A 230,686-nucleotide genomic window follows, 5' to 3' on the forward strand; every position below is an offset into this window, starting at 1 on the left:
ATGAACGCGTTCAGCCCGCTACCGTCGTTTGAGTTTGACGACAAGATCCTGATGCAAGGTGCGGAAATCTCGCGCAAGCTCGATCAACTGCGTTTGGAGAATTTTCCTCCGAACGCGAAAAAAAACCTGCGCCAGTTCTCGCTCGCGGAGGTCGCACATTATCTTGGCGTCACCCCGAGCAATTTGAAGCGCCTCTATCTCGACGGCAAGGGCCCGACGCCGATCACAATGTCGGGAAATCGCAGATATTATACTGCCGAGCAGATGTTGGAGCTGCGATTTTTTCTCGACAGGACGGGGAAGACGGAAGCTAAGAGATATGTTCCTCACCGCAAGCCGGGCGATAAATTGCAGGTTGTTGCCGTCGTTAACTTCAAGGGAGGCTCTGGCAAGACGACCACCACGGCTCACCTTGCGCAGCACTTGGCGCTTACCGGACACCGCGTGCTTGCAATTGACCTTGACCCACAGGCGTCGCTCTCGGCTCTGCACGGTTTCCAGCCGGAGCTTGATCGGAATCCCTCGCTCTACGATGCGATACGCTATGACGACGAGCGCAAGTCGATTGCCGACGTCATTCTGCCGACCAATTTCCCGGGTCTCGATATTGTCCCGGCGAATTTGGAATTGCAGGAATATGAATACGACACGCCCCTTGCGATGCAGGCTGGCGCGGATGGGAAGCGCTTCTTCACGCGTCTCGGTAAGTCGCTGGAGGAGGTTGACAGCCGCTACGACGTCGTGGTGGTCGATTGCCCTCCGCAACTGGGGTACCTCACCTTAACCGCGCTTACTGCCGCGACCTCCGTCTTAATTACCGTCCATCCGCAAATGTTGGACCTGATGTCGATGTCGCAGTTCCTGCTCATGCTCGGCAATATCACCAAGACAATCAAAAAGGCTGGCGCCAATGTGCGCATGGACTGGCTCCGTTACCTGATTACCCGATTCGAGCCAACCGATGTTCCACAGGTGCAGATGCTGGGCTTCATGCAATCGATGTTCGCTGAGGAAATCCTCAAGAGCCCGATGGTGAAGACAACGGCGATCTCCGATGCCGGCTTGACGAAACGCACCCTCTACGAGCTCGATCGCTCAAATTTCACGCGAGAAACCTATGACCGCGCGATCGAATGCATGGATGCCGTCAATTTCGAGATCCAAGGATTGATCCACAGGGCCTGGGGGAGGCTCTAACGATGTTGACCGCCGTCAAAACAGCAAGATTTTGCAACCGAAACAAAGCGATAACGTGGCTTCGAGGATAGCGGTATGGCTCGGAAAAACCCATTTGCGAATGTGATGAGCGACACGCCGACCGACAGCAACCGGGCGGTTCTTGATTACACCATCCGGGGTGCGTCTAAGTCGATCCTGAATTCCATCGATGAGATGGCGGCCCGTGCAGACAAGCTACTGGAGGGTGAGACTGTCATCGAATTGGACCCGGATCTAGTCGATGCATCATTCGTGCGCGATCGCATTGAGGAAGACGAACAGGAGTTCAACGAGTTGCTTTCGGCAATTCGGGAGCGGGGGCAGGACAGCCCGATCCTGGTGCGGCCTCACCCCAAGGATTCCGAGCGCTATATGGTGGTGTTCGGGCATCGACGTCTTCGAGCGGCAAGGGCGCTCGGAAGAAATGTCCGTGCAGTCGTTAAAGACCTAAAAGATAGTGATCATCTCGTCGCGCAGGGGCAAGAGAATTCAGCGCGCGCCAATCTGTCATTTTTTGAGAAGGCAATGTTCGCGAGTGAAATCGCGCGGCTTCACTTCGATGGTGACAACGCAATCATTCTCTCAGCGCTCTCCGTGGACAGGGCGACCCTATCGAAGATGCTGGCGGTGGCGAGCATGCCTCGCGAATTGCTGGACGCGGTCGGAGCAGCCAAGGGCATTGGACGTGATCGCTGGTATGAGCTGAAGACCCTGTTAGAGCGACCCTCGAATTTGGAGAGGGCACGTGCCTTCCTCGGAACGGAGGAGTTCAACACTAAAACAGGCGACGATCGGTTTAACGTCCTGCTGACGCATATCAAGGCGTCAGGTCGATCAGTTCCATCGAAACAAGTTCGTGCGAGCAAATGGATGTCCGACGACAAGTCCGTCGCCGCCGATCTGCGGAGCGACGGACGAACTTTTACACTTGCTTTGAAGGCCAAGGATGCGGTCGGGTTTGGAGATTTCCTCTCCGAGAGCCTGACGGATCTCTACAAGGCTTATCGAGGCCGAAACGTTCAACAAGGAGAGTAGACCGCAAAAGAAAAAGGCCCCCAACGACGCCGTCGTGGAAGCCTTCCTCGTATTCCTAGCAGATCGAGAATCGCATTTCCACGAATCACAGTCAAGAGTCTTGGCGCCGCTTTTTGGTGAGCAGAATTCTTTTGCCTAAACTGAGGTAAAGGCAAATGGAGAGTGGATATGTGACGACGCCCTTTGGGCGGCGGCCGATGTCGCTTGGCATGCTGGCAAGTCAGCAACTGGCCGAGACCATCGAGCCGGGGATGAAACGCAGCAAATGGAAGCTGTTCAGGGCGATCTGCGAAGCGCGGCCTGCGCTTGGCGTCACCGATCGGGCGTTGACGGTGCTCGACGCGCTTTTGACCTTCTACCCTGACGACGAGATCTCCGAGGAAAAGGGACTGATCGTCTTCCCGTCGAATGCGCAGCTTTCGTTGCGCGCTCGTGGCATGACGTCAGCCACCCTCAGGCGGCATCTTGCCGTCCTGGTCGAGGCCGGCCTGATCCTGCGCAAGGACAGCCCGAATGGAAAGCGGTATGCGCGCCGCGACAGGGCAGGGGCCATCGGCGAGGCCTTCGGCTTCAGCGTCGCACCGCTCCTGGCCCGTGCTGTCGAAATCGAAACCTTGGCCGCCCAGGCGGTTGCTGACCGGGAGTTGCTGCGGGTGACCAGGGAACGCCTGACGCTGTGCCGGCGCGATATCTCCAAGCTGATAGCGGCGGCCCTCGAAGAAGGGGTTTCCGGTGATTGGGAAGACATTTCGGTGATGTTTCGAGCGCTTCTTGCCCGAATTCCACGCGTGGCGACCGCCGAAGACCTGGCACCACTGCTCGACGAGATGGTGCTACTGCGCGCAGAGATCCTCAACATGCTGGAAAGACGGATAAAAGCAAAAAAAATAGACGCCAATGAGTCTCAAATTGAGCATCACAAACAGAATTCAAATCCCGACTCCATTTATGAACTTGAACCAAGCTTCGAAACGAAGCAGGGCGAAAAGGCAGCGGCCGATAACGACCCGAACGCCGGGCCGTCGGCCGAGCGAAGGTTGAAACAGCAAAAGCCTATGGGCGGGACGAGCAACGGAGCGGGAGGCGCGGCCGATCCGGGCGCCGGACCAGGCCTGAAATCCTTCCCGCTCGGCCTCGTCCTCCAGGCCTGCCCCAGTATTCTCGATTACGGGCCTGGAGGAAGCATCGGCAATTGGCGAGACCTGATGTCGGCCGCCGTCGTCGTGCGCTCGATGCTCGGCGTCAGTCCCTCGGCCTATGAGGAAGCCTGCTCCGGCATGGGGCCGGAAAACGCCGCAACCGTGATCGCCTGCATCCTGGAAAGGGGAGGGCACATCAACTCACCCGGCGGTTATCTCAGAGATCTGACCCGAAGGACCGAAAGGGGCGAATTTGCGATCGGACCGATGCTGATGGCGCTCGTGCGGGCGAACGGGCTGACGGCGAGGCATGCCAGTTGAGGGGAGGGGAGGCGGGATGCCTGCTTCGGCCGAATGCCTGCCCGGATGAGGATCACTTTTTGGCGGAACGATTTCCTCCACTGTCGCGGCCGGCGTCGGGATCGAATAGGCTTTAGGGATGAGAGCGGTCGTTTTCTTTGTGAACTCGTTGTTGTCGTTCAGCGGCCCATTGATCTTATCAGGCTGGTGGCAGTCACCCTCTCGGCTTTCAGGCGCAAGTTCGAGGGGTCCAAAAAGCCTGGAATTCAATCGATCCTTCATGGTCAGGCCTGGTTTTCTGGCAAATAATCGCCCAGCCAACCGTCATGATCGTCGCTCCCATTGACCGGGAGAGGAAGGCAATGCGACGGCGGAAGTAATATGAGATATAGCTTCTAGTTAACGGTATGTTTACCATAATTTCAATGCGTTATGTTCCATCACATTGTCTCTCGGATCGTGCGGCGCGGGGTAAGTGGGGCAGATTCGATGGCGCTGCCGGTTTGGCAGGCAGAAGCGTCGAGCGCTGATGACCGTTGGTGGCTCCAGCGTTTAAGCCCGGGCAAGGATGGTGGCCGGGAGAGACGGGATGGGGTGATCTTCACTGCCGATCCCAAGCCGGTCACCGAGATAATGGTAGAAGGAAAGGCCGAGCTTTTGGCAGGTCTTCATCAGGCCGAGCATGACATCGCGCGCAACACGGCCATCCTGGCTCATTGTGCCACCGGAGATCTTCCGCTTCGTGACAAACGTCCGTAAGGCATTTTCGGAGGCATTGGTGTGGAGCGGGATGCCGGGATACTCGAGCACCTTTAGCAGCTCGTTCTTCCTGCGATGCAGTCGCTCGAGAAGCGTGTCGAGTGCTTCATAACCCGTACGTAGTGTGAAGATCCTATCGAACCGTCGTCGGAATGCGGGAGCGGACTGGGGGGAAGGGCACTGCTGGTAGGCTTTCAGCGCTTTATAGAAACGCCAGACGAGATCTCGGACCATCGTGACCAGCCGCTCCTCCTTTGCAGTGGTCGGCATCAGCTTTTGCAGAAGGCGCTCAGTATGGACCCAACACAGTGCATGATTGCCGACACGGAACTGTCCGGCATCGTCGGACACGATCACCGTATTTGCCATCAGGCCGTGATGGCGGATGGAGCCCCAAAGCCCTGCTTCGGCAAGGGTGCCGATCTCCTGGCGGTTGAGAATATCGACACCTTTGTCAGCCAGATGCGCCATGAACGGTACCTGGTTGCAGAAGTGTTGCGGCTCAAACGTCCGAAGCCCATGGACTACGGGCGGATTGCCGCGACGTTCTTTCAGATAATCGAATGCGGCGTCACCCAGCACATAATCCTGATAGCCGCCGCGCAGCAGGGACAGAAAGTTCAGGCGTGACTTCGATTTCGTGGTGCGAAAGACGGTAAAATCCGCACCGCCGATCTGTGTGGTGTAATAGTTATTATGGGAATGCCGCGCGCCGGTGTCGTCAACCGTCACATAAGGCGACGCCACGAGACCGGCATGCAGCAGTGCGGCATCCTCGGCGACGAAGCCCTCCAGCTGCCTGGTGAGAAGCCGCACTATCTGACGCTTGGAGATGGCGATCCCGACATCGTTCAGCAATGTCGTCAACCGCTGCGTCGTCACCTGTCCTTGTGCGTGCAGCATCAGGCAAAGCCGCCGGAGGTTGGCGCCATAGCCACCTATGATCCCGGCCGGCAAGGGAGCGAGAACCGTCTTTCCATCCGGTGTCACCCAGCATTCACGGCGGTAGTGCACGAGTTCCGCCTTGAGCACCAGGTCTCGGACGTAGACGCTTCTATATCCCTTGAAGCGCGAGCCGGACGGAGCATCGATGCGCAGGATCTCCTGCCGGCTGACCCGATCCACATCCAGCTTCGGACCCCGCGGCTTTTTCCTGCCGGCCACATGGTTTGCTGGAGAGGCCTCCGTTGCCCTCTCCATGCCGGAGGCGCGAAACGGCGGGCGCGGCGGCAGATTTTTCAGCCGGGCGATCTCGTCGCGCAACAGCTGGTTCTCGAGTTTCAGGCGGGTATTCTCCAGCCGAAGGGCGGCGTTTTCCTCCCGCAGCTGGATGTTGTCGGCCTCAAGCTTCGCAAGCCGGGCTTCTGCCTGCTGCGACCGTTCCAGAAGACCCGTCACCAATCCGCGCAACGCATTCAGTGAAAGCGTGTCGGCATGCTCGGGGGAGGGGAGCCGTTTCTTCATGGCAGAATCGAATCATGATTTGCCCCGGCTTGAGAATCCCCAGACTAGCAATCACTTCTCAAAGCGCGCGGTTATGCACACTTCTATGACCGCTCACCAAAACGCCGCCATGGATTTTGCCCCACGTACGCGGCGCGGTCGACATAACCGGTGGCGGATCGTCACTATGGTTGATGGTGACAGCGTCGAAGGAATTGGATGCTTGTCAAAATGTGCTGAACGTCAGCACGGCGGAGAACACCAGCAGGGTTGCGGATCCTGCATCGCCGAGCCACCAACGGCATTTGTTTTTCACTTCCCAGAACAATTCTGCCTGTCGACAGCCAGATCGAGGATGCGAAAAGGACAACGAAGGCGAGGGCCGCGGTCGCGGCCATCCCCGACACATCCTGCGCGTCGGGCATCATCGTGAGCCCGATGATCAGCGCCTTGGGATTCAATAGTGTCGTGATCGCCAACTGCCGTACAGTCACAATCTCGGTGGGACTGGATCCAACGCCCCAGAGGCGCAGCGCGAGCTAGAATACCCAGGCTGCGGAGGCAAGCTTGACGCTTTGCGCGACCAGAGGGTGCGCATGGAGAAAGGGACCGGCCAGGCCGGAAGCCGGAACGACAATGGCCAGATAGGCGGACACGACCGTACCAAGCAGCACGATCGCACGCCCGGCGGTCAGCCCCTGGGAGGCCATCGCCAATATTGCGTTGGTCGGCCCAGGCAAGATGAGAAGCGCAAAAACGCCGGCTGCGAAAGATAGGAGATGCACTGCTTCGGCCCCTCGGTTCCGCCAGCTTTTTGCATGGTCAGCCTCCTCCGTCGTTGACAAAGGTCATTTTGCAGCCGGAACATTCTCGTTGCTAGGCCGTTATTGCGAGTTAGCTCATAGGTGCCGCCATGCCTCGCATGATCAGCTTCATACTCACTCGATTGGCCACGGGGTTTGCAATTGGATGCGCTGTGGGGTTCGTGGTTTGGCAGAACGGTCTTTTGTCCTCAACCTCCACGGCAGGTGCTCTTGAGAATTACCTCGCCCAGGGGCTGTTCATTTATTTCTTCGCGAGCACGATGAGCATGGGCTACCTGGCTACAGCGCTACTGCTGGAGGAAGAGTAGCCGCTTTGATCCCCATCACACATAAGATGCGATGAAATCTGTGATGGCCGACGGTCTTGCTCAAGCAACCATCCGCGCCAATGCGCAGCGCGACCAGAGCGAATGCAGCGCCTCGACCAGATGGGCGATATCGGCGTCGGAATGCAGCGGCGTCGGGGTGATACGCAGGCGCTCGGTCTTCTTCGGCACTGTCGGATAGTTGATCGGCTGGACGTAGACGCCGCAATTGTCGAGCAGCAGATCGGAGATCCACTTGCACTTGGCCGCATCGCCGACCAGCACCGGCACGATATGGCTCGGATTGGGCATATGCGGAATGCCGCGCTGGTCGAGCAGCGCTCTCAGCTTGCGGACACGATCCTGATGGCGGGCGCGTTCGAACTGGCTGACCTTCAGGTGCTGGATCGAGGCAACGGCGCCGGCGGCAAGTGCCGGCGGCAGCGCGGTGGTGAAGATGAAGCCGGAGGAAAACGAACGGATGAAATCGCAAAGTGCCGTCGAAGCGGCGATATAACCGCCCATGACACCGAAAGCCTTGCCGAGCGTGCCCTCGATGACGGTCAGACGGTCCATCAGCCCCTCGCGCTCGGCAATGCCGCCGCCGCGCGGGCCGTACATGCCGACGGCATGCACTTCGTCGAGATAGGTCATCGCCCCATATTTGTCGGCGAGGTCGCAGATCTCCTTGATCGGGGCGATATCGCCGTCCATCGAATAGACGCTCTCGAAGGCGATCAGCTTCGGCGCCTTCGGATCGGCGGCAGCGAGCTTGGCCTCGAGATCGGCCACGTCATTGTGCTTCCAGATCACCTTGTCGCACTTGGCGTGGCGAATACCCTCGATCATCGAGGCATGGTTCATAGCGTCGGAGAAGATTATGAGCCCGGGAATCTTCGCACCGAGCGTGCCGAGTGCCGCCCAGTTGGAAACATAGCCTGATGTGAAGATCAGTGCCGCTTCCTTGCCGTGCAGATCGGCAAGCTCACGTTCGAGCACGACGTGGTGATGGTTGGTGCCAGAAATATTCCGGGTGCCTCCCGCACCCGCGCCACAGTGGTCGATGGCGTTCTTCATCGCCTCGATCACCTTGGGATGCTGGCCCATGCCGAGATAGTCGTTGGAGCACCAGACGGTAACTTCTTTTGCACCATCGGCCGTATGGCGCGTCGCGCGCGGAAAATTGCCGCGGTGACGTTCGAGATCGGCAAAAACGCGGTAACGGCCCTCGGTGTGAAGCCCGTCCAGCGCGCTTTTAAAATACGCTTCGAAATCCATGTGCACGCTCCCCTGTGTGATCGGAGCAATACATTGTGGGGGTTGCAGCGTAATTGATCCTGATCAAGTTGGGTGAAAGCTGAGCACCAGCTGGCGAGCGCATCGGACCAGTCACGAGATGGCTGAAAAGGCTACGACGAGCCATCCTTAGCCGCCGGCTGAGGATAGCCATACACGAGGGAGCGCTTGGTCGTGTTCTCCCGTTCCAATCGCTGTGGGGAAACGGCAATCCGTTCGCGGCAATCGGAATCGACACCAAGGGAAGAAGCTCGATCGACTGGGAAGTCTACGGCGTCCCGGAAACTTTTATTGTCGATCGCACGGGGCGAATCGTCTTGAGACATGTCGGACCGATCGACGAGAAAAGCCTCACGATGGATATTCTGCCCGTTTTGGAAGAGATCGTCGCCGCCGAATGAGCGCTGCTCTTCCAGCCGTGTTTGACCTCCATCAAAGAAACGGCCTCGCCAATTGAGTATGTCGGTTTGGCGGGTCGGGATTTTCCCGTGTCAAGGGGGGAAACTTGACAGAGGCTCGCTCGGTTTTGGGGCGCAACACCGAGCGAGCCTCCTCGCGTCAAATTCACCCTCGCCAACGGGCGCCAGCCGAAGCCGCGCCTTAGGCGCGAGCGGCAGTGCCGCTAGCTTGAGAAGTTCGGGTGTCCAAGATCTGTGAGATTGTTTGGTCGAGGCAAGCAGCGATTTCACAAAATCTTTGCGAGAAACGGGCTGAACACCAGCGGGTGCCCATAAGATGCATTATCGCCGCATATGCTCCGATATCCGGAAATTGGTGTCCGCGGATGTGCGGATATTGCTGGGCGCTTTAAACAGCATGAGGCGCTGTTCAGCCGACCTCAGTCCCGGTCAGCCGAGCGATCTGGAGCCGGTCGCGATAGGCGCCGACGCCCAGGCTTTCGACCAGGGTGCGAACAGCCTTTTGCTTCAGCTCCGACTCGACGTTGCCATCGAGTGTCACCTGGCCGTTCTTGACGGTTACCTGGACCTTCTGGGGCGTTATCCCCAAATCCGACCTCAGGCGCGTTCGGACCGCCAGCCTGATCGATTCATCTTCTTTTGGCAGCGGCGGCGTCTGAGCATCGATGATCAGCCCGAGAATGTCTCTGCGGCTGACAATCCCGACAAGGCGCCCGTCCTCGACGATAGGCAGCCGCTTGATCCGGTGCGCCTGGAGGCTTTCGGCGATATCCGACACCTCGCTGTCGGGGCTCGCCACGATCACATCTTGAGACATGACATCGGCGACACACCAGCCATTGCTGGAAATATATCGCTCAAGATCGATCTCGGATATGATTTCGGGTGCGCGGGCAGCGCGGGGAGCGAACCGGATCTCTCTCCGCAACAGCAGATCGCCCTCCGTAAGCAATCCGCAGACGCGGCCTTCGTCGTCAATGACAGGAAGGCCGCTGACGTTGTTTTGCATCATGACAGCGACGGCGTGGCGTATACCGACCGCTGGACCGATCGACACCACGTTAGTGGTCATTATGTCCTTCGCCTGCATTGTCCTGCCTCGTTCATAGGAATTGTTACTGCGACGACGATAGGACGACCGCGTCGAGCCGCCATTGATCTCCGTCAAATAGTGCGATCTCTGTGAAGCAACTCGCTCAGCTTCGCCTGCTCATCCGCTGTCAGCTTGCTGCCAGTCGGCTTGCTCGCCACATCCATCATCGCCTGGTCGCGCCTGCGCGCGCCGGTCACCGGTACGATGGAGTGGATGATCGATGTCACGAGCGCCGGCACCAGCGCATAATGGCCGATCTCGATGATCATGGCGTCGCCTTTGCCTCCTGGCCCTCCTTCCATAGCCCCTGGGCTTTGAGCCTGTCGGCCACATCCTTCGGCAAGTAGGTCTCGTCATGCTTGGCAAGCACGGTATCGGCGATGAAGACGTTGGTGCCTGTGGCAAACATGCCCTCGGTGACGACGCCTTGCCCTTCGCGGAAGAGATCGGGCAGGATGCCGGTATATTTGACCACTACGGCATTGGCGCTGCCGTCGGTGACGGCAAATTCCACCGTCGAACCGGTGTCGCGCACGACGCTGCCCTCGCCAACCAGGCCGCCGAGGCGAATGCGGGTTTCCGGCGCTACCGGCGTCTTAGCCAGATCGGCCGGCATGTAGAAATAGGCGACCGACTGGCTGAAGGCGAACATCACCAACAGCACGGCGGCTGCAATGAAGCCCATGCCGCCTGCGATCACCACCAGGCGCTTCTGCTTGCGTGTCATTGCGTCGGTCCCTCCGTCGCGATACCGAGTTCTCTGGCAAGTGCCCGCAATTGCCAGCCGTGTTCGCTACCGGCTGGGGGATCGGCACATTCACGCTGGTCAATTACGACACTTTGCCGATCCCGTTTTGTTGGTTCAGCATGCCTCCCGCAGCAGGTCGACGCTATCGACGAGGACGACCTTGCCTCTGACTTCGACCCCCGACGGGGCGAGCGCCGCAAACGCGCGGGAAAGGGCTTCCGGCGCCAGTCCCAGTTTGCCGGCCAGGATTCTCTTCCGGTAAGGAAGGCGGAACGTGACCCGCGAGGTGATCGTCGAGGCGGGGCAGCGGCTCACAAGGTAGTTTGCCACCCGTTGCGCGGCTGTGAGCAATCGGTCTCCCGCAATACAATCCAACGCACCGAGCAGGTGCCTGACCATGATGCGCATGACATTCCGGTGTACGACCGGATGTTGGTCGGCGAATGCCTGCAAGTCCGCAAGCGCGAACAGCGCGACCTCGGCCCCGTCGGCGGACCGCGCGCTATAAGCGTAGGAGCCGCCCCCCGAGAGGAGATATTCCCCAAAGGTGTCGCCCGGCTCGCACACGCAGATATCCGCCTCGCGCCCGGTGGATTCCGATTTTGAAAGTCGGACAAACCCGTTCATGACGCAGTAGACGAACGACGCCTTCTGGCCCTCGGCTACGATCTTCTCGTCAGCAGCGAAGCTTCGAAGCTCAGCCGTTGCGGTGAATTGCTCCACAGTCGCCTGATCCAAACCAGCGAACAGCTCAGACTGCAGAAGCACAGAATTTTTCGCAAGCATCCATCTTCCTTTCGTGTTTGGACCCAGTCTGTGGTTAGGGTTTTCGTTGATCGGTTTCGTCCTCGGCGAGGATTCGCCAGGCGGCGCCTTGAAGGTCGTCATACTGGCCGCTTTTCAGCGACCAAAGGAATGCCAGGAGTCCTATTCCTCCCATCAGCAGCGCGATCGGTATGAGATAGATCAACATGTTCATGCGGCTTTGACCTCCGCACTCCTGCCGATCCCCCGTCGAATGTGCATATCCGGACGCTTGCCGAAGCCGTTCAAGCGCAGTGCGTTCGTCACGACGATGATCGATGATGTCGACATTGCCACCGCCGCTATCAGCGGCGTCGCCAATCCGGCGATGGCGATCGGCACCGCCAGAACGTTGTAACCAATGGCAAGAGCGAAGTTCTGCCGGATGAGGCTGGCGGATCGTCGCGCAACGGCGATCGCTTCCGGAACAGCGTCAAGGCGATCGTTGAAGAAAACGAGGTCGGCCGCCTGTCTGCCGATATCGGAGGCCGTGGCCGGCGCCATCGAGACATGCGCCGCAGCAAGTGCCGGGGCGTCGTTGATCCCGTCGCCAACCATGAGCACGCGACGACCTTCGCCATTCAGCCTCTGGCATTCCTCGACCTTCTGCTTCGGCGTCAGAGAGCCCAAAGCCCTGTCGATACCCAGGGCATGCGCCGTATTGTCGACGACGGTCTGCCTGTCGCCCGACACGATCAGCGTTTCAAGGCCGGCTGCATCGAGCCGGTCGATGGCCTCGCACGCACCCGGACGAAGCGTGTCATCGAAGAAGAAGCGGGCAAGATCGACGCCATTCTTCGACAGGACCACTTCCGAGAACGGACTGTCGGCGGTGCGGGGCACGAAGCTGGTTCCGCAGGCAAACGCCGCGTTGCCCAAGCGATAGATATCCGCTCCGTTCCTGGCTTCCAGTCCCCCGCCGGGGATTTCCGTGACCCTGTCGAAGGAGATGGGGGCAGTTTCGGTGTCCCGCACCAGAGCCCGAGAAAGAGGATGCCGTGAATGCGCTGCCAATCCACGGGCGATTGCGGCGGCGCTCTCGTCCATGGCGTCCACTCTGACAAGGCGCGAACTGCCCATCGTCAAGGTGCCCGTCTTGTCAAAGGCCACGGTGTCGGTCTCGGCCAGTCTTTCGAGTGCTGAGCCGTCCTTCACCATGATGCCCTTCCGGAAAAGCTCCCCCGCGGCGACGACCTGGACCACGGGCACGGCAAGACCCAATGCGCATGGGCAGGTGATGATCAGGACCGCTACGGCGACCAGCATGGCCTGTTTCCAGTCTCCGCCCAGGAAGCCCCAGGCAAGGAAGGAGACCAGCGCCAGCAGATGCACGACCGGCGAATAGAGTGTCGCAGCGCGATCGGCGATCCTGCGATAGCGAGCTCTTCCGCCCTCGGCGGCTTCCATGAGGCCGATGATCTCCGAGAGAAGTGAATTCTTGGCAATTCTCGTCGCCCGCAACACGAGCGAGCCGGTCAGATTCATCGCCCCGGAACTCACTTCGCTGTCGCTGGCGACGGCGACGGGGCTGCTCTCGCCGGTGACGATGGAGAGGTCCAGGTCGCTTTCTCCGCTGACGACTATGCCATCGACGGGAACCCGTTCGCCTGCGGCTATCGAGATTTCATCCCCCGCCGCGATCTCTTCTACCGCAATGTAGCGTCGCGACCCGTCCGGATTGATCAGCAATGCTCCGCGCGGGGCCAGCCGTGCCAGTCCGTTGATCGCTGCCCGAGCCTTTTCCCGCATGATATGATCGAGGGTTCTGCCGATCAGCAGGAAGAAGAGCAGCGAGACCGAAGCGTCGAACCACGCATGCTCGCCGTGATGGACGGTCTCCCACAATGAAACGGCATAGGAGAGCGACACGGCGAGCGAGATCGGAACGTCCATGTTGGTGCGCCCGTGCCGCAGCGCATTCCAGGCCGATTTGAAGAAGAAGCGCCCCGCATAAACCAGCGCGGGCGCTGCTATCATCGCCGAGATCCAATGAAACATGTCGCGCGTCGCGGCATCTGCGCCCGACCAGACCGATACCGAGAGCAACATAATGTTGGCAGCCGCAAAACCGGAAACGCCGATCGCGAGGAGAAGCTGATTTCTGGTCTTGTCGTTCTCGGGAGCTGAGGGGGTGAAGAGATGCGCGCGATATCCGGCCGAGTTGATCGCTGCGAGGATCTTGGACGGATCGGTTGCGCGCGCCTCGATTTCCTCCTGGTAGACGCAGGTGACCCTTCGAGCCGTGAGATTGACTCGCGCTGTCTTGACGAAGGGAAGCGTCAACAACGCCCTTTCGATGGTCGAAATGCAGCCGCCGCAGTGGACGTCGGAAACGCTCAGGTCCAACTGGCGCAATCCTTCGCCGAGCGGCTGGCTGGCAAGGCGGACCTCTTCGGCACTGAATGATGTCGTGCTGAGGGCAAGCACGCTTTCCGCGTCCATGGTACAGCAGGTCATTGGCCTAACTCCGCGGTATCGATGCGTCTTGCCTCATGCATGACGACCACGCCGTTGTTTCGCGAGATGGCCTCGACGATCCAGTCACCTTCGGCTAGATCATGTTCCGCTTCGAACCGCCCCGCGGCTGCCTTCTTGAGCGTAAGGAGGAAGTCCTCGTGGTCTCCGACGGGCCGTTTGAAATTCAGAACGACGTCGTCGACGATCGCAGGCGATCCGCTCTTGTCGTGAATGTCGTAGCGGATCTCGTGCCCCTTTATGGAGAGGTTGCCCTCGATGCCGGAAGCGGCCATTGCCTTCATCGCCGCCGCTTTGCGGTTGAACTCCTGACTGGCGACATAGGTGTTTTTCACGACCAGACCGCTCCAGCTGGAGGAGGCATAGAAGGCCATGGTGACGTTCACCGCGATCACCACGCCAAAGAATGCCGAGGTCGCAAGCAGCATGTGCAGGCCTGTAAAACCTTGAGCGGAGGTCTTCATTTGATGTCTCCCGGTGCATTGAACGCCGCGCGGTAGGTTGCCCGATCGGCATGATCGGTATCTTCGATAACGAACAGAAATTCATTGATCGCGGCTCCGGTAGGCTTGCGTGTAACGAAGACCTTGAGCGTCGTGGCCGCGTCGGGTTCGGCATGGACTGTAAAGCTGCGAGCGTCATCCTTGCCGAACTCGGGGATGCGCATCGTCGCCCCCTCCAGCCCGACCAGGCTTATGTTCACATCCCTCGGCGTCGGCACCATGTTCAGGACACGAAGCGTGTAGCCATTCCGCAGAGAGCCGTCGCTTTCCAGAACATATTGGGGGTTTCGGTCGTGAACGACGTTGAGTTCAAGGCGCTCCCGAAAGGCGAGATGGACGAGCATGGCCACGCCGACCGACGCCCAGGCGACTGCGTAAAACACGGTTCTCGGACGAAAGATGATACGCCAGTTGAAGTGCCGGATCGCCGGAACGAGGGTCCCATCCTCGTTTCGAACCCTGGACGGCTGGACGGCCGTTCGTCCTTCATCCGTGGCAAGCGACATGTTGCTCGAGTATTCGCTCAGCGTGGCGTAGGCAATCAGGCCGCGGGGCTTTCCGAGCTTGTCCATGACACCGTCGCAGGCGTCGATGCAGAGCGCGCATGTGATGCACTCCATCTGCTGTCCGTCGCGAATGTCGATTCCCATCGGACACACCGCCACGCAGGCATTGCAATCCACGCAATCCCCGACCGGCAGGCCCTTGACTTGAGCCTTCTTGGCGTGACGCGACCGTTGCTCGCCCCGCCAGTCATTGTAGGTGACGACGAGAGAATTTTCGTCGAGCATTGCGCCCTGGATGCGTGGCCACGGACACATGTAAGTACACACCTGCTCGCGCATGAGACCGCCGAGCACATACGTCGTTGCGGTAAGGATGGCGACCGTGGTGTAGGCGGCTGCAGGCGCGCGGCCGGTGAACAGCGAAACAAGCAGGCTCGGCGCGTCGGCAAAATAAAAGATCCACGCTCCGCCCGTGACGACGCCGATCAGGAGCCAGATCGAATGTTTGACGACACGCTTCCTGACCTTGGCAAAGCTCAAGGGACCAGCATCTAGCTTCATTCGCGCGTTTCGATCGCCTTCGATCGCACGTTCGACGACGAGAAAAAGATCGACCCAGACGGTCTGCGGACAAGCGTAGCCGCACCATGCGCGGCCAACCGCGGAAGTGACGAGAAACAGGCCGAACCCCGCCATGACGAGCAGACCCGCTACATAATAAAATTCCTGAGGCCAGATTTCGATGAAGAAAAAGAAGAAGCGCCGTGAGGAAAGGTCGATGAGGATTGCCTGGTCAGGCGCGTAAGGACCGCGATCCCAGCGAATCCATGGCGCGAGATAGTAGATGCCGAGCGTAATCAGCATGACGATCCACTTGAACCGACGGAATCGTCCCTCCGCACGCTTCGGAAAAACCTTCTTCCGCGGTGCGTAGAGAGGCTGCCGGTTGCGACGGGCATTGACCGGCTCGACATTGAGCCGCTCGATGTTATCGGGATCTGGTGCAGTGTAGAGGTTCATGGGACCTATCCGATTTCACCCGCCCTTGTCCCATCTGCCGCGCATCCGTTCCTTGATGCAGATCAAGAAATGCCCAGATGCAATCTCGTCGGAAAGCGATCTTCCCTAAAAGGAACAGGCCACGCCCTGGACAGAAGGGCGCGGCCTGCAGGAGCCGCCGAGGAGAGGCACGGCTGGCACATCCTCGACGAGCTAAGGACTAACGGCCCGTCTGCTTGTGGTCCTTGACACCGGTCAAACTAAGATCGAATTGGCGATCTTTGGCGGAACGTCCTGCTCGGGTGATGGGGGCATCGTCTTAGCGCGTTCCGATATGCGCGATCGGATGGCGGTGCGTGATGTGCCGTAGAGGCCGAGGATCGGATTGTGGTCATGATCTGCCATGGCTTTTCCCCTCACGTCCCGCCGCCAAGCGAATGCACGAAAATGGTAAGTTCCTTGACCGTCGTATCGCCGAGACGCCCTGCCCAGGCAGGCATGACGCCATGCTTGGGAGCGGCCACCTGACGGATGATCGCATCCTCGCCGCGTGCCTTCAGCCAGATCGCATCGGCGAGATCCGGCGCGCCCATTTCGGCTTTTCCTTTGGCGTCGTCGCCGTGACATGCGGCACAGTTATCGACGAAGACCTGTTTTCCGGCCTCTGCGAGACCGGGGTCCGACGGTGTATTGGTCAGTCCCCAGACGTAAGCCGCGACCTGCCTTGTCTGGAGGGGATCCAGAACATCGGCAAAGGGCGGCATCTCGGAAGCATGAGTGTCCGTATCCCCGTCGAAGCGAATCCCATGCGCGATCGTCGCCTCGATGGCATCCAGGTCTCCGCCCCACAGCCAATCGTCGTCGTTGAGGTTCGGAAATCCCGGGCCGCCGCTTGCTCCCGAGCCATGGCATGTCGCGCAGTTCACCTTGAATGCAGATGCGCCGCCGGCGACCGCAAATTCGCGAAGGGCAGAATCGGAATCGATCTCGTGCACCGTCTTGGCGGCGATCAGATCATGAAGCGTCGTCTGCGATGCCTTGGCCTGATCCAGGTTCTGCTGCAGCTCGGCGCGGCTGGAAAAGCCCAGCATGCCCTTCGTGGCGTCGGTCATCATCGGGATCGCCGGATACGCGATTGCATAGCCCAAAGCCCAGACGATGGTGGCATAGAAGGTCCACACCCACCAGCGGGGCATCGGATTGTTGAGCTCGCGGATTCCGTCCCATTCATGTCCGGTCGTTTCGACGCCGCTAAATTCATCGATATGTTTTTCCGACATCTCAATCATCCTTCAAGGGAATATCGGCGGCCTCTTTCGCCGTTTGCTTGCTGCCTGGGCGAAGGGTGAACACAACGACGCCGACAAAGAATGCCGCCATTGCCAGAAGGCCCCAGATGTCGGCGAAGTGTCTCATTGCAGTGTAGGTTTCCATAGATCACCTCATCGGTAGCCGGTCGCGTCGTTGTAGGTCGAGAAATCGACCAACGTTCCGAGCATCTGCAGGTAGGACACCAGGGCATCCATTTCGGTCAGCGCAGCAGGATCGCCGTCGAAATCGCCGGACTTCGCCTTCGGATAGCGGGCAAGCAGCGCCGTCGTATCTGCGTTCGGATCGGCTTGGGCCTTCATATCGGCCTCCGCGTTCGCCAGCATGTCGTCGTTATAAGGCACGCCCACATCCTCGTTGGCCTTCAGGTCCATTCCCACGTCCTTGACCGTCACCCTCTGCTCTTTGAGGAAGGCGTAACTCGGCATGATCGACTCCGGCACGACCGCCCGTGGATCGGCGAGATGCTGGACATGCCATTCGTTGGAGTAGCGGGCGCCGACACGGGCCAGATCCGGCCCGGTTCGCTTGGATCCCCACTGGAAAGGATGATCGTACATGGACTCGGCGGCGAGCGAGTAGTGGCCGTAACGCTCGACCTCGTCGCGGAACGGCCTGATCATCTGGCTGTGGCAGAGGTAGCAGCCTTCGCGGATGTAGATGTTTCGTCCGGCCAGCTCGAGCGGCGTATACGGCCGCATGCCTTCCACCTTTTCAATCGTATTCTGCAGATAGAACAGCGGTGCGATTTCGACGATGCCGCCAATGCTCACGACGAGCAGCGAGCCGACGAGAAGAAGCGTCGCGTTCTTCTCGAGGATCTGATGTTTATCTAGTATCGATGCCATGTCTCACCTCATTCGGCAGGCTGTGGTTGGGGCACGAAAGTGGTTGGGATCGCAGCTTCGTCGCGCAGATGGCCGCGGATCGTCATGAACACGTTCCAGGCCATGACGAGACCGCCCGAAAGGTAAAGCGTTCCGCCGACCGCACGCAGCACGTAGTAGGGGAACATCGCCGCGACCGTCTCCGCGAAGGAATAGACGAGGAAGCCCTGGGAATTGTACTCGCGCCACATCAGCCCCTGCTGGATGCCGGCAACCCAAAGCACGGCGGCGTAGACGACGATCCCGAGGGTTGCGAGCCAGAAGTGCCAATTGACCATCCGCAGGCTGTAGAGACGCTCGCGTCCCCATAGCTTCGGCGTGAGATAATAGATCGCACCGAAGGTGATCATTCCCACCCAGCCGAGAGCGCCGGAATGCACGTGGCCGATCGTCCATTCGGTATAGTGACTGAGCGAATTGACGGTTTTCACCGACATCATCGGGCCTTCGAAGGTCGACATCCCGTAAAAGGCGATGGCGACGATCATCATACGGATGATCGGATCGGTGCGAATCTTGTCCCAGGCGCCTGAAAGGGTCATGAGACCATTGATCATGCCGCCCCAGGAGGGCATCCAGAGCATTATCGAGAAAACCATGCCGAGCGTCTGGGCCCAGTCGGGCAATGCCGTGTAGTGCAGATGATGCGGGCCGGCCCAGATGTACATGAAGATCAACGCCCAGAAATGGATGATCGAGAGCCGGTATGAATAGACGGGTCGGTTGGCCTGCTTCGGCACGAAGTAGTACATCATGCCCAGGAAGCCGGCGGTGAGGAAAAAGCCGACGGCGTTGTGGCCGTACCACCATTGGGTCAGTGCGTCCTGGACGCCCGAGAAGGCGGAATAGCTTTTGGAGCCAAGAAACGAGGCCGGAACCGCCAGGTTGTTGACCACGTGCAGCATCGCAATGGTGACGATGAAGCTGAGATAGAACCAGTTTGCCACGTAGATATGCGGCTCTTTGCGCTTCAGGATCGTTCCAAGATATACTGCGAGGTAGGCGACCCAGACGATGGTCAGCCAGAGGTCGACGTACCACTCGGGTTCGGCATATTCACGGGCCTGGGTGATTCCGAGAACATATCCGGTCGCAGCCATCACGATGAAAAGCTGGTAACCCCAGAATACGAACCAGGCCAGGCTGCCGCCGAAAAGACGGGCGCGACAGGTGCGTTGCACCACGTAGAACGACGTCATGATCAGCGCGTTGCCGCCAAAGGCGAAGATGACCGCCGACGTGTGAACGGGCCGCAGCCTTCCGAAATTTAGATACGGCGCGATGTTGAGGTCGGGATAGGCCAGTTGCAGCGCGATGACGACGCCAACCAGGAAGCCGACGACGCCCCAGAATACCGTGGCGATCAGGCCATACCGGATCACCTCGTCGAAATAGCCTGATATATCGACTTTCCGCCGTTGGCCTGCCGGCGAAAAATCAACGTTCCTGACGAGCAGGGCAGCCCCCACCGCGAGGCAGAAGCAAAGTATTCCCATATGGACCGCAAAGAGATGATCATGTGCGAATGCGGCTCCTAGCAACGCTAGAAACGCCGCGACCGCGATCACCATCGTTTCCGTTGTATAATTCATGATGTCGTCCCCAGTGCGCCGACGACCGCGTCGCGGCCAGCTTTCTCGCCAGGACTGTCACGAAGCCGCGAATTGCTCCTTGATCTACATCAACAAGAGGCCAGCAAGACGGGGCGAACCGCCGCGGTTACAAACTGTTACAAACTTTCACCGGTTAGCACTGTCCGATCATTCCGCTGTGACGCAGAGGCGTTCCAATGTGCCGACCGACAATGAGGAACACGACGATGCTGATGCAGAAAAACCAGGTGTTCGAACATGCCGAAATGACGAACGAGACGATCGACGCCGGTCAATCTCTGTCAGCGCTCTTCCTCATCTCGGCGACGGAACTCGTCCCCGCCGGGAGAGCCATCTGTTGGGAGGGCGACGAGGCGAAACATCTTTTCCAGCTCGTAGAGGGAGTTATTCGCCTCTATCGCATCGTCGGCGACGGTCGCCGTGTGATCACCGCGTTTCAATTCGCCGGCGACCTCATCGGCGCGTCACTGCAAAGCGATTTTCTTTTCACGGCGGAGGCGGTTACCGATTGCAAGATTCGCCGCGTGTCGCGGAAGAGCTTCCACGATGAAGTCACCCGGTCGAATGCTCTTCACCCATCATACATCTCCCTGCTCTGCCACGAGATGACTGCCGCGCACGAACAGATGGTGCTGCTCTCGAAGAAGAACGCCGAGGAGCGCCTGTGCAGTTTCATTGCGAAGCTTGTATCTCGCCGCAATCCTCAGGCGCGGCAGGGCGTATTGCGCGTCCCCATGAGCAGGCAGGACATTGCGGACCATCTCGGTTTGACCATTGAAACCGTGTCGCGCACTCTCACGAAGCTTGCATCGCGAAACGTCGTCATTCCCGAGGGCAGGCATGACTTGCGAATCGTCAATCTCGCCTGCCTCACGCAGTTGTCCGGCGACGCTGATGATTTTTTGGAGGAATCCTGTCATAGGGTCAGCTTGCACTGATGCAACGAAGCCGCAGGATCGACGTTCATGCCCCACCGCCTCGTATCGCCGAGAACCGTATCGTCCCACGAGCTGGATGCAATGGTGCACGTGCTGGACGGAGCTGACATCCTGATCCATCGGTTTGACGGAACCATCACGCATTGGTCTATCGGCTGCGAGAACATGTATGGCTGGGCAAGAGAAGAAGCTATCGGGGAGAAGGTGCACGAACTGCTGGCGACGCAGTTCCCCGAACCGGTGGAAAACATCCGCGACCAGCTGAAGTCGCGTGGCTCCTGGCAGGGTGAAACCACTCATCGTCACAAGAGCGGGCATGACATTCATGTCGCGTCTCGCTACGTGCTGGTCAATCTGCCGGATGGGGACCTTGCCGTCATAGAGACAAACAGCGACGTCAGCGCCTTGAAACGCTCTCAAGAGGTGGTCAAATCCCGCGAAGCGCATCTGAGCTCGATCCTCGACACCGTGCCGGACGCCATGGTGGTGATCGATGACAAGGGAGTGGTGCTTTCGTTCAGCAAGGCTGCCGAAAAGCTGTTTGGAATGTCTTCAGAGCAGATTTGCGGCCGCAACGTCAGCAACCTGATGCCGAATCCCTACCGCGATGCTCACGACGGCTACATCGACCACTATCTCGATACGGGCGAGAAACGTATCATCGGTTATGGGCGTGTCGTCACCGGACAGCGGGCCGACGGGTCGCAGTTTCCGATGGAACTCCACGTCGGCGAGGCGACGGCGAACGGAGAGCGGATATTCACCGGGTTTGTCCGCGATCTCACCAGCCGCTACAAAATCGAGGAAGACCTTCGTCAGTCGCAGAAGATGGAAGCTGTCGGGCAGTTGACCGGAGGCATCGCGCATGACTTCAACAACCTCCTGACCGTCATCAGCGGCAACCTCGAAATGATCGAGGATAAGCTGCCGCCCGGCAACCTTCGTGAAATTCTGGGAGAGGCTCAGGCCGCGGCGGCGGACGGAGCGGTGCTCACGGCTCAACTGCTGGCTTTCGGCCGACGGCAGCCGCTGAATCCAAAGCGCGCGGATCTTGGTCAGCTTGTAAGTGGCTTTTCGGATCTGCTCCGGCGAACGCTCGGCGAAGATATCAGGTTGTCGACCGTCATCGATGGATCAGGCCTGAATGTCCTTGTGGATAGCTCGCAGCTTCAGAACGCCATTCTGAACATCGCTTTGAATGCAAGGGACGCCATGCCCAAGGGCGGCAGTCTCACGACGACGATCTCGCGGGTCCATCTCGATGCCGACTATGCGAAAATGTATCCGGAGCTGCGCAGCGGCAACTTCGTGCTCGTCACGATGACGGATACCGGTTCCGGTATGACCGAGGAGGTCAAGAAGCACGCGATAGAACCATTCTTTACGACGAAGGAAGTTGGCTCGGGCACAGGTCTCGGGCTCAGCATGGTCTATGGTTTCGTGAAGCAATCGGGCGGGCATCTCCAGCTTTACAGCGAGGTGGGGCGCGGCACGGCAGTCCGGATATATCTCCCCGCCATCAATGGCGTGAAGCCTCAAGAGCCGGCACCGGACCATGGCTCCGATGACAACCAACTGCCGCAAGGGGATGAAGTGGTGCTGGTCGTCGAAGATGACGCCCGTGTCCGCCGCGTGGCCGTCGCCAGGCTTGCGTCGATGGGCTATAAGGTGCGTGAAGCCGAAAACGGTCACCGCGCGCTCGATCTCCTGAAGGAAAATCCTGACGTCGCGCTCCTCTTTACCGACATTGTGATGCCGGGCGGGATGACGGGGGACGAACTCGCAAAAGAGGTGCGCATATTGCGGCCGGACATTGCCGTGCTCTTCACGTCGGGATATTCCGAACCGGGTCTCGCAGGCAATGATACGGTTCCGGGCGCGCAATGGCTGCGCAAACCCTATACCGCAAAGGAGCTGGCTTTGCGGGTCCGCGAACTTCTCGACGCGAAGTGACATCCAGGGAGGCAGTTCGTCTCGGCATAACGGCCATATCCGCCGCGCAAGCTGACCCGCCCTTGTGCCTTGGGCCGCGCGAAGTGCGCGCCTTCTCCCGTATTTGACCAGCGTCAAAGAACCGGGGTCCAGCATGTCTTAAAGGATGTTCGCGAGGCTCAATCAGACCTCGCGGAACAGGAGATATGCAAATGCGTTTGAAATTCGGTTTCATCGTTGCAACGGCAGCCCTGATCGCTTCGGCTGCATCTTTGATGGCTGCCGACCACCAGGTTCAGATGCTGAACAAGGGTACCGACGGTGCGATGGTGTTCGAGCCCGGCTTCCTGAAGATCGCTCCCGGCGATACTGTAACGTTCATTCCCACCGACAAGAGCCACAATGTCGAGACGTTCAAGGGCCTCATTCCCGATGGCGTTCCCGATTTCAAATCCAAGCCGAACGAGCAGTATCAGGTGAAGTTCGACATTCCGGGCGCATATGTCTTGAAGTGCACGCCACACGTGGGCATGGGCATGGTTGCATTGATCCAGGTCGGCGACAACCCGGCTAATCTTGAGCCGATCAAGATCGCCAAGGTGCCGAATATGGTGCGCAAGAGGCTGGATGCCGACCTCGCGCAGATCACCCAGGCTCAGATCACTCAGTGATTGAACGACAGGTGCGGACGGCGCCGCTTGCGCGCCGTGCCGCACGACGAGAACCATCATCGTCAAGCCCGCGGCAATTGCTTCGTGATTGTCTTTGGCAGCGCGCTGCTCAGGCCGTTTCCGTCTGAGCAGTCACCTTGGGCGAACGCGACGCCGGTTCATCCTCCATTGCCCGTTGAAGCAGCCTGATGATCTCCTGTTCCGACTTGATATGCCTGCGCATCGAACAGAAGAACGAACGCAGCTGATATCCTACGGCTTCCCAGGAGAGCCGGCAGCGCCCCTCGCTCAGAGTTTCCAGCGTGAAGACTATGTGCTGCGCCGCATCATGATCGAATAGACGACCAACGTACCGGTGTTCCCTTGCATCAGCCAGCTCTTCGACCTCCATGATCAGTCCGAGTACGGACGAGATCGAGCGCTCTTCGAGCTGGTGCGTCGTCAGCAACAGCGGGATCAGACCGCGTGAAATACGGCCGCAGAGGCTTTCATCGATATGGCAAGGCAGAAAGTCGGCGATAGCCTGGAGCACGTCGCACCACGACATAAGCTGATCATAGCAGCTTTCGAGTTCTTCGAAACTGTTCAGGATTGGGTTCTTCATCCTATTACCTCTGTAGCAACAAGCTGGCGAGCGATCGCCATGGCGGCAGGAACCCGCGCAGTCAACGCCCGTTCGTTGCAGGACACCGGTCTGGCAGGGGTGATTGCAAATAGGACGATCAGGGATGTTGCTCTCGATAGCCCGGTCTGCGCACCAGTCATCACGGTCTCCTTTCAACCGAACCTAGGCTGTCTGATCGATGGGCTTTTTGCTCTCGATCAAAGAGATAGCGGGATACATCTCGCGACGGCATTCCTGTCCTGAAGGCGGACCGCCGAACAAGGGCTGGTTTCTCGCTCAAGCGGCCTTGCTGTGCGTGCGCCCGTGCGAACCGAAATACGCGTCGAATGCCGCAGCAACGGCGCGGACCATGAACCGTGCGTCCTGAGACACGACAATCCGATCTCCGAAAATCGTCGCGACGCCATCGGCGACGAGGTCGTTGAGCCGCTCGTTTCGCTCGATGAGGAATTCGATGTCAAAACCCGACTCCTTGCTCAATCGTCCGAGATCGACTTCGAAATCACACATAAGCCGCTCGATTATTTTGGCCCGAAGCTTGTCCTCTTCGGTCAGAAGATATCCCTTGGCTGTCGGCAGGATGCCGGAAGCAACCCGCTCTTGATACAGACCCAATGGCACATGGTTCTGGATGTAACCGGTCGGCAACCGCCCGATCGCCGAAGTACCGAGGCCGATCAGCGTATTGCAATCATCTGTGGTGTAGCCTTGGAAATTCCTTCCCATCGTGCCGTTGCGCGCAGCGACCGCGAGTTGATCATCCGGCAGCGCGAAATGATCGAGCCCGATGCGCGCATATCCGGCCTTCACAAGCTCTTCCGCGATGGCTTCGGCCTGCTCGTTTCGCTGTTTTGCATCCGGAAGCGACGCTTCATCTATGAGGCGCTGGTGCTTCTTGAAGGCCGGTATGTGAGCATAACCGAAAACGGCGAAACGCTCCGGACGCAGCTGCGCGGCCAGTCTGACGGTTTCGAGGCAGGATTGCACTGTCTGTTTCGGAAGGCCGTATATCAAATCGAAGTTGATACTGGAGATGCCCATGGAGCGTAGCCCGCTGACCGCGATCTCAGTCTGCTCGAAAGATTGCATTCGGTTGATCGTGGCTTGCACGATCGGGTCAAAGCTCTGAACGCCGAGGCTTGCGCGATCGACACCGCTTTCGCCCAGCGCTTCGATCATCGGAACGGCCAATGTCCGTGGATCGATTTCAACCGCGATGCTCGCATCCGCCTCAAACCTGAACGCGCTTCGCAGCTTTGATATTATTGCGGCAAACTCCTGCGGCCTCATGATCGTCGGAGTGCCGCCGCCAAAATGAACGTTCCTTACGGCGACCTCGTTACCGGCTGCAAAGGATACAAGCTCGATCTCCTGGCTCATGACATCCAGGTATTCGCGAACCGGGCCGTCCTGCCGGGTGATGCTCGTGTGACAACCGCAGTACCAGCACATTGAACGGCAGTATGGGACGTGGAGATAGACGGAGACGGGTCCGGCTTCTTCAATATTTGCGAGTCCCCTCGCATATTCATCCGGTCCCACAGTGGCTGAAAAGGCTGGCGCCGTTGGGTAGCTCGTGTAGCGCGGGAACCGCGCGTCGCCATACTTGGCGACCAGACAGTCGGACATTGTCGCATCCTTTGACAAAAACAGGATGGTTTATGAGGTCGAACTGTTCGACCTTCCTTGTTCTAAATCAATGTTGGCATCCACGCGTAACCGAGGTCCCACATAGCTATTCGGACGTTGCCCACCTTCGAATGGCGGCCGCTGATCCATCGGCTGACAGGCGATGCATACCGGCATACGCCGTCATGGCCATAAGCTCCAAGACTTGTCGCACGGCAATGATGCCGAGTTGACCGAGGTCAAAGTGTCATTGCACCGATGTCGTACCTTGGAAGGAACCTGGGAGCATCAATGGCTGGCAGCGGTTCATGCAACGCAGGATTCTGCTCGAAGGAGATGAAAGTGCAGCACGATGTCGTCACCGCAAGCCTGAATGCGCGAGATAAGTCGGGGCGCATAGATGTGCGTTTCGGCGCAGGCATGAAAACGGTCGTTGTCTCCAGGCGCGCACTGCTATCCATAGCCTCGCCACCTCGCGCAACTGAAGTTCGCTTTCTTCAGTACGTCGACGCGTTCTGTGAAATCGTGGCGAGCGGCCTTGGTTCAAAGAGGTCCGGCGGCGACGTGGTCCTGGTCACGGCAAACGACGTCCGCAGATGGCGCCGCGCGTGGCAATCGTCCGAAGTGGCGACGGGGATATAAGCTGTACCTCGCGATGCCGCTTCATTGAAGCGCGTCGCGTGAACCTCATTCATGCGGCACGCCACCAAAGCGCATCGCGATCTTTCAGATTCGCTCTTCGCGCTTTAAGTCTTTGTTTTTCCGCATGTCGTTGTTTTGCGCGACATGCTTTAGGCGTTCTGGCTTTCGTCACTTCGGGATCATTGGCGCTGCCTTCCGGCGTAACCGATCAAGCCGCGTTCGTCGCCATCATATTCATCATCGTCGCCGGAGAGCTGCACGAGTGTCGCGTATTTCATGATGCGCACGCAATGACGGCCGGCCGATACCAGGATCCCCTTGTTCGCCAGCTTCGTCATCATTCGCGACACAGTTTCGATCGTCAGGCCGAGATAGTCGGCAATGTCGAGCCGAGTCATCGGCAGCTCGACGATGGCATTGGATCGGCAATGACCCGGGTCACGGCGAAGCTGCTTCAACAGGAAGCTGCAGAGCCGCTCCTCGGCATCCTTGCAGGACAGGAGCACCATCTGGTCCTGAGCGGCGGCCATCTCGTCGCGAAGCCGGGCGAAGACCTCCGGCCGCAACTCCGGCGAGTTGCTGACCTCAGCCTCGAAAGCCTTGCGTGAGAAGCGGCGAACCTTGGTATCGGTGACGGCCTCGGCGCTGTAGAGATAGTGGTTCTTCAACGATACGCCGACAATGTCGCCGGCATGGAGGAAACCGGTGATGACGCGCCGGCCATCGGAGATGACCCTGAAGATGCGCAGGTTCCCCTCAACCACTTCAAAGAGGTGTTTGGCGACGTCGCCCTCGAAGAACAGCGACTGGCCGGCGGCCAGATGTTCGACTGGCTGCTTTCTGAAAAGCGCCTGCAAGCAGTTCGGCTCGGAGCCGAGAAACGCCGTGTTGGCGATTTCTAGAGCGGGGTGAAAATGGGTTGCCTGCAGCATGACCGTTCCCTCTGTGCTGTCGATGAGTACAATTGACCGGCTTCTGGTGACACACCGATGCCATGCGTGTTAAAGACGGTGCCATTGGGTAACAGTTTGTAACAAGCGCGGCTTGACGGATGGGCGATGGCAACACTTCAGCATGACGCGCATCTTCTCGTCGTCGACGACGATCCGCGTATTCGTCAGATGCTGACGCGCTATTTCGAGGACGAAGGTTACGCCGTTTCGTCCGCCTCCGACGGGATCGAGATGCGGGTACACATGCGCCAGCAGAGTTTCGATGCCATCCTGCTCGACCTTGTCCTTCCCGGCGGCGCTGACGGCCTTGATCTTGCCCGCGAAATTCGCGCCCAATCCGATGTTCCGATCATGATGCTGACGGGTCGCGACGACGTCGTGGACCGGATCGTCGGTCTGGAAATCGGCGCCGACGATTACGTCGCCAAACCCTTCCACCTCAGAGAAGTCCATGCGCGGTTGAAGTCGATCCTGCGCCGTCGGCAATCTTCGGGACCCAATGCCGAGCCGGTCAGCGAGGAAATCGTCGGTTTCGAGTATTGGAAGCTCAATCTCAGTCGCCGCCAGCTTGTCGATCCCCAAGGTGCGGAGATCGAATTGACGACCGGCGAATTCGACATGCTGGCAACCTTCGTGCGGCATGCCGGCCGGGTGCTAACCCGTGACGTGCTGATGGATCTGACCCGGGGCCGAAACCTCGAAGCCTTCGACCGGACGATCGATGCCCAGATCGTTCGGTTGCGCCGCAAAATCGAAACAGATCCGAAGAGACCGCAATTCATCAAGGCCGTACGCGGCGTCGGCTACGTCTTCACCGCCAGGCTGGATTGACGAGTTTAGGACATGTTGACGCTTGCGGCGGCCACTTCCGTCGTCCGTCCGCGGATGGTTTCGTGAAGCAGTTGCCTCGTCAGATGTTTGCGCTCGGGATAGGGATTATGATTCCTCGGCCCTGCACCCCTCGACATGTTGCAAGAGGCGAGATCAAACCGGCGCGCAGTGTGCCTTGAACGCCGTCAAGAACCGCTTTGCGATGAATCAATGCGCCGCCGGGTGCCGCCTTCATCATCCCCGCCGAACAAACATCGCGAAGGGATGAAGATCATGACGAACAAACTGATGAAGGCGGCTGTGGTGCGCGAATTCGGCAAACCGCTCGCAATCGAATGCGTGCCGGTGCCTGTTCCTGGGCCAGGCGAAATTCTGGTGAAGGTCGTCGCATGCGGCGTCTGCCATACCGATCTGCACGCAGCCGACGGCGACTGGCCAGTCAAGCCGACGCCGCCCTTCATTCCAGGCCATGAGGCGGCCGGCATCGTCGCCGCCCTCGGTTCCGGCGTCACCGAATTCAAGGAAGGTGATGCCGTCGGCGTCGCCTGGCTTCACGACGCCTGCCTTCGCTGCGAATATTGCGAAACCGGCTGGGAAACGCTTTGCGAACACCAGCACAATACCGGCTACAGTTGCAACGGCGGCTTTGCTGAATACGTCATCGCCTCCGCCGCCTTCGCCGCCCGCCTTCCCCAAAACGTCAACTTCTCCGAGATCGCGCCGATCCTCTGCGCCGGCGTCACCACTTACAAGGGCTTGAAGGAAACCGAGGCACGGCCCGGTGAATGGGTGGCGATATCGGGTGTGGGCGGCCTCGGTCACGTCGCGATCCAATATGCCAAGGCGATGGGCCTCAAGGTGGTCGCCCTCGATGTCGCCGCCGCCAAGCTCGACCTCGCTCGCCAGGTCGGCGCCGATCTCGCACTCAATGTGCTGTCCGAAGACACAATCGAGAAAGTGCTGAAAGTAACGAGCGGCGGCGCCCATGGCGTGCTTGTCACCGCCGTCTCTCCGCCTGCTTTCTCGCAGGCACTCAGTATGGTGCGCCGCAAAGGCACCGTCAGCCTTGTCGGCCTGCCGCCGGGTAACTTCCCGATGCCGATCTTCGACGTGGTGCTGAAACGCATCACAGTGCGTGGTTCGATCGTCGGAACACGCCGTGACCTCGATGAAGCTCTCGCATTCGCCACCGAAGGTCGTGTCCGGGCCGAGATCGCCAAAGCACCGCTCGATGATATCAACGATATCTTTGCCGGTCTGAAGGCGGGAACGATCGAGGGGCGCATGGTGCTCGACATCGCCGGGCAGGCGAGCGCATTGGCAACGCAGGGACAGTCCGCTGCCTAGCCAACCACTGCGCAGCAGTCCCGCCGCCGCGAAGCGGCGGGACGCTGGCATTTCCAACAGCAGCAGAACAGCTTTGCCGTAACATGCGTTGATTATTGATCTCATAGGGACGGCTGCAAGCGTTACCATGCTTGCCTCTTCAATTTTGACGTCGATCAAAGCATCCCGCTTTCATCGACGCTACCTTCCTCCCACTGGTTCAAGCGCGGCCGCCCTCCGACGCGATCGATATCCAGCCAATGGTTTCGTCGCCAAATGCTGACCCATTCGAAACCTTCGGAGCGCCATCGGCGCGATCCCAAACCTGCCTTCATCAGGAGTTGAAAATGCTCGTTCAAGGCATCATGACCTCCGATCACCGTAACGGCATCCTGCTCCGTTGCCGAAGCCGCGAAGCGAATGCTCGACAACAAGATCAGTGGCCTGCCGGTCGTTGATGCAAACGGAGCGCTCGTCGGTATCGTCAGCGACGGCGATTTCCTGCGCCGTAGTGAGCTGAACACCGAGCGCAAGCGTTCCTGGCTACTCGAATGGCTGACCAGCCCGGGCAAGATCGCCGACGAATATGTCCGCGCTCATGGGCGACGGGTCGAGGAAGTGATGACCGCACCGGTCAGCGCGATCGCGCCGACCGCTTCGATCTCAGACGCCGTCAGGCTGATGGAGCGTCGGGATATCAAGCGCCTGCCCGTCGTCACCGATGGCAGGCTCGTCGGCATTGTTGCCCGCTCCGACCTGCTGCGCGCGCTGTCGCAAGCTCTGCCGGCCGCCGCCGTTTCCGCAAGCGATGCGCAGATCCAGGCAGCGATCGACACCGAGCTTGCCCGGCAGAGCTGGAGCCGTAACGGCTTCATCCATTGCCGGGTCACGAACGGCGTTGCCGAGCTGAGTGGCACCATCTTTGACGAACGCGAACGTCTCGCCGCGAAAGTCGCGGTGGAGAATGTCCCGGGCGTGACGTCGATCAAGGACCAGCTCGTCTGGGTCGATCCCTATTATGGCGTCGCAATCCCGCCCCCGGAGACCGAGGCCAGACAGGGCTGAACTCGAGGGAAAACCATGGAACACCCGGCTCTCAACGATCGCATGGCGCAACTGCTGGCCACCTCGATGCTCGCAATGTCGGCAACATTCGTACTTCTCTTTCCCGACAGGAAAAAACTCGCCGTCTCATCGGAAGGGTGAGGGTCAGGACGTCAAATGCCGAAAAAGCTGTTCGGTTTTGTGCTCCTCATGGGTCGCCATCATCAGATCGCGATTGCCGCCCTTTCGATCCTCCTCTTCCTCGCCGGTATCGCGCCGCTTGAGGTGCAAAGGCGCATCATCAACGCGGCCACAGGGGGCGCTTCCTACCTGGCCATCCTGATTCTTGTTTTCGCTTACCTCGGCCTCGCCCTTCTGGAAGGTCTGACCAAGCTGGCGCTGAACCTCTATCGCGGATGGATCGGCGAGGTCGCGATCCGCTGGCTTCGCATGGGCGTGCTCGCCGCATCCGAGTGCTTTCACGAATCTCCCGTCGATGCACTCGCCGAAGGTGTCCAGCTTTCGATCGTCCTGGCCAAGGCGGAACCCGTCGGTGGCTTCGTTGGCACCAGCGTTTCGGAGCCCCTCCTGCAGTCGGGCATCCTGATTGCAGTCGGCGGTTACATGATCTACCTGCAGCCGCTGATGGCGCTTGCCGTCGCCGTCGTCATCCGTCCCGTTCGGCGAAGGTTATCGTGCCATCCGAGGGCTTCTTCGATCAGATGCGGCGTATGCCCGCCGCGCAACAGCGCCCGCCGGTAATATTCCGCGAGCATCTCCCGGTAGCTTGGGTGCACGCAATTGGCAATAATGACTTTGGCGCGTTCTCGTGGCGCCAGTCCGCGAAGATCGGCAAGACCGATTTCGGTAACGAGAATATCGACATCATGCTCGGTATGATCGACATGGCTGACCATCGGCACGACGCGTGAGATCGCCCCGTCCTTGGCAAGCGATTTCGTCACGAAGATCGACATATAGGCGTTGCGGGCGAAATCGCCGGAGCCGCCGATGCCGTTCATCATGTGCGTGCCGCCGACATGGGTCGAGTTAACGTTGCCGTAGATGTCCAATTCCAATGCCGTGTTGATCGCAATGATACCGAGCCGGCGGATGACTTCGGGATGGTTGCTGATTTCCTGCGGTCGCAGCACCAGCCGCTGTTTGTAGTGCTCGATCCCGGAAAGCACGCTGCGATGCCTTTGCGTCGAGAGTGTCATGGAGGATCCGGAAGCAAAGGCGAGCTTACCGGCATCGATCAGGTCGAAGGTCGAATCTTGCAGCACCTCGGAATAGAGGGTGAGATCGTGGAAGGGCGTCGCGGTGAAGCCATAAAGCACGGCATTGGCGATCGTCCCGATGCCGGCCTGCAGCGGCTGCAGCCTTTCCGTCAGCCGGCCACGCCGCACCTCGTTCAACAGGAATTCGGTCAGATGACCGGCGATCGCGTTGGTCTCGGCATCCGGCGGCTCCACCGTAGAGGCACTGTCGCTGCTCTGCGTGATGACGATTGCCGCGATCTTTTCCGCAGGGATAGGAATGAACGGCACGCCGATGCGGCAGTCGGGTGCCACGATCGGGATTGCCTCGCGGCTCGGCCGATTGGTCGGAATGTAGATGTCGTGGAGCCCCTCGAGTGCTTCCGGCTGAGAGAGGTTGATCTCGACGATCACTTTCGGGGCGAGAATCGCGAAACTCGCCGAATTTCCGACGGAGGTGGTCGGTACGATGCCGCCATCTTCTGTAATCGCCGTTGCTTCGACGACGGCGACGTCGACTGGCGGGACTTGTCCGCTGCGCAGGGACTCGACGGTCTCGGAAAGATGCTGGTCGATGAACATCACCTCGCCGGCATTGATCGCCTCGCGCATGACAGGATCCGACTGGAAAGGCATGCGCCGCGCGATGACATGCGCCTCGACGAGAGTTCTATCGAGATTGTGGCCAAGCGAGGCGCCAGTCATCAGCGTGATCTTCAGCGGATCGCGCCTTGCCCTTTCCGCCAGAGCCAGCGGCACGGCTCTAGCCTCGCCGGCCCGCGTAAAGCCGCTCATGCCGACGGTCATCCCATCCGTGATCAGACGCGCCGCTTCATCGGCACTGACAATGCGATCCCAGAGCTTCGCGCTTCGGAGACGGTCCCTGAACATAGCGAGCAATCCTCAATGCGATATCAGGATAGGCAGGCTGATATTGGTCAGCACGGCTTGGGTAGCGCCGCCAAGCACGAATTCGCGCAGGCGCGAGTGGCCGAAACCGCCCATGACGAGAAGGTCTGCTCGCAACTCGAAGGCCTTGGTCTGTAGCACTTCTCCGACCGGTTCGCCGTGCGCACGTACGCGTGTCGCCTCCGCCTTTACGCCGCTCCTCAGCAGATTCTCGACGAGATAATCGCCCGTCTCGTATTTCACGGGCTTCTCATCGATAACGGAGAGCAGACGGACCTTGGAAGCCCGCTCCAGGAAAAACGAGGCATCATGTGCCGCCCGTGCGGCAGCGCAGCTGCCATCCCAGGCGATGGCGACGTGGTCCATTCGGCCACCGAAAGGTGCAGACGGATACAGGATGAGCGGCCGACCGGACGCAAATAGCACCGCCTCGACGATCGGACGGGAGATCCCTGCCGCTTCCAGCAGCACCAGATCGTAGGCGCGCGATGCTTCCGAAAGGACTTCGACGACGAAAGGCTCCGCAGTCTTGATCTCGCGCGTGCGTACGTCCACGCAAGCCGCTTTTGCCGCATCGACCGCCATCCGGGTCAGCGCCGAGGCACGCTTGCGACTGAGTGCCCCGGCGTCCCGCGCCATCTTCCCCGCATCGATGATCAGCGACGACAGTGCATTGGAAACGTCGGGAATGGTAATCTCCATCGCACAGACGGTAAGTGTCGCCTGCATGTGGTGTGCAAGTGCGACGGCGTTGGCAATCATGAATTCCGAAGTCGCATCCGGATAGGTGAGGAGCGGAAGAAAGAGGTGTTGCTTCATGCTAGTCTCCAGACGAAAGAGGCGAGACCTGATATTTGCTACAGTCTGGCATCGCTCTGGAATTACGAATTGACGTACGTCAAAGATGGCGCCCTGCTGAGTAACGATGGCGTTGATCAGTGGGCCCGCCTTCCGGCCGGCGCAAGGCATGAACCATTTCAGCAGATACTTGCCGGCTTGCTTTTGACATGCGCACCTTGCCGCCATGAAAGGAGATCGTCCGCGCTAATTCGGATGCGACCATCCGGTTCGACGTCGCCGCGATCATACTTCGCGGACGCAATGCGGCTAAACAGCTCGATATTTTCCTGAAGTCGGTTCTCGTCGCAACGTCGTGGTTCTGCGACCTCCAGAATGGCTGCCCTGTCAATGACGACCATCTGATTTGCGCCGCCTGCATCCATCGCAAGCAACGCTTCGTCGCCGGACGACTTCATCATCCCACTGATCAGCTTTAATGACATCATCTTATCTCCGGACCGGTTGATCTCCCTGGAAAACTTGCCGCAGGAAAGCTCTTGGACGACCTCGGCAAGTTGCGGGAAACCATACCCCGGCTTGAAAAACATGCCTTGATAAATATCAAAGGAAATAGCTTGCCGAATGAATGGGGAAGGTACGGTAGGGGAGCTACAAGAGCCGCAGCAGCCTCGGATCAGGGCACGGATTATCGAACGTGACGGCCCAGGAACAGATAGGCGGTGGGATACAGCGGCATGCAAATCACTTGCTTGGTGAATAGCGGATCGACGGTTCGCATCCGTTCAAGAGCACTAAACGGGCGGGGCCCCGGCTGAGTCGTGCCGATTTGCAACGATTGCTTCGAGTCTTTCTCGCAACACCTGAGCGGGAACTGTAATCTTGGACGGATTTGGCTGGATTAGAACGTTTCAGTTACGGTATCCGTAGGACTGCGAAGCGATTTGCGCGAGCGGGACAGCTAGAGAAAGCAAGTCCGCATCTCCTAAAGCAGGACCTTGATGAACGCGGATATGATAGCCGCCTGGGCGGTGGAAAATGGATTCCATGCGATGGATTCCGGGAATTATCGTCGCCATGACAATGCAGGCGTGATCACGATTGAGATAAAGAGGATGTCATTCCTCCTCATCGATGAGAGGCAAGGATTGCGACCGCGCCTCATATCGCGGTTGTTCAAAGACATATCCCTCACAAGCGGGAGCGGCCGCTTGCAGGGTCTTCTTCTTGACCGCAATCCCGATCATTGAGCGCTAACGCTTCCCCCAGCCCAGCCAATTCAGGTGGCGGATCATGGCTGACGCCTATGAGCACCGTCGCAAACGTTCAACACGTTCAATATTTCTTCTTGCGAACGATCTTGTTGCCGCGGGGTCCGCTCACGACCGGTGTTCGGTCGCGGTTTTCGGCAAGCAGGTTCCGCCAGCGTTCCAGGCGATCGGCGACCAGGGCACCGCTTGCGACAGCTGCCTGGACCGCACACCCGGGTTCATGGGCATGGGTGCAATCGCGAAAGCGGCAAAGCGGCGCCAGTTCAGTTATTTCAGCAAAGAGGGTGTCTATACCGTCGGCACCATCACTCACGTAAAGCGTTCTTATTCCCGGCGTATCGATGACCCAGCCGCCGCCTGAAATTGCATGCAGGGATCGCGCCGTGGTTGTGTGCCGGCCCTGCGCGTCATATTCTCGGATGGTGCCTGTCTTTTGCTTTGTGTCGGATTCAGGCCCGGTCATGGTGTTCACCAGCGTTGATTTTCCGACACCAGAAGCTCCCACCAACGCAACCGTCTGGCCAACGCCGCACCAGGGCCTCAACAGGGAAACGGCGTCCGCGGAGCGCCCATTCAAGGCAATGACAGGCAGATCGCGCTGCAAAGCCTCGGCTTGCGCCTGGAACATGCCGGCATCTTCCGCGGTGTCGGCCTTCGTCAGCACAATCACCGGATTGCTCCCGGCCTGATTGGCCATGATCAGATAACGTTCCAGCCTCGCAAGATTAAAATCGGCATTGCACGAGGTCACGATCAACAGGGTGTCGATGTTGGCGGCAACAAGTTGCTGGCCACGCCCGCCTTCCGGGCGTCGTTGAAAGACGCTTTTTCGGTCGAGGCGTCTGATAAGCATGTCAGTCAGGGCATCGGCAAGAACCCAGTCGCCGACCGCGTAATCACCAGTACTGGTATTGGATGGAAATTCGAGGCCGACCGGCCCGGTGACATCGATTGCCTCGATGCGTGCCCGGTGAACTGAAGCGATGCGTCGGGGGATCAAATCAGCTTCGCTGGGCTGGACCTGGTCCGCGAAGAATTCAGACCACCCAAGCAGTTCCAGCGGTGAAGAAAGTCGGGAGCTGGTCAAATCTTGTTCCACGTTCGGTAAGGCCACCATAAAGGGTTTTGCCAATGATCTTCCGCGGCTTCTCGCCTAGCTGCGTGGATGATCCCGTTTTGGCAACGAGGTTGCGTAAGCAGCGGCTTCGCCGGGGTAGGGGAAATCGTCCCCGAGCTGACGGTCGCCATCGTAGACTTTGAAGGCAGGCCCTTCAACTTCAACGATCTTATAGCCATTCACGTATTCGATCTTCGGTGTTTTCCAGCCCATCAAAAGCGCTCCAGTCCGGTCCGAGGGTTCTCTCTGAAGATGGTGCCAAGACCTCATACTCGGCGGTCTATGACCTATCAGGTGCTTCACGATTAGCCAACGCCGGTTCGATCCCGTTCAAGACCACTGTTCGTATGCAAATTCGGCAAAGAGTCACCGACAGGCCACGAGCAATCGTTGATGAGCGCATTCGCCAGTTCGGCACCTGTGACGTAGGATTGCAAGCTGAGTTTATTCTCCATAAAAGGGAATAGGCCAGGTCCATAAGCAACAATCCGCGAGCCGATGAAATTGTGAACCAGTTCGAATCCCATGCAGGCGGCTGTAAAAGAGATCGAAGCATCAGGCGAGCACTATTGCGGCCTCAATCTCGCTGGTGGATTGTCCGGCGAGGTCTTTGGCGATCTCCGCAAGCAGTCGCTCGGTCAAGGCAGCATGGAAGTGACGGCGCAATTCCCCCAGCGAACGCGGGTCAGCAATCACAATCAATTTCCGAATTTGACTCTCGAGCACCTGCTTGTTGAGATAGCCTGCAACGGCAGCGGCAAAATCATCTTCCCTCAGCCGCTGGTCGTCCGGATTGGCTGCGCTGCTTCGATGTCGGATACCAGAGCCGGCATGAGCCGGTTCAAGAGCAGGCTCCGGCAGGGCGGCAAGATCGACATGCGGCTCGTGTCCCACGTTGCGAAAAAGCCGCAAACTCCGTCCGTCGATCACGGCAATGGTAACATCATTCGGCACGATCATCTCGTTCTCCGCTTCGTATATCAGTTAACGCCTTTCGGCTCATACCGCCCCGGGACTCGTGATTCCAGGCAGCGCTGTCTGGCTGCGATCCAGCCGCATTTCAAAATGAACCAACGTGGCAATCAAGCTTTGATTCACATCAATCATGGGTACGACGCGCAGACTTTCGACCCAAAGCTCTCCTGTGACGCCATCGTTTTCCCGTGTGGAGGGATCCACATGCGTGATCGTCCGGCTATACCCTATGGGCTGATCTCGGGGGAGCTAAGCTTGGTTTCGGTCGCAAATCTGACGCGCAAGGATGCGGAGGCATTCTTCGCGATCGCCCGCCAGGCAGGTTCAGGACTCATACAACCGTCTATCCGCTTACCTTAGCCAATACGGCGCTTGACGCTTGCGTGCCGGCCGATTGAGTGCAGCGGCTGTCTTGAAACGTTGAGCCACGAGCCTATTGCTGGGTTGCAACTGCGGATGTGATTTCGAGTTCCCGTATGGTTGCAATCAGCCGTGCAGCAAGCTGCGGCGTTCGCGCGGCGATGAAGCCATCCTGCTTGAGTTTCCCCGTGCAGTTGCAACTGAGGGACGTTCCATCCGTCTGCAGAACGACGCCGCCGACTGCTTCGATAATCGCCTGGCCGGCAGCGCAGTCCCAGATCATCGTCGGGGCGAGCCGAAGATAGAAATCGGCCTCGGCCGCAGCCACCAGGGCGAATTTCAGCGATGACCCGATTTCTTCAACGTTGCAGGGCTGCAGCGCGGCCAGGAGCGCTTTTGTGCGAGGATCGAGATGAGAGCGGCTGACGAGCGCGATCGGATGACGCCGTCGAGCGAAAGGGCGTGGAAGGCTGCGGCGCTGCCCTCCGCCTGTTTGCTCGAATGCAAATCCACCGCCGTAGGAAAAGAAGAGCCGGTCACGGGCGGGGCATAGATCAGTCCCGCGCTCGCATGGCCATTCTCGACTAGGGCGATATTGACGGCAAATTCGTCGCGGCCTTTTATGAATTCCTTGGTGCCGTCGAGCGGATCGATTACGAGAACGGAATCCGAGTCCCTGCGGGCCTCAAAGGCGAGGCTATCTTCTTCGCTGACGACAGGGATTGCCGGAAAGAGCGCCACGCATGCTGCGCGCAGGATTTCATTGCTTGCAAGATCGGCGGAGGTGACGGGTGAACCGTCCGGTTTGGCTCTTACGGCAACGTGGTCGTCCTGCAAAACGAGCGCGGCACTGCCGGCTTTCCGGATCACCGGGACCAGCGCTTCGACAAGCTCCCTTCTCGAAGACAGGTTCATTTTCATCTCCCAGCAAGACCACGCCCTCGCTTTCATTTCTAAGATGCGGCGGCGCTCCGATCATTGATGCGCGTCAATGCATTGCCGCGGAATTGGGGCGATGCTTCCGACAGTGCGGTAATGTCAGCTGAAAGTTTGCAGATGATCACGGAAGACCAGTCGGCAACCATTTCCTTTCTCAATGGCGCGTTGTCTCGGGATGGGGAGCCTGTCGAAATGATCGAGACGCACATCTCGCGCATTTTTCTTGCCGGCGACCGCGCCTACAAGATGAAGCGCGCTGTGAAGCTGCCCTATGCCGATTTTTCCTCGGCGGAGAAAAGGATTGCGACATGCCGGAAAGAGGTGGAATTGAACACGCCCACAGCGCCGGGCATCTACCTCGGCGTCAGAGCGATTACACTGGAAAAGGATGGTCGCCTTGCGCTTGATGGTCAAGGGATCCTGCATGATGCTCTGGTGGAGATGCGGCGTTTCGATCAGTCGCTGCTACTCGACCATATCGCCGCCGCCGGCGGATTGACGCCGTCGATGATGACATCCCTTGCAAGGGCGATCGTCGCCTATCACCGTCTCGCCCCGGTCATCGGTACCAGCGGCGGGGCGGCCAGCATGGCTGCGGTGCTGAAGGTCAATGAGGCCGGCTTTGCTACAAGTCATGTCTTTTCCACTGCGGAGGTGGAGGAACTGACCGCGGCGTTCGAGCGGCACCTCGCACAGCTCGCCGAGGTTCTGGACCGGCGGGAGCAGTCGGGCAAGGTTCGGCGTTGCCATGGCGACCTGCATCTCCGCAACATATTCCTGCTTGATGGCGAACCATGCCTGTTCGATTGCATCGAGTTCAACGATCAGATCGCCACGACCGATATTCTCTACGATCTCGCCTTCCTGCTGATGGACCTCTGGCATCGCGGGCATCCCGAGTTAGCGAACCTCGTGATGAACCGCTATCTCGACGAGACGGACGAGGACGACGGCTTTGCAGCGCTGCCGTTCTTCATCGCCGTCCGCGCTGCCGTGCGGGCGCATGTGATCGCCACTCAGGCGGAGGATGCCGGTGATCGTGCGGCGGTGTTGATCGATGAGGCGCGTTCCTATTTCCAGCTTGCTCGGTCTCAACTGCAGCAGGTGCCGGGACGGCTTGTCGCTGTCGGTGGCCTCAGCGGATCGGGAAAGACGACGCTTGCAGAAGTGCTGGCGCCGCGCATCGGCCTCGCGCCGGGTGCTCGCATCATCGAAAGCGACCGCATTCGCAAGGCAATGCACGGCGTTCCGGCGGAGACCAGGCTGCCGCAGGCCGCATACCGGCCCGAAGTTTCCGCAAAGGTCTATCAGGAGATGGTCTGGCGAGCCCGACTCATCCTGGCGGAAGGCGGTTCGGCGGTGGCCGATGCGGTCTTCGACAAGCCGGTCAACCGGCGGATGATCGAGGAAGCGGCGGAAGAAGGCCACCATCCCTTTTCGGCCTTCTGGCTCGAAGCGGATCCGGCATTGCTGTGGCAGCGCGTTGCGGCACGGGTTGGCAGTCCCTCCGACGCGACTGTCGATATCCTGGCGCACCAGCTCGCGCATGAGACGGGCGCCGTCGCATGGCCGCGCCTCGACGCCACGCAGCGCGCCGCAAGGCTCGCCGACGAGATCATGCGGCGCATTGAGGAGAAAGTCCTTGAGCCCGTCCCCTATCAGCCGGCAGACTGCTCTTCTTGATGAAGGCCGTGAGCGCTTGCTTCCTGAGGGACGCCATCGATGTCAGATATTGATCAACCGACAGAGAGCTGATCATCGAGTGTGGTGATACCAGGGGCTGACCACGCGGCGCGCTCGGCGGCGCGTCGTTCTGCCCAGGTCTTGACCTTGCCTTTCAGCGTCACCTTTCCGCCGGAAACATCGACGCGAATTGCCTCGGCTTGCAGTTCTGCATCGCGCTCGAAGGCATTCTCGATGCGCTTCTTCACGTTGGCCGCGCTGACCTTGGGTTTGACCTCGACCAGATTCGATAGGCCAACAATGCCGGACAGATCTTTGACAGCATCTGACGCAGCTTCCTTCTGATACTGCCACTCGACCGTGCCGGTTAAGGTTACCCAGCCTTGATGACCCGCACCTGCACCGCCTCTTTCGGGATGCAGACATTCCAGTCGATCATCTTAACGGCCCGCTGCGCGATATCGTCGTCGTCGGTGTTACCAGCACCAAAAATACGAACCTCGATTTCCTGGGCAATGCCGCGAACTCCCTTCACGCGTTTGACGACGTGCTCGACCGCCTTAGCGCGACAGCGAGCCGTCTTTACCTAGTATCTGCTCTGCCGCAATGGCCGCTGCCAGCTTTTCTTTTTCAAGGCCTAGCAGCTCTAGGAGAACATGCTTCTGGATGTCGTCTTTCTCCGTCAGGAGCAAAGAGTTGAATTTTCTGATATTTTCGGCTGCGATTAAAATATCCATCGGATTGCCTCGCATTTATTCGTTGGAGGCGGGAACCAGCATCTGAGGAATACCGATTGGCAAAAGTTACGCCCGTCGAAGACTGCGCTTATGCAAATTACGCATTGCATCCTCTTCTTCGATCACGAGCAACGGTAGGCTTTTTACTGACAACTGGCAAGTCAACTTTGATGGCGGCCCTGCCATCGTAAAGGCCGCTCGTGGGCGGGCGTCAGCGACTTCGGCGCGTTTATTGACGTGTATCAAGGCATTCGACAGCCAAAGAGATATTTTTGCCGAGGTTCAACCAGAAGCTAGCTTGGAGGCCATCATCGTGCGGTACAAAACGATTCTCATTTGGGTCTGCGTGGCGCCACTCTCGCCCTTTCGTGACGGCCGGGCCGGTGGCTAACCGGATATCGACGCGACCCGCGCCGCCGATGGCCTTACATCTCCATCGTCGGCGACACCTGTTGTTGGATCGGTTCCGGGAGTTCCGTCATCGTTGCCTCCGTCAACAGCAATATGCTGGCGACGGAGACAGCATTCTCCAACGCGACGCGTACGACCTTGGTTGGATCGATGATACCTTCCTCCAGGAGATCGACATATCGGTTGCGGGCAGCGTCGAAGCCGATGGATCCTTCCCCTTCAAGCATCCTGGCGACAACGACCCCGCCATCCACAGCCGAGTTTTCGGCGATCTGCCGCGCCGGAACTTCGAGTGACCGTTTCAGGATTTGCACGCCCGTCCGCTCGTCCCCATCGCAGAGTTCCTCTTCCTCGGCCACAGCCTTCATACAGCGCAGGAGTGCGAGCCCTCCACCCGGAACGATACCCTCCTCGACGGCGGCCTTCGTGGCGTTGATCGCATCGTCAAGGGCATCCTTTTTGGCCTTCATCTCCGCTTCGGCGGGGGCGCCGACGCGAATGACGGCGACGCCGCCGGAGAGCTTTGCAAGTCGTTCCTGCAGTTTCTCCTTGTCGTAGTCGCTGGTTGTCTTTTCGATCTGTTTGCGGATCTGGTCAGCGCGTCCTTTCATCGCCTGCTGTGTGCCACCGCCGCCGATGATCGTCGTCGTTTCCTTGTCCACGACAACGCGCGTCGCCGTGCCAAGTTGTTCCAGGGTCACCTTGTCGAGTTTGAAGCCGAGATCTTCGGAAATGAGCTGAGCGCCGGTCAGGATTGCCAGATCTTGCAGCATTTCCTTGCGCCGATCACCGAAGCCCGGAGCCTTGACGGCACAGTTGCGAAAGGTTCCGCGGATCTGGTTGACGATCAGAGTGGCAAGGGCTTCGCCCTCGACGTCTTCGGCGATGACGAGAAGCGGCCTGCCCGATTTGGCAATTTCCTCGAGCGGGGCGACCAACTCGCCAAGCGCTGATATCTTCCGGTCGAAGATCAGGATCCGGGCATCCTCCAGGATGCTCTCCATCTTCTCCGCATCCGTGGCAAAATAGGGCGAGATATAGCCGCGGTCGAACTGCATGCCCTCGACCACGTCGAGACGGGTCTCCATCGTCTTGGATTCCTCGACGGTGATCACGCCCTCCTTACCGACTTTTGCCATCGCTTCGGCAACGAGCTTGCCGATGGTTTCGTCGTTGTGGGCGGAGATGGCGGCAACCTGCTGCTTCTCCCTGTCTGTCGTTACAGGTCTCGATATATCTCGCAGTGCCCTGACTGCCCTGCTGACCGCGCGCTCAAGGCCTCGTTTGAGATCGATGGCGCTGGCACCGGCCACCACGTTGCGATGGCCGTCAGCGAGGATTGCGTGAGCGAGCACGGTCGACGTGCTCGTTCCATCTCCGACCACTTCGCCGGTTTTTTCCGCGGCGGCACGCAACATTCGGGCCCCGAGGTTTTCCTCGGGATCCTTCAGATCGAACTCCTTCGCGATCGTCACGCCGTCGTTGCAGACGATGGGCGCGCCCCATTTTTTCTCTATCAAGACCGATTTGGAACGTGGCCCCAGCGTGATGCGGACAGCGTCGGCAAGCTTGGTCGCGCCTTGGAGAACCTTGCCTCTCGCCTCAGCATGGAAAAGAACCTGTTTGTGTGCCATTCCCGTCTCCCGAGAAGTTCGTTGGATAGCCTGAAGGGCTGTCATGCCCAACCAATGACAGAAAACGGGCATGAAGATCTTGACCGATATCAATTTGCGGTTTGACTAAACGAGGAAGGACGACAGAGGAGTTTGATCTTTCGCAATGCAGCTTTCCGGGCGCCGTCTTAGATGTGTTTCGTGTCGAAGATCGAGGGAAACGTCATGAAGATATCGCTCACGATTCTGCTTCCTTCTCTGGCGGCGACGAATTGCTCGACGTCGGATCGATTCCGGACCGATCCCTGTTGCCGGCGAACGAAGCCCATCGGAAAGTTCGATGCACGATGCGATGCGCCAAAGCTCGGTTATAAGAACTTCTGCCCGCCGCCGCCGGTGGTAGGAGGCAGCTCATGACACCTTCCCGGCATGATGGTCGTTGGCTACGCTGGCTGGTCGTGGATCATCTTCTTTTAATTGTATTGATCTTGATGATCGTGACCCTTTTCAGCATTCCGCTATACAAATCGATAAACGATATGGACCAAGGAAACGCGCCGCTGGAGCGTTCAACGCACGAAGGGCTTTAGTTTCGCTATCTCAAGATCGAGGAGTAGCTGCCCTTAAAATGGTGACGCCATTCGTCAATATTTACCCGCTATCACCTGGCGTTGCCGGCACCCGCTTCCGCCCATCGCAACTGCGCAAAGAAATCCATCCCGCCTTCTTGAGCCGTCGCTGTTGACAACGGCATCGTCACTCTTACGGGCCGCGTCAGTTCCTATTCCGAAAAGGAAACCGCCGAGGGCGTTGTAAAGCCTGTGAGGGGCGTGCGCGGCATTGCCGAGGAGATCGAAGTGAAGATCTTCAGCGCTTATGACACATCGGACCAAGACATTGCGCGCCGCGCTGCCAACATGATCGACTGGAACGTTTCTGTTCCCAAGGATACCGTCCAGGTCAAGGTCCAGAAGGGCTGGGTCACGCTCACCGGCAAAGTCGAGTGGCAATATCAGAAGAACGCCGCCGCTGATACCGTTCGCGACGTTGGCGGCGTTGTTGGTCTGTCCAACCTTATCGAGATCGCTCCGCGTGTCAGTGCAGCGGCCGTGAAGAAGCGGATCGAGGACGCATTCAAGCGGGACGCGGAACTCGGGTCCCAAGGGATCCGGGGCCGAGGTCTCGGCGGCAGCGTCACGCTCAGGGGCAAGGTTCATATCTGGTCGGAACGGCGCGCGGCGGAACGTTCGGCGTGGTCTGCGCCTGGGATCACGACACTGAATGATCAAAAAGCGATTGGATAATTTATCTGACGCGAAGGGCTCGGTGCATCACTGGACATGTCGCACCGGACGTCGTTCAATATCTGCGTGTCCGCGTCGCTGGGGCCATTTCTGGGCTCGCATCATATCACTGCCGCCGTAAGTCCATTGAGGAGGAGAGCGATCTCTCAACGGGCTGCCCCACTCGAATCCATGCACATCAAGGACGCGATGCCGCAGGGCGATAGATGAAGAAGTCGACATCATCATGGCGGTTTGGGACGACGTGATCGTAGCCCAGGAGATTGCCATGTGGAGAGGACGCCCTATACCGGATGCAGCCCGGCGATACGAAACTTCTCGATTAAGTCTTGGCCATGCAGCATGGCGCCACCCAGACATGACGTAAGTCAAGGATGGACGCCTGTGTAACGGCTAGAAGGATCGGACAAGCCCGCAATATCGATCGGAGGCTACGTCTTGAAAAGACAGCAGTTTGTCATATTGATTTCGACCGCCTCGCTGTTAAGCCTCAGCCAGCCTCTCTTTGCCCACGATGGTTTAGCCGTCGCGGGCCATTTTGAAGCCCTGTGGCGCAAAATCACCGGACAGCATCTGCCGGCGAATGTCTCCATGTCGAACGGCCGTATCGAGGCCCAGCAGGTGTTGATCTCAGCCAAGTTTGCCGGTCGCCTTGCCGCGGTTCTGGTCAATGAGGGTGATGTGGTGGACGCGGGCGCCCCGATTGCCCGGATCGATGCATCCGATCTCGCTGCCCAACTCGCCGGAGCCAAGGCGGGGGTTCGCCGAAGCGAGACCAGCCAGATCGAGGCCGATGCTGCGATCGCCCAGCGCGAGAGCGAGTTGACGCTTGCCCGCCAGGAGCTTCAGCGCGCGCAGTCGATGAGCAACACGGGCAGCGGCTCCATGCAGCAGCTTGAATTGCGGCGCAGCCAGCTGGGCGTGGCCGAGGCGGCTGGGCGGTCGGCGCTGGCGAGCCGCGACGAGGCGGAAGCCGCAACCGAGGCGGCGCGGGCGGAGGTGGCCCGACTTCAATCGCTGATCGATGATGCGGTGCTGAAAGCGCCGCTCCGAGGTCGCGTCGAATATAAGCTGGCGCAGACCGGCGAGGTCGTTGCGGCCGGCGCACCGGTAGTCACACTGCTCGATCTCTCCGACGTTTCGATGACCATCTTCCTTCCGGCACGCGCGGCCGGCAGCTTGGCGATTGGAGATGAGGCCCGAATCATTCTCGATCCGGCGCCCCAATATGTCGTGCCGGCGAAGGTTTCCTTTGTCGCTTCGGAGGCGCAGTTTACGCCGAAGACAGTCGAGACGCAGGACGAGCGCGAGAAGCTGGTTTTCCGCGTGAAGCTGAGAATCGCGCCGGATTTGCTCAAGGGATACGAATCGCGCATCAAGACCGGTGTGAGGGGTGTCGGTTATGTCCGCACCGATCCCGCGGCAAGCTGGCCGGCTGACCTGCAAGTGAAGCTGCCGCAATGAGCGGAGCTGCCGTCCGCTTCACCGCGGTGACACATCGCTACGGCCACAGTCTCGCCCTCGATGCCGTCGATTTTGCCGTTCCTGCCGGCTGCATGGCTGGGTTGATCGGGCCGGACGGCGTCGGCAAGTCGACGCTGCTCGGCCTTGCCGCGGGCATCACCCGCATTCAGCACGGGCAAATCGAGGTGCTTGGCGGCAACATGGCCGGGAGGCGCCATCGCCGCGCGGTCTGCGCCCGCATCGCCTTCATGCCGCAGGGGCTCGGACGCAATCTCTATCCCACGCTGAGCGTTGCCGAAAACCTCGATTTCTTCGGACGCCTCTTCGGGCAGGGCGGCCGGCAGCGACGTGCACGCATCGATGAATTGCTGCGCATGACCGGTCTACTGCCTTTTCGCGATAGACCGGCGGAAAAGCTTTCGGGGGGAATGAGGCAAAAGCTCGGTATTTGCGCCTCGCTGCTACACGATCCGGACCTGTTGATCCTCGACGAGCCGACGACCGGCATCGACCCGCTGTCACGGCGGCAATTCTGGCAACTCATCGACCTTATCCGTGCGCGACGCCCACAAATGAGCGTCATCGTCGCCACTGCCTATATGGAGGAGGCTGAACGCTTCGACTGGCTGGCCGCCCTGCATGGCGGGCGGCTGATCGCCACCGGAAGCCCGACCGAGATCATGCAGCAGGTCGGGCGGCAGACGCTGGAGGCCGCGTTTATCGCGCTCATGCCCAATGCCGCCGAAGCAGACCAAGGCTCGCTGATCGTCGCGCCTCGCGTGACCGGCGACGGGCCGCCGGCGATCGCAGCGGAGGGGCTGACATGCCGTTTCGGCGACTTCGTCGCGGTCGACCATGTCAGCTTCCGCATTCCGAAGGGAGAGATCTTCGGTTTCCTCGGTTCGAACGGCAGCGGAAAAAGCACGACGATGAAGATGTTGACGGGCCTGCTTCCGGCGAGCGAGGGTGTGGCAAAGCTTTTCGGCCAGCCCCTGAAAGCCGGCGATATTGAGACCCGCAAGCGCGTCGGCTACATGTCACAGGCCTTTTCGCTCTATGGCGAATTGACGGTGCGCCAGAACCTGACACTGCACGCGCGGCTCTTCGCTCTGCCGGCGAACGAGATCGCGCCACGCGTGGCCAAGATGCTCGCCGAATACGATCTTGCCGATGTCGCCGACCAGCGGTCGCAGCACCTGCCGCTCGGCATCCGCCAGCGACTCCAGCTTGCAGCGGCCGTCCTTCACCGGCCGGAGATCTTGATCCTCGACGAACCGACCTCCGGCGTCGATCCGGTTGCGCGCAGCGCCTTCTGGCGGTCGTTGATCCGGCTTGCGCGGCGCGACGGCGTCACCATCTTTCTGTCGACGCATTTTATGAACGAGGCCGAACGCTGCGACCGCATCTCGCTGATGCATGCGGGCAAGGTGCTGGCGATCGGCAGCCCGGCGGAACTCAGCGCCGAACGCGGCAAGGCGACGCTTGCGGAAACCTTCATCGAAATCCTGAGCGAAGCCGGCATGGGCGAAGGAGCCGAAGCCGGTGTCGGGGAGGCTGCCGTTGCCGGCGAACATGCATCCCATTCGCGGCTCTTTGATCCAGGGCGGCTCTGGGCCTATACGCGGCGCGAGACGCTGGAAATCCTACGCGACCGGGCGCGGCTCGTCTTCGCATTGCTCGGACCGGTCATGTTGATGCTGACCTTCGGCTACGGCATTTCCTTCGATGTCGAGCATCTGCCCTTCGCCGTCTATGACCAGGACCAGTCGGCGGAAAGTCGGCAATTGGTGGAGAGCCTGCAAGGTTCGCGTTACTTCGAGGAGCGGCCGCCGATTGCGTCGACCGACGCCTTGCAAAGGCGGCTGCAGGACGGCGAACTCATGGTGGCAATCGAGATCCCGCCCGATTTCGGCCGCGACCTGATGCGGCGGCAGACGCCGGAGGTCTCGGTCTGGCTCGACGGCGCCATGCCGTTTCGCGCCGAAACGGCACGGGGTTATGTCTCAGGTCTCGTTTCCGCCTATCTCGCCGATGCGTCGGCGAGGCGAACGGGACACACCGCCTCCCCCTATCCGGTCAATATCGAAAGCCGCTTCCGCTACAATCAGGACTTCAAGAGCGCCAATGCCATCGTGCCGAGTGTCATCATGCTGATGCTTGTACTGATCCCGGCAATCATGACGGCGCTTGGAATCGTCAAGGAGAAGGAAACCGGCACGATCGCCAATTTCCAGGCGACGCCCGTTACCCGCATCGAATTCCTGCTCGGCAAGCAGCTTCCCTATGTGGCGATCGCCTTTGCCAGTTTTCTGATGCTGCTCCTGATGATGCGCTTCGTCTTTTTCGTGCCGATCAAGGGGTCGATCGGTCTGCTGGTCGCGGGTTCCATCCTTTACATTCTTTCGACCACGGCCTTCGGTCTCGTCGTGTCGAGTTTCATGCGCAGCCAGATGGCGGCGATCTTTGCCACAGCGATCGTGTCGATCATCCCGGCGGTGAACTTTTCCGGGCTTCTTGTGCCCGTCTCTTCGCTTTCGGGCGGCGGACGGTTCATGGGACTGCTCTTTCCGGCAGCCTGGTACCAACCGTTGAGTGTCGGCGTGATCACCAAGGGTCTCGGATTTTCCGAGCTCTGGCCAAATCTGATCGCCCTTGCTGCCTTCGGCATCGTCTTCGTCGGCACTGCGCTTGTCGCACTCAGAAAGCAGGGGGCTTGAGATGTGGGAAAAGCTCAAACGGATCTTCAGGCTTGGCATCAAGGAACTCTACAGCCTCAGGGCCGATCCCGTCATGATGGTCCTCATCATCTATACTTTTACGATCGCCGTTTACACTGTCTCTACCGGCGCAAAATTCGAGGTCGAGAACGCCTCCGTCGCCGTGGTCGACGAAGACCGGTCGATGCTCTCGACACGGCTGAGGGACGCGCTGCTGAAGCCTTTCTTCAAGGAGCCGGTGCTGATCGCCGCAGGCGAGGTGGACGCGGCGATGGATGCCGGCCGATTCGTCTTCGTGCTGGAGATACCGCCGAAGTTCGAGGAGGAAGCGATTGTCGGGCGCAAACCCACGCTGCAGCTCGACATTGACGCGACAGCGATGTCCCAGGCCGGCAACGGCGCCTCTTATATCCAGAGCATCATCATGCAGGAAGTCGTTTCGGCCCTGCCGACCAGCGCGGCCGCCCCGCCGATCTCCCTCCTCGTCAGCGCTCGTTTCAATCCCAATCTGCAATCGACCTGGTTTACGGCGGTGATGCAGGTCATCAACAATGTGACCATGCTCTCGGTCATTCTTACTGGGGCGGCGCTGATCCGTGAACGAGAGCATGGCACGATCGAGCATCTGCTGGTCATGCCGGTGACGCCGGCCGAGATCATGGTGTCGAAGATCTGGGCGAACGGCCTCGTCATTGTCGTGGCGGCCGTGCTTTCCCTGCTCGTCGTGGTCGAGTGGCTGCTTGCCGTGCCGATAGCCGGCTCGATCGGCCTGTTCGTATTCTGTACCGTTCTCTACCTATTCTCCGTCACGTCGCTCGGTATCCTGATCGCGACAGCGTCCAGTTCCATGGCGCAGTTCGGGCTGATTTCGATGCCGATCCTGATCATGATGAACCTGCTCTCCGGCAGCACGACGCCGATGGACAGCATGCCGCTCTGGCTGCAATACGCGATGGTGATTTCGCCCGCGCCGCATTTCGTCTCGATATCGCAGGCGATCCTCTATCGTGGCGCCGGCTGGGATGCCGTCTGGCCGGACGCCATCGCACTGAGCCTAATTGGTATCCTCTTTTTCGTAGGCGCGCTGATGCGCTTCCGCAAGGCGCTGGCCGAGGCGCGATAGGGGGAGGCGCGCAGTTATTCCGCGCGGGTAATCGTGACAGGTCCGGGATGATCTGTCGCCAGACGAGGCTCTTGATGCATATTCTCTTATCTGAGGGCATTCCGGCCTAACGATGGTCAGGACTATGCATCGCCCTCAACCGGCGAATTGTCTCGCAGCCGCCAGGCTTTGATGAAACTGTCGTCTTCCTGCCGACCGCTTCGGCAGCCGCCTCCACCAATTGAAAAGCATATTCCACCGCTGCTTCCGTATCATCGTGGGAGAGTTTTTCCGCGCGGCAACGGATTTGAAGCAGCCGTCTGATCCGGCGTTTGATCCCACGCATAGCGGCGCCGTCCGAGTGAGCGAAAAGCTGTCGCAGACAGCTGGTTGCGACCACTTCGGAAACCAGTAGTTTTCCCTCGATTTCGCCGAGCGTCGGCACGGCAAACCGCGCTCCTCCAGTCTGACAGTCACGATCTGTAACCAGCATCGTTGTTCTCCCTTTTACTTCGGCTTTCGATCATTCGTCATTGAGCGCTCTTTTCACCCGGCGCAGGATCACCGATCGTCCCTTTCGATCGGCACTGCGACGCAACCGCTCTTCCAGATCGAGAACGATTGACTGGTGCCAATCGGGATGACCAACTTCTTGCAGTCACAGATCCGGCCGCGCCGTGAAAATCCAAACTGGATCTGACATGGTCTGCCCTCGATTGCTCGAGCATCCTAGCCGACAGGAACACCGCCGCTTTGCGTCAGATCAATGAATTGTGAGAGCGAGGAAGATTAGGATTGATTTTCTCCAACAAGAAAGGCGATCCGATCATGACCATTAAAACTGTTTTGAGTGTCCTTGGCGTCAATCACTTCGACGCAGATTTGAAGGGTGCGATTGATTTTTGTGAAACCCGCGGCGCTCACCTGACCGCAATGGTGATTTCGATGGGCGCGGCGCCCCCGATCGGTTCCGCCGAAGTTGTCTCGACCGTCTGGATCGAGGAACGCCAGCGGGAAGTCGACAGTCTGGCCGACAAGGCGTCCGAGATCAAAGCGATCCTCGCACGAAGCGAGGCCTCCTCCGAGGTACAGGAGATCTACACCGAATTCGCCTGGGCGGATGAAGATATCGCCGAGCGGGCACTCTATGCCGATCTCGTCCTGATCGGCCCGCAGGCTGCCGGTGACCGAGAGCTTCGGCGCAGAGTTATAGACGGCGCCTTGTTCCGGTCGCCGACACCGATGCTGATCAATCCGAAAAAGACCAATATCGGATTTGCTCCTAAGTCAATCCTACTGGCGTGGGACTCCAGCGACGAGGCCTCGCGAGCAGCGCGCCAGTCGATCGAGTTTCTGCAGGCTGCAGAATCGGTACATGTTACCCTCGTCGATCCGCGGGCATCATCATCCGCGAATGGTGAAGAGCCCGGCGCTGATGTTGCCACCTTTCTGGCACGGCACGGGATAGAGGTTGATGTGGATTGCGTCGCAAGCGGCGGCCGCCGCGTCGACGAGGTACTACGCCAGCATTCGGTGGACGTCGCCGCCGACATGATCGTCATGGGCGCATATAATCATTCTCGACTGCAGCAGCGTCTTTTTGGCGGTGTGACGCGGTCGATGGTGGAGGAAACCAAGGTTCCTCTCTTCCTCGCCCACTGAGCAAGACGCCCGGGACCCTCCTGGGCGTCTTTCCCTGACCATTTTTTCACTCGACTGAAAGCGCCGTACGACCGGTAACCTCACGGACAAATATGCCGTAAAAAATGTGCTCGGACGCCGAGGCGGTTGACTGCGCCTGCGGCTTCAACGCGCCGATTTCCCACCAGTCGAAGTGTTTTTGCAGCAACGACCAGGCGTGCAACCTTTCATTACGCCAAAGGTCGGTATCCCTAAACTCCTCGAACCGGCCATCGACGACGATGCTCATCCAACCTTTTCCCGTGCCATGCTGATCGATTTGCAGAAAGACGTTTTCATGCGCGCGCATCCATTCGACTTTTCGGCCGGGCATTAACAAGGCGTCGTCTCAGTTCCCGTGGCCCTGGTGTCGCCACGGTATGGACCGTCGGCGCAATAGTCGTTATTTGCACGCCACGTTGCGATGCTGAAAACGTCGCCGAAACATCACCGCAGACACCCAAGGCTTCTCAAAGTGAAAAAAGTGCAGCGCAGCTTTGCCGTTGAGTACAAATCAGGACGGCGAAAACTCAACTCCAAACCGAGTTCCATCTGGGGAGACACGGATCTCAAGTCCGTTGCGCGAGATATGCAGGACGAGGCAATGCCATTTATGTCATTACCTCCTCAGGCAAGAAACAGCGAGATGCTTGTACCCGAAGAAGAACCGGCCGGGCCGTTATTGACACTGCCGATCGACCAAGAGACAAATGCATCGGCTTTACAGGAGACCATAATGGCCGACGAAAACGATACGATGACCAATGCTGACACACCGGCCGCCGCGGCGCCCGATGTACTGAAGAAGGTGCGCAAACCTCGAGCCAAGAAGGCGGTGCCTGAAACCGCCTCAGCCGCCGTTTCTGTGCAACCAGCAGCGGCTTCGGGTGCCAAAGCTGGAAAGCAGACGAGAGGACGCAAAGCAAAGCCTGACGAAGGGACGACGAGTGCCAGGCGTGCGCCTGTCAAACGTGCTCCCAAGGCTGTGTCGATAACGACTGCACCGTCGGTGGCGGCAGTTGATGAGATCGCGGATCTTCTGCAGCTCGAAGAGGAAAACCAGAGACTGCGCAAGCTGCTGGCGGAGAAGCTCCGCGCTGAAAATGCCGATCTGCGGAAGCGACTTAACCTCGGTTGATTGGCAGCAGACGGCCAAGCGCTGGCCGCATTCTCATGCTTATTGAAGTGAAGATTTTGGCGGCGGTTCGATCTGCCGCCAACGTTTTTGCTCGCAGTTTGCATACTGAGTAGAATTCGAGGTCGAATAAAATGGCGTCTCCATGGAAACTTCTTGCTGGGCTGGTGTCACGGCGACGCCAGCAGAAGCGAGAACACGGCTCGACCGATGACGTGAAGCCGACTGAAACGGCGGCCGACAACCGGTTGAACGCCGCAGACAGTGCGGCCAACGAAAAACCGGTCATTCACGAAGAACGCGAGGCGGTGTCAGCGGACCTGGATCATGCCGAGGAAGCGGCAAGTAGTGTTAATGACACGAGAGATGTCGCAAGCGCCACGCTCACGAAAGCGGTTGATCCGGCCTTATCCAATGAGGCCGACGTAGCCGCATACGCCGCACCAAAGGCATTGCCAGTAAGCGAAGGTCCAACGCGAAAGCGCAGCAGGCGGAGCAAGAAAGTGAAAACGATTGCTGTCGTTCTTCCACCTTCTCCAGGCGTTACCGCCGTTTCTGCCGACGCGGTGAGCCTCGATGGCGAAATCAGACTGCTCCGGGATCAGCTGGCGACGAAGCTTAGGCTGCAAAACGCACAACTGAAGAGGATGCTGGATCGATTCGAGCGCTGAAATTGTCATTTCCTATCGTACCCAATCGCGGCCAGTGTGCCTTGGCTCGGAACGGGTATGAGCTGCGTTGCGCGCGAATTGGATAAGGTCTAGCTGGCCTGCCGCCCAAATGAGAGAGAGCTAGCCGCGGGGTTTCATACGGCTGTGCTCAATTCCGATTCCGCCTGCCTTTACCGAAATTACTCGGCGGTCTCTCCGCCTCCACCATCAGCCCGGCTGGCCGGTTGGCAGGGACGTGAAGTCATCCTGGCCAGTTTGCCCGACCACCGTCCCACGACATTGCGTGGCGTGGCAATAATTGCAAAGGCCACCTCGCGTCGTCGAGAGATTTGAGGCGACATTCCTCCGTCTTTGCTTGCCTCGCCGAACAAGAGCGCGATCGACCGTGCCGACCGGCACTTGATCCCATTCTCGCGCCTTGCCTGGATGTTCATCGCTCAGGGGGACGATCTCGATTGGCGCGCAATGTCGTATCGCCCGCGGTTCATCTGCGAAGCTGGCGATGGAATGCCGGCTCGCGGATCTGTCATGCCGTCTAAACCTCCCCTTGGATTGTGGCCATCGCGTCCTGCCCGGCTTTTGGTCCTGCCAGGCGCGCGATGGGCGCGACCTCGAAACGGAGGTTCGATCAAGATTTGCCGATCCTCGTCCGTCCGCGTCCGCAGAATGATGGCAGTTGACGCGAAACGCTTTTTGACGATACGGCAACGCGATGGCGCGAATGGCGGATGGTCGGTCGGTAAGTCGGAAGAACTGCGGAGCATGGGTTTGAAACGGGCGGTGGATTTTTTCTTGGCTTTGATTGCGGCGGCGATCCTGCTCGTTCCAATCCTTGTCGTCGCTCTTTGTGTTCGCCTTACCTCGCCGGGACCGATCCTCTATTGGTCAAAACGTGTCGGGCGTTTCAATCAGATCTTCCTGATGCCGAAATTTCGCAGCATGCGCGTCGACACACCGACGGTTGCCACGCATCTGCTCGAAGATCCGGATCGCTTTCTGACACCGATCGGTTCGTTTCTGCGCAAATCCAGCCTCGACGAACTGCCGCAGCTCTGGTGCATTCTCGAGGGGAAGATGAGTTTCGTCGGCCCGCGGCCGGCACTCTACAATCAATATGATCTGATAGAGTTGCGGACGACCCATGGTGTCGACAAGCTCCTGCCCGGACTGACCGGATGGGCGCAGATCAATGGCCGGGACGAATTGCCGATTCCGGAGAAGGTAAAATTCGATGTCGAATATCTTGAACGCCGCTCGTTCGGCTTCGACATAAGCATCCTGTTTATGACGGCCGAAAAGGTCATTCGCCGTAAGGGAATAAGGCATTAAGCTACCTACTTCTGATAGATAAGCGGGGCGGGGGACCTTACTTTCCGATTATTTCAGTTGCGCTCGTTGCAGAAAATGACAAGAAGGTGGTTGTCTGATTGATCCGCGAGACGCTGGTAAGCAATGCCCGAAAATACCCCCACTGAGACGCCGCGCTCAGGATGGTTCTTAATGCCGATGCAAGCGCTCGTCGCCCCTCTGCTGGCGATGCCGCGGGTTGCCAAACGCGCTCTGGCCTTGCTGCTGGATTCCAGCTTTTGTGTTCTGACGATCTGGCTGGCCTATTGTTTCCGCCTAAACGAATGGACGGTGCTGACAGGTGTGCAGTGGCTGCCGGTCTTCGTTTCGCTCTGTATGGCACTTCCCATCTTCATCGTCATGGGCATGTATCGGGCGATCTTCCGCTATGCCAATATGGCTGCTTTCATTACTGTTCTGAAGGCGATTGCGATCTACGGCGTCGCCTTCATGACGATATTTACAGCACTCAGCGTCCCCGGTGTTCCGAGAACCGTCGGCATCCTCCAGCCCTTCCTTCTGTTGATTGCGATCGGCCTGTCGAGGTTGAGTATCCGCTACTGGCTCGGGGATGCCTACCAGCGCATCCTTCACAAGAATATGCTCGCCAAGGTGTTGATCTATGGGGCAGGGACGGCCGGGCGGCAACTGGCCGGTGCCTTGATCAACAGTGCCGAACTCAATGTCGTCGGCTATCTGGATGATGATCCGCGTCTCAAGGGCGGCGTCATGGGTGGTTTGCCGATCTACGACCCCTCGGATCTTCCGGTGCTTGCCGAATCTCTCGGCGTGCACAACGTGCTTCTTGCACTTCCCTCCGCATCGCGGCAGCGTCGCAACGAAATCCTGGAGCACATCCGTAAAGCCAGGGTCAATGTTCGCACGTTGCCGGATCTCACTGCCCTGGCTCAGGGACGCATCGCCGTCTCCGACATCCGAGAGCTGGAGATCGAAGATCTTCTGGGAAGAGAAGCGGTCGCGCCGCGCCAGGAGCTACTCGACAAGTCGATGCGCAACAAGGTGGTGATGGTCACCGGTGCTGGCGGCTCGATCGGCGGCGAGCTATGTCGTCAGATTTTGCGCACCGGGCCTTCCAGCCTGATCCTCATCGATCAGAACGAGTTTGCGCTTTACAATATCCATGCCGAATTGCAGAAGCTCGCCGAACTGTACAAGCATGAAAATATGCAGATCGTTCCGATTCTGTGTTCTGTCCGCGATCAGGATCGCATGGAACATGTCATGCAGAGCTGGCGACCTCAGACGCTCTATCATGCAGCCGCTTACAAGCATGTTCCCCTTGTCGAACACAATGCCGTGGAAGGCATCAAGAACAACGTGATGGGTACGTTGGTCGCGGCACGCGCGGCGAATAAATGCGGCGTCTCGAATTTCGTGCTGATCAGCACAGACAAAGCCGTGCGTCCGACAAATGTGATGGGCGCCAGCAAGAGGCTGGCGGAGATGGTTCTGCAGGCGCTTGCGGCGGAATCGGCGACCGACAGAATGCGAACGAATTTCTCCATGGTCCGTTTCGGAAACGTCCTCGGCTCCTCCGGATCTGTCGTGCCGCTTTTCCGGCAGCAGATCAAGGAGGGCGGCCCGGTGACACTGACACATCCTGATATAACCCGCTACTTCATGACCATTTCGGAGGCTTCTCAACTCGTCATACAGGCCGGCGCGATGGCGGAGGGCGGAGATGTCTTCCTGCTCGACATGGGAGAGCCGGTTCGCATCGCAGATCTCGCCCGCAAGATGGTGGAGCTTTCCGGGCTGGCCGTCCGGGACGAAGACAATCCCGAAGGCGATATCGAGCTGTCCGTTACCGGTCTTCGACCCGGCGAGAAGCTCTTTGAAGAGCTGTTGATCGGGGATAATCCTGAAACAACCGAACATCCTCGGATTATGAAGGCGCGCGAGGATTTCCTGTCCTGGGCGGAGCTGTCGCGAAGGCTCAACGCGCTCAACGCGGCGTTGGACCGGAACGATATGATCGCTGCACGTGCGACATTGGCGGAGCTCGTTTCCGGCTATTCGTCAACGGGTGAGGTCTCGGATCTGGCTTTCACCGGCGCCGAGCCAATACGGCTACCTCAGACAATTCAAAGCAAGCTGTAGGGTCTGCAGGCTTAAGGGGTGCCGGACGTCAGCTCCGAACGACGGGCGCAAAGCCCGTGCTGCCGCGATCCGCACAAATAAGGGCGACCATGTAGGCGAAGATCGGATCCAAAGCTTTCTGATTGAACATAATGCCAAAGCTGCCCGTGATGACGTAGCTGCTGAACAGCAGAAGAGCGAGCGCAATCGCTAAATCCCGGCCCGGTCCCGCTTCTTTTCTCCACGCGCCGATCACGGGCGTCAGCAGCATCAGCGAAAGCGCTGCAATGCCGAAAACGCCGGCGTCGATTCCCGCGGTCAGAAAGCCGTTATGGACATGCGAGTAAGGCAGCTTCGGCCTTATATTATCGGGAAGCTCTGCCAAAACCGAAGCCATCCGGTTCTGCGGGCCATAACCCGTCAACGGGTCCTTACTGATTGCTGATAGTGCGCCTTTGTACAAGGCGAACCGGGCACTCAGCGACGTGATCTCGCCGTCGGTGCGTTCGAGCGATGTCAGATTTTCCTGAAGCGCCTGGATGCGATGAAGGATCTGGCCGCTGCCCAGGGTGATAAGTCCCGCCAACAGCAAGGAGCTGGTAATAGCCAGGCTGCGCAAACTCAGATGGAAGCTGTGTTTGCGAAAGTACCAGAGGAAGATGACGATATGGATGGGAATGACCAGCCAGGCCGAGCGCGTTCCGGAAAGCAGGACGCAGCCTAGACCCGCGGCATATCCCAATATCGCAATTCTTTGCTCCACGCTTCTGGGAGATTGAACGTTGAGAAGCGCAATGCCGCCGAAAAGAACGCCTATGACGCCCAGGAGTGCTGCGTTCGAAGTCCCGGCCTCTGCCCTCTCCATCAGAAACATGATCTGCAGGAGACTGAAAAGAAAGGTGACGATCATGCCGATGCCTGCGCCGAGGATAAAGAGCGGCACGAGACTGCCATCGGGAGATTGGCGCATCCGCGGCAATATCAGCCAGACCGAAAAGAAAGGCAGAAGCCGGAATATCCAGTCCAGTTCTTCGGAGTAAGGCGGGTTGATGAAGATGCTCGCGATCATCACCAGCGGGTAGATCGACATGCCAATGGCCACCAGCCGGTCGGATTTCGACAAGTTCAAGGCGAGGCTGCCCGTGGCCAGACAGTAGGCGCCCCATACCATCGACGCGAGGAGGATGAAGGAGTTAAAGTTCGGCGAAAGCCCTGGAAGGATCGCAAAGAGAAAGACCGCAATGCGGTTGTTTCGGTCGAGTGCACTTCCGGCCTCATTCCCGGGATAAAGCACCGCCATCTTGAGTTGTCTGAAATAATTCACTTTGCCGGTCCTGACCGTGGCCATACTGCCTCGCTAAGGATCGCGATCACGGCTGTCAAGCTGTGATGACGGTGCAATCTGTGGCTTTATTTGACGTGGTATTCCGGCAACAGTCGTCTGGACAGACGTGGTTCTGTTCGATGATGGGTGACAAAGGGGTACGAAGGTAAGACCGGCTTCAACAGAAAACACGTCTGGGGTGCGGGCGTGATGTGAAGGTTTGATAGCCAGCAGCCGACGAGCGTATCGAGAGAAAGAAGGCGGCATCATCGCGATCGGCGAAGACCCGATGCATGCGCCTCGTTGAAGTGACGCGGCTGCCGCTACCGCCAATATGGGCGTGTCGAACCTTCCGCCGACGATCGACCAAGGAGATATCCAAGCCCGAATGCGACAATGCCGGTAGTGAGCAGCAATGCGCTTGCGGTATGCGGGTGCTCTCTGGCACCGAAGGCGACGGCATAAGCCTCACGTTTCATCTCTCTGGCTGCCGACTTCGCGACCTTGGTCAATCCCTCCGGCTGCTCAGCCGGCGTTCCGGTGAATCCGGCGTTCAAGTTCTGTTTGTCGGTCATGTCGACGACCTTTCTTAATGACAAGAGGTCTGAGATTGGCGCGAGGCGGAAAGTCAATCCTGCTCGCGTGTGCCGGGAGAGGCTTCGCGTTGATCGGCGTCCTCGAGATCGGTCTTGACGAGGAATGCATCGGTATGTTCGCGCGAGGCCTCTCGCAATGCTGCGAGGTTTGGAGGATCATCGGCTTCGCCCTGCTGTGCATCGAGTTCATGTTCGGCCAGGGTCCAGTGATGCCCGTGCTTGCCTTCCGGCCTCCCTTCATTCTCCCACAGGGAATATGCCCTTCCTCGGATCTCCTCCTCGCGGCTGGCTGCTGGCGACCCGCCGCTCAGCCTGTCGATTTGGTTTGCGGCTCGCGGAGCCATCTTCCGTCCGCCTGCGTCCGCGGCGGGTGGAGTTTTCGACCGGCCGCCGTCAGTCGTATTTTCGCTTGTCTTGCGTGGTGCTGGCTTTTTCATGAGAGTCTCCTTGCGGATCTCAACCAACTTGGCCGATCTAAGTTCCAAACAAAGAGTGCCTCGGCGTAGAGATCGGCTTTCCATAGGTCTATGCCGTTCACCCGCGCTGTCGCACCGTAATTACCGTTCAATGTTTTTGTCTCGAGCCCGCGGCCCGCCGGTCGACTTGCTCAATTCGTGAAGCGCCGAACCTTGAACGGCATGTCTTGGCACGGCGATAAAACTGATATACTAGTATGCCACGGAGTTTCAGCGTCCCGGTATATTCATGCAGCAAGCATCAGAAACCGAAGTTTTGGTCGTCCCGGCATCGCGGGAGGACGGGGGTAGGCTGCGCCGTATCACCACGGCCGGCGCCATCTACGATCGCCTCTATGCCGACATCGTGTCGTTACGGATGCCGCCTGGCATGCTGTTGCAGGAAAAGCGGATCGCCGATGATTTCGGCGTCAGCCGCACGCCGGTACGCGAGGCGCTGCTCCGGCTTTCCGAAGGCGGACTGGTCGATATCTACCCGCAGTCGGGCACCGTCGTGTCGCGGGTGCCTGTCTCGGCGATCCCTGAGGCGGTCGTCGTGCGCAAGGCGCTCGAAGGCGCGACAGTCGATGCTGCGGCTCTGACCGCGACGACCGCCGATATCGCCCGTCTCGACGCCATCATTGCCCGGCAGCGGGCGCATGCCGCGACCGGCAATGCCTCGGGCTTCCATGAGGAGGACGAGGCCTTCCATGAGGCGATCACGCAGATATCGGGTTATCCCGGCATCTGGGCAATCCTGAAAACGGTCAAGGTGCAGATCGACCGGGCACGGCGCCTGACGTTACCGGTGCTTGGGCGCATGGATAATGTCGTGCAGGAACACATGATCATCCGCGATGCGCTGGCCGCCCATGATGCGGCGGCGGCACGCAGTGCGATGATCCATCATCTGAGTGCCGTCATTCCCGATGTCGACGAGTTGCGCGCGCGTTACCCCCATTATTTCTGCTGACGGCAGGCCAACACGAAACGAAAAGCGAGAGGGAAGGAAGAAGGATGCGACAGGGTTGGAGATGGTTCGGACCGGAAGCGCCGGTGACGCTGGATGATGTCCGCCAGACGGGCGCGACGAATATCGTCTCTTCGCTGCATCAGGTGCCGATCGGCAGGGCCTGGACGGAGAAGGAAGTGCGCGATCGCCAGTCTCTGATCGAGACGACGCCTGGCGACCGCTCGCCGCTCGTCTGGTCGGTGGTCGAGAGCATCCCGATCCCCGATGCCGTCAAGCGCAAGGGCGGGGAGGCAAAGGCCGAAATCGAGGCGTGGATCGCCAGTCTCGAAGCGGTCGCCGCCTGTGGCATTCCGATCGTCTGCTATAATTTCATGCCGGTGGTGGACTGGACCCGCACCGAACTCGATTTCGTGACGCCGACCGGCGCCACCGCCATGCGCTTCGACCACGAGCGTTTTGCAGCCTTCGATCTCTTCATTCTGGAACGGCCGGATGCGGCGCAGCACTATTCCAGCGAAGACCGCGAACGGGCGCGTACCGTCTTCGAGGCGATGACGGACGACGAGGTCGCCGACATCACCCGCATCATCACCTCGGCCCTGCCGGGGTCAACCACCGAACCTCTGACCATTCCGGCTTTCCGCGAAAAGCTCGTCGCCTATAGTGGCATCGATGCCGCAAGACTGCGCCGGCACCTGATCGAATTCCTGGAGGCGGTGACGCCGGCTGCCGAAGCCCGCGGCGTCAAGCTGACGCTGCATCCCGATGATCCGCCGCGTTCGCTGTTCGGCCTGCCGCGCATTGCCTCGACGGCGGACGACTATGCCGCTCTCTTCGATGCGGTGCCGTCGGCGGCGAACGGCATGTGTTATTGCACCGGCAGCCTCGGCGTCCGCGCCGAAAACGATCTGCCGGCGATCGCCCGACGCTTTGCCTCGCGCATCCACTTCGCCCATCTGCGCGCCACGACGCGCGAGGGTGACGGCCGGACATTCCATGAAAGCGCCCATCTGGAAGGCGACGTCGATATGGTCGCCGTTCTCAGCGAACTGGTCGCGGAAGACCGCCGCCGCAGTCCCGAAGACACCATGGTGTTCCGATCGGACCATGGCCATCGCATGCTCGACGACCTCGACAAGGTCGTCACACCAGGCTACCCGGCAATCGGCCGCATGCGCGGCCTCGCCGAACTGCGCGGCATCCTGCATGCGCTGGGCGCTCCGCCAAACTGAGGCGTTGTCTCTGGCCGAGGAGGGGCAAGACGTTGCCACTTGTCTCTTCTCCCCAGCGGGGAGAAGTGCCGGAGCGATAGCGAGGCGATGAGGGGGCTTCACGGCATACCGCTCAATATTGCCCTTCGCTTGCGCTCAGTGCACTCGCTCCTATCGTCGCTCGCCCCCTCATCTGCCCTTCGGGCATCTTCTCCCCGCTGGGGAGAAGGGAGAGCAAGTGCTCACCCGTAAACAAAAATCATTACGCTCTGAAGCCCGAGCGATGCTTCAGAGCGCGCAACCTTTCAGGAAAAGATCGGCGCACATCTTCGCCCGCGCCTGGATCGCCTCGATCTTCGGCGGCGTTTCCTGGCGCAGGATCGCCGCGCGCTGCGGCTCCATGGTCATCATGCCGCGCAGCATGCCGCAGGCCAAGTGCGGATCGTCGAGTGCAATAAGGCCGCGGTCGACCTGCAAGCGCAGCCAGTTTTCCATCAGCGCGTTGGTGCGCAGGATCGCCTGTTCGTAGAAGGATGTGGCGATCTCCGGAAAACGGTCCGACTCGGCGATGACAAGGCGCATGATGGTGACCGTATCTTCAGAAAGCGTCAGCATGCCGTAGGCCGTCAGCATGCGCTCCAGTCCATCTCTCAGATCGGCGGCGGCAAGCATCGGGGGATCGAGCGCCAGCAGGAAGCGGCTGATACGCTCGGAGACCACGCTGGCGAAGAGATCGGCCTTGGTCGGAAACAGCCGGTAGAGCGTCTTTGTGGAAACACCAGCCTCCTGGGCGATCGTGGCAATGCTTGCCGCCGCGTAGCCGTTATCGTGAAACTGGGTGTCTGCCGCTTCGACGATCAGGTTCCTGGTGTCGTCGTCACAGCGTAACTGCGGCCTGCCTCTCGGCCTCTTCTCAATTTGTTGATTTTGGACCACGATGATTTTCCAAATTCCTATTGACATCCATTTTATAGTGCATATTTTGGAAAACATCAAGTTTCCTAAATAGGATTTTACTCGAATTCAGAGGCCGCAGCCCAAGAGACGGCGACCCGTCCAGGAGAGAGACAATGACCATCAAGAAGCTGCATGCCTTGAACAACAATACCGCCGTCGAAACCACTGCCGAAGCCGCTCCCGCGAGCCTAGATGCCGGCAAGACGCCGCGCGTTGCCGAGGCCGCCGCACCCATTGCCGAAGAAAAACCCGCCCGCAAGCGCGGCGGCCGTTCCCTGCTTCTCGGCGCCACCGCGCTCGTGCTGATCGCCGCCGGCGCCTATTACGGCCATGATTACTGGACGGTCGGTCGCTTCCATATCTCGACCGACGATGCCTATGTGAAGGCCGACAACAGCACCATCGCCCCCAAGGTATCAGGCTATCTTGCCGAAGTCCTCGTCATGGATAACGAGACGGTGAAGGCCGGTCAGCCGCTCGCCCGTATCGACGATCGCGACTTCAAGGCAGCCCTCGATCAGGCCAGCGCCGATGTCGCTGCCGCCGAAGCCACCGTCAACGCCAAGCAGGCTTCTCTCGATATCCAGCAGTCGACGATTGCCGCCGCCCGCGCGACCGTCGATGTCGACCGCGCCAATGAGACCTTTGCCGAGCAGAACAACAAGCGTTATTCGAACCTCGCCACCAGCGGCTATGCCCCGGTCCAGACGGCACAGCAGGCCGCCTCGCAGATCGCTGCCGCCCAGGCCTCGATCGTCCGCGACAGCGCCTCGCTCGATGCCGCCGTCAAGCAGGTCGATCTGCTGAACGCCGAGCTGGCCCAGGCAAAGGCCGCCCTTGCCCGCAGCCAAGCTGTCCAGCACCAGGCCGAGCTCAACCTTTCCTATGCAACGATCACGGCCCCCGTCGACGGCACCGTCGGCAACCGGACGCTGCGCGTCGGCCAATATGTCCAGGCCGGCACCCAGCTGATGTCGGTCGTGCCGACGACAGCTGCCTATGTCATCGCTAACTATAAGGAAACCCAGCTCACCGACGTCAAGGCCGGCCAGCCTGTCGATATCGAGGTCGATATGTTCCCTGGCCGCACCTATCACGGCCATGTCGACAGCCTCGCTCCGGCAAGCGGCCAGGAATTCGCGCTGCTGCCGCCTGACAACGCCACCGGCAACTTCACCAAGGTCGTCCAACGCATTCCTGTGAAGATCGTGCTCGACGGTGACGCCGCCGCGAACGGCGACCTGCGCCCCGGCATGTCCGTGCAACCAAGCATCGATACCAAGAACGACCGCAGCTAGGGCCGGGGGACGAGGAGTTCGTGTCATGTCCACCATTGCAGCAACAGCCATCGCCGTTCCGCAGCCGAAAACCGGCGCCAGCACCAGGGAATGGATCGCCGTTCTCGCCGGCATGATCGGCGCCTTCATGGCGATCCTCAACATCCAGATCACCAATGCCTCGCTTCTCGACATCGAGGGCGGCATCGGAACAGGCGTCGACAATGGCGCCTGGATCTCCACCTCCTACCTGATCGGCGAGATCGTCGTCATCCCGCTGACGGCCTATTTCAGCAACGTCTTCTCTTTCCGCCGTTATATCCTCGTCAATTCCGTCCTCTTTCCGCTGTTTTCGATCGGCTGTGCCTTCGCCCATGATCTCGGCACGATGATCGTGCTGCGCGGCCTGCAGGGTTTTGCCGGCGGCGTGCTGATCCCCATGGCCTTCACCATGGTGCTGACCAAGCTGCCGAAGCATCAGCAGCCGCTCGGCCTTGCGGCCTTCGCGCTCTCGGTCACCTTCGCACCGGCGATCGGCCCGACCATCGGCGGTTATCTCACCGAAAACTACGGCTGGCAGACGATCTTCTTCATCAACGCCGTCCCGAGCGCCATCATGGCGGTAGCCCTTGCCCTGACGCTCGACAAGCAGCCGATGCAGCTCGGCCTGCTCCGGGAAGGCGACTGGGCGGGGATCATCAGCATGGCGATCGGCCTCTCGGCATTGCAGACGGTGCTTGAGGAAGGCAACAAGGAGGACTGGTTCTCCTCGCCCTTCATCGTCAAGCTCAGCATCCTCGCCTTCGTCTTCCTCGTCGCCTTCATCTGGATCGAGCTCACGGTGGAGAAGCCGCTGGTCAAGCTGCGGCTGCTGAAGCAGCGTAACTTCGGCATCGGCGTTGCCGTCAACGTGCTGGTCGGCGTCGCCCTCTTCGGCACCGTCTATATCCTGCCGCAATATCTCGGCCAGGTGCAGCGCTATAATGCCGAGCAGATCGGCAATGTGCTGGCCTGGACCGGCCTGCCGCAGCTGCTTTTGATCCCGCTCGTGCCGATGATGATGAAGCGCTTCGATGCGCGGTATATCGGCTTCCTCGGCATCTCGATCTTTGCGATAAGCTGCTTCATGAACATCACGTTGTCAGCCGATACGGCTGGCGACCAATTCTGGATTCCGAACATCATCCGCGCCATCGGCCAGGCCCTGGTGCTGACGCCGATCACTGCCATCACCACCGCCGGCATCGCGCCTTCGGATGCGGCCGCCGCCTCGGGCCTGACCAACATGCTGCGCAATCTCGGCGGCGCCGTCGGCACGGCAACGCTCGGCACGGTGCTGACCAAACGCGAGCAGTTCCACTCGAACATCATCGGCCAGTCGGTGACGCTCGGCCGCGATGAAGTCCGCACCCGTCTCGACCAATTGACAGGCTACTTCGTGCAGCATGGTGTCTCCGACCATGCCGTCGCAGCCCAGAAAGCCGTCGTGGCGCTTGGCCAGGTCGTCAAACGCCAGGCCCTCATCCTCGGTTTTGCCGATACCTTCGCCGTCATCGGCGTGGTTCTTGCCATTGCAGCCGTCGCCCTACTGCTCACCCAGAAACCGCGGGCCGGCGGTGGCGCCGGCGCTCACTGAAATATCGGCGCTCGCCCGGCTTGCCGGCGAGCGCTTTCCGCTGCCTTCCTATTGCGGAATTTCGACCGTGAAGGCAAAGCTCGCCACGGCGCCCGGCGCCAGGATCGTGGTCGACGGTCTCTTCGACAGCTCGCTCGAAGCTCCCGCTTCCGCGGCCGTTCCATGCCAAGGCTCGATGCAGAGGAAGGGCGCGCCCGGCTTGGTCCACAGCGCAAGATTGGGCAGGTTCTTGAAATGGAACCGCATGGCCGGGCCACCTTCGGAGCCATACGCCAGGCCTTCGCCCGCACCATCAGGGAAAATCATTGCATCCTGTTCGAACATCGAATGATCGAGCACAAGCCGGCCAGCATTAAACGGCGAGGGCAGGGGCGCGGGATTGATGAGGCCGCCTTCCAGCCGCACAAGTGCGGGTTCGCCCTTGTTGTCGAGCGTCACGATATGGTCGCGCCCGGAAGCCCCCGGCAATGGCCAGGCGAAGGCCGAATGGAAGCCGAGCCCGAACGGCATCGGCTTTGGGTCGCGATTGGTGACCTCCGCCGTGACGGTCAACGCCCGGCCCTCGACCGCATGCACCACGGCCAGCTGAAAATCAAACGGATAGACCGCCCGCGTCGCTTCGGAGGCGGCCAGTTCGAACCGGCACATCGTCTCAGTGGAGGCCGCAAGCGCGAATTCGCTGCGGCGGGCAAAGCCATGCTGGGCCATCGGGTAGACCGTACCGTCGATCGCGATCTTGTCGTCCGGCGCCTTGCCGACGATCGGAAACAGGATCGGCGACCGCCCGGTCCAGAAGGCTGCATCGCCCGTCCAAAGCCACGAGCGTCCGTCGCCTGAGGTGAGCGCCTGCATCTCGGCGCCGAGGGAGGAGACATCGACGGTGAGATCCTGATTCCCGATCCGGATGGAGATTGGCATCGCGTTTCCTTTCGCATTGGTGCGGCACCCAGCCATACCGTTCCGCGCCGGGGATTTCCACCCAATAGCGAGGCTGCCACACCAGCCGTTGCCCTCGTTATTTCCGGATTGCGCCCAATCTGGCGATCACTTCATTCGGGATGCCGTAGCGCTGGATGGCGTCGCGGTTGTTCCGCAAGCCGCAGATCTCACGCTGGATGAAGAACGCCCAGACGGCGTCGGATGCGTCGTCGAGAAGCCTTTCGCGGTCTTCGGCGCTCTGGCGATCGGCAGCCCAGGCCTTCAGGGCGGCAAGGGCCGCCTCCACCTTCAGTCCGTGACGTCCAAGCGAATCCGCGCGTTCTGACATCAGCTCGTATTCGAGGACGTTGAAGCCGTTTCTATCCTGCTCGGATTGTAGGAAGGACTGCGGCGGACGAACGCTCATTGGCACAGGTCTCCGGTGGCGTGAGCCGCGATATTAGCCAATCCTGTTCCAAATTAAAGAAGGTGGGCATGATGTCGTTCGAAAACCGCTCATGCCTTTCGGCATCATACTCTTGATCGAGAGGGTGGGAAACAGGGCTATCCCCCGGTTTCCCCGCATGGCATAAGCGCGCCAAAATCTCCTTCTCCGGGCTCCCGCGCAAACCATGATCCGTATCGAAAACATCAGCAAGCAGCTCAGCCACCGCATCCTCTTCATCGAGGCGTCCGCAGCCCTCAACAGAGGCGAGAAGATCGGTCTCGTCGGCCCGAACGGCGCCGGCAAGACGACCGTCTTCCGGATGATCAACGGCGAGGAACAGCCCGACGAGGGGCAGGTCTCCTGCGAGAAGGGCGTCACCATCGGTTATTTCAACCAGGATGTCGGCGAAATGGCGGGCCATAGCGCCGTCGCCGAGGTGATGAACGGCGCAGGTCCGGTCAGCATCGTTGCCGGCGAATTGCGCGAGCTCGAGGCGGCCATGGCCGACCCCGAGCAAGCCGACTACATGGAAGAGATCATCGAGCGCTACGGCGAGGTGCAGGCGCGCTATGAGGAGTTGGACGGTTATGCTCTCGAGGGCCGCGCCCGCGAAGTGCTCGCCGGCCTGAGCTTCAGCCAGGAAATGATGGACGGCGATGTCGGCGCGCTGTCGGGCGGCTGGAAGATGCGCGTGGCGCTCGCCCGTATCCTCCTCATGCGCCCCGACGTCATGCTGCTCGACGAGCCGAGCAACCATCTGGATTTGGAAAGCCTGATCTGGCTGGAGGAATTTCTGAAAGGCTACGAGGGCGCGCTGCTGATGACCTCGCACGACCGCGAGTTCATGAACCGCATCGTCACCAAGATCATCGAGATCGACGGCGGCACGCTGACGGCCTATTCTGGCGACTATGAATTCTACGAGCAGCAGCGGGCGCAGAACGAGAAGCAGCAGCAGGCCCAGTTCGAACGCCAGCAGGCAATGCTCGCCAAGGAGATCAAGTTCATTGAGCGCTTCAAGGCGCGCGCCTCCCATGCCTCGCAGGTGCAGAGCCGCGTGAAGAAGCTGGAGAAGATCGACCGGGTGGAGCCGCCCAAGCGCCGCCAGTCGGTCGCCTTCGATTTCCAGCCCGCACCGCGTTCCGGCGAGGACGTGGTCAGCCTGAAGAACGTCCACAAGAAATACGGCAGCCGCAGCATCTACGAGGGGCTGGATTTCATGGTGCGGCGCCGGGAACGCTGGTGCATCATGGGCATCAACGGCGCCGGCAAGTCGACGCTGTTGAAACTGGTGACGGGCACCGCCGAGCCCGACGAAGGCAGCGTCGCGCTGGGCGCCAGCGTCAAGATGGGCTATTTCGCCCAGCACGCCATGGATATTCTCGACGGCGAGCACACCGTCTTCCAATCGTTGGAACACCGGTTTCCCCAAGCAGGGCAGGGGCCTTTGCGTGCGCTGGCCGGATGTTTCGGCTTCTCCGGCGACGATATCGAGAAGCGGTGCCGGGTGCTGTCAGGCGGTGAGAAGGCGCGGCTGGTCATGGCAATGATGCTGTTCGACCCGCCGAACCTGCTCGTGCTCGACGAGCCGACGAACCATCTCGACCTCGACACCAAGGAAATGCTGATCAAGGCGCTGTCGCAATATGAGGGCACCATGCTGTTCGTTTCGCACGATCGGCATTTCCTGGCCGCACTCTCCAACCGGGTGCTGGAGCTGACGCCCGACGGCATTCACCAATATGGCGGCGGCTACACGGAATATGTGGCGCGCACCGGCCATGAAGCGCCTGGCCTCAGGAGCTGACGGCTTTTTTCGCTGCGGCATGTCGAAACCGTGAGGCTCGAAGCGACCAGCAGAGAGCCGGCCGGCGATATCGACTGAATGGCCGGAGCAACGGAGGAAGAGATGTCCAGGCTGTTAGACAGGATCGAGGTTATCACCCTGTTCGTCGATGATATCGACGAGGCCAAAGCCTTCTACCAGAAGGTCTTTGCACCTGAGTCCGTCTACGAGGACGCGGTGTCCTCGGTGCTGAAATTCTCAGGGACGATGGTCAACCTGCTGAAAGTGACGGAAGCGCCGCAACTGGTCGAGCCATCGACAGTGGCCGCGCCGCGTTCCGGCGCGCGTATCCTGCTGACGATCAAGGTCGACGACGTCGATGCTGCCTGCGCCGAGCTGCGCAGACTTGGGGTAACGCTGCTCAATGGCCCCATCGATCGTCCATGGGGTCGCCGTACCGCAGCCTTTGCGGACCCGTCGGGCCATGCCTGGGAAGTTGCGCAGGAATTGGATTAGTCAGCACAGCTGGTGAAAGTCGGCTCAATGGCAAACATTGCGGCCGCCTTGCCACGATGATGACCAAATTCCGTGGTGTTCGGAGGCCTCTTCATGCAATCGGGGACGGGCGCATCGGCATGGACTGGATCAATCGTTATATCGATCAGCCGCTACTGCACGGCGCGGCGGGTTTGCTGCGGAGTTGGCATCTCCGCACGCGGCAACCGCCGGAGCTGCTGGAGCCGACGTGGAATCTCGTTGTGCTCTCCTTTCTTCTGATCGCGAGCGGGCAGTTCATGGCCGGTCGGACTTTCACGCTCAGTGTTGCCGCGCTGGTCATGCTGGCGCTGCCGTCCGCGCGAAAGCTGCTTTCGGCTGTGAAGGCAGGGCAAGGCGGTTACGGCGCCCGGGAGTACAAGTCGCTGAGAGCGCGCGCCATCGCCAAACGTGAGGCGGAGTGGTCGGTGCGGATCATCGTCCTGTTCGCATCGGCCTGCCTTCCGTTCATCGCCCGCATCGACGATCCGGTGGGAGCCTGTTTCATGCTGGGAGCCAGCATCTGGTTTGTGCTTACCGGGCCGCTCAAGGCCTATCTCGACGCAGCCGAACCTCCCGAGCCGAATGAAGGCGACCGGACGTACAGCGGCGTCTTTCACGTCGGCTGAAATCAGCCGGAGCCACGTTGCATGTGCCGGCCATGAGACGGACGGGAACCAAATGGGGCGGCCTCCGTTATCTCCGCAGCAACGTAAAAGGAGATTGCGATGCTTTATTACGCTCTGGTGTTTCTCGTCGTGGCCTTGATTGCCGGCGTCCTCGGATTTGGCGGCATCGCAGGGGCTTCAGCTTCCATTGCCCAGGTTCTGTTCTTCATTTTCCTGGTGCTGTTCGTCGTATCGCTCGTCATGCGACTGATGCGAAAAGTATAACGCGGACAGATTAAAGTATAAAAACCCGGCGAAACACGTTGCCGGGTTTTTCTTTATTGCCACACTCGGTTTGACGTCTACATCACTGAAGGTTTCCGTCCCGGTCGTGGTCGGCGGTCGCGAAATCCGACATCACCCGCTGCATGAATTCGGTTCGGCTGATGCGGCCGTTGTGGTTCGCGTCGGTCAAAGTGAATTGCTCGACCGTCAGGATCTGCACCGTCTCGTCGGACTGCAGGCTGCCGTCCTTGTTCTTGTCGAGACTTCCGAAAGCTGTGCCCATGAAGGTCTCGTATTCCGAACGGTCGACGGCCTTGCTGGCATTGCCGTCGAGCCGGTCCATCTGGCCCTGATGCATCGATCCGGGCTGTTGCTGCTGTTGCGCCACTGCCCCAACACATTGGCACAGGATGAGTGTCGTCGCGAAAGCCAAGGTTTTCATCGTTTGCTATCCCTCCCCAATTATCGGCAAGCTAGGCGGTTGCCTACGAAACCGCCGCCGCCTATGCCGGCGCCGATAGCAAGCACCTGCCCGGTTCCGGCGCCGATCGTACTGCCGATCAAGCCACCGACAATCGCGCCGCCGACCGTTCCCGCGATGCAGCCGAATTCGGAATTACGATCCGAGACGGCCTGCGAAGTCGGCCCGGACTGGCAGGCGGAGACGGCAAGGCATCCCGCCAGTATGATGTTTGTCTTGCGTATGCGCATCTTTCCCTCCCGATAAATTACCCGCTATCTCCAATAGAGATGAGCGGGCGTACGATTGTCCGGCCCCCGCGAAAATATCGCCTGATTATATTTCTCAAATTCAGACTTGGTTTCTGTTCGAACAGAAGCAGTTTTCCGGACAGCAAGCGGAAATTCTGTGGCAATGCCAAGCAATCATGCCGTTTCCTCTCCAGTTGCAGTGCTGCATGGAGAGTATTTTCAAATAGTACAGCTATCTATACGGCATGGCAACCTTCGCGATCATCGATCGCCTATCCAAATGGGGCGCCTGCAATTTGACGGCGATCAGGATCGTGCCTTTCCGGCAACCATCCCTGACAACATCGTGAAATAACCGGATGACGCGAAAAGATGCCTTCGAAATGTCCCAATGGGAGCTGAACCGTAAGCGTGTTTGTCGCCTGCGCCCTCCCATGCGCTTTGACATGCGATGCGTAAATGATGCCGGGTCGGGAGCGTTTTGCGGTTCCGTCCGTTATCTGTTGCCGAATCTGGTGGCGAGTAGCCGGGTATGCTCCCGTCACGATTTGAGAAGGAGAAACTTATGAAAAAAATTCTTGCGACGGCGTTTGCCGCGGTATCGTTGACGTTTGTCGGCGCTGCGGCGGTCAATGCCGCCGATCTCGGCACTAGGACATATGAAGAGCCGGACCTGCGCAATGGCGTGAAGATCGGTTACCTCACCTGCGATATCGGCGGCGGCACGGGTTACGTGCTCGGTTCCTCCAAAGAGGCAGACTGCATCTTCCAGTCGACCGTCGGCAACGAACTTTCGGATCGTTATACGGGTGAAATGAGAAAGCTCGGCATCGACCTTGGCTTCACCACGCGCAGCCGCCTGATCTGGGCCGTGTTCGCGCCGACGGCCGGCTACCACCGCGGATCGCTCGCCGGCCTCTATGTCGGCGCCACCGCCGAAGCGACGCTCGGCGCCGGTGTCGGCGCCAATCTCCTGGTTGGCGGCACTTCCGGTTCGATCCATCTGCAGACGGTCAGCCTGACCGGTCAGCTCGGCCTAAACGTTGCGGCCGGCAGCGCCTCGATGACGCTGACGGCAGCGAATTGATATGCCTTTTCGGTGCCTCCTGCCGTATGACGGCAAGGGGGCGCCATCTCTTCTGAGGCGCGATTTCGCGCCCTCGCATGCCCAAGCCGGATCACGACATGATGGATATTCGAATGGCAACGCCCGACGAGGACGAGATCCTGGTGGGGCACTATCTGAAGATCTGGGACAGCTACGGCACACCACCAGAACACTACAGGCCGGATGCGGCGGCGCAGATCTTGTCTTTCATCAGAAGCGGTCGCGAAGAGCGCCGCCTGGCCTCGTTCCTTGCCATCATCGACGGTGACATTGCCGGTTCCGCCTCCTGCCAGCTGCACCGATCGCCCTTTCCGGAGGTCATCCGGCCGGAACAGCGGCTGCACGGTTACATCTGGTCCGTCTATGTTGCCGACGCCTTCCGCCGGCGCGGCATCGCACTGGCGTTGACCAACAAGGCTGTCGACTATCTGAAATCGATCGGCTGCACCACCGCCGTCATTCATGCCTCGGATCCAGGCGAACCCGTCTATCGCACCGCTGGGTTCGAACTGGCGAAGGAAATGCGCCTGAAGTTTTCGGCGGAGTAGCGACCGGCGATCGCCGGAGCCCAGCTTTCCGCCTACGCTTTCGCTCGGCCGGGTGCGATAAAAGTAGCGATCGTCGCCTTGTCATGGCCGGCCTCGCGCAGGAAGCGGCTTGCGAATTCGATGGCAGGGCTTCTCAGGGCCTCGTCCGGTCTAATCAGGTGAAAGGCCACATGGTAATCGAGCGTCCGCTCCGACACCGCCACGACGCGCCCGGTGGCCAGCGCGGCATCCGACAGCGGCGGCCGCGCGAGCGCTATCCCGAGGCCCTGGGCGCAGGCATCGATCACTAGATTGTAGTCCTCGAAGCGCCGATCGTGGCCGCGCGGTATATAGTCGACGCCCTCACGAGAGAGCCAACGCCGCCAGCCTTCAATATTCGAATCGTGCAGGATCGGCAGATCGAGCAGCGCCAAGGCATCGGAGCGTTGCCCGAGCCGCTCCGCCAGCGCCGGGGCGGCGATCGGAAACGATTTCTCCTGCCAGAGCGGCAGGGCGCGCACGCCGGCCCATGGTCCCTTGCCGCAGCGAATGGCAAGATCCGTGCCTTCGCCGAAATCGGCCAGCCGGTGCTCAAGCGTCAGCTCGACATGCAGCTCGTTTCCTTCAAGCTTCGGCAGGCGTTGAAACAGCCATAGAGAGGCGACAGAGGGCGTCACCGAAAGGCGCACCACCGCCTTGTTGCGGCGAGGCAGCCAGCGTTCGCCGCTATTGCCGAGTAGCGTAAGCGCTTCTTCCGCCCGCGCGAAAAACCGCATGCCTTCCGGCGTCAGGCGCACGCCGCGGGCTTCGCGCGCAAACAGGCGAACGCCCATCCAGCGCTCCAGCCGTGAAACCTGGCGCGACACTGCGCCGTGGGTGATGCCGCTTTCCGCAGCGGCAGCCGAAAACGATCCCAGCCGCGCGGCGCGGGCAAAGGTCTCGAGCGTATCGAGCGGCGGAAGCACTGGTGAGCTGTGAACCATACGCACATTTGATCATCGATTGCGATGCTTTTCAAGCACGCATCGAAGGCCTAATCACTGTCGCAGCAACATATGGAGGCGAAAATGAGCATGGCGGCAAGCGCACCGATTTCGACGAAACAGCAAGGCGGGTTCGATCTGGTGGCCTTTGCGGCGATCGTCGTCACCATCCTTTCCTGGGCTTCCTCCTTCGTGGTGATCCGCATCTGTCTCGGGCCGCTGACGCCGATCGAACTGGCGACGGCGCGCTATGTGGCAGCCGGCGCCATCGCCCTCGTCTATCTCGTCATCTATCGGCCGATGCCGGAAAAACGCGATTTTTTCCGCCTCTCCGTTGCCGCCGTGCTCTTCATCGCCGCCTATGCGGTTCTGTTGAACACCGGCGAGCAGACCGTTGCGGCAGGACCGGCGAGCTTCATCATCAACACCATGCCCGTCTTCACCGCCCTCATTGCCACATTCGCGCTCGGCGAGCGCTTCGGCCGCTGGGGCTGGGTGGGCACCGCGGTTTCCTTCGGCGGCGTGGCGTTGATTGCGGTCGCTTCCGACGGCGGCTTCAAGCTCGATCCGAATGCCGTCCTCATCCTCGGCGCAGCGCTCTGCTCGGCGATCGCCAGCGTGCTGCAGAAGCCGCTGCTCGGACGGCTGCCGGCGCTTGCCGTCACTGCATGGATCCTGCTCATCGGTTCCGTGCCGCTGTTTCCGGCCGTCCCGGCGACCATCCAGGCGCTGGCCGCCGCACCGGCGGAGGTGAACTGGGGCGTTGCCTATCTCGTTATCTTTCCGACCGCGATCGGCTACCTCACCTGGGCGATCGCCCTGAAGCGGCTGACGGCCGCCCGTGCCTCGAATTTCCTCTACGGCGTTCCCCCGGTCGCCACGCTGATCGGGTTCGTCTGGCTGGGCGAAACGCCGACGGCGCTCGGCGCGGTCGGTGGCGTCATGGCAATCCTCGGCGTGCTCGTCGTCAACCTGATGCGGAAGCGGTAGCGCCGAATTCAGGCCGTGAAGGCGGCCTGGTAACAGTTAGGCATTGCGCCGCCGTTCGCTTTCTTTAAAACGAAAGCAGATCGAAAGGCGCACGCTCATGTTCTTGACCGACCGGCAAACTGAAATCGTGGCGATTGCGAAATCGAGCGGCAGGGTGCTGGTCGAGGAGCTCGCCTCCCGCTTTTCGGTGACGCCGCAGACGATCCGCAAGGACCTGAACGATCTCTGCGATGCGCAGGTGCTGACGCGCATCCATGGCGGCGCCACATTCCCGAGCGGGACGGAGAACGTCAAATACGAAGCGCGCCGCCAGATCGCCGCTTCCGAGAAACAGGCGATCGGCATTGCCGCGGTCGAGCTGATCCCGAGCGGTGCCTCGCTTTTCATCAATATCGGAACGACGACCGAGGCGGTGGGCGAGGCGCTTGCCGACCATCACGAGCTGATGGTGATCACCAACAATATCAACGTTGCCAATAGGTTGCGACTTTTCCCGGCAATCGAGGTGGTCATTGCCGGCGGGGTCGTGCGTGGTTCGGACGGCGGGATCGTCGGCGAGGCGGCCGTCGATTTCATCCGCCAGTTCAAGGTCGATTACGCCGTGATCGGCGCGTCGGCGATCGATACCGACGGCGCGCTTCTCGACTATGATTTTCGCGAAGTGAAGGTCGCCCAGGCCATCATCGCCAATGCCAGACATGTCATTCTCGTTGCCGATTCGACGAAATTCGAACGCACCGCACCGGTCAGGATCGGCCAGCTTACCCAAGTTCATACCTTCATCACCGATCATTGTCCGGTGCCGTCGATCCGCAATCTCTGCCTCGAAAACAATGTGAAATTAATCGAAACCAACGGCAGATCTCGCTAGACATCGATCCTCACAAACATTCGTTTGACATTCGTATTCCTTTCGTTTTAACTGGTGTTACTTTCGCAATTGCGCAAGTTTTGTGCGATGCGAAATCGACGGCGGGCTCGGAGGGGGAATTGGGCCGAAATATTCACGACATATTCGTCATCGGTGGCGGGATCAACGGCTGCGGCATTGCGCGCGATGCTGTCGGGCGCGGTTATTCGGTGGCGCTGGCGGAAATGAAAGATTTCGCCTCGGGTACCTCGTCGGGCGCCACCAAGCTGATCCATGGCGGCCTGCGTTATCTCGAGCATTACGAGTTCCGCCTGGTGCGTGAATCGCTGATGGAGCGCGAGATCCTCTGGGCGATGGCGCCGCACATCATCTGGCCGCTGCGTTTCGTACTGCCCTACCACAAAGGCGGCATCCGCCCGGCCTGGCTGATCCGGCTTGGCCTCTTCCTTTACGATCATCTCGGCGGTCGCAAGCTGCTGCCGCCGACAGCCGTGCTCGACATGCGCCGCGATCCGGCCGGCAAGCCGCTGAAGGCGCTGTTTTCCAAGGCCTTCGAATATTCCGACGGCTGGGTCGACGATGCCCGTATGGTGGTGCTGAACGCCCGCGATGCCGCCGACAAGGGCGCGCTGATCATGCCGCGCACCAAGGTGGTGTCGGCAAGGCGCGAGAATGGCCTGTGGCATATTGAGACCACCGATACCGTCACCGGTCGCAATGACAGCCATCAGGCCCGCATGCTGGTCAATGCCGCCGGTCCTTGGGTCGACCATGTCATCCGTTCCGCCTTCGGCCAGAACGAAGCCCATCATGTCCGCCTCGTCCAAGGCAGCCATATCGTCGTGAAGAAGAAATTCGACGATGCGAGAGCCTATTTCTTCCAGAATCCCGACAACCGCATCATCTTCGCCATCCCCTACGAGGGCGACTTCACCCTGATCGGCACCACCGACCGCGACTACACCGCCGATCCCCGGGATGTCCGGATCTCCGAGGAGGAGACCGTCTATCTTTGCAATGCGGCGTCTGAATATTTCAAGGAGCCGGTCAGGCCGGAGGATATCGTCTGGACCTATTCGGCGGTCAGGCCGCTTTATGACGACGGCGCCTCAAAGGCGCAGGAGGCGACGCGCGACTATGTGCTGAAGCTGGAAGGTGAAGGTGACGCCGCGCCGCTGCTCAACGTTTTCGGGGGCAAGCTCACCACCTATCGCCGGCTTTCCGAACATGCGCTGGAGAAGATCGGTGCTGCGATCGGCGCCAAGGGTGCCCCGTGGACGGCCAAAAGCCATCTGCCGGGCGGCGATTTCCCGGTCCGCGGTTACGAGGCACAGGTTGACAAGCTGAGGCGGCGTTATTCGTTCCTCGCCGATCCGCTTGCCCGCCGCCTGGTGCGCCGCTACGGCACCAAGGCGGAGCTGTTGCTTGGCAATGCCAGCGGCATCGACGATCTCGGACGGCTGTTCGGCGGCGATCTCTACGAGGCAGAGGTCACCTATCTCGTCGAACATGAATGGGCCCGGCACGCCGAAGACGTGCTGTGGAGGAGAACAAAGGATGGTCTGCGCCTTTCGAAGGAGCAGGCCCAGTCACTGGAGGAGTACATGGCTGCCATGCCGGCGATGGCCGGGTAGGAGCCATGTGGTCCCCGCTGCGTGGAGGCACGGGAATCGGAATGCTGGAACTGCGAAACGCCGCCAAGATGGTGGGCGCGGACTATCATATCTATCCGACCGATCTGGTTCTCGAGCGGGGCACGCTGAATGTTCTGCTCGGGCCGACGCTCGCGGGTAAAACGTCGCTGATGCGGCTGATGGCGGGGCTTGACCGTCCCACAGGCGGCTCCATCCATTTCGACGGCACTGACGTCACCGGCATGCCGGTACAGAAGCGCAACGTCGCCATGGTCTACCAGCAGTTCATCAACTATCCGGCGCTGACCGTCTACAACAACATCGCCTCGCCGATGCGCATATCGGGCAAGGATGCTGCCACGATCGACCGTGAGGTGCGCAAGGCGGCCGAGCTTCTGAAGCTCACGCCCTATCTCGACCGCACCCCGCTCAATCTGTCCGGCGGCCAGCAGCAGCGCACGGCGCTCGCGCGCGCACTCGTCAAGAATGCCAGCCTCGTGCTGATGGACGAGCCGCTCGCCAATCTCGATTACAAGCTGCGCGAGGAACTGCGCGAGGAACTGCCGAAGATCTTTGCCCAATCCGGCGCGATCTTCGTCTATGCGACGACCGAGCCTTCCGAGGCGCTCCTGCTTGGCGGCAACACGGCAACGCTGAACCAGGGCCGGGTGACCCAGTTCGGGCCGACGATCGAGGTTTATCGCCGACCCGTAAATCTCGCCACCGCCGGCATTTTCGCCGATCCGCCGCTGAACACCCTCGACGTCACGAAGTCAGGCAACGTGTTCACGCGTCCGAGCGGGGTCACGATTCCGGTTCCCTCGCATCTGGCCGTCGTGCCGGATGGTCCCGTCACTATCGCCTTTCACCCGCATCATCTCGGCCTTGCGCCGCAGACCGGCGATGCGGCCCGCCTGCAGGCGCGCACGCTGGTTTCCGAGATCACCGGCTCCGAGAGCTTCGTTCACCTGGAATATGACGGTGTACGTTGGGTGATGCTGGCGCATGGCATTCACGACATCGATCCCGACATGGAGGTCGAAGCTTTTCTCGACACCCGCCACCTGATGGCCTTCGGCAGCGACGGCCGCGCCATCGCTGCGGCCGGAAAGGTATAGGAGAGCACAATGGCACGCATCACGCTCGACCATATCCGCCACGCCTACGGCGCCAATCCGAAGTCCGACAAGGATTATTCGCTGAAGGAAGTCGACCACGAATGGAACGATGGCGGCGCCTATGCGCTGCTCGGCCCCTCCGGCTGCGGCAAGACCACGCTGCTCAACATCATCTCGGGCCTGCTGCAGCCCTCGCATGGCCGCATCCTGTTCGACGGCAAGGATGTCACGAACCTTTCGACGCAGAGCCGCAACATCGCACAGGTGTTCCAGTTTCCCGTGATCTACGACACGATGACCGTCTACGACAATCTCGCCTTTCCCTTGCGCAACCGCGGTGTGGCCGAGGCGGACGTCGACCGGCGTGTCCGCGACATCCTCGAAATGATCGACCTTGCCAGTTGGGCCAGGCGCAAGGCGCAGGGCCTGACCGCCGACCAGAAGCAGAAGATCTCGCTCGGCCGCGGCCTGGTGCGCAACGACGTCAACGCCATCCTGTTCGACGAGCCGCTGACCGTCATCGATCCGCATATGAAATGGGTGCTGCGCTCGCAGCTGAAGCGGCTGCACAAGCAGTTCGGCTTCACCATGGTCTATGTCACCCACGACCAGACCGAGGCGCTGACCTTCGCCGAAAAGGTCGTCGTCATGTATGACGGCCAGATCGTCCAGATCGGCACGCCGGCCGAGCTCTTCGAGCGGCCGAGCCATACTTTCGTCGGTTATTTCATCGGTTCGCCGGGTATGAATTTCATGCCGGCCAGGATCGAGGGCAGCACTGTTAAGGTCGGAGATGAGACCCTGACGCTGGAATACGCGCCGAAGACGTCAGGCACGGCCAAAACCGAACTCGGCATCCGTCCCGAATTCATTCGCCTCGGACGGGAGGGCATGCCGATCACGATCAGCAAGGTCGAGGATATCGGCCGGCAAAAGATCGTGCGCGCCCGCTTTGCCGATCAGCCGATCGCCATCGTCGTGCCTGAAGACGCCGACATTCCCGCGGACGCCCGTGTCACCTTCGATCCGTCCGCCATCAGCATCTACGCCGACAGTTGGCGTGTCGGCAGGGAGGCCTGAGCCATGCAGAAGACGTGGAATAACAAAGCCTGGTTTCTGGTCCTGCCGGTGCTGCTGCTCGTGGCGTTTTCGGCCGTCATCCCGCTGATGACCGTCGTCAACTATTCGGTGCAGGATACGTTCGGCAACAACGAGTTCTTCTGGGCCGGTACCGATTGGTTCGTCCAGACCCTGCATTCCGACCGCTTTTGGGAATCGCTGCAGCGCAATCTGCTGTTCTCCTTCATCATCCTGGCGCTGGAGATTCCGCTTGGCATCTTCATCGCGCTCAACATGCCGAAATCAGGACCGGGTGTTCCCGTCTGCCTGGTGCTGATGGCGCTGCCGCTGCTCATTCCGTGGAATGTCGTCGGCACCATCTGGCAGGTTTTCGGACGCGTCGATATCGGACTGCTCGGCCACACCCTCGAAGCGATCGGCCTCGACTACAATTATGTCCGCGATCCCATCGATGCCTGGGTGACCGTCATCGTCATGGACGTCTGGCATTGGACGAGCCTCGTCGTGCTGCTCTGCTATGCCGGCCTCGTCTCGATCCCCGACGCCTATTATCAGGCCGCCAAGATCGACGGTGCCTCGCGCTGGTCCGTCTTCCGCTACATCCAGCTGCCGAAGATGAAGCGGGTGCTGCTGATTGCCGTGCTGCTGCGCTTCATGGACAGTTTCATGATCTATACCGAGCCTTTCGTCGTCACCGGCGGCGGGCCTGGCAACTCGACGACCTTCCTCTCCATCGACCTCGTGAAGATGGCCGTCGGCCAGTTTGATCTTGGCCCGGCGGCGGCGATGTCGATCATCTACTTCCTCATCATCCTGCTGCTCTCATGGGTGTTCTACACCGTGATGACCAGCAGCGATGAGAACGGCTAAAAGGGAGGGCGAGATATGAGCAACAAATACAAACCTGCAGGCAGCCTTTCCTGGCTCGTTCCGACCATCTACATCATCTTCCTGATCCTGCCGATCTACTGGCTCATCAATATGAGCTTCAAGGAGAATTCCGAGATCACCGGCGCCTTCTCGCTCTGGCCGACGAACCCGACGCTGCGCAACTACACGGTCATCTTTACCGATCCGTCCTGGTACAACGGCTATATCAACTCGATCATCTACGTGGTGATGAACACGGTGATCTCGGTCGCGGCGGCGCTGCCGGCAGCCTACGCCTTCTCGCGCTACCGCTTCCTCGGCGACAAGCACCTGTTCTTCTGGTTGCTGACCAACCGCATGGCGCCGCCGGCGGTCTTCGCGCTGCCGTTCTTCCAGCTCTATTCGGCCTTCGGCCTGATCGACACGCATATCGCCGTGGCGCTTGCCCACTGCCTGTTCAACGTGCCGCTCGCCGTCTGGATCCTCGAAGGTTTCATGTCCGGTGTGCCGAAGGAGATCGACGAAACCGCCTATATCGACGGTTATTCCTTCCCGCGTTTCTTCATCAAGATCTTCATTCCGTTGATCGCCAGCGGCGTCGGTGTCGCGGGCTTCTTCTGCTTCATGTTTTCGTGGGTCGAGCTGCTGCTGGCCCGCACGCTGACGACGACGGCGGCAAAGCCGATCTCGGCGATCATGACGCGAACGGTCTCCGCCTCGGGCATGGACTGGGGCGTGCTGGCGGCTGCCGGCGTGCTCACCATCATTCCGGGCGCGCTCGTCATCTATTTCGTCCGCAACTACATCGCCAAGGGCTTCGCGCTCGGGCGCGTTTGAGGAGGAGACGGTCATGAATTTTTCCTGGATGGCCTGGACGCTGCCGACGACGCTGTTCTTCCTGACGATCCTGGCGCTTCTGATCGCCATGAGTGTCTGGGAATATTTTTCGCCGGGCGGCTCGCCGCGTACGGGCGTGCTGCGTTTCGAGACGACGCGCGGCGACCGGCTCTTCATTTCGCTGCTGGGCAGCGCTTTCATTCATCTTGCATGGCTTGGGCTCGGTGGGCCCAACCTGTGGTGGGCTCTTGCCATCTCCGTGGTCTACGCCATCGGCGTCTTCCGCTACGTGTGACGGCAAGGAGAAGACAGATGGCCGGGGGTACTGGCCGCCTGAGACGTAACTGCAATCGCAAACCCTGGGAGGATATTATGCGAAGGCACTTATTGACGACGACAGCAGGCTTGCTGCTGGCAATGACAGCATCGGCCTATGCCGGCATGGACGAGGCCAAGACGTTCCTCGACAAGGAAGTCGGCGATCTCTCGACGCTTCCACGCGCCGACCAGGAAAAGGAAATGCAGTGGTTCGTTGATGCTGCGAAGCCTTTCGCCGGCATGGACATCAAGGTCGTGTCCGAAACGATCACGACCCATGAATACGAATCGAAGGTGCTGGCGCCCGCCTTCACGGCGATCACCGGCATTAAAATCACTCACGACCTCATCGGCGAAGGCGACGTGGTCGAGAAGCTGCAGACGCAGATGCAGTCGGGCGAAAACATCTATGACGCCTATATCAACGATAGCGACCTGATCGGCACCCATTGGCGCTATCAGCAGGCCCGCTCGCTGACGGACTGGATGGCCAACGAAGGCAAGGATGTCACCAATCCCGGCCTCGACATCGACGACTTCATCGGCAAGTCCTTCACCACGGCGCCTGACGGCAAGCTGTACCAGCTGCCTGACCAGCAGTTCGCGAACCTCTACTGGTTCCGTTACGACTGGTTCAATGACGAGAAGAACAAGGCGGACTTCAAGGCGAAGTACGGCTACGATCTCGGCGTGCCGGTCAACTGGTCGGCCTATGAGGATATTGCCGAGTTCTTCACCGGCCGCGAGATCGACGGCAAGAAGGTCTTCGGCCATATGGACTACGGCAAGAAGGACCCATCGCTCGGATGGCGCTTCACCGATGCCTGGCTGTCGATGGCCGGCAACGGCGACAAGGGCATTCCGAATGGCAAGCCCGTCGATGAATGGGGCATCAAGGTCGACGAGAACTCCCGTCCGGTCGGCTCGTGCGTCGCGCGCGGCGGCGATACCAACGGCCCTGCTGCGGTCTATTCCATCCAGAAATATCTGGACTGGATGAAGGCCTATGCACCGGCTGCCGCCCAAGGCATGACTTTCTCCGAATCCGGCCCGGTCCCGTCGCAGGGCGAAGTCGCCCAGCAGATGTTCACCTACACGGCCTTCACCGCCGACTTCGTCAAGGAAGGCCTGCCGGTCGTCAATGCGGACGGCACGCCGAAATGGCGTTTCGCACCGAGCCCGCATGGCGTCTACTGGAAGGACGGCATGAAGCTCGGCTATCAGGACGCCGGTTCGTGGACACTGATGAAGTCCACGCCTGACGACCGCGCCAAGGCGGCCTGGCTCTATGCCCAGTTCGTCACCTCGAAGACTGTCGACGTGAAGAAGAGCCACATGGGCCTGACCTTCATTCGCCAGTCGACGCTGGATCACAAGTCCTTCACCGATCGTGCGCCGAAACTCGGTGGTCTGATCGAATTCTATCGTTCGCCGGCCCGCCTGCAGTGGTCGCCGACCGGTACGAACGTTCCTGACTATCCGAAGCTCGCACAGCTTTGGTGGCAGGCGATTGGTGATGCCTCTTCCGGCGCCAAGACGGCGCAGGAAGCGATGGACTCGCTTTGCTCCGAACAGGAAAAGGTGCTGCAGCGCCTGGAACGCGCAAAGGTCCAGGGCGACATCGGCCCGAAACTCGCCGAGGAGCATGATCTCGCCTATTGGAACGCGGATGCGGTGAAGAACGGCAACCTTGCCCCGCAGCTGAAGATCGAGAACGAGAAGGACAAGCCGGTCACTGTCAACTACGACGAACTCGTCAAGAGCTGGCAGAAGAAGTAAGGCGGACCCGGCCGGAGGCGACGAGGCTTCCGGCCATCACTTCCTGCCACCGGCAGCAAGCCGGTGGCACCCACAATCTTTCTCTCATGAACCGTCCGCGTCCTGCTGTCCTCTGCAGGCGGAGCGGTTTCGTGCGAGCCGGAGACGGATATGAGCGGCTATATTCTTTCAATCGACCAGGGCACGACATCGTCGCGCGCCATCATCTTCGATGGCGACATGAAAATGGCCGGCTCGGCGCAGGCGGAGATCACCCAATATTATCCGCAGCCCGGATGGGTGGAGCACGACGCCGCCGAAATCTGGCGATCCGTCGTCGACACAGTGCGCAAGGCGATCGCTGACGCCGGTATTGACGCCGCCGATATCGCCGCGATCGGCATCACCAACCAGCGCGAGACGGCGGTCGTCTGGGATCGCGGGTCAGGAAAGCCGCTCCACCGCGCGATTGTCTGGCAGGACAGGCGCACGGCCGAAATGTGCGAGAGCCTGAAGGCCGATGGCTACGAGAAGCTGTTCAGCGCCAAGACCGGGCTGCTGCTCGACCCCTATTTCTCCGGAACGAAGCTGCGCTGGCTGCTCGATAATGTCGATGGCCTGCGTGAGAAGGCAGAGGCTGGCGATGTCTGCTTCGGCACGATCGACAGCTGGCTGATCTACAATCTGACTGATGGACGCGTGCATGCCACCGATGCGACCAATGCATCGAGAACGCTGCTCTACAATATCGACGAGGGTGCCTGGGACGAGGAGCTTCTCGGCATTCTTCGCATTCCGGCCGCCATGCTTCCTGAGGTCAGGGAATGTGCCGATGATTTCGGCCGCGTCGACAAGGCTCTGTTCGGTGCGGAGCTTCCGATCCTCGGGGTCGCCGGCGACCAGCAAGCGGCGGCGATGGGCAATGCCTGCTTCGAGCCCGGCATGATGAAATCCACCTATGGCACCGGCTGCTTTGCCCTGTTGAACACCGGTCGGGATCGTGTTTCCTCCTCCAACCGGATGCTGACGACGATCGCCTGCCGGCTCGACGGCGAGACGACCTATGCGCTCGAGGGCTCGATCTTCATCGCCGGTGCTGCCGTACAATGGCTGCGCGACGGCCTGGGCATCATCGGCCAGGCATCCGAGGCAGGAGTGCTTGCCGCCAAGGCCGATCCCGGACAGCAGGTCTATATCGTCCCAGCCTTCACCGGCCTCGGCGCGCCCTACTGGGATCCGGCGGCGCGCGGCGCGATCTTCGGTCTGACGCGAAACAGCGGCCCGGCGGAATTTGCCCGCGCCGTGCTTGAATCCGTCGCCTACCAGACGCTCGATCTGCTGGTGGCGATGAAGAAGGACTGGGGCGTCAACCAGCTGGAAACCGTGCTGCGCGTCGATGGCGGCATGGCGGCTTCGGATTGGACGATGCAGTGCCTGGCCGACATGACCGGAAACCCTGTCGACCGCTCGGCGATCCGCGAGACGACGGCGCTGGGCGCGGCCTGGCTTGCCGGCTCGAAAGCCGGCATTTGGCCCGGCAAGCGGGATTTTGCGAAAGCCTGGGCCTGTGACCGCCGCTTCAGCCCTTCGATGGATGAGACCGAGCGGCAGGGCAAGATCATCGGCTGGAAGAATGCTGTATCCAGAATGATTTCGGACGCCTCGGCGGGATAGAACCGCTTCCGAGGATACGCAACTTCTCTTAAGCCGCGCCGGCGGCCTTTCGGTTGATAAAGCTCAGGGCGAGCACGGCGAAGATCAGCGTTCCCGTGCCGACCTGCTGCCAATAGAAGTTCAGATCGGTCAGCAGCAGCCCATTGGCGACGATGCTGAGCAGCAGCGCGCCGAGAACGGTCCCGCCGACATTCGGCCGCCCAAGTGGGCTGAGTGTCGTGCCGATGAAGGTCGCGCCAATCGCATTCAGCAGGAAGGCATTGCCCGAGGAGGGTATGTAGGTGGTGACGGTTGCGGTCAGGATCAGGCCGGCGATTGCCGCGATCAACCCGACCAGGATGAATGTCACCGCGACATGGGCCGGCGCGGCGATGCCGGAATAGCGCACGACGCCCGGCTGGATGCCGATCGACAGGATGACGCGGCCGAAACGCGTGCGAGCAAAAGCAACGGCAGCGGCCGCTATGACGACGATGGCTGCGGCAAGCGGCACCGGGAAGCCGGCGATCGTGCCGTGGCCGAGGAAACGGAAGGCTTCCGGCACGCCGTTCGGCGGCAGATAGACCGGATTGCCGCCATTGGTCAGCAGCTGCTGAACGCTGCGGCCGATGAACAGCGTGCCGAGCGTGGCGAGGAACGGCGACACGCCGATCCCGGAAATCAAGAGCGCGTTGAAGGCGCCGACGATCGCTCCGGCGGCCAGTCCCGCGAGTGCGGCGACTGCCACTGGCTGTCCGGCGAGGACGAGCGAAACGAAGGCGAAGCTCGCAAAATCCATCGCCGTTCCCACCGAAAGATCGATGCCGCCCGATGCGACCGCGAAGGTCATGGCGACGGAGACGATGGCAAGCAGCGTGAAATTGTTGACCAGGATGCTCTGCAGGTTGGCAGGCGTCAGGAATGTCGGCTTTGCCACGGAAAAGGCGGCAAACACCGCAACCAGGGCGAGGATCAGCCCATAGCGCACCAGACCGCCGGCGATCAGACGCGGCAAGCCGATGGTGGCGGGAGTAGGGGTCTGGAGCGACATGATCAGGCCTCCTGCCGGCGCAGCAACGTGGTCGCGGAAACGACGATGAGAATGAGCACGCCCTGGACGCCGCTGACCAGCGTGCTCGAAATGTTCAGCAGCTGGAAGCCGTTGACCAGGAAGCCGACCAAAAGGGCCGAAAGCAGCGTCCCGGTGATCGTCGGAACCAGCCGGCGCGAAAAGACGGAGCCGAGCAGGGCCGTCACGACGACGGGCAACAGCATCTCGCCGGCGCCGGTCGTGCTGCCGCTCAGATAGGAAACCGACAGGATGCCAGCGATGCCGCCGGCGACGCCGCTGGCAACGAAGGCGCCGGCCAGCAGCCGGCGAAGCGGCAGACCGGCGGCACGCGCCGCATCCGGAAACTCACCGACGGCGTAGAGACGCAGGCCGAGCGGGGTATATTGCACGATCGCCGTGGTGATGGCCGTGAAGCCAAGGAGCACATAGGCGAGAACCGGTATGCCGAAAGCATCCGAGGCCGAAAGCGCCGACAGGAAAGGCGTCGAAGCCGGCAGGACGGTATTGCCGGTCAGCACCAATTCCAGGCCGGCGACGACGTTCATGACGGCCAGCGTGGCCAGCAGCGGCACGATGCCGGCATAGACGACGGCAATGGCATTGACCGTGCCGATCAGGGCGCCGGTGAGGATCGCCGCCGCGATCGCCGTCGCATCGCCGTAGCCGAGCTGTGTCAGGCTCGCATAGACGGCGGCGCTGAGGCCCATATTGGCCGCGAGCGACAGGTCGATGCCGCCGGTGACGACATTGGAGCCGCCGGCAATCAGCACGATCGTCAGCCCGATGGCAAGCACGCCGGAGATGGCCGATTGGCCAAGCACGTTGCCGATATTGCCGATGCTGAGGAAATAGGGTGCAGTCAGCGAGAAGATGATCAGGATGGCGGCGAAAGCGATCAGCGATCCGAAGCGCAACGCGGTCGCCGCAATATTGCCGGCCGGCCGGGGAGGCGGTTCAGCAGCGGAAAAACCGGAAGGCGCGAATTCCACTTCAGCCGACATGGCGATGTCCCTCGGATGATCCTGTCGATTGAGCGAGCACCGCATCCGCCGTGGTCTCCGACGAGATGAATTCCCGTGCCACGCGGCCGCGGAAGAGCACCAGGATGCGATCGGTGATGCCGATCAGTTCCGGCAGGTCCGAAGACAGCACGATGACGCCGGCGCCGCGCGACGCGAGTTCGCCGATCAGCGTATAGATCTCGACCTTGGAGCCGATATCGACTCCAACAGTCGGTTCGTCGAGGAGATAGACCTCGGAGCGGCGGCTCAGCCACTTGGCGATGGCGATCTTCTGCTGGTTGCCGCCCGAAAGCGTACGCAGCAGGGCATCGCGCCCATTGGTCTTCACCTGCAGCCGCGCTATCAGAGCGTCCACTTCTCTCTGTTCGCGTCTGCGATCGAGAAAGCCGAAACGGGTGAAGCGGCCAAGGCTCGACAGGCTGATATTTTCGGCGACGCTGAGGTCGAGCGCGACGCCGTGGCGACGCCGATCTTCCGGCACCAGGGCGATCTCGCGACCGGCTGCCTGAGCGGGATTGCTGAAACGGGCGGTCTTACCGCTGATCTCCATATGGCCAGAAGCCGGTGTCTCCAGACCGAAGAGAGTGCGGACCAACTCCTTTGCGCCGGAGCCGAGCAGGCCGGTGAGGCCGAGCACCTCGCCGCGGCGAAGCGTGAAACTGATGTCGCTATACTTCCCCGGCGCCGACAGCTGTTCGACCTTGAGGATTTCCTCGCCAGGCGTCACCTGCGGCTTCGGGAACATCTCCTTGATGTCGCGCTCGACCATCAGCCGCGCAATCGCCCCGGCCGAAGTCTCCCCGATCGGCAGGGAGGCGACGTCCAGCCCATTGCGCAGCACGGTAACGTGGTCGCAGAGCTCTTCGATTTCGTTCAGGTAGTGCGAGATATAGGTGATGGTGACGCCTTCGTCGCGCAGACGGCGGATCAACCGGAAGAGGATATCGGCCTCGCGGCGCACCAGTGCGGCCGTCGGCTCATCGAAGACGAGCACCTTCGGCTGATTGAGGAGCGCGCGGGTGATTTGCACGATCTGCTTTTCGGCCGTCGACAATTCGCTGATCAAGGCTGCGTTCGGCAACCGGATACCGAAATAGTCATTGAGAATGTCAGACGCACGGCGCTGCATAAGTCGCCGGTCGAGGAACGGTGTGCCCGCGATGCGTGGTTCCCGGCCAAGGAACAAGGCTTCGCCAACGGTGAAGGTCGGCACCAGTAGCCGATCCTGGTGAATGAAGTGGATACCGAGCTCTTCGGCAAGATGGGGTGTCAGCCTGTCGAATGTTTGCCCTTCGATCTCGATCCAGCCGCCATCCGGCTGGTGAAGACCGGCCAGCAGCTTGATCAGCGTCGACTTGCCGGCGCCGTTCTGGCCGACGAGACCGTGGATGGTGCCGCGCCTGACGATCAGCGACGCACCGGCAAGCGCCTGCGCACCGCCGAAATGCTTGACGATGCCTTCAAAGCGGATGATGTCGTCGCGTGCCGTCACCGGCTGCTTCAACGAAATGGCCGTCATGTCGATCTCTCCGGGCGGGCAGATTCCGAGCGATCCGACACGGCCGGATCGCTCTGGTTCAATGTCAGCCGATGCCGAGCTTCTTGGTGACTTCGCCGACATTGGTCTTGTTGGCGAGCAGTGCCGGAACATAGGTCTCGCGCGGCAGCGTCTGGCCGGCGAGCAGCTTGGCGACGTTGCGGATGGCGGTGCGGCCGATTTCTGCCGGCTGCTGGGCGACATCGGCGCCGGCCGGCGAATTCGGATCGGCGATGAGCTGCAGCACTTCCGGGCTGCCATCGACGCCGTAGGTGCGGATCTCGGTTCGCCCGGCGGCCGCCAAAGCCTGGGTCGCGCCAAGCTGCGGGATGTCCCAGGCTGACCAGATCGCCTTGATCGAACCCTTTTCCGGATATTTGTTGAGGATCGCCGTGATCTGCGTGAAGGCGTCCTGCACGGTATTCGGGATGACGTCGCGCAGTTCCGGCTGGAGGATTTTGACCTTCGGGAAATATTTGACGACATTGACCAGCTGGTCGTAGCGGATCGCGCAGGGGGTTACGCCGTAGAAGCCGTTGAAAACGACGATATTGCCTTCGCCGCCGATATCGGAGACGAGCTGCAGCGCCAGATCCTTGCCGATGCCCCAGTTATCGGAGGTGGTGTTGTTGATCGAATTGGTCGAACCGACGTCGACAGTCAGAACCGGGATTCCGGCATCGCGCGCCTTCTTCAGCCAGGGATCGATGACGCTGAGCGTGCCGAGGATTTGAACGATCGCATCCGGCTTCTGGGCAATCAGCGTCTGCAGCTGCGAGACCAGCCTGCCGTCATTGCGTCCAGCATCGACGGCGATCGGCTCGCCACCGAGGCGCTTTACCTCCTCGATCTGGGCATTATAGGCCTGCAGATCGAAGAAGTGATCGGTGCCGGTTGCGCTGATGGCGATGCGCTTGCCTTTCAGCGACAGTTCTTCGCCGGCGGCAAAAGCCAAATTCTGCCCGATGAGAGATGCACCGGCGACGGCGACCCCGGCCGCGGCAGACAGTTTCAGCAGATCTCGTCTTCCGAGACCGTTCTCGGACTTATCGATACTCATCGCAATTTCTCTCCAATTAATTATGTCTATAGATTAAATGGATTAATGCGGATGGATAGGAACGAATTTCCAAAAGAACGATCTCCGGGGGAAAGAGTGGACGGAACGAAAGCTCATCCCTGGCCGCGGTTTCCCGCGACCGGGAATGATTTCGGATCCTCGGCGGTTTTCAGAGCGGTCAGATGGGTCTGCAGCCACCGACCAAGAAGAACATACACTGCATAATTCTTGCCCATGCGACCAAATTTGCCGAGGGCGAACTCCTGCCAGGCCGCGGTGCCGTGTGGCGCTATAGTAGGCGTAAAATCATGATTTCATGGGCAGCATCGGGTTTTATGCTGCGACGTTGATATCTAGCGCGAAGCTTTGCTCCACTTGGCGCGCAACTTGCCTCTCTGCCGCCAGGGAGAATGAAACAATGCCCGATATCGACCCGCAGATTTTCTCAATAAGCCGGCCATCCCTCGGAGGCTACAAGGCCTTCGTTCAACGCGACATGATCGTCGAGACCTATCGCAGCGCCGCGGGGCAAATGGTTTCGAGGGGCTCCCTTCATAGAATTTCGATCAACCGCACCGCGCACGGCAAATATGCCTATCGGCTTGGAAGTGGGGCGTTCCGCAAAGTTGAGAGGCCGCCGTTCACCCTGGGATTTCAACCTGCCGCCACGGTCCTCGAAGTCGATGGCGATGCGGCGGATTATATCTCGATCTTCCAGTCCCCTGCGCTCTACAGCGGCATTGGCGGCTCTCGCTTCGATCCCGAGCATTGGGATAGTGACGCGCTCAGCGCGACGACTGATCCGACAACGCTGCAGGTCGCGCTCTCCCTCGCATTTGCCGCCGAGAAGACCGGGCGTGACGACCCTCTTTTGATGCAGCATCTGGGAATGGCGCTCGCCTGTTGCGTCGTAAAACTGCTGGGCGCCAAACCTGAAGCCGGCGATCGTCCGCTGACATCGGACAATCTCCGGCGTGTGATCGATTACATCGAGAACCTGCTTGGCAAATCCGATCTGAGTGTCGAGGAGTTGGCCGGGGTGGCCCATATGAGCCCCTTTCACTTCAGCCGGGAATTCAAACGGGCAGCCGGCATGGCGCCGCATCGCTTCGTTCTCGAACGCAGGATCGAGCGGGCGCGACTTTACCTCGCCGATGGCAAGGAGACGCTCGCAAACATCGCTTATGCCACAGGCTTTTCCAGCCAGGCGCATTTCTCCAGCGTCTTTCGCCGTCTAATGGGGGCGACCCCGAAGGAATACCAGCGTTCGGTCCGTCTTTGAACCGGCTTTTGCCGATGACAGATCAGCAGCTTTGCGAAAGACAACCGCACGAATTTGAAATCTCTTGAGGCTGCGGTCTGCGAGGCTTTTCCCATCAGGAGGCCCATATGACCGCTTTTGCCCAAACCAATCCGATTACCGACATTTGCTTCCTGGTCGAGGATATCGACAAAGCATCGGCTTTCTATGTCGAGCGTCTTGGCTTCAAACCTCGCCGCCGCGCTCCCGGCTTTGCCGATTTCAAAGGGGCGGGCGTGACGTTGGCGCTCTGGGAGATCGAGCATATCGCCGAGAATACCGGTGTCTCAAGCCGCCGTGCCCCTCCAGGTGCGCACAAGGCCTGCGCGGCCATCGAGCTCGCCTCGCCAGAGCAGGTCGATGCTGCCTATGCGGAGCTGAAAGCTGCGGGCGTGCTCTTCCACGCGCCGCCGCAGGACTATGTCTGGAACGCGCGATGCGTCTATTTCGCCGATCCTGACGACAATCTCTGGGAGATTTATGCGTGGTCCGCAGGCGGCCCGACCGGCGACATCGACCCGCAATAGCGAGCGCAATCGGCCGGTCGTACAACAATCCAACAAGGGGAAAGGCAAGCAAAATGAGCGGGGATGACAAACAAATCGTGGTCGGCAGGCGTACCGTCCTGAAGGGCGGAGCCTTTGCCCTTGCTGCAGCGACGGCAGGGCTCAGCGTGTTCGTGCCGCGTCACTCGAATGCCGCCGCATCCAAGGTCGTCATCAAATATGACTGGCTGATGAGCAACGGACAGATCGGCGATATCGTCGCAGTCAAGCGAGGCCTGTTCCAGGCCGAGGGTCTCGACGTCGAGTTTTCCCCTGGCGGTCCCAATTCGGCAACGGTGCCGCCCGTGATCACGGGTGATGCGCAGCTCGGCCAATTTTCGGATTCGGCACAGCTTCTTCTAGCCCGTTCATCCGGCGTGCCGATCAAGATCTTCGCCTGCGGTTTCCGCATGGCGCCTTTCGCCTTCTATTCGCTGCCCAAGGCGCCGATCCGCACCGTCAAGGATATGATCGGCAAGCGCATCGGCATCCAGCCGACGGCCCGTTATGTCCTTGATGCCATCCTGCTGAAGAACAATATCGATCCCTCGAGCCTGACCATCACCAATATCGGCTTCGACATGACGCCGCTGATGACCGGCCAGGTCGACGCCGTGACCGGATGGATCACCAACACGCAGGCCCTTTCCATCATCGGTCCCGACCGCATCGATCTGATGATGAAGGATACGGGCCTGCCCTCCTATGCCAACGTCTATTTCGCCACCGACGATGCCGTGAGCGGCCATGCCGAGACATTGGCAAAGGTGCTGCGCGCCGTCGCCAAAGGCTGGGCCTGGACGCATGAACATCCTGAAGAGGCGGTCAAACTGGCGGTGGAGGCCTATCCGCAGCTCGATCTTGCCGTGGAGCTGAAGACGGTGCCGCGTATATTGTCACTGAGCTTCGACGCGACGACAGGCAAGGACGGCTGGGGCAGCTTCGATCCGGCCGCGCTTGCCGAACAGATTTCCGTCTACGACAAGATCGGCCAGTTCAAGAGCGGCGCGCCGAAGCTGGAGGACTGCTATACGACCAAGATCCTGGAAATGACGGCGGGTGACCGTCCGAAGATTGCGTGAGAGCGGATTTGCCTGAAGCAGCGGCCATCGAAACCAAGGATCTGGCTGTCGGTTATGCCGGCGCTGTCGAGACGACCCGCATTCTGTCCGGCGTCGATCTCAGCGTCGGCAGGGGCGAGTTTCTGACCATTCTCGGTCCTTCCGGCTGCGGCAAGTCGACCTTGCTGCGCGCTGTTGCGGATCTTCTCCCGCCGCTTGAAGGACGGTTAGCGGTGCTCGGCAGGACAGCGTCGGAGGCGCGCCGGCGGCGCGAGGTCGCCTTCGTCTTCCAGGACGCGACGCTGCTGCCGTGGCGGACTGTGAGGGAGAATGTCGCGCTGCCGCTGCAGGTGGGGAAGAACAGCGTGTCGCGATCGGTCGATCCGCGGCCCGACCACTGGATCGAACTGGTCGGCCTGTCGCATCTGGCCGATCGCTATCCGCATCAATTGTCCGGGGGCCAGCGCCAACGCGTCGCCATAGCGCGCGCGCTTCAATGCGAGCCGGATATCCTGCTCATGGACGAGCCCTTCGGTGCGCTAGACGAGATCACCCGCGAACGACTGAACGACGAGCTTCTGGACGTCTGGCGCCGAACCGGCACGACCATCCTGTTCGTCACCCACAGCGTCGTCGAGGCGATCTATCTCGGCGGACGCGTGCTGGTCCTGGCGGCCAATCCGGGCCGCGTTCAGGCGCTGATCGACCTTGCACCGCTGAAAGACGAGCGTGGGCTCTGTCGGCGCGAGAGCCTCGATGTCCAGGAGACAGCTGCCCATCTGCGCCAATTGCTGCAGCAGGGGAGTTCGGCTGCATGATGCATCGTCCGTTATCCCTCGCCGAGACAATCGGCCTTCCTGTTATCGGCGCCCTTTCGCTGCTTCTCGCCTGGCAATGGCTGGTGCCGGCTCTCGGTATTCCGGCCTATATCGTTCCAACGCCGCTGGCGATCCTGCGCACGCTTGGCATCGAATGGCGCTTCCTTCTGTCGAATGCGATCCCGACATGGGGTGAGGCGGGCCTCGGCTTCCTCCTGGGCAACAGTCTCGCCGTGATCATGGCAATTGCCTTTGTCTATAATCCGCGCCTCCAGGCCGCCTATTTTCCCGTTGTCCTGCTCTTCAACACCATCCCGGTGCTGGCGCTTGCGCCGATCATCATCCTCATCTTCGGCCTCGGCATGCTGCCAAAGGTCATCATCGCCGCTCTCATCTGCTTCTTCCCAACCCTGGTGAATACCGCCCGGGGCCTCAATCTGGCGACTGCGAGCGAGCTTGACCTGATGCATGTGCTTTCGGCGAGCGGGTGGGAGACGTTCTGGCGCCTGCGCGCCCCAAGGTCCGCCCCCTTGCTCTTTGCGTCGCTACGCATTTCGGCAACCACCTGTGTGATCGGCGCGATCGTCGGGGAGTGGATCGGCTCTAACCAGGGGCTGGGCGCTGTCATCATCCAGTCGACATTCAACTATCAGGCGGAAAGGCTCTTTGCCGCCGTCGTGCTCGCCTCTTTCTCCGGCATCGTCTTTTTTGCCGTTGTTGCCCAGATCGAGCGGATTTTCCGTCGGCTGCAGCCGGGGCAAAGCTGAAAGCGTTCAATGCGGGCGACACATCTCCATGACGACCTCGTCGCCGGGACAAACAGGAGTTGGCCGAAACTCTGACGCTCTCCAGGATATGGCAAGGCCTCCCGCTGTTATCTGCGGAAGGCCGTGTCCGTTATCACTCCTCCATATTCTCACGGATGTCGGAGAGATCGATGCCATGGGTATCGAACCACCAGTTGGGACTCATCTCGGAATGGCGGTCACGCAGCCGCAGATATTTGGCGCGCAGCCGCTTCTGGCGTTCGACCTCTTCCGCGAAGAAGGGATGATCGAGCGTGCCGCCCATCTTGTGGATGCGACGGAGCAGTTTTCGCAAGACATATCCTTGCTCCTTGTTGCCCGGCCGGTAGCCGCTTTCCACGATTGTCATGACCGTCTCGCACAGCGTTCCGAGCGCATCGACTTGCGGCGTCCCGTTGACGATCATGTCGAGACGCTCGAGACCGAAGCCGACGTCGATGCAGGTTCCGAGCGGATTGACGATGTTTCCGATCTCGACCCCATCCTTATAGAACTCGGTGCAGTATCCGCTGATGCTGCCGTCGCTCCACATGCATTCCGGATCCGGCACAATGGGCACGCGCCCGCGATAGAGCGGCGTCCATTCCACCAGACGGTCGGGATGGATCGTCACATGATCCGGCACAAGTCCGAGCGTTCCCAGAAACTCGAGCCAGAAATCGATGGCGCTGCCGGCGGTCATTTCCCTAAACGAGAAAAGGCCGAGCATGGTGAAGTGGAGAAGGTGGGTTCCGTCGCCGATCTCGTCGAGGTCGCCCATGCGCAGGCAGGCCTGGCTGTTTGCGACTGTTCCACTATGGGGGGGATCGGAGAAGAGGGGCTTGTACTGCTGCATTCCGGCGCTGCAGAAGAGCGTGGTATCATCATGCGGCCGTACGGTTTCAATGCGTGTGAAATCGATGCCTTTGGAAAGGCAGAAGTCTTGGTATTGCTGGATCAGGCGTCCCGCGGTGACATAGGCAACCTCCTTTGCTGTTCGTGTGCCTTCGGGGAAGATAGCGATCTAGTGCGCCTGCGGCAATCCGCTGCTCGGCTGGCGAGGATCAAAAACCGGAACGGTGCACTTGATAACAGGCTCACTTGAGACTAAATATAGCCTCAAGTGAAAAGGAGCCGTTGCCATGATGGGATTTGCCGGTATCGCCGATGTTCTCGGGCTGCCCGCCAGGGAGCCAGTATCGCGTTCGGCCTTCGGCCTGCTCTCCAGCATCGAGGAAGGATTGCCGGTCAAGGCGCTTGACCGCATGGCGCTGCTTCTGGCGCCTGATGACGCCCAGTTCAAATACCGGCTGGTTCCGAAGGCCACCTATGAACGGCGCAAATCCAAGCATCGGCTCTCCTCGGATGAAGGCATAAAGCTTGCCCGTCTCGCGCGTGTCTGGGGGCAGGCGCTCGATGTCTGGCAGACCGAGATCGAGGCCCGCGATTTCCTGTTTCGGCCGCATGCAATGCTTGAGGACAGGAGGCCGATCGACGTGGTCATCCAGAGCGAGATCGGCGGCGAGCTCGTGCTCGATATTCTCGGAAGCCTGAAATACGGCAGCGCTGCGTGAGCGCACAGGTTCTTGATCGTACGCTGACATCCGTCCGCATCGGAGATCCCAGTGGAACCTATCCGATCTTCGACGCCACCGGCTCGACCATCGCGCCGGGGCGGTGGAACACATCGGGCAGCCCGATCATCTATACGAGCGAGCATTATTCGACGGCGCTGCTCGAAAAGCTCGTCCATGGCAGCGGAAGGCTGCCGCCCAACCAGCACTATGTCACGATCACCCTACCGCGTGGGCTAAGCTACGAGGTCTTCTCCGAGCCTGCGCTGCCCGGCTGGGACAGCATGCCGGCAAACGTCAGCAAGGCTTTCGGCGAGCGGTGGTGCCAGGAAAAGCGCAGCGCCATCCTACTGGTCCCAAGTGTCGTCGCCCGCGTCGACCGCAACATGCTGATAAACCCGGCCCACCCGGAATTCCGATTGATCACAGTAAGCCTCCACCAACCGGTCTTCTGGGATCGCCGTTTGTTCGGCATGTGACGGGTTGGCGGTGCAATCAACGTTTCCGCAGAGCAGATCAAAACGCCGGACAGATGAGGCTTGGTCAGCAGACCATGATGCTGCCACCAAACGCACCGACAAGGGCTCTCGGCCCGACGTAGCCAAGGCGTCTATCCAACTGCACAGGAGGCCACTTTAAACGAGGGGGTGGCTGCCTCGGCTGCTCACGCGCCCGTCTCCCATGGATTTATCACCGCTGCGCCGGTGTCGTTGAAATCGCCGACATTGCGAGTGACGACAATCAGATCATGGACGATTGCGGTTGCGGCGATCAGCCCGTCGATATCGCCACGCGGCCGGATGGCGGCGATGCGGCCCCATTCGACGGCGATCTCGTCGGTCACCGGCAGGATCCTGTCGCCATGATCATAACGCAGCTTGCGCAGCCACTCGGTGAGATGCGCCGCGGTCTTCGGATCCGTCTTCTGTTTGAGGGCAATGCCGCGCATGATCTCGCCAAGCGTCAGCGCGCTCAGGTGGATGGTGAGCGGATCGACGGAGCGCAGCCAGGAAACCGCCTGCGGCGTACCGCGTCGCGCCTCCGAGACGATGTTGGTGTCGACCAGATACATCAGAAGGCAACGTCGCGGCTTGGCGTCTTGTTGCGTGCTTCGACCGCATCGGCGAACTCATCGTCCCAGGCGGGGCCGCCGAGCAGGTCGTCGACAAGCGTCGGCCTGCCGGCGCGCAGGGCGTCGTAGTCGCGAGCGGACAGAACGACGGCCGTGCGCTCACCGCGCACAGTCACCACCTGCGGGCCTTCTTGTCGGGCCTTCTGCACGACCTTCGAAAATTGGTTCTTGGCGTCCTGCAGTTGCCATTCCATCGATTCTGCTCCTGGCTAGACTGTCTAGCTATATGCGCGGAATGCTGGTGCGTCAATGGCGGGACGTTCCTGAACGACAGAGTCCGGCTCTGCTATTAGGTGTCATAACGAAGTTCGACATCGTTGTGTCGGCGATCGGCGCCAGTCGGCCCTTCTGGAAGCCGCGATCACACCTCTCGCCGCGGCGAGCGAGCCATCAGCCGGGCATAGGCGATGGCCGAGAGCATGTTGACGTGGTTGGCCCTGCCGGTGCCGGCAATGTCGAAGGCGGTGCCGTGATCGACCGAAACGCGGTCGATCGGCAGGCCGAGCGAGACGTTGACCGCCGTGTCGAAGGCGACGAGCTTGATCGGGATATGGCCCTGGTCGTGATACTGGGCGATGACGAGATCGAAAGCGCCATTATAGGCGCGGGCAAACACCGTATCGGCCGAGATCGGGCCGACGACGTCGATGCCCTTTGCCCGCGCCTGCTCGACGGCGGGCGCCAGGAATTCCGTGTCCTCGGTGCCGAACAAGCCGTTTTCGCCGCAATGGGGATTGAGGCCGGCGACGGCGATGCGCGCTGTTTTGCCGAGCCGCAGGAAGTGCCTGTGGCCGGCTTCGATTGTCGCCAGCACCCGCTCGGTCTTGGCGCGCTCGATCGCACCCTTCAGCGAGATATGGGTGGAGACGTGGATGGTGTTCAGCCGCTCGGAGGCAAGCAGCATGAAGGAGCTCTTCGAGCCGGTGAGATGCGCGAGCAGCCCGGTGTGACCGTCATGGTGATGGCCGGCGAGGTTCATCGCTTCCTTGTTGATCGGCGCTGTGACGATGACATCGGCTTGACCTGACATGGCGAGATCGACGGCGCGGGTGATATAGCGCACCGAGGCATCGCCGGCGATGGGGCTGACCCTGCCGATTTCGGGTAGAGCCGCGCCGAGCGCGACTTCGTCGACGGCGATCCTGTCGTCACCGGGTGCATCGGCAGGCCCGAACCGCAGTCCGGTGCCGGTGACGCGGTCGGCGCGCTCCAGCGCTTCGACATTGCCGACAATGACGAAATCGCGGCGCTCCTCCCTCGGAAGGGCTGCGAGCGCCTTGACGATCACCTCGGGGCCGACGCCGGCCGGATCGCCGAGCGTTACCGCGACTTTCGCATTCCTGTCCATCGATCGAATTCCTTCTGAAAACTTTGTGGCTTAAAAAGCGACCGCATAAATCGAGCGAATGTCGGCGCGTGAGAGATCGCGCGGATTGTTATCGAGCAGACGGCGAATGGCAAAGGCGTCGTCGGCCATGGCGTCGAGATCACTTTCCGGCACGCCGAGGCCGGAAAGTTTCATCTCGATGCCGAGTTCGGCGCAGAAAGCATAAGCCGCATCGAAGACGGATGTGACGTTTCCGGAGGTTTCACGCCCAAGCGCTTCCATCACCGCCTTGGTTTTCTCAGGAGCGGAAGGTGTATTGAAGGCGAGAACATGCGGAAAAATCAGCGCATTTGCCGCGCCATGGGCCACATGCCAGCGCGTGCCGAGGGGATAGGCAAGCGCATGGCCGCCGGCGGTGTTGACCGGGCCGAGGCAGAAGCCGCCGTAAAGCGAGGCGAGCGAGAGGCCGGCGCGCGCTTCGGCGTCATTGCCGTCCCTGACAGCGCGGGCGAGATATTTGCCGACGAGGCGGGTTCCCTCGATCGCATAGATGTCGACCATCGGATGGGCCTTGCGGTTGGTGAAGGCCTCGACGCAATGGGCCATGGCATCGACGCCGGTGGCAGCCGTCGTGCGGGCCGGCACGCTAAAGGTCAGGGCCGGATCGATGACGGCGATGTCGGCGAGCATATGCAGGCTTTCCACGGCAAGCTTTGCCATCGTCGCCGGATCGGTGACGAGCGCACGGATGCCGGCCTCGCTGCCGGTGCCCGATGTTGTCGGCACCTGGGCGAGCGCCACCTTGCGCGGCCCGTGCACCTTGTTCGGACCGACGACCGCGTGCAGCGTCTGGGCGGAGCCGGCAAGCACGGCGGCAAGTTTTGCCAGATCCATGGCGCTGCCGCCGCCGAAGCCGACAATCAGCTCGGCATCGGCGCGATTTGCCGCCGCCAGGACCTTTTCGAGATTGGCCGTATCCGGCTCAGGCGTCACTTCCGCAAAGACGGATACCTCGCCCTTCAGCTCTAGCACGTCGATGCGCGAGGCGTTGAAAGCATCGGAGATGACGAGCGTGCGCCGATAGCCCTTTTCGGCGGCCCATTTGCCGAGCTTTCCCGCCGTACCGACCCCGAATTCGATCAGATGCGGCCGAACTATCGTGATCGGCGAATCCAAGCTGGCCATGAACCGGTCCTCCCTGCAAGATCTTGCGGCACCATCGTTGCCCTCTTTAATGTAAAGTTGTAAGATCAATGTCAAGCCGGCATTCCAGCGAGCGGAATTTTTTATCATCTGATGTGCGCTCGGTCGCGCTGGAAGGCGGCGTTGCCGTGCTAATATCGATATTAATATCAGTGTGTTAGGAAATTTTGATAACGAAACGGCATGTCGGACACAGCTGGCCATCATCTTTGCGGCCGCGCGGTGAATAAGCCAACCCTGTTGTCAAATTTTTCGTCAGTCAACACATAGCCGTTGTCATCCTGCGCCTTTTCGCATGCGAGCGGATGCAGGATGACAATTTTCCGACTGCCGCTTTGTTTACGGCAGCAATTGCGGGGCGAGGCGCACATACTTGATGGCGCGACGGTAGTAGGTGTAGGCGATATGGAGCGTGCCATCGCCGCCCTGAACGATCGAGGGATAGGAGAATTCGCGGTTCAGCGAATCCTTCGAATTGTTGCTGAGGCAGAAGCCGTCGCCGGTATCGAGATCGATGCGATGCGGAAAGCTCTTGCCGCCATCCCTCGATATCGCCAGGCTCAGCGGCGCACGCGGAACACCCCAGACGGCCTTGCGTGCGCTGCTATCGGCAATGACGGCGGTCTCTTCAGCCTCGCCACCCTCGATTTCGTCATAGAGAGATTGGCGCCGTGCATCCGACATGGCGGCATTCGAATGGTTGTAAACCATTGCGATTGCTCCATCATTCAGGATCGTGGCCTGGATCGAGGAGTTGTTGTTGGGCAATTCGGCGGGCTCGGGCGCGCTCCATGTCTCGCCGCCGTCGGATGATCGGCTGGACAGGATGTTTTCGGCGAAACGGTTGCGGTAGAAGGCGATCATCTCGTCGCCGCCAAGCGGCAGGATGTTCATGTGCACCGCGCCGATACTGTCTGGAATATCACGCATCTGCCAGCTCGCGCCGCCATCACGCGACACCAGCACGGCAGCCGTATCGGCATCGCCGCTCCAGCGTTGGCCGTTCAGGCCGACGCAGCGGAAGACCGGAAGCAGCCAGTCGCCCCTGCCGTTGACGACGATCTGCTGGCGAACGAAGGTGCCGGGACTGTCGCAGAGGATTTGGACCGGGCCGAAGGTCTGGCCGCCATCACCTGAAATTCTGCATTTGACAACAGAACCGTCCTGATTTCCGGAAGTCTGCGAGGTATAGAGCAGCCATACTTTTCCGTCTGGAGCCTTGAAAATCAACGGGTTCTGTTCGGATTTCTCCGGGTCGTCGCTCATCTTTTCCGGCACGGACCAGCGATCGGAGCCAGGTGTCAGCCGCGACATGTAAATCGAAATATCACCCATGCCCTCCATCGTGCCGCCGAACCAGACGCAGGTCAGCGTGCCGTCGGGCAGAAAGGCGAGGTTTGCGGCATGGTTCTGGATGCAGGGGGAGGGCAGATAGGCATCCGCACGACCCTCGAGGGCGGGGTGAGGGGTGATGGCCCCGGTCATCAGGGCCGGAACGGCTTCCGGAGGCAGGCCGGTAAAACTCATGACGGATCTCCTCAAGGCAGCTTGGCGTAGCTTTCGGCGAGTGCGGCATAGTCGGCATCGCCGAGCGGCATCAGCGGCGCACGTGTGCGCTTCCAGGCGGGATTGCCGGTCTTCAGTCCCACCATCGCCTTGATTGTGGGTATCTGGACATAGGAATTGGAAAGCGTGCGATAGGCGTTGATGCGGGCCTGCGCCGCCTCGACATCGGCGGCGCGCGCCTCGTCATGGACATGGTCGTAGACTGCGCGCAGCGAATTCGCCACGAGATTGGAGGTGGCGGTGATGCAGCCGGCGCCGCCCGCCTTCAGCAGCGGCAACAACAGCGGATCGGCGCCTGCGAGCACCGAGAAGCCGGGATAGGCGGCGATGATCGCCTGCATGTTGTTGAAATCGCCGGCGGATTCCTTGATGCCGACGACCGTTTCCGGGAAGGCCGCAATCAGCCGCCCGATCAGCGGAATGGATAGCGGAACGCCTGAGACCTGCGGAATATGATAGAGGATGACCTGCAAGCGGGTGTCGGCGACCTTCTCCAGCACCTGCGAATAGGCGGCGAAGAGACCATCGTCGGAGACGCCTTTGTAGTAGAAAGGCGGCAGCATCACCACCTTGGTGACGCCAAGCGACAGTGCGTGCCGGGTGAGTTCCACAGTCTCGGGAATGGCGACGACGCCGGTGCCCGGCAAAAGCCTGTCGGCGGGAATGCCGGCCTTCAGGGCTGCTTCCAGAATGGCACGGCGCTCGGCGCCGGAAAAGGAATTGGCCTCGCCCGTGGTGCCGAGCAGCGCCACGCCATGGCATCCCTCGGCCAGCAGCTGCCGGCAATGATCGGTGAAAAGGGCGAAATCCGGCCTGTTGTCTGCCGTCAGCGGCGTTGCGGAGGCGCTGAAAACGCCTGTAATCCTGTGATGGCTCATTCCGCCCTCCTCGGCGCGTCCTGTCTTGCCGATCCGTATTCGAACCGGGGCGCTGCGCATTGCAATTTGTCATCCGTCTGTCGCGATGGAGTGCAAAGAACTTTTATATTGCCGCGCTTTTGTCAAGAAGACAAAATGCCGTGACGTCGCCTCGAAAAGTTATCTATTTGTTATAACTTATATATTTTCAGCAGAAAATTTTGTTCGAATGGAAATTGCGATTTTTTGTTGACATATTTACAATAACGAGAGAACGATACGGAACGGATTGTGCTGCGCCTGGCAGGTGCAGGGAGAGCGCTGCCGAATTCACTCTGGGAGGAATGCCATGTCTGATCAATCGGATAAAACCAATATATCACGTCGTAACGCGCTGAAGCTCGGCCTTGCAGCCGGCGTCGGCCTCACCGTGTTCGGGATGAATGCCCGCATTGTGATGGCCGATGAAGGCCAAGTCCTGAAGGTCGCAAATCCGGCCTTCGACCAGGACTGGTCGCCGCTGCGCGGCGGCGGCAGGACGTTCCGCTGGAATTCGATCTGGTGGGCATCGCCGATGTATTTCGACAGCCAAGGCAATATCAAGCCCTACGTCTTCACCAGCTGGGAATCGGCAGACAACACAGTCTGGACCTTCAAGATCGACCCGAAGGCGGTCTTTTCCGACGGCAGCAAGATCACCTCGGCGGATGTCAAGGGATCATGGGAAGTCTCCTCGATGCCGAACACCAAGAACCAGCGCGCCGACCAGGTGCTGAGCAGGGTCAAGGGTTATGCCGAAATCGCCGCCGGCTCCGGCAACGAGTTGACCGGTGTCGCGACACCCGACGAGGGAACGGTCGTCGTGACGCTGGCTGCCGCAGACCCGATCTTCTTCATGCGCCTGGCAAACCACATCGCGCCGATCACCAAGGCATCGCAGTCGCGCGGCAGCGACGGTGAGGAGATCATCGATTGGTATAAGCCCGAGAGCAAGCCGGTCTTCTCCGGTCCGTTCAAACTGACGAGCATTGACATCGACGCCGGCAAACTCTCTTTCGAGCCGAATGAGAAGTTCTTCGGGCCGAAGCCGAAGCTTGCCCGTATCGACATCACCTCGATCGAGGACAATGTCACCGCGACGTCGCTGATCAAGTCGGGCGAGTTCAACGCCCATACCGAGCTGATCACCTCGACTATCATCCAGGATCTCGGCCCGGAATTTTCCGCCGGCCCGCTGATCCCGACCAGCCAGCACTTCTGGTTCAACATCTCTCGTGCGCCGATGGACGATCCCAAGGTTCGTCAGGCACTGATCATGGCCGTCGATCGCGATGGCCTGTTCAAGGCGTCCTATCCCGACGGGCCGCATAAGAAGGCGGACCAGATCCTCAATGCAGTCCCGGGTGCGGAGAATTCCGGCTTCGAGCCCTATCCCTATGATCCGGAGGCTGCCAAGAAGCTGCTTGCGGAATCGACCTACGGCGGTCCGGAGCGCCTGCCGAAGATCCTGTTCGTCGGTATCTCGGGGCCGGCCATTCAGGCTGCTGCCCAGTTCATTGCCGAGCAGTGGCGCCAGAATCTCGGCATCACTGCCGTCGACATGAAGCCGCAGCAGGATTCCTATGCGGGTCCGGATCAGAACTCGGTCCAGATCTTCCGCGACGACGTCGGCACCCGCGTGCCGGATGCCGTCTCCTATCTGGCAGGCAGCATCGCCTCGACCTCGTCGAACGCGCAGAACAAGCTCGGCGGCTACAAGAACGACAAGGTCGACAGTGCCCTTGCCGAGGCCACGACCAAGGCTGCGGATGATCCGCAGCGCATCGCTCTCGCACAGGAAGCCCAGAAGGCGTTCCGCGAGGATTGGGCTTTCATTCCATGGTATTCTCAGGCGATGTCGCGCTGGGCCACCAAGGAGGTCAAGGGCCTTGAAAAGAACCTTGACTGGCAGGTCGTCGAACCCTGGAACATTTCCATCGGGTGATCCGGAACAATAGTTCCTGGCAATAAACGCGCGAAGGCCGCAAGGTCTTCGCGCAAGTTTCAAGAAGAAGAGATGCGATCGCAGCCAAAAGCGGGAACGCATCGAACAACAGGTGGGAGGTGGCCTTGCTGCGCTACGTGCTAACCCGATTTGCCATCTGGATTCCGTCCGTTCTGGTGGTGATGCTGGCGGTCTACGCGCTGGCCTTCTATGGTGCCGGCGATCCGATCAAGCTGATCTTCCTGCGCGCGCCAGGCGACGTCGCCTATAATCCGCAGCGTATCGAAGCCATTCGCGAAAGTGCCGGCCTCAACAAACCCTTCCTCGTCCAGTTCGGCCTTTACATCTGGAACCTGCTGCATGGCCAGTTCGGCAATTCGCTAACATCGGGCCGCTCCGTCTGGGCGATGGTCTCGGCCGCCGCACCCGTCTCCTTCCAGCTTGCCCTCTGTTCCATCATCCTGACTGCCGTCGTCGCGATCCCGCTCGGCATGATCGCCGCGCTCAACCAGAATTCTCGCATCGACTATGCCATTCTGGGCTCCGCACTCTTCCTCTGGGCGATCCCGGCCTATGTCGCCGGTCCGCTGCTGATGGTCGGCCTCATCGTGCTGCTGCCGGGTGCGAGCGTGCCCTATGGCTGGGGCGGCATCCTCGATGTCCGCATCCTGCTGCCGCTGCTCGTCCTTTCCTTCCAGCCGATCGCGTTGATCGTGCGCCAGACGCGCGCCGCCGTCATCGAGGTCCTTTCGGAGGATTTCGTCCGCACCGCCCGCGCCAAGGGCGTGCCCGAGATCATCGTGGCGCTGCGCCATATCCTGCGGCCGGTGCTGACGCCCGTCGTCACGCAGCTCGGCCTGATCATGATCACCATCGTCAACGGCGCGATCTTCGTCGAACTGGTCTTCGGCCTGCCGGGCCTCGGCCGGCTGACAGTGCAGGCGCTGATCAATTCCGATTATCCCGTCATTCTGGCGATCACGCTGATCGGGTCGTTTCTGGTGATGGTGTCGAACCTCCTGGTCGATGTGCTCTATCCGCTGCTCGACCCGCGCGCCAATGATTCAAGAAGGAGCCGCTGACCATGTCCGCCATCCCTCTTTCCACCACCGAAACCGTCGAAGAGCCGGTCAGCCTGTGGCGCGATGCCTGGTATCGGCTGAAGCGCAACAGGCTCGCCATCTTCGGCCTCGTTATCGTCCTGATCCTCGCCTTCACGGCCATCTTCGGGCCTTATCTCACGCCTTATGACTATTTGAGCCAGGACCTCAACGCCCGCAACGTCCTGCCGTCGATGAGCCACCTCTTCGGAACCGACGATCTCGGCCGCGACGTCTTCAGCCGCGTGGTCTTCGGCACCCGCACCGCTTTCCTCGTCGCCATCATCGTCACCGTCTTCGCGGTGCTGATCGGCCTCGTGCTCGGGGCCGTCGCCGGGTTCTTCGGCAATCCGTTCGATCGCGCCATCATGTGGCTGACCGACGTGACGATGTCGGTTCCCAACCTGCTGCTCGTTGTCGTCATCAACGCCTCGCTGAAATCGCCGATCAGCAAATGGATGGAGGCGCGTTACCTCGCGACCCTCAATCCCTTCTACCGCGAAACCATGTGGGTGGATTTCATCCTCGTCTTCGGCTCGATGGCGCTGATCTCCTGGCCGCCTTACGCCCGTCTCGTCCGCGCCCAGGTGCTGTCGATCCGCAGCCGGCCCTATATCACAGCGGCCCAAGCGCTCGGCCTGTCGAACTGGATCATCATCAAGCGCTATGTCATTCCGAATGCGCTAGGCCCCCTGATCGTCTCGGTCAGCGCCGGTCTCGGCACGGCGATGGTGCTGGAAAGCGCCTTCAGCTTCCTGGGCGTCGGGGTCAATCCGCCAACGCCGAGCTGGGGCAACATGATCTCCGACGGCCTGCGCGTCTGGCAGCATTATCCCCACCTTCTCGCCGCTCCGGCGGCCGTGCTCGGCCTTGCCTCGGTTGCCTTCAGCTTCCTTGGCGACGGCCTCAACGACGCGCTCAATCCGCGGGGCAGCAAATGATGGATACGAAAAACACCGACCGCCTCCTCGATGTCAGGGGCCTCACCGTCGAGATCGACGGCCGCAACGGCCCGGCCGTGGTCGTCGACGGCATCGATCTGCATGTCAACAAGGGTGAGACGCTTGGCGTCGTCGGCGAATCCGGCTGCGGCAAGAGCCTGACCATGCTAAGCCTGATGCGGCTCCTGCCGAACAAGATCAAGGTCACCAGGGGATCGGCGACATTCGACGGCCGCGACCTGCAGACGATGTCGAATCGCGAGCTGCGCAAGGTGCGCGGCGGCGATATCGGCTTCGTCTTCCAGGATCCGATGACTTCGCTCAATCCGGTCATGCGCGTCGGCGACCAGATCTGCGAGCCGCTGATCTATCACCGCAAGATGCGCAAGGCCGAAGCTCGCACCCGCGCCGTCGAACTCTTGCGTCTCGTCGGCATTCCCGGTCCGGAAGAACGACTGCAGGCCTATCCGCATGAGCTTTCCGGCGGCATGCGCCAGCGCGTGATGATCGCGATCGGTCTTGCCTGCAATCCGAAGCTCCTGATCGCCGATGAGCCGACGACGGCGCTCGACGTCACCATCCAGGCCCAGATCGTCGATCTGGTGAAGGATCTCAGGACCAAGCTCGGCATGTCGGTCGTCTGGATCACCCATGACCTGGCGCTGATCGCTGGCCTCGTCGATCGCGTCGCCGTGCTTTATGCCGGCACGGTGGTCGAGGATGCGCCGGTCGACGAGCTCTATGCCCGCCCGAGCCATCCCTATACGCGCGGCCTGCTGTCATCGATCCCGAAGCTCTCGGACCCGCCGGCAAGCCGGCTGAGCTCGATCGGCGGCACGCCGCCGGAGCCTGGCCGCCGACCGAAGGGCTGCCCGTTTGCGCCGCGCTGCCCGCTTGCCGAAACCATCTGCCACGAGAAGGTGCCGCAGCTCGAACCGTTGAGCGGCAGCGCCAATCACCGCGCCGCCTGTTTCGTCGTCCAGAGAATGCAGGAAGCCGCATGATGGGTGCTCAACCGCTGCTCAAGATCGAAAACCTGGTCAAGCATTTCCACGTCAGGCTCGGCGCCTTCGGCGAACGCTCGGCAACCGTCTATGCACTCGACAATGTCAATCTCGACATCATGGAAGGCGAGACGCTGAGCTTGGTCGGCGAATCCGGCTGCGGCAAGTCGACGACCGGTTTCACCATCCTCAACCTCTACAAGGCGACCAGCGGCAAGGTCGTCTACAAGGGCCAGGATCTCGCGACGCTCGACGAGAAGCAGATGCGGCCGTTTCGCCGCGACCTGCAGATCGTCTTCCAGGATCCCTATTCAACGCTCAATCCGCGCATGACGGTGGGCGAGGCGATCGGCGAGCCGATCCTCTTCCACAAGCTCTGCACCAAGGCCGAGCTGAAGGACAGGGTGGCGACGCTGCTCACCGATGTCGGCCTGCCGACGCGGTTTGCCCAGCGCTACCCGCACGAACTTTCCGGCGGCCAGCGCCAGCGTGTCGTCATTGCCCGCGCGCTCGCCTGCCAGCCGAAATTCATCGTCTGCGACGAGGCGATTTCGGCGCTCGACGTGTCGATCCAGGCACAGATCATCAACTTGCTGCTCGATCTGCAGGAGAAATACGGGCTGACCTATCTGTTCATCGCCCATGATCTCGCGGTCGTGCGCCATATCAGCACCCGCGTCGGCGTCATGTATCTCGGGCGGCTGGCCGAACTTGCCACCCGCGAGGAACTCTTCGACAATCCGCTGCATCCCTATACCCGGGCGCTGCTGTCGGCCGTACCGGAGACCGATCCCGCGCATGAACGCACCCGTCAGCGCCAGATCCTGCAGGGTGACGTGCCGAGCCCGCTGAACCCGCCGTCGGGCTGCCGTTTCCACACGCGCTGCCCAATCGCCATGGATGTCTGCAGCAAGGTCATTCCCGCGTGGAAGGAGGCGAAGCCCGGCCATCTCGTCGCCTGTCACGCCGTCAACACCGGACAGACCGCATGACGCTGAAGGCCGTTATCGTCGCCGATGATCTGACGGGCGCGCTCGATACCGGAACGCCCTTCGTCGAAGCCGGCCTTTCGGTTGCGGTCGCTGTCGATGTCGAGGCCGCAGAGGATGCGATCGCCACCGGCTGTGACGTCGTCGTCATCAACACTGCTTCGCGTGCGCTTGGCGAGCGCGAAGCTGCCGAAAGGGTGCGTTTGGCGACCGAGGCGCTTCGTGGCGTGAAGCCCGCAGTCGTGATGAAGAAGATCGACTCCCGGCTGAAGGGCAATGTTGCGGCGGAAAGCCTGGCGCTGGCCGATGCGCTCGGCCTGGAGACTATCCTGGTGGCGCCCGCTATTCCCGATCAGGAGCGTGTGACCTATAGAGGCTGTGTTGTCGGCCGCGGCGTCGACAAGCCACTGCCGATCGCCGATCTGTTCGAGGGCCGTGCGGGCAATGTTGCTGTTGCCGATGCAAAGGACGATAGTGATCTCGACCAGATCGTTACCGATCATGACTGGGGCCAGACGCTTGCGGTCGGCGCACGGGGTCTGGGTGCTGCTCTTGCCCGCCAGCTCGGCGAAACGGGGCGGCAGCCGGTGCCGGAATTTGCAGCGACCCGGCGCACCCTGTTCGCCTTTGGCTCGCGCGATCCGATTACCGCTACCCAGATGAACCAGCTCGAAGCCTCGGGCGTTCTGCGCACGGTGATGGACGCGCCGATCGGAGAAATCGAAGGCGGGGAGGGCATGGCGTTGCCGGCGCTGCTGCGTTGCACCGGCGATATGGCGGCCGATGCGGCATTGGTCGCCCGCCGTTTTGCGGCAGGCGTCAGATCGGTCATCGACGATACGAAGCCTGACATGCTGATGGTCGGCGGGGGCGATACGGCGCTTGCCGTTTTCCAGGCGCTGGAGGTCAGAGTGCTGGCGCCGAAGGGCGAAATCGAAGCTGGCGTGCCGTGGTTCGATGTCACGGCAGCCGACGGGCGGCATTTTCGGTGCGCGGTGAAGTCGGGGGGCTTCGGCAATCCCGATAGTTTGCTAAGACTGGTCCTTTGGAATCGGGCGGCATAGTAAGATACCGCCGGGGAGAATGACGTGGCTGAAGTGAATGGCGAATCTTTGAACGCGGAAGCCGGCCCGCCGGGCAAGCCAGAACGCGGCAAGGGCGTCAAGCTGGTCGATCGCGTCTTCGACCAGTTGCTCGAGCGTATCCGCGGCGGAAACTATCCGCCGGATTCACGCCTTCCCGGCGAACATGAGCTTGCCTCGATGCTGGGTGTGTCGCGGCCGATCGTCCGCGATGCGCTTGCGCGCCTGCGCGATCAGGGCATGGTCTATGCCCGGCAGGGCGCCGGCACCTTCGTCAGTGCGCATGGATCGCCGACGACGCAGCTTGCCTATTCGCCGGTCAAGACGATCGCCGACATTCAACGTTGCTATGAGTTCCGCCTGACGATCGAGCCGGCGGCGGCCTATTTCGCCGCCAAACGTCGCAATGAATCGGCCATTCAGAAGATCGCCAGCGCGCTTGCAGATCTGCGTGAGGCGACCAGCCACCAGCTTCATCGCACCGACGCCGATTTCCTCTTCCACCGCGCGGTGACGGAGGCTGCCAACAATCATTATTACACGGCCTCGATCGATGCGCTGAAGGCTCATATCGCCGTCGGCATGCATCTCCACGGCCTCTCTTTGCTCGGCCCTCGCCAAGGGTTGGAACAGGTCTATGAAGAGCATAACGCCATCTACAAGGCGATCGCCGATGGCCGGCCGGACGATGCGCAGAGACTGATGAAGGCGCATCTTGAAGGCTCGCGGGACCGTCTGTTCGAAGGCAGGGTGCTCGACCTATCCTTCTGACGCGCGTTCCCAAGCGGTGATCAGCTCAAAAATGGTAGAGAGTTCATACCTTAACTCGCGATGTCTCCTTCGTCGTCGATTGTCAGCCGGATTTCTGCTTCTTGATGATGCTGATGCGGCAACGCAGGCAATTTGTGATTTTCCATCCCCTCTCCCTGTCCGTCATGCGGAGAACTTGGTTCGGAGGCAACCGTTCCCGGCAATGAGGGGGCCGTTGCCGTGTACATCGGATGTGAAGCTGTCCAGGCGTCTTCGCCGATCAAGGGAACGAAGCGCACCCCGCCGAGATCTTCTTCCTCGAATGCGGCGGCGCTGGTGCGCGTGAACCGTTTCAGGCGCTGCCCTTCACCGCCGCCGACCGGGATGATGAGCCGCCCTCCGAGGTGCAGCTGTTCTTTCAAGGCGGTTGGCACCTTGGGTGCGCCCGCGGAAACGATAATGGCATCGAACGGAGCGGCTTTTGCCAAGCCCTTGCTGCCATCGCCGACGTGAACGTCAATGTTGCGGTATCCCAGCTTCTCGAACCGTTCCCTAGCCTGAAGCGCCAGCTTTTCATGGCGCTCGATAGAGTAGACATGCCTTGCTATCCGGCTGATGAGGGCCGAAGCATAGCCGGAGCCCGTTCCGACCTCGAGCACTTTGTCACCGGCATTCAGATTGGCCTTTTCGAGCATCAGAGCCACGATGAACGGCTGCGAAATTGTCTGGCCCTCGCCGATCGACAGCGGTGCATCCTCATAGGCGAATTCCTCGGAGCCTGGAGGAACGAAATTTTCGCGTGGCACCATGCGCATCGCCCCGATGACGCTTTGATCGCGAATGCCGCGACGCGTCACGTGGTGCTCCACCATGCGATCTCGGATGCGCGTCATATCCATGGATCAGCTCCACTATCGCCGATTGCATCTGGGGACAAACTTCTGGGCGGTGCAGGATGTAAAACAAATGGGCGACCGCAGAGTTCCTGAGATGCGCCAGGCGCACGTGGAAATCGGATCTACCGAAGGAGCCTGCAGTCGGGATCAGCCGTCGATGCGCGATTTATGACCCGCCGTGTGTCCTCAACTCGGTAGCAATGAGTTGTGCTTGCCGTGCAGTCGCTTCGTCGCAAACCAGCACGTTTCCGAGGCCGGACAATAAAACGGCGGCAATTGCGTGAACCTTGTTCAGGCCACCAGATGCGAAGACGACGTTGGGAATGGCTCGCAACACCGCAAATTCCGGAGCAATCGCGCACCTGTTGATCGCATGCTCGATCGGGCGCCCGGTCTTGTCGACAAACTGGCCAAGCACGTCACCACAGGCGCCGGCTGCGACAAGCTCTTCTATGTTGATGTTGCTCGGCAGGCCGTAGCGCATCAGCAGCGAGCGCTCGGTCATGTCGCCGATGCTGAGCACGATGACGTCATTGGCCTCGATCTGCCGAAAGGCCGCTTCAAAGACGTCTTGTCCGACGATCGCTGCGCGCGACTCGGGGCTGCCCGCGTAGATGGGCGCGGCAAGATAGGAACACTCGGCATTGAGCTGGCGGGCAAGGTCGCTCGCGATATCAAACGTGTTGATTTCGATGCCATGCGTCAGTCCGCCCATGACCGAGTTGACACAGATTTCGGGTCGCCGCTGTGAAGGCATATGACGCACCATTTCGCGCAGAGTGGCTCCCCATCCGACGCCGATGCCGCGAATGTTGCCACCGTTCAGCAACTGAACGAGATAATCCGCTGCCGCTTGACCGAGCAGGACGGGGATGAGGTCCTCATCCTCTGGAGTTGGCACGATGATAGCCCTGGTCAGAGAGAATTCCGCCGCCAACTGCTGTTCCAGAGCGACACAGGATGTCAGCCGCGAATTGAGTGTGATCGTGACCAGGCCCGAACGGCGCGCTTCTGCGATGATCTTGTTGACGCGAAGCCTGTTGGTTGAGAGCGCTTCGGCAATTTCACCTTGCGTGCGCCCCTCCATGTAATAGAGCCAAACCACGCGCACCTGCATTTGCTCATCTGGGAGCGCAACGGAGGCGAATGGAGAATTTCTATTCTGCGTCATGCAATATCTGCGCCTCCGCTTTGACGGCTATGGATCGCGAATCCCTGCGGTTGTCAATTGTGACGGTTGGATGCCGTTTGCTTCCCCTGTCAATCGGTTCGACGCCCGGTCGCCCGGTTGAAGGGATGCAGGCCATCCATTCCCACATGACACGAAATCCGATCACCTTCCTGCAGAGGCTGATTGGTGGAAATACTGGCCACGACGCGCTTGTCGGCGCCATCGATGCGCAAATGGACGTTGTTCTCATCGCCGACGGTCTCGATCAATTCAACGAAAGCGTCGAACCGGAGATCATGCGCTGAACCGCTGCCGAGATTGATTGCACTCGGCCGGATGCCGATGACATCGGTATCCCTGGGAAGCGCGAGTTGGCAGGGGCCAAGCTGATCGAGATCGATCAGGTTCATCGGCGGCGAGCCGATGAACCCTGCCACGAACACTGTTTCAGGCCGGCGGTACACCTCGATTGGTGTCCCGATCTGCTCGATCCGGCCACCGTTCATGACCACCAGCCGGTCGGCAAGCGTCATGGCCTCGAGCTGGTCGTGCGTCACATAAAGGCTTGTCGTTTTAAGCTGCCGCTGCAGTCTTCGGATTTCGACGCGCATTTGCACACGCAGCTTCGCATCCAGGTTGGACAGCGGTTCATCGAAGAGAAAGGCGGCGGGATCGCGGACGATGGCGCGGCCCATGGCAACCCGTTGCCGCTGTCCGCCTGACAGCTGGCGGGGACGCCGTTCGAGGAATTCGCCAATCTCAAGAATGCTGGCGGCATTGGCGATTCGCCGCTCAATCTCGCCGCGAGCGACACGGCGATTTTTAAGGCCGTATTCGAGATTCTGCCGAACAGTCATGTGAGGATAGAGCGCATAGTTTTGGAACACCATGGCGATGTTGCGGTCGGCCGGATCGACATGGCCAACGTCGCTTCCAGCGATCCTGAGGTGGCCGGAGCTTATGGCTTCAAGGCCGGCAATCATACGAAGCAAGGTCGACTTTCCGCATCCCGACGGTCCGACCAACACGATCATTTCGCCATCTGCAACGGTGAGATTGATCCCCTTCACCGCGGAGACGGGGCCGTAATTTTTCTTCAGGTCAATCAGTTCGATCGCTGCCAAAGTATCCTCCCTTCGATATCGTCATACATTTGTAACACGCTATTGACATTTGTAACAAGTAGCCCCAACCTTGTTTTTATCGCCACCTTGGGAGGGGTTGATCGGCGCTGGACGCACCGATCGGCGAACACAAACGGCAATGGAGAGGAAAGCGAAATGACGACAGAGTTTTCGATGGGCGCTCGCATAGGACGGACATTTCGGTCCTTCGCGGCAGGCGCTGCTCTTATGACGCTCGGATTGGCCAATGCAGGCGACGCCAGTGCAGATGATCGCGTCAAGATCGAGTGGTGGAACGCAGCAAACGGCCGCCTGGCCGAGATCACCAAACAGCTGATTTCGGACTTCAATGCCTCGCAGGACAAATATGAGCTCGTTGGCATCAGCAAAGGCAATTACGAGGAAACCATGGCGGCGATGGTGGCCGCCTATCGCGTCGGTCAGCAGCCCGTGCTTATCCAAGCCGCCGAGCGAGGCTTTCTGACCATGTATAATTCCGGCGCCATCATCCCGGTGCCGGAGCTTATGGAGAAGGAAGGCTACAAGATCGACTGGGGCAATTTCATCGCTCCGGTCGCAGGCTTTTATCTCGTCGACGGCAAGCCGGCGGCAATGCCCTTCAACAGTTCCACACCGATCTTCTGGTACAATGCCGATCACTTCAAGGCAGCCGGCTTCGACAAGCCGGCCGAGACCTGGCGGGAACTCGACAAGCAGTTGCACGCTATCAAGGAGAAGGGAATTTCAAAGTGCCAGATGGCGCTTGCGAACGACTTCTATTGGAGCCTGATCGAGAACTATGCCGCGATCCAGGACCAGCCTTACGGTACCAAGGCAAACGGCTTCGGCGGTCTCGATACCGAATTCATCTTCAACAAGAGCCCGCTGATCGTCGGCCAGGTGACACGCCTCAAGACGTGGCTCGACGATGGGGTCCTGCAGATCGCCGGGCAAGGTCTCTCTCCCGACCAGTTGTTCACCTCCGGCACCTGCTCGACCTACGTGGCCTCGACCGCGGCGCATGCCGCTGTTGAAAGCGGTGCGAAATTTCAATGGAGCGCGACGTTCCTGCCGCATGAGGAGGGCATCGAGCCCAAGAACAGCACCATCGGCGGCGGCGCGCTTTGGGTGTTGAAAGGCAAGTCGGACGAAGAATACGCAGGCGCTGCGGCCTTCTTGAATTTTGTCGCTTTGCCGAAGACACAAGTCTGGTGGAGCAAGCAAACCGGCTATGTCCCGGTGACGAATGCCGCCTACGAAGAGGCCAAATCCGAGGGCTATTTCAAGGAGCATCCGACCCGCGAGGTCGCCATTCTCCAACTCACGCGCGGCACGCCAACCGACAATTCGCGCGGCTTCCGCTTTGGCAATCACAATCAGTCGATGGCGCTTCTGGTCGAGGAGATCCAAGGCGTGTGGACCGGACAGAAGACGCCGCAGCAGGCACTGGATGCTGCTGCGGCCCGTGGAAACCAGATCCTTCGGCAGTATGAGCAGCTTCATGCAGCAAAGTAAGACCCTCGGAGAGATGGGAGGCGCCACCCGGCGCCTTCGCATCCCGCACGCTCTTTCGGCGGGCCGCCTGATCGTGCCCTCATCGGATGCTGGATTGAAGTCCGCTCACTTCAACAGGCCGTGGCTCGCCTTCGGACTTGTCGCGCCGCAGCTGCTGATCCTGTTGTTCTTCTTTTTCATACCGTCTTACAAGGCACTGTCGTTAGCCTTCGTTCAGGTCGATCCGTTCGGCGGCACGCAGATCTTCGTCGGGCTGAAAAACTTCTACAATCTGTTCGCAAGTCCGGAATATCGAAGCAGCGCGGTATTCACTCTCTGGTTCACGCTCGCACAGAACGCTGCAACGCTTGTGCTTGCAGGTTTGCTTGCATTCGCGACCGACTTCGTGGTCAGGGGCAGGGGAATTTATAAAAGCATCATCCTGCTGCCATACGCGATCGCCCCGGTGATTTCAGGCGTGATCTGGGCCTTCCTGTTCAATCCTGCGGTCGGGCCGGTTGCTCAATTTCTGCATGGGCTCGGTTTCGAATGGGATCCAAACCGGCGTCCTTTCGATGCGCAGCTCCTGGTGACCATCGCGTCGGTCTGGAAGAATGTCTGCTACGACTATATCTTTCTCGTCGCCGCATTGTTGGCCGTGCCCGTTTCGCTTCTGGAGGCGGCAAAGCTCGATGGCGCAAGGCCGGTCCGGCGCTTCTTCACAATTTCGCTTCCCCTGATCTCACCGACGATCTTCTTCCTCGTGGTGATGAACTTCGTCTACGGGCTGTTTGAAACCTTCGGCATTATCGACGCGGTCACGCGCGGTGGCCCGGCAGGCGCAACGAACAGCATGGTCTACAAGGTTTACCAGGATGGTTTTGTGCAACTGGACCTCGGGTCGTCGGCCGCACAATCCGTGCTGCTGATGTTCATCGCCATCCTGTTCACCATCGTTCAATTCCGCGCCCTCGAGCGCAAGGTCAATTACCAGGTGTAATCATGCCCGAACGTCATCTCGGTCTTTCGATCTTCTGCCACGCCATACTGCTGATTGGCGCGATCTTTGTCTGCCTTCCCCTCTACTTCGCTTTCGTCGCCGGATCATTGACGTTGCAGCAGGTTCAGCAGGCGCCGTTCCCGGTCATCCCAGGCTCCCATTTTCTCGAAAACCTTGCCGCCGCCTGGCAGCAGGGCGAGTTCTCCCGGTTGTTTTTGAATTCGATCATCGTCACCGCCGGCATCGTTATCGGAAAGCTGGCGATCTCATTGATTGCAGCATTTGGCGTGACCTATTTTCGCTTCCCGTTTCGCATGACGGCATTCTGGCTCATTTTCGTGTCGCTGATGCTTCCGGTCGAGGTCCGCATCATCCCGACCTATGAAGCGGTCGCCGATGCTGCCGGGCCGCTGCGCTGGTTGGCCGGGTCGATCGGTCTTTCCGGTGTCGTTGAAGGGCTCACCGGATACAGTATCGAAGCATCCTTGAAGTGGAACATGGTCAACAGCTACGCCGGCCTGATCCTGCCTCTCATCGCCTCTGCCTCCGCGACCTTCCTTTTCCGGCAGTTCTTCCTGACCGTTCCCGATGAACTCTGCGAGGCCGCCAAGCTCGATGGAGCCGGCCCGCTGAAATTCTTCAAGGACATTCTCCTTCCACTCTCGAGCGCCAATATCGCGGCCCTGTCGATCATCCTGTTTCTCTATGGCTGGAACCAGTATTTGTGGCCGCTGCTCTTCACGACGGACAAGGAGATGGGAACTGCGGTCCTTGGGCTGAAGCAGCTCGTTCCCGTCTCGGACTCAGCACCTGCCTGGAACATCGCGATGAGTGCGGCACTTCTCGTCATGCTTCCGCCTGCGGCCGTCATTCTCTTCATGCAGCGCTGGTTCACCAAGGGACTGGTGGACTCCGGAAAGTAACATCCCGAATTTCAAGGATATTCAGACAATGGTACATATCATCGGCCACCGCGGTGGTCGCAATCTCTGGCCCGAGAACAGTCTTTCGGGCTTTCGTAAACTCGCGCAAATGCCGGTAGACGGCGTCGAATTCGACATTCATCTGACGCGCGCGGGGGAAGTGCTTGTCATTCATGACCCGACGCTGGACCGAACGACAGATGCCGACGGGCTGGTCGCCGACCTTCGCCCTGGCGAAAATCGCACGGTGCGGCTCAAGGAGAGCGACGGGGAGACGATTCCCACATTGGAAGAGGTTCTCGCCGTCTTCAAGGACACGTCGCTCGAGCTTCATATCGAACTGAAAACCAATGCCGACGGAACGCCGTATGAGGGGCTTGCCGCCAAGGCAGCCGCCACGGTCGACCGTCTTGACTTGGCGAAGCGGTCAATTCTCACCAGCTTTCATCCGGACGCGCTCGTCGACATACGCAAGGTTGCTCCGCATATCCGCACCTTGTCGTCGTTCGATTCCAGGTCGGTCGAGCGTCTCGGTCTGATGAACGGCCTCAGCTTGCTGAAGGAGTGCTCCGATATCATCGCCGTCGAGAAGTCGCTGCTTGCGGCACAATGGGAGCAGATTACCGAACTCGTGCCGGTCGGCCGGCTTGGGGCCTGGGTCCCAAACGACATAAGCGATCTCGAATACTGGCTTGCCAAACCGATCCGGCAGATCACCACGGATCGGCCGGATCTCGCATTGCAGGCGCGGAGGTGAGGCATGCTCGATAACCGCGTCGATTGCCCCGGTATGCCGGGCCGCCAAGCCTTGGAAAACATTGATCTCGTGATCTTCGATTGCGACGGTGTGCTGATCGATAGCGAGCCGATCGCCAGCCGCACATTGGCGGAGACTCTGCAAGGTGTCGGCATTGCAATCACCGCCGCAGAGGCTCATCTCAAATTTACCGGCAATTCAGAAAGCACCATCGGCGAGATGTGCCGGCGCGATTATGGGATTGTCGAAATCCCCGAGTTGTTTGAAACATGGCACCAGCGTCTATTCGAAGAGTTTTCGCGCTCGCTACTGCCTATCCCCGGCATTGCCGATGTCGTCTACGGACTTCAGCGACCAAAATGCGTTGCGTCAAACAGCACGATGCAGCGGCTTCGCAACAGCTTGGGCATATTGGAACTGTGGAGCGCGTTTGGGGAGGAGGTCTTCAGTGCCGAAGCCGTCGCCCGGCCGAAGCCCGCGCCCGATCTATTGCTGCACTGCGCGGAGCGTTTTCGAGCCCGTCCCTCCAGATGCGTGATGATCGACGATAGCAGTCATGGCGTGGCGGCAGCCGTTTCCGCAGGAATGACGGCCGTCGGATTTGTCGACCCGGCTGATCCGAGACCTGGCCGGCATGCGACATTGATGACAGCTGGAGCATTTGCCGTTGCCATGGGGGCGGAACAGCTTGTCGCCATCCTGGAGGATATCGGAGGCACGTTGTGAGGGTCTCCGTCGCAAAAGACCTTTCATTCCCGGTCTCACCCGATGGCGTCTGGTTCGGGTGCTCTCGCGTCAGCTGTGAACGCGCGCCATCCGCTTCTGCAAGGAATATTCCTCATGACTGATCTCATGAAAGGCAAGGTGGCTGCCATTACGGGTGCCGCGTCGGGCATCGGACTGGAATGTGCGCGCAGCCTCCACACCGCAGGTGCAACGGTCGTGCTCATCGACCGCGCCAAGGACAAGCTCGAAGCTCTTTGCAAGGAGATCGGCAGAGGCGCTCTGCCGCTCGTCATCGATCTTCTCGATGGAAAGAAGGTCTCGGGCATGTTGCCTCGAATTCTTGAAGTGGCCGGCGGGCTCGACATCCTCCACGCCAATGCCGGCGCCTATATTGGCGGTCCCGTTGTCTATGGCGACCCGGATGCCTGGGACCGCATGCTCAATCTCAACATCAACGCGGCCTTCCGCTCGGTCCATGCGGTGCTGCCACATATGATTGCCCAGAAGTCCGGCGACATCCTGTTTACGAGCTCGATCGCAGGCGTCGTGCCGGTCGCGTGGGAGCCGATCTACACGGCCTCGAAATTCGCTGTTCAGGCCTTCGTCCATTCCACGCGCCGGCAAGTGGCGCAGCATGGCGTGCGCGTCGGTGCGGTGCTGCCAGGACCTGTCGTCACGGCCTTGCTCGACGACTGGCCGAAGGCGAAAATGGAGGAGGCGCTGGCCAATGGCAGCCTGATGCAGCCGAATGAAGTGGCCGACGCCGTCCTTTTCATGCTGTCGCGGCCGCGTAATGTGACCGTCCGCGATCTGGTGATTCTGCCAAATAGCGTGGATCTGTAAACATTGGCCCAGACTGCAGTTAGCCTGATCCTTGCCGACTTCAAAGGAGAGACCATGAGCGACACATCTCGCACGCCAGAAGCAGATGCCAAACATGTCATCGGCGTCGACGTCGGCACCGGCAGCGCCCGTGCCGGCCTGTTCGACCTCACCGGGCGGATGCTTGCGTCCGCCAAGCGGAATATCACCCTGTTTCACGAACCGGGTTCGATGGTTGAGCAATCGAGCACCGAGATCTGGGCGGCCGTTTGCGCGGCAGTGCGCGAAGCGGTTTCCTCGGCCGGGGTCGATCCGGCGTCCGTCATGGGGCTCGGGTTCGATGCCACCTGCTCGCTCGTCGTCCTCGGTGAAGGCGGCAAGCCGCTTCCCGTCGGACCCTCGGAAGATCCGAACCGGGACATCATCGTCTGGATGGACCACCGCGCCGTGCCGCAGGCGGAGCGCATCAATGCGCTTGGCCATGACGTCCTGCGTTACGTCGGCGGCCGTATCTCGCCTGAGATGGAAACGCCCAAGCTTCTCTGGCTGAAGGAAAATCGCCCTGAGGTTTTTGATGTCGCGTGGCAATTCTTCGACCTTGCAGATTTCCTGACCTGGCGAGCGACCGGCGATCTGTCGCGTTCGACCTGCACGGTCACCTGCAAGTGGACCTATCTCGCCCATGAAAAGCGCTGGGATGGCGATTATTTTCATCAGATCGGCCTCGGCATGCTCGCCGACGAAGAGTTTGCCCGCATCGGTCAGGCTATCGTCGAGCCCGGCTCGGCCCTCGGTCGAGGACTGACGGAGACTGCAGCCGGCGAGCTCGGCCTGAAGCCGGAAACGCCCGTCGCTGCCGGACTGATCGACGCCCATGCGGGCGGAATCGGAACCGTTGGCATCGGTACCGATCCACAAGCCAATCTGGCCTATGTTTTCGGCACCTCCTCCTGCACGATGACATCGACAGCTGAACCGTCGTTCGTGCCCGGCGTCTGGGGACCTTATTATTCGGCCATGGTGCCGGGACTATGGCTGAACGAGGGTGGCCAGAGTGCCGCCGGCGCGGCGATCGACCAGTTGCTCTCCTTCCATCCCGCTGCCGCGGAAGCGCGGGAGCTTTCGAAGAGGGCGGGTGTTCCGCTGCCGGTTCTGCTCGCAGATATGGCCGCCCGAAAGGCGGGCCGTTTTTCCGACGCCGTCACGCTTGCGAGCGGAGTGCACGTCGTTCCCGAGTTCCTCGGCAACCGCGCGCCCTTTGCCGATCCGCATGCCCGCGCAATCATTGCCGGTCTCGGGATGGAGGACGATATCGGCAGCCTGGTCTCCCTTTACGTCGCAGGGCTTTGCGGTATCGGCTACGGCCTCAGGCAGATCATCGAGACGCAGGCCGATGCGGGCGTTGCCATCGAAAATATCGTCATCAGCGGTGGCGCCGGCCAGCACGATTTCGTTCGCCAGCTGCTCGCCGATGCGAGCGGCAAGCCGGTCATCGCGACAAAGGCAGAAGAACCGGTTCTCCTGGGGGCCGCCATCCTGGGCGCTGTCGCCGGCGGGCTGTTTTCGGATGTACGCGAAGCGATGACGACACTCTCGGCGGTCGAAACGACATTCCTGCCATCAGAAGGGGCGATCCCCGATATTCATGACAAGCGGTATAAAGGGTTCAAGGAGCTCCAGGCTCTGGCGCGCAAGCTGCGCATCGATGGTTAGATATCTCGGCGCCAATCCGCCGATCGGCTAACAGCTAGCGCCGAACGATGACCTTCGTTCCCGGCTGCACGATCTCGTAAAGCTCTTCGACATCTTGACGGTACATTCGAAAGCACCCGCTCGACGCGTTGGTGCCGATGGACGAGGGGTCGTTGGTGCCGTGGATGCGCAGCAGGCCATCGGCGAGATAGATCGCGCGGGTTCCAAGCGGATTGGCGGGGCCGGGCTTTACGACCGCTGGAAGCCGAGGGTTCTTCTGCCGCATGCCGGCCGTGGGTCGCCATTCAGGATGCGCTCGCTTCGACACGACCCGCGTAGATCCATACCATTGCTTGCCCTCACGGCCGACCGCGATGGGGTAAGCGAATTGCTCGCCCCAAGGCGTGGTGTAAATGAGCGTATGCTCGCTTGTCACGATTTCGATGGTTCCTTTTGCACGGCCTGTCGGCGGTTGCCTGCGATCATGCAGGGGCTCTTGATAGGGAGGCGCCGGATCGTAATCGAGTGGTGGCGGATAGGCGCTGTACGGATCGTCGTAACCGTATCCACCAAAGTCGTCATATCCATCATACGGCCCATAGATCTGGGCTTGAGTCTGAAAGACCGTCAGCAAAAAGGCCACAGCCACGAGAGCCAGCAATCTCATCTTGTCGCCATCCGCTTGTTGAACAAGCCTGATTGGGCTGAATTCTGTGGCGGCACTATGACTGCTCACCGAAGGATCTTGAAAAGCTATTGCCGCTGATGATGCTGCGGTCGCTCAATCGGTCGGCTCCGGCATCGAACAGAAACTGGCTGAGACTGATCCTCTTCCTCAGCCCGCCTCGAAAGACGTTTCATGTCCATTCCTGTCGGAGCGATAACGCACGTGATCGACGAGGGCGCGCAGCTTTGGAGGCAGATTTCGGCGATCCGCGAAATAAAGAAAGAATCCTGGGAATGGCGGTAGGTAGTCCTCCATAAGCGACACCAGTTCTCCGCGGTCGAGATATGGCCTGAACGTCTCTTCCATGCCGAATGTCACGCCTCCGCCGGCGCACGCTGTCCGCACCATGACCCCCATGTCGTTTGTCGTGATCCTCGGATTGACGGCCACGTCGAATTCCCGACCATTCTCCTCGAACTCCCAGCGATACGGCGCCACATCCGGCGCCGGACGCCAGCCGATGCAGCAGTGCCGCGAAAGCTCTGATGGATTTGCGGGCCTTCCGAAGCGTTCCAGGTAAGACGGCGCGGCGACGACGAGCTGCCGCTGGTTGCCAGAGACCGGTACCGCGATCATGTCCTGCTCAATCACTTCGCCGAGCCGCACACCCGCATCGTAACCCTCGGCGACGATATCGAACTCCTCATCCGTGACGTTTACATCGACTTGCACGCCCGGATAGGCGTGCGTGAAGCTCGCAAGCAGCGGCCCTGAGATAAACCGCTCGGCAATCGAGGATACAGCGAGCCGCAAGAGCCCTGTCGGCTGGGACCCCCGATCCTGGGCATCATCCAGTGCCAGTTCGACTTCGGCGACTGCGGGCCCAACGCGCTCGTAAAGCCGCATGCCCGCTTCAGTCAGGCTGACGCTCCGCGTCGTACGCTGGATGAGAGCAACTCCCATTCGGTCTTCCATCCGTCGGATCGCCTGGCTTACCGCCGAGTGGCTGAGGCCGAGTCGCTCAGCCGCGCCACGGAAACTCTTCGCTTCCGCGACGGCGAGGAATACGGACACAAGTTTTAGATCGATGGCCATTGGTCATCAAAGCTTACCAAGCTTGTCACCATTCGTAAATTGTTTCGCCGTCGTGGCCGCAGTACTCTTGGTTCAAAGGACTTTCGGAAGTCTCGCGTCCGACAAAATGGATCGAACAAGGAGAATTTTCCATGTATCAGAATCTCCGCTCACACTTTGCAGCCGCGGGTACTGCGGCGCTCTTGGCCGTGTCGCCGGATGTGGTCTTCGCTCAGACTGTGGAGGAGCGTCGCGAACGCGGTGCTGCTGTCATCCTGAGCCTCAACAACGGCACGACACAGCCAAATTTGGAAGCGATGCGGCAAGAGTTTCCGTTCCTTGCCGAAGCGACCGAAGCCTACGCTCTCGGAGACGTGTGGTCGCGCCCGGGTCTCGATAACCGCACGCGCCAACTCGCCGCCGTCGCTGCATTTGCGGCAATGGGCCTGACAGACTTGATGAAGGTTCACGCCGGATATGCGCTCAACATCGGCGTTCCCAAGGAGGAGCTCAAGGAAGTGATCTATATGATAACGGTTCCGGCAGGCTTTCCCCGTGCCATTGCTGCGTCGCAAGCACTGTCTCAGCTTTTTGCGGAGCGGTCGGAAGCCGGCGACAATAAGCCAGCGGGAGCCAGGCCGTAGTCACGGTCTTGAAGCTCGCAATCGCCGCCGTTGTCGCCGAAGTTCACCGGCCTTGCGCCAAAGCGGCGGCGAATATTGCTCGACGTCAATTCGCGGATGGGGCCTAGAATACGTGGCCTCCGACCCGGCGCCGTAACGCGAACCGGCTCGATTGCAGCTAATCGTCACCCTCGTCTTCAACGACCCCCGTCAGCCTCATACCCTGAATCCAGGTGGCGCCATCCTTTCGGATCACCCGCTTCGGCCGCACCCCACAGCGCTCTTCCACCGCCGAGGCGAGACGTTGGGAATGCGTGACGATCCAGATCTGGCTAAATCTTGCCGCTGCGGCGATCATGTCGGCGAGTGGCGACAGCATGTCCTGATGCAGGCTTGCTTCCGGCTCGTTCAATGCGATCAGCGGCGGCTGGCGATAGGACATCAGCGCGGCTGCAAGCCCGAGGAAACGGATCTGTCCGTCAGAAAGCTCGCGCGGCTGAAAAATCCGGCGCGGGAAATCTGGAAAGATCAGTCCGAATTCCGCATGTTCCCCCGGTTCCGGCACGTGCAACTTCGCCCCGCCCAAGGCGGAGGAAATGGCCCGGTCGAGCTCGACCGTGTCCCCGCGGGTATGCACAAGGGTCGCGAACACTGCCGCCATGTTTGCGCCGTCCTGGTCCAGCAGCGTCGAGGTGACCGCCAGGCAGGGACGCCGCAACGCCGACTCCCGATCGGTCCTGAATCCATGAAAGAATCGCCAGCCGTCGATGAGGCGGCGAAAGGCCGCAATTTCCGGATAATGTCCAGCATCTCCGAGCATGGCGATTGCTGTTTCCGACGTCATCGCCTGCTCCGGGTAATCCTCCATGCGGCCGCGGTCACCGCGAACCATGATCCCCGGCCCGCTGCGCTTCATCATCGTAACGGGGCGCGATCCGGCCTCAAAACAAAGCTCTTCGGCCTTGATCTGGGGCTCGAAGGCAAATCCGGCGGCGGCCGGCGGTCTGAGCCCGGCTTCGACCCAATATCTCCACGTCACAGCCCGCTCCTCGTCGAGAACCTCCACCTCCAGCTTGATGCGAAAATTCTTCTCGTCGCGCCTTGGGCCGGTCCACAACGCCGAAGCCATTCCGCCCTCGGCGGCGATCTCATGCGCGAACGTGCCGCGCACCGCCGCCTGCACTAGCTGGAGGCTGCGGTAGAGGTTCGATTTGCCGACGCCGTTCTCGCCGATGAACACATTAACGCCGGCCAGATCCATGCGGATGGAGCGTAAGGAGCGGTAATTTTGGGCAAACATGGAGCGAAGAAGCATGGTCGACTTCCATAGTAGGGGTCCGTCCAACGAAAGCGATCTGCCGCAGCCTTGATTGATGGGCCACAGCCGTGCGCATGGCTGTCACTCCGTCAGTTGAAGCTCATGTCTTCTCCTCAACAGAGTTTCGCCCTTGAGCCGGTCATCCGAGGAAGCGCTTGTGAACAACCGGGGAATCCACCCTGGCATCCGGCCTATACGGCGTCTATTGGCGCGACCGACTGGCGCACGATCATTTCGCACTCCAGCTTGACCTTGTGATTGTCATGCCGCATCCGCGGCGCGGCGATCATCTCAGCAAGCTTCTCGACGGCATAGCGCGCCATGTCGGCATGGGGCAGTTGCATCGTCGTGAGCGGCGGCAGCATATCGCCGGAATAGGATTCATTGTCGAAACCGATGACCGAAAGGTCGCGCGGGATGGACAGGCCGGCTTCCTTCGCGGCTTCATAGACACCCATGGCAATGCGGTCGCAGAAACAGCATATTGCCGTGGGCCGGTCATCGAGCGCTTGCAGGCGCTTGAAGGCTGCATAGCCTCCCTGAATCGTCCAACGCCCCTTGATGATAAGATGGTTGTCGACAGGAATGTCGCGCATCGTCAATGCTCGGCGATAACCCTTGATGCGCTCGCGAGAAGCTTCGATCGCGTCCTCGCCACCGATATAAGCAATGCGCGTATGCCCGGCATCGATCAGCGACAGCGTTGCCTTCATGACAGCCGACAGGTCTCCGGGCACCACGCTCGGCAGGGGCTTGTCGACCGTATAGCAGTTCAAAAGTACGGTCGGCCATTCCGCGAGCTGCGGAGCAAGCGTCACTTGCTGCGTAATCAGCCGCGCATAGATGATGCCCGCAGCGGGCAGCGTCGCGAGATGGCTGAGAGCTGCCTGCTCTGCCTCCTCGTCGGCGTCGGTCGGCATCACCGAGAGCAGATAGCCCAGCTCGTTTGCCGCCTCTCCGGCTCCGTCGATCAAGCCGGCGACATGGGGCGAACTTGTCACCTCGTTGATGAGCATGGCAATCAGCGGACGCCGGTCGATGCGCCGAGCCTGCGTCCTGTAACCCATCCTGGCCGCCGCACTTAGAACAGCCTCGCGCGTTGCCGACGATATGCGCGTTCCCGGAGCATTGTTGAGCACAAGCGACACGGTCGCCTGCGAGACGCCGCAGGCGGCAGCGATGTCGGACATCGTCGGCTTTTTGATCACGCGAACCCCTTGCAAGACTGACTATCCGCTTAGCACGAAGTTTTACGAACGCAAAAGCGGCGAGGGCTTGCTTGATAATAATTTTAGTTATAACCAGTGATTTATAACTAATCACTCTGGGAGGGGTGCATGGCAGGCGTAACGCTCGCTGGGGTGTCCAAAAGCTATGGCACGGTGAATGTCATCCGTGACATTTCGCTTTCGATCAACGACGGCGAGTTCCTGGTTTTTGTCGGACCATCCGGCTGCGGGAAATCGACGCTTCTGCGCATGATCGCCGGTTTCGAAACCATCACCGGCGGCGACGTCCTGCTCGGCGGCAACCGGGTCAATGACATGGCCGCCCGCGATCGCGGGGTGGCGATGGTCTTCCAGAACTACGCGCTGTACCCCCATATGACGGCCCGCGAGAACATGGCCTTCGGCCTGCGCAATATTGGTACGCCGAAGGCCGAAATCGCCTTACGCATCGATAAAGCCGCCGCCATTCTCCAGCTTGAGCCTTATCTCGACCGCAAGCCCAAGGCGCTTTCCGGCGGCCAGCGTCAACGTGTTGCGATCGGCCGCGCCATCATGCGCGAACCGGATGTCTTTCTGTTTGACGAGCCGCTCTCCAATCTCGATGCCGCTCTTCGCGTCTCGATGCGCACCGAGATCGCTAAGCTCCACCACCGCCTCGCCGCAACCATGATCTACGTCACGCACGATCAGACGGAAGCCATGACCATGGCAGACCGTATCGTGGTCCTCAGGGACGGGCAGATCGAACAGGTCGGCGCGCCGATCGAGCTTTACGAGCGCCCCGCCAATGCCTTCGTGGCTGGTTTCCTCGGTGCGCCGCGCATCAATCTGCTCCCGGCAACAGTTACAGCCGTCGACGGCGAAACGGTCGAACTCGCCTGTGCGGGAGATGCCCGCCTTACTGCCAAGGTTCGTGCCAGTCCCGCCAAGGGCGACACGGTGACGATCGGCCTGAGGCCGGAAATCCTGTTGCCGGCCGATGAAGGAGCGCTCAGCGGAACCGTTGATGTCGTTGAGCAGCTCGGCTCGTTGCAACTTGTCTATGCGACGCTTGCTGATGGCACCGCCATCGTCTCCGAACAGCGCGGCGGCGCGGCGCCCTCGATCGGCTCCGTCGCCCGTTTTGCGATCGGCCCCGGCACGCGCCACGTCTTCGATGCAAACAAGGTCTCGATCACCCTGCATTCTGAAGCGGGTGGAGCATGAGCACCAGCAGCCTGACCGCCGCCCGCAGGCGCGATGCACTCGCCGCTTATATCTTCCTCGCGCCTTTCGCGGTGATCTACGCCACGTTCCTGGTCTACCCCTTCTTCAAGGGCTTGTGGATCAGTCTCCACGACTGGGAGCTTGCCGGCAGCTACCGGAAATATATCGGCCTCCTCAACTATGAGGACATGTGGTTCGACACGATCTTCTGGAAGACCGTGGGCAATACGCTGGCCTTCGTCGCCATGACCGTGCCGACCATGACAGCACTGGCCCTGGTGCTGGCTCTTGCCGTGTTCGGGCAGGGGCGGCTCAAGGGTGTGCTGCGGTCCGTGTTCTTCATGTCGAGCGTGTTTTCGGTCTCGGTCGTGACGCTGATCTGGTCGATGGTGCTGTCTGCGGACAACGGCCTGCTGGTGCCGCTCTTCAATCTCATCGGCGTCAACCCCGTCAATTTCCTCGGGCACCCGACGCTCGCCATGCCGTCGATTGCGTTGACGACGCTTTGGTGGGGTGTCGGCCTCCCCATGGCGCTGTTTCTGGCTGCACTAAGCCAGATACCACCGGAACTTTACGAAGCAGCTGAACTCGATCATGCCGGTCGGTTCAGCGTCCTGAAAAACATCACCCTGCCGTCGATCCGTCACACCGTGCTCCTGGTTCTGGTCCTGCAGATCGTCGGTCAGTTCCAGATTTTCGGTCAGGCCCACCTGATGACACAGGGCGGGCCTGCCAATCGGACGCGTACGCTGGTTCAGTACATCTACGAGACGAGCTTCCGCGACTGGCAGGTCGGTTACGCCACGGCCATGTCCTTCGGGCTCTTCATCCTGATGCTTGGCTTCACAATGCTGCAGCTCTGGCTCGGCCGCAGGGGGGACGAATGATGGCAAGCGCACGCACAAGCGGCCTCCGCCGCGCCACGGACGTTCTCATCCTCGGTGCAACCATCGCCTTTGCGATCCTCTGGCTTCTGCCCGTCGTCTGGGTCGTCGCCATGTCGCTGAAGCCGAATACCGAGCTGATGCGTTCCACGGCAGGCTTCCTGCCGGTCCCATTCACGCTCGATAATTATATCGGCCTCCTGAAGCTCGATACCGTGCCTCGCTGGCTGATGCACAGTCTGATCGTCTCGGTAACGATGACAATTTTGGTTCTGGTCGTCTCTTCTATGGCCGGCTACGCGTTCGCGCGCCTGGAGTTCCCCTTCAAGAAGACGCTGTTCATGCTCGTGATTGCCGGCCTGATGGTGCCCGAGCAGGCAGTGTTCATTCCGCTGCACACGATGGTCTCGGGCTGGGGACTGCATAATACCCACTTCGCGCTGGTCATGCCTCGCGTCGCCGTGCCAATCGGTGTGTTTTTGATGATGCAGTTCTTCCGCAGCGTTCCGAAAGAACTGGAGGAAGCCGCCGCCATTGATCACGCCTCACGGCTGACGATCTTTCTGAAGATTATGTTGCCGCTCTCCGTGCCTGCACTGACCACGCTCGGTCTGTTCACCTTCATCTTCGCCTGGAACGACTTTCTCTGGCCGCTCGTCTCGGCGACCAAGGCCGACATGTACACGGTCACGGTCGGCCTTGCCTCGATCCAGACCAACTTCGCTTTCTCGGAGGGCATCGGCGCTGTCATGGCATCGGCGGTCTTTGCCAGCCTGCCCATCATTCTTCTGTTCCTGATCTTCCAGCGCTTCATCGTGGCAGGTGTTGCCATGAGCGCCGGCAAATAGGCACCGGCCCGACCGGCCATGCCGGGACGGGTTTTTCGCAACGGCATCGCAAGGAGGATATGATGCACAACACGAAAATGCTGCAACGTCTGGCGCTCGCCACGACCCTGATGACCGCGCTCTGGGGAGGAGCAGCCCAAGCAGTCGACATCTCGTTCTTCCGCTTCTTCGGCGATTGCCAAGGCGAATACGGCGAGGTGACAGACGTGACCAAGGCCAATGGCGAATGCGGCATCATCACCGCGCTCACCAACAAGTTCAACGCAGAAAACACCATCGGCGCCAAGGTCGTCACCCAGACGGCCGAATGGGGCGCCTATTACGACCTGCTGACCGCGACTTATTCCACCGGCAACATCCCTGACGTCGCCGTCATGCACGCCTCGATAATGCCGAATTTTTCCGACCGGGATCTCCTGACGCCGCTGACCAAACCGATTGCCGATCTCGGCATCCAGACAAGCGACTTCGTACCGGCGGCGCTGAAGAACGCTACCGCCAAGAACGAAATTTATGCCCTCCCATACGACCTTCATGCGCTGCTCTTCCATGTCAACATGGATCTGATGAAGAAAGCGGGCCTTGTGAACGCAGACGGCTCGCCGATCCTGCCGAAATCGCCCGAGGAACTGCTCGAGCAGGGCAAGAAGTTCAAGGAAGCGACCGGCAAGTACTACATCGGTTCGGAAGCCCAGAGTTCGGAGGGCATGATGGTGCGCCTGTTCGACACGCTTCTCTGGCAGCAGGGCGTCGATGTCCTCTCCGCCGACGGCAAGACGGCCAGCATCAATACAGCGGAAGGGCTGAACGCAGCCAAGCTGATCTCATCGATATTCTCGGAAGGTCTTGCCAATCCGGCGCTGGATTATCCCGGCTCCGAACAGGCGTTCCTCAATGGCGAAACCGGGATTCTGATCAACGGCACCTGGGGCGTCGACAACTACGACACCCAGGCCAAGATCGGCAAAGTGGCCCTCAAGGACTATCGCGTCGCCAATGTGCCGCAACTCTACGCGAAGCCCTCCGTCTGGGCCGACAGCCATATGTGGGTCATCCCGAAGGACGACGATCGCAGCGAAGACAAGACGAAAGCCGCTCTCGCCTTCCTCAAGTTTCTGAACGACAACAACTTCCAATGGTCGCGCACCGGCCATTTGTCGACCCGTCAGTCGGTTCTGAATTCCGAAGAGTTCAAGGCCCTGCCGCATCGCGCCGAGTTTGCCGACACTGCCAAAAATGCCACGTCACTGCCGCAGATCCAGAACCAACGTGCAGTCTACAACGCGATGATCACCGACTTGAACGCGATGTGGCTGACAGGCACCGATCCGCAGGCAACGCTTGAAGCGATGCAGGCCGGGGTCGAGCGCGTCCTGCGTCGCAATCGCTAGTTCCTCCAACCCCTCTTGAGGGGTGGTCTCCCCCGCCGGGATACGCGCCACGCCGTGCGTATCCCGGAACCCCAATCGAAAAAGCCGATCTTCCAAGGATAACTGATGAACGCCTATTCCCAGTCGCTCGCCCCAGCGAACACACCGCTCCGCGAAACGTTTTCCCTTGATGGGACCTGGGAGTTCCGCCACGAGACCGATCGTGCATGGCGACATGCAAAGGTGCCGGCGCACTGGCAGGCGTGTTTCGAGGATCTCGCCGTCAGCTTCGGATCGGCAACCTATCGCAGAACCTTCACGCTCCCCGCAGAATGGTCGGCTCGGGAAATCGCCATCCGCTTCGGTGCTGTCAGCGATCTGGCCACTGTCTCCATCAACGGCACTGAGATCGGCCGTCATGAAGGCGGTTATCTTCCTTTCGAATTCGTGATTCCACCCGCTCTGTTAAAGGCGGAGAACACCGTCGAAGTCCTGGCCTGCCTGCCGGATGCTTACCGCGACGAGAGTGGCGCCGATTTTGCGGAGATCCCGCATGGCAAGCAGAGCTGGTATGGCCCGCAAGGCGGCATCTGGCAGTCCGTCCTCATCGAAGCCCGCGATCCCGCTCACATCTCATCGCTTCGCCTCGACCCGATTTGGCCGGAAGCCAGGCTCGATCTTAAAGCCCGCTTTGCGAGCATGGTTGCAGGCTCGCTGAAAATCGAGATCATCGGCCCGCAGGGCATGCCAGTCTTTACCGGAAACATTCCGGCCGCGGGAAATACCCTCGATCATTCGATCCAGCTCGACTCCGTCGCGCCATGGTCGCCGGACAGCCCGAACCTCTATACGATCACAACGATCCTCAGCGCTGACGGCGTCGAGATCGACAGCCGGCAGGAAAGTTTCGGCTTTCGCCGCTTCGAAGCCAAGGACGGCTTCCTGCATCTGAACGGCAAGCCGCTTTATCTGCGCGCCGCGCTCGATCAGGATTACTATCCCGATGGTTTCGGCGCGCCGCCTTCGCTCGACCTGCTCGAAGACCAGTTGCGCAAGGCTAAGGCAATGGGCCTGAATTGCCTGCGCTGCCACATCAAAGTGCCGGACCCGCGCTATTACGAGGTCGCCGACCGGCTGGGCATGCTGATCTGGAGCGAAATTCCAAATATCGAGACCTTCACCCCGGCCTCCGCCGAGCGCCTGCGCACGACAATGGAAGGTATTCTCGCCCGTGACGGCAATCACCCCTCCATCGTAATCTGGACCCTGATCAATGAAGATTGGGGCACTCGGCTGCGCGAAGCGGCCGAACAGCGGCAATGGATTTCCGACATGGTCGACTGGCTGCGTGTCGAAGACCCGCTACGGCTCGTTGTCGACAATTCCGCCTGCTTCCCGAACGTCCACGTCAAGACCGACATCAACGACTACCACTTCTACCGAACGGCGGTGGATCGGCGCGAGGAATGGGACACGCTCTGCCGCGAATTCGCCGGCAATGCCGACTGGACCTTCTCAACCGAAAAGGAAGCCGTGCGCACGAGGAAGGAACCGCTTGTCCTCTCCGAGTTCGGCGTCTGGGGTCTACCGGATCCTGCCCGTCTGCGCGAAAAGAACGGCCGCGACCCCTGGTGGATGGCGTATGGTGCCACCTGGGCGGATGGCACAGCACTGCCGCAGGGCATCGAAGCTCGTTTCCGCGAACTCGCCCTTGAGAAAGTTTTTGGTGATCTCGGTCGTTTCATCGAGAAGGTGCAGTGGTATCAATACATGAACCTGAAATACGAGATCGAGGTTATCCGAACGCACGCGCCGATCGGAGGTTATGTCATCACCGAACTTACCGATGTCCATTGGGAAGGCAACGGGCTGATGGACATGGCACGCAATCCGCGCGTCTTCGCCAAAGCGCTGCCGGCCGTCAATTCCGACATCGTCATCGCGCCGGGTGCTGCCCGCCACGCCGTCTATGAGGGGCAGACGGCCAGCTTCGACATCAAGGTGTCGAGCGGCGGAACAGCACTGCCCGAAGGCAGTCGCCTCGTCTGGGAATTTGGCGCTGAAAAAGGCGAGATACCGCTGCCGGCCATGGCGCCGATGCAGGTTCACAATGCCCCGATCACCACAACAGCAGATGCGGTGCCGGTGCCCGCGATCCAAAAGGCCCGGTTCCAGGTCGTGTCGCCCGATGGAAGCGTGCTGTCCCAGAATTTCGAGACACTCGCGGTCTACGGCAAACGGGATGCGCTACCCCCCATCCGCTTTGCTTCGAACGACGACGGGATTTCCGAGAGGTTGTCGGCCCTTGGCCATGTCAGCGTCTCGCCGCACGAGGCGGATGTCTTCATCACCAAGGACATCGATGCCGATCGCGTCGAGGCAATCCATTCCGGCCAGCGGGTGCTGCAGATCGTCGACAAGGATCCCGGCCGTCTGCGCGATGACGCGCCGCCGCGCGATGGCCCTATGTCGATTGAAATCGATCCGGGCGCCGGCGGCATGGTTTCCGGGCCATACTTCAGTTTTCCCGGCTACAATCTCGTCAATCGTCACAAATCGATCTGGCGCGGGGATTGGGTCGGCAACTTCTCCTGGTTGCGCCGGGATGGCGTCTTCGCCCATGTGCCGGGCGGTCCGCTGTTCGACCTGTCCTTCACGGGCGTCGCGCCGCACCAGGTGATGACTGGCCTCCGTCCCTGGGAATTCCAAGGTCGCGTGTACGCCGGCGTCGTTATCGGTTGGGTTCACAAACCCGCTGCCTTCATCATCGAAAAGCGGCTCGGCCGCGGTAAGCTTGTCGCGACGACCTTCCGCCTCCACCAGGAGGCACCGGATGTCGACCCGCTTGCCACCGCGCTTTACGATGGCCTCTTTGCTCTTGCCACGAGACCGTGAGCTCAGCGACAGTCAACGGAGGTCGCGGCAACTTCGCTTCGTGCTCAAGCGCTAGCGGGAGGGCTCAAGTCGCCGGTCGGGTATATGGCCCGAAGCGGGCGAAATTGATCGAAAGGCTTCGTAGCGAGCATCCTAGGCTGAACTGTCTTCCGGGAGAATCATCCCGTAGGAGATAGGTCTGTTATGCGATCTTCGGCTGCGATATTCTCGACCGATGAAACTCAGTCAGACCATACGGTTCTGTACAGCCGAGGACGGCACCCGTATTGCCATGGCGTCTTGCGGGCAGGGTCAGGTGATCCTGCGGGCGGCGCACTGGCTGAGCCATGTCGATTACGATCTCGAAAGCCCGGTGTGGCGGCCGTGGCTCCAGGCGCTGTCCGCCCACAACCGGTTTGTGCGCTACGATCCGCGCGGCTGCGGTCTGTCGGACCGGCATGTCTTTGACCTTTCGGTCGAAGCGTGGCACGCAGACCTTGCCGCCGTGGCAGCGTCGATCGAGGAGCCGCGCTTCGTCCTCCTCGGTCTTTCGCAGGGCGGCGCGCTCGCTATCGCATATGCCCTCAAGTATCCCGAGCGAGTATCGCATCTGGTGCTTTTGAACGCCTATGGTCAGGGTGCCCGCGCCAGAGCTCAGACGGAGGCCGAGCGGCTGGAAGCCGAGACCCTTGTCAATTTCGTTCGCGTCGGCTGGGGACGCGATAATCCGGCGTTTTGCCGGTTCTTCACCAATCTCTTTATCCCCGACGGCACGCCTGAACAGCATCGCTGGTGGGGCGATCTCGAGCGACAAACGGCAACGGCCGACGTCGCTGCACAACTGCTTTGGCAGATGCAGGGGATCGACGTGCTGGACCTTGCGGCGATGCTGCGCGTCCCGACGCTGATCGCACACAGCCGCGGTGACATGCGCGTGCCGTTTGACCAGGGTTGCAAGCTCGCCGCCGCGATTCCGGGCGCGAGCTTCGTGCCGCTTGAGAGCAAGAACCATGTGCTCTTGCCGGACGAGCCGGCGTGGAATGTGTTTCAAACGGAACTTGCTGCCTTTCTCGGGCAGGATCGGTCGGTGCGGCCGCGTGCGGTCAGTGAGGCCGGTCTGACACCCGCCGAGGCCGCCCTTCTCGACCTCGTCGCGGAGGGGCTAGACAACCGCGCGATCGCTGAACGGCTTGGCAAGAGTGCAAAGACCGTCCGAAACCAGCTGTCGGTGATCTTCAGCAAACTCGGCGTGCATAGCCGCTCGCAAGCGATCGTCGTCGCGCTCTCCCGATAGTCCCGCTTCTGCAGGTAGATAGACTTCCTCCGATGCCGATGGGACATGTGTCCCTCCAAGGAGCAGGATTTCTTCGCAGGCGCGGGACAACCACCTCATGCCCGCCGAGACGACAAGCTTCATCCTGGCGTCACGGATGGCAAGACGCCGTCCGAGCACCGGGAGGAAATCACATGACGGAAATCAACGAAACAACGCTCAATGAACTCGTGGGCCGCGTCCTTGGAGATCTTGGTGGAGCGGTCAGCGTGCCGCTGGTCCGGATCGGAGATGCTCTCGGGCTTTACAGGACGCTGAAGGAGATCGGGCCGGTGAAGGCCGACGAATTTGCCGATGCCTCGGGATGCGCACCTCGCTATGTGCGCGAGTGGCTGGCGGCACAGGCTGCCTCAGGTTATGTGCACCATGAGCGAGGATTGTTCTCGCTGACGCCCGAGCAGGCCTTCGTGTTTGCCGAGCCGGACAGCCCGGTCAATCTGATCGGCGCTTTCGATACCGCTGCTGCGATGGTCGAGAACCAGCCGAAGGTGCAGTCTGCCTTCAAAACCGGCCGAGGCGTTGCCTGGGGCGATCAGGCCGGCTGCATGTTCTGCGCCGTCGCGCGCCTATTCCGCCCAGGTTATGTCAATGCCCTTGTGCAGGACTGGCTGCCGGCGCTCGACGGTGTCACCGACAGGTTGAAAACGGGGGCGAAGGTGGCTGACGTCGGATGTGGGCACGGGCTATCAACGATCCTGATGGCGCAGGCGTTTCCCAATTCCCGGTTCGTGGGCTACGACTTCCATCCAGGCTCGATTGCCGCTGCGTCCGCGCACGCCCAGGCACACGGGTTGACGAACCTGCACTTCGAGGTCGGCAGGGCGCAGGATTTCGACGGCCGAGATTTCGATTTGATCACCTGCTTCGACTGCTTGCACGACATGGGCGACCCGAAAGCCGCTGCGGCTCATATCCGAAAGGCGTTAAAAGAGGGCGGCGTCTGGATGGTGGTCGAACCAATGGCCGGAGATACGCTGGAGGAGAACATCAATCCGGTTGGACGGCTCTACTACTCAGCCTCGACGATGATCTGCGTTCCGACCTCGCTCGCGCAGGAGACAGGCCTGGCACTCGGTGCGCAAGCGGGAGAGCGGCGATTGGCCGAGGTGATCCGCTCAGGCGGTTTCACTCATATCCGGCGTGCAGCCCAGACGCCCCTCAACATGATTCTCGAGGCCACCTGAGAGTGTCGTAGCCTCGCGTGAGAAATACATTCCCGGCCCCGTCAGGAAGGTCGACGAGTGCGGCGATTGGCTTGCAGGACAACGCCAGCAGGAGCCTGATGAAGGTGGATGCGCTCGCTCCAGGTTAAGCGCATAGCCGAAGGCTTTGCTCTTGGCGGGCTGTGTGGTAGGAGCGGGCCATGACATCATTGATCGATTTCGATTGCCAAAGCTGTGGAGCCTGCTGCTCCTTTTCGCCGACCTGGCCCAGATTTTCCACCGAAACAGACGCTGCTCTCGATTTGCTGCCGGCGCATTTCGTGGCCGCGAACCAGCAAGGAATGCGTTGCGACGGTGCGCGCTGCTCCGCATTGGTCGGTCGCGTCGGTTCGCAGACATCCTGTCAAGTATACGATCTTCGGCCTGACGTCTGCCGCGCCTGCGTCCCAGGGGATGACGCTTGCTTGACCGCGCGCGCGTTCTTCGGGCTCGGTCAGCCAGGTTTGCCGCCCGGTCACATCGATGCGGAACCGCCAATCAACTGAGGCGGGTTCCGTCCGGCTCCTCTCTTCGCCTGTCGACTTTACTGCAGCGCTTGTCATCCGAAAGTCCAGCCGAAGGTAAGGCCCGGTGGAGCCAGCCGATGTGGACTATCCGCCTAATAGCGCGACAAGCGATATCGGCATTTCGACCGCGAAGAAATCCATTGCCGCACCGATAATCATCACCCACACGACGATCAGGAAAATAAGCGCTGCAATCCTGATTTCTACAGGCTGCATTATTTGCGCCGTCCCAGCATATGTGTCCCCCCGAGACAAAACCCTGTTATCCTTCGTGCAAATTCCCTATGGCGAAGGATGATGCGCAACGGTCGAGAGCGTCGGCGCGTGCGGCGCCGAACCCTTCGCATTCTCGAAACTGATGTCGCTTTGACCGATCAAGTCGCCGGACGTAGCTCTGTCGCTGCGTTCGAGATGATGGCCTTCAAGGAAGGAGCGGTAGGCATCTGCGATGCCCTCCTTGAGACCTATCTTAGGAGACCAGCCGAGAGTGCGAAGCTTGTCGACGCTCAGGAGTTTACGTGGCGTGCCATCTGGCTTGGTGAGGTCGCGCGTGATCTTGCCTTCGAAACCAACGATCTTGGAGACGAGGTATGCCAATTCGAGAATGGTAACGTCTTCGCCACAACCTACGTTCACATGTCTTTCGGCGGAATAGGTCTTCATGAGATGGAGGCAAGCGTCGGCGCAATCGTCAACATGCAGGAATTCGCGCCGCGGCGTGCCGGTACCCCAGACGCATATCTCTTGTTGCCGGTTGATCTTGGCCTCATGTGTCTTGCGTATGAGCGCCGGCATGACATGGCTTGACCCGAGGTCAAAATTATCTCCTGGACCGTAAAGATTGGTGGGCATCGCCGAGATGAAATCTCTACCGTGCTGTTTGCGATAGGCTTGGCAGAGCTTTAATCCGGCAATTTTGGCGATCGCATACCATTCATTCGTGGGCTCAAGCGATCCGGTCAGAAGTGAGTCCTCAACGATCGGCTGATCGGCGAATTTCGGATAGATGCAGGACGAGCCCAGAAACATCAGTTTTTCGACGTGAGTTCCATGGGCTGCGTGGATGACATTCGCCTGGAGAATCAAGTTGTCGTAAAGGAAGTCGGCCGGATAGGTAGAGTTCGCGAGAATACCGCCGACCCTCGCAGCAGCCAGGAAGACAGCATCGGGACGATGCTTATTCATCCAGGCCTCCACCTGGTCCTGCCGTCTGAGATCGACCTCGGCGCGGGTGGCCGTCAAAATCTCGCAGCCTTCGGAAGCGAGACGCCGCACGATCGCAGAGCCCACCATGCCGCGGTGGCCGGCGACATAGACCCTCTTTCCGGCAAGGCTGTAGATTACCTCAGGCATAGGCAAAACCTTTGGTTGCGCCGACCGACGGCACGTTTCGTGCCATGACTTTCAGATCCTCGCGAACCATCTCCGCAACCAGCTGATCAAGACTGGTCTCATGTTTCCAGCCAAGCTTCGTGTGCGCCTTCGTCGGATCGCCGATCAGAAGATCAACTTCAGTCGGACGGAAGTAAGCTGGATCGATCTCCACCACACACCGGCCGGATGTCTTATCGTATCCCTTTTCCTCAACCCCGTTCCCACGCCAATCAATCGGCATGCCCACCTTGGCAAAGGCTTTGTCGACAAAGGAACGAACCGAGTGCGTTTCGCCGGTCGCAAGGACATAGTCCTCCGGTTCGTCCTGTTGCAGCATCAGCCACATGCCACGGACATATTCTCGTGCATGTCCCCAGTCGCGCTTGGCGTCCAAGTTGCCGAGATAGAGCCTTTCCTGCAGCCCAAGATGGATCGCAGCCGCCGCCCGGGTGATTTTACGTGTCACGAATGTTTCGCCGCGGATCGGGCTTTCATGATTGAACAAAATGCCGTTCGAGGCGTGCATGCCATATGCCTCGCGATAATTGACCACAATCCAATAGGCGTAGAGCTTGGCCGCCGCGTAGGGGGATCGGGGGTAGAAAGGTGTCGTTTCGCTCTGCGGGACTTCCTGAACTTTGCCATAGAGCTCTGAGGTGGACGCTTGATAGAAGCGCGTCTTCTTGGTCAGCCCCAGGAGGCGAATTGCTTCAAGGAGCCGAAGGGTGCCGGTTCCATCGGCGTTAGCCGTATATTCCGGCGTCTCGAAAGAGACTTGAACGTGGCTCTGTGCGGCGAGATTGTAGATCTCGTCCGGCTGCGTTTCCTGAACGACGCGGATGAGATTCGTTGAATCGGTCATGTCCCCGTAATGCAGAATAAAGCGAGGATTTTCGACATGGGGATCCTCGTATAGATGCTCGATGCGACTGGTGTTGAAAGACGATGAGCGTCGCTTGAGGCCGTGAACAATATAGCCCTTCTCCAGGAGCAATTCGGCCAAATACGCACCGTCCTGACCCGTTATACCGGTAATCAGCGCGACTTTATTTTCGTTTTTCACTGCGGTCTCCGTAATTTATTTCGACGGAATCAGGCGGACACGCTGTTCGAACTCATGAGAACTCGTGGTACTTCCTCAGTGAGCTCGCAAACAGTTCGGAATCGCTGAAGTTGTACATGGCGTGTTTGTTCGGATCGACGTTATTTATGGCAACGGCAATCTCTGCGTTGCGCGCGGTCTTCAGCTGATGTAGGCAAAACTCTACGGCGCGACGGCTCGTCTTTCCCCATTTTACGACCACCAGCGTTCGTTCTGCTAACGCTGTCAGATGCATCGTATCAGTCGAGGCGAGCACAGGCGCGCTGTCGAAGATGACGATTTGGCCCTGTGAGGCGGCCATCGCGACGATGTCAGCCACATCGGTCAAACGAACGCGCCGATGGAGACTGGCATTGCCAGCCGGGATGAAGTCGATGCCGCTTGGATGGTGATGGATGATGTCCCGCATTCCGGCCTGTCCACACAGGAAATCGTTCAACCCCTGCTTTAGCTCTGATTTGAAAAACGAGTCGAGATTTCCGAGTCTGAGGTCGCCATCGACAAGCAGCACCGGAATCCCGTTGGCGGCGAGATCGATTGCCAGGGATCTGGCGACAAGCGACTTGCCCTCTCCGCTGTGAGCCGACGTCACGACAATACTGTTTGGCAGTTTTCCGCCGTTAGATTGTTTGAGCGAAGTCATGACGGAGCGAATTGCTTCGTCAAACATCCCGCCTTGCATGCGCCCGAAGAGCATCGACGGATCTCCCTGGTCTTTCCGTTTCAGGTGCGGGATGAATCCGGCGGGTACGATGCGCGACATTCCGCCCATCTGGTCGAAGCTGCGGACTGAGTTGTCCAACATCTCGACCACGAAAGCGGCGGTCACCGCGATCGAAATCGAAGCCAAAAGGGCGCCGATCAAATAGAAAAGCCGCCCGCGTCCCTGCGGCGCCAGCGGCACCGCGGCCGGTGACAAAACTTCCAGTTCCGCGCCCGGCAACATGGCTTGCGCAGCCAGGCCACGGCGCTGCTCCTCGAGCTTGTCCAGCGCCGTCTGCTCTTTGTCAGCCAGGCGCTGGAGTCGGGCCAACTCGGTTTGCGCCAGGGCAGAGCGAGCGCGTTTCTCATGAGCAGCCACCAATGCCGACCCGACCGCGTCGTCCTCGTGATCGAGCGCCGCAAGCTTGGCGCGTATCGATTGGAGATATCGATCGGTCGCAAGGCTGAGGTCGGTGCGGGATTTAAGGATCTTGGCGCGCATGTCGACCACGGCTGCGGCTGTGTTGCCATATGTCTCAAGAAGGCGCTCGAGATCTTGCTCCTGCGCCCGAAGCTCGCGTTGCATTGCGCCAATGCTATCGGGAATGACCATATTCTGCAGGACGAGCGAGGGGTCGTCGGTCGCTTCGAGTGCAGATATCGTTGCTCTCGCTTCAGCGCGGCTTTGTTCGATTTTTGTCCGCCGCTCGCCCAGCTCCATTATCGATTTGATCTGTTCAACCTGAGCGTCGTCATTTGAGACGACGTCCATGGTTTCCTGATACTCGTCGGCGGCATCGCGTGCTGCCTTGGCGCGCCCCATCTGTTCGTCGATGCGCAGCAGAATCCATTTTTCTGCTGCGTCCACTCGACCACGCAGGCTGTCCTTGCGCTCTTCGAGGTAGATGCTGATGAGCCGGTTCGGGACCGAAGCGGCCAGTTCGGGTTCGCTCGCATCGAAACCGATCTGAATGACGTCACCCTGGCCATCGCGCCAAACGCGGAGGGCCTTGTAGTACTTCGGGATTATCGGCTCGATGCTGTCCCGTATCGGCAAGGACGGTTTTTCACTATCGACCCAACCGCGCAGCATTGATCGGATCTTGTCGATAGGCGAGATTTCTTGCAGCGCCGGATTGAATTCCGGCCATTCATTGAGCCGCAGGTCGCGGATTACCCGCTCTGCGATGCTTCTGGAAAGAAGCCGTTCGGTTTCAGACGTGGCGTCCAGCGGATCGTTGCGGCCGGACTCGTCGGTGCCGAGCTTTGTCGCCAGAGGCGTGTGGATGATCAGCCGGGACTCGGCATGATAAGTCGGCTTCAATCCAGAAATCACGGTTGCGGCAACCGCCATAAGTACCATGATGGTGGCCATTATCATGACCATCCGTCGCCGGATAAGGCGCAGGCCTGAAGTCAGATCAATTTCGTCCGAACGAGTCTCTACCTGAAGCCGGGGATCGTAGCGCATCGATGAGAGCGAGGTGTTGCGGTCTGGCGGCAGAGTCGAAATAGTCATCGTTCACCAGCCATTGTTTGAGGTTGCGCGGAGATAGCGTCGTAGAGTTTGTCCAGCGATCGCATGTAAGCCTTCATACTGAAATTGTTGAGATAATGAGCACGGGCCTTGGCCGACAGATGGTTGCGGAGTTCCGGGTCGGTGACGAGCTTAGCCAGCGCAGCAGCCAGCGCATCCTTGTCTCCGACAGGTACGAAGACGCCGGTTTCACCGTCGGAGATGACTTCGGCATGCGCGCCGACGCGCGTGGTAACGACGGCGAGCCCATGGGCAAGCCCTTCGACCACAGCCATTGCCAAGCCCTCGGCATGCGAAGGTAAGACCAGGATATCTGCCCGTGTACACAAGGCTCGCGCTTCGTCGGCGCCAAGCCAGCCCGGCATTTTCACCAGATCTGAAAGTCCCATGGCGGCAGCCTGGCGCCGGTAGTCTTCCACAGGTCCGTCGCCTGCCAGCACGGCTCGCCACCGGAGCTCTTTCATGATCGGATGACTTAAGGCGAGCAGAAGCTCCTGAACGCCTTTGCGTTCGCTCAGCCGGCCGAGAAATATGATCAACGGCATCTCGCCGACATGAACATTGCGCGGCCCGGGGTCGGGAACACAATTGCCGATGACGACTACGCGGCGCTCTTCCACGCCGAGAAGCGTCGTGAGCGTCAAGCGGTCGCGCTGGCCCAGGGCCACGACCTGGTCAGCATGTTGGAACATCCGGCGTACAAGCATTTGTTGACGTGGCGAGCGCGCGGCAAAGTCGCTCGCGTAGTCGTAGTCGTGCAGGTGCAATATGTAAGAGCATCCGAGGAGACGGGCAGCCTCGGTCAGGATCAGTTTTCTTGCGGTGCTGCCGCGACCCGCGACATGAATATGGTGAATGCGTGCCGGAGCAATTATCCGGTCCTTCGCTATCATCAAGACGGCGCCGAGCAGTCGCACAGGCGACGCAACAGAGGACCAACGAGGCCCTCTGGTGTCGGTGACGAGGTGTGTTTCGCCGGCCTCCTTCGCCGTGTTCGATATATAGCCGACGAGCCTGCCAATTCCGCCACCGTTTTCGCAACCACCAGGGACGTAGTGGCGGACGGTTGCTGCTGCGTTCCGCGTCGCTACCCGATTCCCATCCGTGAGCGTGTTCATCAGCATGCCTCGACCACCTTGCGATAAACGGCCGCAGCCTGTGCTCCGACCTGTTGAGGCGAATTCGGACCCGTAGCCCATGCGAGCGCGTTGACCCCGAAGCTGCTTCTGAGCTCGTTGTTTTCCGCCAGTGTCCGTATGGCTATCGCCAGTTGTTCCACATCCCCGGGCGGAACCACCATTCCCAGTCCGTTTGGCAGAACGGTGGCTCGCAATTCGCCGACATCAGTCACGATAACCGGTTTGCCAAATGCCGCGGCAAGATTGAGGACGCCGCTTTGAGAGGCTTCCGTATAGGGAAGGACAACGATGTCGGCATCCAGAAAGAGCTGGGCGACCTCCATATCCTCGATAAAGCGGTTGCGAATATCATAGCGGGCGGCGTCCCCCATAAGGGGCTGGAAGATCCGCGGATCATCGCCGCGGCCTGCCACCGTGATGCGTAGATTGGGGAGCAGGTCCTTGAGCATCGCCTCGGCACGGATCAGATGCTCCAATCCCTTGTAAGCAAAAATCCGTCCGAAAAGCAGAACGCGCAAAGTTCCATCTGCGCCGCGCCGCGCCATCTGGTGCCGCCGAGCGAGTTCCGCGTAGCGATGAATGGCGGGATGCGACAGGACATGGACACAATCAGGCGATTTTGAATATCGCTTGAGGACCATTTGTTTCAGCCCTTCGCCATGGACGACGACATGACCCGATTGCCGCACCATCAATTGAGGAGCCCAGGCTGGCAGCGTGCGGGTGTCGGAATCGCCGGGATGCACTTCCACGTCATGGACGGTGGTCACGATCGGGATCGGGCGCCAGAACGGCGCGGCAAAGTTCAACCAGAGCGTCGAGTTGCTCAGAAGGTGAATGACGTTCGGTCGCTCCTGCCGGATAAGACGCGTGAGTTGGTGCAGGAACCAGGGATTGGAGAGCGAGCGGTGCCTTGGCCAGTCCATGAGGTGCAGATCGACAGCCGGATCGATCCATGAAGCAAGGTGTGCGTAGCGCCGGCGCGGAACCGCTAGGACGACGTGCGCATGTCGCGCAACGCCGCTAGCGAAGGAGATGGTGTAGTCTTCCAGTTCGGAAACCAGCAGCAGCGCCTTCATCCCGCTGCCTCCGACACGCCGACATCCTGGCCAAGTCGGGGCAAGTCGTAGGCTGTGCGCAATGCATCACGCGTCCGCCTCAGAAAGTTTGGTTCTCCGGCGAAAAAGAGCCCTTCCACAGCAAGGCTGAACCGGGTGCGTGTATCGGCGCCCTGCAGCCTGGCTGAGGCCACCCGGTACGGATAGTGATCAGTCAGACGCAGCCTTCCCGCCAGATCGTGCGCGGAAAGAAACCGGTTCGTCGCTTCAACGGTAGCCTGCCAATGGGCCATCCGCTTCCGCAGCATGGCGGCGTCATCGACTGGCCGATACCAATTATTGTTGTGAATCCGATAGAACCCGAGTGGATCCGACAAGGCGACAACGCTCCCCAGAAATGGATAGATGCCTGTGAGCCAGGCATCGGCAGACATGCGGAACTGCTCGGGAATATCCCCCGCAACATCCCACGCGCTGCGTCTTACAGCGACGGCTGATGTCATCGGAAAGGGCCACCAACCAGCCGATCTGGCGAGCCGTGGCGGCAAATTTCCTGAACACAGGGTTCGAGGGATTGGCTTGAAGGCTGGTGAGCCATCGGTCCGCGTTGGCTGAAGTCGGTGATAAACAAGCGATGCCTGAGGATTGGAGTGGAAAGCAGCGGCTGTTGCCGACAGCTTGCCTGGCGCCCACCAGTCATCGGCATCAAGAAAACAGAGGATGTCGCCACTGCTTAACTTCACAGCAGCATTTATGGCGGCGGCCTGTCCCTGGTTCTCCTGGAAGAGCACCTTCACCCGCTTGTCATAGCCGTCGAGAACAGAGCGCGACTGGTCGCTCGAGCCGTCGTCGACGACGATTATCTCGACATTGGACGGCTGTTGGCTCAAGGCGCTGTCAATTGCCCGGGCAACGAAGCGACCGTAGTTGTAGTTATTGATTAGGACGCTGATTGCAGGCCGCTCCATGACACCCCTCAAGCGCGTCGCTGGGCGACACGTCGGTGCGCCGGAGTTGCGAACGCTCGCGCGTTTGGCAGCGCGAATTGATGGAAGGAGTTCTGCTCGACCAGGATCTCGCCTTGAGCCGGTAGGGTCACCGCCGACAACGCCGCAACGCGTGACGCTCCCTTTATATAACGTACAAAACCAGGACCATGACGCAGAACCATTGCAATCCCAACCCTTCTAAGCGTCACCTGCCAACAGCCGGCTGCGCCAGAATTATTGCCTCGCTTCACCGGAAACTGTGGCTCAGCGCGACGTGCTTCGCGGTATGCTTTCATCGTCAAGCTACCGGTGATTGGTCACCGGTGACATCTCCTCTTATGGGCAATGTCGTAGGCCCCAGCACCAACTTTTGGGGGAGGGGTAGACGGTAGGCTTAATCCAAACAACGTCCTTGGATGGTGGGTATGGACGTTAGGCTTAGCCCCGCCTTCGTTTGCGTTGGTTGACCGGGGATGTGGCGGGATGATTGTTCGTTGGTAAGCAGCGCAGCTATGAAAGGGGACCCATGTCTTTCCAAATTGCCGCGATCAACAGCCTCTCATCTGTCCAAGCAAGTCGGGACGACTAATGAGAGCGTATACGCTTAGAATAGCGAATGGGCCGACTGTCAGTTGGCGAGCGATAGAGTGCTGGGGCGCCGGCCTATGCCTTTTTCTTCAGACAGGCGCGCTTTTCCCGCTCATGCTGGCGGATGCCGACGGAGGCCTTAGCGATCATGCCAGGTCTATATTGCGTCTGCTTTGTTTACCCGTATACGGGTTTACATTGCTGATGCTGGCGCGAAATTTTCCGCAATTCATCACAGCGCTCAAGCGAAATTGGCTTGTCCCCCTGATGGTCGCCATGCCCTTCGTGTCTGTCTTCTGGTCGGTTGGCCCGTCGACGACTTTCAGGCGTGCCATCGGCCTGCTCTTCACCGTACTTCTGGCTTATGTATTGGCGTTACGCTTTACACCGAGGCAGTTGCTTCTCGTTGCATTTGCGACCTTCGGAACATGTATCGTCCTCAGCCTGTTGCTTCTTGTGGTGTCGCCGGGGCTCGCTCGCATGCCCGCGGACAGCGCGGTGCGCGGCATATTCATCCACAAGAACAGCCTTGGTTGGTACGCCGGCATGATGATACTGGTGTCGACCGCCGTCGTAATGGACGGCAACCGAGGTTTGCGGCGAACCGCTTTGATCTTGCTGATGGCGGGCGGGGCTTGTCTCTTCCTTTCCGGATCGATGACCGCGACAATTGCGACGGTATCGGCATTTTGCCTGATCGGGTTCTACTCCATGTTGCAGCGAATCCGTGGCATCGGTCGCATCGTCTTCATCCTGTTTTTCGTTCAAATGTTCGTCGGGATCCTCCTTTTGCTTCACGAATTCCTGGTCCCATTTCTTGAGGCGCTGGGCAAGGATGCCACTTTGACGGGCCGAGTGCCTTTGTGGGAGCTGGTCGATGGTCAGATCGCCGATCATCTGCTGCTCGGCTTCGGCTACCAGGCGTTTTGGACAGAGGCGAATCCCGAAGCCTGGATTATCTGGTCAAAGATCCAATGGATGGCTCCCCACGCCCATAATGGATTCCGCGATACGCTGCTGAGCTTCGGAATAAGCGGAATGACTTTGTTCGCTCTGATGCTTCTGCAGGCACTCCGCCAAGGGGGGGCCCTCCAATGCGGGGACCCGCGTTATGGCTGGCTCTGGCTGAACGTCTTCACGGTTGTGGTTTTGGTGATGAACCTGACCGAGACGATCTTCCTGATTCAGAATGACGCGATTTTCATTCTGTTCACAACAGCCATCATCATGTTCTCTCTATACAAGCCTGTTGTTGTTTCGACGGCTCCCGGCCGGCAATTTCGAGCACCGGCCCGCAGCAGAACGGCGGAGCTGCAAATCTCATGAGGCTGCGCTTCGCACCGATCTTGAGCATTTTGCTTGCGATGCTCTTTCCGCAGCCGGGCAAGTTGGCCTCGGTGAGCCCGAACGCAGATGCGCCCGACAGACTGCAGACGGCGGTCAGGGAGGCAACTTGCGCGGAAGCCTCGCCGGCGACCTTTTCGGACAAGCTGAAGGGGACTTCACTGAGCAATATATTGACCGGAGCATCTGCGGCCCGGGCAGTATTCTATGTCTCTCCCGATGGCAAAGACACCTGGAGCGGGGACCTTCCTAAAGCAAATTCTCGGCGTACAGACGGTCCTTTTGCCAGTATTGAAAGAGCGCGGGATGCTGCGCGCCAGAAGGGCGGCCAGAATACGATCGCAATGGGCAATGGGAATTACTATCTCGCTGAACCGATAGTCTTCGATGCTCGCGATGCGGGACTGATCATCGCGGCGAGATGCAACGAGGCGCCGGTTCTGCACGGCGGCCCGATTGTGCACAATTGGACGGCGCAGGCCGATGGTCGCTGGAAGGCGTCACTGAAGCTGCCTGCGGGCCGGGATGTGGGCGATCTTTTCGTCAGCGGCGCGCGCCAGACGCGGGCTCGCTTTCCCAACGCTCCACTCGATGGAGACCCGCGCAAAGGGTGGCTTTTCGCGGCTAAGTGCACGCAGGACGACGATATATGGCATGGTAACACGCGCTTTTGCTTCCATGCCGGCGATCTTCCGATATCAAAAAATGCAGCAGGGCTTGTCGCCCACATCGTAGGTGGTTTTCACCCCGGCAGCCAGTGGGGCAGTGACACTCTCCCAGTGGCTTCAATCGACACCGCGAACCGAGCGATAAATACCCAAGGCACCAGCTATTTCTTCACCGCAGAAGGCAGCCGCTATTTCCTGACCGGGGCGGCGGCGCTGCTCGATGCGCCCGGGGAGTGGTGGTATGACCGCGCCAAGAGTCAACTCGATTATATCCCGACCGATCGACTACCAACCAGTTCTACGGCTGTCGCCGGCATCCTGCCGACCTTCTTCAGGCTGGATGGGGCCGACGGGATGGTTGTATCGGGGCTCCAGTTTCGGGATGGGGATCCGCAGGGTAGCGGCAAGTTCGGCACCGACACCAGAAGCTTTGGGGCCATACGGCTCGATCACTCGGACGGCGTCCGGCTGCTCGGCAACTCGATCGACAATGTCGGCGTCGGCATCCATGTTTCCGAGAGCAAAGATGTCCTGATTGCCGGCAACGTGATTGGAGATGTGGCTGGCAATGGGATTTACGTTGGCACGACCTATGGCAGCTTCGGCAAATCCGACGGAGCCAGAATCCTGTCGAACCATATTCATGACATCGGAAGGGTCTACTTTGAAACCGCGGGGATATGGTTCCAGGCGGCCGACAATATCAGGATCGCCCATAACCTGGTCGAAAATACTGCGCAGTTCGGTATCGCCGGCGGCTCATTGTGGGGAGCACAAGACGCAGTCCACGACGCAGTCATCGAACATAACGAGATCCGCAATGCCAATCAGCAGACGGCAGATGGCGGTGCCATCAAGCTGATGGGTGAGCAGGCGGACCTCCTGAACAGCAGTATCCGTTACAATGTAATCACCGGGACAGGTCAACTTATGAACAGGGCCGATGGGACGTTTTGGCCTTTCGGATATGAAAATATCAATGAATGGCCGACTCCCATCAGTTGGGCGATCTACACCGATGGCAAGGCCAGTGGTGTGCGCATCGAAGGAAATACGCTCTCGGACAATATATCGGCGATCGGCATCAACGGCGGCTGGAGCAACTTGGTGACGGGAAACGTCATCACGCGCGGATCAGGGGCGGCTTTTCGCGTTGATGACGGTACCGGCAGGGGCTGGCGTCCGCCATGGGCACGTCCCAATCGTATCGAGAGCAATATCGTGTCGATCGACAGTAGTAACGGGCTTGCAGCCTATGTCTACGCTCCTGACCATGGGCCTGGATACGTGCAGTTCGCGCATAACCGCTACACCGGCAATTTGAACGACAAGAGCTTCCGAATACATCCGAGCATCATGCCTTCGGGAGAATTTGGCAGTTTACAGGATCTTCAGAAGGCTGGGGCGGACACCGAAAGCGTAGTCGCGCCGTCCGAGTAACAAAGGGCGCGGCAATGGTTAGGGATTCCCGGGCTGGAGCAACTCAGATTCAACACTGACTTTTGGAGGTCGGTGATGGATGCGACGCACTTCGCCGGGTGGGACCAGGGCAAACGTGGTCCCCGGCGATATAGGCGATCCAGGGCAAAGGCTTCTCCGTTGCGGCACGAGTGGCGTCAACGGAGAAGGTGGGCGGGACTTTCGTGCCGGCAAGAGGAGGAGACACGATTGCCCGTGACGCTGTAGTTAGGCCCGCCGCCTGAAAGGCGACGGGCCGAGCCGGTTAGACAAGCAGGAAATCTTTGAAGTGAAGTGCTGCGGAATTATCGAGATCCGCGACATGGACGGCCGCGCCCGCTGCGCTTCCATCCGCGTCATAGGATAGATAGCCGCTCTTCTGATCGTAGATCAGCTTATCATCGGCCTCGAGCGCCTTCGTTCCCAGAACGAAATTCTCATCCGAAAATCCGGATAGGCTGAGCGCGGCGAAAATCGAATGATCGAGCATCAGCTTGTCGCCCGCCGCAGAGGAAAAATCCCGGATATGGTCGACGCTGATATTGTCGGGCTTCATATTGAAGACGAAGGTATCGCCGCCGCCGCCGCCGGTCAGAATGTCCGCGCCGGCTTTCCCGATCAGCTTGTCGTTGCCGAGTCCGCCGTTCAGCTTGTCCGCGCCGGCCCCGCCATCGAGAACGTTGCTGCCGCTATTTCCGGTCAGCACGTCGTTGTAGCTGGAGCCAGTCACGTTTTCGATGCTGACGAACTTGTCGCCGGTGGCATGGCCGCCCGATGCGGCCCCAGTCGCCAAGTTGACGTTGACCGCGCCGGAGCCCGCATAGCCGGCCGTGTCGTTGTCGGCACCACCATTGATGACGTCCCCGCCGGCGCCGCCGCTGAGCTTGTCCGCGCCAGCCCCGCCATTGAGAACGTTGCTGCCGCCATTGCCGCCGGTCAGCACGTCGTTGTAGCTGGAGCCCGTCAAGTTTTCGACGCTGGCGATCTTGTCACCGGTGGCTTGCCCGCCCGATGCGGCTTTAGTCGCCAAGTTGACGTTGACCGCGGTGGAGCCCGCATAGCTGGCCGTGTCGTTGCCAGTGCCGCCGTCGAGCACGTCCGCGCCGGCGCCGCCCTTCAACACGTCACTACCGCCGAGACCCTTGAAGGTTTCGTTGCCGCCGTTGGACTGACCGGTGTGTGGCAGGATGTCGTTGCCGTTGGTGCCGATGAATTCCTTAGTCGGCGCGGTTGGCGTCCCCGGTTGCGTCGGCGTCGTCGGCGTGGTTGGCGTGGTTGGCGTCGTCGGCGTGGTTGGCGTTCCCGGTGCCGCGCTGGAGCCCGATTCGTAGGCACCCATATCGACAGTTCCAACGACGCGAGCGTGGCCGTCCAGATCGACCGAGGCGACGCCGTACTTGCTGGTTCCGCCGTCGATCGCCGACGAGCCGGAGCCGAGGTGGAAGTTGTCGCTCGATGCCCCCGCGAATTTCGGGTCGACGCCGAGCTTGTTGCCGTTCGCCGCGCTCGGCATCGCGTTGCCGCCGTCGGTCTTGACCGATGCCTGGCCGGCCGTGCCGTTGTAGGTGATGTTGTTGGCCCAGACGACGTTAGTGTTCTTGTAGCTGTCGGTCGACGTGTTATCGATCGCGGTGTTGTTCTTGTTCAGCGATGGGTCCGCCACGGCGATGTTGTTGACCCAGGTGTTGTTGCTCGACGCCGAGTTGCTGAGCTCGCCGCGCCAGGTGCCGCTGTTCGCCGGGTCCTGATTGTTGTGGTATGCGGTGTTGTTTTTCACCGTGACGGAGTCGCTCCAGGTAACCTGGATGCCTTTGCCGCCGTTCTCGTAGACGAGGTTGTTCTCGACCAGGGTCTTGAACGTGTAGTTCGGATGACCGCTCGTCTGCGTGCTCTGGAAATCGTCGATGATGATGCCGTTGCCATCGGTGTGCGCACCCGACTTGGTGACGTTGTCATGCGAGATGTTGTTGCGCACGATCGTCCGGTAGCCGTCCGTCGAAGTATCGCCGGTGATGTTCCGGTTCTGGTAGATCGAGATACCCGAGAACCAGCCCGTCGATGCGTTATTGTAGGTCTCGTTCCCTTCGATTTTGATGAAGTCCGACTGGTTGAACTGGATGCCGGACTCGCCGCTGCCGTGGACCTTGTTGTTGAGAACTGAGATGTGGTGGGCGTTGTTCGCTTCGATGCCGTCGCCTTTGGCGCCGCCGATGTCAAAGCCGTCGATTGTCACGTAGTTGGCGTTGACACTGATCGCGTTCCACGAGCCCGCGGGCGGCCGGATCAGCGCCCCGCCGGGCACTTCCGAGCGCAGCGTGATGTCGGCTGCCGCCGAGCCGTCCTTGTCGATGTTAATAGCTTCGTTGTAGGTCCCCGCCCGCACCACGACCTCGTCGCCGGGCTTAAGGTTCGCCGACATCGCCTCGCTGATCGTGCGAAAGGGAGAGGAGGTGCTGCCGTTACCGCCGTTGCTGCCAGTCGTCGCTACGTAGTATGTTGTCATGGTCGTGTTCCTCAACCCCCGCCCGTTAATATTTGTGGTTAATCCAGCGCTACGGCGGCAGGTTATAGGGCGACATTTTTGAGGGCGCAACAGCAACGAGACAGTAAGTGCTTGAGAAGCATAGCCTTATTGCTGCCACAATATCCGAATCGATCCAAAGTTACGTTTTGAAATATTTGGTGAATTTCGCGTCGCGCAAAATGTGGCAGTTTTAATATCTCGCTTGCCGCGAGTTATTCTTTCTGCAACCAGGGCGACATGCATGCATTGAAAACTTTAGAAAAACCTGATGGGCGTGGCTGGATTGCTCCCGCCAAATGCGGAATCGACATTTTTTTTCCGAATTCGGCAATTTTGGGCAACATCGCCTTAAGATTGGTGCTGATCGAGATGGTAATGGGAGGTCGACCGTATCGATTCGACCAACCCGTTGACCAGCATTTCAAGCGCAACCGCTTTCCCGCCGAGATCATCGGGCATGCTGTGTGACGACACTTTCCGTTTCCGCTGAGCCTGCCTTATGTCGACAATCTGCTTGCCGAGCATGGTATCGATGTCTCGTTCCAGACCGTGTCTGAGTGGGCGACCAAGTTCGACCGCTGGTGTGAGACCTCGGAAAGGCTCTAGATCGGCAGCCGGGGAAGTCCCTCTCTATGGAATCCAGCTTGCTCCGTCGGCTGACCCTGCTTGGATCGATCCGGTGTGCAAGATGCATGCACCATATTCATCTCATAAGCAGGCCGCTCCGCAGGGTCCCTGGTTTTTCTCGCCGCGTTGTAAAGAAGCATATCGACGGTTGCCGCAGACCTATGAGTTGCCCCAGTCGCAGTAAACGGATGGGGGCAACTGTTTAACTCGGATGGCAACGGTGATGGCCGCCGCTTCGATCTTGCTCTGCATCCGGCAGTCCCGGTAGAAGATCAATGGTAGCGGACGCTTCGCCTCCCTAGAGCGTGGCGACGATTTAACTATTTGAGCCACATTGCGATTGCCGCGAGCTTGGCCCATCCCATGACGTTCACGAGCAGTTTGTCGTATCGGGTTGCGGCGCGTCGAAACTGTTTGAGCTTGCCGAAGAAGCGCTCGATGCGATTGCGCTCCTTGTAGAGGTCTGCGTCGTGGGCGCGCTGCACTTTCGGTTGCGCTTTGGCGCGATGACGAGCTGCTTTCGGCTTTGCCGAGATCAAACCGCTCTTTCGGGACGGCGCTCATCAAAAAGAGCAGCCTGGCAAGCAGTGGGGGTACATCGCCTTACTTCGAATATGTAACCGATCTCGGCGTAAGACGTAGAAACATGAAGTGTCTTCTACGTCCAATAGTTAGAGCCGCAAGTATGGAGGCAATCGTCTTGGCAGCATATTCTGATGACAGTTTAGATCGCGAAAGCGTGGGTCATGAGAAAGCAATCAGCAGACAGAAGCCAAGATTCAGTTCTCAATCAAACGAGTTCTTTGGAGTGTATTAATGTCCTTGGTGTTCGCATCTCGGCAGTTAATCTCAAAAGCGCGACTGGATTTATTCAAAAAGCGATCGAAGACGGCAGGAAGGAATATGTGTGCGTTCGCGACGCGCACGGCGTGGTCCGGTGTCAAGATGATCCCGAACTCCGGTCGATACACAACCGGGCTTTCCTCGTAACACCCGATGGCATGCCGTTGGTATGGGCATTGAAGCGTGCCGGTCATGCGGAAAGCGACAGGGTCTATGGACCTGACTTGATGTTATCCGTTTTCGATGCTGGCAGCTCCAAGGGCTTGCGCCACTTCCTTTATGGCGCAACGGCCGAAACGCTCGAACAGCTGCAGGCGCGCCTTCTCGCAAAATTTCCGCAAGCACGGATCGTCGGCTCCTATGCGCCACCTTTTCGCAAACTGTCGACGCGGGAGGAAACGGAGATTGCTGAACAGCTCAATCGATCGGGCGCCGACATCATCTGGGTCGGGCTGAGCAGTCCCAAGCAGGAGCTCTGGATGGCGCGCATGCGCGATCGTCTGGAAGCATCGATGCTCATCGGTGTCGGAGCCGCATTCGATTTCCACGCCGGCCTCAAGCGGCAGGCTCCAAGGATCATTCAAAGAAGCGGCTTCGAATGGGCGTTTCGTCTTTTATGCGAGCCGCGACGGCTGTGGCGGCGCTATGCGGTCGTCGTACCGACCTTCATCTCACTGACGGCATTCCAGAGACTGGGGCTTCGGAAGTTTCCGATCGAAGACGCGGTTTTTGGATCAAGCGCGCCAAAAGCAGCAACCGCAAAGGTGTAAAGCCATCATGTCCTTATTTGCGTCGCCAGCAATGACACCGAGTCCGTCGAAGGCATCCACATCAAATGACATGACGTCGCGGGCGATTGCGGCAGGTTCTGTGCCGCCCATAGCAGCTAAGACCGCCGATTCGTTTGACCGGGCAGGGCTGGATATGCCCGTCGCACTACGGCGTCGGCTTCCTCGGCTTGCAACCTCGTCCTTCCTGGTCGCCGGCGACATTGCAAGCTATTTGGTTGCCTATTTTGTTGTCCTGTCCTTTTTCCCAAGTGGTTTGGAGGGCACGCTGGCGGCGCGTACGTTCACGATCGCAGCACTCGCCGCGATTATTCTTTACGCATCGGCCGGCCTCTATCCTGGATATCGGTTGCATGACCACGAACATCTGCGGCGGCGCACTGTAGCTGCCGTCAAGGTGGCTGTCCTGGCGGCGTTTGGGGCAGTTATCCTGCCGGAGGGGGAACGACTGCTGCTTGCCATCATTGGGTTCCTCGCTCTCGGGCTGATTGTTCAGCCATTTGTGCATTGGCTTGCACGGGGCCTGTGCTGGAAACTTGGAGTCTGGGGGGAGCGCGCGGCTGTCATAGGGGGGGGCAACCTTACTCCCGCTCTCGTGGCCCATTTCAAGAACCACTGGCAGTATGGCATCAGGCCGGAGGCCATTTCCTCCGATAATTTGGAGGCATTGCCCGATGGCGGGCCATGCATTGCCGTGATTGCGGGCGACAGAGGCGCGCTTGCACCCGATTTGGCCGCTATGCGTCGGAAGTTCGCCGAAGTCATTTTGCTGTCCGATACGCCGAGCCTCAAGGTAAGCGGATTGCGACCTGCGGATGTCGGCGGAGAAATCGGTATTCGCCTCACCAATAGTAGGAGTTCAGTGAACTCGGACCTGGTTCGCCGGATCCTCGATCTCGCAATCGCCATCCCTGCATCGATCGTCGTCGCGCCATTCATCGCGATTGCAGCGGCCGCAATCTATGCCATCGATCCAGGCCCCGTCTTCTTCCGGCATACCAGGGAAGGGCTGTCCGGCAAGCCGGTGCACGTCCTGAAATTGAGGACGATGTATCAGGATGCAGAACAGCGCCTTGAAGCAGTCTTCCGAGATGACCCTAACATGCGCGCCGAGTGGTTGAGCCACTTCAAGCTCAAGGACGATCCGCGCGTCCTTCCGGTTATAGGACATATGCTGCGCGCTTCGAGCATCGACGAGTTGCCGCAACTGGTGAACATCATTGCGGGGCAGATGGCCTTCGTCGGACCGCGTCCGTTTCCAGAATATCACCTCTCAGCGATGGATAGTGAATTTCGTGACAAGCGGCGTTCGGTAACACCGGGGCTGACGGGCCTCTGGCAGATATCCGAACGAAGCAATGCGGATATCGAACTGCAGCAGCAACTCGACGAGTTCTACATCGACAACCGGTCTCTGTGGTTCGACTGCCAAATTATTCTCAGCACAATCCCTGCGGTCTTCAAGCGCAGGGGAGCCTACTGACCATCCTCGCCTCCGCGAGGCAACCATCAACAACGGAGCATACCAATGCACGGACAAAAGCGAATTATGGTAACCGGCGGCACCGGGTTTCTGGGATCATTCCTGTGCGAAAGGCTTTTGCGAGAGGGCAATGACGTCCTCTGCGTGGACAATTACTACACCGGTTCGCGCGACAATGTGCTGCATCTTCTTGATGATCCTCGCTTCGAGGTGCTCCGCCATGACATTACCTTCCCGCTCTATGTGGAGGTCGACGAGATTTACAACCTCGCCTGTCCCGCATCTCCGGTCCACTATCAGCACGACCCCGTGCAGACCGTGAAGACCAATGTGCACGGGGCCATTAATATGCTCGGCTTGGCAAAACGCACCAAGGCGAAGATCTTCCAGGCATCCACAAGCGAAGTTTATGGCGATCCGGCAGTCCACCCTCAACCCGAGGAGTATCGAGGCAGCGTCAATCCCATAGGACCGCGGGCATGCTATGATGAAGGCAAGCGGTGCGCCGAGACGCTGTTCTTCGACTATCATCGTCAATATGGCGTGGAAATCCGGGTGGCGCGGATCTTCAATACCTACGGTCCGCGCATGCAGACCAATGACGGCCGTGTTGTCTCCAATTTCATCGTTCAGGCGCTTCGAAACGAGCCGATCACCATCTTTGGCAACGGCAGGCAAACACGATCGTTCTGCTATGTAGACGACCTGATCGACGGCTTTATCCGTCTGATGGGCGCGCCGGCTGGGGTCACGGGGCCCATCAATCTCGGCAACCCCGGAGAATTCCAGGTCCGTGAATTGGCAGAAATGGTGGTCGAAATGACCGGATCGAAGTCCGGCATCGTCTTCAAGGATCTGCCAGTTGACGATCCGACACAGCGCAAGCCCGATATCAGCCGCGCAACGCAACAACTGGGCTGGCAGCCGAAGGTGAACCTTCGTGAGGGGCTTGAGAGAACGATCGCTTATTTCGAGTGGAAGCTTTCCGGCGGCGTAAAGAACAGGCTTAGCGCCAAGTCCTCGCAAGAGGCTTATCCGCATCTGGCGGCTGCGAACGTCGAGCTCACTGCTCCTGAAGCCATTCGATAGGGACATGAATAGCAACGTTAACGATCGAAAACCGCGGCTCGTTTTTTTTCAATGGGACCATCAGCCCAATGCGAACGCGGCCGGTTACCTGCTGCTGCACATGCAGCAGCAGGTCAAATGCCTCTCAACACATTTCGATGTCGTCGTCATTAACCGCGACTGCGATTATGCAGAGATATGCGACAGGTACGAACCGGATCTGACGCTGTTTGAAAGCGGTTATCGGTCGCATGGGTCGCGTCGGATAAAAATCACCAACACCAATACCCATATCGCCGTTCCGAAGCTTGGCCTTCATAACGCCGACGCATGGTGCGATCGACGCGCGGGCTTCCTTTCCGATATGGAGCAGTGGGGCATCGAGGCGTATTTCGCGATCGCAACGATGACTCCGGAATATATGCCGGCGGTGAAGGAGAATCTGTTCGTCTGGCCTAATTTCATCGATCCCGACGTCTACCACGACTATGGCCAGCAAAAGGTCATCCCGGCCATGCTCACAGGTCAGGCCTACGGCCTTTATCCCTGGCGACAGACGGTCTTTCCGATGATCCGCGACCGTTACCCCTGCCTGGTCTCGCCGCAACACGCCTATGAGAGCAAGCTAGCTTCCCAGCTCCTGTCTGGAGAGGCTTATGCGCGCGCGCTCAACGCGAGCCTCGTCGTCCCCACATGCGGCACTATGGGCGGGGAGGTCGTACGCAAGCACTTCGAGATTCCCGGGGCAAAGGCCTGTCTCGTGACCGAACGCACGCCAGCAGTGGAGGCAGCCGGCTTTGTCGATATGGAGAACTGTGTCTTTGTTGACGGTCACAACGTGGTCGAACGACTAGATTACCTCTTTGCCCATCCCGACGAAATACGGCATATCACGACAGCCGGTTACAGTTTGATCCATTCGCGTCATACACTGAGCCACAGGCCGCAAATATATCAGTGGTTCATGTTGAGCAAGGGCCTGCAGTTCGGCGAAAAGATCATCCAGTCCGGCCCCTTCGGCGATCTTACAAAGGTCCAGCGGATCTCCAGGCAAGAGAGCGTCCATATCGTGGGGGAAGCGAGCGATCGCGCTTTGCTGAAGCAGGGCGACTTGCTTCTCGAGCAGGGCAGGGTGGAGGAGGCCAAGCAGTGCTACGCGCGCTGCCTGGACTATGTATCCTACCTGCCCGAAGCCAAATTCCGCCTTGCCATCTGTGCGTTGCAGCAGGGCGACGCCGATCGCGCCTATGGCCTTATGGTGGGCCTGGTCAAGGTGACCATGACCGAATATGAGGCACTCAACCCGGATCCGGTCGAGTGGGCGTACTTCCTTCTCGCTTTGATCTGCAGGGGCCAGTTTGAGCGGGCGCGGAGGCTGCAAGATTTCTATCCATCTCTATCCCACGACGAATTCAGGCGCGCGCGCCTCGTCATCGCGCTACTCGGTGGCTCAGGCGATGCGGCCGTGTCGGGACGGTATGGCAGGGATCGAAAAAGCATTCATCAGATTCCCGATCGGAGCGATTCCGAGTGGCTTGCATGGTTCTCCGATATTCTTGAGCGGTGTCAGCAGCCAGATCTTGCAAATGTTCTTCGTCACGCTCCCGTCGGCCGAAGCGGCGTCGGCGAGAAAGTAACATTTCTACACTTCAAACGTGATGCTGGTTGGCGTCTGCGACTATATTCGGGCGTCGATGGCCTGATGGTCGGACTGCACCTGAATGGCCTGCGGCCGAATGTACCGCCGCTGCCTGAGTTCCGATATTTCTCGCATCTTGCGCGGCGTCTAGTCCCCCATTCGCAGAGAGGCCCGTTGCGCAGGATCCGAACGGCACTTTCCAGGCTTCCTGTGGGCACCGGCAACTAGAGCCTTTCCGGGTTAGATTGAAGCATTCTGCCGGAGCAGGTTTTCGCCAGGGCAGAGGCGATTGGCGATGGGCATACCACTTGGTACGTCCGAGCCGATCGCCTCTGCCCTGGCGGAAAGATGCCCGGCCCTTCGGGTTGGCTGAACCGGGCCGGCTGATCGACCGGCCGGCTTGGCCGTAGAGCTGGGCTACGACGCGCGCCGGCCGGTCGACCATCCGACTCCGTTTGAGCCAACAGAATGCTTCAATCTAACCGGCTCTAGCTGTGGGAAAATCGCAGATGCAGACAGCCTCACCTGGAGAGGCGTACATGACAAACTTCCCAGGTGAGGCTGAAGATGCAATCGCGGACTCGGTGGCGTATTTGGCGCGCAGCCACCGAGGATGTTTAGCGCGAGAATGCGCTCGTGATGCGATGCAAGATCTGATCGGCCGACCGCATCAGCATAGGCTGCTTGCCGCAGAACTGCCCGAAAGAAAAAGATCGTTGAGCTTGAATACGACTTCCGTTCTGTTCGTCGCTTTGACCTTTTTCATAATATTGCGAACATGCACCTTTACGGTGCTTTCTCGCAGGTTGAGCTCATAAGCGATAATTTTGTTTGCCTTTCCGCGTCGGAGCGCCTCCACGACTTCGACCTGACGGTCCGTGAATATGCCGGAGAGGGGGCGGGCGGTCGAATTGCTCGAGTCCAGCAAGTGACGCATGGCGAACAGGGCGCTTGCAGGCACAAAAATTCCTCCTGCCACCGACAGCGCGATCAGCTCCATACAGACGCTGACGCTGACTGAGGCGGGTATGAACCCTTTGGCTCCGTACTCAAGTGCCCTAACGATTTGACCGAAATCGTCGCTATCGGCCAATACGATGAGTGGCGTCGATGCGAATTCCGACGAAAGCTTCCGGATTTGCTCCGAAACGGTCGGTTCATCGATCTTTTTGCCGCCGACGTTCAAGAGGATCGCCGAAAGCGGAGGATATTCGTCGCGCTTCTGCTTCCACTCCTCAATTGATCCAAAAGCCAGAATCTGCAAATCCGCTTTTTGGGCAGCCATGCATTGCGCCAGGCATTGACGATCGAGCTCACGATTATCGAGAATGACAAGAGAATGCGTGTGTCTTCCCGGCACGGCAGATGTGTTCGGATTATCTATCCTGAGGGGAAGAGCTACGTTCTCCTGCCTGAGGTCCAAATTCGGTATAAGTGCTGAATTCACAGCTTCACCCTCCCCTAACACGTTACGCTCAACTACGGCCCGAGTACCAACCCCTCTCAATACGGGGGTTTAGTAAACTCTAAAGTAGGAATCGAATACCACAATTCGCGGAGCGTTACAGTAGCTAATATAGGCTAAGTAGCGCGCAACTTTCATTGCAAGTCGGAAATAGAAAGATAAATCTGAAGTAGTCTTGATTGTTACTGGATAGATTCTTGAATAAACTTCATCGTTACACCGTAGTTTGCGACGGACCACTAAATGCATGGAAACAATCGCAGTCTCCGGCGTAGGACCGGCAACGGATGCGGTAGGTGAGCCCGCCACCAACGTTGGTCGATGTATGAACATGGGCGTAAGTCATCATAAGTAGATACGCCTTTAGGTGAATAACCTTAAACGTTTTGTTTCTTTACTCAGATGCAGAAAACAATTCTCTTTGGGATGTAGAAAAATATTAGTCCTGTCGGTGTGAAACCTTGGGTGCAATCAAGCGATTGTTGGTTTCAACTGAAAGTCTGGACCTGTTCAAGAGTTAGGGGTTTTGCAGGGATGATTGCATCAAACGTCAAGCTGGATGACGGCACCATTATCCACCATCCGGACCTCGTGAATCTTTACGGTTGTACGATCGGTGCTGGAACGCGCATCGGCACCTTCGTTGAGATTCAGAAAAACGTCCTAGTCGGAAAAAGCTGCAAGATCTCCAGCCATTCCTTCCTCTGTGAGGGCGTGACGCTGGAAGACGGCGTTTTCATAGGCCACGGGGTCATGTTTACGAATGACATATACCCGCGCGCCGTCAATCCGGATAGCAGCCTTCAAACGGAGGCCGACTGGATTGTCGTCCCGACCCTGGTCAAGCGCCATGCGTCGATCGGCAGCAACGCTACCATTCTGCCTGGCGTCACGATCGGAGAGGCTGCGCAGGTCGGCGCTGGAGCGGTTGTAACAAAGGATGTGCCCGATGGCGCCATTGTCGCTGGCGTTCCGGCCAGGATGATCGGTCGCGTTAATGATGGGCCAGTCGACATGCACGCGTTGGAGGGAATGTAATGATCGGCATCGCTGTTGTTGGGTATGGATATTGGGGGCCGAATCTGGTTCGCAACATCTCGGAGGCAGCCGGAGCGCACCTCGTTTCTGTCTGTGATCTCAATGTTGACCGGTTGGCGGCTGTCAAAAGCCGCTACCCCGCAGTGACGATCACCGATGATTTCGAGGAAGTGCTGCGTGATCCAAGAGTGGATGCCATCGCTATCGCGACGCCGGTCTTCACCCATTTCAAGCTCGCAATGCAGGCTATGATGGCCGGAAAGCATGTCTTCGTCGAAAAGCCGATGGCATCGACGACGGAGGAAGCCTCGCGGATGGTCGAAGAGGCCACACGCCGACGCCTCGTGCTGGCGGTGGATCATACCTTCGTCCACACCGGCGCCGTCCGCAAGATGCGCGAACTGGTCGAGAACGGCTTGGGCGACATGTATTATTATGACTCGGTTCGGGTCAATTTGGGGCTCTTTCAGCATGATGTCAGCGTCATCTGGGACCTCGCGGTGCATGATCTCTCCATCCTGGACCATGTCGTGCAGGAAAGGCCGGTGGCTGTTTCAGCGACGGGCATGAGCCATGTACTCGGCGAGCCGGAAAACATCGCCTATCTGACGCTCTTCTTCGAAAGCAAGCTCATCGCACACATCCACGTCAATTGGCTGGCGCCGGTCAAGGTGCGCCGCACGCTGATCGGCGGCAGCAACAAGATGGTCGTCTACGACGATCTGGAGCCCAGCGAAAAAATCAAGGTCTACGACAAGGGCATCACGCTGAACCCCAATTCTCAGGCTTACGGCGAGAAAGTGCATCAGATGATGGTCGGCTACCGCAGCGGCGACATGTGGGCGCCCAAGCTCGATATGACCGAAGCACTGAAACGCGAACTGGATCAGTTCGTCGAGTGCATCGAGCAGAATTCGCGGCCCATTACGGACGGCCATGCCGGCCTGCGCGTCGTTCGCATTCTGGAAGCAGCAAGCCGGTCGTTAGCCCAGCGCGGTCGCATCATCGAGCTCGAAGAGGCAAGGCGCATCGCATGATCCCGTTCCTGGACATTAAGGCACAATATCAATCAATCAAGGGTGAGATCGACGCCGCCGTGCTCGGCGTCCTCGCCTCGGGGCAGTACGTATTGGGCGACGAGGTCGCGCATTTCGAGCAGGAATTCGCAGACTATTGCAACGTCAAGCATGCGATAGCCGTCAACACCGGAACGAGTGCCTTGCATCTTGCTCTCCTTGCGGCGGGCGTTGGCCCTGGCGATGAGGTCATTACCGTGCCGTTCACGTTCGTCGCAACGGTGTCGGCGATCTGCTACACGGGCGCACGACCCGTGTTCGTCGATGTTGAGCCCGTGACACTCACGATGGATCCGGCTGAGGTCGAGGCAAAGATTACTCCCCGGACCAAGGCCATTGTTCCCGTCCATCTCTACGGTCAAATGGCCGATATGGACGCGATCAAGGCACTTGCCGAGCGCCACGGGATACCCGTCATCGAAGACGCCTGCCAAGCGCACGGAGCGCAATACAAAGGCCACCGCGCCGGCAGTATCGGCCTATCCGGCTGCTTCAGCTTCTATCCGGGCAAAAACCTCGGCGCCTGCGGCGAGGGGGGTATGGTCGTTACCAATGACGATGATCAGGCCAAGACGATGCGCATGCTGCGAGACTGGGGTCAGGAGCAACGCTATCACCATCTGCTGAAGGGCTTTAACTATCGCATGGACGCCATTCAAGGCGCGATCCTGCGTGTCAAGCTCCGGCACCTTGAAGCCTGGACCGAGGCGCGTCGCACGCATGCGCGCCGTTACTCCTCGCTGCTTGCCGGATCGACGGTTTTGACGACCCCTGTCGAAGCAGCCGACCGGCGTCACGTCTATCACGTCTATGCCATAAGAAGCCGTGATCGCGATGGGCTTCAACGCCTGCTCAGCGCGGAAGGCATTCCGTCCGGGCTCCATTATCCCATCCCTGTTCATCTGCAGAAAGCCCATGCCGACCTTGGCTACCAGGCCGGGGATTTCCCGGTCTCGGAAGCCGCGGCACGGGAGGTCCTCTCGCTGCCGATCTATCCAGAGATGCCTGTACGACACGTCGACCAGGTGGTCGCCGCGCTGGAGTACGCCTATGTCAGTTAACCGCGCCGGCGAGGCTCGACTGGTGCAGGCGGTCCATGGTCGCCATGAAAGGCCGGCAGACCCTGGCTACCAAACTGGGTTGGTCGAAGAGCTCAGACAATCATACGGGCGCGCTGGCCTGATAGACCTCTATGGTCGTTTCGCCACAGGCGACGGGGTCGTCGACACACTGATGCGGAAAGCCATCTGGCAAGCGATCGCGCGGAGCTGCGGCACGGGATTGCAGGTTGCGGGCGGCGCCGGTTTCAAACATCCCGAAACGTTTGAAATCGGCAATGGCGTGTTCATCGGCGCTCAGGCCTATATCCAGGGCCGCTTCGACGGCACTTGTGTGATCGGCGACAATGTCTGGATCGGCCCGATGGCCTATTTCGACGCACGCGACCTGGTTATCGAGGATTGTGTCGGCTGGGGCCCTGGCGCCAAGGTGCTTGGGTCGACCCACACCGCACTGCCGGTGGATGTGCCGATCATTCGCACGGATCTCGAAATCAAGCCGGTCCGCATTGGCGCATGGGCCGATATTGGAACGAACGCAACAATTCTTCCCGGCGTGAGCATCGGAAAGGGGGCGATCGTCGGAGCGGGCGCAGTCGTTGTTTCCGATGTCGAACCGTTTTCAGTCGTGGCGGGTGTGCCGGCGAAGTTCATACGCTGGCGCACGGAAGCCGATCCTGTGCTGGATATATCGCATGGAGGAAGATCGTGAGAAATCAACGGGTACTCATTACCGGCGGAGCCGGCCTGATCGGGTCGCATATCGCCGATCTCGTCGCATTGGAGAAGCCGCGCGAGATTATCATCCTTGACAACTTCGTGCGCGGACGCCGGGACAATCTCAGCACGGCAATAGCTGGTGGGTCCGTCAACATCATCGAGGGAGATATCCGTGACAGAGCGTTGTTGGCGAAAACCTTCGAGGGCGTGGACATCGTCTTTCACCAGGCGGCCATCCGCATCACGCAATGCGCCGAAGACCCACGGCTTGCCTTCGATGTACTGGCCGAAGGCACGTTCAATGTTCTCGAAGCTGCCGTAAAGGCAGGCGTGTCGAAAGTCGTCGCTGCCTCTTCTGCCTCTGTGCTGGGTTTGGCCGAAAGCTTTCCGACCACCGAAGCGCATCATCCCTATAATAACAGGACGATCTACGGCGCGGCCAAGACGTTTAACGAGGGGCTGCTTCGCAGCTTTGCGGAGATGTACGGCCTGCGCTATGTGGCCCTGCGCTATTTCAACGTATACGGGCCGCGAATGGACGTTTACGGCGCCTATACCGAAGTGTTGATCCGCTGGATGGAGCGTCTGGCGACCGGAATGCCACCTCTCATCTATGGAGACGGCAGCCAGACGATGGACTTCGTCGATGCACGTGACATCGCTCGGGCAAACCTGCTCGCTGCGAAGAGCGATGTCACGGATGAAGTGTTCAACGTCGCGAGCGGCAGGGAAATAAGCCTCCTGGAACTCGCGCAGATGCTGAGCAGCATCATGGGGGTCTCACTCGAACCGCAGCACAAAGAAGCCCGCGCGGTAAACGGCGTAACCCGTCGTCTTGCCGATATCAGCAAGGCCGAGAAACTCCTGGGTTTCAAAGCGGAAATATCGATGGAACAAGGGCTTCGCGACCTTGTCGCCTGGTGGAAGATGAAGACCGATGCGGCAGGAGGGCAAGCTGCATGAGCCCGTCGCTACCCGTAGTTCCAGTTGCCAAGCCCGTTCTCGGAGAGGAGGAGGCGGAGGCTGTCCGCCGCGTTATTCTATCAGGATGGGTGACGCAGGGGCCGGAAGTTGCCGCTTTCGAGAGTGAATTCGCTGCCTTTGTCGGCACCGCGCACGCCTGTGCCGTTTCAAACTGCACGACCGCATTGCATCTCGCCTTGATGGCGGTAGGTGTCGGCGCCGGTGATGAAGTCATTACGGTCAGTCATTCGTTCATCGCAACCGCGAACGCCATCAGATACTGCGATGGCGTGCCTGTCTTTATCGACATCGAGGCGGACGGTTACAACATCGACCCTAGCCTGATCGAAAGGGCAATCACGTCGCGGACCAAGGCAATCCTGTGCGTTCATCAGCTCGGCATGCCTTGCGATCTTCGCCCTGTCGTTGAGATCGGGAAGCGCCTCTCGATACCGGTCATCGAGGATGCGGCGTGCGCAACGGGAAGCGAAATCCTTTGGGATGGAAATTGGGAAAAAATTGGCAGGTCGCATGGCGACATTGCCTGCTTCTCCTTCCACCCCCGTAAGGTCGTCACGACCGGTGATGGTGGCATGTTGACGACGGCCAATCCCGAGTATGACCGAAAATTTCGCCTCTGGCGCCAGCATGGCATGAGCGTCACCGACGCCGTCCGTCACGGCTCGAGGCAGGTGATCTTTGAAGACTATGATGAACTAGGCTACAACTACCGCATGACCGACCTTCAGGCGGCGGTCGGACGGGTGCAACTGCGGCGTTTGCCGGAGCTGATTGCGCAGCGCCGGCGGCTTGCCGAGCAGTATAGGGAGCGCCTGTCCACGATCCCTGGGCTAACGCTGCCAATCGAGCCCGACTGGGCTCGCAGCAACTGGCAGAGCTTTTGTGTGAGATTGCCTGATGCTGTCGACCAAAGGGCGGTCATGCAAGCGCTGCTCGATCAGGGGATATCCACCCGGCGCGGTGTGATGAACATCCATCTGGAGGGGGCCTATTCGGGCCAAAGTTCCCATCGCGTTGCGACAAGCCTGAAGCGAAGCGTGGCAGCGCAGCGGCAAACGATAGTCCTTCCGCTTTATGCTCAGATGACGGATCTCGACATCGTCAGGGTTGTCGAAGCAGTTCGAAGCTCATTGGCTGAGGCGGCCAGCCTACCCGCCGCCGTACAGCACGATCGGGACATCGCGCTTGTATGATTTCCTGATTGCCTGATGCAATCTTCGTTGTGCCGCAGGGCCTGATGCGCATCGCCTCGATGCGCATTTTTTGTTAGAGCCTTTCCTGGTCAGATTGCAGCATTCTGTTGGCTCAAACGGAGTCGGCCGGTCGAGCAGGCGGCCCGTTTCAGCCAACCTTCCCGCAGATTTGCCTGGCAAATCTGCAAGACTTAGAATCGCCGGACGCACCTATTGCTTCGCATGGCGAAGCAGTGCGGCCGGTGGGCCGGGCATCTTTCCGCCGGGATCAAAGGCGATCGGCTCGGACGTACCAAGAGGTATGCCCTTCGCCAATCGCCTCTGCCCTGACGAAAACCTGCCCCGGCAGAAGGCTTCAATCTGACCAGGAAAGGCTCTAGGCGAATTTCGCGATCCATCCTCTGATCACTGCGGGCATCACCTCGGGCGGAAGAAGCTGGATCAGCATGCGCAGCGAGTAGATCCCCGTCAGAGCTACGGCCAAGGCGCCGATCCCGATCGCCGGCCATAACGGCAAGACCCAAAACGCCGAGAATACCAACACCGATGCAGGCAGGAAAAGCAGTACGTGCCTGCGGTTGGCTGCGGATCCGCGGAAGCCGGTAAGCCGCCGCACGATCACGTAAATGAGGATGCTATGCCAGACGTAGAGGCCGAAAAACGCCATGCCGGCTCCTGGCGTACCGAACTTCGATACGAAGTGCCATGCCAGCCCTACATGCACGAGCGTGGCCGCCACCTCCGTCCAGAAGAAAATGGCTTGTGCACGCTTCGCCAAGATGACGAAACCCATCGGCCACGCGATGATCCTGAGCATCATGCCAAGGCAGATCCACCGCAAGAGATCCACCGCCTCATGAAACTCCGAAGAATAGAACAGGCTCATCATGAGCGGCGCCAGCGTCAGCGTGGCGAGCAGACCGGGGCCGGCAAGAAGGATGCTAATTTCCATCTGTTCATTGACCAGTCGGTTGCATTCGGCATGATTGTCCGCAGTCGTGGTCAGGCGCGGATAGAAGTCCGTTCCCATCGCCTGCAAAATGAAGCCGGCATAGAGACCGCCCAACCCCCAGGCCGCCTGATACAATCCTGCGGCCATCACGCCACCGTCCTTCAATACGATGATGCGGATGGCATAGGCCGCGCCGAAGGTCAAAAGTCCGCTGGCCATGAATACGGCTCCGAATCTCAGCAGAGGTGCCCACTCTTGACCAAATTGGCGAGCCGACATTCGCGGCGAGTGTGCGCCTATCCGTCTGCTGTACCACCAGGTGGAGAGTGTTGTGACGGCCGCAATCGCTACAACCGAGGGTGCGATCGCCTGCGTGCCGAACAGGTAAATCAGCGGGACGGTGATCACCGTGCTGAAAAACCCTACGAGCACATTGATGCGGGCAAGATTTGCAATGCCACGTAAGCCCTGGATCAACGCCGTCTGCCCGGACGACACTATCCGGAAAAATACAGCGAGCGAGAGCAGCGCGACGCCACCGGCGTGCTGGTAGTCGCCGAAGGTGAAATCCGAGACCGGAAATGCCAGCGCCGCAAGAAGGAGCGCGCCAAGCAGGCCGAGTATCATCGATATGCGTCTCAGCGCTTTCGCCGACTGTGCGATCCTCGCTTCGTCGCCGGTGCCGGCAGCCTCGGCGACCTGGCGTACCCCGCTGCCGCCCAGTCCCAGACCCGCGGCCGTTTGCGCGATATCGACGATTGACTGGTAGAGGCCCATGAGCCCCACGCCTTCTGGCCCAACCAGAACGGCAAGGGCCTTGTTGCGAATGATGCTCAGAGCGACGTTCACGAGCGAGGAACCGCCCATCAGCATCGTCGACTTGAGGATCTGGGTATACGTCTGCCCACTGGCTGGGATCATGCGCAAAGTCATCAATTATCCCTAGTCGCTATCCTGTGGGGCAGGATCCCCGGCACACTTTCGCCTGCATGTTGCCCAACGCTGCTTCGGAGATACGCGGCACAGGCAGTCCTGTTGGGGAAGGAAGCGTACTTCAAGATCTGGTCGGGTTCACGCCAGCCTGCATCAAGAGCGATTTCTCGCGCGCTGGTAGTCTGAGCGCCTCGGCGCTGCTCAATCACCCACTGGGAGTTCGTTTGCAGTACATGCTTTTCGCGGGTCACTGGCTTGCCTGACTGGCGTGTGTCTCGGTTTCACGCGGCAGGTCCGCGGGCGCGGCCTGAGACACCGGATCCGCAATGGGGGTCCGAACGATCCTCACAACATCACCCGGGATCAGCGCCGTTGTTTCGGAGGCCTGGAACTGCGTGATTTGCCCTTCGCTTCGCCGGCTCACCGTAAACGTCAGCGGGAGCGCCTCGTCGGTGGTCGTCGAGCCTCCCCCTGCCGCGAGGTCATCGAGAAGCAGTTTTTGCGTCATCTCGCGCTTCAATTTGAGTTGGTCGAGACTTGCCTGTTCCGACTGCAATTCGGAAGCGACTTCGCTTCGCCTCGTATCATAAAGCCCCTCAAGATTTCGCGTTGTCTCACTGATCGCCTGGCGGCCCCGCATGATGGCGGTGACAAGGTCGAGCCGATCGGAGCGGTAGGTGGTGAGCAACCGTTCCAGATCCAATTGACGCGACGAAACGGTGAGGCCTTTCGAAACCAGCGTTTTGACGCTGGTCAGCTGCTCCTCGATCGATTTGATATTGTCCTCCGAGCCCTGCACCTTCTCGCCCAGCATGCCGACTTCACTGTTCAAAAGATCACGCAATTCCGTGAGCGCCTTCGACTGCCTGTCCAGCGCATTTGCGCGAGCCTGAAAAATGACCCGTTCCTCGTTGTATATTCCCGCGGCGTATTGCTGATCAACGCCGAGCGTCCGATCGAACGTGATCTCCTTTGCCCCGGTCATCTCTGCTTGGAGTCGTGCTAATTTGGCAGTGCTGCGCAGCAGCGAGTGGTCGATTTCCCGCAGTTCGCCTGCGAGTTTGATCGTCTGCGATTGCTGCAGACTTGTGGCGCGGAACGGGCCGCCGCTCATTGCCAGGGATTGCAGGACGGTAAGTCCGGAGCGGAATTTGTACTCGCCAGGCGTGGTTACGTCTCCGACGACATAGATTGGCGGGTATTCGAGAATTTCGACGGTGACCGCGGGTGGCTGAACCAATCCGATTTTTTCTTGCAGACGCTTGGCAATCTCGTTCGTGAGGCTGGTGTTATCGCGATTGCCGACGGAAACGGATCCAAGAAAGGGCAAAAAGACAGCGCCTTCATCCGAGACGGTATATTCGCCGCCAAGCGCATCCCATCGTTCATATTGGCCTTTGGACTGCATCCATTGGACAATTGTCAGACGGATTTTCGTTTGCGGAGCAAAAGCAGTGTCATCCGCGAGAGCCGGCGGCACAGCTCCGGCAAGAAAGACGAGTGTGCTGATGACAAGCGTCGCCGGAAAGAACACGTTGAGAACGCGATACGATAGCTTCATTTACATGTCCAGCCTGCAAAAGCGTCCTTAAACGGACACCGGTTCAATGCCTTAGGCGCTACGCGAGCGTCGGGCGCGAGGTCCGAAGCCGCAATGCCAGTGTGCAATCTGGCGAAGCCTTGAGGAAGGTGGCGGTTATTTGCTTCGCCTTATCACTATTGATGAGGTGGGGGAGGGGGCTTAGCCCAAACCAAGTAGGAACATATACCTTGGGCGCGGTACAGAGGCATCGGCCCGGGAATCCAGGAGGTCATGCGCAGGAAGAAGCGCGCTCGCCGCGAAGGACAGCGATCCCTTGCGGCAGAGCCATTGTTTGGATTGTCGATTTTCGACACGTTGATATTGACCGGCGGCGCCGCCTTAACGGTCGGCGCAAAGAAAAAAGGGCATCGAAACGAACACCTTGCGTGTCTCGCCCATCACGTGGTCCATGCCAACACTGCCGTTTGCCCAAAGGATGCCGCCTTTAGAGCGAAAGGCGTAGGACCTACTCGCTTATTTTTGGGCTATCATTCAGGGCTTCGTAGCAAACGATCCCCGTAGATTCGATCCCGACAATCTCGCGAGAGAGGGGCCTGCCATGTATCGAAACGCTCGCCGGTGGACATCACGCTCACTCCTGCTGGATTCGTTAGTTCCCCGGTGGTTGACCGTCGGCGGAAAGGGAAGGCCTCGCAAGCCTGCCGATAAGCGCGAGGATAGTGCTCAACTTGCTACATCCGTGCAAACGGCGGATGGAAACAAGCATGATGGTACGCTTGTCGACAACCCCTACAACAACGCGGCGCTCAATGAGCATGATGTTGGACCGAGTGGGGGCGTGATCGGCGACGCGGACGGTGGGGTGGATATCAACCACCCAGCGCCGTCCTTGCCTGCCCTGCCTAACGCATTCGCAGCAAATCGCGAGACAGGGGTTCGAAGCGGGGACAATGCCGCGTCTCGGTTATTCGCCCACACGCCTGGTTTTGCAGGTTTCGAGCGGGACGCGCACGGAATTGCATTCGGGGCTCAATCGTCCCTTTATCGCACCTACGCTGGAATGAGCCTCATAGGCGACGATCCTTTGGCTCCGTATCTGTCGCAAAGCCCTGCACCGATAGTTTCGGGACAAGGTTCTGCCGCGGTGGCGGGCGAGCGTGCTCACTCGGGCAACGTCGTCATCCTCGAATCGAGCCCGTCAGCGCAGGCAACTTCGCACCAGACCGGCGCGGATTCACTGGCGTTTGGCATGCCCTTTGGTGTGTGCGGATGCGGCTACTTTACTTCCCCCACGCGGATTCTCGATTGGGCCCATGGCGGCGCCATGCTTCAACAGGACGGCCAATTGCCGGGAACCAGGCTGACCGAGGGGCCGGACTTTGTATCGACGATCAAGCGGGCCATCGGCGCCTCGATCAGCGACCCGCTTCTCGATCGTGACTTGTCGCCTCTCTCGGGCTGGCGCGGAACCGCGACGTGGACGGATTCGACGATCTTGAACGGATCATTGCCAGGCGGCGGAGAGATCGGAACGGGCACCGCCAGTTCCAAGGGCATTGGCGTCCTTTCCGGCTCGGTGACGACGCCACCTTCTACGCAGCGGTCGTTGACGACGCAAAATCTGGCGGCCGCGGCTGCGGCCAACAACCTGATCGTGCTGGAAAACCAGAAGCAGGGTAACCCGGAGAGCGAGTGGGGCATCGACGGCGCCGGTAGCTCCAACATCGAGGGATTTGCGACCGACATCAGCGTCGACAATGGCAAGACGATCAGCTTCAAGATCAATACGAATTCCACCAATTATCGGATCGACATATACCGGCTCGGCTATTATGGCGGTATGGGCGCCCGCAAGGTCGACACCATTCAGCACACCGGATTGCAGAATCAACCTAATCCGTTGCGCAATGCCGCGACCGGCACGGTCGATGCCGGCAACTGGGCAGTGTCGGCTTCGTGGACCGCACCCGAGGACGCCGTCTCAGGCGTCTATATCGCCAAGCTCGTGCGTCAAGATGGCACCTCCGGCCAAAATCACATCCCGTTCATCGTGCGCGACGACGACAGCCAAAGCGACATCGTCTTCCAGACGGCAGACCAGACCTGGCAAGCTTATAACGGTTGGGGTGGCGCAAACTTTTACGGCGGCAATGGTCCGGCGACGGGGCAGGGCGCTGGTCGCGCATATGCGGTCAGCTACAATAGACCGATTGCGACCCGCGGAGGCGTGGGAACCGTTGCCGGCCCGCAGGACTATCTGTTCGGCGCCGAATATGCAGGAATCTACTGGCTGGAACAGAACGGTTATGACGTTTCCTACATGGCGGGGGTCGACGCCGATCGCTATGGCAGCCTGCTTCTGAATCACAAGATGTATCTTGATGTCGGCCATGACGAATACTGGTCGGGCCAGCAACGCGCCAATGTCGAGGCGGCTCGCGACGCCGGTGTCAACCTTCAGTTCTGGAGCGGCAACGAAGTCTACTGGCGCACCCGGTGGGGCAATGCCTATAGCGCCGACGGCACGCCCTATCGCACGCTTATCTCTTATAAGGAAACGTGGTCGCCCGCCGCCAGCATCGATCCCTCCAATGAATGGACGGGGACATTTAGAGATCCGCGCCTGAGCCCACCTGCGGTCGGCGGCGGCAGCCCCGAGAACTCGCTCACCGGGCAGTTGTTCCAGGTCGACGACGTCGGCAGCAATCTCCAGGCGATCACTATTCCCTATGACGACGCCAATCTGCGTTTCTGGCGCAATACGAGCGTCGCCAACCTTCAGCCCGGCCAGACGGCGACGCTCACCAAGAACTATCTCGGTTACGAATGGGACGAAGCGGTTGACAACGGCTTCGATCCGGCCGGCCTGGTCAAGCTGTCTTCGACGACGGTTCCGGTAAGCAGCTATCTGCTCGACTATGGCAATACGACGGGCAACGGCGTCTCGACCCACAATCTGACGCTTTATCGCGCTCCGAGTGGGGCGCTGGTGTTCGGCGCCGGCACCGTCTACTGGGCCTGGGGCCTGAGCGACAATCACGACCTCACGGCGACGCCGACGGACCCGCGCGTGCAGCAGGCAATGGTCAACTTGCTTGCCGATATGGGCATTCAGCCCGGGACGCTGCAATCCGGGCTCGTCGCCGCGACCGCTTCGTCGGACCAGGTTGCTCCGACCTCCGTCATCACCGTGCCCGCGACGGTGGCCGTTGGATCCAGCGTGACGATTACGGGCACCGCTACCGATGCGGGCGGCGGTGTCATCGCCGCCGTCGAGGTTTCGACCGACAACGGCGCGAGTTGGCATCCGGCGACCGGCGATGAGAACTGGACTTATACCTGGTCGCCGCAGATCGCCGGCACCTACACGATCCGGTCCCGCGCCGTTGACGATAACATCAACCTCGAAACGCCCTCGGCCGGACGCACGGTCACCGTCAGCGGGCCGAGTTACACGTCTCTCTTCGGCGCGGCGACCCCCGCCGTCGTCAACACAAATGATGCGTCCGCCGTCGAGCTCGGAGTCCGCTTCCAGACCTCTGCGGCAGGGACAGTCACCGGCATCCGCTTTTACAAAGGCAGCCAGGATACGGGTACCCATACCGGTTCGCTGTGGTCGAGCACTGGTACCCAGCTCGCGACCCTCACCTTCACGAACGAAACCGCCAGCGGCTGGCAGACCGCGTATTTCTCCAGTCCTGTGGCATTGACGGTCGGGCAGACCTACACGGCGTCGTACCATACGAATGCCGGTCGTTACTCGACCACCGCCAACTACTTTGTCTCCAATGTGACGAGTGGGCCGCTGACGGCACCAGCCAGCGGTAATGGCGTATACAGATACGGCAGCAACAGCCTGTACCCTACGGCCACCTTCGATCAGACGAATTACTGGGTCGATGTGATGTTCAATCCATCGGCCTCGAACACGACGCCGACGGCGGTTGCCGATGCAGGGGATGCGACCGAGAAGGGTGGCGTGGCCAACGGTTCGGGCGGCGTAGTTGCCAGCGGCAACGTGCTGACCAACGACACCGATGCGGATGCCGGTGATACCAAGACGGTGACGGCGATCCGTTTCGGCGCAACGGCCGGCACGCTCGGCACGGCCTTGAATGGTACCTATGGCAGTCTCGTGCTCAGCGCATCGGGCGTCTATAGCTATGCCGTCAACGAGACCAGTGCCGCCGTGCAGGCGCTGCGGCAGTCGACCAACACACTGAGCGATGTGTTCAGCTACACCATGCGCGACACTGGCGGAGCCACCGCCACGGCAAACCTGACCGTCACCATCCATGGCGCCAATGACGCGCCGGTGCTTGCGGTCCAGACGGCTGCCCAGAACGCCACCGTCGGCACAGCCTTCTCCTTTGTGCTGCCGACGACGACCTTCACCGATGTCGATAGCGGCGAGACGCTCACCTATGCGGCAACGTCTGCCGACGGCACGGCGCTGCCTGCCTGGCTGAGCTTCAATGCCTCGACCCGGACCTTCTCCGGAACGGCGACGACATCAGGCACCTATGGCGTCAGGGTCACGACGACCGACCTTGGCGGCCTCACCGCCAACGAGACCTTCAACATCGCCGTGTCGACGCCTGGCAACACGACGCCGACGGCGGTTGCCGATGCAGGGGATGCGACCGAGAAGGGCGGGGTCGCCAACGGTTCGGGCGGCGTGGTTGCCAGCGGCAACGTGCTGACCAACGACACCGATGCGGATGCCGGTGATACCAAGACGGTGACGGCGATCCGTTTCGGCGTAACGGCCGGCACGCTCGGTTCGGCACTGAACGGCACCTATGGCAGTCTCGTGCTCAGCGCATCGGGCGTCTATAGCTATGCCGTCAACGAGACCAGTGCCGCCGTGCAGGCGCTGCGGCAGTCGACCAACACACTGAGCGATGTGTTCAGCTACACCATGCGCGACACTGGCGGAGCCACCGCCACGGCAAACCTGACCGTCACCATCCATGGCGCCAATGACGCGCCGGTGCTTGCGGTCCAGACGGCTGCCCAGAACGCCACCGTCGGCACAGCCTTCTCCTTTGTGCTGCCGACGACGACCTTCACCGATGTCGATAGCGGCGAGACGCTCACCTATGCGGCAACCGCTGCCGACGGCACGGCGCTGCCTGCCTGGCTGGCCTTCAACGCCACGACGCGGACGTTCAGCGGCACACCGACGACATCAGGCACCTACGGCGTCAGGGTGACGGCAACCGATCTCGGCGGCCTTGCCGCCAATGAGACATTCAACATCACTGCGACAGTGGCGCCTGCGACCTACAGCCTGTTTAACGCTTCCAGCACGCCAGCCCAGACCAACCTCAACGACGGTCAGCAGCTCGAGGTCGGCGTCAAGTTCCAGTCGAACGTTGTCGGTGATGTCACCGCCATCAAGTTCTACCGCAGCGCCAACGACAACGGACAGAACGTCGTCGATCTGTGGACCACCACCGGCACCGAGCTTGCCACCGCCACTTTCACCAACACCACGGCAAGCGGCTGGCAGACGGTGAACTTTACAACGCCCGTCACGATCGCCGCCAACACCACCTATATCGCCTCCTACCACACCACCGGCGCATACGTGGCGACGGATGGCTTCTTCACCAACGGCGTCAGCAACGGTCCGCTGTCGGCGCTATCCAGCGCTGCCGCTGGCGGCAATGGCGTCTATGCCTACGGCGGATCTGCCACCACAGGTCTCTTCCCGACCAGCACCTTTGACTCGGCAAACTATTATGCCGATGTGGTCTTCCGACCGCAGCTCGCAGCTTGACGCGTCGCACGAGGTTAGAGACGGTTTCGAATGAGGCTCATAAAACGCAAATGACAGTCGCTCCGAATGCCGTCATTGACGGGATGCCGATGAACAGCAGCGACCGGCTGCCGGTGACAGTGCTCTCGGGTTTTCTCGGCGCCGGAAAGACGACGCTTCTCAGCCACGTGCTGACCAATCGCGAAGGCCTGCGGGTCGCCGTCATCGTCAATGATATGAGCGAAGTGAACATAGACGCCAGTCTCATTCGAGACGGCGGCTGTAACCTGTCGCATACGACGGAGACGTTGATTGAGCTCAGCAATGGCTGCATATGCTGCACCCTGCGCAACGATCTCCTGACGGAGGTGCGGCGACTGGCCGAAGAGGGGCGATACGACTATCTGTTGATAGAGGGGACCGGTATTGCGGAGCCATGCCCTATCGCGGCAACCTTTACATTCCGCGACGAGAACGGTGTTTCGCTCTCCGATTTTGCGAAACTTGACACGATGGTGACCGTCGTCGACGCCGCAAGCCTCTTGGCCGATTACAGCAGCGCTGATCTGCTTCGCGATCGCGGCCTGCAACGGGACGGTGACGACCGGCGGACGCTCATCGACCTGTTGGTGGACCAGATCGAGTTTGCCGATATTGTCGTGATCAACAAGATCTCGGATGCGAGCGAAGAGGTCCGCGCGGAAGTCCGCAAGACGGTGGCTGCACTCAACCCGGATGCCCGCCAGGTGGAAACGGACTTCGGCAAGGTTTCTCTTGCAACCGTCCTCGACACGGGCCTCTTCGATGAAGCAGAAGCCGCCGCTCACCCGTTGTGGCACAAGGAACTGTACAATCCGGGCGACCATGTTCCGGAGACGGAGGAATACGGGGTATCGAGCTTTGTCTATCGCACGAGACGTCCCTTCGACCCCAAGCGGTTTCGAGCATTCCTGGACGAACCCTGGCCGGGGGTAATCCGCGCCAAAGGCCATTTCTGGCTTGCCACGCGCCCGCGTCACGTGGGTTTGATGTCGGCTGCCGGGGTGCAACGGCGCTGTGAACCCATGGGGCTCTGGTGGGCGGCCGTTCCCCGACAGGACTGGCCGAGCCATCAGCAGTTTCGTCAGCATCTCGAGAGCCGATGGGACAGCGCTTGGGGCGACCGTCGGCAGGAACTCGTGTTCATCGGTGTTGATATGGACGAGGCAGGCGTCCGCACCGCGTTGGACGATTGCCTGGCCAGCTCGGACCCGCGGGACTGGTCGGCTCTCGAAGATCCGTTTCCGGCCTGGTAACAGGGGACGCGGGAGTACCGGCTCGACCGGCCGGACCGGCGAGACAATACCGAACTAGAATTCCTCTTCACCCAGAGTCGGCCACTGAGCAGTAGCCGGAGGCAGCTTTGCGGCCTTGTCGATCGGGTATGCGGTGAGGGTCATCATATCGGAGTACGGAGTATCACCCACATACCCCAGATTGCTGTCGTACATTCCTTTTCGAAAGCTGGCAGGATGAAGCCTTCCAATGGTGGTCGACGGGAAACGGGGACGCCGCTCTTGCTGAGATTTCATGTGAGGAATCGCGATTATCTAAGTACTGCCGGCGGCACGCCGAGCGTCTGTCACCCACCCTCCGTCTGGACCGCACTGCTCGGAACTGCGACCGTGGTGTCTTCAAGCACTCAGGGGCCCTACGGCTTTGCCAATCAGGGCAGCGCAACCGTCCAATCCTCCTTCTCCGGCACGGTCACATCTTCCATGATATCATCAGGCGACATGCAATCGTCCCCCGCATCATCGACGGCGATGCCGGCGCCTGCGGGAGATAGCGGCGCGCAAGACAGTTTCACCAAGACGGCGTCTACTGCGACGGTATTCCAGACGCCGTCCTCGACATTGCAACGCACCGTGCTTGCCCCGGATCCGTCCGAGGAGGCTGCGACACTGCCTGCCGCTCCCACGCTGACGGGTATTGCCAGCGACGCCGATACTGGCAGCGCCAAGACGGCGGCGCCGGTCAGTTCTTCCAGCAGCCTCGACACGGCTTCGTTGCGCCTTCAGGCGTCGATAGCATCCATCTCGGTGGAGCCGAGCCAGGACGTTTCTGCTGAGACGACCGCGGCCCCGACAGCACTGGCGGCACCGATGGAGGCGGTTTCGGCTGCGGCGACACCCAACAAGATCGCGCTCGAAAACCTGAAGCAGGGCAACCCGATCAGCGAGTGGGGTCTGGAGGGCGATGGCGGTGGCACCATCCAGGGCTTCGCCACCGAAATCAGCACGAATATCGGCCAGACGGTCGACTTCAAGATCGCCACCGATTCCACCCACTACCGCATCGACATTTACCGCATTGGCTATTACGGCGGGGCCGGCGCGCGCAAGGTCGACTCGATCGAGCAATCGCTGACATCGGCGCAGATCCAGCCGCACCCGATCGTCGACATGTCGCTCGGCCTCATCGATTGCGGCAACTGGTCGGTCTCGGCGAGCTGGCAGATTCCCGACGATGCCGTCTCGGGCGTCTATTTCGCCAAGCTGGTGCGCGAGGATGGCACCGAGGATGCAAGCATCATCCCCTTCGTCGTGCGCGATGATGCCTCGACCAGCGATATCGTCTTCCAGACATCCGATACCACTTGGCAGGCCTATAATGCCTGGGGCGGCGCCAGCCTATATTATGGCGAAGTCCCCGTCGATCCGGCCGACATGATCGGCTACCTGCCGCCGAACTGCAGCTGCGGGCTGACTGCGATCGGCCGCGCATCGGCCGTCAGCTACAACCGCCCGATCATCACCAATACCAGCCCGATCGGCGGCTCGCATGATTTCATCTTCGGCGTCGAGTCTTCGGCGATCCAGTGGCTGGAGCAGAACGGCTACGATGTTTCCTATATCTCCGGCGTCGATGCGACGCGCAGCGGCAGCCTGCTGCTGAACCATGATGCCTATCTCTCTGTTGGTCATGACGAATACTGGTCGGCCGAGCAGCGCGCCAATGTCGAGGCGGCCCGCGATGCGGGTGTGAACCTCGCCTTCTGGAGCGGCAACGAGTGCTACTGGAAGGTGCGCTGGGAAAGCAGCATCGACGGCAGCGGCCAGGCCTATCGCACCATGGTCTGTTACAAGGAGACCTGGGGCACGAGCACGGATCCGAGCGCTACCGGCACCGGCACCTGGCGCGATCCGCGCTATGCCGATCCGGGGCAGGAGCCGGAGAATTCGCTGACCGGCACGATGTTCCAGGTGGACAGCTACCGTTCCGATACGATCACCATCCCCTACGACTATTCGAACCTGCGCTTCTGGCGCAACACCGATGTCGCCGAGCTGCAGGAGGGCGAGACCTATAATCTGGTGCAGAACCTGCTCGGTTACGAGTGGGATTCCGACGTCGAAAACGGCTTCCGGCCGGATGGCCTCATCAACCTGTCGCTCTCCTCCATCGCGGTCAGCACCTATCTGCGCGACTACGGCACGACGGTCGGCGATGCGGTGGCGACCCACAGCCTCACCATGTACCGGGCCGAAAGCGGCGCGCTCGTCTTCGGCGCCGGCACCGTCTTCTGGTCCTGGGGTCTCAACGCCAACCACCAGGGAGCGGCGACGCCGACCGATCCCAACGTGCAGCAGGCGATGGTCAACATGTTCGCGGACATGGGCATCCAGCCGACCACACTCGATGCGAGCTTGATCCTCGCGACCCAATCGACCGACGCGTTGAAGCCGACCTCGTCGATCTCGTCGCCGATCATCGGTGCCAGCTTCGTCGAGGGGCAGCGCGTCACCATCACCGGCACGGCGCAGGATTTCGGCGGCGGCATCATTGCCGGTGTGGAGGTTTCTACCGACGGCGGCCAGCACTGGTTCAAGGCCACCGGCCGCGAGAGCTGGAGCTATAATTGGGTCGTCCAGGCAAGCGGCACCTATACGATCCTGTCGCGCGCCGTCGACGACAGCGTCAATCTGGAGGCACCATCGGCCGGCAAACAGGTCACTGTCACCCTGCCGGGCACACAGGGCCTGTGGACGCTGGCGGAAAAGCCCGCGGTCGAAACGGCGATCGATCGCGATCCGGTCGAGCTCGGCCTGCGCTTCCAAGCGACGACGGCAGGCTCGGTGCAGGGCATCCGCTTCTACAAGGGCTTCTACAATACCGGCGACCACGTCGTCAGCCTCTGGTCCGGCGACGGAACGCTGCTCGCAACCGGCGTGTCGGTGGGTGAATCGCTCTCCGGCTGGCAGACGGTGATGTTCTCCTCGCCGATCCAGATCGCCGCCGGCACGACCTATGTGGCTTCCTATCACAGCAACGGATTCTTCTCCGTCACCGAGAACTATTTCAGCGAGCCCTATGCCAGCGGCGCGCTGAAGGCCGTCGATGGCGGCGGCGTCTTTGCCTATAGTGGCACCAGCACGTTCCCTGGTCAGAGCCCCGGCGGCTCGAACTATTGGGTAGACGTGGTCTTCGATGCCGGCCCCAACAGCCAGCCGGTCGCAACCGACGACAGCGGGCTGACCATCGGCCATAACGGATCGCTTGTTATCTCGATTGCCGCACTCGTGGCAAATGATGTCGATGCCAATGGCGATGCGCTGACCATCACCGCCGTCGGCAGTGCGCTCAACGGCACGGTTGCTCTCAACACGCAGACCGGAACCATCACCTTCACGCCGGCTAACAATTATTCGGGCCCGGCAAGCTTCACCTATACGCTGTCGGACGGCCGCGGCGGCACGGATCAGGGCAATGTCAGCCTTACCGTTCAGGCAGGTCCGGCCGGCGAGACGCTGTTTACGGGGAGCGAGGGACCGACCGGCAGCGGCTTCAACGACAATACGGCGATGGAACTCGGCATGAAGTTCGTCGCTTCCTCAAACGGCACGATCTCGGGCATCCGCTATTACAAGGCTGCCGGCGATACCAGCGTGCATACCGGCTCCATCTGGAGGGCCGACGGCACGCTCGTCGCCACGGTCACCTTCACCAACGAGTCGCTCTCCGGCTGGCAGACGGCAACCTTCTCCACGCCGCTGCAGATCACGGCGGGTGCGACCTATGTCGCCTCCTACCACACGACCGGCAGCTATGTGGCGACCGCAGGCTATTTCAACACGGCCCATACCAACGGCTCGCTGACGGCGCTGGCCGGTGCGAACGGCGTCTATGCGGTCGGATCGGGCTCGACCTTCCCGACCCAGAGCTACCAGTCGTCGAATTACTGGGTCGATGTCGTCTTCAACCAGTCGACGGGCAACACGGTGCCGGTTGCCGCCAACGACAACGGCTATACGACCTATTCCAACACGGCCCTGTCGATTGCCGCGGCCAACCTGCTTGCCAACGACAGCGATGGCGATGGCGACCCGCTGAGCATTACCGGCGCAAATGGCGCGGTCAACGGAACGGTGACCTTCAACAGCCAGACCAACACGGTGATCTTCACGCCGAACTCGGGCTATACGGGCGTCGCAAGCTTCTCCTATTCGATCTCGGACGGGCATGGCGGCACGGCTTCGGCCACCGTCAGCCTCACGGTCAATTCGCAGCCCGGCGGTGGCACGACCTCGAGCCTGTTTACCAGCGCCGACACCTCGGGGGTTGCCGCCGCCAATGATGCCAACTCGGTCGAACTTGGCGTCAAGTTCATCGCTTCGGCCAACGGCCAGATCACGGGACTCACCTATTACAGGAGCGCACAGGATACCGGCACGCATGTCGGCTCGCTCTGGACCACGAGCGGCCAGCTCCTTGGCCAGGCAACCTTCATCAACGAGACGGCAAGCGGCTGGCAGACGGTTTCCTTCACGCAGCCGATCAATGTCACGGCCGGCGTGACCTATGTGGCGAGCTACCATTCCAACGGTTTCTATTCGGCAACCGCGAACTACTTCACAACAGACTATACGAGCGGCGCGCTGACGGCGCCGGCAAGTTCGGTCAGCGGTGGCAACGGCGTCTATGCCTATGGCACGGGCAGCCTGTTCCCGACCGCCTCCTACAATGCCAGCAATTACTGGGTGGACGTGCTCTATCAGCAGGGCGCGCAGAATGCGGTTCCGGTCGCAGCAAATGACAGCGGCTACTCGACCAATACGGGCACGCCGATCACCCTCCAGGCCTCGGCACTGCTTGCAAACGACAGCGATGCCGATGGCGATCCGCTCACGATCACCGGTGTCAGCGGCGCCGTCAACGGCTCGGTCGCCTACAGTGCCCAGGCCCAGACGGTGACCTTCACGCCGACCGCAGGCTATTCGGGACCGGCGAGCTTCAGCTACGCGATATCAGACGGCAAGGGCGGCACGGCCACGGCCCAGGTTGCGCTCACCATCAACAACCCGGCTGCAGGCCCGGAGCAGAACCTCTTTGCCGCCAATGCGACGCCTGCAATCGTCTCCACCAACGACAATCAGCAGGTCAATCTCGGCATGAAATTCCAGGCCGATACGGCAGGCTGGATCACCGGCATCCGCTTCTACAAGGGTGCCGACAACACAGGCCCGCATAACGGCTATCTCTGGACTGCCTCGGGCACGCTGCTCGGCAGCGTCGCCTTCAGCAACGAAACGGCAAGCGGCTGGCAGACCGCGACACTCACCCAGCAGGTGGAGATCGCCGCGGACACGACCTACGTCGTTTCCTACAGCACCAACGGCAATTATTCGGCGACCGGCAATTACTTCAGCGCCGATGTGACGAATGGCGACCTCAGGGCGCTCAGCGGCAGCAACGGCGTCTATGCCTATGGGTCGAGCGGGTTGTTCCCGAGCGCCAGCTATAACAGCACAAACTACTATGTGGACGTAGCATTCAGACCGCAGCTCGCGGCGTAAAGCCCGCGAGCATGTAAGGCCAAGCATCTGTAAAGGGTAATGGTATCGATGATGGGTGCAGACAACAGATTGCCGGTAACGGTTCTCGCCGGGTTTCTCGGCGCCGGCAAGACGACTGTCCTCAATCATGTCCTGAGCAATCGTGAGGGTCGCCGGGTTGCTGTCATCGTCAACGATATGAGCGAGGTCAACATCGATGCGGATCTCGTGCGCGAGGGCGGTGCAGACCTCTTGCGCACGGACGAGACGCTGGTAGAGCTCACCAATGGATGCATCTGTTGCACTCTGCGCGACGATCTCCTGAGCGAGGTCCGCCGGCTCGCTAGCGCCGACCGTTTCGACTATTTGCTGATCGAGGGCACCGGCATTGCCGAGCCGCTGCCGGTCGCAGCCACCTTCTCCTTTCGCGACGAGAGCGGGGCAGCCCTCTGCGATGTCGCGCGGCTCGACACGATGGTTTCCGTCGTCGATGCGGTCAATCTTCTCGCCGATTACCAGAGCGCCGAATTCCTTGCCGATCGCGGCGAAAGGCGTGACGGGGACGATGAGCGCAAGCTCGTCGACCTCCTCGTCGAGCAGATCGAATTTTCCGACGTCGTCATCATCAACAAGGCAGGCGATGTGCCGCCTGTGATGCTCTCGGAGGTTCGCCGGATCGTCGCGGCGCTCAATCCGGATGCCCGCATCATCGAGGCGGCTTTCGGCCAGGTGCCGCTTGGCGCGATCATGGATACCGGGCTCTTCAGCGAGGCGAAGGCCGCCCGCCATCCGTTCTGGCACAAGGAGCTTTACGGCTGGGGCGACCACGTGCCGGAGACCGAGGAATACGGCATTGCGAGCTTCGTCTATCGCAGCCGCCGGCCTTTCGATCCCGCGCGGCTGAGCCGCGTCATCGAACAGCCATTGCCCGGCATCATCAGGGCGAAAGGGCATTTCTGGCTGGCGACCCGGCCGGACGAGATCGGCCTGCTGTCGATTGCCGGCACGCAAAGCCGCATCGAGAGCAGGGGGTTCTGGTGGGCCTCGGTGCCGCGGGCGCACTGGCCGCGCCATCCGCAATTCCGCCAGTTGCTTGACCGGCATTGGGACGATGTCTGGGGCGACCGTCGCCAGGAACTGGTCTTCATCGGCTCCGGCTTCGACGAGGCGGCGATCCGCGCCGCGCTCGACGATTGCCTGGCCGGGGAGGAGACGGGTTTCGATCCGCAGACCGCCATCGGCTTTCGCGATCCGTTTCCGGCATGGCGGCATGATACTCACGCATCGGACCGAAAAGTGTGAAGCGGTTTTCGGATAATCCGATGTGTCGACTCAAAGGTGAACAGGTTTTGATTATCAACCAGAGGAGAGAACAATGAGCAACGAACTTTATGCAGATGGCATCGGCGAGATCACCATCACGGGAACGATCGTACGCATCGACCTGATGTCGCTCTCGGCCACCGATCGTGACGCCAACAACAATCCGAAGCCGGTCTTCCGCCAGCGCATCATCATGCCGGTCGATGCCTTCGCCAATGCGGTCGATCTCATGCAGAAGGCGCTTGGCGGTTTAGTCGAGGCGGGTGCGGTCCGTCGCATCGGCGATATGCCAGCCGCGGCTGCCGCCGATATCCAGACGGTGCAGGCCGGCGCTTCGAACGCCTCGCCGAACTTCAACTGATAAAACAAATATTGCCTCGGTCTCGTATTGTTTCGGGTGGGCCATGAGTGGTTTTCTGCATACCAACCTGCACTGTCTTGCACTGGTCGCGCGTCATCACGGCGTCGATCTTGCTCCTGAACGACTGCAGCACGATTATGCCGTCGGCAACGATCCCGTTGCCATGCGGCAGCTGCTGCGCATGGCCAAGGATGCCGGCCTCAGGGCAAGACATCTGACGCTCGACTGGCGATCCCTGTTCCAACTCGGCGAGGCCTTCCCGGTGCTCGCCGAGCTGACGAACGGCAACTGGGTGGTCATCGCCGGCGCTGTCGGGAGCGGGGAGGATGAGAGAATCCACGTTCTCGACCCGCTGGCATCACGTGCCGAGGTGATGATGCTCAGCGAAGAGCAGTTCGCCAAGGCCTGGCTCGGATCGGTGATCCTGCTGAAGCGCAACTATCGCATGTCCGATGAGGACCGGCCCTTCGGCTTCCGCTGGTTTGTCCCCGAGATCATCAAGCAGCGCAGCTTCTTCCGCGACGTCGCGCTCGCCGCCTTCGTGCTCTACGGGCTGGGGCTGACGACGCCGATCTTCTTTCAGCTCGTCATCGACAAGGTGCTGGTGCATCAGAGCTATGCGACGCTGACGGTTCTGACGGCGGGCATCGCGATCGCGCTCGTCTTCGACGCGACCTTCACCTTCCTGCGCCGCTATCTGCTGCTCTATGCGACGAACAGGATCGACATCCGCGTCGCGACCCGCACCTTCGGCCATCTGCTCAACCTGCCGATCGCGCTCTTCGAACAGGCCTCGGCCGGCGTTCTCGTCAAGCACATGCAGCAGACCGGGCGCATCCGCGAATTCCTGACCGGCAGGCTGTTTCTCACGCTCCTGGACGGCGTTTCGCTCCTGGTCTTCGTGCCGATCCTGCTTCTCTACAGCGTCAAGCTGACGCTTGTCGTGCTCGGTTTCGCCGCCCTCGTCGGGCTCGTGGTGATGATGCTCGTCGGACCGTTCCAGCGCCGGTTGCAGGCGCTCTACCAGGCCGAAGGCGACCGGCAGGCACTGCTGGTGGAAACCGTGCACGGCATGCGCACCGTCAAATCGCTGGCGTTGGAGCCGCGCCAGCGCAAGGTGTGGGACGATTATTCGGCCCAGGCGATCTCCGTGCGTTTCCGGGTCGACAAGATCTCGACCATCGCCCAGGCGATGACCGGACTGCTGGAGAAGCTGATGAGCGTCGCGATCATCGGCCTCGGCGCGCTCGATGTCTTCAGCGGTGCGATGACGATCGGCGCGCTGGTCGCCTTCAACATGCTCGCCGGCCGGGTCTCGGGACCACTGGTGCAGATCGTCACCATGGTGCACGAATATCAGGAAGTCGCGCTCTCCGTGCGCATGCTCGGCGAGATCATGAACCAGCGGCCGGAGCAGGCGGGCCGCGGGCGAGGTGTTCGGCCGCATCTGCAGGGCCGCATCGAATTCGACAGGGTCAGCTTCCGTTACGGCCCGGATAGCGCGCCGGCGCTCGACAATGTCTCCTTCGCCATTCCGGCGGGTTGCCTCTTCGGCGTGGTCGGCAAGAGCGGCTCGGGCAAGACGACGATCACAAGGCTCATCCAGGGGCTCTATCAGAGCCAGGAAGGCCTCGTGCGCATGGATGGCTATGACAGCCGCGAGATCGACCTCGTGCATCTGAGAACGAGCATCGGCGTCGTGCTGCAGGATAGTTTCCTGTTTCGCGGCTCGGTGCGCGAGAATATTGCCGCCGCCAAGCCCGATGCCAGCATCGAGGAAATCATGGAAGTCGCCCGCATTGCCGGCGCCGAGGAGTTCATCGAGCGCCTGCCGCGCGGCTTTGACACGATGCTGGAGGAAAACGCCTCCAACCTGTCAGGCGGCCAGAAGCAGCGGCTTGCCATTGCCCGCGCGCTGATCACCGATCCGAAGCTGTTGATCTTCGACGAGGCGACGAGTGCGCTCGACCCCGACAGTGAGGCGATCATCCGCGAGAATCTGAGCCGCATCGCCGCCGGCCGCACCGTCATCATCGTCTCGCACCGACTTTCGACGCTCGTCGATGCCGATGCCATTCTCGTCATCGAGCGTGGCAAGGTGGCCGATATTGGCCGGCACGATCAGCTTGTATCGCGCTGCATGACCTATCGTCACCTGTGGTCCCAGCAGATGAGGCAGGTCGCATGAACGCGCACACCAGAAAACCCAGCGAAAACCTGCCGGTCCCTTCGGGCAAAGGCCCTTCAGGCAAGGGGCCCTCGGGGAAGGGGAGGGAGCTTGTCGCCCGCCCGCCGTTGCCGCCGGCAATTGCCGAATTCCAGTCCGACGCCGTCGAGCTCGAGGAACGCGCGCCGCCCAGAGTTGCGCGCATGACGCTCTACTGCGTGACGGCGCTGATTGTTTCGGCGATCATCTGGGCCTCGGTCTCGTCGATTGATGAGGTGGTGATTGCGCCGGGCAAGCTCGTCACCACCCAGCCGACCATCGTTGTTCAGCCGCTCGAAACTTCGATCATCCGCACGATCGAGGTGAAGGCCGGCGAAGTGGTGCATGCCGGGCAGACGCTCGCGACCCTCGACGCCACGTTCAGCCAGGCCGATGTCGACCAGCAGCAGGCGAAGTTCTCCGCCCTCGACGCCCAGGTGAGGCGCATCGAGGCCGAGCTTGCCGGCAACGACTACACGAAGATGGCGGGAGAGACGCCCGACCAGATGCTGCAGGCGCAGCTCTTCGGTCAACGACAGGCCTTCTACATGGCGCAGCTGCAGAATTTCGAGCAGCAGATCGCCGGCCAGTCGGCCGCTCTTGCGGCGAGCAGGAACCAGGAGGCCGTGCTCAACGACAGGCGCGATGGGCTCTCGCAGATCGAGGCAGCGCGGGAGCGGCTCTATGACAAGCAGAGCGGCTCGCTGATCACGCTGCTCGGCTCGCGTGACGCCCGCCTCGACGTCGAGTCCGACCTGACCGCCGTCCGCGGCCGGGCCGACGAGGCCGCCCACGCCTATGCCAAGCTCCGAGCCGACCGCCAGGCCTTCATCGAGGATTTCCGCCGCGCCGCAATGGAGCAATTGGTGGAATTGCGCGGCCAGCGCGACATGGCTGACGAGGAGCTGAAAAAGATGGAACTGCGCCGCAACATGGTCGCGCTGACCGCACCCGCCGATGCCGTCGTGCTCGATCTCGCCCAGCGCTCGGTCGGTTCAGTGGTGCGCGAGGCGGAACCGGTCGTGACGCTGGTGCCGATCAACGTGCCGCTCGAAGCCGAAGTCTCGATCAACACCCGCGACATCGGCCGCGTGGCCGTCGGCAAGGAAGCCCGCATCAAGCTCGACGCCTATCCCTTCCAGAAATACGGCACCGCCTCGGGCGAGGTGAGAACCATCAGTCAGGACACCTTCCTCACCGGCCAGCAGGAGCAGACTGAGACCCCGAGCCAGCCGGCCGCCCCCTTCTTCAGGGCGCGGATCCTGCTTGCCGATACCCGGCTGAATGCCGCAGGCATGCCGGTGCGGCTGCTTCCCGGCATGACCGTGTCCACGGAAATCAAAGTCGGCAACCGTACGGTGATCTCCTATTTCCTGTATCCGCTGCTGCGTGGCCTCGACAACGCAATACGCGAACCGTAGGTCGTGACGATTAGTTTGCCCCGAACGAGATCCCGAGTGAGATTCAAGGCAATTATTTCGCGTCCCATGGCTGCGGCCCGGCCCGCCCGCATGTTCGTGAAGTCGGATTTGCCGGGCTTTCAGGGGCTCGCACTATCAACGAATCGCCGCACACGCCAAGCTTTCGCTCAGCGTTAACTTCGATCAATTGGGAATGAGTGTCGCAATGATTCACGACGTCTGCATCATAGGCGGCGGTATAGTTGGTCTTGCCACCGCCATGGCCGTTCTGGAAAAGCGCCCCGGTGCAAGTGTCGTTCTCCTTGAAAAGGAGCCTGGCTTGGCCGTCCACCAGACAGGGCACAACAGCGGCGTCATCCACGCGGGAATCTACTATGCGCCAGGCAGCTTGAAAGCGCGCCTTTGTCGGGAGGGGGCCGATGCCATCAAGGCGTTCTGCGGGGAGAAGGCTGTACCCTATGAACAATGCGGAAAACTGGTGGTTGCCACCAACGAGCTCGAACACCGCCGCCTGAAGGACCTGGCCGAACGGGCAAAGATCAACAACATCGATATCGAATGGCTCGATCGGAATTCGTTGAAACATCGGGAGCCCATGGTCGAAGGCGTCGCGGCAATTTTCGTTCGGGCGACGGGTATCGTCGACTACAAGGCTGTGTGCGTCGCCATGGGCGCTCATCTGGCCGCTCAGGGCGTGGAAATCGAATTGAATACGCAGGTTTCCGCGATCCGCGAAACCTTGGATCTCGTGGAGATTGCAGCGGGTGATCGCCAATGGCGGGCCAGACAGCTCATCGCCTGCGCCGGGCTGCAGTCCGACCGCATCGCCAAACTTGCTGGCCTCAAGATCGATCATCAGATCATACCGTTCAGGGGCGAATATTTCCGTCCGCCGCCGTCGCGGAATGGACTGGTCAGGCACCTGATCTATCCGGTGCCCGATCCGTCGCTTCCATTCCTTGGCATGCATGTCACCAAGATGATCGACGGCAGCCTTACCGTCGGACCTAATGCGATTCTGGGAATGGCCCGCGAGGGGTATCCGAAATTCAGCATAAACATCCGGGATCTCAGCGAGTGTCTCTCGTTTCCGGGCCTATGGCGGCTTCTCTGGAAGAACGCAGGGGGCGCCGTGAACGAATTCAGGGACTCGCTGTGGCGGAAAAACTATCTGGAAGCGTGCCGCAAATACTGCCCATCGCTGACACTCGAAGACCTTCAGCCGATGGAAGCGGGCATCCGGGCCCAGGCGGTCATGCGGGACGGGCGCCTGGAGCATGATTTCCTGTTCCTAAAAACGGGTCGCATGCTGCACGTCTGCAATGCGCCGTCGCCGGCAGCCACATCGTCGATCCCGATCGGCCGGGATATCGCCGACAGGTGCTTTTCCGCCGGCTGAACGAAGCCGTGAGAGAAACCGGATGACGTTCAAGACAAGATTTCTCGAAGCCGGAATGAGCGATGCCGGTCGCTCGGGGCTGCGGAGCCAGCAGGAGGTCGAACTCGCGCCAGGACAGGGCAGGGAGGTCTGGCATAGCTTCGATGCGACCGGCGCCGTGCCGTTTTATCCGGCTCCGGGTGGCAGCCTTTTTCGTTTCTTCGTTCTGCCGTCGCCGGAAGACGGGCTGACGCCTGAGATCGATCGAGACATCAGCGCGACAGCAGCACCGAAGTACCAAATCCATGCCTGTGCCAATCTTCGACGGTATCGACCGAGTCGTTGAGCACCATGCCGCGAGTACGCTGGTCCGGTTCGATGGAGGCGATCCGCCAGCCTTGCGTCCTCACCAGAAGCTTGTCAGTCTTGCTCGGTTGCCCTGAGCGGTAGGGCATCCCTGCCTGTTGCCCCGTTCAGTAGGCCGGAGCCTGCGCCAGAGACAAGAACTATTGGTGCTTCCTTCCGCCGACGGCGTTCCCTGCAATCTTGCCTGTTCTCCCCCGAGCCCCTGGAAATGAGGTTTTCATGAGCACGCTTACCCGCTTCTCCGTTCAGCCGCTCTCGACCATGACCCGCCGTCTTGCGGATGTCGCCTCCGCTCGTCGCGAACCAGACCTGGTCATCCAGGGCGCACGCGTCTTGTCCACCTATTCGGAGCGCTTTCTCGACGGACGCGAAGTCTGGATTTCGGGGGGCCGCATCGCAGCCGTGAAGCCGGCCGGCAGCTACAGAGGCGGGAGCGCCAAGCTCTACGACGCCAGGGGCGGCATCATCGCGCCCGGTCTGGTCGATCCGCATATCCATATCGAATCCTCGATGGTGACGGCCTGCGCCTATGCCGAAGCGGCGCTCCTCAACGGCACGACGACGATCTTCTGCGACAGCCACGAGATCGGCAACGTCATGGACGTCGCCGGCGTCGAGGCCATGCTCGAGGACGCACGGCAGGCGCCGCTGTCGATCTTCCTGACCGTGCCGAGCACCGTGCCGGCGACGACGCCGGATCTGGAAACGGCCGGCGGCGACCTGACGCCGGACAAGATCGCTGCCCTGTTCGACAAGTGGCCGGAAGCCGTGGCTCTCGGTGAGAAGATGGATTTTGTCCCCGTTGCGATGGGCGACGAGCGCAGCCATGCGATCCTGGCTGCAGCGCTCGGGCGCGGCAGGCCGGTATCGGGCCATGTCTACGGACGAGAGTTCGTTGCCGCCTATGCCGCATCCGGCGTTACCGACACGCATGAAGCCATCGACCGCGGCATTGCCGACGACCTGCTGGAAGCCGGCGTGTGGATCTTCCTGCGCGGCGGCCCGCCGACAACACCCTGGCATTCGCTGCCGCAGGCGATCAAGACGATCACCGAGCTCGGCGCTTCCCACAAGCGCGTGGCCGTCTGCACCGACGACCGTGATGCCGAAGATCTGCTTGCCTTCGGCCTGGACTGGGTAACGCGCGAAGCAGTGAAATACGGCATGAGGCCGGAAGAGGCCTGGGCGATGGGTTCGCTGCACGGCGCGACGCGGTTCGGCATGGAAGGCGAAATCGGAGGTCTGGGCGGCGGGCGCCGCGCCGACCTTGTGCTTCTCAGCGACGACCTTACGCCTGTTAGCACCTGGTATGGCGGCAAGCTCGTCGTCGACAGTAAGAAGATCACGCCGATCCTCGACGAAGCCTTGTCGAAACCGTATCGCTATCCGGATGCCGCCTACCACACGGTCAAACTGCCAAAAAATCTCAAGCTGACACCGGACCTGCCGACGGAGACGGTCGTCGCTCATACGATCAAGACGGAGCTGCCTGGCATTACCCTCGGCCATGTCACCGTCACGCTAGAACCGGCCAATGACTGGCAGGCCCATTTCGACAAGCACGACCTCTGCTTCGTGACGGTGGTGGAGCGTCACGGCAAGTCTGCCGGCAATGTCGCCCACGGACTGCTCAACGGCTTCGGGCTCAGACAGGGCGCTGTCGCATCCTCGGTCGGCCACGACAGCCACAACATCATCGTCGCCGGCACCAATGCCGCGGACATGCAGGTGGCGCTCGACGCGATCGAGGAAAAGCAGGGTGGCGTCTGTGTCGTCATGGACGGCAAGGTGACGGCCATGGTGCCGCTGCCGATCGCCGGGCTTTTGTCCGACAAGCGCGTGCACCAGGTCGCCGACGAGGTAAAGGCCTTGAAGCTCGAATGGGAAAAGGCAGGCTGCACCATCGCCTATATGGGCTTCAACCTTATCCCGCTATCAGTCATCCCGGAAATCCGGATAACCGACAAGGGCCTGGTGCTGGTGCCGGAAATGGTGATCTCGCCGCTCTTCGAAAAGGCCTGACCGGCAAAAAACAGCCGGCGCGTGCGGCGAGGATGCCAACATATAATAGCCGTTGCGCCGGGCAAAGGCAGCAACGACAGACGCTAACCGGCCTGCGCCCTCTGATCCTTCGGCAGCAAAATCGTCATCGCCGCCGCGACGGCGGCCGTAACTGCAACGGCGAGATAGATGCCGCTGAAACTCTCCGTCGATGTCTTGATCACGCCGCCAAAGAAGTTCCCTGTAGTGCCGCCGATGCCTTGGAATACGGTGCAGATGCCTAAGACGGTCACCGCGAGGCGTGGCGTGGCGCGATGTGAGACGTAGGCCGGCAGCAGGCCATAGATCGGATAAAAACCCAGCGAAAAGAAGATGCCTGACAGGATAGAGAACTCCATCGAGGGATCAAGGACGACGAGGGCGCCGGCGGCGAGGAAGCTTGAGTAACAGGCGAGCATGGCACAGCGCGCTCCGAGGCGCGACGATATTGTGCCGATGGCGAAGCCTGCGCCGATCCCCACCGCCCCGATCGTTGCCCAGAGCCACGAGGCAAAGCCGACGGAATAGCCGAGTTCCTCGCGCAGGAAGGGCGACAGGTAGGTGAGATAGGGATAGGGCATCAGGCCGTTGATGAAGCCAAGCGCGAAGATCAGCACCACCCATGGCATGATGGAGCGCAGGTTTGCTGAACCGCCGGCAGTTGACGCGAGCGTTTCGTGACTTGTCCCGCTATCGAAGAGGCCGGCCCGCCCGAAGAGGATGTGGGTGACGATGGCCAGTGTGATCGTGGCCGCGCCTGTGAGGTACCAGACCATCTGCCAGTGACCGCTTCCGGCGTATGCCGCCACGAGTGCGCTGTTGATGAGGACGCCAAAGGCCGGGGCGCTGGAGATCAGGCTCATGGCAAAGCCGCGTTGTTCTGCTCTCACCACCCGCGAGGCGAGGTTAATCATCGGCACGAAGGTCGATGCGCCCGTCGCGCCGGCAACCATCAGCAGACCGGCAACAACATAGAGATTGTCGATGATGGGGATGCCCGACAGGCAAAGCCCACAGAGCGACACGGACGCCACCACCGTCCGTGCGGCACCGATGCGATGGACGAGCCAGGTAGCGAGCACCGCGAATGCCACCGTGGAGAACTGGACCAAGCCGGTGACAGTGCCGACGAACGCATAGTCGAAGGCAAGATCTTTCCGCATGTCGGGGATGATCTGGGGAAACAGGCTGAGGCCGAAGCCGTAACACGTGGCGACGCAGGCGATCATGACGGCGACGAGAACGTTACCCGGGAGACGCACGCTAGTCATGATGATCGGCCTCTGTTGACAATCGCAGTCACGCCCGTTCGACACGATGATCATCTAACATCGGCAGGTGGCGGACTGTCGGGTCTGCGACGCCGGCTGCCGATATTGTCGAGACCAGCGTCATCCGACCGTCGACCGGTGAGTTCATGCTGAACCGCGACCTGCGGGCTTTGAGAGGCTAACCGGTACGCCTGATTTGCGCGAGGAGTTTCTGGCGGAAGACTTCTGCCGGTGTTTTGTAGCCGAGGCATTTGCGTGGCGTTGCGTTCAGGCGGTTGCAGATCTCGGTGAGATCGCGGTCGCTGAGAGACAGTGGATCGACCTCTCTCGAAAGCCATTTCCTGGCCCGTCTATTGGTGTTCTCGACGGTGCCCTTCTGCCACGGCGATTGCGGATCGCAGAACCAGGTCTGCGCTCCGATGCTGGCGTGCAGGTAAGGCCAGTCGGTGAACTCCGTGCCACGATCGAAGGTGATCGAGCGACGGGCGAGGTGGGGCAGGGATTGCAGCACCTGGATCAGGCCGTCCATCACCGGCCTCGATTGCTGGTCATTGTTGCGCAGCAAGACGGCAAATCGGCTGACCCGTTCGACCAGCGACGTCACGTTGGCCTTGCCGAACTTCTTGCGAAACTGGATGAGATCGCATTCCCAATGCCCGAACTGTTTGCGCTCGGCGACGGCGTCTGGCCGGTAGAGAATGTTGACATGCGGGGTGAACCGCCTGCCATGGCGGCGTCTGGCGTGCCGCGGCCGGCGTCTGGCACGATGCTCCGGCAGGTGTCGCCACAGTTTGATGGCGTGACCGTCCGAGGAATAGGCGAACTTATAGATCGTCTCATGGCTGACCGAGATCGGATGGCGCTCAAGCTGCAATCGGCCAGCGATCTGTTGTGGCGACCAGCCATGCATGATCCGCTCGATCACCGATTGGCGCAGCTGCGAGAACCGGGCAAGTTTGCGCAGCTTGGCACGCCGTTCTCGCGCCATGTCATTGGCCATCACGCAGTAGTAACCGTTGAGGTCCGGCATCTCACGATCCTCGAACGTATTGCGGCGCAGCTCACGGAAAATGGTTGAGCGATGCCGGTGCAGCTTCTCGGCGATCATCTCGACGCTGATCCCAGCCGTGTGCCAGCGGGCAATCTTGCGGCGTTCCTCCATATCGATCTGGGAGTAGGTGCGCGTCATATCTCGTTCCTTGCAGGGATAAACCGTTGTTATCTATTGCAAGTCGCACTTCATCCTTGAACCCACCCGCTACATCAAAGTGTCAAAGCTGGTTAGAGCCGCGACGGTTCCAGCCAATTAGAAACGCGACACTTGTTCCTCGGATCAGCCCCCCAATCCGACCGGCTGGGCCGGGTTGCAAGGGAGGAGCGGGGGCGGGTGAGATGCTCCCCTTCGGCTTTAGCTTTGACAGTTGGAGCAGCCAGTCATTCCGCCGCATCGAGGTCAGAGAGCGCTTGTCGCCGTCGGGCAATGACGGCGGGATCGTTCATGAAATCATTCCGCCGTCCCGGACCGCGAGCACGTCGCACATAGCCGTTCTTCTCGCTGTTGGTCTTTACATCAGGCTGCGACTGCTGCTCCTGGCGCTCCTTGATATAGGCCAGCACGTCTCCGAGTCGCTTGTTCTCGATGATCGCCGCATGCGTCACCCGCTGGTCCTTGTCGAACACCTTGTAGGGCAGGGAGTATCCCTTCCACCGCACATCGAGCCGGCCGTCCGCATAGGTATAGGTCTCGACATAGCGGCCAGCCAATCCACGCGTCACCTCGTTCTCCTCGAGCATGATCCGCTTGCGTTCAAACGAAAACGTCAGCTGCGCCCCGACATAGCGCTGCTCACGCTTGCACAGGATCTCCTTCAACCGATCTGGGGCGAGATTCATCGGCCGGTGCAGGTCACCGGATCGGGCAGGAGCGAGCGCAAACCGCGCATTGTAATGCTCTATGAAGTCAGGCAGGAACGCATTGCCTGCCTCCATGTCGCAGATATCGGCCAGCCGCAATTCCTTGACCAGCCGATCCTGCAGCGTCCGGTTCATCCGCTCGACGCGGCCCTTGGCCTGGCTTGAGTTTGCGCAGAGAATCTCGATGTTTAACTCTGAAAGCGCCCGCCCGAACTGGGTCATGCCCTGGCCACCCTTGGCATCCTTCCTCGTCACCCGGAACACCGAGTGCTTATCGGAATAAAAGGCGATCGGCGCCCCGTGATTCCTCAGATAAAGCTCCAGTGCGTCGAAATAGCTGAAGGCGCTTTCCGAACGGACAAAGCGCAACTGCATCAACCTGCCCGTCGCATCATCGACGAACACCAGCAGCGAGCAGGCCGGCCCAAGATCTTCGAACCAGCGATGCTCGGACCCGTCGATCTGCACCAGCTCGCCATAGGCTTCACGCCGCAAGCGGGGCTGATGAAACGTCCGCCGCTGCTTGCGCGACAGCCACAGGCCCGCATCCACCATCCAGCTGCGCAACGTCTCGCGCGACACCCGCAATCCATCGCGCTCGGCAAGCTTCTCGGCCGCCAATGTCGGCCCGAAGTCCGCATAGCGTTCGCCAACCAGCGTCACCGCGTAATCTCGAACACCGTCACTGATGCGGTTGTTCGACGGCCGGCCGATCGCTTTGTGCCGGATCGACGCCGCACCACCCGTGTTGATCCGCTCCAGCAGACGACGCACCTGGCGCGTACTCAGATCAAGCGCATGTGCCGCCGACACCATCGTCATCCGGCCGGCGATCACTTTCGATAGAATCTCGATCCGCTGCAGATCACGCTCGCTCATCGCTATCAGTCCCATCCGCAATCTCCACCGTCATCAAACCCGGGGAGTGTGACATTCCAACTTTGCAGAAACAGGACACTTCAACTTTGCGGCTACAATCAAAATTTGCGGCGTAACGGATATTATGGAACACAAGAGTGCTCCTGTCTCGAAGCGAGACTTCATTGATTGAACCAGCTGACGACGCTGGTCGAACGGAGTAGCAAGCCTGAAATGAAGGATTGGCCTGGCGTGGGTGAATTCGCAGTCTACATAGCTGCATGGCCAGCGTTGTCACATTTTGTTGCATTGCAAAGATGCCCTCGGCAGGACTAACTAAAGGCCTCAATGGTTGCGAAGAATGCGCCGCTTTGACTAGCAAGCCTCTGAAATGACGTAGTATATGATTACCCAGAAGCCTTCCTGCATTACTGAAACTTAATCTGCCCCGTGCAGCTCGATGGCCTTCTCCGTGTTATTTGTTAGCAGCTGCAGCATTTGAGGAAAAGCGTCCCGTGAGTACTATTCCGACAGAGAAAACCGTGCTGGTGTTTCAGGGCGGTGGTGCTCTGGGGGCCTACCAGGCCGGCGCTTACGAAGCTTTGCATGAAGCTGGCATCCGCCCCGACTGGCTGGCCGGGATATCTATCGGTTCGATCAACTCAGCCATCATTGCCGGAAGCCCCGTCGATCAGCGTGTCGATAACCTAAGGACCTTCTGGCATCGGGTCTCGTCCGGACTGCCCGGCCATTTTCTCGGCAATGGCAATGCGATGCGCAAATGGTTCAACGAATCCTCCGCTTTTCTGGGGTCTTTGACCGGCGTTCCCGGCTTTTTCACGCCGCGCGTCTTTGCGCCATGGAACATCCCGGGCGATCCGATGGCCGCGATCAGCCTTTACGACACCGCGCCGTTGCAGGAGACCCTCGCCGGTCTCGTCGATTTCGACCTGATCAATTCCGGTGCCATCCGTCTCAGCCTCGGCGCTGTCGATGTTGTTAGCGGCAACTTCAATTATTTCGACAACCTCGATTGTACTTTTTCGCCCAAACACGTGGCCGCCTCCGGGGCGTTGCCGCCGGGTTTTGCGCCCGTCGAGATCGACGGCCGCTATTATTGGGATGGAGGTATCGTTTCCAACACGCCGCTGCAGCGCATTCTCGGTGGTAGCGAGTTGGAGACAGATCTCTGCATCTTCCAGGTCGATTTGTTCAGCGCCAAGGGCGTGCTGCCGAAGGATGTCTTTGACGTCGATGCCCGCGAGAAGGAAATCCGCTTTTCCAGCCGCACGCGGCTCAACACCGACCAGTTCCGCAAGCTTCAGTCGGTGCGCATGGCGGCCAAGAGGCTGACTGAAAAGCTGCCGCCTGAGCTGAAGGACGATCCCGATGCGAGGCTCCTTGAAAAGATCGGCAATGATTGCGCCGTGACCATGGTGCACCTGATCTATCGGCATGCCGCCTATGAAACCGGATCTAAGGACTATGAGTTTTCGCGGCTATCCGTGGAGGAACACTGGAAGGCCGGCCATGACGATGTGGTCGAGACGCTGAACCATCCAGATTGGCTCAACCGAACGCGTCCGACCAATGGGATACGGATTTTCGACCTTGCCGAGCAACGCCTGCGTGGGAAAAAGCCATGAAAATTGAAGATGTCGTTCGCAATGCCTTTGCCATGCCGCTTACCAGTCCATCCTACCCGCCAGGGCCTTACCGGTTCGTCAATCGCGAATATATGATCATCACCTATCGCACCGATCCGGAGGCCCTGCGCCGGGTCGTGCCAGAACCGCTGCAGTTCGATGAGCCGCTGGTGAAATACGAATTCATCCGCATGCCGGACTCGACCGGCTTTGGCGACTATACCGAATCCGGCCAGGTCATCCCGGTGACCTATCAAGGGGTACATGGCGGTTACGTGCATTCCATGTATCTCAACGACGACGCGCCGATCGCCGGCGGACGCGAAATCTGGGGCTTTCCGAAGAAACTGGCCGAGCCATCGCTGACATCCGTCAAGGATGCGCTGGTCGGCACGCTCGACTATGGCGGTCAGCGCGTCGCCACCGCAACGATGGGCTTCAAGCATCGGTCACTCGACGAGGCGAAAATCCTCGAAAGCCTGAAGCAGCCGAATTTCATGCTGAAGATTATTCCACATGTCGATTGCACACCGCGCATCTGCGAACTGGTGCGCTACTATCTGGAGGATCTGACGGTGAAGGGCGCGTGGGAAGGACCGGGCGCCCTGGCGCTGTTTCCGCACGCGCTGGCGCCGGTCGCCGACCTGCCGGTGCTTGAGGTCAAATCCGCCGTCCATATTCTCTCGGACCTGACGCTGGGCCTCGGCGAAGTGGTCCATGATTATCTTGCAAAATAAGGAGTCGAACCATGAAGCTCAGGGACAAGGTCTGCATCATCACCGGCTCGGCCAGCGGTATCGGGCTGGCGATCGCCAAAAAATACGTTTCGGAAGGTGCCAAGGTCGTCATCGCCGACCTGAAGCTCGATGTGGCGGAAGCGGCGGCCAATGACCTGACGGCTGCGGGCCCGGGCGAGGCGATCGGTCTTGCGATGGACGTCACCAGCGAGGAAGCCGTGAATGCCGGCGTCGCCGCCGTCGTAACCAAGTGGGGCCGGGTGGACGTGCTCGTCTCCAATGCCGGCATCCAGATCGTCAACAAGATCGAGGACTACGCCTTTTCCGACTGGAAGAAGATGCTCGCCATCCATCTCGATGGCGCGTTCCTCACCACAAAGGCTTGCGTTCCACATATGAAGGCGCAGAAGGGCGGCGCGATCATCTATATGGGCTCGGTGCATTCGCATGAGGCTTCGCCGCTGAAGTCGGCCTACGTCACCGCCAAGCACGGCTTGCTCGGCCTTGCTCGCGTGGTCGCCAAGGAAGGCGGACCGGATGGCGTGCGCGCCAACGTCATCTGCCCCGGCTTCGTCCGGACGCCGCTCGTCGACAAGCAAATTCCGGAACAGGCAAAGGAACTCGGAATTTCCGAAGACGAGGTCATCAAGAAGGTAATGCTCGGCGGCACTGTGGATGCACAGTTTACCACGGTTGACGATGTCGCCGAAGTGGCGCTGCTGTTTGCCGGTTTCGAGACCAATGCTCTCACCGGCCAGTCACTGGTTGTCAGCCATGGCTGGTACATGCAGTAACGGTCTCGCTGAGGCATCGCATCTGGGTCCGTCAAGGCTCAACGCTGTTGAATGTGCCGTCGATGCCGCGTTGCCTGCATATGGGAAGACCTTCGGCTTCGGCCTACTCCGCCGCCGGCCCGTAGAGGCCAAGCTGATCGAGAAGCGCCCGCTGCCGGCCGGCATTTTCGGCCAGCAGACCGGTATAGCGATCGATGATCCGGTCGCGGTGGCTCGGGTCGGAGACAACGGAGAGCGCGCCGACGATCGCCGCGACCTTTTCCGAGGTCCGCCGCAATTCGTCCAGCAGTTCGGAGTTGCCGCTGACCTCGCTGACCACCCGCTTCGTCACCCTGCCGATTCCGGCAGGTGTGCGGCCGCCTGCCGAGACGTACCCTTGCGGCAGATCACCCTTCAGATTGGTGACTGACTTGAAGCGGATGACATCGAAGATCTGGTCGACCGCCTGCTTGGCGCCGGTCACCCGAGAAGGATGGTCGGTATCGGCGGCGGCGTGCGGCAGCAGTTCCAGCTTGCCCTTATGGCGCTCTTCGAGCGGCAGATAGGGAACCATCGGCCCGCTGAGCTTGCCGGTCGCTGCATCCTTGAAGAGATCGGCGTCGATTGCCGCGTGGGCAATCTTTCCTGATGACAGCGCCTGGTCGAGCGCCGCCGCATCGACGACCTCGCCCCGGTCGTAATTGACCAGCACCGCACCATCGTTCATCGCGGCGAGAACCTGGGTGTCGACCACCCCTGCGTTGGAGTAAACGCCTCTCGCAGCATCCAGCCGGCCGAGACCGATATGGACGGAGAGCACGTCGGCGCCGGTCGCCGCTTCAACCGGACTGGCGGCGTAATCGAAGCCTTCCGACTCGATCCAGCCTTGGTGATGCTGGCGTGCGTAGATCACCACCTTCATGCCGAAAGCCTTGGCGAGCTTGGCGACTTCGCGGCCGATATTGCCGTAGCCGAGAATGGCGATTTTCCGGCCCTCCAGCTTGGCGGTCGGGAAATCCTTGAGCTGGCGCCCGGTATCAAAATCGCCGTTGGCGACCATCTGGTGCAACCTGTCGACGGGCAGGTCGGGAACAACCTTGAGGATCGCCTTCACCGCCATCTGAGCGGTCGCCCGGCTGTTGATGCCGGGCGTGTTCATCAAAGGCGCCGCGCCGCCCTCGCCGTTGCCGCCGCCCCAGGAGGCCGAGCCCATATTGCCGGTACCCGCGCCGATGCGCACGCCGCCGAACGGGAAGACGGAAGCCTTCGGGATGAAGGTCGCCGCCGCGATCAGCGCGTCATACTGGCCCTTGTCCGTCTGCGGCAGGATTTCGGCCTCGGTGCTGAGATTTGGCTGGTAGAAGAAATGGATGCGGCCCTTCTCCAGCGCCGCCCTGTCGCCGATCGGGCCGGCACGGAAGACGCCGCCCTTTTTCTCGACATAGGTCCTGATTTCGCTGTCGTCGGGCTCCCCATCGGCGCCGAGGCGCAGGCCGACCAGATCGGCGATCAGCACCGTATAGGCGTGTTCGGGATCGTCCTTGCGGACCATCGCACCGGCTTTCACAGGCGCCGCGAACGTGACGCCCTGCTTTGCCAGTTCCTCCTCGATCACGACGATCTTGGCGCGCAGATAGGCATATTGCAGGTTCTCCAGCAGCGCGACGATATCGGACGGCTCGCGGATGCCGCCGACCCAGGCGCGGTAGTCGCCGGGCGTTCCCGGGAATGCGTTGACGTAGCGCGCCGCGTCGAGGCCGGGCTCGAACGCGCCGTTCGGATGGGTAAAGCCCTCATAGCCGAGCAGTTGCTTCGAACGCGCGATAATGCGGGCATGGATCGCAGGATCGGTGATGCCGGCGTCCTCCACCTTTAACAGCGTCACCGCCGCACCGCGCCGCTCGGCATCGGTGACGGTGAGCGAAAACAGCGGGTGCGACTCGACCCAGCCGTCGATCACCGCCCGATTGGCCGCAGACCGCTTGTTGAGCTCGACCACCGAGCCGACCCGCGCCTCCGACTGCAGGAGGCCGAAGGTGGTTTCGGCAAAGGCAAGTGCGCTGTAGGTGTTGATGACGCCGCCGAGCATGCGGTCTTCCGCGGCATCGTAAAACGGCCCGGCATCCACGGATCGCTTAGCCGAAAGCGGCTGCCGCGCATCGATCGGCGGCGCGATCTTGAGCTGACGCGGGATTGCCCAGGACGGATCCTGCTGGTTCTTCTCGACGAGCGCCAGGGCATGCGGCGTGAAGGAGGCGACGAAATACCCCGATACCCCGCCGATCGCCTTCTGAAAAGGCATGAACAAGCAGCATTTCGCCATCACGGCGTCGACCAGCGCGGGCTCCCAAGGCATGGCGCCCAGCATCGACGTCGCGTCGAACACTGCATGGCGGTTTGCCGGATCGCCATCGATCCAGTTCAGCAGCTCGTGGATCTCGCGGCTGGTATAGGCATTGGCGCCGGTCGTCTCATGGCCGACGCCGACGAAGATCGACACGCCGAGAGCGGACAGCTCGGCGGCCGTCGGGATCACACCCTCGGAGGCGGCAAAATGAATGCGGCTCTCGCAGCCTTTTTCGGCGAAGCGCTGCATCTCGATCAGCTGGGTGGCCCAGGACTGACGGAAGAAGCCTGCCGCGCGGGCCGGATCGCTTTCCGGGCGCGGCGTATCGACGTAGACGCGCTGGGAGGCATCGTTGGCGTTCATCAGGTGCTGGACGCAGACGGTATAGCCGCTGTGACCGCCGCCAAGTCCCACAGCCATCCGGTTCGTCTTCGGGAAGTGGAAATAGCGGTGGATCGCCCGCATCATGTCGGTCAGAATTTTATCCGCCGGATAGCCGCGGTGCATGCTGCGGGAAATTTCGGCGGTCGTGAAGCCGCCTATGTCGTTGCCCTTGTCGTCGAACTTGCGATAGGTCTTCTCGATCCATGTATCGAAAGCGATGCGCCGCAGGCGGCTATCCACCTCGTCGGTGGTCGCATCCGTGATCGGACCGACGCCGAAAAACGGATTGGACGGCAGCTTCGGTGCTCCCGACTTCGTCAGTCGGAGCGCTTCAAGTCGCTGTTCCTGCATCTGCTCGATATTTGTCATGATCTGCTATCTGATTGAAAGGAAGGTGGGCGAGGCGGCCAAGGTCGTGATCATGCTATCGCGTTTCGGCGATTGCCTGAACCGATCTTTTCCTATGCAAAATACGAACGCACCTTCGAGCGCTGCGGGTCACCTCCACCGGGTTGAATATGTCTGATGCCGTCGCCGCGATCGCAAATATGCCCCTCGTGCCACCCTTTTGGCTGCCTGCCATCGGCTGCCGGAATTGCGTGGTGCCGCGGATATTGGCATTGCAGGCAATCTCTGATCTAGTCTGCAACTCTCTCCGCCGGGCAGCTCAGCCGCAGGCTCATGACATTCGAAACGAGCGAGAGCCATATTCTCATGACGACTCACCGCTTCATTCCGACGAGCTTTCACAATGTCATCGGCTCTCTTTCGCCGGCCCTGCACATCGCCGACGGCGATACCGTCGTCACCGACGGTGCGGCTGACAGTGGAAAAGAAGGCCGGACTGGTCTGGCCGCGCGGGGAAACGGCCGAAGACATCTTCACCATCGGCAACGCCCGGCCCCTCGATCAGGCGCTTCAGCACGCCACCAGCGAAATGTTGAACTGGCTGGCGGCGGATTATGGCCTGGACAGGACGGCGGCCAGCCATCTGCTCGGCCAGGTGGTGCGTTACGATGTCGGCAACGTCTTTGATCCGGCCTATACGATGGCCTGCCGTGTCGCCAAGAAATGGCTGGTTCGCCGATAGAGAGTCTCGGGACCTGCCGTCCTGGCGTGGACGAGTTTTATCAATCGTGCCGGGACAGGAAACCGGAAACGGTCGCCAGGCAAAGCTGCTTTTCCTCGACATGCGGCATGTGGCTGGAATTTTCGAAGAGCACCCATTCGCAGCCGGGAACGCGTTCGAGATAGGGCCTTACCACCAGGGGCGTCGCCTCGTCGTATTTTCCCGAGATCAGCAGCGTCGGGGCCTCGATGCGGTCGAGCCTGTTCTCGATCGTCCAGTCCTTCATCGTACCGATGACGTGAAATTCCGTCGGGCCGTTCATGTTGCGGTAGACGGTGTTGTCCTCGTCCATGATCGCAAAGGTCCGCGTCACTTCAGGCGGCCACGGCACCACCCGGCAGACATGGCGGTCATAGAAGACGCGCGAGGCGGCGATATATTCCGGATCGGTGAGGCTTCCCGCCAGTTCATGCTTCAGCAGCGTGTCCTGCACCTCTTTCGGCAGTTCCTGCCTCAGCCGGTTCGCCTCCGAAACCCAGGTGTGCATGTTGGCCGGCGAGTTGGCGATGACCAGCGCCTTCAGGCCTTCGGGCCGGCGCACCGCATGTTCGGCGCCGAGCATGCCGCCCCAGGACTGGCCGAGGAAGGCATAACGATCCCGAATCCCGAGATGGGAAAGCAGTGCGTCCAGTTCTTCGAGAAACAGGCCGACCGTCCAGAAATCTGGGCCCTTTTCCGGAAGGCGGGTGGAATTGCCATTGCCGAGCTGGTCGTAATGAATGACCGGGCGGCCGTCGAGGGCGGCGATATCCTTGAAGGAATCGACATAATCATGGGTGCAGCCGGGCCCGCCATGGGCGACGACGAGAGGCAGCTTGCCGCTGTCCAGCGAGCCGGTGATGCGATACCAGGTGCGATAGTCGCGAAAGGGCAAATAGGCTTCGTTGGTCGTGACTTCGCCCACGGGCGTCTCCATCTCTTGGCGTCATGAAAAAAAGCATAACGCGGCGGCGATGGCGAAGGCAGCTATCACAAGTTATAGGGTGGCCAATTGTGGGTCGGCCGGTCTTCGAGCAGGCGGTAATGGGTGGCGCGCACCACGGCCTGGGTGCGGTTGCGGGCGCCGAGTTTCTTTGTCGCGGCATTCAGATGCATCACGACAGTCGGTACGGAGCGGTCGATGATGCGAGAAATTTCCTTGGCGGAGTAGCCTTCCGCCGAATGGCGCAGGCATTCGCGTTCCCGCTCGGTCAGGCGGATCGTGCCGACGCTCTTTGCCCGCGTGTCGAAAAGCGAATAGGCGGTCTCATGGAAAACATGGGCAAGCAGGTTGAAGTCGGCGATATAGCGCAGTGCGTGCCGTTCGAAATCTTTGTTCCGGCCGAAGCGGATGCCGGTGACGGTCGCATAGTCGCCGCGTGGCATATGAACCGGAACGGTGACGCCGGTCGACATATCGCGTTCGCTCAAATAGCGCGTCACCGGCGCGGTGTCTTCGGTCATGAAACGGTTGATCAGCGTGTCGGCGTCCGGGTCGTAGTTCCAGAAGAAGGGTGCGGAGGTGCGTAGCGCCACCTGCTGCACCGGATCGATACGGAAATAGCCGCGATTGAACCAGTAATCGTGCATGTCGTCTGAAATATTCCGCAGCTTCAGCAGCGATGGTATCATGATCGCGCCGTCGAGATCGTAAGGCACCGGCGTATAGTCGTAGATCAGCGCCTCGAAGCCGATCTGCTTCATCGCCTCGAAGGCCTGGTCGATCCGGCCGTCCAGCGTTTCGTGCGCTGTAAACTGCCGTCTGATCGTTCCGATGTCGTCAAGAATGGGGTCGTCAAGCATGGGCTGCTCCCGGGGTTCGGCATTGCGGCCCACCCTATCACTTCTTATAGCTGGCACTGAATGCGGTTTAAGGTAAAAATTTAGCCGTGCCCAAATATTGAGCAAGCGAAATCTTCTGCCGGAGCGATCAATGTGGCGTGAAATACGGCCGGACGAACGATTCGAGATCGATGTCGATGGCCATCGCGTCGTTGCCTATAGTTTCGGGACCGGCAGCGAGACGGTTTTCTGCCTGAACGGCGGGCCGGGTCTGCCCTGCGATTACCTGCGCGAAGCGCATTCCTGCCTGATCGACAAGGGCTATCGTGTCGTCGCCTTCGATCAACTCGGCACCGGCGCCTCCGACCGGCCGGACGATCTCACGCTCTGGACGATCGGCCGCTATGTCGAGGAGACGGAGACGGTGCGCAAGGCACTGGGGCTCGGCAAGGTCCACATGCTCGGCCATTCCTGGGGCGGGTGGCTGGCGATCGAATATGCGCTGACCTATCCCGAGAACCTGAAGACGCTGACCCTCGAGGATACCGTCGCCGACATGCCGCATCTGATCCTGGAACTGGAACGGCTGCGCGCAGCGCTCGGTCCCGAAACCGTGGCGATGATGCAGAAGCACGAGGCGCAGGGCACCTACAATCATCCGGAATATCTCGCCGCCGTCACCATCCTCAATTATCGCCATGTCTGCCGTCTGCCCGAATGGCCGGCGCCGGTGCGCCGCTCGCTCGACGATTGGAACATGGCGCCCTATGAGACGATGCAGGGGCCGAACGAGTTTCTCTATATCGGCAACCTCAAGGACTGGAACCGCATCCCCGATCTGCCGCGGGTAACGCTGCCGGTGCTGATCACGACGGGAGAGCATGACGAGCTGACGCCGGCCTGTGCGCTGAGGATGAAGCTTGCGTTGCCGAATGCCGAGCTGAAGGTATTTGCCAATGCCAGCCACATGCCGTTCTATGAGAACCCGCAGGATTATTATCCGGCGCTTCTCGATTTTCTCGCCCGGCACGAGGCAGGCTGATGCAACAGGAAGCGGACCGAACCCGACGAAGACAAAGGGGCGATCGCCGTCATGCATCGCTATAAATTCGTTCTGACGCGACCGCTGCAGTTCCTGCCCGTCATCTTCGGCATCAGCGTCATCACTTTCATTCTGGTCCGGCTGATCCCCGGCGATCCGGCACGCAACATTCTTGGCACGCGCGCGACGCCGGCAGCACTTGCCAGCATCCGCGCCCAGTACGGGCTCGATCAGCCGATGTGGCTGCAATATGTCTATTTCCTCAAGAACCTCGCCAATGGCGAGATGGGCAAGTCGATCCTCTACAAGATCGACGTGCTGAAGCTGATCGTCACCCGCATCGAGCCGACGCTTGCGCTCGTCGTCTCCAGCGTCGTGCTTTCCGTCCTGATCGCGGTGCCGATGTCGGCGATCGCCGCACGCAATGCCGGCCGGGCGCCGGATCATGCGGTGCGCATTGTCTCGACCTTCGGCATCGGTTTTCCGCCCTTCTGGCTGGGGCTGATGCTGATCATCCTGTTCAGCGTCGAACTCGGCGTGCTGCCGGTTTCGGGCTATGGTGCGACGATCGGCGAAAAGCTGTCGCATCTCGTGCTGCCGAGCCTGACGGTCGCGCTGTCGCTCTCGACCGTGCTGACGCGCAGCCTGCGGGCGGCGATGATCGAGCAGCTGAAATCGGATGTCGCGACGGCGGCGCGTGCCCGCGGCATGCCGGAAGGAATCGTCTTCTGGCGACACGTCCTGCCGAATTCGCTGGTGCCGACGATCAACTTGCTTGCCGTCAACATCGGCTGGCTGATCGGCGGCACGGTGGTGGTCGAGAGCGTCTTTGCGCTGCCCGGAATGGGGCAGCTGCTTGTCAGGGCGATCTTCTCGCGCGACTACATGGTGGTGCAAGGCGTCGCCATGGTCTTTGCCTGCGCCACCGTGCTCATCAACTTCATTGCCGACATCGTCACCGTCGCCGTCGATCCGAGGGTGAAGCTATGAGCATCGAGGCGATCGCCCCCGCTTCCCCCGGCTGGCGCCAGTTCTTCGGCCAGCGGCCGATGCTTGTGCTTAGTGCCGGCCTGCTGCTGTTCTTCGTGCTGCTGGCGATCGGTGCGCCCATCGTCGCGCCTTACGACCCGATCATGCAGAATGCCGAGGTGCGCCTGCAGGCGCCTTCGCTGTTGCATCCCTTCGGCACCGACAATTTCGGCCGCGATATCCTCTCCCGCGTCATCTGGGGCGCGCGCCTCGATCTGCAGATGGCGCTGATCGGCGTCATCTTCCCCTTCCTGATCGGCACGACGGTCGGCACGATCGCCGGCTTCTTCGGCGGGATCGTCGATGCGCTGTTCATGCGTCTTGTCGATATCATCCTCGCCTTCCCCTTCCTGGTGCTGATGCTGTCGATCATCGCGATCCTCGGCCCCGGCCTCGGCAGCTTCTACATCGCCATGGCGCTGGTCGGCTGGGTCTCCTATGCGCGGCTGATCCGGGCGCAGATGCTGGTGCTGAAAGGCAGCGACTACGCCGTTGCCGCCGTCAGCCTCGGCTTCAGCCGCCCGCGCATCATGTTCCGCCACCTGTTGCCGAACGCGATCGCCGGCTCGATCGTCTTTTCGATGTCCGATGCGACGCTGGTGCTGCTCAGCGGCGCTGCCGTCAGCTATCTCGGCCTCGGCGTCCAGCCGCCGATCGCCGAATGGGGCGTCATGGTCGCGGAAGGACAGAGCTTCATCACTACGGCATGGTGGATCACTTTGTTTCCCGGCCTCTCCATCGTCTGCCTGGCCTTCGGTTTCAGCATGCTGGGCGATGCGCTCGGCGAACTGCTGGGGGTGCATGAATGAGCGGCTCCGTGCTGTCCGTCCGTGATCTCACCGTCAGGGCACATGTCGATTCCGGCCCGCGCACGCTGCTCGATGCGGTATCGCTCGACCTCGGCAAGGGCGAGATCCTCGGTCTGGTCGGCGAGAGCGGCTCGGGCAAGAGCCTGTTCTGCCGTTCCCTGGTGCGCCTGCTGCCCTCCTCGCTGCTGAAGATCGAAAGCGGTAGCGTGCTGCTCGAAGGGCGCGACCTCATGCGGATCGACGATGGCGAGATGCTGAAAGTGCGCGGCGGCGAGATCGGCATGATCTTCCAGAACCCGACCAGCCATCTCGACCCTGTCATGCGGATCGGCGATCAGATCGCCGAGGGCATCCGCTACCATCAGGGCTTCAGTGCCCGCGAAGCCCGCACCGCGGCGACGGACATCCTGGCGCAGGTCGGTTTCCCCGATCCGAAACGCCAGTACGATAGCTATCCGCACGAATTTTCCGGCGGCATGCGGCAGCGGGCGATGATCGGCGTGGCGCTGTCCTGTAATCCGAAGATCCTGATCGCCGACGAACCGACGACGGCGCTCGACGTGACCATCCAGGCGCAGATCCTGCGGCTGTTGATCGACATTCGCGACCGGCGCGGCCTGTCGATCATTCTGATCACCCACGATCTTGGTATCGTCGCCCAGACCTGCGACCGCATCGCCGTGCTGCGCGGCGGCAAGCTCATCGAAGAGGGGCCGAAGCGGACGATCCTGGCGCGGCCGCAGCATCCCTATACGATCAACTTGATCAACAGCCACCCTTCCCTGCCGGGCGCGATATCAGCGCCGCTGCTCGAGATTGCCGAGGCCGGCAAACCGGCCAGGCCATTGCTCGAAATCGATGATCTCCACGTGCGCTTCAGAGCGGGCGGCGCCCTGCTCAGGGGCGGTGCCAAGACGGTCAGCGCCGTTGCCGGTGTTAGCCTGCAGATCATGCCGGGCGAGACGGTCGGCATCGTCGGCGAATCCGGCAGCGGCAAGAGCACGCTTGCCCGCGCCGTGCTCGGCCTCACCCCGCTTTCCTCGGGTCACGTCACTTTCGACGGCGTCGATCTGGCGCTGCAGAAAAGCGCTGGCCTGGCAAAGCTCAGGCGCGAGACGGCGATGGTCTTCCAGGACCCCTATAATGCGCTCAATCCGCGGCTGACGATCGGGCAGATGCTGGCCGAGGTGCTGAAGGTGCAGGGCAAGGTCGCCAGGGCCGATATCCCTGTTCGAATCGGCGAACTGCTCGATCTCGTCGGTCTCGAACGCGAATTCGCCGGCCGCAAACCGCGCAGCATGAGCGGCGGCCAGTGCCAGCGCGCCGGCATCGCCCGTGCGCTCGCCGTCGATCCGAAGATGATCATCGCCGACGAATGCGTGGCCGCCCTCGACGTCACCATCCAGGCGCAGATCATCGAGCTCTTCCGCGATCTCACGGCGAAGATGAACCTCACGCTGATCTTCATCGCCCATGATCTCGCAATCGTCCGCAATCTCTGCGAACGCGTCGTCGTGATGTATCGCGGCGAGATCGTCGAGGAAGGTCGCTCCGAAGAGGTCTTCGCGCGGCCGAAGCATCCTTATACGGCGGCGCTGATCGCCGCCATTCCCGACATCGATCCTGACAAGCGGCTGCTGCAAGGCGCCGACGGCAAGGACCATCCGCATTCGATGCCGATTCAATCAATCAAACGCATGCCATAACAACGAAGGGAACGAACTGATGACAAACAGGTGGAAATCTATCGGGCTTGCAGCCCTGCTCGCCGGTCTGACGCTCAGCGCAAGCTATGCCGAGGCCGCCGGAGTGCTCACCATCGGCCGCCGCGAGGATTCGACGACATTCGATCCGATTAAGACCGCGCAGAACATCGACAACTGGGTGTTCTCCAACGTCTACGACGTGCTGATCCGCGTCGACAAGACAGGCACGAAACTGGAGCCGGGCCTTGCCGAAAGCTGGACCACCTCGGATGACGGGCTGACCTACACGTTCAAGATCCGAGACGCGAAATTTTCCGACGGTTCGCCGCTGACGGCGGAAGACGCGGCCTACAGCCTGCTGCGCATCCGCGATGACGCTGCCTCGCTCTGGAGCGATTCCTATAAGGTGATCGACACGGCCGTGGCGACCGACGCGCGCACGCTGACGATCAAGCTCAAGAACCAGTCCGCGCCGTTCCTGTCGACGCTGGCGCTGCCGAATGCCTCGGTCATCTCCAAGAAGGGCATGGAATCGCTGGGCGCCGATGCCTATGGCGAAAAGCCTATCGCATCCGGCGCCTTCGTGGTCGAGGAATGGCGGCGCGGCGACCGCGTCATCTTGAAGAAGAACCCGAATTTCTGGCAGGCGGACCGGGTGAAGCTCGACGGTGTCGAGTGGATCTCGGTGCCTGACGACAATACCCGCATGCTGAACGTTCAGGCCGGCGAGCTGGATACGGCGATCTTCGTACCCTTTTCTCGCGTCGAGGAACTGAAGAAGGACCCGAACCTCAACGTCGATATCGACGCTTCGACCCGCGAGGATCATCTCCTGATCAACCATGCGCATGGCGATCTCGGCAAAAAGGAAGTGCGCCAGGCGCTCGATATGGCGATCGACAAGAAGGCGATCGTCGAGGCCGTCACCTTTGGCCAGGGCACGGTCGCCAACTCTTATATTCCAAAGGGTGCGCTCTATCATTACGCCGATAACCTGCAGCGCCCCTACGACCCTGAGAAGGCCAAGAAGATGCTGGGGGATGCCGGTGTCTCCAACTTGACGCTGAACTATCTCATCCGCGCCGGCGACGAAGTGGACGAGCAGACGGCAGTGCTTGTCCAGCAACAGCTTGCCAAGGCCGGCATCACGGCGAACCTGCAGAAGGTCGATCCAAGCCAGGAATGGGATATGACGGTTGCCGGTGATTACGACATCTCGGTCAACTACTGGACGAACGACATTCTCGATCCGGACCAGAAGACGACTTTCGTTCTCGGTCACGATTCCAATAACAACTATCTGACCAACTACAAAAACGAGGAGGTGAAGGAACTGGTCGCCAAGGCGCGTCTCGAACTCGACCCGAAGAAGCGCGAACAGATGTATGTCGATCTGCAGAAGATGGCCAAGGACGACGTCAACTGGATCGACCTCTATTACAGCCCCTATATCAACGTCTCGCGCAAGAATATCGAGAACTTCTACCAGAACCCGCTCGGCCGCTTCTTCCTGGAAGACACGGTCAAGAACTGAGTTCGGGCAGCATGCAGATGCTCCGTCGCCGGAAAGGCGGCGGAGCATCATTTATTGCTGCGACACGTGGCGGGGGCCTGCTTGCTTACTCGGCGGCCGCGAGCTTGTCCTGCGTCCTGGTGTCGAAGTCGCTGGCGTCGTGGCGCTCGTGCAACTGGCCAGACGGCTCGCCGGAGAGGCGGTTGACCATCCGGCCGCGTTGCACGGCCGGCCTGCTGTGGATGGTGTCGGCCCAGCGCAGCACGTTCTTATAGTCCTCGACCTGCAGAAACTCGGCTGCACCGTAGGTCCAGCCCTTCACCAGCCCGCCATACCAGGGCCAGACGGCAATATCGGCGATCGTATATTCGCTGCCTGCCAGATACTCGCTTTCGGCAAGGCGACGATCGAGCACGTCGAGCTGACGCTTCACCTCCATGGCGAAGCGGTCGATCGCATACTCGATCTTCGTCGGCGCATAGGCGTAGAAATGGCCGAAGCCGCCGCCGAGATAGGGGGCGCTTCCCATCTGCCAGAACAGCCATGACAGGCATTCGGCACGCTCGCTCGGTTCGGTCGGCAGGAAGGCGCCGAATTTTTCAGCGAGATAGGTCAGGATCGCGCCGGATTCGAAGACACGAATCGGCTTTGGCCCGCTACGGTCCATCAATGCCGGTATCTTGGAGTTGGGATTGACTGCGACGAAGCCGCTTCCGAACTGATCGCCATCGCCGATCTTGATCAGCCAGGCGTCATACTCCGCACCTTCATGGCCAAGGGCCAGCAGTTCCTCGAGCATGATGGTGACTTTCTGGCCGTTCGGCGTGCCGAGCGAATAGAGCTGCAACGGATGCCGGCCGATCGGAAGCTCCTTGTCATGCGTCGGTCCCGCGATCGGGCGATTGATGCTGGCGAACTGGCCGCCATTCGCCTTGTTCCAGGTCCAGACCTTCGGGGGTGTATAGTCGGAAGAACCGCTCATCTTTCAAACTCCTGGCATTGATAGGACAGAGCGCGACGCCAGTTAGGCTGCCGCATTTTTCCTGACATAGCAGAGGCGATGAGGTCTTGTCACAGGTGTCGGCGCGGTTTCACGCAATCGTCAGAGCCTTGGCAAAGCTGGAGAAAACAGCCGCGTCAGACATCCGCCTCGGGAAGACGCCTGCCGGTCGCGGCTGAGAACAGATGTCCGCTGGCAGATCGCAAGGCAAAGCGGATACTGTCGCCGGGCTTTACGGCAATGCGCTCGCGAAACAGCATGTTGACGTTTTCGCCGTCGATACGGGCCCCCTCGATCCGGGCAACGACCTGCGTCTCCGCGCCTGTTGGCTCGACGACGATGACCTTTGCCGGCGTTCCGCCCTCATCGGCGATGACGAACTGTTCCGGTCTGATGCCATAGATGAGTTCTTCGCCGGGATCTGCGGAACCAGGACGCAGCGATAGCGGCATGGCGATGCCGCTGTCGGTGCGGAAGATCGAAGGGGCGTCGGCCTGGATGCGGCCCTTGAGCAGGTTCATCGCCGGCGTGCCGATGAAACCGGCGACGAAGGTGGTTGAGGGCCGATCATAGATCTCCAACGGCGTTCCGATCTGCTCGACGATGCCGTCATGCATGACGACGATGCGGTCGGCCATAGTCATCGCCTCGGTCTGGTCATGGGTGACATAAACGGTGGTGATTTTCAGCCGCTGGTGAAGCTCCTTGATCTCGGCGCGCATCGCCACGCGCAGCTTGGCGTCGAGATTGGAAAGCGGTTCGTCGAAGAGGAACACCTTCGGATCACGTACGATCGCACGGCCCATGGCGACGCGTTGACGCTGGCCGCCGGAAAGATGGCGCGGGTGGCGGTCGAGATAAGGCTCCAGCGCAAGGATTTTTGCGGCGGACTGCACCCGGCGGCCGATCTCGTCTCTGGCCGTACCGTGCAGCTTCAGGGAAAAGCCCATATTCTCGGCCACCGTCAGATGCGGATAGAGCGCATAGCTCTGGAACACCATGGCAATGTCGCGCTCCTTCGACGGCAGGTCGTTGACCATGCGGCCGCCGATCGAAAGCCGGCCGCCCGAGATCGTCTCCAGGCCGGCGATCATGCGCAGCAGCGTGGATTTGCCGCAGCCGGACGGTCCAACGAGCACGATGAATTCGCCATCTTCGATTTCGACGTCGACGCCGTGGATGACCGGCAGGTTGCCGTAGGACTTGCGGATGTTGTGAAGCGCAATCGACGCCATGATATTCCCTCCCCCGAGAACAGGATGATTTCAGGCCGCGCCCTCGCCTTCATGATTGACAGCCGTCCTGGCGCCGGATGAAAACATGATCAGGGCGAAGAGCGGTTCGGTGCCGAGCGCGCGCGCCCAGTGACGGACATTGCGGGGAATCCGGATCGCGTCGCCGGCTTCGAGCCGATAGAGCGCATCGCCGAGCTTGTGCTCGCAATCGCCGGAAACGACGTAGAGGATTTCCTCGCAATCGGGGTGCGAATGCAGCTGGTTGCGCTCGCCGGGATTGATGCGGCAGGTGCCGAAGGTCATCTCGGCGCCGGGCGTGCCGTCGCCAGTGATCTTCCAGTTGAGTTCGCCCCAGGTGGTCGGCATGAATTCGCCGCCGGCTTTCCTGAAAATGACATCGGTATCGCTCAAGGCTGTCCCTCCCTTATCAGAGATTGGTGGTGACGCCGGCATCCGTGCGTCTGTAGAATTCGAAGAGCTTCATGATCTCGCGGGCGATTTCGAGCGTGCCCCTTGATATCGGCGTGCCGGAGAGGATCGCATCCGTCAGATGCAGGATTTCGGGCACATAGCCGAGATAAAACAGGTTGTTGTTGTAGAGCTGGCCGAGCGAATGCTCCGGCTCGTAGAACAGCGCCGCATTCTCGTCCGGCTGGATGAAGCTCGCGGCACGGCCATAGGACGGCAGGTCGGCCTTCCGGAAGTAAGTAAGCCGGCTACCGTTTTCGACGATAGCGTTAGCGCCTTCGCCGATGATTTCGACCCGCTCGAAGATGCTGCTGCCGGACTGGCCGGCGGCGAGGTGCAGCGTGCCGATCGCGCCGGAGTGGAAGCGCAGGCTGGTAATGGTCGCTCCCGTCAGCGCTTCCCATTCATAACCAGCGCGTTCAATCTCGCCACCGAGGAAGTGCAGGATCGCTCCCGGATGGTAGATGTGGTCGAGGAAGCTCTGCATCTTGACGAGATCGGCGCGGTCTTCTTGGCCCGGCAGGCTTTGCGGATAGCGGACATTGATCGAGGTGAGCCGGCCGAAACCCGGCGAGCCGATCAGGTCCCTCAGCTTCTCGATGGTCGGGAAGAAGGTCTTCTTGAGACCGGTCATCACCATGCGGCCGGCGGCTGCACTTGCCGCCTGCAGCCTTTCGATATCCTCAAGGCTTGCCGCCGTCGGCTTTTCCATCCAGACGTGCGCGCCCGATGCAAGTGCGTCGAGTGCGAGATCGGTCGCCTGCACCCGGCCGTCAGGATGATAGGCGGTGACGAGAAAGACCAGTTCCGGCTTTTCCTGCTCCAGCATCTCGCGATGATCGGTATAGGCTTTGCCCGCGCCAAAGAGCTTGGCGAATTTTTCAGCACGGCCGATATCGAGATCGCAGATGCCGCTAAGCTCGACCGGCGCATAACGCAGCGCCGGATAGACATTGCGGTAGGCATGGCCGCCGGCGCCGATGAAGCAGGCCCTTATGCGGTGGTCGAATTCGAAATTGTAGCGGATTTCCCGCTGGACATGATGCGACATGGTCAGCCCTTGATTGCCCCCTGCGTCAGCCCCTCGGTGAAGCGGCGCTGCATCAGGATGTAGAGAAGAATGATCGGCAGGAATGAAATGACGGTTCCCGAAAAGACCAGCCTGTAATCGGAAGCGTAGGTACTGGCAAAACGGACCAGCCCGAGTGGCAGTGTCTGTACCTCGGGGCTGATCAGCACGATCAGCGGCAGAAAGAAATCGTTCCAGGTGGAGAGGGCGCTGATGATAACGAGCGCCTGCACCGCCGGCGTGGAGATCGGCAGGAAGACCTTGATGAGGATCTGGAAATGCGAGGCGCCGTCGATCTTGGCGGCCTCGATCAGTTCATCAGGCACGCCGACGAAGAAACTCCGCATCAGGAATATGCCGAAGGGAATGGCGTTGCTGACCTGCACCAGCACGATGCCGGTCAGCGTGTTGACGAGATTGAGCCCAAAGAGCACCTGATAGAGCGGAATGACGATCGCCTGGACCGGCACGGTCAAGCCGAGAATGAAGGCGTAGAACAGCCATTCCCGGCCGGGAAAACGGATCTTGGCGAGCGCATAGCCGGCCGGCGCACAGGTGATCAGCGAAAGAACGACGACGCCGATGAGATTGAGCAGGCTGTTGCCGACAAGATCTCCGAACCCGCCGATCCGCCATGCGTCCAGATAGTTCCGCCACATCAGGTCGGCGGGCCAGGTGAAGGGGTCGGCCTGGCCAATCTCGGCCTCGGTCTTGAAACTCGAGATCACCAGCCAGACGAAGGGGGCAAGGATCAGGATCAGCGCCGGGGTCAGCGCCAGCGCCATCGGCCATTCGCGGTTGCGGACGCTCATTGCGAAATCCTCGCGCGCCAGCGGTTGAAGACGATGGTGATGGTGATCGCAAGCAGGCTGAGCAGAATGCAGAGCACTGCCGCAAGCCCGTGATCCTGGGACTGGAAGGCAAGTCGATAGATGTAGGTAGTGATCAGTTCGCTCTGGTAGAACGGCCCGCCATTGGTCATGACGAAGACCGTGGCGAAGCCCTTCAGCCCGTTGATCATCGCCAGCGAGACGACGAAGGTCGTGACCTCGCGAAGCCCCGGCAGCGTCACGTAGATCAGCTTCTGGAAGGCGTTGGCGCCGTCCACTTCCGCTGCGTCATAGAGCGAGCGGTCGATATTCTGCAGGCCGGCGATGAAGAGCAGCATGTAAAGGCCGAATCCCTGCCAAGAGCTTGCGACATTGACGGAAAAGAGCACCAAGGCGGGATCGGAAAGCCAGCCTTGCGTGAAGGCGCCGAGCCCGACGTGCGTCAGGGCGGTATTCAGCAGGCCGAAGAAGGGATCGTAGATATTGGCCCAGATGACGCCGACTACTGCCAGCGACACCAGATGCGGCAGGAAGAAGGCGGTGCGGAAGAAGACCTGGGTGATTCGCAGCCTGCTGACGGCAAGCGCCAGCAGCAGGCCGAGCCCACCTGCCATCACCACATGATAGGCCAGCCAAAGGAAGGTATGGACGAGGCTCTTCCAGACGATCGGATCATGTGCCGCCTTTGCGTAATTGTCGAAACCGACGAAACTGGCGGAGGTATTGAAGCCGGCGGAACTGTTAAAGCTCAGCCAGAAGGTGGCGGCGATCGGCAGCAGGGTGAAGACGGCATAAAGGGCAAGTGCCGGCGCCATCAGCCACAATGCGGTGCGGGCATCGCCATCTGATGAGCCATCAGATGAGGCAACCCTGGCCGTCCGGCGTTCGGACATACGGGCGGATAGGCCGCCCGTATGTCCCGCCACGGCAGACGCATCCCTGAGAGGAGCCACGACCTTGCTTCCGGGCGTTTCGCGAATGACCACTATTTCGCCTCTGCCATCTTCGCCTGGATCTGCTTCATGCCGTCTTCACCGCCGATCTGGCCGGAGATCAGGCCTTGGATGACCTGGAAGTAGGTGTCGAGCACGGTGCCGGGCAGATAGACGCTCGGATTGTAACCGACGCCGCCGGCGGCAGCGGCGAAGATATCCTTCAGTACAGGGGTTGGTGGCTCAACGCCCGGGATTTCGCGCGGATAGATCATCGTGCTTGCCGGATCCTGCGCGCGTTTCTTCATCACCGCATCCGACAGCATGAAGTCGATCCATTTCACCGCGAGTTCCGGCTGCCTGGAATTGACCGGCACCAGCCAGCTCCAGCCGACACCGCCGGTCGGCATCGCCGCACCATTGATGTCGGAAGGCATAGGCACGTAACCGGCGTTAGTGAGGTCATAGCCTGCCTTACGGGCATTGGCGGTGAACCACGGGCCGGCAACGAACATGGCCGCGCGCTTGTTGAACCAGAGGCGTGAAGCGCCATCGAGATCCAGGCCTGCCATTTCCTTCTTGATGTAGCCCGCCTCGACCAGCTTCTGCAACCGGATGGCGCCGGCGGCGACCGAGGGATCGTCCCAGGCGATCTCGCGGCGCAGCGCCTTGCCAATCACTTCCTTGCCGCTCGCAGATTGCAGCAGATTGCCGAAGAGGTGGCCGGCGCTGCCCGTCGTGCGAGGACCGATGGCGATCGGCTGCAGGCCGGTCTCATGGATCGATTTCATCAGCGCTTCGAATTCGGTCCAGGTCGCCGGGATCTTCCAGCCGGCCTTTTCGAAAATATCCTTGTGATACCAGATGCCAAGCGCATCGAGACCGTCGGGAACTTCGTAGATCTCGCCGCCGAACTGGCCCCTCAGCTCAGTGTAGAGCCAGGGATAGATCTCATCTTTCCAGCCGCGCTTTTCATATTGCTCGGTGAGCGGCATGACCTGCTTGGCATTCCTGACGACGCTGATGCGGCCGATGCCGGAATTGGTGAGGATCACGTCAGGGCCGGCATCCGACTGGATTGCCGCCTGCACCGCGCCGTTGCTGATCGTCCCTGTCGGCGGCATGAACTCGACAGTCACGCCGGGGTTGGCCTTTTCGAAATCGGCCTTGATGCCGTTCCACAGCTGCGCGACCAGCGGTTCGGTGATCTGCTCCGGACCCCACATCTTCAGGGTTTCGGCATGCGCCGGCGAACTTATGGCGATCATCGCCACTAGCGCCGTGCTGCGGGCAAGAAATTTCAGCATTGCTCCCTCCTCCCGGGCCGCTCCGCGGCCACGTTTTTCCATTGTTGAAAAAGGAGACCTCCCTCTCCTTCATTCCATCTGGCATTCCGGCCGGCTAACGCGCCGGATTCTTCTTCTGAAACCGTGCCATGACGGCTTGCTGGACATCGCTGATATGCGCGTGCATCAGGGCCTTGGCGCGCGCGATGTCGCGAGCCCTGAAAGCCTGCAGGATCTGATCGCGCTCCTCGGCTGCCCTCTCGGCCAGATCGCGGCTCTCATTGGCGATCGAGCGGCAGATCTGGATCTGCAGCGCGAGCCGCGCCAGCGTTTCGATCAGCGGCGCGCTTCCCGAAAGCTCGGCGATGGTCTCGTGAAACTCCTTGTCGCGAATGCCGTATGTCCCCATGTCGCCGCGGCGGAGTGCTGCCACCGCCTCATCCAGGATGCGCTCGAATCCGGCAATATGCCGATCGCTCATCTGCGGAACGGCGAGCTCGACGGCGAAGCATTCAAGCGTCTTGCGCAGATCGTAGAGGTCGTCGATCTCCTTAGGCGTGAAGCTGCGCACGAAAAAGCCGCGATAAGGCTTGATCTCGATCAGGCCCTCCTTGGCGAGCGTGCCGATTGCCTCGCGAAACGGCGTGCGGCTGACCTGCAGGCGTTCCGTCAGTTCTTTTTCGTCGATCGAGACGCCGCTCGGCAGCTCGCCGGAGACGATCAGGCGAACGATTTCCTCGTAGATCCGCTCGCGAAGGGTGAGGTGGCGCGGTGCGTTCATGATCTCCATTTCCGTCTGGTATTCGTGGACTAAGTATGCAATATACGAAAGAATATACAATATGGAAAATACAAAACTCGGAATTTTTCGGAAGACAGCCAAGATCGATCAGAAAAGGGAGGAAAACCAATGGGAAAGGTCTATATCGTCGGCACCTGCGACACCAAAGGCGCTGAACTGAACTATGCCAAAGAGGTGGTTTTTTCGGCCGGAGCCGATGCCGTGCTGGTCGATGTCGGTACGCTTGGGAAAGGCGCCGGCGCCGATATCCAGGCGCGCGAAGTCGCCGAATTTCATCTCGAGGGTGCGGCGGCCGTGCTCGGGCAGACCGATCGGGGAACGGCGGTTTCGGCCATGGCCAAGGCGTTGACGGCCTTTCTGAAATCGCGCGACGACATCGGTGCCGTCCTCGGCCTCGGCGGAACCGGCAATACTGCGCTTGTAACTGAGGCGATGCGGGCCCTTCCCATCGGTGTGCCGAAACTGATGGTCTCGACGGTGGCCTCGGGCAATGTGGCGCCCTATGTCGGCCCGAATGATCTCACCATGATGTATTCGGTCGTCGACGTAGCCGGCTTGAACGCGATCTCGCGCAGAGTGATCGGCAATGCCGGAAATGCGGCAGCCGGCATGGCCCGCAACGCCATCCCCGCCTCTAGGGATGATCGCCCGGGCATCGGCATGACTATGTTCGGCGTTACCACCTCCTGCGTCACCCAGATCCGCGAAATGCTTGGCCAGTCGCATGAAATCTACGTCTTCCATGCGACTGGCGTCGGTGGCCAGTCGATGGAGAAACTTGTCGATTCCGGTCTGTTGCAGGGCGTAATCGACGTGACGACGACTGAGGTTCCCGATCTTCTCATCGGCGGCGTCTTTCCGGCGACCGAAGATCGCTTCGGCGCCATCATCCGCACCGGTCTGCCCTATATCGGCTCGGTCGGCGCCGTGGATATGGTAAATTTCGGCGCGCACGAAACCGTGCCGGCGCCTTTCCGCGACCGTAAGCTTCACGTCCACAATGCGCAGGTGACCCTGATGCGTACCAGCCCGGAGGAAAATCGCAGGATCGGCGCCTTCATCGTCGCACGGCTCAACCGGATGCAGGGTTCGGTTCGCTTCCTGCTGCCGCTTCAGGGTGTTTCGGCAATCGATGCTGCCGGTCAGCCATTCCATGACCCCGAAGCCAACCAGGCGCTGTTTTCCGCCATTCGCGCCGGCTGGCGCGATGCGCCGAACAGGCGCCTCGTCGAGATAGACGCCCATATCAACAGCGCGGAATTTGCCGCGGCGCTCGTTGCCAGCTTCCATGAGATCCATGCCTGAGGAGAGAGTTTTGACCCGCATCAACCGAGACGATATTCTGAGCAAGCTTCGCCGCAAAATCGCCGATGGCCGGCCGATCATCGGCGGAGGCGCCGGCACCGGTCTTTCTGCCAAGAGCGAGGAAGCGGGTGGCATCGACCTGATCGTCATCTACAATTCCGGCCGTTACCGCATGGCCGGGCGCGGCTCGCTTGCCGGCCTGCTCGCCTATGGCAATGCCAACGAGATCGTCAAAGAAATGGGCCGCGAGGTCCTGCCGGTAGTGCGCCACACGCCGGTGCTCGCCGGTGTCAACGGCACCGATCCCTTCATGCTGCCCGATCACTTCCTCGACGAGTTGAAGGTAATGGGTTTTGCTGGCATCCAGAACTTTCCGACCGTCGGGCTGATCGACGGCACGTTCCGCGCCAATCTCGAAGAGACCGGCATGGGCTTCGATCTGGAAATCGATATCATCGCCCGCGCCAACGCCAAGGATATGCTGACGACGCCCTATGTCTTCAGCAGCAAGGACGCCATTGCCATGACTAGAGCCGGCGCTGATATCGTGGTCTGCCATCTCGGTCTGACCACGGGCGGTGCGATCGGTGCCGAAACGGCGCTGACGCTCGACGGATGTGTGGAGAAGATTAACGAATGGTCGGATGCCGCAAGGTCGGTGCGCGAGGATGTCATCGTGCTCTGCCATGGCGGGCCGATTGCCATGCCTGCGGATGCGGCCTATGTGCTCGCCCGCTGCAAGGGTTGCCACGGCTTTTACGGCGCGAGTTCAATGGAGCGATTGCCGACCGAGGTTGCGATCCGGGCGCAGGTCGAACAATTCGCGACGATATAGGCATGGCCTGGATTGGGCACGAAGCCTGCTACCGGCTCCACCGATGTGGGGCGCCGGCAGCAGCGAGCAATGGCTCGACCATCGTGGTCAGTTGTCGGTTCCGCGGTGAGCGATGATCTCGTCCAACTGTCCGACGAGCATGCGGCTGCCCTCGACGTCGTTCGCCATCCTGGAGAAGACGTCCGCCATGCCGCGGAAGATGGTTGCGGCCGGATCATCTTCTCCGAGGAAATCGGCAATCTCCTGCATTTCGGCAACCCACCGATAGGCTTTCGGATACATGTCGGGTATGGATCCCGACAGCTTGCGATCGATGTCGGGAAGGCTTTCGGAGAGCTCGGCTTGCAGGCTTTCGGCCGCACCGGAACGCGATGCGGCAAGCAGCATGGCGGTGCCAAGGCCGACAAATCCCTTATTGATGCCGGCATAACACATCTTCAGTGCCGAGGCGGCGCCGAGCGGTTTGTCGAGCCTGCGGATCCGCAGGCCGCAATCCTCGAGCAGCCGGCTTCGCTCCGCAATATCGCCGCTGATATAGATGGTCGGACCTGATTTGCCGGGGACCGGCGGCCCGCCGATGATCGCACCGTCAAGCACCTCGACGCTGCTGCCTTCGAAGCGTGCCGCCAACGCCTGCATGGTTTTCGGCGCAATCGCGTTGAGGTCGATGAAGGGCGGCGGCGCCTGCATCCCCGACGATATGTCCGCGACGAGTTCGGCGACCTTGATCGCCTCCGACGGCGGAACGATCGACAGGATCAGCTCGGCCTTCGTCAACTCCTGGCGGCCGACCGGCACCATGCCGGCTGCCTTTGCCCGCGCAATCGTCTGCTCGCTCCTGCCCTCGAGATAGGTGAGCACCATGGCGCCGTGGTCGATCAGCCGCTTGGCGACGGCACTTCCCATCGCACCCGATCCGATAATCGCAAAATTCGGCATGTGAACCTCAATCAATGACATCATAAAGTTAGAACTGTTGCCGATGGCCATATCGTCAACTGCGACGATTCAGCCGAAACCCCTTCCGAAGAGCCGGGCGCTTCGTGCCCGCTGCCGTTGCGGCGCTTTTTCTTGATATTCGTCAATGCCGCGACGGTCGACACCGGTATGATCGGTGCTATCATTCGCACTCGAGGATATGGATTTCAAATGTATCGGACGATCATCTGCGGCATCGGCATGGGTCCCCGCCAAACGGCCAGCCGCCTTCTGCGCCGGGCTGTAGCGCTGATGGACGAAGGCGGAAGCATCGTCGTCATGCACGTCATCGAGAATATCCCGCGCCGTCACCTGACGGAGCTTCCCGAGGAATTCGAAACGACCGCCATCGTCGACGCCGAAAGGAAACTAGCATCGCTCTGCAAGGAGCTGGGAATTCCGGCGATGATCGAGGTTCGCATCGGCGTTGCCGCCTCCCTGCTCGTCTCCGTCGCAAGGGAGAAATCGGCCGATCTTATCCTGGTTTCATCCCATGTGACCGATATCACCGACTACGTCTTCTCCTCGATCGTCGACAAGGTCGTGCGCCATGCCGGGTGCTCGGTTCTTATCGATCGGCGCCCCGATCACCCGTGGGAAGGCTCGGCGTCCCCGGCGGAAGACGCGGCGGTGTTCTAAGTAAGTTCTGGCGAGCTTGCGTGACAGCGGGCGCTTTGTCGGATTGACGTCGATCAGAGCGGCCGGCCTCCCCTCCCCGGCGGCGGCCCGACACCTATATCATTGCGAAGCCAACCAGCAGTATTCGCTGCCCGACCGGAGACATGTATGAGCCAGGATCCCTACGAGCTTCTGGGCGTGAAACGCGATGCGACGCAAAAGGATATTCAAAGCGCGTTCCGCAAGCTCGCCAAGAAACTTCACCCCGACCTTAACCCCGGCGACAAAAAAGCTGAGGAACAGTTCAAGCAAATTTCAACGGCCTACGAGATATTGAGTGACGAGGAAAAACGCGCACGCTTCGACCGCGGCGAGATCGATATAACCGGCGCCGAGCGGGCGCAGCGCAATTATTACCGCGACTACGCGTCGAAGAGCGGGCCTGGCGATCCCTACCACAACAGCGCCGGCTTTGCCGATTTCAGCGATGCCGACGATATCTTCGCCAGCTTCTTTTCACGTCGTGCCGACGGCGGCCAGACCCGTGGTCGTGGCCGTGACCGGCAATTTTCCATGGAGGTCGACTTTATCGAGGCCGTCAACGGCACCAGGACGGAGGTCAAGATGCCGAATGGTCCGGCGCTCGACGTACAGATCCCGCCGGGGACGCGCGACGGCCAGACCTTGCGGCTGCGCGGCAAGGGCGAGCCGGGCATCGGCGGTGGGCCGGTGGGCGATGCCCTGATCGAAATCCGTGTGCGCCCGCACCGCTTCTTTACGCGAGACGGCGACGATATCCGCCTGGAACTGCCGATCTCGCTCAGTGAGGCCGTGCTTGGTGGCAAGGTTCGCGTGCCGACGCCGTCGGGACCGGTCAATCTGACGCTGCCACCTCATTCGAACACGGGCAAGGTCCTGCGTCTCAAGAGCAAAGGTGTTCCAAAACGCGGCGGCGGACACGGCGATGTCTACATCTCGCTGAAGATCGTGCTGCCCGACGCCCCGGATGAACGGCTGACGGACTTGATGAAGGAATGGGCGACGGCAAACTCCTACGATCCGAGAAAAAACATGGAGGCTTGATCATGGATGATCTCGAATTCCGTCTTTACTTGAAAATCGACATCGTCCAGCTCGACCTCTGGATCGAACAGGGTTGGTTGATCCCGGAGACATCAGGCGGCCAGAGGCAATTTCGCGACGCCGACGTCGCACGCGCCCGGCTGATCCTGGACCTCATGGGAAACATGGGTGTCAACGAAGCCGGCGTCGATATCGTCATGGAGCTGGTCGACGAATTACACGGCCTCAGGGGCACGATGGGCAGACTGATGACCGCCATCGGCAAGCAGGAGCGGGATGTTCAGCGCCGGCTGTTCGAGAGCCTCGAGGAGATCGACCGGTTTTAAACGATCGGCGGAATTCTCAGGTGGTGAACCAATAGCGGACGATGTGGAAGAACAGCGGTGCGGCGAAGGTGATGGAGTCCAGGCGGTCGAGCACGCCGCCATGGCCCTCGATCACATATCCCCAGTCCTTGGCATTGAGATCGCGCTTGATGGCCGAGAGCACGAAGCCGCCGAAGAAGCCCGCGACGACGATGACCGTGCTGATGGCAGCGGCCTGCAGCGGCGAGAACGGCGTCAGTCGATAAAGCAGTGTTCCGACGAGGATGGCGGAGGCGCCGCCTCCGACCAGCCCTTCGATCGTCTTCGACGGGCTGATATTCGGCGAGAAACGGTGCTTTCCGAGGAGCTTACCCCAGACATACTGGAAGACGTCGCTGAGCTGTACGACCACGACCAGATAGACGAGGAGAAGTGCGGACGGCGTGCCGGTCTCCAGCATAAGGAGTGCGGGAGCGTGGCTGATCGAATAGACCGTCAGCATCAATCCCCATTGCACCCTGGCGCTGCGGGCGAGGAATTCGTTGACGTCACCCGTCAATGTCGCCACCGCCGGCAGGATCAGGAAGGCATAGACCGGGATGAAGATCGCAAACAGGCCGTACCACTCCGTTCCGAGCAGCACGTAATGCAGCGGCAGCACAACGAAGAAGGACAGGAAAAGCGCCAGATGATCGCCGCGCCGCGATGGTGTCAGCGTCCAGAATTCGCGAAGCGCCATGAAGGATAGAAATGCGAACAGGATGACCGTCGCCGTGTCGCCGAGCAGGATCGCGCCGCCGAACACGGCGACCATGATCCACCAGGAGCGGATACGGGCGTTGAGGTTCTGAACGGTGGCGACGGAGCCGGGTTCTGTCGCGCGTCGCTGCAGGATGAAACCGATGGCGGAGGCGACGGCAAGCAGGCCGAGGATAGCGGCTAGCACGAGAGAGAACATACTGGTCATGCGGTGTGCCCCCCATCCGCGAGTTCGATGACAGCGGCACGGGCGCGCGCCAGGAATTCAGCCTTTTCCTCGCCCGGTTCGACGCGCAGCGGTTTGCCGAAGCGCGCCGTGCAGGTGATCGGCACGATCAGCATGCTTCCCTTGGGCAGGATGCGCTGGAGGTTGTCGAGATGGATCGGCACCAGATCGACATCGGGGAAACGGCAGGCAAGGCGAAAGATGCCGCTGCGGAACGGGGCGATCTCATCGGTGGTGCTTCTCGTTCCTTCCGGGAAAATCAGGACTGAGCGCCCCTCCTCAAGCAGGCGCTCTATCGGAGCCAGCGGGTCGGTGTCCGGCGGAGGCTTGCGGTCTATCAACACGGCGCGCAGGCCTTTCTCTGCGATGAAACGGCGAAAGGCGCTCGTTCCCCAATAATCGCGCGCCGCAACCGGATGGGTCATCCGGCGCACCGGCCAGGGCAAGGCGGCCATGACGGCGACGGTATCGATATGGCTGTTGTGATTGGCGAAATAGATGCGGCGGCTGGGATCGGGCGCGCAGCCCCGCCACTCGCTTCGGGCGCCGACCAGGATACGGACGAACAGCACGAGAAGGCGACGGATGAGCGCGATCATAGTCTCTCCAGGGAACGGGCAAGCGTTATCGTGCGTGTGATGCAGGTGACAAGGCTGCCGGCCGTGATGACCGCGCATGCCAGGATCAGCGACCAGTGGCTGCCTGATATCAGCGTCTCGACGCTCTGGGCGAGGAGGCCCGCCGTCAGCACCGCCATGCGGCGCTGCTTGGCCATGACGCCGCTGAAGTCCTGGGGAAGACCGACCGATCCTCCGAAGACCCTGATATAGGCGGTGAGTGCGGCGAGCAGCGCAGTCAGCCAGCCTAGCCAGCCAAAGCCGCAGGCATAGCCGGCGGCGACGAGAAACAGGCTGTCGGCGACTCGGTCGGGGAATTCGTTGTAGAGCGGCCCGCTCTTGGTTTTCTTGCCGCCTTCGATCGCGACCATTCCGTCCAGCAGATTGCAAACGAGCCGCAGTTGCACCGAGATCGCGGCACAAACCATGGCGATCGGATGTGTTGTGAAAGCGATGAGCGCTGCGCCTATACCCGCGAATACGACCGATAAGAGCGAAATGCCGTTCGGTGTCGCGCCGCTCCGCGCCAGCCACGCGCTGAGGCCGATGGCCCAAGACGACGACCGGCTCGCGATCGGCCGCCGCGAGGCGCCCTCTTCTTCCCCCATTTCATGTCCCCCAGCCCCAATGATCCTTGCATATCCTGCCGATGTCGTCACGCCAAGACATAACACCTTGTAAATCCAGCCCATCGCCTCCGCGCTTCGATGAGCCGGCGGCGAGCATGGGTCGAACAGCCTGATTTTTAAGCCTGTTTGCTGCTTGACACATTTTTGGGCGCTACTATGATTTTTGAACCAAATGGTAAAAAAGGGGAACAATCAATGACCAAAGATATCCTGATTTCACGCCGGGCAGTGATCGCTTCCGGCATTGCGCTTGGGGTCAGCGGCTTTGCCCCGCTGGCAAGGGCGGCTGCGCCGCTGAAGGTTGCCGGCATTCATGCGTCGCCGGTCGAAAATGCCTGGAACTCCTGTCTGCACAAGGCCCTGCAGGACGCGGCCAAGGAAGGCGTGATCGAATATGTCTTCTCCGAAGGAGTCTCCGGCACCGATTATCCGCGCGCCATGCGCGAATATGCCGAACAGGGCAACAAGCTGATCATCGGCGAGGCCTATGCGGTGGAGAAAGAGGCCCGGCAGGTCGCGACCGACTATCCCGACACCGCTTTCGTGCTGGGTTCGAGCGGCGAGCAGGCCGGCGACAATTTCGGCGTCTTCGGCACCTGGAACCATGACGGCGCCTATCTCGCCGGCATGCTGGCGGGCAAGATGACCAAGTCGAACGTCGTCGGTTCGGTCGGCGCCATTCCGATCCCCGAGGTCAACATGCTGATCAATGCGTTCGCGGCGGGCGTCAAGGCGGTCAACCCGGACGCAAAGCACCTCGTCTCCTTCATCGGCACCTTCTTCGATCCGCCGAAGGCCCGTGAAGCCGGCCTTGCCCAGATCGACGCCGGCGCCGACATTCTGTTCGGCGAGCGTATCGGCACGGCCGATGCCGCCAAGGAGCGCGGCATCAAGTCGGTCGGCTCGCTGATCGACTATACGCCGCGTTATCCCGATACGGTGTTTGCCAACGCCATGTGGTATTTCCGGCCGATCCTGGACGCTGCGATCGCCGATGTCGCTGCCGGAAAACCGGTCGGCAGAAACTACACGTCCTACGGCCTGATGAAGGAAGGCGGCAGCGATATCGTCTTCGTGAAGGGTGTCGCGCCCGCCGAGGCGGAGGCTGCCATGGAAGCCAAGCGGGCGGAGATCAAGGCCGGCACCTTCGAAGTTCCGAAGATGATGGACGAGCCCAAGTAATTCGGCTGATGCGTGGCGATGCGACGGATCTGGTGGCGGCGATCAGGCATGGCAGCCTGAGCGCTGCGGAGGCGATGGAGGCGTCCCTTGCCGCAGCCGTGCTGCAGGAGCCGCTCGACGCGATCGCCTATCTTGATGCCGTCATGGGCCGAGCCTCGGCGGAGGCCCGCGACAGCGAGCGACGGAAAGAGCCCGATCGCTTTTCCATCAGGCCTTTCGCCGGTGTGCCGACCTTGGCGAAGGATCTTGGCGGCCCTTTTGCCGGGCTGCCGGTCACGGCCGGCTCCCGTCTCTTCGAAAGAAAGGGCGGCGAAGCGGATTCCGATCTGGCTGCCCGGTTCCGCGACGCCGGCTTCTGTCTGTTCGGCCTGACGACGAGCCCGGAATTCGGCCTGTCGCTCGCCAGCGAACCGGCGATCGGGCCTGTCTGTCGCAACCCACTCGATCCGACACGAACCGCGGGCGGCTCCTCCGGCGGTGCGGCGGCAGCGGTTGCCGCCGGTATCGTCGCGATTGCCCATGCGACCGATGCCGGCGGTTCGATCCGTGTGCCCGCCGCCTGCTGCGGCCTCGTCGGAATGAAGCCGACGCGCGGCGCCATTCCCGGCGGGCCATCCTTCGGCAACCACTTGGCCGGTATCGCCAGCGAACTCGCGGTCTGCCGCTCGGTTCGGGATACCGCGCTGATTTTCGACAGGCTGAGCGGCAAATCACGAGGACCCTTTCCTGACCCCTCCCCTGCCGATAGCGATAACGGCCGTTTGCGGATCGGCCTGCTTGCCGATACCGGATCGGCCTACCCGACAGACAACGTTCGGCTCGAAGCCGTGGAAGGTGCGGCCCGTGCGCTGGAGAACGACGGACACGAAATCGTTCCGCTGAGCTGGGCCGATTTCGAATGGAGCATCTCTGCCAGCGGCCGCGCCTTCGCCGATATCGTCTCCGTCAACCTCGCGGCACTCATCAAGGCGGCGGCGCTTGATGAAAGCAGGGCCGAGCCTCTGACGCAGGCCTTCGCGGCGCGCGGACGGGCACTCTCAGCGACATCGCTCTGGAACACGTTGAACGAGGCCGTCCAGGTGAGCGGTAAGCTCTGGGCGCTGTTCGACAGGGTCGATTGCATCCTGATGCCGATGCTGTCTTCCGCGCCTCTTGTGATAGGCTCCTTTCCGTCCGATCATGCCGACACGGATCTGCATCTCGAGCGGATGACGGCATTTGCGCCGCTTGCCTGCCTCGCCAATATTTCGGGTTTTCCTGCTTTGACACTGCCTTTCGGACAGGATGAGCACGCCATGCCGCTGCCAGTGCAGCTCATGGCGCCGATGGGTCACGAACTGCGTCTGCTGTCGCTTGCCGCACGCCTGGAGGCCGAGAGGCGGTGGCAGCATCGTTTTCCCATTGCGGGACTGCCGTCATGACCGGGCCTGTTCTGGAAATTATCGGCGTCAGCAAGCGCTTCGGCGACAATCTCGCCAATGACGATATCTCCATGACGCTCGCCAAGGGTGAGGTCGTGGCCTTGCTCGGCGAAAACGGTGCCGGCAAGACCACACTGATGAGCATCCTCTTCGGCCACTACATGCCGGACGCCGGCCGCATTCTGATCGAGGGCACGGAGGTACCGCAGGGCAAGCCGCGCGCAGCGATCCGCGCCGGCGTCGGCATGGTGCATCAGCATTTCTCGCTCGCGCCCAATCTGACCGTTCTCGAAAATGTCATGACCGGCACGGAAAGACTGTGGTCCTGGCGCTCGGGAACGTCAGCTGCACGGAAGAAGCTGCTCACAATTTCCGAACGTTTCGGCCTCAAGGTCGATCCGGATGCCCGCCTTGGCGACCTGTCGGTCGGCGAACAGCAGCGCGTCGAGATCCTCAAAGCGCTCTATAACGATGCCCGCATCCTGATCCTCGACGAGCCGACGGCGGTGCTGACCAATATCGAGGCCGAACGGCTGTTCACGACGCTGAGGGAAATGGCCCGCCAGGGCCTGTCTCTGATCTTCATCTCGCACAAGCTCGACGAGGTGATGGCGGCTGCCGACCGCATCGTCGTGCTCCGCGGCGGCAAGATGGTCGCCGAACGCAAGGCGTCGGACACCAGCAAGGCGGAACTCGCCGAACTGATGGTCGGGCGCCGTGTGACGCGGCCCGTGCGCGAGTCGTCGACACCGGGTGCGGTTGCCCTCGAAGCCTTCGATGTGACGGTGCGTAGCGGCGGCGTCGATCGGCTGAAGGCGATCAGCTTCCGGCTACACCAGGGCGAGATCCTCGGTATCATCGGCGTTTCCGGCAATGGCCAGGCGGCACTGGCGCATTTCCTCTCCGGCATAGTGGCGCGCAGCGGCGGCGACCTCCTGCTGTTCGGGGAAAGCGTCGGTAATCTCGGTGTTTCCGATGTCGTCGACGCCGGCATCGGACGCATTCCCGAGGACCGCAACGAGGAGGGCGTGATCGGCGAAATGGCGATCTGGGAAAACGTCGTGCTGGAGCGCATCGCATCGCCGGCCTTTTCGCGCCGTGGTCTCGTCAATCGCAAGGCAGGCATGGCCTTTGCCAGGGAGATCATCGACGGATTCGATGTCCGCGGCGGCGGCCCTGCCATCCGCACCCGGCTGCTTTCCGGCGGCAATATGCAGAAGCTCATTCTCGGCCGCAACCTGCATCGGCGGCCGCGCATCCTGATTGCCGCGCAGCCCGCGCGCGGCCTCGATGAAGGAGCCGTTGCGGCCGTGCACGCACGCCTGCTCGAAGCCCGCCGGCAGGGTACCGCCGTGCTGCTGATCTCGGAAGACCTCGACGAGGTGATCGCGCTTGCCGATCGCATACAGGCCATCGTCGGGGGCCGCCTGTCCCCACCCGTCGCGGCTGAAGACGCCGATGCCCGCAGGCTGGGGCTGATGATGGCCGGCGAATGGCAGCAAACCTCAGAGGCCGGCCATGCGATTTGAGCGCCGCGAACACCGTCCGCTTTACCTGCTGATCGTCACGCCAGTGATCGCGGTCATCGCAGCGCTGGCGCTGGCCGGCATCCTGATATCAATCGCCGGCGCGCCTGTTGTGGATGCCTATTGGCGCATCCTGACGGGCGCCTTCGGCTCCCGGCTGTCGGCGACCGAAACGCTGACGCGGGCAACGCCGCTGATGCTGACGGGGCTTGCCGCCGCTGTCGCTTTCCGGGCGCGGCTCTGGAATATCGGCGCCGAGGGCCAGTTCTATCTCGGCGCCATCGCCGTTGCGGCGGCAAGCTCGAAACTGTTCGGCAACCTTCCCGCCCCCATCCTCATTCCGCTGCTGCTGCTGGTCGGCGCCATTGCGGGCATGGTGCTGATCCTGATCCCGCTCTGGCTCAGGCTGCGCTTCTCGGTCGATGAAGTCGTCACCAGCTTGCTCTTGAACTTCATAGCCGTGCTGTTCGTCTCGATGCTGATCGATGGCGTTCTCAAGGATCCGCTGGCCTTTGGCTGGCCGCAGTCGCAATCCGTCAGTGATCACGCCATGCTGCCGAAGCTGATCGCCCGCTCGCGCCTGCATATCGGCTTTGCGATCGCGATCGCGCTGGCCATCATCGTCCATTTCATCCAGTCCCGCACCGTGTTCGGCATGCAGTCGCGCGCTGCGGGCCTCAATCCCGCCGGTGCCGTCTTCGCCGGCGTCCCCCTCGGCAGAACGCTGGTGAAGGTCGCCTGTTTCTCGGGCGGGCTTGCAGGGTTGGCGGGAGCGATCGAGGTGATGGGGGTCAAGGGTTATGTGACAACCGACCTGTCGCCAGGCTTCGGCTATGCCGGTATCGTCGTCGCCATGCTTGCCAACCTCAATCCACTCGGCGTCGTCTTCGCCGCCATTTTCACGGCCACCATGTTCGTGGGTGCGGACGGCATGAGCCGCGGCCTCGGCATCCCGACCTATATCGCCGATGTCACGGTGGCGTTGTCGCTGCTGACGATGCTGATTGCCTTGTTCTTTACCCAATACAGGATCCGGCGCTGATGCAGCTGTTCGACATCATCGCCTCCGCCGGGCTCTGGGCGGCGATCCTGCGGATCGCCACGCCGCTGATTTTCGGCACGCTCGGCGCCTTGCTCTGCGAGCGGGCGGGCGTGCTCAATCTCGGCATCGAAGGCATCATGACCTTCGGCGCGATGATCGGCTGGCTTTCCGTCTATCACGGCGCCGATCTCTGGACCGGCCTGCTGATTGCGGCGCTGGCCGGCGGCGTCTTCGGTCTGCTGCACGCGGGCCTGACGGTGACGTTGGGTCTCTCCCAGCATGTCTCCGGACTCGGCGTCACGCTGTTTGCCTCCAGCTTCAGCTATTATGTCTTCCGGCTGATCGTGCCGCTTGCCAATACTCCGCCCACCATCGTGCCGTTCCAGCCGATCGCCATTCCCGGTCTCTCGACATTGCCGTTCATCGGGCCGGCCTTCTTCACGCAGACGGCGCCGACCTATCTCGCGATCGCCATTGCCCTGCTGATGGCCTACATCATCTTCCGCACGCCAGTCGGCCTTGCAATCCGCATGACCGGCGAGAACCCGCATGCGGCCGAAGCCCAAGGCGTCAATCCGATGAAGGTGCGCTACGGTGCGGTGATTGCCGGGAGCGCGCTGATGGGAATGGGCGGCGCTTTCCTGACACTGTCGGCCTTCAACAGCTTTTTCCCCACAATGGTGCAAGGACGCGGCTGGATCTGCATCGCGCTTGTCGTCTTCGCCTCCTGGCGGCCGGGCCGCGCGCTGTTCGGCGCCCTGCTCTTCGCCTTCTTCGATGCCTTTCAGCTTCGGCTGCAAACCGCGCTGAGCGGGCTCGTGCCCTATCAGCTCTTTCTGATGACGCCCTATATCCTTTCGATTGCCGCCCTTGCCGTCATGGCCCGCCGCGCCCGCGTTCCACAGGCACTGATGCAGCCCTTTCGCCGCGGCGAACGCTGAAACAATCCACCCAATGAGGCTCCGATGTTCGATCTGATCGTCAGAAATGCAAATCTCCCCGATGGCCGAAAGGGGATCGATATCGGCATCCAGGGCGGCAAGATCATCGCTGTCGAGCACAATCTCCAGGCGCAGGCGGGGGAAGAAATCGACGCGACCGACCGGCTGGTCAGCCCGCCCTTCGTCGATCCGCATTTCCACATGGACGCCACCCTGTCGCTCGGCCTGCCGCGCATGAACGTATCCGGCACGCTGCTCGAGGGCATCGCGCTCTGGGGAGAGTTACGCCCGATCGTGACGAAGGAAGAACTGGTCGATCGTGCGCTGCGCTATTGTGATCTGGCGGTGACGCAGGGCCTGCTCTTCATCCGCAGCCATGTCGATACCAGTGACCCCAGACTGGTGACCGTCGAGGCGATGATCGAGGTGCGCGAGAAGGTCGCGCCCTATATCGATCTCCAACTGGTCGCCTTCCCGCAGGACGGTTATTACCGCTCGCCGGGCGCGATCGACGCGCTCAACCGAGCCCTCGACATGGGCGTCGATATCGTCGGCGGCATTCCGCATTTCGAACGGACGATGGGCGAAGGGACCGCTTCGGTCGAAGCGCTCTGCCGCATCGCCGCCGATCGCGGCCTGCCGGTCGACATCCATTGCGACGAAACCGACGATCCGCTGTCGCGCCATATCGAAACGCTGGCTGCGGAAACCATCCGCTTCGGCCTGCAGGGACGCGTCGCCGGCTCGCATCTGACCTCGATGCACTCGATGGACAATTATTACGTCTCCAAGCTCATTCCGCTGATGGCGGAGGCCGAGATCAACGTCATCCCCAATCCGCTGATCAACATCATGCTGCAGGGCCGGCACGACACCTATCCGAAACGCCGCGGCATGACTCGCGTGCGCGAATTGATGGATGCGGGGCTCAATGTTTCCTTCGGGCACGATTGCGTCATGGATCCCTGGTATTCGATGGGGTCGGGCGACATGCTGGAGGTCGGCCATATGGCGATCCATGTCGCGCAGATGGCCGGCATCGACGACAAGAAGAAGATCTTTGAGGCGCTGACCGTCAATTCGGCGAAGACGATGGGGATTGCAGGTTACGGCCTGGAAAAGGGACGCAGCGCCGACCTCGTCATCCTCCAGGCCAGCGACACGCTGGAGGCGCTGCGGCTGAAGCCGAACCGGCTGGCGGTAATCCGCCGCGGCAAGGTCATCGCCCGCTCAGCGCCGCGCATCGGCGAGCTTTTCCTCGACGGACGCCCGGCACGGATCGACGGCGGCCTGGATTATGTGCCTCGGTATTGAACGGCGGCGGAAGCTTACCGAAGCAGCTATAGATCGGAGTCAGCAAAATGGGGTCGCAAAGCTGAAACCCGCCAGACTGCTGACAAAGGCGGCCAACTCCTCTTTCGTCATGCTCGGGCTTGTCCCGAGTATCTACAGCCGGCTCAGCAGATCCTCGGCACAAGGCCGAGGATGACGCCGAGTGAAGAATGAGACTTTCAACAAACTGAGGGGTCGCGAAGCCGCGACCTCCTCAATCCGCCTGACCTGGAGATTACCTCTTCGAGGCCTCGTAGAGCGCCTTGGTTTCGGCGTTCATCGGGTAGAGGCCGGGCAGCGACACTCCTTCATCGATCCTGGTCATGATCCAGGCTTCCATGCGCTCCTGTTCCGGCGCTTCATCAAGCACCACCTCGAGCAGATCGGCCGGAATCAGCACCGCGCCGTCCTGGTCGACGACGATGATGTCGTCGGGGAAGACCGCAACGCCGCCGCAGCCGATCGGCTGCTGCCAGGCGACGAAGGTGAGGCCGGCGACCGAGGGGGGTGCTGCGACGCCGCGGCACCAGACCGGCAGGTTGGCATCGAGCACACCGGCAAGGTCGCGTATGACGCCGTCGGTGACGAGGGCTGCAACGCCTCTCTTCTGCATGCGGGCGCAGAGGATATCGCCGAAGATGCCGGCATCGGTGACGCCCATCGCGTCGACGACGGCGACACAGCCTTCCGGCATCGCTTCGATCGCGGCGCGCGTCGAGATCGGCGAGGCCCAGGATGCCGGCGTCGCCAGATCTTCGCGAGCCGGAACGAAGCGCAGGGTGAAGGCCGGGCCGACGATGCGCGGCTGGCCGGGCTTCAGCGGAACGGCGCCGCGGATCCAGACGTTCCGCAGGCCCTTCTTCAGAAGAACGGTCGTCAGGGTCGCCGTCGAGACGGTCTTGAGGGTTGTTATCGCTTCAGCGCTGAGGGCCATCGATGTTCGGTTCCAATTCGGTTTCTGTCAGATGCTCTGGATCATGCCGCCATCGACGCGGATCACCGATCCGGTCAGATAGGAGGCAGGCTCGCTCGCCAGGAAGGTGACGACATTGCCATATTCTTCCGGCCGGCCATAGCGGCCGAGCGGAATGCTGCCGGTGCTCTCAGTGACGACGTCATCGATGGAGCGGTTTTCGCGCTTGGCCTTCTGTTCGTCGAGGAAGGTGATGCGGCCGGTGGAGATCCGGCCGGGCAGGACGATGTTGACGGTGATGCCGTCGCGCCCGACCTCGCGCGCCAGCGTTTTCGACCAGCCCACCAGCGACAGGCGCAGCGCGTTTGAAATGCCGAGATTGGGGATCGGTGCGACCACGCCCGACGAGGTCGAGGTGACGATGCGTCCCCATTTGCGCGCCCGCATCTCAGGCAGCACCCGATCGGTAATGGCGATGACAGAGAGCACCATGCTCTGGAAATACTGGTTCCAGAGCGTTGGATCCTGGCCGGAGACGGTGGTCGGCGGTGGGCCACCGGTATTGTTGACGAGGATATCGACCGGTCCGAACTGGCGCTCGATTGCAGCGACATGGGCATCGATCGAACCGAGATCGGAAAGGTCCCATTGCAGTGCGAGCGCCTTGCCACCTTCGGATTCGATCGCAGCCGCGGTCTTCTCAGCGGCGGCGAGATCGATATCCGCCGCGGCAATTCTGGCGCCTTCGCGCGCAAGCTTGGCGGCAATCGCACTGCCCAGTCCGCCGCCGGCGCCAAGCACCAGGGCCGTCTTGTCCTTCAGGCCGAAATCCATTTCATCCATCTCCTCATAGGGTGGGGCCATCTTTGGGAGCAATGGATTGTAAATAAAATATCGCTTCTGCTTCGTTCAAGAGATAGAAAAACTATCGATGGACACACGTTTTCTCGAAACCTTCATCGTCGTTGCCGAGCGGCACTCGCTGGCGGAGGCGGCCCAGCGGCTGAACCTTACGCCTGCCGCTGTGGCCCAGCGCATCCGCGCATTGGAGGC

General features: G+C 60.4%; 199 protein-coding genes and 11 pseudogenes (1 of these 210 cut by a window edge). 120 read left to right on the forward strand and 90 right to left on the reverse strand.

Annotation, left to right across the window (positions count from 1 at the left end; genetic code table 11):
* The 3 genes from repA (at position 1) to repC (ending at position 3,713) form a co-directional block, all read left to right on the forward strand.
* Positions 1-1,197 carry a plasmid partitioning protein RepA gene (repA, locus tag RL_RS25875; protein ID WP_011649543.1) on the forward strand — a complete coding sequence of 399 codons (1,197 nt, stop codon included), beginning with the start codon at positions 1-3 and terminating at the stop codon, positions 1,195-1,197.
* 75 nt (positions 1,198-1,272) lie between these two features.
* A complete protein-coding gene (gene repB, locus RL_RS25880) occupies positions 1,273-2,253 on the forward strand; it encodes a plasmid partitioning protein RepB (RefSeq protein WP_011649544.1) in 981 nt (326 codons plus the stop codon).
* A 155-nt stretch (positions 2,254-2,408) separates the two neighbouring features.
* On the forward strand, positions 2,409-3,713 hold the full coding sequence (repC, locus tag RL_RS25885) for a plasmid replication protein RepC (RefSeq protein WP_011649545.1): 1,305 nt from the start codon (positions 2,409-2,411) through the stop codon (positions 3,711-3,713).
* Positions 3,714-4,244: 531 nt separating this feature from the next.
* Here repC and RL_RS25895 read toward each other — a convergent pair.
* The gene (locus RL_RS25895; RefSeq protein WP_011649147.1) at positions 4,245-5,915 is read right to left on the reverse strand and encodes an IS66 family transposase; all 1,671 of its coding nucleotides are present in this window, start codon (positions 5,913-5,915) and stop codon (positions 4,245-4,247) included.
* 205 nt (positions 5,916-6,120) lie between these two features.
* Positions 6,121-6,679 (reverse strand): annotated as a pseudogene (locus RL_RS25900) (threonine transporter RhtB).
* 128 nt (positions 6,680-6,807) lie between these two features.
* On the opposite strand from RL_RS25900, the gene RL_RS40750 reads away from it, so the two are divergent.
* Entirely contained in the window at positions 6,808-7,026 is a 219-nt protein-coding gene (locus tag RL_RS40750; protein WP_003549133.1) for a hypothetical protein, read from the forward strand.
* Positions 7,027-7,086: 60 nt separating this feature from the next.
* On the opposite strand, the gene hemA is transcribed toward RL_RS40750, so the two are convergent.
* The 14 genes and pseudogenes from hemA to ccoN all read right to left on the reverse strand — a co-directional run bounded on the left by hemA (position 7,087) and on the right by ccoN (position 19,674).
* Positions 7,087-8,301 (reverse strand): 5-aminolevulinate synthase, encoded by a 1,215-nt coding sequence (gene hemA, locus RL_RS25910; protein WP_011649547.1) that lies wholly within the window; start codon positions 8,299-8,301, stop codon positions 7,087-7,089.
* Between the two features lie 846 nt (positions 8,302-9,147).
* Positions 9,148-9,828 (reverse strand): CBS domain-containing protein, encoded by a 681-nt coding sequence (locus tag RL_RS25915; protein ID WP_011649548.1) that lies wholly within the window; start codon positions 9,826-9,828, stop codon positions 9,148-9,150.
* A gap of 74 nt (positions 9,829-9,902) precedes the next feature.
* A complete protein-coding gene (locus tag RL_RS25920) occupies positions 9,903-10,100 on the reverse strand; it encodes a hypothetical protein (RefSeq protein WP_003549126.1) in 198 nt (65 codons plus the stop codon).
* Positions 10,097-10,558, reverse strand: coding sequence for a cytochrome c maturation protein CcmE (gene ccmE / locus RL_RS25925; protein WP_011649549.1), 462 nt, complete (start codon positions 10,556-10,558; stop codon positions 10,097-10,099). The genes RL_RS25920 and ccmE overlap by 4 nt, the downstream gene beginning before the upstream one ends.
* 135 nt (positions 10,559-10,693) lie before the next feature.
* Positions 10,694-11,365 carry a Crp/Fnr family transcriptional regulator gene (locus RL_RS25930; protein WP_011649550.1) on the reverse strand — a complete coding sequence of 224 codons (672 nt, stop codon included), beginning with the start codon at positions 11,363-11,365 and terminating at the stop codon, positions 10,694-10,696.
* Positions 11,366-11,399: 34 nt separating this feature from the next.
* A complete protein-coding gene (gene ccoS / locus RL_RS25935) occupies positions 11,400-11,558 on the reverse strand; it encodes a cbb3-type cytochrome oxidase assembly protein CcoS (RefSeq protein ID WP_011649551.1) in 159 nt (52 codons plus the stop codon).
* Positions 11,555-13,840, reverse strand: a complete 2,286-nt coding sequence (locus RL_RS25940; protein WP_011649552.1) for a cation-translocating P-type ATPase — start codon at positions 13,838-13,840, stop codon at positions 11,555-11,557. Before RL_RS25940 ends, ccoS begins: the two co-directional genes overlap by 4 nt.
* On the reverse strand, positions 13,837-14,322 hold the full coding sequence (locus RL_RS25945) for a FixH family protein (RefSeq protein WP_011649553.1): 486 nt from the start codon (positions 14,320-14,322) through the stop codon (positions 13,837-13,839). The genes RL_RS25940 and RL_RS25945 overlap by 4 nt, the downstream gene beginning before the upstream one ends.
* Entirely contained in the window at positions 14,319-15,887 is a 1,569-nt protein-coding gene (gene ccoG / locus RL_RS25950) for a cytochrome c oxidase accessory protein CcoG (protein WP_011649554.1), read from the reverse strand. The genes RL_RS25945 and ccoG overlap by 4 nt, the downstream gene beginning before the upstream one ends.
* A 199-nt stretch (positions 15,888-16,086) precedes the next feature.
* Positions 16,087-16,271 (reverse strand): annotated as a pseudogene (locus RL_RS25955) (hypothetical protein).
* 11 nt (positions 16,272-16,282) lie between these two features.
* Positions 16,283-17,146, reverse strand: a complete 864-nt coding sequence (gene ccoP / locus RL_RS25960; protein WP_011649555.1) for a cytochrome-c oxidase, cbb3-type subunit III — start codon at positions 17,144-17,146, stop codon at positions 16,283-16,285.
* Between the two features lies 1 nt (position 17,147).
* Positions 17,148-17,300 (reverse strand): CcoQ/FixQ family Cbb3-type cytochrome c oxidase assembly chaperone, encoded by a 153-nt coding sequence (locus tag RL_RS25965; RefSeq protein ID WP_011649556.1) that lies wholly within the window; start codon positions 17,298-17,300, stop codon positions 17,148-17,150.
* Positions 17,301-17,308: 8 nt separating this feature from the next.
* Positions 17,309-18,043, reverse strand: a complete 735-nt coding sequence (gene ccoO, locus RL_RS25970) for a cytochrome-c oxidase, cbb3-type subunit II (RefSeq protein ID WP_011649557.1) — start codon at positions 18,041-18,043, stop codon at positions 17,309-17,311.
* A gap of 8 nt (positions 18,044-18,051) precedes the next feature.
* Positions 18,052-19,674 carry a cytochrome-c oxidase, cbb3-type subunit I gene (ccoN, locus tag RL_RS25975; RefSeq protein WP_011649558.1) on the reverse strand — a complete coding sequence of 541 codons (1,623 nt, stop codon included), beginning with the start codon at positions 19,672-19,674 and terminating at the stop codon, positions 18,052-18,054.
* A 227-nt stretch (positions 19,675-19,901) separates the two neighbouring features.
* On the opposite strand from ccoN, the gene RL_RS25980 reads away from it, so the two are divergent.
* The 3 genes from RL_RS25980 (at position 19,902) to RL_RS25990 (ending at position 23,236) form a co-directional block, all read left to right on the forward strand.
* The gene (locus RL_RS25980) at positions 19,902-20,633 is read left to right on the forward strand and encodes a Crp/Fnr family transcriptional regulator (protein WP_041936737.1); all 732 of its coding nucleotides are present in this window, start codon (positions 19,902-19,904) and stop codon (positions 20,631-20,633) included.
* A 27-nt stretch (positions 20,634-20,660) separates the two neighbouring features.
* Positions 20,661-22,586, forward strand: a complete 1,926-nt coding sequence (locus RL_RS25985; protein WP_011649560.1) for a PAS domain S-box protein — start codon at positions 20,661-20,663, stop codon at positions 22,584-22,586.
* Positions 22,587-22,777: 191 nt separating this feature from the next.
* The gene (locus RL_RS25990) at positions 22,778-23,236 is read left to right on the forward strand and encodes a pseudoazurin (RefSeq protein ID WP_011649561.1); all 459 of its coding nucleotides are present in this window, start codon (positions 22,778-22,780) and stop codon (positions 23,234-23,236) included.
* Positions 23,237-23,345: 109 nt separating this feature from the next.
* Here the strand turns inward: RL_RS25990 and RL_RS25995 are convergent, their stop codons facing one another.
* Positions 23,346-23,840 carry a hypothetical protein gene (locus RL_RS25995; protein WP_011649562.1) on the reverse strand — a complete coding sequence of 165 codons (495 nt, stop codon included), beginning with the start codon at positions 23,838-23,840 and terminating at the stop codon, positions 23,346-23,348.
* Between the two features lie 297 nt (positions 23,841-24,137).
* The gene (hemN, locus tag RL_RS26000; protein ID WP_011649563.1) at positions 24,138-25,490 is read right to left on the reverse strand and encodes an oxygen-independent coproporphyrinogen III oxidase; all 1,353 of its coding nucleotides are present in this window, start codon (positions 25,488-25,490) and stop codon (positions 24,138-24,140) included.
* Positions 25,491-25,781: 291 nt separating this feature from the next.
* Here hemN and RL_RS26005 point away from each other — a divergent pair, with 291 nt between their 5' ends.
* Positions 25,782-26,132 carry a hypothetical protein gene (locus tag RL_RS26005; protein WP_011649564.1) on the forward strand — a complete coding sequence of 117 codons (351 nt, stop codon included), beginning with the start codon at positions 25,782-25,784 and terminating at the stop codon, positions 26,130-26,132.
* Between the two features lie 179 nt (positions 26,133-26,311).
* On the opposite strand, the gene RL_RS26010 is transcribed toward RL_RS26005, so the two are convergent.
* Positions 26,312-27,064, reverse strand: a complete 753-nt coding sequence (locus RL_RS26010; protein WP_011649565.1) for a Crp/Fnr family transcriptional regulator — start codon at positions 27,062-27,064, stop codon at positions 26,312-26,314.
* A 126-nt stretch (positions 27,065-27,190) separates the two neighbouring features.
* Here RL_RS26010 and RL_RS26015 point away from each other — a divergent pair, with 126 nt between their 5' ends.
* The 5 genes and pseudogenes from RL_RS26015 to RL_RS38170 all read left to right on the forward strand — a co-directional run.
* Complete coding sequence (locus tag RL_RS26015; protein ID WP_041936739.1) at positions 27,191-27,916, forward strand: response regulator; 726 nt, start codon at positions 27,191-27,193, stop codon at positions 27,914-27,916.
* Between the two features lie 264 nt (positions 27,917-28,180).
* Complete coding sequence (gene adhP, locus RL_RS26020) at positions 28,181-29,263, forward strand: alcohol dehydrogenase AdhP (RefSeq protein WP_041936742.1); 1,083 nt, start codon at positions 28,181-28,183, stop codon at positions 29,261-29,263.
* Between the two features lie 326 nt (positions 29,264-29,589).
* Positions 29,590-30,307, forward strand: a pseudogene (locus RL_RS26030) (CBS domain-containing protein).
* Positions 30,308-30,322: 15 nt separating this feature from the next.
* A complete protein-coding gene (locus RL_RS41035; RefSeq protein WP_011649569.1) occupies positions 30,323-30,448 on the forward strand; it encodes a hypothetical protein in 126 nt (41 codons plus the stop codon).
* A gap of 15 nt (positions 30,449-30,463) precedes the next feature.
* A pseudogene (locus RL_RS38170) lies at positions 30,464-30,955 on the forward strand (ABC transporter ATP-binding protein); the annotation flags it as partial.
* Here RL_RS38170 and RL_RS26035 read toward each other — a convergent pair.
* The 3 genes from RL_RS26035 to RL_RS39910 form a co-directional block, all read right to left on the reverse strand.
* Positions 30,916-32,436 carry an acetyl-CoA hydrolase/transferase family protein gene (locus RL_RS26035; protein ID WP_011649570.1) on the reverse strand — a complete coding sequence of 507 codons (1,521 nt, stop codon included), beginning with the start codon at positions 32,434-32,436 and terminating at the stop codon, positions 30,916-30,918. The pseudogene RL_RS38170 and the gene RL_RS26035 sit on opposite strands and share 40 nt — an antisense overlap.
* Before the next feature lie 12 nt (positions 32,437-32,448).
* A complete protein-coding gene (locus tag RL_RS26040; protein WP_041936746.1) occupies positions 32,449-33,273 on the reverse strand; it encodes a universal stress protein in 825 nt (274 codons plus the stop codon).
* 158 nt (positions 33,274-33,431) lie between these two features.
* The gene (locus tag RL_RS39910) at positions 33,432-33,842 is read right to left on the reverse strand and encodes a hypothetical protein (protein ID WP_157865242.1); all 411 of its coding nucleotides are present in this window, start codon (positions 33,840-33,842) and stop codon (positions 33,432-33,434) included.
* Between the two features lie 411 nt (positions 33,843-34,253).
* Between RL_RS39910 and RL_RS26050 the strand changes: the two genes are divergently transcribed.
* Complete coding sequence (locus RL_RS26050; RefSeq protein WP_020486896.1) at positions 34,254-34,502, forward strand: hypothetical protein; 249 nt, start codon at positions 34,254-34,256, stop codon at positions 34,500-34,502.
* 85 nt (positions 34,503-34,587) lie between these two features.
* On the opposite strand, the gene rsgA is transcribed toward RL_RS26050, so the two are convergent.
* The 3 genes from rsgA to RL_RS38185 form a co-directional block, all read right to left on the reverse strand.
* Positions 34,588-35,640, reverse strand: coding sequence for a ribosome small subunit-dependent GTPase A (gene rsgA, locus RL_RS26055; RefSeq protein ID WP_041936748.1), 1,053 nt, complete (start codon positions 35,638-35,640; stop codon positions 34,588-34,590).
* Between the two features lie 36 nt (positions 35,641-35,676).
* Positions 35,677-35,853 carry a hypothetical protein gene (locus RL_RS40265; protein ID WP_003549623.1) on the reverse strand — a complete coding sequence of 59 codons (177 nt, stop codon included), beginning with the start codon at positions 35,851-35,853 and terminating at the stop codon, positions 35,677-35,679.
* A gap of 342 nt (positions 35,854-36,195) precedes the next feature.
* Positions 36,196-36,600, reverse strand: coding sequence for a host attachment protein (locus RL_RS38185; RefSeq protein ID WP_003549620.1), 405 nt, complete (start codon positions 36,598-36,600; stop codon positions 36,196-36,198).
* A gap of 192 nt (positions 36,601-36,792) precedes the next feature.
* On the opposite strand from RL_RS38185, the pseudogene RL_RS40755 reads away from it, so the two are divergent.
* Positions 36,793-37,039: pseudogene (locus tag RL_RS40755) on the forward strand (alcohol dehydrogenase); the annotation flags it as partial.
* Positions 37,040-37,048: 9 nt separating this feature from the next.
* Here the strand turns inward: RL_RS40755 and RL_RS41040 are convergent.
* Together RL_RS41040 and RL_RS36990 are read right to left on the reverse strand one after the other, a co-directional pair.
* Positions 37,049-37,411 carry a 3'(2'),5'-bisphosphate nucleotidase CysQ family protein gene (locus RL_RS41040; RefSeq protein ID WP_326492028.1) on the reverse strand — a complete coding sequence of 121 codons (363 nt, stop codon included), beginning with the start codon at positions 37,409-37,411 and terminating at the stop codon, positions 37,049-37,051.
* Positions 37,315-37,890 carry a 3'(2'),5'-bisphosphate nucleotidase CysQ family protein gene (locus RL_RS36990; RefSeq protein ID WP_267970725.1) on the reverse strand — a complete coding sequence of 192 codons (576 nt, stop codon included), beginning with the start codon at positions 37,888-37,890 and terminating at the stop codon, positions 37,315-37,317. The genes RL_RS41040 and RL_RS36990 overlap by 97 nt, the downstream gene beginning before the upstream one ends.
* A gap of 120 nt (positions 37,891-38,010) precedes the next feature.
* Between RL_RS36990 and RL_RS26075 the strand changes: the two genes are divergently transcribed.
* The gene (locus tag RL_RS26075; RefSeq protein WP_011649576.1) at positions 38,011-39,597 is read left to right on the forward strand and encodes an AAA family ATPase; all 1,587 of its coding nucleotides are present in this window, start codon (positions 38,011-38,013) and stop codon (positions 39,595-39,597) included.
* Between the two features lie 53 nt (positions 39,598-39,650).
* Here RL_RS26075 and RL_RS26080 read toward each other — a convergent pair.
* The 3 genes and pseudogenes from RL_RS26080 to groL form a co-directional block, all read right to left on the reverse strand.
* A pseudogene (locus RL_RS26080) lies at positions 39,651-40,159 on the reverse strand (BON domain-containing protein); the annotation flags it as partial.
* A complete protein-coding gene (locus tag RL_RS40270) occupies positions 40,158-40,334 on the reverse strand; it encodes a hypothetical protein (protein WP_165422444.1) in 177 nt (58 codons plus the stop codon). The pseudogene RL_RS26080 and the gene RL_RS40270, both read right to left, overlap by 2 nt.
* A gap of 425 nt (positions 40,335-40,759) precedes the next feature.
* Positions 40,760-42,379 carry a chaperonin GroEL gene (gene groL / locus RL_RS26085; protein ID WP_011649577.1) on the reverse strand — a complete coding sequence of 540 codons (1,620 nt, stop codon included), beginning with the start codon at positions 42,377-42,379 and terminating at the stop codon, positions 40,760-40,762.
* A 392-nt stretch (positions 42,380-42,771) separates the two neighbouring features.
* Between groL and RL_RS39915 the strand changes: the two genes are divergently transcribed.
* The 5 genes and pseudogenes from RL_RS39915 to RL_RS26105 all read left to right on the forward strand — a co-directional run bounded on the left by RL_RS39915 (position 42,772) and on the right by RL_RS26105 (position 48,966).
* Positions 42,772-42,948: a hypothetical protein gene (locus RL_RS39915; protein WP_155251683.1), complete on the forward strand. Its 177-nt coding sequence runs from the start codon at positions 42,772-42,774 to the stop codon at positions 42,946-42,948.
* Between the two features lie 144 nt (positions 42,949-43,092).
* Positions 43,093-43,662 (forward strand): annotated as a pseudogene (locus RL_RS41175) (BON domain-containing protein); the annotation flags it as partial.
* Positions 43,663-44,100: 438 nt separating this feature from the next.
* Positions 44,101-45,126, forward strand: coding sequence for an HlyD family secretion protein (locus RL_RS26095; protein WP_011649578.1), 1,026 nt, complete (start codon positions 44,101-44,103; stop codon positions 45,124-45,126).
* Entirely contained in the window at positions 45,123-47,843 is a 2,721-nt protein-coding gene (rbbA, locus tag RL_RS26100; protein ID WP_011649579.1) for a ribosome-associated ATPase/putative transporter RbbA, read from the forward strand. The genes RL_RS26095 and rbbA overlap by 4 nt, the downstream gene beginning before the upstream one ends.
* A 1-nt stretch (position 47,844) precedes the next feature.
* Positions 47,845-48,966 (forward strand): ABC transporter permease, encoded by a 1,122-nt coding sequence (locus RL_RS26105; RefSeq protein ID WP_011649580.1) that lies wholly within the window; start codon positions 47,845-47,847, stop codon positions 48,964-48,966.
* A gap of 106 nt (positions 48,967-49,072) precedes the next feature.
* Here RL_RS26105 and RL_RS26110 read toward each other — a convergent pair whose 3' ends face one another.
* On the reverse strand, positions 49,073-49,438 hold the full coding sequence (locus tag RL_RS26110; protein WP_011649581.1) for a hypothetical protein: 366 nt from the start codon (positions 49,436-49,438) through the stop codon (positions 49,073-49,075).
* A gap of 302 nt (positions 49,439-49,740) precedes the next feature.
* Between RL_RS26110 and RL_RS26115 the strand changes: the two genes are divergently transcribed.
* Positions 49,741-50,607, forward strand: a complete 867-nt coding sequence (locus RL_RS26115) for a universal stress protein (protein ID WP_041936752.1) — start codon at positions 49,741-49,743, stop codon at positions 50,605-50,607.
* 46 nt (positions 50,608-50,653) lie between these two features.
* Here RL_RS26115 and RL_RS26120 read toward each other — a convergent pair whose 3' ends face one another.
* Positions 50,654-50,875 (reverse strand): hypothetical protein, encoded by a 222-nt coding sequence (locus RL_RS26120; RefSeq protein WP_233938717.1) that lies wholly within the window; start codon positions 50,873-50,875, stop codon positions 50,654-50,656.
* A gap of 225 nt (positions 50,876-51,100) precedes the next feature.
* Between RL_RS26120 and RL_RS26125 the strand changes: the two genes are divergently transcribed.
* The 4 genes from RL_RS26125 to RL_RS26140 all read left to right on the forward strand — a co-directional run bounded on the left by RL_RS26125 (position 51,101) and on the right by RL_RS26140 (position 55,899).
* On the forward strand, positions 51,101-51,763 hold the full coding sequence (locus tag RL_RS26125) for a transcriptional regulator (RefSeq protein WP_011649584.1): 663 nt from the start codon (positions 51,101-51,103) through the stop codon (positions 51,761-51,763).
* Between the two features lie 131 nt (positions 51,764-51,894).
* Positions 51,895-52,431: a hypothetical protein gene (locus RL_RS26130; RefSeq protein ID WP_011649585.1), complete on the forward strand. Its 537-nt coding sequence runs from the start codon at positions 51,895-51,897 to the stop codon at positions 52,429-52,431.
* Positions 52,432-53,193: 762 nt separating this feature from the next.
* Entirely contained in the window at positions 53,194-53,760 is a 567-nt protein-coding gene (locus RL_RS26135) for a sugar transferase (RefSeq protein WP_028743346.1), read from the forward strand.
* Between the two features lie 123 nt (positions 53,761-53,883).
* Positions 53,884-55,899 (forward strand): polysaccharide biosynthesis protein, encoded by a 2,016-nt coding sequence (locus tag RL_RS26140; protein WP_028743345.1) that lies wholly within the window; start codon positions 53,884-53,886, stop codon positions 55,897-55,899.
* A gap of 28 nt (positions 55,900-55,927) precedes the next feature.
* Here the strand turns inward: RL_RS26140 and RL_RS26145 are convergent, their stop codons facing one another.
* The 3 genes from RL_RS26145 to RL_RS26155 all read right to left on the reverse strand — a co-directional run bounded on the left by RL_RS26145 (position 55,928) and on the right by RL_RS26155 (position 58,235).
* Positions 55,928-57,226: an O-antigen ligase family protein gene (locus RL_RS26145; RefSeq protein ID WP_011649588.1), complete on the reverse strand. Its 1,299-nt coding sequence runs from the start codon at positions 57,224-57,226 to the stop codon at positions 55,928-55,930.
* A 299-nt stretch (positions 57,227-57,525) separates the two neighbouring features.
* On the reverse strand, positions 57,526-57,777 hold the full coding sequence (locus RL_RS26150; RefSeq protein WP_003549579.1) for a hypothetical protein: 252 nt from the start codon (positions 57,775-57,777) through the stop codon (positions 57,526-57,528).
* Positions 57,778-57,830: 53 nt separating this feature from the next.
* Complete coding sequence (locus RL_RS26155) at positions 57,831-58,235, reverse strand: DUF2934 domain-containing protein (RefSeq protein WP_028743343.1); 405 nt, start codon at positions 58,233-58,235, stop codon at positions 57,831-57,833.
* A gap of 268 nt (positions 58,236-58,503) precedes the next feature.
* Between RL_RS26155 and RL_RS26160 the strand changes: the two genes are divergently transcribed.
* Positions 58,504-59,226, forward strand: a complete 723-nt coding sequence (locus RL_RS26160; RefSeq protein ID WP_011649591.1) for a GntR family transcriptional regulator — start codon at positions 58,504-58,506, stop codon at positions 59,224-59,226.
* Positions 59,227-59,270: 44 nt separating this feature from the next.
* Positions 59,271-60,458, forward strand: a complete 1,188-nt coding sequence (gene uxuA / locus RL_RS26165; protein WP_011649592.1) for a mannonate dehydratase — start codon at positions 59,271-59,273, stop codon at positions 60,456-60,458.
* Between the two features lie 267 nt (positions 60,459-60,725).
* Here the strand turns inward: uxuA and RL_RS26170 are convergent, their stop codons facing one another.
* On the reverse strand, positions 60,726-61,373 hold the full coding sequence (locus tag RL_RS26170) for a TetR/AcrR family transcriptional regulator (protein WP_011649593.1): 648 nt from the start codon (positions 61,371-61,373) through the stop codon (positions 60,726-60,728).
* Between the two features lie 134 nt (positions 61,374-61,507).
* Between RL_RS26170 and RL_RS26175 the strand changes: the two genes are divergently transcribed.
* Both RL_RS26175 and RL_RS26180 read left to right on the forward strand, forming a co-directional pair.
* Positions 61,508-62,692 (forward strand): HlyD family secretion protein, encoded by a 1,185-nt coding sequence (locus tag RL_RS26175; RefSeq protein ID WP_011649594.1) that lies wholly within the window; start codon positions 61,508-61,510, stop codon positions 62,690-62,692.
* Between the two features lie 25 nt (positions 62,693-62,717).
* Positions 62,718-64,307 carry an MDR family MFS transporter gene (locus tag RL_RS26180; RefSeq protein WP_011649595.1) on the forward strand — a complete coding sequence of 530 codons (1,590 nt, stop codon included), beginning with the start codon at positions 62,718-62,720 and terminating at the stop codon, positions 64,305-64,307.
* Between the two features lie 48 nt (positions 64,308-64,355).
* On the opposite strand, the gene RL_RS26185 is transcribed toward RL_RS26180, so the two are convergent.
* Together RL_RS26185 and RL_RS26190 are read right to left on the reverse strand one after the other, a co-directional pair.
* The gene (locus tag RL_RS26185; protein ID WP_028743341.1) at positions 64,356-65,225 is read right to left on the reverse strand and encodes an aldose 1-epimerase family protein; all 870 of its coding nucleotides are present in this window, start codon (positions 65,223-65,225) and stop codon (positions 64,356-64,358) included.
* 97 nt (positions 65,226-65,322) lie between these two features.
* A complete protein-coding gene (locus RL_RS26190) occupies positions 65,323-65,652 on the reverse strand; it encodes a DUF6665 family protein (RefSeq protein WP_032993230.1) in 330 nt (109 codons plus the stop codon).
* Positions 65,653-65,857: 205 nt separating this feature from the next.
* Here RL_RS26190 and RL_RS26195 point away from each other — a divergent pair, with 205 nt between their 5' ends.
* From RL_RS26195 to RL_RS37120, 4 genes are all read left to right on the forward strand, one after another.
* On the forward strand, positions 65,858-67,480 hold the full coding sequence (locus RL_RS26195; RefSeq protein ID WP_011649598.1) for an ABC-F family ATP-binding cassette domain-containing protein: 1,623 nt from the start codon (positions 65,858-65,860) through the stop codon (positions 67,478-67,480).
* 102 nt (positions 67,481-67,582) lie between these two features.
* Complete coding sequence (locus RL_RS26200; RefSeq protein WP_011649599.1) at positions 67,583-67,975, forward strand: VOC family protein; 393 nt, start codon at positions 67,583-67,585, stop codon at positions 67,973-67,975.
* A gap of 56 nt (positions 67,976-68,031) precedes the next feature.
* The gene (locus RL_RS26205) at positions 68,032-68,622 is read left to right on the forward strand and encodes a hypothetical protein (RefSeq protein ID WP_011649600.1); all 591 of its coding nucleotides are present in this window, start codon (positions 68,032-68,034) and stop codon (positions 68,620-68,622) included.
* Between the two features lie 99 nt (positions 68,623-68,721).
* Positions 68,722-68,886, forward strand: coding sequence for a DUF1328 domain-containing protein (locus RL_RS37120; protein WP_003549551.1), 165 nt, complete (start codon positions 68,722-68,724; stop codon positions 68,884-68,886).
* 82 nt (positions 68,887-68,968) lie between these two features.
* On the opposite strand, the gene RL_RS26215 is transcribed toward RL_RS37120, so the two are convergent.
* The gene (locus RL_RS26215) at positions 68,969-69,328 is read right to left on the reverse strand and encodes a hypothetical protein (RefSeq protein ID WP_011649601.1); all 360 of its coding nucleotides are present in this window, start codon (positions 69,326-69,328) and stop codon (positions 68,969-68,971) included.
* Positions 69,329-69,348: 20 nt separating this feature from the next.
* On the reverse strand, positions 69,349-69,597 hold the full coding sequence (locus tag RL_RS26220; protein WP_003549546.1) for a membrane protein: 249 nt from the start codon (positions 69,595-69,597) through the stop codon (positions 69,349-69,351).
* Between the two features lie 565 nt (positions 69,598-70,162).
* On the opposite strand from RL_RS26220, the gene RL_RS26225 reads away from it, so the two are divergent.
* Positions 70,163-70,684 carry a DUF992 domain-containing protein gene (locus tag RL_RS26225; protein WP_011649602.1) on the forward strand — a complete coding sequence of 174 codons (522 nt, stop codon included), beginning with the start codon at positions 70,163-70,165 and terminating at the stop codon, positions 70,682-70,684.
* Between the two features lie 101 nt (positions 70,685-70,785).
* Positions 70,786-71,253, forward strand: a complete 468-nt coding sequence (locus tag RL_RS26230; protein WP_028743340.1) for a GNAT family N-acetyltransferase — start codon at positions 70,786-70,788, stop codon at positions 71,251-71,253.
* A 32-nt stretch (positions 71,254-71,285) separates the two neighbouring features.
* Here RL_RS26230 and RL_RS26235 read toward each other — a convergent pair whose 3' ends face one another.
* Complete coding sequence (locus RL_RS26235) at positions 71,286-72,215, reverse strand: LysR family transcriptional regulator (protein ID WP_011649604.1); 930 nt, start codon at positions 72,213-72,215, stop codon at positions 71,286-71,288.
* A gap of 72 nt (positions 72,216-72,287) precedes the next feature.
* On the opposite strand from RL_RS26235, the gene RL_RS26240 reads away from it, so the two are divergent.
* From RL_RS26240 to glpK, 10 genes are all read left to right on the forward strand, one after another.
* Positions 72,288-73,205 carry a DMT family transporter gene (locus RL_RS26240; RefSeq protein WP_011649605.1) on the forward strand — a complete coding sequence of 306 codons (918 nt, stop codon included), beginning with the start codon at positions 72,288-72,290 and terminating at the stop codon, positions 73,203-73,205.
* Positions 73,206-73,302: 97 nt separating this feature from the next.
* Positions 73,303-74,076: a DeoR/GlpR family DNA-binding transcription regulator gene (locus RL_RS26245; protein WP_011649606.1), complete on the forward strand. Its 774-nt coding sequence runs from the start codon at positions 73,303-73,305 to the stop codon at positions 74,074-74,076.
* 119 nt (positions 74,077-74,195) lie between these two features.
* Positions 74,196-75,710, forward strand: coding sequence for a glycerol-3-phosphate dehydrogenase (glpD, locus tag RL_RS26250; RefSeq protein ID WP_028743339.1), 1,515 nt, complete (start codon positions 74,196-74,198; stop codon positions 75,708-75,710).
* 41 nt (positions 75,711-75,751) lie between these two features.
* Positions 75,752-76,828 (forward strand): ABC transporter ATP-binding protein, encoded by a 1,077-nt coding sequence (locus RL_RS26255; protein WP_011649608.1) that lies wholly within the window; start codon positions 75,752-75,754, stop codon positions 76,826-76,828.
* Between the two features lie 9 nt (positions 76,829-76,837).
* Complete coding sequence (locus tag RL_RS26260; protein ID WP_011649609.1) at positions 76,838-77,908, forward strand: ABC transporter ATP-binding protein; 1,071 nt, start codon at positions 76,838-76,840, stop codon at positions 77,906-77,908.
* 3 nt (positions 77,909-77,911) lie between these two features.
* A complete protein-coding gene (locus RL_RS26265; protein ID WP_011649610.1) occupies positions 77,912-78,778 on the forward strand; it encodes a carbohydrate ABC transporter permease in 867 nt (288 codons plus the stop codon).
* Positions 78,779-78,793: 15 nt separating this feature from the next.
* A complete protein-coding gene (locus RL_RS26270) occupies positions 78,794-79,615 on the forward strand; it encodes a carbohydrate ABC transporter permease (protein WP_011649611.1) in 822 nt (273 codons plus the stop codon).
* A 13-nt stretch (positions 79,616-79,628) separates the two neighbouring features.
* Positions 79,629-79,910, forward strand: coding sequence for a DUF2160 domain-containing protein (locus RL_RS26275; protein ID WP_003549529.1), 282 nt, complete (start codon positions 79,629-79,631; stop codon positions 79,908-79,910).
* 77 nt (positions 79,911-79,987) lie between these two features.
* Positions 79,988-81,712 (forward strand): ABC transporter substrate-binding protein, encoded by a 1,725-nt coding sequence (locus tag RL_RS26280; protein ID WP_011649612.1) that lies wholly within the window; start codon positions 79,988-79,990, stop codon positions 81,710-81,712.
* Between the two features lie 150 nt (positions 81,713-81,862).
* On the forward strand, positions 81,863-83,365 hold the full coding sequence (gene glpK / locus RL_RS26285; RefSeq protein WP_011649613.1) for a glycerol kinase GlpK: 1,503 nt from the start codon (positions 81,863-81,865) through the stop codon (positions 83,363-83,365).
* A 28-nt stretch (positions 83,366-83,393) separates the two neighbouring features.
* Here glpK and RL_RS26290 read toward each other — a convergent pair whose 3' ends face one another.
* The 4 genes from RL_RS26290 to RL_RS26305 form a co-directional block, all read right to left on the reverse strand.
* Entirely contained in the window at positions 83,394-84,395 is a 1,002-nt protein-coding gene (locus tag RL_RS26290; RefSeq protein ID WP_011649614.1) for an ABC transporter permease, read from the reverse strand.
* A 2-nt stretch (positions 84,396-84,397) separates the two neighbouring features.
* Positions 84,398-85,417, reverse strand: a complete 1,020-nt coding sequence (locus tag RL_RS26295) for an ABC transporter permease (protein ID WP_011649615.1) — start codon at positions 85,415-85,417, stop codon at positions 84,398-84,400.
* Complete coding sequence (locus tag RL_RS26300; RefSeq protein WP_011649616.1) at positions 85,407-86,957, reverse strand: sugar ABC transporter ATP-binding protein; 1,551 nt, start codon at positions 86,955-86,957, stop codon at positions 85,407-85,409. Before RL_RS26300 ends, RL_RS26295 begins: the two co-directional genes overlap by 11 nt.
* A gap of 64 nt (positions 86,958-87,021) precedes the next feature.
* Positions 87,022-88,035: a sugar ABC transporter substrate-binding protein gene (locus tag RL_RS26305; RefSeq protein ID WP_011649617.1), complete on the reverse strand. Its 1,014-nt coding sequence runs from the start codon at positions 88,033-88,035 to the stop codon at positions 87,022-87,024.
* 418 nt (positions 88,036-88,453) lie between these two features.
* Here RL_RS26305 and RL_RS26310 point away from each other — a divergent pair, with 418 nt between their 5' ends.
* The 5 genes from RL_RS26310 to RL_RS26330 all read left to right on the forward strand — a co-directional run bounded on the left by RL_RS26310 (position 88,454) and on the right by RL_RS26330 (position 92,526).
* Positions 88,454-89,317, forward strand: coding sequence for an AraC family transcriptional regulator (locus RL_RS26310; RefSeq protein WP_026238785.1), 864 nt, complete (start codon positions 88,454-88,456; stop codon positions 89,315-89,317).
* A gap of 107 nt (positions 89,318-89,424) precedes the next feature.
* Positions 89,425-89,862, forward strand: a complete 438-nt coding sequence (locus tag RL_RS26315; RefSeq protein ID WP_011649619.1) for a VOC family protein — start codon at positions 89,425-89,427, stop codon at positions 89,860-89,862.
* A gap of 53 nt (positions 89,863-89,915) precedes the next feature.
* The gene (locus tag RL_RS26320; protein WP_028743337.1) at positions 89,916-90,962 is read left to right on the forward strand and encodes an ABC transporter substrate-binding protein; all 1,047 of its coding nucleotides are present in this window, start codon (positions 89,916-89,918) and stop codon (positions 90,960-90,962) included.
* Between the two features lie 8 nt (positions 90,963-90,970).
* On the forward strand, positions 90,971-91,759 hold the full coding sequence (locus RL_RS26325; RefSeq protein WP_041936761.1) for an ABC transporter ATP-binding protein: 789 nt from the start codon (positions 90,971-90,973) through the stop codon (positions 91,757-91,759).
* Entirely contained in the window at positions 91,756-92,526 is a 771-nt protein-coding gene (locus RL_RS26330; RefSeq protein ID WP_011649622.1) for an ABC transporter permease, read from the forward strand. Before RL_RS26325 ends, RL_RS26330 begins: the two co-directional genes overlap by 4 nt.
* Before the next feature lie 133 nt (positions 92,527-92,659).
* Here RL_RS26330 and RL_RS26335 read toward each other — a convergent pair whose 3' ends face one another.
* Positions 92,660-93,562: an alanine--tRNA ligase-related protein gene (locus RL_RS26335; protein WP_028743334.1), complete on the reverse strand. Its 903-nt coding sequence runs from the start codon at positions 93,560-93,562 to the stop codon at positions 92,660-92,662.
* A 124-nt stretch (positions 93,563-93,686) separates the two neighbouring features.
* Here RL_RS26335 and RL_RS26340 point away from each other — a divergent pair, with 124 nt between their 5' ends.
* The gene (locus tag RL_RS26340) at positions 93,687-94,118 is read left to right on the forward strand and encodes an antitoxin Xre-like helix-turn-helix domain-containing protein (RefSeq protein ID WP_003552236.1); all 432 of its coding nucleotides are present in this window, start codon (positions 93,687-93,689) and stop codon (positions 94,116-94,118) included.
* Positions 94,115-94,597 carry an RES family NAD+ phosphorylase gene (locus RL_RS26345; RefSeq protein WP_011649624.1) on the forward strand — a complete coding sequence of 161 codons (483 nt, stop codon included), beginning with the start codon at positions 94,115-94,117 and terminating at the stop codon, positions 94,595-94,597. The genes RL_RS26340 and RL_RS26345 overlap by 4 nt, the downstream gene beginning before the upstream one ends.
* A gap of 185 nt (positions 94,598-94,782) precedes the next feature.
* Here the strand turns inward: RL_RS26345 and RL_RS26350 are convergent, their stop codons facing one another.
* The 6 genes from RL_RS26350 to RL_RS26375 form a co-directional block, all read right to left on the reverse strand.
* Positions 94,783-95,190 carry a type II toxin-antitoxin system VapC family toxin gene (locus tag RL_RS26350; protein ID WP_011649625.1) on the reverse strand — a complete coding sequence of 136 codons (408 nt, stop codon included), beginning with the start codon at positions 95,188-95,190 and terminating at the stop codon, positions 94,783-94,785.
* Positions 95,190-95,444 carry a type II toxin-antitoxin system Phd/YefM family antitoxin gene (locus RL_RS26355; RefSeq protein ID WP_011649626.1) on the reverse strand — a complete coding sequence of 85 codons (255 nt, stop codon included), beginning with the start codon at positions 95,442-95,444 and terminating at the stop codon, positions 95,190-95,192. Before RL_RS26355 ends, RL_RS26350 begins: the two co-directional genes overlap by 1 nt.
* 167 nt (positions 95,445-95,611) lie before the next feature.
* Positions 95,612-96,598, reverse strand: a complete 987-nt coding sequence (gene pdxA / locus RL_RS26360; protein WP_011649627.1) for a 4-hydroxythreonine-4-phosphate dehydrogenase PdxA — start codon at positions 96,596-96,598, stop codon at positions 95,612-95,614.
* Between the two features lie 30 nt (positions 96,599-96,628).
* On the reverse strand, positions 96,629-97,762 hold the full coding sequence (locus RL_RS26365) for an iron-containing alcohol dehydrogenase (protein WP_011649628.1): 1,134 nt from the start codon (positions 97,760-97,762) through the stop codon (positions 96,629-96,631).
* 357 nt (positions 97,763-98,119) lie between these two features.
* Positions 98,120-99,307 carry a sialidase family protein gene (locus tag RL_RS26370; protein ID WP_011649629.1) on the reverse strand — a complete coding sequence of 396 codons (1,188 nt, stop codon included), beginning with the start codon at positions 99,305-99,307 and terminating at the stop codon, positions 98,120-98,122.
* Between the two features lie 11 nt (positions 99,308-99,318).
* A complete protein-coding gene (locus tag RL_RS26375) occupies positions 99,319-100,224 on the reverse strand; it encodes a dihydrodipicolinate synthase family protein (RefSeq protein WP_011649630.1) in 906 nt (301 codons plus the stop codon).
* A 328-nt stretch (positions 100,225-100,552) separates the two neighbouring features.
* On the opposite strand from RL_RS26375, the gene RL_RS26380 reads away from it, so the two are divergent.
* The 7 genes from RL_RS26380 to RL_RS26410 all read left to right on the forward strand — a co-directional run bounded on the left by RL_RS26380 (position 100,553) and on the right by RL_RS26410 (position 108,074).
* Entirely contained in the window at positions 100,553-102,187 is a 1,635-nt protein-coding gene (locus tag RL_RS26380; RefSeq protein ID WP_011649631.1) for an ABC transporter substrate-binding protein, read from the forward strand.
* Positions 102,188-102,312: 125 nt separating this feature from the next.
* On the forward strand, positions 102,313-103,269 hold the full coding sequence (locus RL_RS26385; RefSeq protein ID WP_028743331.1) for an ABC transporter permease: 957 nt from the start codon (positions 102,313-102,315) through the stop codon (positions 103,267-103,269).
* 2 nt (positions 103,270-103,271) lie between these two features.
* Positions 103,272-104,228: an ABC transporter permease gene (locus RL_RS26390; RefSeq protein ID WP_011649633.1), complete on the forward strand. Its 957-nt coding sequence runs from the start codon at positions 103,272-103,274 to the stop codon at positions 104,226-104,228.
* On the forward strand, positions 104,225-105,232 hold the full coding sequence (locus RL_RS26395) for an ABC transporter ATP-binding protein (RefSeq protein WP_011649634.1): 1,008 nt from the start codon (positions 104,225-104,227) through the stop codon (positions 105,230-105,232). The genes RL_RS26390 and RL_RS26395 overlap by 4 nt, the downstream gene beginning before the upstream one ends.
* Positions 105,232-106,224: an ABC transporter ATP-binding protein gene (locus RL_RS26400; protein ID WP_028743330.1), complete on the forward strand. Its 993-nt coding sequence runs from the start codon at positions 105,232-105,234 to the stop codon at positions 106,222-106,224. Before RL_RS26395 ends, RL_RS26400 begins: the two co-directional genes overlap by 1 nt.
* Positions 106,221-107,285: a four-carbon acid sugar kinase family protein gene (locus RL_RS26405; protein WP_011649636.1), complete on the forward strand. Its 1,065-nt coding sequence runs from the start codon at positions 106,221-106,223 to the stop codon at positions 107,283-107,285. Before RL_RS26400 ends, RL_RS26405 begins: the two co-directional genes overlap by 4 nt.
* 24 nt (positions 107,286-107,309) lie before the next feature.
* Positions 107,310-108,074 carry a FadR/GntR family transcriptional regulator gene (locus RL_RS26410; protein WP_011649637.1) on the forward strand — a complete coding sequence of 255 codons (765 nt, stop codon included), beginning with the start codon at positions 107,310-107,312 and terminating at the stop codon, positions 108,072-108,074.
* 116 nt (positions 108,075-108,190) lie between these two features.
* Here RL_RS26410 and RL_RS26415 read toward each other — a convergent pair.
* The 3 genes and pseudogenes from RL_RS26415 to RL_RS26425 form a co-directional block, all read right to left on the reverse strand.
* Positions 108,191-108,952 (reverse strand): annotated as a pseudogene (locus RL_RS26415) (protein-L-isoaspartate(D-aspartate) O-methyltransferase); the annotation flags it as partial.
* A gap of 163 nt (positions 108,953-109,115) precedes the next feature.
* Positions 109,116-110,120 carry a sugar-binding transcriptional regulator gene (locus tag RL_RS26420; RefSeq protein ID WP_011649639.1) on the reverse strand — a complete coding sequence of 335 codons (1,005 nt, stop codon included), beginning with the start codon at positions 110,118-110,120 and terminating at the stop codon, positions 109,116-109,118.
* Between the two features lie 89 nt (positions 110,121-110,209).
* A complete protein-coding gene (locus RL_RS26425) occupies positions 110,210-111,244 on the reverse strand; it encodes a sn-glycerol-3-phosphate import ATP-binding protein UgpC (RefSeq protein ID WP_011649640.1) in 1,035 nt (344 codons plus the stop codon).
* A 156-nt stretch (positions 111,245-111,400) separates the two neighbouring features.
* On the opposite strand from RL_RS26425, the gene RL_RS26430 reads away from it, so the two are divergent.
* The 7 genes from RL_RS26430 (at position 111,401) to RL_RS26460 (ending at position 118,679) form a co-directional block, all read left to right on the forward strand.
* Positions 111,401-112,759, forward strand: a complete 1,359-nt coding sequence (locus RL_RS26430) for an extracellular solute-binding protein (RefSeq protein WP_028743329.1) — start codon at positions 111,401-111,403, stop codon at positions 112,757-112,759.
* Positions 112,760-112,772: 13 nt separating this feature from the next.
* Positions 112,773-113,738: an ABC transporter permease subunit gene (locus tag RL_RS26435; protein ID WP_028743328.1), complete on the forward strand. Its 966-nt coding sequence runs from the start codon at positions 112,773-112,775 to the stop codon at positions 113,736-113,738.
* A gap of 2 nt (positions 113,739-113,740) precedes the next feature.
* Positions 113,741-114,661, forward strand: coding sequence for an ABC transporter permease subunit (locus RL_RS26440; RefSeq protein WP_011649643.1), 921 nt, complete (start codon positions 113,741-113,743; stop codon positions 114,659-114,661).
* 28 nt (positions 114,662-114,689) lie between these two features.
* Complete coding sequence (locus RL_RS26445) at positions 114,690-115,418, forward strand: glycerophosphodiester phosphodiesterase family protein (RefSeq protein WP_011649644.1); 729 nt, start codon at positions 114,690-114,692, stop codon at positions 115,416-115,418.
* 3 nt (positions 115,419-115,421) lie between these two features.
* Complete coding sequence (locus tag RL_RS26450) at positions 115,422-116,144, forward strand: HAD family hydrolase (RefSeq protein WP_011649645.1); 723 nt, start codon at positions 115,422-115,424, stop codon at positions 116,142-116,144.
* A 114-nt stretch (positions 116,145-116,258) separates the two neighbouring features.
* Positions 116,259-116,987, forward strand: a complete 729-nt coding sequence (locus RL_RS26455) for an SDR family oxidoreductase (protein ID WP_011649646.1) — start codon at positions 116,259-116,261, stop codon at positions 116,985-116,987.
* Positions 116,988-117,041: 54 nt separating this feature from the next.
* Positions 117,042-118,679, forward strand: coding sequence for an FGGY-family carbohydrate kinase (locus RL_RS26460; protein WP_011649647.1), 1,638 nt, complete (start codon positions 117,042-117,044; stop codon positions 118,677-118,679).
* A 34-nt stretch (positions 118,680-118,713) separates the two neighbouring features.
* Here the strand turns inward: RL_RS26460 and RL_RS26465 are convergent, their stop codons facing one another.
* Both RL_RS26465 and RL_RS26470 read right to left on the reverse strand, forming a co-directional pair.
* Positions 118,714-119,325, reverse strand: a complete 612-nt coding sequence (locus RL_RS26465) for a L,D-transpeptidase (protein ID WP_028743327.1) — start codon at positions 119,323-119,325, stop codon at positions 118,714-118,716.
* Between the two features lie 168 nt (positions 119,326-119,493).
* Entirely contained in the window at positions 119,494-120,420 is a 927-nt protein-coding gene (locus RL_RS26470) for a LysR family transcriptional regulator (protein WP_011649649.1), read from the reverse strand.
* A 131-nt stretch (positions 120,421-120,551) separates the two neighbouring features.
* Here RL_RS26470 and RL_RS26475 point away from each other — a divergent pair, with 131 nt between their 5' ends.
* Positions 120,552-121,043: a carboxymuconolactone decarboxylase family protein gene (locus RL_RS26475; RefSeq protein WP_011649650.1), complete on the forward strand. Its 492-nt coding sequence runs from the start codon at positions 120,552-120,554 to the stop codon at positions 121,041-121,043.
* 157 nt (positions 121,044-121,200) lie between these two features.
* On the opposite strand, the gene RL_RS26480 is transcribed toward RL_RS26475, so the two are convergent.
* Both RL_RS26480 and RL_RS26485 read right to left on the reverse strand, forming a co-directional pair.
* Positions 121,201-122,337 (reverse strand): AAA family ATPase, encoded by a 1,137-nt coding sequence (locus RL_RS26480; RefSeq protein WP_028743325.1) that lies wholly within the window; start codon positions 122,335-122,337, stop codon positions 121,201-121,203.
* A 194-nt stretch (positions 122,338-122,531) separates the two neighbouring features.
* Positions 122,532-123,548, reverse strand: a complete 1,017-nt coding sequence (locus tag RL_RS26485) for a LacI family DNA-binding transcriptional regulator (RefSeq protein ID WP_028743324.1) — start codon at positions 123,546-123,548, stop codon at positions 122,532-122,534.
* A 129-nt stretch (positions 123,549-123,677) separates the two neighbouring features.
* Between RL_RS26485 and RL_RS26490 the strand changes: the two genes are divergently transcribed.
* The 8 genes from RL_RS26490 to RL_RS38200 all read left to right on the forward strand — a co-directional run bounded on the left by RL_RS26490 (position 123,678) and on the right by RL_RS38200 (position 133,792).
* Entirely contained in the window at positions 123,678-124,775 is a 1,098-nt protein-coding gene (locus RL_RS26490) for an ABC transporter ATP-binding protein (protein WP_011649653.1), read from the forward strand.
* The gene (locus RL_RS26495; RefSeq protein WP_011649654.1) at positions 124,772-125,662 is read left to right on the forward strand and encodes a carbohydrate ABC transporter permease; all 891 of its coding nucleotides are present in this window, start codon (positions 124,772-124,774) and stop codon (positions 125,660-125,662) included. The genes RL_RS26490 and RL_RS26495 overlap by 4 nt, the downstream gene beginning before the upstream one ends.
* Positions 125,659-126,507: a carbohydrate ABC transporter permease gene (locus RL_RS26500; protein ID WP_011649655.1), complete on the forward strand. Its 849-nt coding sequence runs from the start codon at positions 125,659-125,661 to the stop codon at positions 126,505-126,507. Before RL_RS26495 ends, RL_RS26500 begins: the two co-directional genes overlap by 4 nt.
* Positions 126,508-126,569: 62 nt before the next feature.
* Positions 126,570-127,898: an extracellular solute-binding protein gene (locus tag RL_RS26505; protein WP_011649656.1), complete on the forward strand. Its 1,329-nt coding sequence runs from the start codon at positions 126,570-126,572 to the stop codon at positions 127,896-127,898.
* A gap of 105 nt (positions 127,899-128,003) precedes the next feature.
* Entirely contained in the window at positions 128,004-130,772 is a 2,769-nt protein-coding gene (locus RL_RS26510) for a glycoside hydrolase family 2 protein (protein WP_011649657.1), read from the forward strand.
* Between the two features lie 214 nt (positions 130,773-130,986).
* A complete protein-coding gene (locus tag RL_RS26515; RefSeq protein WP_028743322.1) occupies positions 130,987-132,045 on the forward strand; it encodes an alpha/beta fold hydrolase in 1,059 nt (352 codons plus the stop codon).
* Positions 132,046-132,218: 173 nt separating this feature from the next.
* A complete protein-coding gene (locus RL_RS26520; protein WP_028743321.1) occupies positions 132,219-133,268 on the forward strand; it encodes a class I SAM-dependent methyltransferase in 1,050 nt (349 codons plus the stop codon).
* A 179-nt stretch (positions 133,269-133,447) separates the two neighbouring features.
* Positions 133,448-133,792 (forward strand): YkgJ family cysteine cluster protein, encoded by a 345-nt coding sequence (locus tag RL_RS38200; protein WP_011649660.1) that lies wholly within the window; start codon positions 133,448-133,450, stop codon positions 133,790-133,792.
* Between the two features lie 303 nt (positions 133,793-134,095).
* Here RL_RS38200 and RL_RS26525 read toward each other — a convergent pair whose 3' ends face one another.
* The 6 genes from RL_RS26525 to RL_RS26550 are packed head-to-tail and all read right to left on the reverse strand — an operon-like array spanning position 134,096 to position 141,693.
* Entirely contained in the window at positions 134,096-135,166 is a 1,071-nt protein-coding gene (locus RL_RS26525; protein ID WP_028743320.1) for a GDP-L-fucose synthase, read from the reverse strand.
* Positions 135,159-136,250, reverse strand: coding sequence for a GDP-mannose 4,6-dehydratase (gene gmd, locus RL_RS26530; protein ID WP_011649662.1), 1,092 nt, complete (start codon positions 136,248-136,250; stop codon positions 135,159-135,161). The genes RL_RS26525 and gmd overlap by 8 nt, the downstream gene beginning before the upstream one ends.
* A 52-nt stretch (positions 136,251-136,302) precedes the next feature.
* Positions 136,303-138,510 carry a GumC family protein gene (locus RL_RS26535; protein ID WP_011649663.1) on the reverse strand — a complete coding sequence of 736 codons (2,208 nt, stop codon included), beginning with the start codon at positions 138,508-138,510 and terminating at the stop codon, positions 136,303-136,305.
* The gene (locus RL_RS26540; protein WP_028743318.1) at positions 138,507-139,652 is read right to left on the reverse strand and encodes a glycosyltransferase family 4 protein; all 1,146 of its coding nucleotides are present in this window, start codon (positions 139,650-139,652) and stop codon (positions 138,507-138,509) included. Before RL_RS26540 ends, RL_RS26535 begins: the two co-directional genes overlap by 4 nt.
* On the reverse strand, positions 139,646-140,746 hold the full coding sequence (locus RL_RS26545; RefSeq protein ID WP_003549420.1) for a glycosyltransferase family 4 protein: 1,101 nt from the start codon (positions 140,744-140,746) through the stop codon (positions 139,646-139,648). The genes RL_RS26540 and RL_RS26545 overlap by 7 nt, the downstream gene beginning before the upstream one ends.
* On the reverse strand, positions 140,743-141,693 hold the full coding sequence (locus RL_RS26550) for a glycosyltransferase family 2 protein (RefSeq protein ID WP_028743317.1): 951 nt from the start codon (positions 141,691-141,693) through the stop codon (positions 140,743-140,745). Before RL_RS26550 ends, RL_RS26545 begins: the two co-directional genes overlap by 4 nt.
* Before the next feature lie 609 nt (positions 141,694-142,302).
* Here RL_RS26550 and RL_RS26555 point away from each other — a divergent pair.
* Together RL_RS26555 and RL_RS26560 are read left to right on the forward strand one after the other, a co-directional pair.
* Positions 142,303-143,628 (forward strand): O-antigen ligase family protein, encoded by a 1,326-nt coding sequence (locus RL_RS26555; protein WP_011649666.1) that lies wholly within the window; start codon positions 142,303-142,305, stop codon positions 143,626-143,628.
* Positions 143,625-145,754, forward strand: coding sequence for a right-handed parallel beta-helix repeat-containing protein (locus RL_RS26560; RefSeq protein WP_011649667.1), 2,130 nt, complete (start codon positions 143,625-143,627; stop codon positions 145,752-145,754). The genes RL_RS26555 and RL_RS26560 overlap by 4 nt, the downstream gene beginning before the upstream one ends.
* A 283-nt stretch (positions 145,755-146,037) precedes the next feature.
* Here the strand turns inward: RL_RS26560 and RL_RS26565 are convergent, their stop codons facing one another.
* Positions 146,038-148,275, reverse strand: coding sequence for a choice-of-anchor Q domain-containing protein (locus tag RL_RS26565; protein WP_041936764.1), 2,238 nt, complete (start codon positions 148,273-148,275; stop codon positions 146,038-146,040).
* 396 nt (positions 148,276-148,671) lie between these two features.
* On the opposite strand from RL_RS26565, the pseudogene RL_RS40760 reads away from it, so the two are divergent.
* A pseudogene (locus RL_RS40760) lies at positions 148,672-148,869 on the forward strand (hypothetical protein); the annotation flags it as partial.
* A gap of 374 nt (positions 148,870-149,243) precedes the next feature.
* Here the strand turns inward: RL_RS40760 and RL_RS26570 are convergent.
* Positions 149,244-149,402, reverse strand: a pseudogene (locus RL_RS26570) (transposase); the annotation flags it as partial.
* Positions 149,403-149,669: 267 nt separating this feature from the next.
* Between RL_RS26570 and RL_RS26575 the strand changes: the two are divergent.
* Genes RL_RS26575 through RL_RS26590 form a run of 4 tightly spaced genes read left to right on the forward strand, consistent with a single transcriptional unit; the run spans position 149,670 to position 154,972 of the window.
* Complete coding sequence (locus RL_RS26575; protein WP_011649671.1) at positions 149,670-150,536, forward strand: WecB/TagA/CpsF family glycosyltransferase; 867 nt, start codon at positions 149,670-149,672, stop codon at positions 150,534-150,536.
* Between the two features lie 7 nt (positions 150,537-150,543).
* Positions 150,544-152,037: a sugar transferase gene (locus RL_RS26580; protein ID WP_011649672.1), complete on the forward strand. Its 1,494-nt coding sequence runs from the start codon at positions 150,544-150,546 to the stop codon at positions 152,035-152,037.
* Between the two features lie 45 nt (positions 152,038-152,082).
* Complete coding sequence (locus RL_RS26585; protein WP_011649673.1) at positions 152,083-153,126, forward strand: UDP-glucuronic acid decarboxylase family protein; 1,044 nt, start codon at positions 152,083-152,085, stop codon at positions 153,124-153,126.
* 4 nt (positions 153,127-153,130) lie between these two features.
* Positions 153,131-154,972 (forward strand): glycosyltransferase family protein, encoded by a 1,842-nt coding sequence (locus RL_RS26590; protein WP_011649674.1) that lies wholly within the window; start codon positions 153,131-153,133, stop codon positions 154,970-154,972.
* A 442-nt stretch (positions 154,973-155,414) separates the two neighbouring features.
* On the opposite strand, the gene RL_RS26595 is transcribed toward RL_RS26590, so the two are convergent.
* Entirely contained in the window at positions 155,415-156,191 is a 777-nt protein-coding gene (locus RL_RS26595) for a response regulator transcription factor (protein WP_011649675.1), read from the reverse strand.
* 552 nt (positions 156,192-156,743) lie between these two features.
* Here RL_RS26595 and RL_RS26600 point away from each other — a divergent pair.
* The 6 genes from RL_RS26600 to RL_RS26625 are packed head-to-tail and all read left to right on the forward strand — an operon-like array spanning position 156,744 to position 162,278.
* The gene (locus RL_RS26600) at positions 156,744-157,247 is read left to right on the forward strand and encodes an acyltransferase (protein ID WP_003549405.1); all 504 of its coding nucleotides are present in this window, start codon (positions 156,744-156,746) and stop codon (positions 157,245-157,247) included.
* Positions 157,247-158,284: a Gfo/Idh/MocA family protein gene (locus RL_RS26605; RefSeq protein WP_003549404.1), complete on the forward strand. Its 1,038-nt coding sequence runs from the start codon at positions 157,247-157,249 to the stop codon at positions 158,282-158,284. The genes RL_RS26600 and RL_RS26605 overlap by 1 nt, the downstream gene beginning before the upstream one ends.
* A complete protein-coding gene (locus RL_RS26610) occupies positions 158,281-159,384 on the forward strand; it encodes a DegT/DnrJ/EryC1/StrS family aminotransferase (RefSeq protein WP_011649676.1) in 1,104 nt (367 codons plus the stop codon). Before RL_RS26605 ends, RL_RS26610 begins: the two co-directional genes overlap by 4 nt.
* Entirely contained in the window at positions 159,374-160,093 is a 720-nt protein-coding gene (locus RL_RS26615) for an acyltransferase (RefSeq protein ID WP_028744382.1), read from the forward strand. The genes RL_RS26610 and RL_RS26615 overlap by 11 nt, the downstream gene beginning before the upstream one ends.
* Positions 160,090-161,064 carry an NAD-dependent epimerase/dehydratase family protein gene (locus tag RL_RS26620; RefSeq protein ID WP_003549401.1) on the forward strand — a complete coding sequence of 325 codons (975 nt, stop codon included), beginning with the start codon at positions 160,090-160,092 and terminating at the stop codon, positions 161,062-161,064. Before RL_RS26615 ends, RL_RS26620 begins: the two co-directional genes overlap by 4 nt.
* The gene (locus RL_RS26625; protein ID WP_041936766.1) at positions 161,061-162,278 is read left to right on the forward strand and encodes a DegT/DnrJ/EryC1/StrS family aminotransferase; all 1,218 of its coding nucleotides are present in this window, start codon (positions 161,061-161,063) and stop codon (positions 162,276-162,278) included. Before RL_RS26620 ends, RL_RS26625 begins: the two co-directional genes overlap by 4 nt.
* Before the next feature lie 376 nt (positions 162,279-162,654).
* Here RL_RS26625 and RL_RS26630 read toward each other — a convergent pair whose 3' ends face one another.
* Together RL_RS26630 and RL_RS26635 are read right to left on the reverse strand one after the other, a co-directional pair.
* Positions 162,655-164,163: an O-antigen translocase gene (locus RL_RS26630; RefSeq protein WP_011649679.1), complete on the reverse strand. Its 1,509-nt coding sequence runs from the start codon at positions 164,161-164,163 to the stop codon at positions 162,655-162,657.
* Between the two features lie 247 nt (positions 164,164-164,410).
* A complete protein-coding gene (locus RL_RS26635; RefSeq protein WP_011649681.1) occupies positions 164,411-165,724 on the reverse strand; it encodes a polysaccharide biosynthesis/export family protein in 1,314 nt (437 codons plus the stop codon).
* A 580-nt stretch (positions 165,725-166,304) separates the two neighbouring features.
* Here RL_RS26635 and RL_RS26640 point away from each other — a divergent pair.
* The 10 genes from RL_RS26640 to RL_RS26685 all read left to right on the forward strand — a co-directional run bounded on the left by RL_RS26640 (position 166,305) and on the right by RL_RS26685 (position 187,362).
* A complete protein-coding gene (locus RL_RS26640) occupies positions 166,305-171,491 on the forward strand; it encodes a N,N-dimethylformamidase beta subunit family domain-containing protein (RefSeq protein WP_011649682.1) in 5,187 nt (1,728 codons plus the stop codon).
* 89 nt (positions 171,492-171,580) lie between these two features.
* On the forward strand, positions 171,581-172,765 hold the full coding sequence (locus RL_RS26645) for a GTP-binding protein (protein WP_041936810.1): 1,185 nt from the start codon (positions 171,581-171,583) through the stop codon (positions 172,763-172,765).
* 216 nt (positions 172,766-172,981) lie between these two features.
* Positions 172,982-178,306 (forward strand): DUF4082 domain-containing protein, encoded by a 5,325-nt coding sequence (locus RL_RS26650; protein ID WP_011649684.1) that lies wholly within the window; start codon positions 172,982-172,984, stop codon positions 178,304-178,306.
* Between the two features lie 48 nt (positions 178,307-178,354).
* The gene (locus RL_RS26655; RefSeq protein WP_028744222.1) at positions 178,355-179,587 is read left to right on the forward strand and encodes a GTP-binding protein; all 1,233 of its coding nucleotides are present in this window, start codon (positions 178,355-178,357) and stop codon (positions 179,585-179,587) included.
* A gap of 73 nt (positions 179,588-179,660) precedes the next feature.
* The gene (locus RL_RS26660; RefSeq protein ID WP_003549393.1) at positions 179,661-179,969 is read left to right on the forward strand and encodes a hypothetical protein; all 309 of its coding nucleotides are present in this window, start codon (positions 179,661-179,663) and stop codon (positions 179,967-179,969) included.
* Between the two features lie 43 nt (positions 179,970-180,012).
* Positions 180,013-182,157, forward strand: a complete 2,145-nt coding sequence (locus tag RL_RS26665; protein WP_011649686.1) for a peptidase domain-containing ABC transporter — start codon at positions 180,013-180,015, stop codon at positions 182,155-182,157.
* Positions 182,154-183,596 carry an HlyD family type I secretion periplasmic adaptor subunit gene (locus RL_RS26670; RefSeq protein ID WP_011649687.1) on the forward strand — a complete coding sequence of 481 codons (1,443 nt, stop codon included), beginning with the start codon at positions 182,154-182,156 and terminating at the stop codon, positions 183,594-183,596. The genes RL_RS26665 and RL_RS26670 overlap by 4 nt, the downstream gene beginning before the upstream one ends.
* A 193-nt stretch (positions 183,597-183,789) precedes the next feature.
* Positions 183,790-184,995 carry an L-2-hydroxyglutarate oxidase gene (gene lhgO / locus RL_RS26675; RefSeq protein WP_011649688.1) on the forward strand — a complete coding sequence of 402 codons (1,206 nt, stop codon included), beginning with the start codon at positions 183,790-183,792 and terminating at the stop codon, positions 184,993-184,995.
* Between the two features lie 22 nt (positions 184,996-185,017).
* Positions 185,018-185,320: a hypothetical protein gene (locus RL_RS26680; RefSeq protein ID WP_011649689.1), complete on the forward strand. Its 303-nt coding sequence runs from the start codon at positions 185,018-185,020 to the stop codon at positions 185,318-185,320.
* 239 nt (positions 185,321-185,559) lie between these two features.
* Positions 185,560-187,362 carry an adenine deaminase gene (locus RL_RS26685; protein ID WP_011649691.1) on the forward strand — a complete coding sequence of 601 codons (1,803 nt, stop codon included), beginning with the start codon at positions 185,560-185,562 and terminating at the stop codon, positions 187,360-187,362.
* A gap of 83 nt (positions 187,363-187,445) precedes the next feature.
* Here the strand turns inward: RL_RS26685 and RL_RS26690 are convergent, their stop codons facing one another.
* The 3 genes from RL_RS26690 to RL_RS26700 all read right to left on the reverse strand — a co-directional run bounded on the left by RL_RS26690 (position 187,446) and on the right by RL_RS26700 (position 191,459).
* Positions 187,446-188,651 (reverse strand): MFS transporter, encoded by a 1,206-nt coding sequence (locus RL_RS26690; protein WP_011649692.1) that lies wholly within the window; start codon positions 188,649-188,651, stop codon positions 187,446-187,448.
* Positions 188,652-188,829: 178 nt separating this feature from the next.
* The gene (locus RL_RS26695) at positions 188,830-189,840 is read right to left on the reverse strand and encodes an IS30 family transposase (RefSeq protein ID WP_011649693.1); all 1,011 of its coding nucleotides are present in this window, start codon (positions 189,838-189,840) and stop codon (positions 188,830-188,832) included.
* A 245-nt stretch (positions 189,841-190,085) separates the two neighbouring features.
* Positions 190,086-191,459: an ISNCY family transposase gene (locus tag RL_RS26700; RefSeq protein ID WP_041936770.1), complete on the reverse strand. Its 1,374-nt coding sequence runs from the start codon at positions 191,457-191,459 to the stop codon at positions 190,086-190,088.
* Between the two features lie 479 nt (positions 191,460-191,938).
* On the opposite strand from RL_RS26700, the gene RL_RS26705 reads away from it, so the two are divergent.
* Genes RL_RS26705 through RL_RS26715 form a run of 3 tightly spaced genes read left to right on the forward strand, consistent with a single transcriptional unit; the run spans position 191,939 to position 194,600 of the window.
* A complete protein-coding gene (locus tag RL_RS26705; protein ID WP_011649695.1) occupies positions 191,939-193,069 on the forward strand; it encodes a DUF3734 domain-containing protein in 1,131 nt (376 codons plus the stop codon).
* On the forward strand, positions 193,066-193,806 hold the full coding sequence (locus RL_RS26710) for an acetoacetate decarboxylase (protein WP_011649696.1): 741 nt from the start codon (positions 193,066-193,068) through the stop codon (positions 193,804-193,806). The genes RL_RS26705 and RL_RS26710 overlap by 4 nt, the downstream gene beginning before the upstream one ends.
* Before the next feature lie 11 nt (positions 193,807-193,817).
* Positions 193,818-194,600 carry a 3-hydroxybutyrate dehydrogenase gene (locus RL_RS26715; RefSeq protein ID WP_011649697.1) on the forward strand — a complete coding sequence of 261 codons (783 nt, stop codon included), beginning with the start codon at positions 193,818-193,820 and terminating at the stop codon, positions 194,598-194,600.
* A 103-nt stretch (positions 194,601-194,703) separates the two neighbouring features.
* On the opposite strand, the gene RL_RS26720 is transcribed toward RL_RS26715, so the two are convergent.
* Complete coding sequence (locus tag RL_RS26720; protein ID WP_041936773.1) at positions 194,704-197,679, reverse strand: NAD(P)-dependent oxidoreductase; 2,976 nt, start codon at positions 197,677-197,679, stop codon at positions 194,704-194,706.
* A 442-nt stretch (positions 197,680-198,121) separates the two neighbouring features.
* On the opposite strand from RL_RS26720, the pseudogene RL_RS26725 reads away from it, so the two are divergent.
* Positions 198,122-198,400 (forward strand): annotated as a pseudogene (locus RL_RS26725) (acetamidase); the annotation flags it as partial.
* A gap of 40 nt (positions 198,401-198,440) precedes the next feature.
* Here the strand turns inward: RL_RS26725 and RL_RS26730 are convergent.
* Together RL_RS26730 and RL_RS26735 are read right to left on the reverse strand one after the other, a co-directional pair.
* The gene (locus tag RL_RS26730) at positions 198,441-199,343 is read right to left on the reverse strand and encodes a proline iminopeptidase-family hydrolase (protein WP_011649699.1); all 903 of its coding nucleotides are present in this window, start codon (positions 199,341-199,343) and stop codon (positions 198,441-198,443) included.
* Between the two features lie 65 nt (positions 199,344-199,408).
* Positions 199,409-200,221: a helix-turn-helix transcriptional regulator gene (locus tag RL_RS26735; protein ID WP_011649700.1), complete on the reverse strand. Its 813-nt coding sequence runs from the start codon at positions 200,219-200,221 to the stop codon at positions 199,409-199,411.
* A gap of 130 nt (positions 200,222-200,351) precedes the next feature.
* Here RL_RS26735 and RL_RS26740 point away from each other — a divergent pair, with 130 nt between their 5' ends.
* From RL_RS26740 to RL_RS26760, 5 genes are read left to right on the forward strand one after another with little or no spacing between them, the layout of a single operon-like run.
* Positions 200,352-201,242: a proline iminopeptidase-family hydrolase gene (locus tag RL_RS26740; RefSeq protein WP_011649701.1), complete on the forward strand. Its 891-nt coding sequence runs from the start codon at positions 200,352-200,354 to the stop codon at positions 201,240-201,242.
* A gap of 51 nt (positions 201,243-201,293) precedes the next feature.
* The gene (locus RL_RS26745; RefSeq protein WP_003549356.1) at positions 201,294-202,232 is read left to right on the forward strand and encodes an ABC transporter permease; all 939 of its coding nucleotides are present in this window, start codon (positions 201,294-201,296) and stop codon (positions 202,230-202,232) included.
* Positions 202,229-203,080 (forward strand): ABC transporter permease, encoded by an 852-nt coding sequence (locus RL_RS26750; RefSeq protein ID WP_011649702.1) that lies wholly within the window; start codon positions 202,229-202,231, stop codon positions 203,078-203,080. The genes RL_RS26745 and RL_RS26750 overlap by 4 nt, the downstream gene beginning before the upstream one ends.
* A complete protein-coding gene (locus RL_RS26755) occupies positions 203,077-204,786 on the forward strand; it encodes a dipeptide ABC transporter ATP-binding protein (RefSeq protein ID WP_011649703.1) in 1,710 nt (569 codons plus the stop codon). Before RL_RS26750 ends, RL_RS26755 begins: the two co-directional genes overlap by 4 nt.
* 19 nt (positions 204,787-204,805) lie before the next feature.
* A complete protein-coding gene (locus RL_RS26760) occupies positions 204,806-206,320 on the forward strand; it encodes an ABC transporter substrate-binding protein (protein WP_011649704.1) in 1,515 nt (504 codons plus the stop codon).
* A gap of 85 nt (positions 206,321-206,405) precedes the next feature.
* Here RL_RS26760 and yghU read toward each other — a convergent pair whose 3' ends face one another.
* The 8 genes from yghU to RL_RS26800 all read right to left on the reverse strand — a co-directional run bounded on the left by yghU (position 206,406) and on the right by RL_RS26800 (position 213,900).
* Positions 206,406-207,281, reverse strand: a complete 876-nt coding sequence (gene yghU / locus RL_RS26765) for a glutathione-dependent disulfide-bond oxidoreductase (protein WP_011649705.1) — start codon at positions 207,279-207,281, stop codon at positions 206,406-206,408.
* A gap of 155 nt (positions 207,282-207,436) precedes the next feature.
* Positions 207,437-208,534, reverse strand: a complete 1,098-nt coding sequence (locus RL_RS26770; protein WP_011649706.1) for an ABC transporter ATP-binding protein — start codon at positions 208,532-208,534, stop codon at positions 207,437-207,439.
* A 30-nt stretch (positions 208,535-208,564) separates the two neighbouring features.
* Positions 208,565-208,945, reverse strand: coding sequence for a cupin domain-containing protein (locus RL_RS26775; protein WP_011649707.1), 381 nt, complete (start codon positions 208,943-208,945; stop codon positions 208,565-208,567).
* Between the two features lie 16 nt (positions 208,946-208,961).
* Positions 208,962-210,053, reverse strand: a complete 1,092-nt coding sequence (locus RL_RS26780; RefSeq protein ID WP_011649708.1) for a Gfo/Idh/MocA family protein — start codon at positions 210,051-210,053, stop codon at positions 208,962-208,964.
* Between the two features lie 2 nt (positions 210,054-210,055).
* Positions 210,056-210,883, reverse strand: a complete 828-nt coding sequence (locus RL_RS26785; protein ID WP_011649709.1) for a carbohydrate ABC transporter permease — start codon at positions 210,881-210,883, stop codon at positions 210,056-210,058.
* Entirely contained in the window at positions 210,880-211,854 is a 975-nt protein-coding gene (locus RL_RS26790; RefSeq protein WP_225510657.1) for a carbohydrate ABC transporter permease, read from the reverse strand. The genes RL_RS26785 and RL_RS26790 overlap by 4 nt, the downstream gene beginning before the upstream one ends.
* 32 nt (positions 211,855-211,886) lie before the next feature.
* The gene (locus tag RL_RS26795) at positions 211,887-213,140 is read right to left on the reverse strand and encodes an ABC transporter substrate-binding protein (RefSeq protein ID WP_011649711.1); all 1,254 of its coding nucleotides are present in this window, start codon (positions 213,138-213,140) and stop codon (positions 211,887-211,889) included.
* A gap of 94 nt (positions 213,141-213,234) precedes the next feature.
* Positions 213,235-213,900, reverse strand: coding sequence for a GntR family transcriptional regulator (locus RL_RS26800; RefSeq protein WP_011649712.1), 666 nt, complete (start codon positions 213,898-213,900; stop codon positions 213,235-213,237).
* 129 nt (positions 213,901-214,029) lie between these two features.
* Between RL_RS26800 and RL_RS26805 the strand changes: the two genes are divergently transcribed.
* Positions 214,030-215,226 (forward strand): Tm-1-like ATP-binding domain-containing protein, encoded by a 1,197-nt coding sequence (locus RL_RS26805; protein WP_011649713.1) that lies wholly within the window; start codon positions 214,030-214,032, stop codon positions 215,224-215,226.
* Entirely contained in the window at positions 215,219-216,061 is an 843-nt protein-coding gene (locus tag RL_RS26810; protein WP_011649714.1) for a phosphoenolpyruvate hydrolase family protein, read from the forward strand. Before RL_RS26805 ends, RL_RS26810 begins: the two co-directional genes overlap by 8 nt.
* Positions 216,062-216,148: 87 nt before the next feature.
* Here the strand turns inward: RL_RS26810 and RL_RS26815 are convergent, their stop codons facing one another.
* Entirely contained in the window at positions 216,149-217,051 is a 903-nt protein-coding gene (locus RL_RS26815; protein WP_011649715.1) for an NAD(P)-dependent oxidoreductase, read from the reverse strand.
* Between the two features lie 159 nt (positions 217,052-217,210).
* Between RL_RS26815 and RL_RS26820 the strand changes: the two genes are divergently transcribed.
* From RL_RS26820 to RL_RS26830, 3 genes are all read left to right on the forward strand, one after another.
* Positions 217,211-217,678, forward strand: coding sequence for a universal stress protein (locus RL_RS26820; RefSeq protein ID WP_011649716.1), 468 nt, complete (start codon positions 217,211-217,213; stop codon positions 217,676-217,678).
* Positions 217,679-217,825: 147 nt separating this feature from the next.
* Positions 217,826-218,740 carry a DnaJ C-terminal domain-containing protein gene (locus tag RL_RS26825; protein ID WP_011649717.1) on the forward strand — a complete coding sequence of 305 codons (915 nt, stop codon included), beginning with the start codon at positions 217,826-217,828 and terminating at the stop codon, positions 218,738-218,740.
* 2 nt (positions 218,741-218,742) lie between these two features.
* Positions 218,743-219,066 (forward strand): chaperone modulator CbpM, encoded by a 324-nt coding sequence (locus tag RL_RS26830; protein ID WP_028743401.1) that lies wholly within the window; start codon positions 218,743-218,745, stop codon positions 219,064-219,066.
* 16 nt (positions 219,067-219,082) lie between these two features.
* Here RL_RS26830 and RL_RS26835 read toward each other — a convergent pair whose 3' ends face one another.
* The 3 genes from RL_RS26835 to RL_RS26845 are packed head-to-tail and all read right to left on the reverse strand — an operon-like array spanning position 219,083 to position 221,255.
* Positions 219,083-220,012 (reverse strand): phosphatidate cytidylyltransferase, encoded by a 930-nt coding sequence (locus RL_RS26835; RefSeq protein WP_011649719.1) that lies wholly within the window; start codon positions 220,010-220,012, stop codon positions 219,083-219,085.
* Positions 220,009-220,629, reverse strand: a complete 621-nt coding sequence (locus RL_RS26840; protein ID WP_011649720.1) for a lysophospholipid acyltransferase family protein — start codon at positions 220,627-220,629, stop codon at positions 220,009-220,011. Before RL_RS26840 ends, RL_RS26835 begins: the two co-directional genes overlap by 4 nt.
* Positions 220,626-221,255, reverse strand: a complete 630-nt coding sequence (locus RL_RS26845; protein WP_032993262.1) for a CDP-alcohol phosphatidyltransferase family protein — start codon at positions 221,253-221,255, stop codon at positions 220,626-220,628. The genes RL_RS26840 and RL_RS26845 overlap by 4 nt, the downstream gene beginning before the upstream one ends.
* Before the next feature lie 216 nt (positions 221,256-221,471).
* Between RL_RS26845 and RL_RS26850 the strand changes: the two genes are divergently transcribed.
* The 6 genes from RL_RS26850 to RL_RS26875 are packed head-to-tail and all read left to right on the forward strand — an operon-like array spanning position 221,472 to position 228,702.
* Entirely contained in the window at positions 221,472-222,458 is a 987-nt protein-coding gene (locus RL_RS26850; protein WP_011649722.1) for a BMP family protein, read from the forward strand.
* Between the two features lie 8 nt (positions 222,459-222,466).
* Positions 222,467-223,879 carry an amidase gene (locus RL_RS26855; RefSeq protein WP_011649723.1) on the forward strand — a complete coding sequence of 471 codons (1,413 nt, stop codon included), beginning with the start codon at positions 222,467-222,469 and terminating at the stop codon, positions 223,877-223,879.
* Positions 223,876-225,408 (forward strand): ABC transporter ATP-binding protein, encoded by a 1,533-nt coding sequence (locus RL_RS26860; protein WP_011649724.1) that lies wholly within the window; start codon positions 223,876-223,878, stop codon positions 225,406-225,408. Before RL_RS26855 ends, RL_RS26860 begins: the two co-directional genes overlap by 4 nt.
* On the forward strand, positions 225,398-226,447 hold the full coding sequence (locus RL_RS26865; protein WP_011649725.1) for an ABC transporter permease: 1,050 nt from the start codon (positions 225,398-225,400) through the stop codon (positions 226,445-226,447). The genes RL_RS26860 and RL_RS26865 overlap by 11 nt, the downstream gene beginning before the upstream one ends.
* Positions 226,444-227,388 carry an ABC transporter permease gene (locus RL_RS26870; RefSeq protein ID WP_028743404.1) on the forward strand — a complete coding sequence of 315 codons (945 nt, stop codon included), beginning with the start codon at positions 226,444-226,446 and terminating at the stop codon, positions 227,386-227,388. The genes RL_RS26865 and RL_RS26870 overlap by 4 nt, the downstream gene beginning before the upstream one ends.
* 24 nt (positions 227,389-227,412) lie before the next feature.
* Entirely contained in the window at positions 227,413-228,702 is a 1,290-nt protein-coding gene (locus RL_RS26875; protein WP_011649727.1) for an amidohydrolase family protein, read from the forward strand.
* A gap of 253 nt (positions 228,703-228,955) precedes the next feature.
* Here RL_RS26875 and RL_RS26880 read toward each other — a convergent pair whose 3' ends face one another.
* Together RL_RS26880 and RL_RS26885 are read right to left on the reverse strand one after the other, a co-directional pair.
* Complete coding sequence (locus RL_RS26880; RefSeq protein WP_011649728.1) at positions 228,956-229,654, reverse strand: ribonuclease activity regulator RraA; 699 nt, start codon at positions 229,652-229,654, stop codon at positions 228,956-228,958.
* Positions 229,655-229,681: 27 nt separating this feature from the next.
* Positions 229,682-230,467, reverse strand: coding sequence for an SDR family oxidoreductase (locus RL_RS26885; protein WP_011649729.1), 786 nt, complete (start codon positions 230,465-230,467; stop codon positions 229,682-229,684).
* 97 nt (positions 230,468-230,564) lie between these two features.
* On the opposite strand from RL_RS26885, the gene RL_RS26890 reads away from it, so the two are divergent.
* Positions 230,565-230,686, forward strand: partial view of a LysR family transcriptional regulator gene (locus tag RL_RS26890; protein WP_011649730.1) — the 5' end (the start) only. It continues 751 nt past the right edge of the window; only the first 122 of its 873 coding nucleotides appear in the window; its start codon is at positions 230,565-230,567; the stop codon falls past the right edge of the window.

The sequence above is a fragment of the Rhizobium johnstonii 3841 genome, assembly GCF_000009265.1.
GTDB classification, from domain to species: Bacteria; Pseudomonadota; Alphaproteobacteria; order Rhizobiales; family Rhizobiaceae; genus Rhizobium; species Rhizobium acaciae.

Excerpts from the sequence above, each read along its gene's own strand:
- repA (WP_011649543.1), top strand. The coding sequence starts at position 1 with ATGAACGCGTTCAGCCCGCTACCGTCGTTTGAGTTTGACGACAAGATC.
- repB (WP_011649544.1), top strand. The coding sequence starts at position 1,273 with ATGGCTCGGAAAAACCCATTTGCGAATGTGATGAGCGACACGCCGACC.
- repC (WP_011649545.1), top strand. The coding sequence starts at position 2,409 with ATGGAGAGTGGATATGTGACGACGCCCTTTGGGCGGCGGCCGATGTCG.
- RL_RS25895 (WP_011649147.1), bottom strand. The coding sequence starts at position 5,915 with ATGAAGAAACGGCTCCCCTCCCCCGAGCATGCCGACACGCTTTCACTG.
- RL_RS40750 (WP_003549133.1), top strand. The coding sequence starts at position 6,808 with ATGCCTCGCATGATCAGCTTCATACTCACTCGATTGGCCACGGGGTTT.
- hemA (WP_011649547.1), bottom strand. The coding sequence starts at position 8,301 with ATGGATTTCGAAGCGTATTTTAAAAGCGCGCTGGACGGGCTTCACACC.
- RL_RS25915 (WP_011649548.1), bottom strand. The coding sequence starts at position 9,828 with ATGCAGGCGAAGGACATAATGACCACTAACGTGGTGTCGATCGGTCCA.
- RL_RS25920 (WP_003549126.1), bottom strand. The coding sequence starts at position 10,100 with ATGATCATCGAGATCGGCCATTATGCGCTGGTGCCGGCGCTCGTGACA.
- ccmE (WP_011649549.1), bottom strand. The coding sequence starts at position 10,558 with ATGACACGCAAGCAGAAGCGCCTGGTGGTGATCGCAGGCGGCATGGGC.
- RL_RS25930 (WP_011649550.1), bottom strand. The coding sequence starts at position 11,365 with ATGCTTGCGAAAAATTCTGTGCTTCTGCAGTCTGAGCTGTTCGCTGGT.
- ccoS (WP_011649551.1), bottom strand. The coding sequence starts at position 11,558 with ATGAACATGTTGATCTATCTCATACCGATCGCGCTGCTGATGGGAGGA.
- RL_RS25940 (WP_011649552.1), bottom strand. The coding sequence starts at position 13,840 with ATGACCTGCTGTACCATGGACGCGGAAAGCGTGCTTGCCCTCAGCACG.
- RL_RS25945 (WP_011649553.1), bottom strand. The coding sequence starts at position 14,322 with ATGAAGACCTCCGCTCAAGGTTTTACAGGCCTGCACATGCTGCTTGCG.
- ccoG (WP_011649554.1), bottom strand. The coding sequence starts at position 15,887 with ATGAACCTCTACACTGCACCAGATCCCGATAACATCGAGCGGCTCAAT.
- ccoP (WP_011649555.1), bottom strand. The coding sequence starts at position 17,146 with ATGTCGGAAAAACATATCGATGAATTTAGCGGCGTCGAAACGACCGGA.
- RL_RS25965 (WP_011649556.1), bottom strand. The coding sequence starts at position 17,300 with ATGGAAACCTACACTGCAATGAGACACTTCGCCGACATCTGGGGCCTT.
- ccoO (WP_011649557.1), bottom strand. The coding sequence starts at position 18,043 with ATGGCATCGATACTAGATAAACATCAGATCCTCGAGAAGAACGCGACG.
- ccoN (WP_011649558.1), bottom strand. The coding sequence starts at position 19,674 with ATGAATTATACAACGGAAACGATGGTGATCGCGGTCGCGGCGTTTCTA.
- RL_RS25980 (WP_041936737.1), top strand. The coding sequence starts at position 19,902 with ATGCTGATGCAGAAAAACCAGGTGTTCGAACATGCCGAAATGACGAAC.
- RL_RS25985 (WP_011649560.1), top strand. The coding sequence starts at position 20,661 with ATGCCCCACCGCCTCGTATCGCCGAGAACCGTATCGTCCCACGAGCTG.
- RL_RS25990 (WP_011649561.1), top strand. The coding sequence starts at position 22,778 with ATGCGTTTGAAATTCGGTTTCATCGTTGCAACGGCAGCCCTGATCGCT.
- RL_RS25995 (WP_011649562.1), bottom strand. The coding sequence starts at position 23,840 with ATGAAGAACCCAATCCTGAACAGTTTCGAAGAACTCGAAAGCTGCTAT.
- hemN (WP_011649563.1), bottom strand. The coding sequence starts at position 25,490 with ATGTCCGACTGTCTGGTCGCCAAGTATGGCGACGCGCGGTTCCCGCGC.
- RL_RS26005 (WP_011649564.1), top strand. The coding sequence starts at position 25,782 with ATGGCTGGCAGCGGTTCATGCAACGCAGGATTCTGCTCGAAGGAGATG.
- RL_RS26010 (WP_011649565.1), bottom strand. The coding sequence starts at position 27,064 with ATGCTGCAGGCAACCCATTTTCACCCCGCTCTAGAAATCGCCAACACG.
- RL_RS26015 (WP_041936739.1), top strand. The coding sequence starts at position 27,191 with ATGGCAACACTTCAGCATGACGCGCATCTTCTCGTCGTCGACGACGAT.
- adhP (WP_041936742.1), top strand. The coding sequence starts at position 28,181 with ATGAAGATCATGACGAACAAACTGATGAAGGCGGCTGTGGTGCGCGAA.
- RL_RS41035 (WP_011649569.1), top strand. The coding sequence starts at position 30,323 with ATGGAACACCCGGCTCTCAACGATCGCATGGCGCAACTGCTGGCCACC.
- RL_RS26035 (WP_011649570.1), bottom strand. The coding sequence starts at position 32,436 with ATGTTCAGGGACCGTCTCCGAAGCGCGAAGCTCTGGGATCGCATTGTC.
- RL_RS26040 (WP_041936746.1), bottom strand. The coding sequence starts at position 33,273 with ATGAAGCAACACCTCTTTCTTCCGCTCCTCACCTATCCGGATGCGACT.
- RL_RS39910 (WP_157865242.1), bottom strand. The coding sequence starts at position 33,842 with ATGTTTTTCAAGCCGGGGTATGGTTTCCCGCAACTTGCCGAGGTCGTC.
- RL_RS26050 (WP_020486896.1), top strand. The coding sequence starts at position 34,254 with ATGAACGCGGATATGATAGCCGCCTGGGCGGTGGAAAATGGATTCCAT.
- rsgA (WP_041936748.1), bottom strand. The coding sequence starts at position 35,640 with ATGGTGGCCTTACCGAACGTGGAACAAGATTTGACCAGCTCCCGACTT.
- RL_RS40265 (WP_003549623.1), bottom strand. The coding sequence starts at position 35,853 with ATGGGCTGGAAAACACCGAAGATCGAATACGTGAATGGCTATAAGATC.
- RL_RS38185 (WP_003549620.1), bottom strand. The coding sequence starts at position 36,600 with ATGATCGTGCCGAATGATGTTACCATTGCCGTGATCGACGGACGGAGT.
- RL_RS36990 (WP_267970725.1), bottom strand. The coding sequence starts at position 37,890 with ATGAACCTGTCTTCGAGAAGGGAGCTTGTCGAAGCGCTGGTCCCGGTG.
- RL_RS26075 (WP_011649576.1), top strand. The coding sequence starts at position 38,011 with ATGTCAGCTGAAAGTTTGCAGATGATCACGGAAGACCAGTCGGCAACC.
- RL_RS40270 (WP_165422444.1), bottom strand. The coding sequence starts at position 40,334 with ATGGATATTTTAATCGCAGCCGAAAATATCAGAAAATTCAACTCTTTG.
- groL (WP_011649577.1), bottom strand. The coding sequence starts at position 42,379 with ATGGCACACAAACAGGTTCTTTTCCATGCTGAGGCGAGAGGCAAGGTT.
- RL_RS39915 (WP_155251683.1), top strand. The coding sequence starts at position 42,772 with ATGACACCTTCCCGGCATGATGGTCGTTGGCTACGCTGGCTGGTCGTG.
- rbbA (WP_011649579.1), top strand. The coding sequence starts at position 45,123 with ATGAGCGGAGCTGCCGTCCGCTTCACCGCGGTGACACATCGCTACGGC.
- RL_RS26105 (WP_011649580.1), top strand. The coding sequence starts at position 47,845 with ATGTGGGAAAAGCTCAAACGGATCTTCAGGCTTGGCATCAAGGAACTC.
- RL_RS26110 (WP_011649581.1), bottom strand. The coding sequence starts at position 49,438 with ATGCTGGTTACAGATCGTGACTGTCAGACTGGAGGAGCGCGGTTTGCC.
- RL_RS26120 (WP_233938717.1), bottom strand. The coding sequence starts at position 50,875 with ATGAGCATCGTCGTCGATGGCCGGTTCGAGGAGTTTAGGGATACCGAC.
- RL_RS26130 (WP_011649585.1), top strand. The coding sequence starts at position 51,895 with ATGGCGTCTCCATGGAAACTTCTTGCTGGGCTGGTGTCACGGCGACGC.
- RL_RS26135 (WP_028743346.1), top strand. The coding sequence starts at position 53,194 with ATGGGTTTGAAACGGGCGGTGGATTTTTTCTTGGCTTTGATTGCGGCG.
- RL_RS26140 (WP_028743345.1), top strand. The coding sequence starts at position 53,884 with ATGCCCGAAAATACCCCCACTGAGACGCCGCGCTCAGGATGGTTCTTA.
- RL_RS26145 (WP_011649588.1), bottom strand. The coding sequence starts at position 57,226 with ATGGCCACGGTCAGGACCGGCAAAGTGAATTATTTCAGACAACTCAAG.
- RL_RS26150 (WP_003549579.1), bottom strand. The coding sequence starts at position 57,777 with ATGACCGACAAACAGAACTTGAACGCCGGATTCACCGGAACGCCGGCT.
- RL_RS26155 (WP_028743343.1), bottom strand. The coding sequence starts at position 58,235 with ATGAAAAAGCCAGCACCACGCAAGACAAGCGAAAATACGACTGACGGC.
- RL_RS26160 (WP_011649591.1), top strand. The coding sequence starts at position 58,504 with ATGCAGCAAGCATCAGAAACCGAAGTTTTGGTCGTCCCGGCATCGCGG.
- uxuA (WP_011649592.1), top strand. The coding sequence starts at position 59,271 with ATGCGACAGGGTTGGAGATGGTTCGGACCGGAAGCGCCGGTGACGCTG.
- RL_RS26175 (WP_011649594.1), top strand. The coding sequence starts at position 61,508 with ATGACCATCAAGAAGCTGCATGCCTTGAACAACAATACCGCCGTCGAA.
- RL_RS26180 (WP_011649595.1), top strand. The coding sequence starts at position 62,718 with ATGTCCACCATTGCAGCAACAGCCATCGCCGTTCCGCAGCCGAAAACC.
- RL_RS26185 (WP_028743341.1), bottom strand. The coding sequence starts at position 65,225 with ATGCCAATCTCCATCCGGATCGGGAATCAGGATCTCACCGTCGATGTC.
- RL_RS26190 (WP_032993230.1), bottom strand. The coding sequence starts at position 65,652 with ATGAGCGTTCGTCCGCCGCAGTCCTTCCTACAATCCGAGCAGGATAGA.
- RL_RS26195 (WP_011649598.1), top strand. The coding sequence starts at position 65,858 with ATGATCCGTATCGAAAACATCAGCAAGCAGCTCAGCCACCGCATCCTC.
- RL_RS26200 (WP_011649599.1), top strand. The coding sequence starts at position 67,583 with ATGTCCAGGCTGTTAGACAGGATCGAGGTTATCACCCTGTTCGTCGAT.
- RL_RS26205 (WP_011649600.1), top strand. The coding sequence starts at position 68,032 with ATGATGACCAAATTCCGTGGTGTTCGGAGGCCTCTTCATGCAATCGGG.
- RL_RS37120 (WP_003549551.1), top strand. The coding sequence starts at position 68,722 with ATGCTTTATTACGCTCTGGTGTTTCTCGTCGTGGCCTTGATTGCCGGC.
- RL_RS26215 (WP_011649601.1), bottom strand. The coding sequence starts at position 69,328 with ATGAAAACCTTGGCTTTCGCGACGACACTCATCCTGTGCCAATGTGTT.
- RL_RS26220 (WP_003549546.1), bottom strand. The coding sequence starts at position 69,597 with ATGCGCATACGCAAGACAAACATCATACTGGCGGGATGCCTTGCCGTC.
- RL_RS26225 (WP_011649602.1), top strand. The coding sequence starts at position 70,163 with ATGAAAAAAATTCTTGCGACGGCGTTTGCCGCGGTATCGTTGACGTTT.
- RL_RS26230 (WP_028743340.1), top strand. The coding sequence starts at position 70,786 with ATGGATATTCGAATGGCAACGCCCGACGAGGACGAGATCCTGGTGGGG.
- RL_RS26235 (WP_011649604.1), bottom strand. The coding sequence starts at position 72,215 with ATGGTTCACAGCTCACCAGTGCTTCCGCCGCTCGATACGCTCGAGACC.
- RL_RS26240 (WP_011649605.1), top strand. The coding sequence starts at position 72,288 with ATGGAGGCGAAAATGAGCATGGCGGCAAGCGCACCGATTTCGACGAAA.
- RL_RS26245 (WP_011649606.1), top strand. The coding sequence starts at position 73,303 with ATGTTCTTGACCGACCGGCAAACTGAAATCGTGGCGATTGCGAAATCG.
- RL_RS26255 (WP_011649608.1), top strand. The coding sequence starts at position 75,752 with ATGCTGGAACTGCGAAACGCCGCCAAGATGGTGGGCGCGGACTATCAT.
- RL_RS26260 (WP_011649609.1), top strand. The coding sequence starts at position 76,838 with ATGGCACGCATCACGCTCGACCATATCCGCCACGCCTACGGCGCCAAT.
- RL_RS26265 (WP_011649610.1), top strand. The coding sequence starts at position 77,912 with ATGCAGAAGACGTGGAATAACAAAGCCTGGTTTCTGGTCCTGCCGGTG.
- RL_RS26270 (WP_011649611.1), top strand. The coding sequence starts at position 78,794 with ATGAGCAACAAATACAAACCTGCAGGCAGCCTTTCCTGGCTCGTTCCG.
- RL_RS26275 (WP_003549529.1), top strand. The coding sequence starts at position 79,629 with ATGAATTTTTCCTGGATGGCCTGGACGCTGCCGACGACGCTGTTCTTC.
- RL_RS26280 (WP_011649612.1), top strand. The coding sequence starts at position 79,988 with ATGCGAAGGCACTTATTGACGACGACAGCAGGCTTGCTGCTGGCAATG.
- glpK (WP_011649613.1), top strand. The coding sequence starts at position 81,863 with ATGAGCGGCTATATTCTTTCAATCGACCAGGGCACGACATCGTCGCGC.
- RL_RS26290 (WP_011649614.1), bottom strand. The coding sequence starts at position 84,395 with ATGTCGCTCCAGACCCCTACTCCCGCCACCATCGGCTTGCCGCGTCTG.
- RL_RS26295 (WP_011649615.1), bottom strand. The coding sequence starts at position 85,417 with ATGTCGGCTGAAGTGGAATTCGCGCCTTCCGGTTTTTCCGCTGCTGAA.
- RL_RS26300 (WP_011649616.1), bottom strand. The coding sequence starts at position 86,957 with ATGACGGCCATTTCGTTGAAGCAGCCGGTGACGGCACGCGACGACATC.
- RL_RS26305 (WP_011649617.1), bottom strand. The coding sequence starts at position 88,035 with ATGAGTATCGATAAGTCCGAGAACGGTCTCGGAAGACGAGATCTGCTG.
- RL_RS26310 (WP_026238785.1), top strand. The coding sequence starts at position 88,454 with ATGCCCGATATCGACCCGCAGATTTTCTCAATAAGCCGGCCATCCCTC.
- RL_RS26315 (WP_011649619.1), top strand. The coding sequence starts at position 89,425 with ATGACCGCTTTTGCCCAAACCAATCCGATTACCGACATTTGCTTCCTG.
- RL_RS26320 (WP_028743337.1), top strand. The coding sequence starts at position 89,916 with ATGAGCGGGGATGACAAACAAATCGTGGTCGGCAGGCGTACCGTCCTG.
- RL_RS26330 (WP_011649622.1), top strand. The coding sequence starts at position 91,756 with ATGATGCATCGTCCGTTATCCCTCGCCGAGACAATCGGCCTTCCTGTT.
- RL_RS26340 (WP_003552236.1), top strand. The coding sequence starts at position 93,687 with ATGATGGGATTTGCCGGTATCGCCGATGTTCTCGGGCTGCCCGCCAGG.
- RL_RS26350 (WP_011649625.1), bottom strand. The coding sequence starts at position 95,190 with ATGTATCTGGTCGACACCAACATCGTCTCGGAGGCGCGACGCGGTACG.
- RL_RS26355 (WP_011649626.1), bottom strand. The coding sequence starts at position 95,444 with ATGGAATGGCAACTGCAGGACGCCAAGAACCAATTTTCGAAGGTCGTG.
- pdxA (WP_011649627.1), bottom strand. The coding sequence starts at position 96,598 with ATGGACAGGAATGCGAAAGTCGCGGTAACGCTCGGCGATCCGGCCGGC.
- RL_RS26365 (WP_011649628.1), bottom strand. The coding sequence starts at position 97,762 with ATGGCCAGCTTGGATTCGCCGATCACGATAGTTCGGCCGCATCTGATC.
- RL_RS26370 (WP_011649629.1), bottom strand. The coding sequence starts at position 99,307 with ATGAGTTTTACCGGCCTGCCTCCGGAAGCCGTTCCGGCCCTGATGACC.
- RL_RS26375 (WP_011649630.1), bottom strand. The coding sequence starts at position 100,224 with ATGAGCCATCACAGGATTACAGGCGTTTTCAGCGCCTCCGCAACGCCG.
- RL_RS26380 (WP_011649631.1), top strand. The coding sequence starts at position 100,553 with ATGTCTGATCAATCGGATAAAACCAATATATCACGTCGTAACGCGCTG.
- RL_RS26390 (WP_011649633.1), top strand. The coding sequence starts at position 103,272 with ATGTCCGCCATCCCTCTTTCCACCACCGAAACCGTCGAAGAGCCGGTC.
- RL_RS26395 (WP_011649634.1), top strand. The coding sequence starts at position 104,225 with ATGATGGATACGAAAAACACCGACCGCCTCCTCGATGTCAGGGGCCTC.
- RL_RS26400 (WP_028743330.1), top strand. The coding sequence starts at position 105,232 with ATGGGTGCTCAACCGCTGCTCAAGATCGAAAACCTGGTCAAGCATTTC.
- RL_RS26405 (WP_011649636.1), top strand. The coding sequence starts at position 106,221 with ATGACGCTGAAGGCCGTTATCGTCGCCGATGATCTGACGGGCGCGCTC.
- RL_RS26420 (WP_011649639.1), bottom strand. The coding sequence starts at position 110,120 with ATGACGCAGAATAGAAATTCTCCATTCGCCTCCGTTGCGCTCCCAGAT.
- RL_RS26430 (WP_028743329.1), top strand. The coding sequence starts at position 111,401 with ATGACGACAGAGTTTTCGATGGGCGCTCGCATAGGACGGACATTTCGG.
- RL_RS26435 (WP_028743328.1), top strand. The coding sequence starts at position 112,773 with ATGGGAGGCGCCACCCGGCGCCTTCGCATCCCGCACGCTCTTTCGGCG.
- RL_RS26440 (WP_011649643.1), top strand. The coding sequence starts at position 113,741 with ATGCCCGAACGTCATCTCGGTCTTTCGATCTTCTGCCACGCCATACTG.
- RL_RS26445 (WP_011649644.1), top strand. The coding sequence starts at position 114,690 with ATGGTACATATCATCGGCCACCGCGGTGGTCGCAATCTCTGGCCCGAG.
- RL_RS26450 (WP_011649645.1), top strand. The coding sequence starts at position 115,422 with ATGCTCGATAACCGCGTCGATTGCCCCGGTATGCCGGGCCGCCAAGCC.
- RL_RS26455 (WP_011649646.1), top strand. The coding sequence starts at position 116,259 with ATGACTGATCTCATGAAAGGCAAGGTGGCTGCCATTACGGGTGCCGCG.
- RL_RS26460 (WP_011649647.1), top strand. The coding sequence starts at position 117,042 with ATGAGCGACACATCTCGCACGCCAGAAGCAGATGCCAAACATGTCATC.
- RL_RS26465 (WP_028743327.1), bottom strand. The coding sequence starts at position 119,325 with ATGAGATTGCTGGCTCTCGTGGCTGTGGCCTTTTTGCTGACGGTCTTT.
- RL_RS26470 (WP_011649649.1), bottom strand. The coding sequence starts at position 120,420 with ATGGCCATCGATCTAAAACTTGTGTCCGTATTCCTCGCCGTCGCGGAA.
- RL_RS26475 (WP_011649650.1), top strand. The coding sequence starts at position 120,552 with ATGTATCAGAATCTCCGCTCACACTTTGCAGCCGCGGGTACTGCGGCG.
- RL_RS26480 (WP_028743325.1), bottom strand. The coding sequence starts at position 122,337 with ATGCTTCTTCGCTCCATGTTTGCCCAAAATTACCGCTCCTTACGCTCC.
- RL_RS26490 (WP_011649653.1), top strand. The coding sequence starts at position 123,678 with ATGGCAGGCGTAACGCTCGCTGGGGTGTCCAAAAGCTATGGCACGGTG.
- RL_RS26495 (WP_011649654.1), top strand. The coding sequence starts at position 124,772 with ATGAGCACCAGCAGCCTGACCGCCGCCCGCAGGCGCGATGCACTCGCC.
- RL_RS26500 (WP_011649655.1), top strand. The coding sequence starts at position 125,659 with ATGATGGCAAGCGCACGCACAAGCGGCCTCCGCCGCGCCACGGACGTT.
- RL_RS26505 (WP_011649656.1), top strand. The coding sequence starts at position 126,570 with ATGCACAACACGAAAATGCTGCAACGTCTGGCGCTCGCCACGACCCTG.
- RL_RS26510 (WP_011649657.1), top strand. The coding sequence starts at position 128,004 with ATGAACGCCTATTCCCAGTCGCTCGCCCCAGCGAACACACCGCTCCGC.
- RL_RS26515 (WP_028743322.1), top strand. The coding sequence starts at position 130,987 with ATGAAACTCAGTCAGACCATACGGTTCTGTACAGCCGAGGACGGCACC.
- RL_RS26520 (WP_028743321.1), top strand. The coding sequence starts at position 132,219 with ATGACGGAAATCAACGAAACAACGCTCAATGAACTCGTGGGCCGCGTC.
- RL_RS38200 (WP_011649660.1), top strand. The coding sequence starts at position 133,448 with ATGACATCATTGATCGATTTCGATTGCCAAAGCTGTGGAGCCTGCTGC.
- RL_RS26525 (WP_028743320.1), bottom strand. The coding sequence starts at position 135,166 with ATGCCTGAGGTAATCTACAGCCTTGCCGGAAAGAGGGTCTATGTCGCC.
- RL_RS26535 (WP_011649663.1), bottom strand. The coding sequence starts at position 138,510 with ATGACTATTTCGACTCTGCCGCCAGACCGCAACACCTCGCTCTCATCG.
- RL_RS26540 (WP_028743318.1), bottom strand. The coding sequence starts at position 139,652 with ATGCTGATGAACACGCTCACGGATGGGAATCGGGTAGCGACGCGGAAC.
- RL_RS26545 (WP_003549420.1), bottom strand. The coding sequence starts at position 140,746 with ATGAAGGCGCTGCTGCTGGTTTCCGAACTGGAAGACTACACCATCTCC.
- RL_RS26550 (WP_028743317.1), bottom strand. The coding sequence starts at position 141,693 with ATGGAGCGGCCTGCAATCAGCGTCCTAATCAATAACTACAACTACGGT.
- RL_RS26555 (WP_011649666.1), top strand. The coding sequence starts at position 142,303 with ATGAGAGCGTATACGCTTAGAATAGCGAATGGGCCGACTGTCAGTTGG.
- RL_RS26560 (WP_011649667.1), top strand. The coding sequence starts at position 143,625 with ATGAGGCTGCGCTTCGCACCGATCTTGAGCATTTTGCTTGCGATGCTC.
- RL_RS26565 (WP_041936764.1), bottom strand. The coding sequence starts at position 148,275 with ATGACAACATACTACGTAGCGACGACTGGCAGCAACGGCGGTAACGGC.
- RL_RS26575 (WP_011649671.1), top strand. The coding sequence starts at position 149,670 with ATGAGAAAGCAATCAGCAGACAGAAGCCAAGATTCAGTTCTCAATCAA.
- RL_RS26580 (WP_011649672.1), top strand. The coding sequence starts at position 150,544 with ATGTCCTTATTTGCGTCGCCAGCAATGACACCGAGTCCGTCGAAGGCA.
- RL_RS26585 (WP_011649673.1), top strand. The coding sequence starts at position 152,083 with ATGCACGGACAAAAGCGAATTATGGTAACCGGCGGCACCGGGTTTCTG.
- RL_RS26590 (WP_011649674.1), top strand. The coding sequence starts at position 153,131 with ATGAATAGCAACGTTAACGATCGAAAACCGCGGCTCGTTTTTTTTCAA.
- RL_RS26600 (WP_003549405.1), top strand. The coding sequence starts at position 156,744 with ATGATTGCATCAAACGTCAAGCTGGATGACGGCACCATTATCCACCAT.
- RL_RS26605 (WP_003549404.1), top strand. The coding sequence starts at position 157,247 with ATGATCGGCATCGCTGTTGTTGGGTATGGATATTGGGGGCCGAATCTG.
- RL_RS26610 (WP_011649676.1), top strand. The coding sequence starts at position 158,281 with ATGATCCCGTTCCTGGACATTAAGGCACAATATCAATCAATCAAGGGT.
- RL_RS26615 (WP_028744382.1), top strand. The coding sequence starts at position 159,374 with ATGTCAGTTAACCGCGCCGGCGAGGCTCGACTGGTGCAGGCGGTCCAT.
- RL_RS26625 (WP_041936766.1), top strand. The coding sequence starts at position 161,061 with ATGAGCCCGTCGCTACCCGTAGTTCCAGTTGCCAAGCCCGTTCTCGGA.
- RL_RS26630 (WP_011649679.1), bottom strand. The coding sequence starts at position 164,163 with ATGACTTTGCGCATGATCCCAGCCAGTGGGCAGACGTATACCCAGATC.
- RL_RS26635 (WP_011649681.1), bottom strand. The coding sequence starts at position 165,724 with ATGAAGCTATCGTATCGCGTTCTCAACGTGTTCTTTCCGGCGACGCTT.
- RL_RS26640 (WP_011649682.1), top strand. The coding sequence starts at position 166,305 with ATGTATCGAAACGCTCGCCGGTGGACATCACGCTCACTCCTGCTGGAT.
- RL_RS26645 (WP_041936810.1), top strand. The coding sequence starts at position 171,581 with ATGAACAGCAGCGACCGGCTGCCGGTGACAGTGCTCTCGGGTTTTCTC.
- RL_RS26650 (WP_011649684.1), top strand. The coding sequence starts at position 172,982 with ATGAAGCCTTCCAATGGTGGTCGACGGGAAACGGGGACGCCGCTCTTG.
- RL_RS26655 (WP_028744222.1), top strand. The coding sequence starts at position 178,355 with ATGATGGGTGCAGACAACAGATTGCCGGTAACGGTTCTCGCCGGGTTT.
- RL_RS26660 (WP_003549393.1), top strand. The coding sequence starts at position 179,661 with ATGAGCAACGAACTTTATGCAGATGGCATCGGCGAGATCACCATCACG.
- RL_RS26665 (WP_011649686.1), top strand. The coding sequence starts at position 180,013 with ATGAGTGGTTTTCTGCATACCAACCTGCACTGTCTTGCACTGGTCGCG.
- RL_RS26670 (WP_011649687.1), top strand. The coding sequence starts at position 182,154 with ATGAACGCGCACACCAGAAAACCCAGCGAAAACCTGCCGGTCCCTTCG.
- lhgO (WP_011649688.1), top strand. The coding sequence starts at position 183,790 with ATGAGTGTCGCAATGATTCACGACGTCTGCATCATAGGCGGCGGTATA.
- RL_RS26680 (WP_011649689.1), top strand. The coding sequence starts at position 185,018 with ATGACGTTCAAGACAAGATTTCTCGAAGCCGGAATGAGCGATGCCGGT.
- RL_RS26685 (WP_011649691.1), top strand. The coding sequence starts at position 185,560 with ATGAGCACGCTTACCCGCTTCTCCGTTCAGCCGCTCTCGACCATGACC.
- RL_RS26690 (WP_011649692.1), bottom strand. The coding sequence starts at position 188,651 with ATGACTAGCGTGCGTCTCCCGGGTAACGTTCTCGTCGCCGTCATGATC.
- RL_RS26695 (WP_011649693.1), bottom strand. The coding sequence starts at position 189,840 with ATGACGCGCACCTACTCCCAGATCGATATGGAGGAACGCCGCAAGATT.
- RL_RS26700 (WP_041936770.1), bottom strand. The coding sequence starts at position 191,459 with ATGGGACTGATAGCGATGAGCGAGCGTGATCTGCAGCGGATCGAGATT.
- RL_RS26710 (WP_011649696.1), top strand. The coding sequence starts at position 193,066 with ATGAAAATTGAAGATGTCGTTCGCAATGCCTTTGCCATGCCGCTTACC.
- RL_RS26715 (WP_011649697.1), top strand. The coding sequence starts at position 193,818 with ATGAAGCTCAGGGACAAGGTCTGCATCATCACCGGCTCGGCCAGCGGT.
- RL_RS26720 (WP_041936773.1), bottom strand. The coding sequence starts at position 197,679 with ATGACAAATATCGAGCAGATGCAGGAACAGCGACTTGAAGCGCTCCGA.
- RL_RS26735 (WP_011649700.1), bottom strand. The coding sequence starts at position 200,221 with ATGCTTGACGACCCCATTCTTGACGACATCGGAACGATCAGACGGCAG.
- RL_RS26740 (WP_011649701.1), top strand. The coding sequence starts at position 200,352 with ATGTGGCGTGAAATACGGCCGGACGAACGATTCGAGATCGATGTCGAT.
- RL_RS26745 (WP_003549356.1), top strand. The coding sequence starts at position 201,294 with ATGCATCGCTATAAATTCGTTCTGACGCGACCGCTGCAGTTCCTGCCC.
- RL_RS26750 (WP_011649702.1), top strand. The coding sequence starts at position 202,229 with ATGAGCATCGAGGCGATCGCCCCCGCTTCCCCCGGCTGGCGCCAGTTC.
- RL_RS26755 (WP_011649703.1), top strand. The coding sequence starts at position 203,077 with ATGAGCGGCTCCGTGCTGTCCGTCCGTGATCTCACCGTCAGGGCACAT.
- RL_RS26760 (WP_011649704.1), top strand. The coding sequence starts at position 204,806 with ATGACAAACAGGTGGAAATCTATCGGGCTTGCAGCCCTGCTCGCCGGT.
- yghU (WP_011649705.1), bottom strand. The coding sequence starts at position 207,281 with ATGAGCGGTTCTTCCGACTATACACCCCCGAAGGTCTGGACCTGGAAC.
- RL_RS26770 (WP_011649706.1), bottom strand. The coding sequence starts at position 208,534 with ATGGCGTCGATTGCGCTTCACAACATCCGCAAGTCCTACGGCAACCTG.
- RL_RS26780 (WP_011649708.1), bottom strand. The coding sequence starts at position 210,053 with ATGTCGCATCATGTCCAGCGGGAAATCCGCTACAATTTCGAATTCGAC.
- RL_RS26785 (WP_011649709.1), bottom strand. The coding sequence starts at position 210,883 with ATGAGCGTCCGCAACCGCGAATGGCCGATGGCGCTGGCGCTGACCCCG.
- RL_RS26795 (WP_011649711.1), bottom strand. The coding sequence starts at position 213,140 with ATGCTGAAATTTCTTGCCCGCAGCACGGCGCTAGTGGCGATGATCGCC.
- RL_RS26800 (WP_011649712.1), bottom strand. The coding sequence starts at position 213,900 with ATGAACGCACCGCGCCACCTCACCCTTCGCGAGCGGATCTACGAGGAA.
- RL_RS26805 (WP_011649713.1), top strand. The coding sequence starts at position 214,030 with ATGGGAAAGGTCTATATCGTCGGCACCTGCGACACCAAAGGCGCTGAA.
- RL_RS26810 (WP_011649714.1), top strand. The coding sequence starts at position 215,219 with ATGCCTGAGGAGAGAGTTTTGACCCGCATCAACCGAGACGATATTCTG.
- RL_RS26815 (WP_011649715.1), bottom strand. The coding sequence starts at position 217,051 with ATGGCCATCGGCAACAGTTCTAACTTTATGATGTCATTGATTGAGGTT.
- RL_RS26820 (WP_011649716.1), top strand. The coding sequence starts at position 217,211 with ATGTATCGGACGATCATCTGCGGCATCGGCATGGGTCCCCGCCAAACG.
- RL_RS26825 (WP_011649717.1), top strand. The coding sequence starts at position 217,826 with ATGAGCCAGGATCCCTACGAGCTTCTGGGCGTGAAACGCGATGCGACG.
- RL_RS26830 (WP_028743401.1), top strand. The coding sequence starts at position 218,743 with ATGGATGATCTCGAATTCCGTCTTTACTTGAAAATCGACATCGTCCAG.
- RL_RS26835 (WP_011649719.1), bottom strand. The coding sequence starts at position 220,012 with ATGACCAGTATGTTCTCTCTCGTGCTAGCCGCTATCCTCGGCCTGCTT.
- RL_RS26840 (WP_011649720.1), bottom strand. The coding sequence starts at position 220,629 with ATGATCGCGCTCATCCGTCGCCTTCTCGTGCTGTTCGTCCGTATCCTG.
- RL_RS26845 (WP_032993262.1), bottom strand. The coding sequence starts at position 221,255 with ATGGGGGAAGAAGAGGGCGCCTCGCGGCGGCCGATCGCGAGCCGGTCG.
- RL_RS26850 (WP_011649722.1), top strand. The coding sequence starts at position 221,472 with ATGACCAAAGATATCCTGATTTCACGCCGGGCAGTGATCGCTTCCGGC.
- RL_RS26855 (WP_011649723.1), top strand. The coding sequence starts at position 222,467 with ATGCGTGGCGATGCGACGGATCTGGTGGCGGCGATCAGGCATGGCAGC.
- RL_RS26860 (WP_011649724.1), top strand. The coding sequence starts at position 223,876 with ATGACCGGGCCTGTTCTGGAAATTATCGGCGTCAGCAAGCGCTTCGGC.
- RL_RS26865 (WP_011649725.1), top strand. The coding sequence starts at position 225,398 with ATGCGATTTGAGCGCCGCGAACACCGTCCGCTTTACCTGCTGATCGTC.
- RL_RS26875 (WP_011649727.1), top strand. The coding sequence starts at position 227,413 with ATGTTCGATCTGATCGTCAGAAATGCAAATCTCCCCGATGGCCGAAAG.
- RL_RS26880 (WP_011649728.1), bottom strand. The coding sequence starts at position 229,654 with ATGGCCCTCAGCGCTGAAGCGATAACAACCCTCAAGACCGTCTCGACG.
- RL_RS26885 (WP_011649729.1), bottom strand. The coding sequence starts at position 230,467 with ATGGATTTCGGCCTGAAGGACAAGACGGCCCTGGTGCTTGGCGCCGGC.